Origin of the sequence: Micromonospora sp. NPDC053740 (assembly GCF_040677775.1) — a bacterium.
In the GTDB taxonomy this organism is placed as follows: Bacteria; Actinomycetota; Actinomycetes; order Mycobacteriales; family Micromonosporaceae; genus Micromonospora; species Micromonospora alfalfae.
Genome location: NZ_JBFASO010000001.1, coordinates 458,676 through 687,827, shown reverse-complemented (window position 1 = coordinate 687,827; position 229,152 = coordinate 458,676). Strand labels below are relative to the sequence as shown.

General features: G+C 69.6%; 204 protein-coding genes and 4 pseudogenes (2 of these 208 running past the window's edge). 107 read left to right on the top strand and 101 right to left on the bottom strand.

All coding sequences use genetic code 11. From position 1 onward, the window contains the following. Window positions 1-791, top strand: partial view of a PHB depolymerase family esterase gene (locus AB0K35_RS03025; protein ID WP_363883354.1) — the 3' portion only. The gene continues 475 nt to the left of window position 1, outside the view; 791 of the gene's 1,266 nt are visible here — the last part of the coding sequence; its start codon lies off the left edge, out of view; its stop codon occupies window positions 789-791. Between the two features lie 69 nt (window positions 792-860). Here the strand turns inward: AB0K35_RS03025 and AB0K35_RS03020 are convergent, their stop codons facing one another. The 4 genes from AB0K35_RS03020 to AB0K35_RS03005 all read right to left on the bottom strand — a co-directional run bounded on the left by AB0K35_RS03020 (window position 861) and on the right by AB0K35_RS03005 (window position 6,565). Continuing rightward, window positions 861-2,681, bottom strand: a complete 1,821-nt coding sequence (locus AB0K35_RS03020) for an RICIN domain-containing protein (protein WP_363883352.1) — start codon at window positions 2,679-2,681, stop codon at window positions 861-863. A gap of 100 nt (window positions 2,682-2,781) precedes the next feature. Further along, window positions 2,782-3,306: a hypothetical protein gene (locus tag AB0K35_RS03015; protein ID WP_357360364.1), complete on the bottom strand. Its 525-nt coding sequence runs from the start codon at window positions 3,304-3,306 to the stop codon at window positions 2,782-2,784. Window positions 3,307-3,425: 119 nt separating this feature from the next. Beyond that, the gene (locus AB0K35_RS03010) at window positions 3,426-5,003 is read right to left on the bottom strand and encodes an RICIN domain-containing protein (RefSeq protein WP_363883763.1); all 1,578 of its coding nucleotides are present in this window, start codon (window positions 5,001-5,003) and stop codon (window positions 3,426-3,428) included. A 140-nt stretch (window positions 5,004-5,143) separates the two neighbouring features. Then, entirely contained in the window at window positions 5,144-6,565 is a 1,422-nt protein-coding gene (locus AB0K35_RS03005) for a family 43 glycosylhydrolase (RefSeq protein ID WP_363883350.1), read from the bottom strand. A 352-nt stretch (window positions 6,566-6,917) separates the two neighbouring features. Between AB0K35_RS03005 and AB0K35_RS03000 the strand changes: the two genes are divergently transcribed. Further along, window positions 6,918-7,352: a glutaredoxin domain-containing protein gene (locus tag AB0K35_RS03000; protein ID WP_363883348.1), complete on the top strand. Its 435-nt coding sequence runs from the start codon at window positions 6,918-6,920 to the stop codon at window positions 7,350-7,352. A 13-nt stretch (window positions 7,353-7,365) separates the two neighbouring features. On the opposite strand, the gene AB0K35_RS02995 is transcribed toward AB0K35_RS03000, so the two are convergent. Beyond that, window positions 7,366-8,553: an amidohydrolase family protein gene (locus AB0K35_RS02995; RefSeq protein ID WP_238667887.1), complete on the bottom strand. Its 1,188-nt coding sequence runs from the start codon at window positions 8,551-8,553 to the stop codon at window positions 7,366-7,368. A 260-nt stretch (window positions 8,554-8,813) separates the two neighbouring features. Between AB0K35_RS02995 and AB0K35_RS02990 the strand changes: the two genes are divergently transcribed. The 4 genes from AB0K35_RS02990 to AB0K35_RS02975 all read left to right on the top strand — a co-directional run bounded on the left by AB0K35_RS02990 (window position 8,814) and on the right by AB0K35_RS02975 (window position 12,870). Beyond that, window positions 8,814-9,233 carry a VOC family protein gene (locus tag AB0K35_RS02990; RefSeq protein ID WP_238667886.1) on the top strand — a complete coding sequence of 140 codons (420 nt, stop codon included), beginning with the start codon at window positions 8,814-8,816 and terminating at the stop codon, window positions 9,231-9,233. An 87-nt stretch (window positions 9,234-9,320) separates the two neighbouring features. Continuing rightward, window positions 9,321-10,214: a DUF1963 domain-containing protein gene (locus tag AB0K35_RS02985; protein ID WP_363883346.1), complete on the top strand. Its 894-nt coding sequence runs from the start codon at window positions 9,321-9,323 to the stop codon at window positions 10,212-10,214. Between the two features lie 114 nt (window positions 10,215-10,328). Continuing rightward, on the top strand, window positions 10,329-11,282 hold the full coding sequence (locus tag AB0K35_RS02980) for a cyclase family protein (protein WP_238667884.1): 954 nt from the start codon (window positions 10,329-10,331) through the stop codon (window positions 11,280-11,282). Window positions 11,283-11,514: 232 nt separating this feature from the next. Beyond that, entirely contained in the window at window positions 11,515-12,870 is a 1,356-nt protein-coding gene (locus AB0K35_RS02975; protein WP_363883344.1) for a glycoside hydrolase family 6 protein, read from the top strand. Window positions 12,871-12,981: 111 nt separating this feature from the next. Here AB0K35_RS02975 and AB0K35_RS02970 read toward each other — a convergent pair whose 3' ends face one another. Next, a complete protein-coding gene (locus tag AB0K35_RS02970; protein ID WP_363883342.1) occupies window positions 12,982-13,527 on the bottom strand; it encodes a hypothetical protein in 546 nt (181 codons plus the stop codon). Further along, window positions 13,514-14,542, bottom strand: a complete 1,029-nt coding sequence (locus AB0K35_RS02965) for a hypothetical protein (RefSeq protein ID WP_363883340.1) — start codon at window positions 14,540-14,542, stop codon at window positions 13,514-13,516. The genes AB0K35_RS02970 and AB0K35_RS02965 overlap by 14 nt, the downstream gene beginning before the upstream one ends. A 232-nt stretch (window positions 14,543-14,774) precedes the next feature. On the opposite strand from AB0K35_RS02965, the gene AB0K35_RS02960 reads away from it, so the two are divergent. Further along, on the top strand, window positions 14,775-17,255 hold the full coding sequence (locus AB0K35_RS02960) for a M14 family zinc carboxypeptidase (protein ID WP_363883338.1): 2,481 nt from the start codon (window positions 14,775-14,777) through the stop codon (window positions 17,253-17,255). A gap of 77 nt (window positions 17,256-17,332) precedes the next feature. Here AB0K35_RS02960 and AB0K35_RS02955 read toward each other — a convergent pair whose 3' ends face one another. Then, complete coding sequence (locus tag AB0K35_RS02955) at window positions 17,333-17,800, bottom strand: cupin domain-containing protein (protein WP_238667879.1); 468 nt, start codon at window positions 17,798-17,800, stop codon at window positions 17,333-17,335. A 116-nt stretch (window positions 17,801-17,916) separates the two neighbouring features. On the opposite strand from AB0K35_RS02955, the gene AB0K35_RS02950 reads away from it, so the two are divergent. Beyond that, complete coding sequence (locus tag AB0K35_RS02950; RefSeq protein WP_238667878.1) at window positions 17,917-18,387, top strand: Rrf2 family transcriptional regulator; 471 nt, start codon at window positions 17,917-17,919, stop codon at window positions 18,385-18,387. A 7-nt stretch (window positions 18,388-18,394) separates the two neighbouring features. Here the strand turns inward: AB0K35_RS02950 and AB0K35_RS02945 are convergent, their stop codons facing one another. Next, window positions 18,395-20,527 carry a ThuA domain-containing protein gene (locus AB0K35_RS02945; protein WP_363883336.1) on the bottom strand — a complete coding sequence of 711 codons (2,133 nt, stop codon included), beginning with the start codon at window positions 20,525-20,527 and terminating at the stop codon, window positions 18,395-18,397. A gap of 223 nt (window positions 20,528-20,750) precedes the next feature. Beyond that, entirely contained in the window at window positions 20,751-21,104 is a 354-nt protein-coding gene (locus AB0K35_RS02940; RefSeq protein ID WP_363883334.1) for a VOC family protein, read from the bottom strand. A 59-nt stretch (window positions 21,105-21,163) separates the two neighbouring features. Between AB0K35_RS02940 and AB0K35_RS02935 the strand changes: the two genes are divergently transcribed. Together AB0K35_RS02935 and AB0K35_RS02930 are read left to right on the top strand one after the other, a co-directional pair. Beyond that, window positions 21,164-21,736 carry a hypothetical protein gene (locus AB0K35_RS02935; RefSeq protein ID WP_363883332.1) on the top strand — a complete coding sequence of 191 codons (573 nt, stop codon included), beginning with the start codon at window positions 21,164-21,166 and terminating at the stop codon, window positions 21,734-21,736. Window positions 21,737-21,935: 199 nt separating this feature from the next. Then, window positions 21,936-22,598: a tetratricopeptide repeat protein gene (locus AB0K35_RS02930; RefSeq protein WP_363883330.1), complete on the top strand. Its 663-nt coding sequence runs from the start codon at window positions 21,936-21,938 to the stop codon at window positions 22,596-22,598. A gap of 57 nt (window positions 22,599-22,655) precedes the next feature. Here the strand turns inward: AB0K35_RS02930 and AB0K35_RS02925 are convergent, their stop codons facing one another. Together AB0K35_RS02925 and AB0K35_RS02920 are read right to left on the bottom strand one after the other, a co-directional pair. After that, complete coding sequence (locus AB0K35_RS02925; RefSeq protein WP_363883328.1) at window positions 22,656-23,870, bottom strand: DUF6596 domain-containing protein; 1,215 nt, start codon at window positions 23,868-23,870, stop codon at window positions 22,656-22,658. Further along, on the bottom strand, window positions 23,870-24,256 hold the full coding sequence (locus tag AB0K35_RS02920) for a YciI family protein (protein WP_363883326.1): 387 nt from the start codon (window positions 24,254-24,256) through the stop codon (window positions 23,870-23,872). The genes AB0K35_RS02925 and AB0K35_RS02920 overlap by 1 nt, the downstream gene beginning before the upstream one ends. Before the next feature lie 442 nt (window positions 24,257-24,698). On the opposite strand from AB0K35_RS02920, the gene AB0K35_RS02915 reads away from it, so the two are divergent. From AB0K35_RS02915 to AB0K35_RS02880, 8 genes are all read left to right on the top strand, one after another. Continuing rightward, window positions 24,699-25,898, top strand: a complete 1,200-nt coding sequence (locus AB0K35_RS02915; protein WP_363883324.1) for a cellulose-binding domain-containing protein — start codon at window positions 24,699-24,701, stop codon at window positions 25,896-25,898. Window positions 25,899-26,111: 213 nt separating this feature from the next. Beyond that, on the top strand, window positions 26,112-27,116 hold the full coding sequence (locus AB0K35_RS02910; RefSeq protein WP_363883322.1) for an ABC transporter substrate-binding protein: 1,005 nt from the start codon (window positions 26,112-26,114) through the stop codon (window positions 27,114-27,116). Next, on the top strand, window positions 27,113-27,901 hold the full coding sequence (locus tag AB0K35_RS02905; protein WP_363883320.1) for a class I SAM-dependent methyltransferase: 789 nt from the start codon (window positions 27,113-27,115) through the stop codon (window positions 27,899-27,901). Before AB0K35_RS02910 ends, AB0K35_RS02905 begins: the two co-directional genes overlap by 4 nt. Continuing rightward, window positions 27,898-29,001 carry an iron chelate uptake ABC transporter family permease subunit gene (locus tag AB0K35_RS02900; RefSeq protein WP_238667870.1) on the top strand — a complete coding sequence of 368 codons (1,104 nt, stop codon included), beginning with the start codon at window positions 27,898-27,900 and terminating at the stop codon, window positions 28,999-29,001. Before AB0K35_RS02905 ends, AB0K35_RS02900 begins: the two co-directional genes overlap by 4 nt. A gap of 26 nt (window positions 29,002-29,027) precedes the next feature. After that, window positions 29,028-29,852: an ABC transporter ATP-binding protein gene (locus AB0K35_RS02895; RefSeq protein WP_363883318.1), complete on the top strand. Its 825-nt coding sequence runs from the start codon at window positions 29,028-29,030 to the stop codon at window positions 29,850-29,852. A gap of 161 nt (window positions 29,853-30,013) precedes the next feature. After that, the gene (locus tag AB0K35_RS02890; RefSeq protein WP_238667868.1) at window positions 30,014-30,655 is read left to right on the top strand and encodes a GNAT family N-acetyltransferase; all 642 of its coding nucleotides are present in this window, start codon (window positions 30,014-30,016) and stop codon (window positions 30,653-30,655) included. Between the two features lie 132 nt (window positions 30,656-30,787). Continuing rightward, window positions 30,788-30,934, top strand: a complete 147-nt coding sequence (locus AB0K35_RS02885; RefSeq protein WP_238667867.1) for a hypothetical protein — start codon at window positions 30,788-30,790, stop codon at window positions 30,932-30,934. Window positions 30,935-31,109: 175 nt separating this feature from the next. Then, window positions 31,110-33,143 carry a hypothetical protein gene (locus tag AB0K35_RS02880; RefSeq protein WP_363883315.1) on the top strand — a complete coding sequence of 678 codons (2,034 nt, stop codon included), beginning with the start codon at window positions 31,110-31,112 and terminating at the stop codon, window positions 33,141-33,143. Between the two features lie 69 nt (window positions 33,144-33,212). Here AB0K35_RS02880 and AB0K35_RS02875 read toward each other — a convergent pair whose 3' ends face one another. Then, entirely contained in the window at window positions 33,213-33,629 is a 417-nt protein-coding gene (locus AB0K35_RS02875) for a hypothetical protein (protein WP_238667865.1), read from the bottom strand. 138 nt (window positions 33,630-33,767) lie between these two features. Here AB0K35_RS02875 and AB0K35_RS02870 point away from each other — a divergent pair, with 138 nt between their 5' ends. The 4 genes from AB0K35_RS02870 to AB0K35_RS02855 all read left to right on the top strand — a co-directional run bounded on the left by AB0K35_RS02870 (window position 33,768) and on the right by AB0K35_RS02855 (window position 37,717). Then, complete coding sequence (locus tag AB0K35_RS02870; protein ID WP_363883313.1) at window positions 33,768-34,796, top strand: NBR1-Ig-like domain-containing protein; 1,029 nt, start codon at window positions 33,768-33,770, stop codon at window positions 34,794-34,796. Window positions 34,797-35,003: 207 nt separating this feature from the next. Continuing rightward, complete coding sequence (locus tag AB0K35_RS02865; protein ID WP_238667863.1) at window positions 35,004-35,867, top strand: peptidoglycan-binding domain-containing protein; 864 nt, start codon at window positions 35,004-35,006, stop codon at window positions 35,865-35,867. Window positions 35,868-35,902: 35 nt separating this feature from the next. Beyond that, a complete protein-coding gene (locus tag AB0K35_RS02860) occupies window positions 35,903-36,787 on the top strand; it encodes a peptidase inhibitor family I36 protein (RefSeq protein ID WP_238667862.1) in 885 nt (294 codons plus the stop codon). Between the two features lie 6 nt (window positions 36,788-36,793). Next, the gene (locus tag AB0K35_RS02855) at window positions 36,794-37,717 is read left to right on the top strand and encodes a SpoIID/LytB domain-containing protein (RefSeq protein WP_357360309.1); all 924 of its coding nucleotides are present in this window, start codon (window positions 36,794-36,796) and stop codon (window positions 37,715-37,717) included. Window positions 37,718-37,785: 68 nt separating this feature from the next. On the opposite strand, the gene AB0K35_RS02850 is transcribed toward AB0K35_RS02855, so the two are convergent. From AB0K35_RS02850 to AB0K35_RS02840, 3 genes are read right to left on the bottom strand one after another with little or no spacing between them, the layout of a single operon-like run. Beyond that, window positions 37,786-40,659 carry an FAD-binding and (Fe-S)-binding domain-containing protein gene (locus AB0K35_RS02850; RefSeq protein WP_363883310.1) on the bottom strand — a complete coding sequence of 958 codons (2,874 nt, stop codon included), beginning with the start codon at window positions 40,657-40,659 and terminating at the stop codon, window positions 37,786-37,788. 24 nt (window positions 40,660-40,683) lie between these two features. Beyond that, window positions 40,684-41,880, bottom strand: a complete 1,197-nt coding sequence (locus AB0K35_RS02845; RefSeq protein ID WP_363883308.1) for an anhydro-N-acetylmuramic acid kinase — start codon at window positions 41,878-41,880, stop codon at window positions 40,684-40,686. Window positions 41,881-41,891: 11 nt separating this feature from the next. Beyond that, the gene (locus tag AB0K35_RS02840) at window positions 41,892-43,457 is read right to left on the bottom strand and encodes a sodium:solute symporter (protein WP_238667858.1); all 1,566 of its coding nucleotides are present in this window, start codon (window positions 43,455-43,457) and stop codon (window positions 41,892-41,894) included. A 252-nt stretch (window positions 43,458-43,709) separates the two neighbouring features. On the opposite strand from AB0K35_RS02840, the gene murQ reads away from it, so the two are divergent. Then, window positions 43,710-44,603: an N-acetylmuramic acid 6-phosphate etherase gene (gene murQ, locus AB0K35_RS02835; RefSeq protein ID WP_238667857.1), complete on the top strand. Its 894-nt coding sequence runs from the start codon at window positions 43,710-43,712 to the stop codon at window positions 44,601-44,603. A 480-nt stretch (window positions 44,604-45,083) separates the two neighbouring features. Here the strand turns inward: murQ and AB0K35_RS02830 are convergent. The 5 genes and pseudogenes from AB0K35_RS02830 to AB0K35_RS02810 form a co-directional block, all read right to left on the bottom strand. Continuing rightward, window positions 45,084-45,410, bottom strand: a pseudogene (locus AB0K35_RS02830) (ADP-ribosylation/crystallin J1); the annotation flags it as partial. 211 nt (window positions 45,411-45,621) lie between these two features. Beyond that, entirely contained in the window at window positions 45,622-45,906 is a 285-nt protein-coding gene (locus AB0K35_RS02825; RefSeq protein ID WP_238667856.1) for a hypothetical protein, read from the bottom strand. A 13-nt stretch (window positions 45,907-45,919) separates the two neighbouring features. Further along, window positions 45,920-46,762, bottom strand: coding sequence for a hypothetical protein (locus AB0K35_RS02820; protein ID WP_363883305.1), 843 nt, complete (start codon window positions 46,760-46,762; stop codon window positions 45,920-45,922). A gap of 227 nt (window positions 46,763-46,989) precedes the next feature. After that, on the bottom strand, window positions 46,990-48,228 hold the full coding sequence (locus AB0K35_RS02815) for an MFS transporter (protein WP_363883303.1): 1,239 nt from the start codon (window positions 48,226-48,228) through the stop codon (window positions 46,990-46,992). Window positions 48,229-48,303: 75 nt separating this feature from the next. Further along, window positions 48,304-48,969 carry a DNA alkylation repair protein gene (locus tag AB0K35_RS02810; RefSeq protein ID WP_363883301.1) on the bottom strand — a complete coding sequence of 222 codons (666 nt, stop codon included), beginning with the start codon at window positions 48,967-48,969 and terminating at the stop codon, window positions 48,304-48,306. A gap of 110 nt (window positions 48,970-49,079) precedes the next feature. On the opposite strand from AB0K35_RS02810, the gene AB0K35_RS02805 reads away from it, so the two are divergent. Further along, entirely contained in the window at window positions 49,080-49,793 is a 714-nt protein-coding gene (locus tag AB0K35_RS02805) for an alpha/beta hydrolase (protein ID WP_238667852.1), read from the top strand. A gap of 67 nt (window positions 49,794-49,860) precedes the next feature. Here AB0K35_RS02805 and AB0K35_RS02800 read toward each other — a convergent pair whose 3' ends face one another. Next, window positions 49,861-51,744 carry an alpha/beta hydrolase-fold protein gene (locus AB0K35_RS02800; RefSeq protein ID WP_363883298.1) on the bottom strand — a complete coding sequence of 628 codons (1,884 nt, stop codon included), beginning with the start codon at window positions 51,742-51,744 and terminating at the stop codon, window positions 49,861-49,863. A gap of 226 nt (window positions 51,745-51,970) precedes the next feature. Here AB0K35_RS02800 and AB0K35_RS02795 point away from each other — a divergent pair, with 226 nt between their 5' ends. Next, window positions 51,971-52,363 carry a nuclear transport factor 2 family protein gene (locus AB0K35_RS02795; RefSeq protein WP_238667850.1) on the top strand — a complete coding sequence of 131 codons (393 nt, stop codon included), beginning with the start codon at window positions 51,971-51,973 and terminating at the stop codon, window positions 52,361-52,363. A 118-nt stretch (window positions 52,364-52,481) separates the two neighbouring features. Here the strand turns inward: AB0K35_RS02795 and AB0K35_RS02790 are convergent, their stop codons facing one another. Together AB0K35_RS02790 and AB0K35_RS02785 are read right to left on the bottom strand one after the other, a co-directional pair. Further along, window positions 52,482-54,047 (bottom strand): alpha/beta hydrolase, encoded by a 1,566-nt coding sequence (locus AB0K35_RS02790; protein WP_363883296.1) that lies wholly within the window; start codon window positions 54,045-54,047, stop codon window positions 52,482-52,484. A gap of 69 nt (window positions 54,048-54,116) precedes the next feature. Then, complete coding sequence (locus tag AB0K35_RS02785) at window positions 54,117-56,945, bottom strand: BTAD domain-containing putative transcriptional regulator (RefSeq protein WP_363883294.1); 2,829 nt, start codon at window positions 56,943-56,945, stop codon at window positions 54,117-54,119. Between the two features lie 193 nt (window positions 56,946-57,138). Here AB0K35_RS02785 and wrbA point away from each other — a divergent pair, with 193 nt between their 5' ends. Then, complete coding sequence (gene wrbA, locus AB0K35_RS02780; RefSeq protein WP_196923813.1) at window positions 57,139-57,738, top strand: NAD(P)H:quinone oxidoreductase; 600 nt, start codon at window positions 57,139-57,141, stop codon at window positions 57,736-57,738. Window positions 57,739-57,831: 93 nt separating this feature from the next. On the opposite strand, the gene AB0K35_RS02775 is transcribed toward wrbA, so the two are convergent. Beyond that, window positions 57,832-58,434: a class I SAM-dependent methyltransferase gene (locus tag AB0K35_RS02775; RefSeq protein WP_363883292.1), complete on the bottom strand. Its 603-nt coding sequence runs from the start codon at window positions 58,432-58,434 to the stop codon at window positions 57,832-57,834. A gap of 131 nt (window positions 58,435-58,565) precedes the next feature. On the opposite strand from AB0K35_RS02775, the gene AB0K35_RS02770 reads away from it, so the two are divergent. From AB0K35_RS02770 to AB0K35_RS02755, 4 genes are all read left to right on the top strand, one after another. After that, window positions 58,566-59,402, top strand: a complete 837-nt coding sequence (locus tag AB0K35_RS02770; RefSeq protein ID WP_363883290.1) for an alpha/beta hydrolase — start codon at window positions 58,566-58,568, stop codon at window positions 59,400-59,402. Continuing rightward, window positions 59,395-59,985 (top strand): TetR/AcrR family transcriptional regulator, encoded by a 591-nt coding sequence (locus AB0K35_RS02765; RefSeq protein WP_238667845.1) that lies wholly within the window; start codon window positions 59,395-59,397, stop codon window positions 59,983-59,985. Before AB0K35_RS02770 ends, AB0K35_RS02765 begins: the two co-directional genes overlap by 8 nt. A gap of 98 nt (window positions 59,986-60,083) precedes the next feature. Next, window positions 60,084-60,971, top strand: coding sequence for a helix-turn-helix transcriptional regulator (locus tag AB0K35_RS02760; RefSeq protein ID WP_363883288.1), 888 nt, complete (start codon window positions 60,084-60,086; stop codon window positions 60,969-60,971). 94 nt (window positions 60,972-61,065) lie between these two features. After that, window positions 61,066-62,070, top strand: a complete 1,005-nt coding sequence (locus tag AB0K35_RS02755) for a hypothetical protein (RefSeq protein WP_363883286.1) — start codon at window positions 61,066-61,068, stop codon at window positions 62,068-62,070. Between the two features lie 136 nt (window positions 62,071-62,206). Here AB0K35_RS02755 and AB0K35_RS02750 read toward each other — a convergent pair whose 3' ends face one another. Beyond that, the gene (locus AB0K35_RS02750) at window positions 62,207-62,608 is read right to left on the bottom strand and encodes a hypothetical protein (RefSeq protein WP_363883284.1); all 402 of its coding nucleotides are present in this window, start codon (window positions 62,606-62,608) and stop codon (window positions 62,207-62,209) included. Beyond that, window positions 62,605-63,033 carry a hypothetical protein gene (locus AB0K35_RS02745; protein WP_363883282.1) on the bottom strand — a complete coding sequence of 143 codons (429 nt, stop codon included), beginning with the start codon at window positions 63,031-63,033 and terminating at the stop codon, window positions 62,605-62,607. Before AB0K35_RS02745 ends, AB0K35_RS02750 begins: the two co-directional genes overlap by 4 nt. Window positions 63,034-63,114: 81 nt before the next feature. Here AB0K35_RS02745 and AB0K35_RS02740 point away from each other — a divergent pair, with 81 nt between their 5' ends. Continuing rightward, the gene (locus tag AB0K35_RS02740; protein WP_238667840.1) at window positions 63,115-63,732 is read left to right on the top strand and encodes a TetR/AcrR family transcriptional regulator; all 618 of its coding nucleotides are present in this window, start codon (window positions 63,115-63,117) and stop codon (window positions 63,730-63,732) included. 8 nt (window positions 63,733-63,740) lie between these two features. Here AB0K35_RS02740 and AB0K35_RS02735 read toward each other — a convergent pair whose 3' ends face one another. Further along, on the bottom strand, window positions 63,741-64,625 hold the full coding sequence (locus AB0K35_RS02735; RefSeq protein ID WP_238667839.1) for a CDP-diacylglycerol diphosphatase: 885 nt from the start codon (window positions 64,623-64,625) through the stop codon (window positions 63,741-63,743). A 139-nt stretch (window positions 64,626-64,764) separates the two neighbouring features. Here AB0K35_RS02735 and AB0K35_RS02730 point away from each other — a divergent pair, with 139 nt between their 5' ends. Next, a complete protein-coding gene (locus AB0K35_RS02730; RefSeq protein WP_238667838.1) occupies window positions 64,765-65,079 on the top strand; it encodes a chorismate mutase in 315 nt (104 codons plus the stop codon). A 19-nt stretch (window positions 65,080-65,098) separates the two neighbouring features. Here the strand turns inward: AB0K35_RS02730 and AB0K35_RS02725 are convergent, their stop codons facing one another. After that, complete coding sequence (locus AB0K35_RS02725) at window positions 65,099-65,890, bottom strand: IclR family transcriptional regulator (protein ID WP_238667837.1); 792 nt, start codon at window positions 65,888-65,890, stop codon at window positions 65,099-65,101. A 131-nt stretch (window positions 65,891-66,021) separates the two neighbouring features. Between AB0K35_RS02725 and AB0K35_RS02720 the strand changes: the two genes are divergently transcribed. The 7 genes from AB0K35_RS02720 to AB0K35_RS02690 all read left to right on the top strand — a co-directional run bounded on the left by AB0K35_RS02720 (window position 66,022) and on the right by AB0K35_RS02690 (window position 74,963). Continuing rightward, the gene (locus tag AB0K35_RS02720; RefSeq protein ID WP_363883280.1) at window positions 66,022-67,299 is read left to right on the top strand and encodes a sugar ABC transporter substrate-binding protein; all 1,278 of its coding nucleotides are present in this window, start codon (window positions 66,022-66,024) and stop codon (window positions 67,297-67,299) included. 76 nt (window positions 67,300-67,375) lie between these two features. After that, the gene (locus AB0K35_RS02715) at window positions 67,376-68,329 is read left to right on the top strand and encodes a sugar ABC transporter permease (RefSeq protein ID WP_238667835.1); all 954 of its coding nucleotides are present in this window, start codon (window positions 67,376-67,378) and stop codon (window positions 68,327-68,329) included. Further along, window positions 68,326-69,156 carry a carbohydrate ABC transporter permease gene (locus AB0K35_RS02710; RefSeq protein ID WP_091399805.1) on the top strand — a complete coding sequence of 277 codons (831 nt, stop codon included), beginning with the start codon at window positions 68,326-68,328 and terminating at the stop codon, window positions 69,154-69,156. Before AB0K35_RS02715 ends, AB0K35_RS02710 begins: the two co-directional genes overlap by 4 nt. Before the next feature lie 8 nt (window positions 69,157-69,164). Beyond that, complete coding sequence (locus AB0K35_RS02705; RefSeq protein WP_238667834.1) at window positions 69,165-70,346, top strand: mandelate racemase/muconate lactonizing enzyme family protein; 1,182 nt, start codon at window positions 69,165-69,167, stop codon at window positions 70,344-70,346. Continuing rightward, on the top strand, window positions 70,343-71,551 hold the full coding sequence (locus AB0K35_RS02700) for a fumarylacetoacetate hydrolase family protein (RefSeq protein WP_238667833.1): 1,209 nt from the start codon (window positions 70,343-70,345) through the stop codon (window positions 71,549-71,551). Before AB0K35_RS02705 ends, AB0K35_RS02700 begins: the two co-directional genes overlap by 4 nt. After that, complete coding sequence (locus AB0K35_RS02695) at window positions 71,548-73,065, top strand: aldehyde dehydrogenase (NADP(+)) (RefSeq protein WP_238667832.1); 1,518 nt, start codon at window positions 71,548-71,550, stop codon at window positions 73,063-73,065. Before AB0K35_RS02700 ends, AB0K35_RS02695 begins: the two co-directional genes overlap by 4 nt. Before the next feature lie 323 nt (window positions 73,066-73,388). Then, window positions 73,389-74,963, top strand: coding sequence for an alpha/beta hydrolase-fold protein (locus tag AB0K35_RS02690; RefSeq protein ID WP_363883277.1), 1,575 nt, complete (start codon window positions 73,389-73,391; stop codon window positions 74,961-74,963). A 122-nt stretch (window positions 74,964-75,085) separates the two neighbouring features. Here AB0K35_RS02690 and AB0K35_RS02685 read toward each other — a convergent pair whose 3' ends face one another. After that, window positions 75,086-76,609, bottom strand: coding sequence for an alpha-N-arabinofuranosidase (locus AB0K35_RS02685; protein ID WP_363883275.1), 1,524 nt, complete (start codon window positions 76,607-76,609; stop codon window positions 75,086-75,088). Window positions 76,610-76,990: 381 nt separating this feature from the next. On the opposite strand from AB0K35_RS02685, the gene AB0K35_RS02680 reads away from it, so the two are divergent. The 8 genes from AB0K35_RS02680 to AB0K35_RS02645 all read left to right on the top strand — a co-directional run bounded on the left by AB0K35_RS02680 (window position 76,991) and on the right by AB0K35_RS02645 (window position 89,292). Beyond that, a complete protein-coding gene (locus AB0K35_RS02680) occupies window positions 76,991-79,363 on the top strand; it encodes a glycoside hydrolase family 3 N-terminal domain-containing protein (RefSeq protein WP_238667829.1) in 2,373 nt (790 codons plus the stop codon). A gap of 289 nt (window positions 79,364-79,652) precedes the next feature. Beyond that, entirely contained in the window at window positions 79,653-80,675 is a 1,023-nt protein-coding gene (locus AB0K35_RS02675; protein ID WP_363883273.1) for a LacI family DNA-binding transcriptional regulator, read from the top strand. A gap of 170 nt (window positions 80,676-80,845) precedes the next feature. Beyond that, complete coding sequence (locus AB0K35_RS02670) at window positions 80,846-83,029, top strand: alpha/beta hydrolase-fold protein (protein WP_363883271.1); 2,184 nt, start codon at window positions 80,846-80,848, stop codon at window positions 83,027-83,029. Between the two features lie 104 nt (window positions 83,030-83,133). Next, complete coding sequence (locus tag AB0K35_RS02665; protein WP_238667826.1) at window positions 83,134-84,474, top strand: extracellular solute-binding protein; 1,341 nt, start codon at window positions 83,134-83,136, stop codon at window positions 84,472-84,474. A gap of 77 nt (window positions 84,475-84,551) precedes the next feature. Next, window positions 84,552-85,493 carry a sugar ABC transporter permease gene (locus tag AB0K35_RS02660; protein ID WP_238667825.1) on the top strand — a complete coding sequence of 314 codons (942 nt, stop codon included), beginning with the start codon at window positions 84,552-84,554 and terminating at the stop codon, window positions 85,491-85,493. Continuing rightward, window positions 85,494-86,378 (top strand): carbohydrate ABC transporter permease, encoded by an 885-nt coding sequence (locus tag AB0K35_RS02655; RefSeq protein ID WP_363883268.1) that lies wholly within the window; start codon window positions 85,494-85,496, stop codon window positions 86,376-86,378. Between the two features lie 87 nt (window positions 86,379-86,465). Continuing rightward, window positions 86,466-88,193: an IlvD/Edd family dehydratase gene (locus AB0K35_RS02650; RefSeq protein ID WP_238667823.1), complete on the top strand. Its 1,728-nt coding sequence runs from the start codon at window positions 86,466-86,468 to the stop codon at window positions 88,191-88,193. A 112-nt stretch (window positions 88,194-88,305) separates the two neighbouring features. Beyond that, a complete protein-coding gene (locus tag AB0K35_RS02645) occupies window positions 88,306-89,292 on the top strand; it encodes a LacI family DNA-binding transcriptional regulator (protein WP_274525393.1) in 987 nt (328 codons plus the stop codon). A gap of 99 nt (window positions 89,293-89,391) precedes the next feature. Here the strand turns inward: AB0K35_RS02645 and AB0K35_RS02640 are convergent, their stop codons facing one another. Further along, window positions 89,392-91,026 carry a cellulose binding domain-containing protein gene (locus AB0K35_RS02640; protein WP_363883761.1) on the bottom strand — a complete coding sequence of 545 codons (1,635 nt, stop codon included), beginning with the start codon at window positions 91,024-91,026 and terminating at the stop codon, window positions 89,392-89,394. Between the two features lie 250 nt (window positions 91,027-91,276). Then, a complete protein-coding gene (locus tag AB0K35_RS02635; RefSeq protein ID WP_363883265.1) occupies window positions 91,277-92,212 on the bottom strand; it encodes a hypothetical protein in 936 nt (311 codons plus the stop codon). 291 nt (window positions 92,213-92,503) lie between these two features. On the opposite strand from AB0K35_RS02635, the gene AB0K35_RS02630 reads away from it, so the two are divergent. Further along, window positions 92,504-93,331 (top strand): SAM-dependent methyltransferase, encoded by an 828-nt coding sequence (locus AB0K35_RS02630; RefSeq protein WP_308193440.1) that lies wholly within the window; start codon window positions 92,504-92,506, stop codon window positions 93,329-93,331. A gap of 22 nt (window positions 93,332-93,353) precedes the next feature. On the opposite strand, the gene AB0K35_RS02625 is transcribed toward AB0K35_RS02630, so the two are convergent. Then, the gene (locus tag AB0K35_RS02625; RefSeq protein WP_238667819.1) at window positions 93,354-93,878 is read right to left on the bottom strand and encodes a MarR family winged helix-turn-helix transcriptional regulator; all 525 of its coding nucleotides are present in this window, start codon (window positions 93,876-93,878) and stop codon (window positions 93,354-93,356) included. Between the two features lie 144 nt (window positions 93,879-94,022). On the opposite strand from AB0K35_RS02625, the gene AB0K35_RS02620 reads away from it, so the two are divergent. Next, window positions 94,023-96,302 carry an LLM class flavin-dependent oxidoreductase gene (locus AB0K35_RS02620; protein ID WP_363883263.1) on the top strand — a complete coding sequence of 760 codons (2,280 nt, stop codon included), beginning with the start codon at window positions 94,023-94,025 and terminating at the stop codon, window positions 96,300-96,302. Here AB0K35_RS02620 and AB0K35_RS02615 read toward each other — a convergent pair. From AB0K35_RS02615 to AB0K35_RS02600, 4 genes are read right to left on the bottom strand one after another with little or no spacing between them, the layout of a single operon-like run. Then, window positions 96,299-97,009, bottom strand: a complete 711-nt coding sequence (locus tag AB0K35_RS02615) for a DNA alkylation repair protein (RefSeq protein ID WP_363883261.1) — start codon at window positions 97,007-97,009, stop codon at window positions 96,299-96,301. The genes AB0K35_RS02620 and AB0K35_RS02615 overlap by 4 nt on opposite strands. Before the next feature lie 20 nt (window positions 97,010-97,029). After that, the gene (locus AB0K35_RS02610; RefSeq protein ID WP_363883259.1) at window positions 97,030-98,022 is read right to left on the bottom strand and encodes an alpha/beta hydrolase-fold protein; all 993 of its coding nucleotides are present in this window, start codon (window positions 98,020-98,022) and stop codon (window positions 97,030-97,032) included. 17 nt (window positions 98,023-98,039) lie between these two features. Further along, window positions 98,040-100,091, bottom strand: coding sequence for an N-acetylmuramoyl-L-alanine amidase (locus tag AB0K35_RS02605; RefSeq protein WP_363883257.1), 2,052 nt, complete (start codon window positions 100,089-100,091; stop codon window positions 98,040-98,042). Between the two features lie 19 nt (window positions 100,092-100,110). Further along, window positions 100,111-101,553 carry a VCBS repeat-containing protein gene (locus tag AB0K35_RS02600; protein WP_363883255.1) on the bottom strand — a complete coding sequence of 481 codons (1,443 nt, stop codon included), beginning with the start codon at window positions 101,551-101,553 and terminating at the stop codon, window positions 100,111-100,113. A 245-nt stretch (window positions 101,554-101,798) separates the two neighbouring features. Between AB0K35_RS02600 and AB0K35_RS02595 the strand changes: the two genes are divergently transcribed. From AB0K35_RS02595 to AB0K35_RS02580, 4 genes are all read left to right on the top strand, one after another. Beyond that, on the top strand, window positions 101,799-102,926 hold the full coding sequence (locus AB0K35_RS02595; protein ID WP_363883253.1) for a DUF4185 domain-containing protein: 1,128 nt from the start codon (window positions 101,799-101,801) through the stop codon (window positions 102,924-102,926). Window positions 102,927-103,162: 236 nt separating this feature from the next. Continuing rightward, the gene (locus tag AB0K35_RS02590) at window positions 103,163-103,864 is read left to right on the top strand and encodes a GAF and ANTAR domain-containing protein (RefSeq protein ID WP_238667812.1); all 702 of its coding nucleotides are present in this window, start codon (window positions 103,163-103,165) and stop codon (window positions 103,862-103,864) included. Between the two features lie 68 nt (window positions 103,865-103,932). After that, window positions 103,933-104,466: a hypothetical protein gene (locus tag AB0K35_RS02585; RefSeq protein ID WP_238667811.1), complete on the top strand. Its 534-nt coding sequence runs from the start codon at window positions 103,933-103,935 to the stop codon at window positions 104,464-104,466. 63 nt (window positions 104,467-104,529) lie between these two features. After that, the gene (locus AB0K35_RS02580) at window positions 104,530-105,414 is read left to right on the top strand and encodes a pyridoxal-phosphate dependent enzyme (protein ID WP_363883251.1); all 885 of its coding nucleotides are present in this window, start codon (window positions 104,530-104,532) and stop codon (window positions 105,412-105,414) included. A gap of 5 nt (window positions 105,415-105,419) precedes the next feature. Here AB0K35_RS02580 and AB0K35_RS02575 read toward each other — a convergent pair whose 3' ends face one another. Then, on the bottom strand, window positions 105,420-106,061 hold the full coding sequence (locus AB0K35_RS02575; protein WP_238667809.1) for an HD domain-containing protein: 642 nt from the start codon (window positions 106,059-106,061) through the stop codon (window positions 105,420-105,422). Between the two features lie 131 nt (window positions 106,062-106,192). Here AB0K35_RS02575 and AB0K35_RS02570 point away from each other — a divergent pair, with 131 nt between their 5' ends. Further along, window positions 106,193-107,206 (top strand): DJ-1/PfpI family protein, encoded by a 1,014-nt coding sequence (locus AB0K35_RS02570; protein WP_238667808.1) that lies wholly within the window; start codon window positions 106,193-106,195, stop codon window positions 107,204-107,206. 62 nt (window positions 107,207-107,268) lie between these two features. Here AB0K35_RS02570 and AB0K35_RS02565 read toward each other — a convergent pair whose 3' ends face one another. After that, entirely contained in the window at window positions 107,269-108,114 is an 846-nt protein-coding gene (locus tag AB0K35_RS02565; RefSeq protein WP_238667807.1) for an SDR family oxidoreductase, read from the bottom strand. A gap of 95 nt (window positions 108,115-108,209) precedes the next feature. Between AB0K35_RS02565 and AB0K35_RS02560 the strand changes: the two genes are divergently transcribed. The 10 genes from AB0K35_RS02560 to AB0K35_RS02515 all read left to right on the top strand — a co-directional run bounded on the left by AB0K35_RS02560 (window position 108,210) and on the right by AB0K35_RS02515 (window position 121,933). Then, on the top strand, window positions 108,210-108,677 hold the full coding sequence (locus tag AB0K35_RS02560; protein WP_238667806.1) for a MarR family transcriptional regulator: 468 nt from the start codon (window positions 108,210-108,212) through the stop codon (window positions 108,675-108,677). 99 nt (window positions 108,678-108,776) lie between these two features. After that, window positions 108,777-109,967: an MFS transporter gene (locus AB0K35_RS02555; RefSeq protein ID WP_238667805.1), complete on the top strand. Its 1,191-nt coding sequence runs from the start codon at window positions 108,777-108,779 to the stop codon at window positions 109,965-109,967. A 65-nt stretch (window positions 109,968-110,032) separates the two neighbouring features. Beyond that, window positions 110,033-110,662 carry a VOC family protein gene (locus AB0K35_RS02550; RefSeq protein WP_238667804.1) on the top strand — a complete coding sequence of 210 codons (630 nt, stop codon included), beginning with the start codon at window positions 110,033-110,035 and terminating at the stop codon, window positions 110,660-110,662. 313 nt (window positions 110,663-110,975) lie between these two features. Next, window positions 110,976-111,800 carry an AfsR/SARP family transcriptional regulator gene (locus AB0K35_RS02545; RefSeq protein ID WP_363883247.1) on the top strand — a complete coding sequence of 275 codons (825 nt, stop codon included), beginning with the start codon at window positions 110,976-110,978 and terminating at the stop codon, window positions 111,798-111,800. A 33-nt stretch (window positions 111,801-111,833) separates the two neighbouring features. Then, window positions 111,834-115,151, top strand: coding sequence for a type 2 lanthipeptide synthetase LanM family protein (locus AB0K35_RS02540; RefSeq protein WP_363883245.1), 3,318 nt, complete (start codon window positions 111,834-111,836; stop codon window positions 115,149-115,151). 73 nt (window positions 115,152-115,224) lie between these two features. Continuing rightward, complete coding sequence (locus tag AB0K35_RS02535) at window positions 115,225-115,476, top strand: mersacidin/lichenicidin family type 2 lantibiotic (protein WP_112603060.1); 252 nt, start codon at window positions 115,225-115,227, stop codon at window positions 115,474-115,476. An 89-nt stretch (window positions 115,477-115,565) separates the two neighbouring features. Beyond that, the gene (locus AB0K35_RS02530; protein WP_091399738.1) at window positions 115,566-115,844 is read left to right on the top strand and encodes a mersacidin/lichenicidin family type 2 lantibiotic; all 279 of its coding nucleotides are present in this window, start codon (window positions 115,566-115,568) and stop codon (window positions 115,842-115,844) included. Between the two features lie 92 nt (window positions 115,845-115,936). Then, window positions 115,937-119,275, top strand: coding sequence for a type 2 lanthipeptide synthetase LanM family protein (locus tag AB0K35_RS02525; RefSeq protein ID WP_238667801.1), 3,339 nt, complete (start codon window positions 115,937-115,939; stop codon window positions 119,273-119,275). Beyond that, window positions 119,268-119,762 carry a hypothetical protein gene (locus AB0K35_RS02520; protein WP_238667800.1) on the top strand — a complete coding sequence of 165 codons (495 nt, stop codon included), beginning with the start codon at window positions 119,268-119,270 and terminating at the stop codon, window positions 119,760-119,762. The genes AB0K35_RS02525 and AB0K35_RS02520 overlap by 8 nt, the downstream gene beginning before the upstream one ends. After that, window positions 119,759-121,933, top strand: coding sequence for a peptidase domain-containing ABC transporter (locus AB0K35_RS02515; protein ID WP_238667799.1), 2,175 nt, complete (start codon window positions 119,759-119,761; stop codon window positions 121,931-121,933). Before AB0K35_RS02520 ends, AB0K35_RS02515 begins: the two co-directional genes overlap by 4 nt. 9 nt (window positions 121,934-121,942) lie before the next feature. On the opposite strand, the gene AB0K35_RS02510 is transcribed toward AB0K35_RS02515, so the two are convergent. After that, window positions 121,943-124,780: a BTAD domain-containing putative transcriptional regulator gene (locus AB0K35_RS02510; RefSeq protein ID WP_363883242.1), complete on the bottom strand. Its 2,838-nt coding sequence runs from the start codon at window positions 124,778-124,780 to the stop codon at window positions 121,943-121,945. Window positions 124,781-124,890: 110 nt separating this feature from the next. Then, window positions 124,891-125,499, bottom strand: a complete 609-nt coding sequence (locus AB0K35_RS02505) for a TetR/AcrR family transcriptional regulator (RefSeq protein WP_238667797.1) — start codon at window positions 125,497-125,499, stop codon at window positions 124,891-124,893. 113 nt (window positions 125,500-125,612) lie between these two features. Between AB0K35_RS02505 and AB0K35_RS02500 the strand changes: the two genes are divergently transcribed. Then, window positions 125,613-126,623 (top strand): aldo/keto reductase, encoded by a 1,011-nt coding sequence (locus tag AB0K35_RS02500; RefSeq protein WP_238667796.1) that lies wholly within the window; start codon window positions 125,613-125,615, stop codon window positions 126,621-126,623. 15 nt (window positions 126,624-126,638) lie between these two features. On the opposite strand, the gene AB0K35_RS02495 is transcribed toward AB0K35_RS02500, so the two are convergent. Next, window positions 126,639-127,466: a hypothetical protein gene (locus tag AB0K35_RS02495; RefSeq protein ID WP_363883239.1), complete on the bottom strand. Its 828-nt coding sequence runs from the start codon at window positions 127,464-127,466 to the stop codon at window positions 126,639-126,641. Between the two features lie 7 nt (window positions 127,467-127,473). Next, window positions 127,474-129,054 (bottom strand): helix-turn-helix transcriptional regulator, encoded by a 1,581-nt coding sequence (locus AB0K35_RS02490; RefSeq protein ID WP_363883237.1) that lies wholly within the window; start codon window positions 129,052-129,054, stop codon window positions 127,474-127,476. A 199-nt stretch (window positions 129,055-129,253) separates the two neighbouring features. Between AB0K35_RS02490 and AB0K35_RS02485 the strand changes: the two genes are divergently transcribed. Together AB0K35_RS02485 and AB0K35_RS02480 are read left to right on the top strand one after the other, a co-directional pair. Continuing rightward, on the top strand, window positions 129,254-129,514 hold the full coding sequence (locus AB0K35_RS02485; RefSeq protein WP_238667793.1) for a hypothetical protein: 261 nt from the start codon (window positions 129,254-129,256) through the stop codon (window positions 129,512-129,514). Window positions 129,515-129,527: 13 nt separating this feature from the next. After that, window positions 129,528-130,661, top strand: coding sequence for an oxalate decarboxylase family bicupin (locus tag AB0K35_RS02480; RefSeq protein WP_363883235.1), 1,134 nt, complete (start codon window positions 129,528-129,530; stop codon window positions 130,659-130,661). Between the two features lie 52 nt (window positions 130,662-130,713). Here AB0K35_RS02480 and AB0K35_RS02475 read toward each other — a convergent pair whose 3' ends face one another. From AB0K35_RS02475 to AB0K35_RS02455, 5 genes are all read right to left on the bottom strand, one after another. Further along, window positions 130,714-132,189, bottom strand: a complete 1,476-nt coding sequence (locus AB0K35_RS02475) for a PepSY domain-containing protein (RefSeq protein ID WP_363883233.1) — start codon at window positions 132,187-132,189, stop codon at window positions 130,714-130,716. 175 nt (window positions 132,190-132,364) lie between these two features. Then, window positions 132,365-132,925: a copper resistance protein CopC gene (locus AB0K35_RS02470; protein ID WP_363883231.1), complete on the bottom strand. Its 561-nt coding sequence runs from the start codon at window positions 132,923-132,925 to the stop codon at window positions 132,365-132,367. 22 nt (window positions 132,926-132,947) lie between these two features. Beyond that, window positions 132,948-134,162 (bottom strand): Dyp-type peroxidase, encoded by a 1,215-nt coding sequence (locus AB0K35_RS02465; protein WP_363883760.1) that lies wholly within the window; start codon window positions 134,160-134,162, stop codon window positions 132,948-132,950. Between the two features lie 23 nt (window positions 134,163-134,185). Then, on the bottom strand, window positions 134,186-134,788 hold the full coding sequence (locus tag AB0K35_RS02460) for a copper chaperone PCu(A)C (protein ID WP_363883229.1): 603 nt from the start codon (window positions 134,786-134,788) through the stop codon (window positions 134,186-134,188). Between the two features lie 65 nt (window positions 134,789-134,853). Continuing rightward, window positions 134,854-136,917, bottom strand: coding sequence for a copper resistance protein CopC (locus AB0K35_RS02455; RefSeq protein WP_363883227.1), 2,064 nt, complete (start codon window positions 136,915-136,917; stop codon window positions 134,854-134,856). 222 nt (window positions 136,918-137,139) lie between these two features. Here AB0K35_RS02455 and AB0K35_RS02450 point away from each other — a divergent pair, with 222 nt between their 5' ends. Continuing rightward, window positions 137,140-138,126 carry a zinc-dependent alcohol dehydrogenase family protein gene (locus tag AB0K35_RS02450; protein ID WP_363883225.1) on the top strand — a complete coding sequence of 329 codons (987 nt, stop codon included), beginning with the start codon at window positions 137,140-137,142 and terminating at the stop codon, window positions 138,124-138,126. A gap of 143 nt (window positions 138,127-138,269) precedes the next feature. Here AB0K35_RS02450 and AB0K35_RS02445 read toward each other — a convergent pair whose 3' ends face one another. From AB0K35_RS02445 to AB0K35_RS02435, 3 genes and pseudogenes are all read right to left on the bottom strand, one after another. After that, entirely contained in the window at window positions 138,270-139,490 is a 1,221-nt protein-coding gene (locus AB0K35_RS02445; protein ID WP_363883223.1) for a site-specific integrase, read from the bottom strand. Continuing rightward, a complete protein-coding gene (locus AB0K35_RS02440; RefSeq protein WP_363883221.1) occupies window positions 139,490-139,687 on the bottom strand; it encodes an excisionase family DNA-binding protein in 198 nt (65 codons plus the stop codon). Before AB0K35_RS02440 ends, AB0K35_RS02445 begins: the two co-directional genes overlap by 1 nt. Next, window positions 139,684-141,250 (bottom strand): annotated as a pseudogene (locus tag AB0K35_RS02435) (replication initiator). Before AB0K35_RS02435 ends, AB0K35_RS02440 begins: the two are co-directional and overlap by 4 nt. Before the next feature lie 1,557 nt (window positions 141,251-142,807). Here AB0K35_RS02435 and AB0K35_RS02430 point away from each other — a divergent pair. Continuing rightward, a complete protein-coding gene (locus AB0K35_RS02430; RefSeq protein ID WP_363883218.1) occupies window positions 142,808-144,952 on the top strand; it encodes a tetratricopeptide repeat protein in 2,145 nt (714 codons plus the stop codon). Between the two features lie 218 nt (window positions 144,953-145,170). On the opposite strand, the gene AB0K35_RS02425 is transcribed toward AB0K35_RS02430, so the two are convergent. From AB0K35_RS02425 to AB0K35_RS02415, 3 genes are all read right to left on the bottom strand, one after another. After that, the gene (locus AB0K35_RS02425) at window positions 145,171-146,577 is read right to left on the bottom strand and encodes a hypothetical protein (protein WP_363883215.1); all 1,407 of its coding nucleotides are present in this window, start codon (window positions 146,575-146,577) and stop codon (window positions 145,171-145,173) included. Further along, window positions 146,574-147,185, bottom strand: coding sequence for a hypothetical protein (locus AB0K35_RS02420; protein ID WP_363883212.1), 612 nt, complete (start codon window positions 147,183-147,185; stop codon window positions 146,574-146,576). Before AB0K35_RS02420 ends, AB0K35_RS02425 begins: the two co-directional genes overlap by 4 nt. A gap of 539 nt (window positions 147,186-147,724) precedes the next feature. After that, window positions 147,725-148,804: a helix-turn-helix transcriptional regulator gene (locus AB0K35_RS02415; RefSeq protein ID WP_363883209.1), complete on the bottom strand. Its 1,080-nt coding sequence runs from the start codon at window positions 148,802-148,804 to the stop codon at window positions 147,725-147,727. 110 nt (window positions 148,805-148,914) lie between these two features. Here AB0K35_RS02415 and AB0K35_RS02410 point away from each other — a divergent pair, with 110 nt between their 5' ends. After that, window positions 148,915-149,076: a hypothetical protein gene (locus tag AB0K35_RS02410; protein ID WP_363883206.1), complete on the top strand. Its 162-nt coding sequence runs from the start codon at window positions 148,915-148,917 to the stop codon at window positions 149,074-149,076. Continuing rightward, window positions 149,066-150,253, top strand: a complete 1,188-nt coding sequence (locus tag AB0K35_RS02405) for a helix-turn-helix domain-containing protein (protein WP_363883203.1) — start codon at window positions 149,066-149,068, stop codon at window positions 150,251-150,253. The genes AB0K35_RS02410 and AB0K35_RS02405 overlap by 11 nt, the downstream gene beginning before the upstream one ends. A 245-nt stretch (window positions 150,254-150,498) precedes the next feature. On the opposite strand, the gene AB0K35_RS02400 is transcribed toward AB0K35_RS02405, so the two are convergent. From AB0K35_RS02400 to AB0K35_RS02380, 5 genes are all read right to left on the bottom strand, one after another. Then, window positions 150,499-151,287, bottom strand: a complete 789-nt coding sequence (locus AB0K35_RS02400) for a universal stress protein (RefSeq protein ID WP_363883200.1) — start codon at window positions 151,285-151,287, stop codon at window positions 150,499-150,501. Then, complete coding sequence (locus tag AB0K35_RS02395; RefSeq protein ID WP_238667785.1) at window positions 151,284-152,552, bottom strand: FAD-dependent oxidoreductase; 1,269 nt, start codon at window positions 152,550-152,552, stop codon at window positions 151,284-151,286. The genes AB0K35_RS02400 and AB0K35_RS02395 overlap by 4 nt, the downstream gene beginning before the upstream one ends. After that, the gene (locus AB0K35_RS02390) at window positions 152,549-153,007 is read right to left on the bottom strand and encodes a cupin domain-containing protein (protein WP_238667784.1); all 459 of its coding nucleotides are present in this window, start codon (window positions 153,005-153,007) and stop codon (window positions 152,549-152,551) included. Before AB0K35_RS02390 ends, AB0K35_RS02395 begins: the two co-directional genes overlap by 4 nt. A gap of 14 nt (window positions 153,008-153,021) precedes the next feature. Next, window positions 153,022-153,462 carry an STAS domain-containing protein gene (locus tag AB0K35_RS02385; RefSeq protein ID WP_363883196.1) on the bottom strand — a complete coding sequence of 147 codons (441 nt, stop codon included), beginning with the start codon at window positions 153,460-153,462 and terminating at the stop codon, window positions 153,022-153,024. A 69-nt stretch (window positions 153,463-153,531) separates the two neighbouring features. After that, on the bottom strand, window positions 153,532-153,852 hold the full coding sequence (locus AB0K35_RS02380) for a TraR/DksA C4-type zinc finger protein (protein WP_363883193.1): 321 nt from the start codon (window positions 153,850-153,852) through the stop codon (window positions 153,532-153,534). 995 nt (window positions 153,853-154,847) lie between these two features. On the opposite strand from AB0K35_RS02380, the gene AB0K35_RS02375 reads away from it, so the two are divergent. From AB0K35_RS02375 to AB0K35_RS02355, 5 genes are all read left to right on the top strand, one after another. Then, window positions 154,848-155,309, top strand: coding sequence for a DUF488 family protein (locus AB0K35_RS02375; protein WP_363883190.1), 462 nt, complete (start codon window positions 154,848-154,850; stop codon window positions 155,307-155,309). Further along, a complete protein-coding gene (locus tag AB0K35_RS02370) occupies window positions 155,306-156,319 on the top strand; it encodes a nitroreductase (protein WP_238667780.1) in 1,014 nt (337 codons plus the stop codon). Before AB0K35_RS02375 ends, AB0K35_RS02370 begins: the two co-directional genes overlap by 4 nt. Window positions 156,320-156,980: 661 nt before the next feature. After that, a complete protein-coding gene (locus AB0K35_RS02365; protein WP_363883187.1) occupies window positions 156,981-157,148 on the top strand; it encodes a universal stress protein in 168 nt (55 codons plus the stop codon). A gap of 279 nt (window positions 157,149-157,427) precedes the next feature. Beyond that, a complete protein-coding gene (locus AB0K35_RS02360) occupies window positions 157,428-157,718 on the top strand; it encodes a DUF3040 domain-containing protein (RefSeq protein WP_363883184.1) in 291 nt (96 codons plus the stop codon). Between the two features lie 376 nt (window positions 157,719-158,094). Beyond that, a complete protein-coding gene (locus AB0K35_RS02355; RefSeq protein ID WP_363883759.1) occupies window positions 158,095-158,433 on the top strand; it encodes a cupin domain-containing protein in 339 nt (112 codons plus the stop codon). Between the two features lie 544 nt (window positions 158,434-158,977). On the opposite strand, the gene aceE is transcribed toward AB0K35_RS02355, so the two are convergent. The 5 genes from aceE to AB0K35_RS02330 form a co-directional block, all read right to left on the bottom strand. Continuing rightward, window positions 158,978-161,740 carry a pyruvate dehydrogenase (acetyl-transferring), homodimeric type gene (gene aceE, locus AB0K35_RS02350; protein ID WP_363883181.1) on the bottom strand — a complete coding sequence of 921 codons (2,763 nt, stop codon included), beginning with the start codon at window positions 161,738-161,740 and terminating at the stop codon, window positions 158,978-158,980. Window positions 161,741-161,937: 197 nt separating this feature from the next. Further along, window positions 161,938-162,237 (bottom strand): hypothetical protein, encoded by a 300-nt coding sequence (locus AB0K35_RS02345; protein ID WP_363883178.1) that lies wholly within the window; start codon window positions 162,235-162,237, stop codon window positions 161,938-161,940. A gap of 625 nt (window positions 162,238-162,862) precedes the next feature. After that, window positions 162,863-163,066 (bottom strand): hypothetical protein, encoded by a 204-nt coding sequence (locus AB0K35_RS02340; RefSeq protein ID WP_363883175.1) that lies wholly within the window; start codon window positions 163,064-163,066, stop codon window positions 162,863-162,865. Further along, window positions 163,063-163,872 (bottom strand): CBS domain-containing protein, encoded by an 810-nt coding sequence (locus tag AB0K35_RS02335; protein ID WP_238667774.1) that lies wholly within the window; start codon window positions 163,870-163,872, stop codon window positions 163,063-163,065. The genes AB0K35_RS02340 and AB0K35_RS02335 overlap by 4 nt, the downstream gene beginning before the upstream one ends. A gap of 155 nt (window positions 163,873-164,027) precedes the next feature. After that, window positions 164,028-164,318 (bottom strand): hypothetical protein, encoded by a 291-nt coding sequence (locus tag AB0K35_RS02330; protein WP_363883172.1) that lies wholly within the window; start codon window positions 164,316-164,318, stop codon window positions 164,028-164,030. A 468-nt stretch (window positions 164,319-164,786) separates the two neighbouring features. Between AB0K35_RS02330 and AB0K35_RS02325 the strand changes: the two genes are divergently transcribed. Then, window positions 164,787-165,917 carry a helix-turn-helix domain-containing protein gene (locus AB0K35_RS02325; protein WP_238667772.1) on the top strand — a complete coding sequence of 377 codons (1,131 nt, stop codon included), beginning with the start codon at window positions 164,787-164,789 and terminating at the stop codon, window positions 165,915-165,917. 297 nt (window positions 165,918-166,214) lie between these two features. On the opposite strand, the gene AB0K35_RS02320 is transcribed toward AB0K35_RS02325, so the two are convergent. From AB0K35_RS02320 to AB0K35_RS02300, 5 genes are read right to left on the bottom strand one after another with little or no spacing between them, the layout of a single operon-like run. Beyond that, window positions 166,215-166,955: an MBL fold metallo-hydrolase gene (locus AB0K35_RS02320; RefSeq protein ID WP_274525437.1), complete on the bottom strand. Its 741-nt coding sequence runs from the start codon at window positions 166,953-166,955 to the stop codon at window positions 166,215-166,217. Next, window positions 166,948-167,979: a hypothetical protein gene (locus AB0K35_RS02315; protein ID WP_363883169.1), complete on the bottom strand. Its 1,032-nt coding sequence runs from the start codon at window positions 167,977-167,979 to the stop codon at window positions 166,948-166,950. Before AB0K35_RS02315 ends, AB0K35_RS02320 begins: the two co-directional genes overlap by 8 nt. A 4-nt stretch (window positions 167,980-167,983) precedes the next feature. Next, window positions 167,984-168,736 carry a hypothetical protein gene (locus AB0K35_RS02310; RefSeq protein ID WP_238667769.1) on the bottom strand — a complete coding sequence of 251 codons (753 nt, stop codon included), beginning with the start codon at window positions 168,734-168,736 and terminating at the stop codon, window positions 167,984-167,986. Then, the gene (locus AB0K35_RS02305; RefSeq protein WP_238667768.1) at window positions 168,733-169,020 is read right to left on the bottom strand and encodes an acyl carrier protein; all 288 of its coding nucleotides are present in this window, start codon (window positions 169,018-169,020) and stop codon (window positions 168,733-168,735) included. The genes AB0K35_RS02310 and AB0K35_RS02305 overlap by 4 nt, the downstream gene beginning before the upstream one ends. A gap of 60 nt (window positions 169,021-169,080) precedes the next feature. Further along, window positions 169,081-170,178, bottom strand: coding sequence for a DUF3419 family protein (locus tag AB0K35_RS02300; protein WP_238667767.1), 1,098 nt, complete (start codon window positions 170,176-170,178; stop codon window positions 169,081-169,083). A gap of 575 nt (window positions 170,179-170,753) precedes the next feature. On the opposite strand from AB0K35_RS02300, the gene AB0K35_RS02295 reads away from it, so the two are divergent. From AB0K35_RS02295 to AB0K35_RS02280, 4 genes are all read left to right on the top strand, one after another. Next, window positions 170,754-172,010 (top strand): MFS transporter, encoded by a 1,257-nt coding sequence (locus AB0K35_RS02295; RefSeq protein WP_363883164.1) that lies wholly within the window; start codon window positions 170,754-170,756, stop codon window positions 172,008-172,010. Between the two features lie 90 nt (window positions 172,011-172,100). Next, window positions 172,101-173,192 carry a hypothetical protein gene (locus tag AB0K35_RS02290; protein WP_363883161.1) on the top strand — a complete coding sequence of 364 codons (1,092 nt, stop codon included), beginning with the start codon at window positions 172,101-172,103 and terminating at the stop codon, window positions 173,190-173,192. Beyond that, window positions 173,189-173,323 carry a hypothetical protein gene (locus AB0K35_RS02285; RefSeq protein WP_363883158.1) on the top strand — a complete coding sequence of 45 codons (135 nt, stop codon included), beginning with the start codon at window positions 173,189-173,191 and terminating at the stop codon, window positions 173,321-173,323. Before AB0K35_RS02290 ends, AB0K35_RS02285 begins: the two co-directional genes overlap by 4 nt. A 60-nt stretch (window positions 173,324-173,383) precedes the next feature. Further along, the gene (locus AB0K35_RS02280) at window positions 173,384-174,643 is read left to right on the top strand and encodes a hypothetical protein (RefSeq protein ID WP_363883155.1); all 1,260 of its coding nucleotides are present in this window, start codon (window positions 173,384-173,386) and stop codon (window positions 174,641-174,643) included. Between the two features lie 194 nt (window positions 174,644-174,837). Here the strand turns inward: AB0K35_RS02280 and AB0K35_RS02275 are convergent, their stop codons facing one another. The 6 genes and pseudogenes from AB0K35_RS02275 to AB0K35_RS02250 form a co-directional block, all read right to left on the bottom strand. Next, the gene (locus tag AB0K35_RS02275; protein ID WP_363883757.1) at window positions 174,838-175,650 is read right to left on the bottom strand and encodes an S-methyl-5'-thioadenosine phosphorylase; all 813 of its coding nucleotides are present in this window, start codon (window positions 175,648-175,650) and stop codon (window positions 174,838-174,840) included. Window positions 175,651-175,798: 148 nt separating this feature from the next. Then, window positions 175,799-176,503 carry an acireductone synthase gene (gene mtnC / locus AB0K35_RS02270; RefSeq protein WP_363883152.1) on the bottom strand — a complete coding sequence of 235 codons (705 nt, stop codon included), beginning with the start codon at window positions 176,501-176,503 and terminating at the stop codon, window positions 175,799-175,801. Further along, window positions 176,500-177,081: a cupin domain-containing protein gene (locus AB0K35_RS02265; protein ID WP_363883149.1), complete on the bottom strand. Its 582-nt coding sequence runs from the start codon at window positions 177,079-177,081 to the stop codon at window positions 176,500-176,502. The genes mtnC and AB0K35_RS02265 overlap by 4 nt, the downstream gene beginning before the upstream one ends. Beyond that, window positions 177,078-177,746, bottom strand: a complete 669-nt coding sequence (mtnB, locus tag AB0K35_RS02260; protein WP_238667760.1) for a methylthioribulose 1-phosphate dehydratase — start codon at window positions 177,744-177,746, stop codon at window positions 177,078-177,080. The genes AB0K35_RS02265 and mtnB overlap by 4 nt, the downstream gene beginning before the upstream one ends. After that, window positions 177,743-179,275 carry an S-methyl-5-thioribose-1-phosphate isomerase gene (gene mtnA, locus AB0K35_RS02255; protein WP_238667759.1) on the bottom strand — a complete coding sequence of 511 codons (1,533 nt, stop codon included), beginning with the start codon at window positions 179,273-179,275 and terminating at the stop codon, window positions 177,743-177,745. The genes mtnB and mtnA overlap by 4 nt, the downstream gene beginning before the upstream one ends. A gap of 102 nt (window positions 179,276-179,377) precedes the next feature. Beyond that, window positions 179,378-179,847: pseudogene (locus tag AB0K35_RS02250) on the bottom strand (GDP-mannose 4,6-dehydratase); the annotation flags it as partial. Window positions 179,848-180,033: 186 nt separating this feature from the next. On the opposite strand from AB0K35_RS02250, the pseudogene AB0K35_RS02245 reads away from it, so the two are divergent. Further along, window positions 180,034-180,159, top strand: a pseudogene (locus AB0K35_RS02245) (sugar phosphate nucleotidyltransferase); the annotation flags it as partial. 785 nt (window positions 180,160-180,944) lie between these two features. Here the strand turns inward: AB0K35_RS02245 and AB0K35_RS02240 are convergent. Further along, window positions 180,945-181,976: an NAD(P)-dependent alcohol dehydrogenase gene (locus AB0K35_RS02240; protein ID WP_363883146.1), complete on the bottom strand. Its 1,032-nt coding sequence runs from the start codon at window positions 181,974-181,976 to the stop codon at window positions 180,945-180,947. Between the two features lie 5 nt (window positions 181,977-181,981). Then, entirely contained in the window at window positions 181,982-182,404 is a 423-nt protein-coding gene (locus tag AB0K35_RS02235; RefSeq protein ID WP_238667756.1) for a hypothetical protein, read from the bottom strand. Between the two features lie 115 nt (window positions 182,405-182,519). Here AB0K35_RS02235 and AB0K35_RS02230 point away from each other — a divergent pair, with 115 nt between their 5' ends. Beyond that, window positions 182,520-183,323 carry a helix-turn-helix transcriptional regulator gene (locus tag AB0K35_RS02230; RefSeq protein WP_363883143.1) on the top strand — a complete coding sequence of 268 codons (804 nt, stop codon included), beginning with the start codon at window positions 182,520-182,522 and terminating at the stop codon, window positions 183,321-183,323. 293 nt (window positions 183,324-183,616) lie between these two features. On the opposite strand, the gene AB0K35_RS02225 is transcribed toward AB0K35_RS02230, so the two are convergent. Together AB0K35_RS02225 and AB0K35_RS02220 are read right to left on the bottom strand one after the other, a co-directional pair. Then, a complete protein-coding gene (locus AB0K35_RS02225) occupies window positions 183,617-184,159 on the bottom strand; it encodes a hypothetical protein (RefSeq protein WP_363883140.1) in 543 nt (180 codons plus the stop codon). Between the two features lie 677 nt (window positions 184,160-184,836). Next, on the bottom strand, window positions 184,837-185,409 hold the full coding sequence (locus tag AB0K35_RS02220) for a hypothetical protein (protein WP_363883138.1): 573 nt from the start codon (window positions 185,407-185,409) through the stop codon (window positions 184,837-184,839). Between the two features lie 221 nt (window positions 185,410-185,630). Here AB0K35_RS02220 and AB0K35_RS02215 point away from each other — a divergent pair, with 221 nt between their 5' ends. Continuing rightward, entirely contained in the window at window positions 185,631-186,707 is a 1,077-nt protein-coding gene (locus AB0K35_RS02215; RefSeq protein WP_363883135.1) for a cellulose binding domain-containing protein, read from the top strand. Window positions 186,708-187,011: 304 nt separating this feature from the next. Beyond that, on the top strand, window positions 187,012-187,368 hold the full coding sequence (locus tag AB0K35_RS02210) for a transposase (RefSeq protein WP_238667751.1): 357 nt from the start codon (window positions 187,012-187,014) through the stop codon (window positions 187,366-187,368). Window positions 187,369-187,374: 6 nt separating this feature from the next. Here the strand turns inward: AB0K35_RS02210 and AB0K35_RS02205 are convergent, their stop codons facing one another. Next, window positions 187,375-187,977, bottom strand: coding sequence for a TetR/AcrR family transcriptional regulator (locus tag AB0K35_RS02205; RefSeq protein WP_238667750.1), 603 nt, complete (start codon window positions 187,975-187,977; stop codon window positions 187,375-187,377). Window positions 187,978-188,043: 66 nt separating this feature from the next. On the opposite strand from AB0K35_RS02205, the gene AB0K35_RS02200 reads away from it, so the two are divergent. Together AB0K35_RS02200 and AB0K35_RS02195 are read left to right on the top strand one after the other, a co-directional pair. Beyond that, window positions 188,044-188,742 (top strand): alpha/beta hydrolase, encoded by a 699-nt coding sequence (locus AB0K35_RS02200; RefSeq protein ID WP_238667749.1) that lies wholly within the window; start codon window positions 188,044-188,046, stop codon window positions 188,740-188,742. Continuing rightward, complete coding sequence (locus AB0K35_RS02195) at window positions 188,739-189,083, top strand: nuclear transport factor 2 family protein (protein WP_363883130.1); 345 nt, start codon at window positions 188,739-188,741, stop codon at window positions 189,081-189,083. The genes AB0K35_RS02200 and AB0K35_RS02195 overlap by 4 nt, the downstream gene beginning before the upstream one ends. A gap of 128 nt (window positions 189,084-189,211) precedes the next feature. Here the strand turns inward: AB0K35_RS02195 and AB0K35_RS02190 are convergent, their stop codons facing one another. From AB0K35_RS02190 to AB0K35_RS02165, 6 genes are all read right to left on the bottom strand, one after another. Beyond that, window positions 189,212-189,541 (bottom strand): cold shock domain-containing protein, encoded by a 330-nt coding sequence (locus AB0K35_RS02190; RefSeq protein WP_363883127.1) that lies wholly within the window; start codon window positions 189,539-189,541, stop codon window positions 189,212-189,214. A 162-nt stretch (window positions 189,542-189,703) separates the two neighbouring features. Continuing rightward, entirely contained in the window at window positions 189,704-190,123 is a 420-nt protein-coding gene (locus AB0K35_RS02185) for a barstar family protein (protein WP_363883124.1), read from the bottom strand. Next, the gene (locus tag AB0K35_RS02180) at window positions 190,120-190,623 is read right to left on the bottom strand and encodes an ankyrin repeat domain-containing protein (protein WP_238667746.1); all 504 of its coding nucleotides are present in this window, start codon (window positions 190,621-190,623) and stop codon (window positions 190,120-190,122) included. The genes AB0K35_RS02185 and AB0K35_RS02180 overlap by 4 nt, the downstream gene beginning before the upstream one ends. Window positions 190,624-190,724: 101 nt before the next feature. Continuing rightward, a complete protein-coding gene (locus AB0K35_RS02175; protein ID WP_363883121.1) occupies window positions 190,725-191,180 on the bottom strand; it encodes a hypothetical protein in 456 nt (151 codons plus the stop codon). Between the two features lie 419 nt (window positions 191,181-191,599). Then, entirely contained in the window at window positions 191,600-192,106 is a 507-nt protein-coding gene (locus tag AB0K35_RS02170) for a hypothetical protein (RefSeq protein ID WP_363883118.1), read from the bottom strand. Window positions 192,107-192,131: 25 nt separating this feature from the next. Then, complete coding sequence (locus AB0K35_RS02165) at window positions 192,132-192,293, bottom strand: hypothetical protein (RefSeq protein WP_238667743.1); 162 nt, start codon at window positions 192,291-192,293, stop codon at window positions 192,132-192,134. 158 nt (window positions 192,294-192,451) lie between these two features. Between AB0K35_RS02165 and AB0K35_RS02160 the strand changes: the two genes are divergently transcribed. Continuing rightward, window positions 192,452-193,216 (top strand): ATP-grasp domain-containing protein, encoded by a 765-nt coding sequence (locus tag AB0K35_RS02160; protein ID WP_363883115.1) that lies wholly within the window; start codon window positions 192,452-192,454, stop codon window positions 193,214-193,216. A gap of 135 nt (window positions 193,217-193,351) precedes the next feature. Here AB0K35_RS02160 and AB0K35_RS02155 read toward each other — a convergent pair whose 3' ends face one another. From AB0K35_RS02155 to AB0K35_RS02140, 4 genes are all read right to left on the bottom strand, one after another. Next, a complete protein-coding gene (locus AB0K35_RS02155) occupies window positions 193,352-194,188 on the bottom strand; it encodes an NAD(P)H-binding protein (protein ID WP_363883112.1) in 837 nt (278 codons plus the stop codon). Next, window positions 194,185-195,078, bottom strand: a complete 894-nt coding sequence (locus AB0K35_RS02150; RefSeq protein WP_363883109.1) for an NAD(P)H-binding protein — start codon at window positions 195,076-195,078, stop codon at window positions 194,185-194,187. The genes AB0K35_RS02155 and AB0K35_RS02150 overlap by 4 nt, the downstream gene beginning before the upstream one ends. A 1,391-nt stretch (window positions 195,079-196,469) precedes the next feature. After that, the gene (locus AB0K35_RS02145; RefSeq protein WP_363883106.1) at window positions 196,470-197,063 is read right to left on the bottom strand and encodes a DUF4240 domain-containing protein; all 594 of its coding nucleotides are present in this window, start codon (window positions 197,061-197,063) and stop codon (window positions 196,470-196,472) included. A gap of 257 nt (window positions 197,064-197,320) precedes the next feature. Continuing rightward, window positions 197,321-197,791 (bottom strand): GNAT family N-acetyltransferase, encoded by a 471-nt coding sequence (locus tag AB0K35_RS02140; protein ID WP_363883103.1) that lies wholly within the window; start codon window positions 197,789-197,791, stop codon window positions 197,321-197,323. An 86-nt stretch (window positions 197,792-197,877) separates the two neighbouring features. On the opposite strand from AB0K35_RS02140, the gene AB0K35_RS02135 reads away from it, so the two are divergent. Together AB0K35_RS02135 and AB0K35_RS02130 are read left to right on the top strand one after the other, a co-directional pair. Further along, window positions 197,878-198,504: a low temperature requirement protein A gene (locus tag AB0K35_RS02135; protein WP_363883100.1), complete on the top strand. Its 627-nt coding sequence runs from the start codon at window positions 197,878-197,880 to the stop codon at window positions 198,502-198,504. A gap of 96 nt (window positions 198,505-198,600) precedes the next feature. Further along, on the top strand, window positions 198,601-199,500 hold the full coding sequence (locus tag AB0K35_RS02130) for an ABC transporter substrate-binding protein (protein ID WP_363883097.1): 900 nt from the start codon (window positions 198,601-198,603) through the stop codon (window positions 199,498-199,500). Between the two features lie 70 nt (window positions 199,501-199,570). Here AB0K35_RS02130 and AB0K35_RS02125 read toward each other — a convergent pair whose 3' ends face one another. The 5 genes from AB0K35_RS02125 to AB0K35_RS02105 are packed head-to-tail and all read right to left on the bottom strand — an operon-like array spanning window position 199,571 to window position 204,707. Further along, on the bottom strand, window positions 199,571-200,251 hold the full coding sequence (locus tag AB0K35_RS02125) for an ATP-binding cassette domain-containing protein (protein WP_238667733.1): 681 nt from the start codon (window positions 200,249-200,251) through the stop codon (window positions 199,571-199,573). After that, complete coding sequence (locus AB0K35_RS02120; RefSeq protein WP_238667732.1) at window positions 200,248-201,255, bottom strand: ABC transporter ATP-binding protein; 1,008 nt, start codon at window positions 201,253-201,255, stop codon at window positions 200,248-200,250. Before AB0K35_RS02120 ends, AB0K35_RS02125 begins: the two co-directional genes overlap by 4 nt. Beyond that, complete coding sequence (locus AB0K35_RS02115) at window positions 201,252-202,136, bottom strand: ABC transporter permease (protein WP_363883093.1); 885 nt, start codon at window positions 202,134-202,136, stop codon at window positions 201,252-201,254. Before AB0K35_RS02115 ends, AB0K35_RS02120 begins: the two co-directional genes overlap by 4 nt. Then, window positions 202,129-203,148, bottom strand: a complete 1,020-nt coding sequence (locus AB0K35_RS02110) for an ABC transporter permease (protein WP_363883091.1) — start codon at window positions 203,146-203,148, stop codon at window positions 202,129-202,131. The genes AB0K35_RS02115 and AB0K35_RS02110 overlap by 8 nt, the downstream gene beginning before the upstream one ends. Further along, window positions 203,118-204,707 carry an ABC transporter substrate-binding protein gene (locus AB0K35_RS02105; RefSeq protein WP_363883755.1) on the bottom strand — a complete coding sequence of 530 codons (1,590 nt, stop codon included), beginning with the start codon at window positions 204,705-204,707 and terminating at the stop codon, window positions 203,118-203,120. Before AB0K35_RS02105 ends, AB0K35_RS02110 begins: the two co-directional genes overlap by 31 nt. A 188-nt stretch (window positions 204,708-204,895) precedes the next feature. Here AB0K35_RS02105 and AB0K35_RS02100 point away from each other — a divergent pair, with 188 nt between their 5' ends. After that, complete coding sequence (locus AB0K35_RS02100) at window positions 204,896-205,411, top strand: signal peptidase II (protein ID WP_238667729.1); 516 nt, start codon at window positions 204,896-204,898, stop codon at window positions 205,409-205,411. On the opposite strand, the gene AB0K35_RS02095 is transcribed toward AB0K35_RS02100, so the two are convergent. From AB0K35_RS02095 to AB0K35_RS02080, 4 genes are read right to left on the bottom strand one after another with little or no spacing between them, the layout of a single operon-like run. Further along, the gene (locus AB0K35_RS02095; RefSeq protein ID WP_238667728.1) at window positions 205,400-206,032 is read right to left on the bottom strand and encodes an LUD domain-containing protein; all 633 of its coding nucleotides are present in this window, start codon (window positions 206,030-206,032) and stop codon (window positions 205,400-205,402) included. The genes AB0K35_RS02100 and AB0K35_RS02095 overlap by 12 nt on opposite strands. Then, window positions 206,029-207,474 carry a LutB/LldF family L-lactate oxidation iron-sulfur protein gene (locus AB0K35_RS02090; RefSeq protein ID WP_363883087.1) on the bottom strand — a complete coding sequence of 482 codons (1,446 nt, stop codon included), beginning with the start codon at window positions 207,472-207,474 and terminating at the stop codon, window positions 206,029-206,031. The genes AB0K35_RS02095 and AB0K35_RS02090 overlap by 4 nt, the downstream gene beginning before the upstream one ends. Beyond that, window positions 207,471-208,181, bottom strand: coding sequence for a (Fe-S)-binding protein (locus AB0K35_RS02085; RefSeq protein WP_238667726.1), 711 nt, complete (start codon window positions 208,179-208,181; stop codon window positions 207,471-207,473). The genes AB0K35_RS02090 and AB0K35_RS02085 overlap by 4 nt, the downstream gene beginning before the upstream one ends. A 28-nt stretch (window positions 208,182-208,209) precedes the next feature. Then, window positions 208,210-208,929 (bottom strand): GntR family transcriptional regulator, encoded by a 720-nt coding sequence (locus tag AB0K35_RS02080; protein ID WP_238667725.1) that lies wholly within the window; start codon window positions 208,927-208,929, stop codon window positions 208,210-208,212. A 112-nt stretch (window positions 208,930-209,041) separates the two neighbouring features. On the opposite strand from AB0K35_RS02080, the gene AB0K35_RS02075 reads away from it, so the two are divergent. The 6 genes from AB0K35_RS02075 (at window position 209,042) to AB0K35_RS02050 (ending at window position 215,135) form a co-directional block, all read left to right on the top strand. Next, entirely contained in the window at window positions 209,042-209,881 is an 840-nt protein-coding gene (locus AB0K35_RS02075) for a fumarylacetoacetate hydrolase family protein (RefSeq protein WP_238667724.1), read from the top strand. 26 nt (window positions 209,882-209,907) lie between these two features. Further along, on the top strand, window positions 209,908-210,669 hold the full coding sequence (locus tag AB0K35_RS02070) for an SDR family oxidoreductase (protein WP_308193430.1): 762 nt from the start codon (window positions 209,908-209,910) through the stop codon (window positions 210,667-210,669). A gap of 12 nt (window positions 210,670-210,681) precedes the next feature. After that, window positions 210,682-211,590, top strand: a complete 909-nt coding sequence (locus tag AB0K35_RS02065; protein ID WP_363883082.1) for a hypothetical protein — start codon at window positions 210,682-210,684, stop codon at window positions 211,588-211,590. 228 nt (window positions 211,591-211,818) lie between these two features. Beyond that, complete coding sequence (locus AB0K35_RS02060; RefSeq protein ID WP_363883079.1) at window positions 211,819-212,817, top strand: RNA polymerase subunit sigma-70; 999 nt, start codon at window positions 211,819-211,821, stop codon at window positions 212,815-212,817. A 4-nt stretch (window positions 212,818-212,821) separates the two neighbouring features. Continuing rightward, window positions 212,822-213,562, top strand: coding sequence for a DUF6069 family protein (locus tag AB0K35_RS02055; RefSeq protein WP_238667720.1), 741 nt, complete (start codon window positions 212,822-212,824; stop codon window positions 213,560-213,562). A 247-nt stretch (window positions 213,563-213,809) separates the two neighbouring features. After that, window positions 213,810-215,135: a carbohydrate-binding domain-containing protein gene (locus AB0K35_RS02050; protein ID WP_363883076.1), complete on the top strand. Its 1,326-nt coding sequence runs from the start codon at window positions 213,810-213,812 to the stop codon at window positions 215,133-215,135. Between the two features lie 116 nt (window positions 215,136-215,251). Here AB0K35_RS02050 and AB0K35_RS02045 read toward each other — a convergent pair whose 3' ends face one another. After that, a complete protein-coding gene (locus AB0K35_RS02045) occupies window positions 215,252-216,025 on the bottom strand; it encodes an FCD domain-containing protein (protein ID WP_238667718.1) in 774 nt (257 codons plus the stop codon). Between the two features lie 183 nt (window positions 216,026-216,208). Between AB0K35_RS02045 and AB0K35_RS02040 the strand changes: the two genes are divergently transcribed. The 10 genes from AB0K35_RS02040 (at window position 216,209) to AB0K35_RS01995 (ending at window position 227,160) form a co-directional block, all read left to right on the top strand. Then, window positions 216,209-217,447 carry a sugar ABC transporter substrate-binding protein gene (locus AB0K35_RS02040; RefSeq protein ID WP_363883073.1) on the top strand — a complete coding sequence of 413 codons (1,239 nt, stop codon included), beginning with the start codon at window positions 216,209-216,211 and terminating at the stop codon, window positions 217,445-217,447. Between the two features lie 75 nt (window positions 217,448-217,522). Beyond that, window positions 217,523-218,473 (top strand): sugar ABC transporter permease, encoded by a 951-nt coding sequence (locus AB0K35_RS02035; RefSeq protein ID WP_363883071.1) that lies wholly within the window; start codon window positions 217,523-217,525, stop codon window positions 218,471-218,473. Next, the gene (locus tag AB0K35_RS02030) at window positions 218,470-219,285 is read left to right on the top strand and encodes a carbohydrate ABC transporter permease (RefSeq protein WP_238667715.1); all 816 of its coding nucleotides are present in this window, start codon (window positions 218,470-218,472) and stop codon (window positions 219,283-219,285) included. The genes AB0K35_RS02035 and AB0K35_RS02030 overlap by 4 nt, the downstream gene beginning before the upstream one ends. 7 nt (window positions 219,286-219,292) lie before the next feature. Beyond that, a complete protein-coding gene (gene dgoD, locus AB0K35_RS02025) occupies window positions 219,293-220,441 on the top strand; it encodes a galactonate dehydratase (protein ID WP_238667714.1) in 1,149 nt (382 codons plus the stop codon). 31 nt (window positions 220,442-220,472) lie between these two features. Next, window positions 220,473-221,702 carry a D-mannonate dehydratase ManD gene (gene manD / locus AB0K35_RS02020; protein ID WP_363883066.1) on the top strand — a complete coding sequence of 410 codons (1,230 nt, stop codon included), beginning with the start codon at window positions 220,473-220,475 and terminating at the stop codon, window positions 221,700-221,702. After that, window positions 221,692-222,282, top strand: coding sequence for a gluconokinase (locus AB0K35_RS02015; protein ID WP_238667712.1), 591 nt, complete (start codon window positions 221,692-221,694; stop codon window positions 222,280-222,282). The genes manD and AB0K35_RS02015 overlap by 11 nt, the downstream gene beginning before the upstream one ends. A gap of 17 nt (window positions 222,283-222,299) precedes the next feature. Next, a complete protein-coding gene (locus AB0K35_RS02010; protein ID WP_363883063.1) occupies window positions 222,300-224,045 on the top strand; it encodes an ABC transporter ATP-binding protein in 1,746 nt (581 codons plus the stop codon). Then, the gene (locus AB0K35_RS02005) at window positions 224,042-225,868 is read left to right on the top strand and encodes an ABC transporter ATP-binding protein (protein ID WP_363883060.1); all 1,827 of its coding nucleotides are present in this window, start codon (window positions 224,042-224,044) and stop codon (window positions 225,866-225,868) included. The genes AB0K35_RS02010 and AB0K35_RS02005 overlap by 4 nt, the downstream gene beginning before the upstream one ends. A 170-nt stretch (window positions 225,869-226,038) precedes the next feature. After that, a complete protein-coding gene (locus tag AB0K35_RS02000) occupies window positions 226,039-226,617 on the top strand; it encodes a sigma-70 family RNA polymerase sigma factor (protein ID WP_357360091.1) in 579 nt (192 codons plus the stop codon). An 81-nt stretch (window positions 226,618-226,698) separates the two neighbouring features. Further along, window positions 226,699-227,160: a hypothetical protein gene (locus tag AB0K35_RS01995; RefSeq protein WP_238667708.1), complete on the top strand. Its 462-nt coding sequence runs from the start codon at window positions 226,699-226,701 to the stop codon at window positions 227,158-227,160. 68 nt (window positions 227,161-227,228) lie between these two features. On the opposite strand, the gene AB0K35_RS01990 is transcribed toward AB0K35_RS01995, so the two are convergent. Then, window positions 227,229-229,152 carry the 3' end of a carboxyl transferase domain-containing protein gene (locus tag AB0K35_RS01990; RefSeq protein ID WP_238667707.1) on the bottom strand. Its footprint extends 3,539 nt past the window's final position, so only the last 1,924 of its 5,463 coding nucleotides appear in the window; its start codon lies off the right edge, out of view — the gene reads right to left on this strand; the stop codon is at window positions 227,229-227,231.

Here is a 229,152-nt window from a genome sequence, read left to right as displayed (position 1 = left end):
ACGGCTCGCCGGTGACCATCAGCCGCTTCGTGCAGGCAGGGCTGTCGAACCCGGAGGTAGACGCCTTCAGCTACCACGTCTCGGGCTCGGGTATGAAGTACCGGCTGTACTCGCCCGACCACTCGCCCCGGCACGGCCGGCGGCCGCTGATCGTCTGGCTGCACGGTGGCGGCGAGGGCGCCTCGCTGCCGGACGACTACTACGACAACGAGACCACGCTGCGCGCCAACCGGGGAGCGCTCGGCTTCGCCACCCCACAGGCCCAGCGGATCTTCTCCGGCGCGTACGTCGTCGCTCCGCAGAGCACCTCCTACTGGATGGAGGACGGCCCCCGGTTCGCCCCGCTGATCCGCGAGATCATCCGGGACCTCGTACGCCGCGAGCGTGTCGACCCGGACCGGATCTACGTGGTCGGTTGCAGCAACGGCGGCTACATGTCCCTGGAGATGACCTCGACCTACCCCGACCTGTTCGCCGCCTCGGTGCCGATCTGCGGTGTCGTCGAGCCGCTCAGCGGGGAGGGCCCGCCGCTGATCACCGACGCGGAGTTGGCGCAGATTCGGACCCCGACCTGGTTGGTCACCTCGCGCGACGACGACACGGTGCCACCCGAGACCAACACGATCCACGCCCACGACCTCATCCCGGGATCACTGATCAGCCTGTACGACCACGTCGTCTGGGACGGCTACCAGTTCCCCGGTCACTGGTCCTGGATCTACGTGGCCCGCAACGACCCGAGTCTCAACGGCACCCACATCTGGCAGTGGATGGCCCGCCGCCGTCGGTGATCTGCTGGTCGGCGAGGCGGAAGCACGGCTCCGGGCCGGCCGTGGAGGTCGACCCGGAGCCGGTGACTGTCAGCCGACCGGGGTCAGGCGCCAGTTGTTCCTGGTGCTGCCGTTGTCGGCGTACTGGACGGCCTGGGCTCCCCAGGTGCTGGACCCGTTGAGGATGGCGAGCACCTTGCCGCTGTTGACGTTACGGATCCGGTAGGAACCGTCGCTGTTGGCCACCAGGGTCCAGCGATGGTCGGCGGTGCCGTTGTCGCTCCACTGCAGGACGCGGGCGTTGTCGGCGGTCGACATGTTCTCGACGCCGAGGACCTTGCCGCTGTTGACGTTGCGGAACCGGAACGCGCTGCCGTCGGTGATCCGGACCCAGTTGTGGTCGGCGGTGCCGCTGTCACCCCACACCACCGCCAGGCCGCCATCGGCGGTGGACATGTTCTGCACGCCAAGCACCAGGCCGGTGTCGACGTTCACCAGCTTGTAGGTGTCGCCGGGGGTGGTGGCGCTCACGCTGGTCACGAAGGTCATCACGCTTCGGGCGGGCAGCGTGACGGTGAGCGAGCCGTTCGACATGCTGAGCGCGCCCTGGGGTGCGACGGTCCTGCTCCCGTCGGTCAGCCAGTTCGAGACACTGCCGGAGGCTGTGGCGTTGGACAGTGTGAACTGCTGGCTCACCGACGAGGTGTTCTTGTTGATGGCGACGATGACGACTGTGTCGCCACCTCGGTACGCCGAGACGTAGACGTTCGACGCGGGGTTCGCCGTCGCGTCGATGCGTACGTGCCCTGGGCGGACGAACCTGGCGAAGTGCGCCATCATGGCACCGCGCTTGCTGATCTGGCCGTCCTCCCGCATGGGGCCGTAACTGCGCCGGAGATACCACCAGACGTACGCCTGGAACTCCGCGTCCACCATGGCGCGGTGGACGTGTTCCCCCACGTCGAGCGCCTCGGGCCAGGCGTCACCCGAATTGGTGTTGCTGTTGGGGTAGTAGACCTCCGTCATCCAGAGTTCCTTGCCCGCGCCCTTCTGCTTGAAGAGTGGGTAGGGGAAGTTGGCGTACGACGTGCCGTAGAGGTGGGCGCCGATGATGTCCACGTTGGCGAGTGCCGCGGAGTCGTTGAGGATCGGGTCCGACACTGACTTCACGTACTGGAAGGACTCCGGTGCGATGACCCTGGTGCTGATCGAGCCGGCGTTCTCCCGCAGGAACCGGAGCATTTCCGTGGACGTCCACCACGTCCACTCGGCCGCGTAGTCCGGCTCGTTCTGCACCGATATGCCGTACAGGTTCACCCCGTTGTTGCGCATGTGGGCGGTGAAGTCGTTCAGGTGCGTGGCGTAGGCGCCGTACGAGCTGTATCGGAGCCGCCTCGCGTTGGTCTGGTTGCCGCGGGTGAAGGTCTCGATCATGCTGGCCGGCGGGTTCCACGGCGATGCGAAGACGGTGGCTCCGAGGGCGACAGCGCGCTGCGCGGTCGCCAGATCGCGGCTCCAGTCCGCCTGGTTCTCGTTGACGGGGATCCGCAGCAGGGAGAACCCGAGTCGGCCCTCGCCGGTGCCGAACGCCGTGTCCCGTTGGGCAGCGGTCAGGTCGCCGATCCAGGCCGCGTGGGCCATGGCGCCGAAGCCTCGGATCGTCTGCCGCGTTGCCGACGGGTTGATGCTCGCCGGTGCGGCAAGGGCTTCGGTGGCCCCCACGACCGTCGCTACCGCTGCGACCGGTACGGCCCCCATGGTCGTCAAAACGGTTCGCCGGGTCAGCGTTTTCCGTTCGCCGGTCACCTGCTCATTCTGATCTTGCGTCATTGTCGTGTCCTCCTGGGTGGTGGTGGTGCGCGCCTTCTCGGCGCCGTTGGCCCGGTCGGCACCGGTCTGCTGCGCTGTCACGGGGTTGACCGTGATCCCGACGACCACTCCGGCCCCGATTGATCGTCATAACTGTTAACGCTAACAGAATTGTTACGCCTCTGGCATCGGCGGGTGTGGATCACTGCTTGCGGCGTAGTTCCCGCAACACGCCGTGCCGGCGCACCGCCCACGCGAGACGCCGGACGCGCGGGTGCCACACGAACAGCACCGCCGCCCGGCGGATCAGGCCGAGCCGGTTGTCGCTCAGCTGGTTCTCGATCGCCTGCCAGATCAGCTCACGCACCTTGGCGCTGGCCAGCACCGCCCGCACCTCACGCCGCACCACAGGATCCTCCGCCGCGGACGCGATGGCGGCAGCCTGACCCGGCCGGTCCGCCAGCGGCTCCACCGCCGCCGCGACGAGCGGCCTGCGCACCTCGTCCTGCTCCAGCAGCAGCAAGACCGCTTCCCGAATTTCGACAGTGTCCAGGGCGGACCGCAGCAGGCTCAGCAGGCTGCGCTCCACCTCGTGGTCATGGTCCGGGACGGACAGTGTGGCCAGCAGCCCCGCAATCTCCTCGAGATCGACGACGTGTCGCACCCCGGAGCGGAACTCCGGCAACTCCCACGCGACCTGGAGAGCCTTGACGAGATTGCGGTTCATGGACCATCCGCTACCCGCGAGCGACAGCCGACGAAACCCACGACCGGCCAGGACCGAAGCGCCAACCACGATCCGACCGAGAGCGGCCGCCCCAACCCGGACGGCCGCTCCTCACCGGGTCAACACCACGTCAGGGTCGAGTTGACCCTCGTGACGTTGCTGATCGTGTTGTTCGCCCCACCGCAGGGGCTCTGGGTGATGTTGGTGCCGCTGACCGTCAGATTCTGGAACCGGATGCCAGAGGAGATCGGGAACTCGCTCCGGGCCGCGATCCGCACCTCGCCGCCGCCCGTCACCGTCCCGGAGACCCCGGCGATGACGACGTTGTAGCAGTTCTCCACCAGGATCGAGTTGTTGCCCGTGTTCGAGATCGTCACCCGGTCGATCACCGCGCCACCGGACTCGGACACGCAGAAGATCCCCCGGCCACCGCCGGACGCGAGCACGGTGCCGACCCGGATGTTGGTCGGGTACGAGTTGCCCACCCGGCCGTTGCGGTTGGCCATCCGGAACGCCGCGTACCCGGTGCCGGCCCCGGCGCCCTGCGCGTCGACGGTGCCGATCGTGGCGTTGATCGTGTCGTTGAGCAGCAGGCCGGAGTCCCGGGTGTTCCGGGCCGTGACAGTGCCGATCGTCAGACCGTCCACGCCGTACGTCTCCACCCCGTGGGTACCGGTCCCCGACACGTAGACGTTGTCGATGCGGATGTTGCGCACCTTGACCGCCCGATCTCCACCGTGGTTGTCGATGCGCACACCCAGGCCCGCGGAGAGCCGCATGTCGATCTGCCCGAGGGTCAGGTTGTTCACGTTGCGCATGAAGATCCCGTACAGCGGCGATCCGGTCAGCGTGAGGTTCTGCACCTCGACGTCGGTGGTTCCCCGCGAGTACACCGGGGCCTGGTCACCCGAGCCCGACCCGGTCACGTTGATCGTGCCGCACACGGCAAGGGTCGTGTACGACGGCAGCGACAACCGCGAGCCCGCGCTCATCGAGCCGGAGCCGCGAACGACCACCCGCTGCTTCGACGTACGACCCGCCGAGAGCGAGTTGACCGCCGCCTGCATCGCCGACAGCATGTCCGCGCCCGAGTAGACAGTCGACGAGCCGTTGCGGGCCGTCCAGGTGCCTCCGCTCAGTACGGCCTCGGCGTTGCTCGACCCGCTGCCACAGCCGGTGGTCGGTGGCGTGCCGCCGCCAACCGCCACCAGCTGCCACTGCTGGTTCGGGCCGTTGAGGTCGGCGTACTGACTGATCCGGCCCCCGTCCGCGGTGGACCGCTCCCAGACCTCAAGCGCCTTGGCCGAGTGGCGGTTGATCAGCCGGACGTAACCGCTGTCGGAGTCGAGGACCTGGAACTGCTGGTTGGCGCCGTTGGCATCGGAGAACTGGCGGTACTCGGCGCCGTCGGCGGTGTTCCACTCCCAGAGGTCGACGACCTTGCCGCTGTGCCGGGCCTTGAGGCGGTAGTAGCCGCTGCCGGAGGAGACGAACTGGAACTGTTGCCACGCGCCGTCGTTACGGGACCACTGCTGGATCACCGCGCCGTCTGCCGTCGAGGTGTCCCGGACGTCGAGGACCTTGCCGCTGTTCCGGTTGACCAGGACGTAGTAGGCGTTGGTGTCGATGGTCGCCGCCGCTGCCGGCGGCGCGCCGACCAGGGCGGCACCGGCCGCGCCGACCAGCGTGGTGATCATGGCGAGCACCAGGCCCGTACGCCGGCCGCGACGCGTCGACCCACTGCCGGACGGTCTTCTCGTGCTGGTGAAGGGCATCGCTCCTCCTGGCTGGAATGGGCTGCGGGCGTACCTGGACGGGTGTCGACGACAGCGGGCGCCTACTCCAGGTGGAAGGTGGCCGAGGCGCGTTCGGCGCTCGAACTGACCGCCTCGATGTAGAGCAGTCCGTCGCGGTGGCGCACGTGGCGACCCGGGAAGTTCTGCGACTCCAGGGAGATCCCGGCGCTGTCGGCGAGGCCGGCTTGACGACGGAAGCTCGCGTCGCCGCCGAACAGCGCCGAACCGTCGTTCTTCTCCACGTACAGGGCGTAGCCCCGGTGGCGTAGGTAGTAACCGGGGAAGTTGGTCGACTCCAGCGACACCGATCCACCGCCGGCGAGGCCGGTGACGATGCGGAACTGGGAGTCGGCCAGGTTGGCCACGTTCGGCTCGATCCGGGCCCGGTAGTCGTAGTGCCGGATGTAGCTGTTGGCCTGGTCATGTGACCGCAGCCGCACCGGTGTGGCCCCGTCGGGCACCGGGATGCCGAAGTTCGGGGTGCCGTCGGCGTTCCAGTACACTTTCTGTAGTCGGGTGCGTCGGTTCGGGTCGTTGAGCGGATCGCCGGAGATGTCGCGGTAGTTCCGGTCGTGGTAGACGAGGATGTCGCTCTGCCCGTCCTCGGAGACGGTGAACGAGTTGTGGCCGGGGCCGTACTGGCTGGTGGCCGCGTTGCTGGCGAACACCGGGCTGGGGCTCTTGCTCCAGGAGGCGGCGTCGAGCAGGTTCGCGCTGGCCGAGGCGCTCAGCATCCCGAGGCAGTAGTTGGCGTCCGTGGCGCTGGCCGAGTAGGTCAGGAAGATCCGGCCGTTTCGTTGGATCACCGCCGGTCCCTCGGCAACCCGGTAGCCGCGGGTCTCCCAGTCGTACGTCGGCACGACGAGCCGGGTCACGGTGCCGGTGATCTGCCACGGGTTGGCACCCATCCGGGCGAGGTAGACGTTGGAGTTGTTGCCGATCGCCGGCTCCTGCTGTGCCCAGGTCAGATAGCGCACCCCGTTGGCGACGAAGGTCGAGGCGTCCAGGCTGAAGGTGTCCCAGGGTGTCGTGATCCGGCCGCGTTCCGTCCACGAGCCGGCCAGCGGATTCGCGTTGGCGTTCTCCAACACGTACATCCGGATCCGCCACACGTCGTCGGTGCGGCCCGCGGCGAAGTAGACGTACCACCGGTTGTTGATGAAGTGGATCTCCGGGGCCCAGATGTGGGCGCCCATCTCACCGCTGGTGTGGCGGCTCCAGATCGTCGTCTCCGCTGCCGTCGCCAGCCCCTGCAGGGTGGTCGCCCGGCGTAGCACGATCCGGTCGTACTGCGGCACCGTCGCGGTCATGTAGTAGTAGCCGTCGGTGTGCCGGAAGATGTGCGGATCGGCCCGCTGGTTCACCAACGGGTTGGTGTAGTTGACGGCCGGCGCGGCGTGCGCCGGTGCGGCCATGGGCAGGCCGGCCGACACGGCCAGCAGCACCAACACCGCGGCCAGCATCGACCGCAGGCGCCGAGGGACACCGTGGCCGGCAGGCCCCCGGTGGACGGCCCGACGGGTGTTCGGGTCGGTTCGAGGGGATGGCAGCGGCATCTGTCCTCCGCGAGCTTGGGAACGGCCATTGACCAGCACCTTCAGCGCCGCGGCGATGCCGTAGCCGATCCGGTCGACGCCGAGCGGCGACGTCGGGCAGGACCGGGGGAGAGGCGCGAAGGGCTGGGAATGTGACTGTGGCGTTGCCACCAGGTGGCGGAGTTCATGTTGGCGTTAACATCGATACCTGTCAAGGTGCGATGGTTCCTCACCTGGCCGGAACAGCGGCCGTCGCGTACGTGGAGGTAGTGTCCTCGACGTGCTGCGACGGTGGATGCTGGCGATCCTGATGGTGGTGTGCGGCGTGCTGGTGGCGGTGACCCAACTGACCGCCGGTCTGTCCGTCGTCGGCGGCGTCGAGTTGCTGGTCTTCCTGGTGTTGGCGCTGCTGCTGTCACCGTGGGCCTTTCCCCGCCCGGTGAACGCCGCCGAAGCGCAGCGGGCCAGCGCGGTGGACGGCCGGCCGATCGTCTACTGGCGTCCCGGCTGTCACTACTGCCTGCGGCTGCGATTCTCCCTCGGCCGGCTCGCCCGGCGGGCGCACTGGGTGGACATCTGGCGCGACCCGGCCGCTGCCGCAGCCGTCCGGGCGGTGGCCGGCGGCAACGAGACGGTGCCCACCGTCGTGCTCGGCGATCGGGCCGTCGTGAACCCCGACCGGGCCTGGTTCCGCGAGCAGCTCCGCTCGTCCTGACCGGTCGACACCCTCACCTCACGAGGTCACCGGCGAGGTACACGGCCAGCGGACGGCGCAGCACCGTGATGTCGCTCGTCGGATCGCCGTCCACGATCAGCAGGTCGGCGTCGAAGCCGGGGCGGACCCGGCCCTTGCGTCGCCCCAGACCACACACCTCGGCGCCGACCGAGGTGGCCGAGGCGAGGGCGACGGTGGCGGGAATGTCGCAGCCCACGTACTCGACGAGCGTCTCCGGCAGGATCCCGTGCGGCTTCGCGGGGCCGAGGCCCGCATCCGAACCGGCCACCAGGCGGACCCCGGCCCGATGCAGTGTGGCAACGCCGTCGCGCAGCGCGGCCTCACTGAGCCCGGCCCGCGCCGCCATCGCCACCACCTCGGGCGGCGTGACCACGGCCGGGTCGGTGCCGAGCGTGGCGCAGACCGCCACCCCGGACGCAGCCAGTCGGTCCGCGAGCTCAGCGGGGACACGGGCGCCGGCCGCCGTAACGCACGTGCAGTGTTCGATGCCGTCCACGCCGACGCGCAGCGCCTGCTCGACAGCGCTGAGCGCGTGCGCGTGCGCGGTCACCGGCAGGCCCAGATCGTGGGCCTGCGTCAGTGCGGCGGTCAGTTCCTCGTCGGTGAACTGCGGTCTCGTGGTGTCGGTGCCCGGGGTGAACACCCCGCCGCTGGCCATCACCTTCACCAGATCGGCACCGGCCGCCGCCCGCAGACGCACGGCCTCACGAAGCCCGTCGACACCGCTCGCCTCACCCCCCAACGACCAGCAGTGCCCGCCGACGCTGGTGAGCGGTGCGCCCGACCCCACCACCGTCGGAAGGTCGTCCCGCACCCGCCGGTCCCGCCAACGCAGCACCGCGTCACGCCGGTCGCCCAGGTCCCGGACCGTCGTGACGCCGGCCGCCAGGTGCGTACGTAGCGACGCCTCGACGACCGCGTCGAGGTCCGACTCGCGACGATCGGCGAGCCGGCCGAGCGCGTCGGGTCCGGCGTCGGCGCACAGGTGCACGTGCGCGTCGACCAGACCGGGCAGCAGAGTGCCGCTCGGCTCCTCACGTACCGACCAGCCCTCCGGCGCCTCGGCGCCACCCCGGTGCACCCCGGCGATGCGCCCCTCGTCGAGCAGGACCAGCACTCCGCCGTCGACGAGCCGTTCGCCGTCGAACATCCGGGCCACCCGGACAGCATGCTTCGTCATCGTCACCTCACCCCGCCTGGCCACAGCCGCCACCACCGACGCCCTCGTCCCTCGGCGGCCACCGCTCATGGCCTGACCATCGCATCGCCGTAGGCGGCCCGGCCTCCCTCGCCAGAGCGATACGCCATCCCCCAGCCGGGTCGGCACCTGGTGGGTCGGTCGGCACATCACCCGCCGCAGTGGCGTTTTCACCACCATCTGCGGGGGATACGACGCCGCCCGACTTCTCGTGCTGAACGGGCGACGACAGGAGGACGGTCATGGCACTGGCCAACCCGGCACCCGACTACTTCGAGCCCGAGGACGGCATGTTCCTCGCCACCCTGCTGATCGTTCGCGATCTGGCGCGGTCCCGGGAGTACTACGAGCGGGTGTTCGGGGCGACCTGCGTCCACGAGAGCAGCCCGCTGATCATGAAGTTCTTCAACAGTTACATCATCATCAACGTCGAGGGCGGTCCGACGGACGACAAGCCGACGGTGCAGGCCAAGGCGCCGTCCGACTCCAACACCCTGAGCTGCGCGATGAACCTCCGGGTCCGGGACATTCGGAAACTCTACGAGGAGTGGAAGTCCCGGGGCGCGGACTTTCTCACCGAGCCGAAGGACCACGGAACGGAGATCCGCTGCTACCTGCGCGACCCGGACGGCTACCTGGTCGAGGTGGGGCAGGGCCTCTGACCGTCGGGCGGCGGCGGAGTGCCGACAGGGCGAGCCACAGGCTCACCTGGCGTCCTCTCGTCGTACCCGCCTGGCATCATGCTGATCATGGATCATCAAGGGCAGCTCCGCCATGCCGCGGCCGAGGTGGGCATTCCGGACGACGAGATCGGGAAGTTCACCGAACACCTGCGTCTGGCGATCCGGTTGAGCGGGGGTTCCGGCGATGCCCCGGTCGGGCAGTTCGGTGGGTTGCCCCGACTGCCGGTGGGCACCGACTGGCCGACCGCCGGAGCCAATCCGTTGCCCTTCATCTTCTCCGTCGACTGTGCGGCGCTGCCGAGAGTCGACGGCTTCGGCCTGCCGTCAGCTGGCTCGCTGCTCTTCTTCCTGGCCCACCAGGAGGACCACCTGGCCGGCGCCACCGGAGACCGGAGGTACGCGCGGGTCGTGTATATACCGGCCGACACCGATACCGAGGTAGCGGAAGAACCCAACATCCCCACCTTCGTCGGCGAGCGGTACGACGTCTTCGCCACGCTGGTCGCGAGACTGCCCCCTTGGATGGCGACGCAGGACGACGACGAGGACGAGGACGAGGACGAGGACGACCTGTCGCCGTTTCAGCAGCAGTTGACCCGCGACCTGGAGCGCGATCTGCCGCATCTGGAGGAGCTTCGTGCGCTGGCCGACGACCTGTGGCCGCCCGATGAAGGGCTTGCCAGCGCCGATATCGGCGGGTATCTCGACGACGAGGTGATCAGGAGTATCGCGGAGCAGACCCTGGCCGGTCGGGAGAAGGCCGGCGAGATCGTCGTCCCGGTGGCGCAGTGGTACACCCAACTGGAGAAGGAGCAGCATCGGCTGACGAGCGAGTGGGTGTCGCTCGCCCGTTTTTCCCTCGCCGAGGAGTTCTACTACGGCAGCTTCGTCATCCGCCACGACGACCTCGCCGCCGGTCGGCTGGGCGAGGCGCTCTCCGTGACCGAGTTCAGTGAGTAGAACGGCCGCGGCGGCGCACCCGCGTTGCCTGAGGTCATCGTCCGTCGATCAAGCGGCGGGCTACCCTGACCTGCGGTGCCTCGATACCGCGTGACCAGAGGAGTCGATGCTGACATGACGGCAGGACGACCGTTGCCGACCCAGGACGAGGTGCTCGGGTACTTCGACACGCTGTCGAACTGGGGACGGTGGGGCGACGACGACGAACTCGGCACGCTGAACCACATCACCGACGACGTCCGGCTGGCGGCGGCGCGGGCCGTACGGCACGGCAGGAGCGTGTCCTGCGCGTGGGAGGTCTCCGCACCGGGAGACATGGAGCGGTCGACGACGACGTGCCCGTGCACCGCCGACATGCCGGGTGCCGAGAACATGCCGCCCGCCTTCCACGCCGACCGGCGCTGGGGCTTCTCGTCCGAGCGGCTCGGCATCTCGTTCCACGGCAACACCCTCACCCACCTCGACTCGCCGTGCCACATCTTCTGGGACGGCGCCATGTACAACGGACGGTCGCACTCGTTTGTCGACGCCGAGACGGGCTCGGCGTGGGCGGCCGTCACAGCGGCCGCGAACGGGATCGTCACGCGTGGTGTCCTGCTGGACGTCGCGGCGGCCCGCGGTGTGCAGTGGCTGGAGCCGGGGGAGGGCGTCCATCCTGACGATCTCGTGGAGGCCGAGCGTCGCCAGGGGGTGCAGGTGCGACCCGGCGACGCGGTACTCCTGCGGACCGGTTACGGGCGCTTCCGGCACGAGAACGGCGCGGCCAGCGGGTTCACGCAGGCCGGCTGGCACGCGTCCTGCCTGCCGTGGCTGCATGAGCGGGGGGTGGCGCTGATCGGCGCCGACACCCCGCAGGACGTTCAGCCGTCGGGGTACGACGACGTGTTGATGCCGGTCCACGCCGTGAGCCTCGTCGCGATGGGCCTGTGGATGCTCGACAACTGCGACCTGGAGGCGTGCGCGACGACGGCTACCGAGCTCGGCCAGTGGGATTTTCAGCTGGCGGTCGCACCGGTCCGCTTCGCCGGCACGTCCGGCAGCCCGGTCAACCCGATCGCCACGTTCTGACCACGCGCGCGGCGTCTGCCGCCGCATCTGTGGCCGGCCACAGAACAGCAATGGCGGCCATCGCGCCCGCGTAGGGCCCTCGGTCCGGAGCCCGTACTGCATAATGCCGTTACACATAGAAGTATGTGGATTCTTGGCAGGGCTGTGGCCGCGCTGTGGGGCGGTCGGAGCGACCGGGCCGGGCCGGTAGCCGCGGGGCGGTGCCGGATCAGGTTTTGAGAGGGCTACCACCATGACCATGCCACGCCGGGAACACGTACCCGTCCGGGTTCGGCCGGTCCTCGCCGCCGCCGCTTCCGTCCTCGTCGTGGGGGTGCTCGCCGCAGCCGGTCCAGCCAACGCCGCCGATCCGCCGCACCGTGCGGCCAACCCCTATGTCGGAGCCCAGGTCTACGTCAATCCCGAGTGGGTCGACCACGCCACCGCGGAGCCCGGCGGCGACGCTGTCGCCGGACAGCCGACAGCGGTCTGGCTGGACCGCATCGCCAGGATCGAGGGAGACGACGGGAGGATGGGCCTGCGCGAGCACCTGGACGCCGCCGTGGCACAGCACGCCGACCTCGTCCAGCTGACCCTGTACAACCTGCCGGGCCGCGACTGCGGCCGGCAGGCCCCGCAGGGTGAGCTGTCAATCGGCGACCTCGCCCGGTACCGGGCGGAGTTCGTCGACCCGATCGTCGAGATCCTCGCTACGCCCGAGTACGCCGATCTGCGGATCGTCGTCTTCGTCGAGCCGAACTCGCTGCCGGACCTCGTCGTCAACACCGGCAACCGGTACGCGGCCACAGCCGCCTGTGAGGAGGCGCTGGCGCGCGGCACCTACCAGCACGGGATCGGTTACGCAGTGGCCCGGCTCGGCACCGTACCCAATGTCTACTCGTATCTCGACATCAGTCACCACGCCGAAGTCGGCTGGCCGGAGGACTCCGGTCCGCTGACGGCGCTGCTGTCGCAGGCCGCGACCACCGCCGGCAGCACGCTGGCAGACGTTCATGGTTTCGTCGCCAACACCGCCAACTACTCCGTCCTGCACGAGGAGTACTTCCGCTCCGACGATGTCATCAACGGCCAACCGGTGTACCTGTCCAAGTGGGTCGACTGGAATCCGTTCATCGACGAGGTGCCCTACGTGCGACACCTGCGGGGTCTGTTGACGGAGGCGGGCTTCTCCCCGAACGCGGGCGTGGTCGTCGACACCTCACGCAACGGTTGGGGCGGCCCGAGCCGACCCACCGGCCCGGCGCCCTCGGGCGACGTGAACCGTTACGTCGACGGCAGCCGGATCGACCGGCGGGCAGCGATCGGGAACTGGTGCAACCAGAGGGGCGCCGGCCTCGGCCAGCGCCCAGTCGCCGAGCCGGAACCAGGCATCGACGCCTACGTCTGGGTCAAGCCGCCCGGCGAGTCCGATGGCGCCAGCGGCAGCCCGACCGTCGGCCAACCGTACGAGCCGTTGTGCGACCCGAACTACCTGCCGCCTCGCGGATCCGCGTACGACACCGGGGCGATGCCCGGCGCCCCGCCGCTCGGAGAGTGGTTCCCGGCGCATTTCCGTCAACTGCTGGCCAACGCCTGGCCGGCCCTGTGATCGTCGTTTCACACCGACACGGCGACGCCGACCCGGCTACGCGCTGCTCAGCTCAGCTCCAGGACGGGCCGGGTCAGGATCTCTTCGGCGTACCCGTCGTTGGGGCAGTCATCACCCCAGCGGAACAGAGTCGCCGCCCCCGCTCCACACGCCTACTCCCACGCGCCGGCCGTAGTCGGTGGCCACGGCGATGACGAGCGGGCCCCACCCGAGCATTGGCGCGTAGTAGCGGAGCACCTCCCAGTCGGGAGCCGTGAGCACCGGTTCGTCGTCGCCGATGCCCACCCAGCCGCTCTGCACAAAGTGGAACCTGTGGTTCAGGAGGAAGTAGACGCAGATGGCGACGAGCGACCAGCCGCCGATCAGCGCGACGCGCACGACCGGACGCGCGGGTATGCGGCGGCCCCCGATGCGGGGCACCCAGTGCGGAAATCGCTGTCCCCACCCGTGCACCAGCCCGAGTGTCAACAGGGCCAGGCCCATCGACAGCGCGGACAGGAAGATCATGTACCACTGGGTGACGGCATCGTCGGTGAACACCAACGACAGTCGCCAGGCCGCGGACGGCAGGACGCAGAGCGGGACGGCGTAGGCGGCCCACACCGCCCAGGGCGGCGGGGCGGTGGTCGAGACGCGGGCAGAGTCAGTGTGGTTCATGGACGCTCCGATCCTGGAAGGCGGTCGTGGCGGAGTCCGCCGAGGTGGCGAGGGCGTAGCCGGTGGTGGTGACGGCCAACGACACTCCCCAGCCGAGGAAGACCAGCAGCGTGGCGGTGACGGCCCATCCGTCCCACACGTCGGACCAGCGCGCGTCACCGGTGAACACTTGGCCGACGAGCACCGCGATGCTCAGCACGCCGTAGGTGACCAGCGTGAGCGCCACCACGCCGGCTGGGATCACCGCCAGCCGTCGGGGGACCTGTCGACCGTGTAGCCCCGGCACCCAGCGCGGAAACTGCTGCCCCCACCGCTGTACCAGCCCGAGAACGAGCAGGCCGGCGAGCGGCGGGACGAGCGTTATCGCCACCCCGGTCGACGTGGAGAGATTTCGTTCGATGTCGTTCAGTTCCCGCTCGGAGATGCCGATCGGAACGCCGAGCACCCACAGCCCGTGCGGCACGGCCCAACCGACCACGGGCAGCGCGACGGCGACGTACGCCCAGCGGCGCGTCCATCGCGGCACCGGTCGGTAGCCGACGGCGGCCGGTCCGCGGCGGGGCCCGGATGCGCTCGCGAGCCCGGCGAACAGGACGCCACCGACCACCAGCACGAGCCGGGCCCCGAGGTCACGCCAGTCCGAGGGCCGCCCCGCCAGCGCTGCCGGGATCTCGAAGACCAGGTGCAGCGGGAACGCGACCACAAGGAGCAGCGCGGCCGCCGCCCAGCTACCGGCGGTCGCCCAGGTGCCGGGAAACCGGACAGTGCACCCGAGCACCACCGCGAGGGCGACACCGACTCCCACAGCGCCCCACCCCGACCAGAACGGCAACGCCACGACCTGGTCCGCACCGCACCCGCCCGCCGGATCAACCAGATCGGTGCGGTCGCAGGCGGTGTACCCCCACCGGCCACCCGCGATCCAGTAGAGCCGCTGAGCCACCGCAGTGACGACGAAGATGGCACAGGCCAGCGCCAACTGTCCTGCGCGGGTCGGTATCTCCATGACAGCCATGGACCTACGATCGCCGGCTGCGGATCGGTTCTCCTCCCCGACAAAAGGGGAGGCGCTCCCTCCGCCGGGGGACAGGCTGACCGGGGTACGGACGCGGGCGGTGCGGGGCTGGCGACTGTCGCCTCAAGGAATGCTCAAATTCGATCGACGTGAACCACTGAGGCTGCGAACGCACATACGCTCACCGGACCGGTCCGCCGGCAATCACCCGTCGTAGGCAGAAGGAGGGGGAATGCGGCGATCACAACGGCGCATCGCGCTACTCGCGCTGTCCACCCTGGTGGGTAGCATCCTCGTGACGACCGGCCCTGCGGGCGCGGATCCCACGGGACCGTCAGCCGCCACCAGCCGATCCCAGCCTGAGGATCGTGAGTCGGTACGCCTCGTACACATCAGGCTGACCGGTGCCGACATGCTGGACAAGGTGGCCGCTGCCGGCTTCGACCTCGAACACGGCCTCCGGCGCGTGCCGAACGGCATCGAGGGCGAAGCGGTGGTGACCGCCGAGCAGGTCACCGAACTCACGGCGATGGGCGTCGAGCTGCTCGGCGACGACGCGGGCTTCGCCTGGAGCAACGAGGCCGACGGTGGCCTTGGCATCGACGCCGCCAGCGCGCGGGCGGCCCAGCCGGCGAACCACGACGCGACGGTACGCGTCGTCCGCGCCGACTGGTTCACCACAAAGGGTCAGGGTTTCCTCTACGTCGAGGCGCGGACCACCGAGGGGCAGCAGGCGGACCCGATCGTGGGGATGCAGCTGGAGAACGACTCGGGGAAGGGCACGCCGTTCGGCTTCGCCCGGACGATGAGCCGGTTCGTCGACTCGGGGCAGTACATGTTCCACCGGAACCTCTTCAAACTCGACGTACGCCCCAACAAGATCAAGCTGACGAGTTCCACCGGTGGCGTCGCGACCGGTGTCGTCTCCAACTGGTTGGAGGACGCCTCGCCGCCGCTGACGGCGAACCCGTCCTACAAGTCGGACTTCGTGGACGGCTACCGGCACCCGCAGCAGCTCTACAGCCGTGCCAAGGAGATCGCCCGTCAGTACCCGGACATCGCCGAGATCGTCTACCTGCCGAACCAGACGAACGGGTACCAACGCAAGGCGCAGGCCCAGATCGGCGGTACGGGGCAGGCGGCTGTCGTCGTCACCTCGGCGGCGTGGGGTCACCAGGGCGGCAACGACATCACTGTGGACTTCGTGGATCGGCCTGACGCGAACCTTCCGCTGTCGGTGGAGGTCACCGGCAAGGCGGTCCGTGTCCTGCTCGCCACGGACGCCTCGGGTGCGCCGACGAGCACGGCCGCCGAGGTGGCCGAGGCGCTGCGGACCCGCTCAGCGGGGCTCATCGACCGGGCGCACCCGTACCGCACCAACGAGGGCACCGGCATCGTCACTCCGACGGCCGGCCCGGTCGCGCTGACCGACTTCCTCGACCAGAAGCGCGTCGGAGCACCGGAGGGCGAGGTGCCGCGCGGCCCCGCGACGATCCCGGTCCTGCGGATCGGCAAGCACCGTGACGGCAAGAAGCCCGGCGTCCTCATCCAGGCGCAGGACCACGCCCGCGAATGGGTGCCGGCGACGACCAGCCTGGAGTCGGCCGAACGTCTGGTGCACAACTACCGGTCCGACCGGGAGACGAAGAAAATCGTCGAGAACACCGATGTCTTCTTCATCCTGTCCAACAACCCCGACGGGGCGAACTACAGCTTCTACAACTTCGCCTCGCAGCGTAAGAACATGACGAACCACTGCCCGGACGTGAGCGCCGATCCGGCGCAGCGGAACTCCTGGGGCGTCGACCTGAACCGGAACTACCGGGTCGGGTCGGGCCACGACGGCTACGCGGGAGGGTCGACAAACTGCGTCAGTGGCACCTACCAGGGGCCGGAGGAGCTGTCCGAGCCCGAGTCGAAGAACATCATCTGGCTGGTCGAGAAGTACAAGAACATCAAGTTCATGATGTCGGTGCACTCCAACGGCGGCCAGCTCTTCTGGCAGCCCGGCGCCTACATCGCGGACGGCCGGATCACCACGCCGCGCCCGCCGCTGGGTGACGAGGCGTTCTACTGGCAGTCCGCCGCCAGGATCCTGTCGCAGGTCAAAGCGCACCGGGAAACCGTCGTCACGCCGGAGAACGTCGGCGGCTCGTCCGACGTCCTCTACTCCTCGGCGGGCAACGTACGCGAGGACCTGTACCACACCTACGGGATCTACGCGTTCGGCTGGGAGGTCGGCGGCTCCGTCTACAACCCGGCCACCGGCGACTGGCAGGGCGGTTCGTTCCAACCGGAGTGGGACGGCAACCCCGAGCTCGTCAGCGGCCACGCCGAGACGATGGAGTACGCCAACGGGATCATGGAGATGTTCCGGGTCGCTGCGGACTGGGGCAGGGACAAGAAGAACCCGACGTCCCAGTTGGTTCCGGGCGCGGGGCGCTACTCCGGGCCTGTCGACGTGCACTTCGAGACCAGCGAGCCGGCCACCATCTACTACACGACCGACGGCAGCCGGCCGACGCTCGAGTCGCCCCGCTACGCGGCCACCGAGTTCCGTGAGCCGGGGCAGGTGTTCCACGTGACCGAGACGACGACGTTCCGCTGGTTCTCTGTCGACAGCGCCGGCAACATCGAGAAGAACTACGACCCGACGAAGAACGACAAGCGCAACAACTACCGCAGCGCGACGATCAGGATCGCCAAGCGGTAACGCCCCGCGACAGTTGCCCCGTCGGTGCGGACCACCCGCGCCGACGGGGCAACTTCTGCGTGAACAGGTCGCGGCGGTCAGCCGCGTCGACCTGCCCACAACGGGCTGTCAACGTAGTGGTTGTCGTAGCGGTCCTGGGTTTCGCCGACGTCCTGCCAGGTGGCTTCGCCCTGGTGCACCCTGTCGAGCAGCCGGTAGTAGTCGAACCGGGGCTTGCCGGGGGTGATCACGACGAGGAAGTCGGCGTCCCGGCCATCGGCGGGGGCGAAGGCGTGCGGGGTGTTCGGCGGGACGAAGAGCGTGTCTCCCTGGTGCAGGGTGTGCAGTTGGTCGTCGACGAGCATCTCGAGGGCACCGTCGAGAATGAAGAACAGCTCACCGGAGTGGGTGTGCAGGTGTGGCGGCGCACCGTCGGTGCCGTGCTTGAGCAGGGTGCGGTTGCTGGTCAGGGCGCCGCCGGTGTGCTCGGGGTCGAGGAGCAGCGTGATCACGCTGGCCGGGTCACTGTCGAGAACCTCGGCCTGGGCTGCGCGTACCAAAGTCATTGTCGGCTCCTTCGTCGTCCGTCGATTCCTAGACACTAGATGTCCAGGATCGCTCGACACCAGTGATCATGGCCTGCGTCACAAATTCTGGACAGGTAGAGTCCAGGATTATGCGGATGAGTCAGGGCGTCGAATGGGCCCTCCACACGTGCCTCAACCTGAGCTGGCTGGACGCCCCGGTGCCGACCAGCACCCTCGCCGCCTTCTACGAGCTGCCGCCGGCATACCTGAACAAGCAGCTCCAGGCCCTGGCCCGGGCCGGGATCCTCACCTCGACCTCGGGGCCGCGCGGCGGCTTCCAACTGGCCCGGACCCCGGCGGCGATCTCTCTGCTGGACATCGTGGCCGCGATCGAGGGCCCGGAGGAGCTGTTCCAGTGCGACCAGATCCTCCGCAAGGGCCCGGGCGAGCACGCAGGCGTCGACTATCGACAGTCCTGCGCGTTCGCCCAGGCCATGCGCGGCGCCGACCTGGCCTGGCGGCGGGAGTTGGCGGGTAGGACCGTTGCTGACGTTCGGGCCGACGTCGAGCGAGGGCATCCCGAGGCACCAGCCAACACCCGCGCCAGGATCGTGGAACTGCGCTAGTGCGCGGTCAGCGGCCGTGCACCTCCAGCTCCCACAGCGAGTAGCCGTACGCGGGCAGGGCCCGCTGGGTGCCTTGGACGCGTAGGTAGCGGCCGGTGGCCGAGAGGGCGATGTCGTCCACGCCGCCGTCGCCAGTGGTCGTGGTGTGCACCGGCGTCCAGGTGACGTTGTCCGGGGAGACCTGGATCTGGTACGCCCGGGCGTACGCCGCCTCCCAGGTCAGCCGGACCCGGTCGAGGGTGCGGGACGTGCCGAGGTCCACCGCGATCCACTGCGGGTCGGCGTACGCGCTGCCCCAGCGGGTGGTGGCGTTGCCGTCCACGGCGTTGGCCGCCGCGTGCGCGCTGCCCGGCTCCACGCTGGACGCGGTGACCGGCTTGCCCCGGGAGAGCACTGTGCCACCGACGGCGGTGCCGTGGACGTTGAGGTCCCACAGCGAGTAGCCCCACTGGGTGGCGCGCTGGGTGCCGTACACCCGCAGGTAACGGCCGGTGCCGGTGACAGTGAGGTCGTCGACGCCGCCGTCGCCTGTGGTCGTGGTGTGCACCGTCGACCAGGTGACGTTGTCCGGTGACACCTGGACCTGGTAGGCCCGCGCGTACGCCGCCTCCCAGGCCAGCCGAACCCGGTTGATCGCGTAGGAGGCACCCAGGTCGACGATGATCCACTGCGGGTCGGCGTACGCACTGCCCCAGCGGGTGGTCGTGTTGCCGTCCACGGCGTTGCCCGCCGCGTGCGCGCTGCCCGGCTCGACGCTGGACGCCGTCACCGGCCGGCCCCGGGCCAGGTCGGTGGCAGGCGGCTCACTCGGGCCGTCGGCCTTGATCCGCACGTTGCGGTAGTTGATGTCCATTCCGGCGCCGTCGTTCTGCAAGCCGATGTAGCCGTTGGCGATGGCCCGGCTGCTGACGTAGTCGTTGATTTTGACGCCGTTGAGCCAGATCTCGACCCGCTGTCCGTGCACCCCGATCTCGTAGGTGTTCCAGGAGCCGGGTGGGTTGAGCGCCGCCGCGCGGGCGGCGTGGTTGGGTGCCTGGAAGCTGTAGACGCTGCCGGTGGTGCGCGTCGGGTCGCCGTCGGTGGCGTCGATCTGGATCTCGTGACCGGCGGCGACCGGGCGCCACGGGTCGCCCTGCGGATCGGGGAACCCGATGAAGACCCCACCGTTGTCGTCGCCCGGCATCATCCAGTCGACCTTGAGCGAGTAGTTGGCGAAGGTACGCACCGGGTACCAGAGCAACCCCATGCCACCGTTCGACGTGAGGGTGCCGTCGGCCAGGGTGAAGCCACCCGGCCCTGCCTGTCGCCACTGCCCGAGGCTGGCCTGGGTGCCGTCGAACAGCGGGGTGTAGCCGGGCTCCGGCCGGCAGTCGGCCGCCACCGCCCCGGCCGCCACCTGGATGCCGCCCAGCAGCATGCGGGTGAAGTTCGGGTCGGCGTAGCTCTGCTCGGTGTGGCCGAGGCCGGTGTACCAGGAACGTCCACCGCCATAGCTGTGGCACCAGGTGATCGGGTGGTCACCACCCATCGAGCCGCCGGTGTACGACGACTCGTCGAGGCTGGCCAGCACCTTGACCGCCGCGCGGGGGTTGGTCCGGTAGTTGTACCACTCGTCGGTGCGGGTCCAGGTCGACGGCAGGTGCGCGGTCGAGGCGTTGGTCCGGTCCTCGACCCGCACCGTCGCCTGCTGGGTGGCCGGGTGCGAGGCGAAGTACCCGCCGACCAGCCCGCCGTACCACTGCCAGTCGTACTCCGTGTCGGCGGCGGCGTGCACTCCGACGAAACCGCCGCCGGCGGCCAGGTACGCCTCGAACGCGCCCTGCTGGCCGGCGTCGAGCACGTCGCCGGTGGTGCTGAGGAAGACCACCGCCTGGTACTGGGCGAGGTTGGCAGCGGTGAAGGTCGCCGCGTCCTCGGTGGCGGTGACGGTGAAGCCGTTCGCCGCGCCGAGCTGCTGGATGGCGGCGATGCCGTTGGGGATGGAGGAGTGCCGGAAGCCGGCGGTCTTGGAGAAGACCAGGACCTTGCTCAGCTCGGCGGCCTCAGGGGCCGCGGTCGCCGGCCCGGCTGGTCCGACGGCGGCGACACCAACGGCGAGCAGGACAGCGAGCGCGATTCGTAGCGGCGGCGTCATCTTCATCGACACGATCTCCTCTGGATCGTCGTGCGGATGCGGGTCTCGCACCCCGGGAACTGCCCCGGTGTGCCCACGTCCGCCGAAACGAGGGCGATGTCGAGACGGCGCGGAGCGGTGCCACAGTGCCGGGTTGACGGCATCCGAATAACATCGATCCACATCGCTGATGTGCAGTTAACCTCGGGCGTCTGTGCGGGTCAATCCCTCGCACATGGGCCGCGTCACCTCAGGCGCGGTGCGCCGCCACGTTGATGATGTTGCCGTCCGGAGCGCGGACGAAGAACCTGCGCACGCCCCACGGCTCGGTGGTCAGCGGGTGCACGATTTCGTAGCCGAGCCGCTGTGCCTCGGCATAGGCGCCGTCCACGTCGTCCACCTGCACGCTGATGACCGAGTCCTCGGGCGCGGTCGCGTCGCCGGAGACGAGCTGAACGGCCACGTCGGGGTCGGACGAGGTGTACCGGGCCACCCAACCCAGGCTGAACGCCTCGGTGCTCAAGCCGAGAAAGTCGGTGTAGAAGCCCTTCGCGGCGCTGACGTCAGCCACCGGAAGGTTGGGCAGAATGCGAATGACGCGCATGGGAACCTCCAGCTCGGATGTCTGAGGCCCCTGATTATCCGCCTGACACAGCACTCGCCATGGCGGATCCTGACGCGGTGGCAGCCGACGACATGAGCGATGCCGAGAACTGGACCGGCGGGTTCTACGAGCTGATCCTGATCCTCGGGGCAGCCGTTGACGCCCGACTCGACCGGGCCGTGGGTGCGCTGTGGCGGGCCGCTGACGTCCGTGATTGCCGCGCCGGGGCTGACCTGATCGAGGTGATCCCCGGCGCGGACGCGTTCACGGCGGGCGGGCACCTGTTCGGGACGCTCACTCTGCCGTCCGGTGCGCGGGTGGTGTGTGGCAGCTACACGACCAGGTACGAGGGCATCGACAGCCTGGCGCTCTACTTTCCGCTCGGCGCGCTCGCCACGGTGGACGACAGGGTCGGCGGGTACCCCTTCGACGAGCGCAGCGGTGTCGAGTCGCTGGTTTGGCGGGCCCCCCTCGACAGTTGGCTGGCCGACATCGCCGTCACGGTGTACGCCGACGTGCCGTTCGCACGCGCCATCATCGGTTTCGAGGCTGACGACGACACCGACAGCAGCTACACCGCTCGCCTGACCCCCGGGACCAACGGCCTGGACTACCACCCGGCGACCAGCTGAATGGTCGGCGGGGCCTGAGCGCCCGGTTGCCGGGCAGTTGGATCGAGACGATGTGCTGCACGCTCGCGGACCGCGTCCCGGTCAGCGTCTCGGTCTTCATCCGGAGTTCCGGTAGAGCTGTTCGGGCGGGCGGGCCAGGCGGTCTGCCGATTAGGCTGCCGGGCCTAGGACGGTAGCGGCGATGCCAGCGGGGGCGAGGATGAGCACCGACGATCGGATCGTGCGGGCCCGAGAGATCTACGAACGGGCGGTGTTCGGCGGCGACACCAGCGGGCTGATCGACGCCGAGCAGGGCCTGCACGCCGTCGAGGCCGATGCGGCATTGGCGCGGGGGATGATCCTGCACGCCCGCTTTCAGAGCGCGCCCGCCGACGCCGGTTCGTCGCCTACCGAGGATCCCGCCGAGCTGCCGCTGTTCGAGCGCGCGCTCGAGCTGTACCGGGCACTGGGGGACACGCGCGGGGAGGCCGAGGCGTTGTTCTGGATCGGTTGTCTGCACCAGTTCATCCGACGTGACGACGAAACCGCGGTCCCGTACCTGGAGCGCTCCTGCCGGCTCGCGGCGCAGACCGGCGACAAGCCAACCCGGTCGGAGGCGCTCCGGCATTTGGGCATCGCGGCGCACGCCGCCGGCCGGCTGGACGAGGCGCGCGAGCGGCTTGAGGAGTCGACCCGGCTGCGCCGGGAGGTCGGAGCGCTGGCGGGCGTGGCCTCCAACATGATCGGGCTGGCTTACATCGCCGCCGCCCAGGACCGCGGCGCGGACGCGCTCGCCACCCTCGACGAGGCGCACGTCATCGCACGTACCCACGGCGCGCACGCCATCGCCCGGCACATCGAGCAGGCGAGAACGCAGATCTGAGTTTGCGGCCGGGGCTGGCGAGCGGCCTTCGGGGTTCGGCCGTCAGTGCTGGAGCAGTCAGCTCAGCGCCGCCGCCTTGCCGAGCAGCACCGAGCGTTCGCGCTGATTGGCGCAGAGCCGGGCGGCCAGCTCCAGCTCGGCGCGCGCCTCCGGAAGCCGGCCGAGGCGGGTCAGCAGCTCACCGCGTACGGTCGGGACGAGGTGTGACCCGGGGAGCCGGTTCGAGGCGATCAGCTCGTCCACGATGGTCAGGGCGTGTGCCGGGCCCGAGGCCATGGCGACGGCGACGGCCCGGTTGAGGTCGACCACCGGCGAGGGCGCGACCCGGCTCAGCGTCTCGTAGAGCCGGACGATCCGGGCCCAGTCGGTCTCCTCGACCGAGGGCGCCGACGCGTGCGTGGCCGCGATCGCGGCCTGTAGACCGTAGGGGCCGAGGCCGCGCTGCGATGCCCTGGCCAGCGCGGCCAGCCCACGGCGGATCGCCGGGAAGTCCCACAACCGGCGGTCCTGGTCTTCAAGGAGGATCGGGGTGCCGTCCGGCTCGGTCCGGGCCGGAAAGCGCGCCGCCGTCAGCTCGCACAGGGCGAGCAGGCCGTGCACCTCCGGCTCGTCCGGCTGGAGCGCGGCAAGTGTGCGGGTCAGCCGGATCGCCTCGTACGCCACGTCGGTGCGCAGCAGCCGGTCGCCTGACGTGGCCGTCGACCCCTCCGTGAAGATCACGTAGAGGACGCTGAGCACCCCGCCCAGCCGCTCGCGGCGCTCACCGACCGGCGGCAGTTCGAACGGCACCCCGGCGGCCGCGATCGCCTTCTTGCCCCGGGTGATGCGGGCCTGCACGGTTGGCACCGGCACCAGGAACGCACGGGCGATCTCCTCCGTGGACAGGCCGCCGACCACCCGCAGGGTGAGCGCCACCCGTGCCTCGCGGGAGAGCACCGGGTGGCAGCTGACGAACATCAGCGCCAGCACATCGTCGTCGATCGCGTCGGTGTCGATTTCCTGATCGAGGGCGGGACCGGCCGCCAACAGGGCGTATCGCTCCTGGAGGGCGACCCGGCGGCGGATCGCGTCGATCGCCCGCCGCCGGGCCGTGGCCATCAGCCATCCGGCCGGATTGGCTGGAGCGGCACGTGGCCAGCACACCAGCGCCTCGGCCACCGCCTCCTGGGCGGCGTCCTCGGCCAGCCCGAAATCACCTGTGAACCGGGTCAGCGCGGCGACGATCCGCGCCGACTCGATCCGCCAGACGGCCTCGACGTCGGCCGTACCCATCAGACCTGGCCGTTGCTCTCGCCACCCTGCGGGACCTCGTCGGCCTCGGCCACCCGCCGGACCTCGATCTTGGACCCGCGGACCGCCGGGACCCGCTTCGCCCACTCGACCGCCTCCTGTTTCGTGGCGACATCGAGCAGGAAGTAGCCCCCGAACAACTCCCTGGTCTCGCCGTACGGACCGTCGGTGACCACCGGTGCCTCGCCGCTGAAGTCGACGACGACGCCCTGACGCGGATCGTCCAGCCCTTCGGCCGCGACGAGGACGTCGGCCTTCATCATGTCCTCGATGAATTGGCGGGTGGTGGCCATCATCTCGTCGAGATTGGCCATCATGGCCGCGTTCGTCTCATCGGTGCCCCGCATGATCAACAGGTACTTCGACATCGCGTTCTCCTCATCCGACGGGGCCGTCTCCCGGCCCCAGCATCCCCACGTCGAACGGGCGGCCCACGGATCGACACGGACCCGGACCATTCTTTCCCTGTCCCTGTCCCTGCTCCGCGATCTTGCACTTGCTGTCCCGGCATACGGGGCACCTCACCCATGTCGACAACTGAAACTGCATGATCGACGCGGCGGGGAGCGCCGCCGCCGCTTGATTCGATCGGTAATCGTCAATAGATTGAGGGTGGGCGCCGCCGGGGTCCGGGCGACCGGGCCGTCGGCGGCTGACAGGTCCACCCCCGAGCCGGGCATTTCGGTCGTACGCGCGACCGGTCGCTGTGGCGCGCCGCCGCGCCGCATCCAGGGCACGTTGTCGCGCCGCGTCCGTCCAGGGCGCGCCGCCGTGCCGCCTCCGCTCAGCTCGATGGCAGAAGGACCCTTCATGACGATTTTCCGTGCCCGCCCCGCCGCGACCCTGGTGGTCGTCGCCGCGCTGGCCGCCGCTGCGACCACAACCGGAGCGGCAGTGCTCAGTGGCCCCGCCACAGCCGCTCAGGGTTGCCGGGTCGACTACACGCCCAACCAGTGGCCCGGCGGATTCACCGCCACCGTCAAGGTCTCCCCGGGGGACGCCGCCGTCTCCAGTTGGACAGTCACCTGGACGTACGCCGGCGACGAGCGGGTCACAAGCGGCTGGAACGCCACGGTCAGCCAGTCCGGATCGACGGTGACCGCCCGCAACGCGTCGTACAACGGCAGCATCCCGGCCGGTGGCTCCACCGAGTTCGGGTTGCAGGGCACGTACGGCTCCAGTGGTGGCGCGCCGACCGGGTTCAGCCTGAACGGCGTAGCGTGCAACGGCGCCACGCCGCCGCCAACCACACCTCCGCCAACCACGCCTCCGCCGACCACCCCGCCGCCGACCACCCCTCCGCCCACCACCGAGCCGCCGACCGGATGTGCCGGCGCGGTGCTCTGCGACGGCTTCGAGGGCCAGACCGGGTCGACGCCGTCCGGTGACTGGGCCGTGGTCAGCCCGGACTGTTCCGGCGCGGGTACCGCCACCATCGACACGGCGACCACGCACAGCGGCAGCCGGTCGGTTCGGATCAACGGCGCCGCCGGGTACTGCAACCACGTCTTCATCAGATCCACGAAGAACCTCGGCAGCGTGGGCAGCGTCCGGTACGGCCGGGTCTGGGTCCGGCACACCACCGCCCAACCCACCGAACACACCACGATGATGGCAATGGCCGACGCCGCCGACGGCAACAAGGATCTACGGTTGGGTGGCCAGAACGGCGCCCTGCAGTGGAACCGTGCCTCCGACGACGCGACACTGCCCGAGCAGAGCCCGGCCGGGGTGGCGCAGAGCGTGCCGCTGCCCACCAACCGGTGGACCTGCGTGGAGTTCATGGTGGACGGTGCGTCCGGTCAACTGCGCACCTGGCTGGACGGCACCGCCATCCCCGGGCTGACCGCGGACGGCGCACCGACGCACGACATCGACGGCCAGTGGTACAACCGCACCTGGCGGCCGCAGCTCACCGACCTGAAGCTGGGCTGGGAGAGCTACGGCGGCGGAGCCGACACCCTCTGGTACGACGACGTCGCGCTGGGGTCCAGCCGGATCGGCTGCTGACCCGTCGGGGTCGTGGGCGGGGGCCGTCAGCGGCGCCCCGCCCTGGTGCTGAATACGTCGAGGGTGTGACCCGGGTTCCGGGTCACACCCTCGTCTGCGTCTGCGTCGGCTGGATCGGGCGGTGCCCGGAACGCCGGACTGCTTCCGCTGCGGCCTGGCACACCACACCCCCGACTGCCAGGCCGCGGAGGCCCTGTTGCTATGTTCACGCCTATGAAAACCGTTTTCATTAAGGTGGGCATGTGCCTGGTGCTGGCCGCGGCCGGCTGCTCCGACGGTGGAGCCGCCGCACCGGTCGCGCAGGGCCACGCGGCCACCCCGGTCCACCTGACCAACTGCGGACTGCCGGTCACCGTCGCCGCGCCACCCCAGCGAGCGATCGCACTGGAACAGAACGCCACCGAGATCATGCTCAGCCTCGGTCTCGCCGACCGGATGGTCGGCACCAGCTACCAGACCGACCCGGTGCTGCCCGACCTGCGCCCCGCCTACGACAAGGTGCCGGTGCTGGCCAAGCTCTACCCCTCACGAGAGGCGGTCCGGGCGGCGAATCCGGACTTCGTCTACTCGACCTACACCTCGGCGTACGCGCCGGACGCCGCGGGTTCGCGCGCTGACCTGGCCACGCTCGGCGTACCGGCGTACCTCTCCGGGTTCGCCTGCGAGAAGCCGGCGGACGCGACCCAGACGGTCACCTTCGACGGGATCTTCGATGAGATCCGCGACATCGCCGGCGTCTTCGGCGTGCCGGAGCGGGCCGACAAGCTGATCCACGAGCAGCAGAGTCGGTTGGACGCCGCCCGACGTGCGATGCCAACGGCCGCGCCGAACGCCGGACCGTCACTCCTCTGGTACTACTCCGGAACGAGCACCCCGTACGTTGCCGGACACGGCGGGGTTCCGGACGCGATCAGCTCGCTGCTGGGCGCCCGCAACACGTTCACCGATGCCAGCCAGAAGTGGCCGGCCGGCAACTGGGAGGAGATCGCCAAACGCAACCCGGCGGTGATCGTGCTGGCCGATCTGACCAGGGGTGGAGACGGCGACAGTGCCCAATCGAAGATTGACTTCCTGCGCCGCAACCCGGTGACGTCGAAGCTGGACGCGGTGGTCGCCGGACGATTCGTCACAGTGCCCGGCTCGTCGATGGATCCGTCGATCCGCAGCGTTCAGGCGGCGGAACTGGTCGGTGCCCACCTGCACGGGACCGTCCGATGACCCCGCCGGCCGGCACCGATGTCGCCGCGCTCGACCAGTCGGCCGCCCGCCGCCTGCTCGAACTCTGGAACGACCAGCAGTCCGCCTACGTGGCCCACCGCGACCTGCGGTTCGACGCGATGGCCGACGTGCTGCGGCTGCACTGCCCGGACGATCTCGCGATCCTCGATCTGGCCTGCGGTCCCGGTGCGATCAGCGACCGGATCCTGGCCCAGTTCCCCCGTGCCACCGCCGTCGCGGTCGACTACGACCCGATCCTGCTGAAGGTCGCGCGGCGTGCCCTGGACCGGTACACCCCTCGGGTCGAGGTCCACGACGTCGACCTGGTGGCCGACGGCTGGGAGCAGGCATTGACCGGACGGCGGATCGACGCCGTGCTCACCTCGACGGCACTGCACTGGCTCGCGCCGGAGCAACTGCTGCGGGTCTACACCACCGCGGCGCGGTTGCTGCCCGCCGGTGGTGTGCTGCTCAACGCCGACCACCTCCGCTACGACGAGTCGGCGCCCACCCTGCGCGACATCGCCAGTCGGCACGACGCGCAGGTGCAGCAGGAGACATTCGCTGCCGGAGCGCTCACCTACTCCGCCTGGTACGCCGAGGCGGCCCGACACCCGGAACTGGCCGGGCTGGCAGCCCAGCGGGAACGGCGGTTCGCCGACCGACCGCCGCAGGCCCCGGCGGCACTGGGGTTCCACCTGGCTGCCCTTCGCACGGCCGGGTTCGCCGAGGTCGGCACCGTCTGGCAGTACCTTGACGACTACGTGGTGTTCGCCCGCCGATGAACCCGCGAGTCGTACGATCCCTCGTCTCGGCGAGCGGCCCGCACGGGTCGACCCGACGAGACCCGCCACCCCGCACCGGCATCTCGAGAAACGGCCGGTACGTCCTTCCGTCGGCAGTGCTCCTGCTGCTGGTCACCATCGCCGCGGCGGTCAGCGTGGGCTCGGCCGATCTGCCGATCGACAGCGTTCTGCGCGCGGTGGCCAGCCATGTGGGCCTCCCGGTCCAGCCCCTACCGCCGTTGCCGGACAGCATCGTGTGGGATCTCCGGTTACCCCGGGTGCTGTTGGCCGCGTTGGTCGGTGCCGGTCTGGCGGTGTGTGGGGCGGTGCTACAGGCGCTCACGCGCAACCCGCTGGCCGACCCGTTCCTGCTCGGTGTCTCGTCCGGCGCGTCCACCGGAGCGGTGGCGGTGCTGGTACTCGGCATTCGGATCGGCGCCGGCCCGGTCGACCTGACCACCGGCGCGTTCGTCGGCAGCATGACCGCGTTCGGCGCGGTGCTGCTGCTGGCCGGCCGGCGGGCCGGCGAGCCGACCCGGATCGTTCTCGCCGGGGTGGCCGTCTCGCAGCTCTTCAGCGCGGTGACAAGCCTGATCGTGATCTCCGACGCGCACACCCAGGACACCCGTAGCGTGACGTTCTGGCTGCTCGGCTCGCTGACGGCGGCCTCCTGGGCATCGGTGGCGCTGAGCGCCGTGGTTGTCGGCGTCGGCCTGCTGGTCTGCTGGGCCAGCGCGACGGCGCTGGACGCGTTCGCGTTCGGCACCGATACCGCCCGATCGCTCGGCTTCTCTCCCGGACGCACCCGGCTGCTGCTGTTCACAGTCACCGCCCTGATGGCGGCCGCGTTGGTCGCGGCGAGCGGTGCCATCGGTTTCGTCGGGCTGACAGTGCCGCACGCCGTACGGTTCCTGTTCGGCTCCGGGCATCGGACGTTGCTGCCCGCCTGCGCGGTGATCGGCGCGATCTTCCTGATCTGGGCAGACACCGTGGCGCGGACCGTCTTCTCACCACAGGAGCTGCCGGTGGGCGTGCTCACCGCGCTGCTCGGGGTGCCGGTGTTCGCGCTGGTCATGCGACGCCGGACGGGTACGCCGTGATCGCGCCGGGCGCTGCCGGTCGGGGAGTGGGCGACAGTGGTCGGGCGACCGGCGGTGACCAGTACCCGGCGGGAGCGTTGCCGGCGCGGCTGGACGCGGACGGGATCGGATGGGGCGTGGCCGGCGTGCGGATCCTGGCCGGGGTGGCGCTCACCGCCGAACCGGGCGCCACGGTCGGGCTGCTCGGGCCGAACGGCTCCGGCAAGTCGAGCCTGCTGCGACTACTTGCCGGTCTGACCCGGCCGGAGTCCGGGCGGGTGCTGCTCGACGACGTCGCGGTGGACGCGGTACCCCGGCGTGCGCTGGCTCGGCGGATCGCAGTGGTCACCCAACAGGTGGCCACCGACGTGGAGATGTCCGCACTGGAGGTGGTCCTGCTGGGCCGGACCCCTTACCGGCCACGCCTCGCCGGGGTCGGCGCCGCGGATGTGGACCTGGCGCGGCGCGCGCTCGCCGAGGCGGGCCTGGCCGGGTTCGAGCAGCGGCGCTGGTCCAGCCTCTCCGGTGGTGAGCGGCAGCGGGTGGACCTGGCCCGCGCTCTGGTGCAGGAACCGGATCTGCTGCTGCTCGACGAGCCGACAAACCACCTGGACATCCGGCATCAGCTGGAGTTGCTGCGATTCCTTGCGGAGTCGGCCAGCACCGTCGTGGTGACCCTGCATGATCTCAATCTGGCCGCGCAGTACTGCGACCGGCTGGTGCTGCTGCACGGTGGACGAGTGGTCGCGGCGGGTACGCCCGTCGAGGTTCTCACCACCGGCCGGATCGAGCAGGTGTATCAGGTGCGGACGGACGTTGCCATCGCCGCTGACGGCCGGCCCCGGATCTGGTACCGCAGCCAGGCGACGTAGGCGCCGACGGAGCGCGGGCCGAGCCGCCGCGGCACACAGATCCGTACTTCACACGCGAGGATGTCCGAACACTGTTTGGTCCGCACTGTGGCAAGGGCGGGGAGCGCGTTGCCGTGTCCGCCTTCGGCCGCCGTGCGGTCGGGGACCGAGGAGAGACGACAATGGACCGTACGTTGAGCGACATCCTGGACGCGGCGGCGCGCGGCCACTTCCCGCCGCCTGACGGCGGGACGACAGTGGTGTCGCAGCCGAGCCGCCGCGACGCCGGAGTCATCGCCTTCACCGGACACTCGGTGGTGTTCACCGACGAGGATCCCCAGTGGGTACGTCGTACGCTGGCCACCCTCGACTGTGACTCCCTGGCGGCCACGATGAATCCGCGCTTTCTGGGTGCGCTGCTCGACCGCACCCGGCGGTCCATGGACACGATCGACCTGCTGACCGTCGCGAGTTGCCTTGCCGGGCCGCCCCCGCTGCGGCTGACCGAGCTTGCGGACGGCGATCATCCCCGCGAGGTAAGGGCCCGTCGGCGCCGTGACGACGTCCGCGTCTGGGCCGTCGAGGGCGGGGTGGTCGTGCTCGGCCGGGGGGTGGCCGGCCGGTGGGAGGCGGCGATAGAGGTCGACGACGAGCGTCGCCACCGGGGCCTGGGGCGGGCGCTGGCGACGGCCGCCCGACATCTGGTGCCCGACGGTCAGCCGGTCTGGGCCCAGCAGGCCGCCGGTAACGCGCGCAGCGTGCGTGCCTTCCAGGCGGCGGGGTTCCGGCCGGTGGGCGCTGAGGCGCTTCTTCTCCGGACGTAGGCGCTGTGCCGGACGAGCCGGTCGTACCACTGTGGGCCGAACCGTGATCGGCGGGACGTTTCCGCGATCACGCCCGGGGGCATCTCGGCGGGTGAAGGGCAGCCGCCCGCCCCCCTGATCGAGGAGAACAACATGTCGGCCCAGGCAGTTCTGTACGTCATCGCCGTCATCCTGATCGTGCTCGCCGCCCTGCCGCTGCCCACGAGGGGTGTCTCGCTCGCGCTTCTGGGTGCCGCCTGCGCCCTGCTCGCCTACGCCTGGCCGGTGATCACCGCGTGACCTTTCCGTGAGTCATCGTTGGTGCGGTCGGTGGCCGGCAGCCTGAGCACGATCGGGCTGCCGGCCACCGACCGTGAGCCTGTCGCCCGCACGGAACCTGCTTGCTGAGTTTGTTTCACAAGCGTAGGAAGAACGCCACCCGTCGATCTGCCGTCCAGCGTCGAAGGAGATGCGTGTGACCACCTCCAGAGGGCTCCGTCTCGCCGTGTCCGTGCTGGTGACAGCGGGCGCCGTCCTGCTCGGCACGGCAGCCCCCGCCGCACCGCCACCGGCCCCCGCTCCGGTCGGGCAGCCGTCCTGCGACCCGATCGAGCCGACCGCCTGTCTGCTGCCGTTCCCGAACGACTACTTCACGGTGCCGGACCGGAGCAGCCCCACCGGCAAGCGGGTGCGGTTCGCCGCTGCCGCGATGCCCGCCAACGTGCAGGGAACCCCGATCGACCCGACGGAGTGGAACCGGCAGGACGGGTTCAGTCCCGGCTCGCCGATCCTGGTGCGGGTACCCGGCCTCGACGCCGCGGCAACCGGGATCGCGCCGGTCACCGACATCGGCCGATCGCTGGCGCCGGACGCGCCGATCGTGCTGCTCAACACCCGGACCGGTGAGCGCACACCCTACTGGGCCGAGCTGGACGCGCACGCCACCGGTCAGCCCGACCGGCAGCTGCTGATAATCCGGCCGGCGGTGGCGCTGACCGAGGGCACCCGCTACGTCGTGGGGCTGCGCGGCCTACGGGACGGCAACCGGGCGTTGATCCCGGCACCGAAGGCGTTCACCGCGTACCTGACCGGTGCCGGCCGCAAGCAGCGGGACGCTCGGGGGCCGCAGGTGAGGCGCGTCGTCACCGACCTGGTTCGGACCGGCGTCGAACGACACAGCCTCTACCTGGCCTGGGACTTCACGGTCGCCAGCCGGCACGGGCTGACCGGCCGGATGCTGGCGGTCCGGGACGACGCGTTCGCCGACCTCGGCCGGGCCGCGCCGTCGGTCACCGTCACCCAGGTGACCGACTATGCGCCGGCGCAGGATCCGCTGATCGCTCGGCAGGTGACCGGCACCATCGGCGTTCCGTCCTATCTGACCGGCGACGGCGGGCCCGGCTCCCGGCTGCACTACGGCCCGGCCGGCGGCGCCGGGACGCCGCCCACGCCGAACGCTCTGCCCACGCCGTCCGGGGCGACCGTGGCGGCGGACTTCGTCTGCAACATCCCGCGCAGTGCCTCGGCCGCGCGGCCGGCGCACCTCTCGCTCTACGGCCACGGGCTGCTCGGCCGACCGACCGAGATCAACGCCGGCAACGTCAAGACGATGTCGAACACCCACAACTTCACCTTCTGCGCCACCAGTTGGATCGGCATGGCCGCCGCCGACGTCCCCTTCGTGGCCGGCGCCTTCACCGACCTCAGCGTCTTCCCCGCGGTGGCGGACAGGTTGCAGCAGAGCTTCCTGAACTTCCTCTTCCTGGGCCGCGCGATGATCCACCCGGACGGGTTCGCCGCCCACCCGGCGTTCCGGGACGCCACCGCACGGCCGCTGATCAACCGCGCCGGTGGGCTGCACTACGACGGCAACAGCCAGGGCGGCATCAACGGAGGCGCGCTCACCGCCATCGCCCAGGACTGGACCCGGTCGGTGCTCGGCGTACCGGCGATGAACTACTCCACGCTGCTGCAACGCAGCGTCGACTTCGCACCGTTCCAGAGCGTGCTCGACGGCTACTACCCGGACACCGTCGACCAGCAACTGATCCTCGCGCTGCTGCAGATGTTGTGGGACAGATCCGAGGCCAACGGGTACGCCCAGCACATGACCGACCGGCCACTACCGCGTACCCCGGCGCACCAGGTGCTGATGCACGTGGCCTTCGGCGACCACCAGGTCTCGCCCGCCGCCGCCGAGGTGCAGGCACGCACCATCGGCGCGCGCCTGCACACCCCCGCGCTCGCCGACGGCTGGTCACTGGACGTGCGCCCGTACTGGGGCATCACACCGATCCGCCGCTACCCGTACGCCGGCTCGGCGATCGTGATCTGGAACAGCGGCGCGGCCCACGCGCCACCGCCGACCAACCTCGCGCCGGTCGGACCGGAGTTCGGCGACGATCCGCACGAGTTCCCCCGCGCCCAGGCCGGAGCCCAGAAGCAGAAGGCGGTCTTCCTGCTCACCGGCAAGGTCGTCGACGTCTGCGCGCGGACACCCTGCCCGTGACCTGAGACTCGTGACCCGGCGGAGCGCAGGCACGGCCAGCACCCGCCGGGATACGTCGAGCACGACAGGTCAGCAGCGCACCTCGGTCTCCTTCTGCGCCACGTCCGAGATGCCGCCGAGCGCCCGGGTGCACACCGACAGCGTGTTGGCGCCCGAGGACCAGACCTCCGGGCCGCTGGAACACTGCAGGTCGCGCAGCGTGCTGCCGGTCACGATAGAGGTGCAGACCTGGTACGAGCCGTGACTGGCCCGGTACTGCTGCCACACGTACGTGTAGGCGTAGTTCTTGCCGCAGCCCTTGTACTGCTTGACCGAAGCCGCGGTCTGACCGCCGACGGTGACGTACGCGGTCGCGCCGATCTGCACCGAGTCGACGCAGCGCGGGTTGGTCTCGGCGTGCGCGGGTCCGGCGAACGCCAGCGTCGCGGGCACAGCCAGACCGGCGGCCGCGAGGACGCGTACGCCGCGGCGGGAAAGGTTCTTCATCGGTGACCTCCTTCAATGCACCGGGGACCGTCGCCCCCGGTGTCGTCGATGCACCACATTGATGGCCGCCGTGGCCCGTTCGGTACCCTCTGACACGCTCTGACAACGCCTGACAACGTCGTCTGACATGGGGGAGTGATGAAGGAACAGCGTTCCGCCGCCGAGCCGATTCAGGACAGACAGGCCGCCGAGAGGTTCGCCGAACAGCTACGGACCCTGCGGACCAGCGTGGGTGATCCGTCGTTCCGGAAGATGGCTGGGCGCTCGGGCCGGATCTCGCACACCACGCTGCACGAGGCCGCCGCCGGAACCAGGTTCCCCTCCTGGGAAACGGTCCGGGAGTTCGTCCGGGCCTGCGAGGCCGACGAGGCCCAGTGGCGATGTCGATGGGAGGACGCGCAGCGCCCCGGGTCGGTCCACGGCATCGCGGACGATGCTGTCGCGCCGGTCAGCGCCGAATCTCCGCCCGGCGCCGACACCCCGATCACCACTGGTGGAATGGAGCCCGACACCGGGACCGACGCCTCGCAGACCCACGGGCCCGTCGTGTCCGTCGTCCCGGCCCCGTCGCCGGAGGAGCAGAACACGCTGCGGAGCACTGACTATCCGCCGACCGACGAGGACGTCGCGGGTGCGCGGCGGCACCGACTGCCGTGGCTCGCCGCAGCCGCGGTGGTCCTGGTGGTGGCGATGGTCGCTGTCCTGGGCGTCATCGTCCGCGGCCGGTCGTCCCGGGACGACCCCGGCACCGCGGCGGCGTCGTCCACACCGTCGGTGTCGCCGTCAGCGTCGGCGTTCTCAGATTCGCTGATCCCCGGCGACTCCAGCAAGTTCATCTCCGACGTCACCATCCCCGACGGCACCCGGGTGCGGGTGAACACCCAGTTCGTCAAGGTGTGGGCCCTCAAGAACGTGGGGAAGGTCGCCTGGCACAACCGCTTCCTCGCCCGCACCAACCCCACCGCCGACGCCGACGGCTGCCAGGTGCCGGACCGGGTGGCGATCGGTGACACACCGCCCGACGAGCAGGTCATGATCAGTGTCGAGGTCACCGCGCCCAGCCGTCCCGGGAAGTGCTGGGTCAGCTGGAAGATGGTCGACGAGAACGGGCAGGAGTACTTTCCCACCCGCCGGCCGGTGTACTTCATGGTCACCGTGACCGCCTGAGCGCGCTTCCGGTCGCCCGGCGCGGTGTCAGAATGTGAACGCTCGATGTCAGCTCCCGGGTGTCACCAAAGCTGACAACAAAACATCCATCGAGGTCGCTGCCGTCCTGACGGATCTGACAGCACAGCAGGGGTACCGAACAGCAGGCCGTTTCTCGCAAGGTGATGTCCGTTCCGAACGACTCACCAACTGCGAGGAGGATCGACAGTGCGCCGTCCCTGGTTATCCGTCGGGATCGCCGCGCTCTGTGTGGCCGTCGGCGTCCCGGCCCACGCCTGGGCCGCGACATCCGACGCCACAGCGCAGCGAACCGTCACCACTGCCGCGCGGCCGGTAGTGGACATGGAGGCCACCGTCCTGGCCGCCCAGATCGACCCCCGCCGCGCCGACAACACACTGACCCCGGGTGCGAAGAGCTCGGTGCTCGCCGTCGAGCAGGCGTTGCAGGCGAAGGGCCTGCTGAACGCGCAGTGGGTCGACGGCTACTTCGGCACCGTCACCGTCTCGGCGTACGCGGCGTACCAACGCTCCCTCGGCTACACCGGGCTGGCCGCGAACGGGCTGCCCGGCACGACGTCGCTGACGAAGCTCGGGCTGAACCGCTACACAGTCGCCAACACGATCGGTCCGGGCGCGAAGGTCCCGCGGGACGGGTACGTCGTCAACGCCCGTACCCAGGCGATGTTGGCCGAGGCGCAGCGTCTGCTCGGCTACCCCCTGGTGCTCGACCAGGGTTCGTACAACCCCGGCGGCGACCCCACCTCGGCCGGTACGCACGACGGCGGGGGTGTGGTGGACATCTCGGTCACCGGCATGACAGCGACCAAGCGCACCGCCGTCGCCCGGGCCCTGCGTCAGGTCGGCTTCGCCGCCTGGGTCCGCAACCCGAACCAGGGCGACTGGCCGTGGCACATCCACGCCAACGCGATCAACGACACGGACCTGTCCAGCCAGGCGCAGCACCAGGTCGGCGACTACTACCTCGGCATGAACGGCCTGGCCAACCAGGGACCGGACGACGGTCCCCAGGTCCTGATCAAGACCTGGGAGCAGTACCAGCGCGGGCAGTGACCCGCACCCCCCCTCACCGTTTCTGAAAGGACACCATGAACATCCGTAAGAGTCTCGCCGCCGTCGGCGTCGCGCTGGCCGCGACCACCTCGATCCTCAGCGTCGGATCGCCCGCGTCGGCGGCGGCCCGGGACGGGGTCTGCGAAAGCGGCGAATTCTGCTACTACTACAACAGCGACAACGCGGGGTCGATCTCGGACTTCACCGGTTCGCTCGACGACTACGGCACCGAGCAGCCCTCGTGCTACGACTTCAAGGGCGCTGGCGCGGGCAAGGGCCTGTGCATCAAGAACGAGGCCGCCTCGGTCTGGAACCGCAGCACCAAGACCGTGCGCGTCTACTTCAACAGCGGCTACGCCGGTTCCTACCAGGACTTCGCGGCCGGCGCGAAGGGCAACCTCAACGCCACGCTGAAGAACAACAACGCCTCGCACCAGTTCTCGCCGTCGACGCGCACGAACCTGTCGTACGCCCTGTACCAGGCCAGCGGCGGCACTGTCACCTGCGGCTTCGACGGTTACACCACCACGCCCGGCCGGCACGAGGGCATCGACATCGCCCGCAGCGTCGGCTCGGACGTGCGCGCCCTGGTCTCCGGAACGGTCATCTACGTCGCGCGGGGCAACACCGGCAGCGGCGGCCTGTCCACGATCTCCGTCTACAACTCCTCGCTCAACAAGTCGGTGATCTACCTGCACACCGCTCCGAAGTCCGGAGTGAGCGTGGGTGACGCCATCAGCAAGGGCGAGATCATCGCCGATGAGTCGTGGCACGGGGTGTCCTCCAGCTCGGGCGCGCACACCCACGTCGAGGTCCGGGCCGGCCGGCAGACCCATGCGGCCGTCAGCGTCGGCGACCCCACCCTTGACAACGCCGACCCGACCGCGTTCTGGAACTCCCAGGGCTACAACGAGAAGTAGGACGCCGTGAATATCCGCAAGAGCCTCGCCGTCGTCGGCGCCGTCCTCGCCATGTCCACCTCCATCCTGAGTGTCGCCTCGCCGGCAGCGGCGGCCGCACGGGACGGCGCCTGCGACAGCGGTGAGTTCTGCTACTACTACAACAGCAACCAGGCCGGCTCGGTCTCCGACTTCACCGACTCACTTGACGACTACGGCACGACCCAACCGACCTGCTACGACTTCAAGGGCGCGGGCAGCGGCAAGGGCCTGTGCGTGAAGAACAACGCCGCGTCGGTGTGGAACCGCACCGGCAAGACGGTGCGGGTCTACTTCAACAGCAACTTCGCCGGTGCGACCCAGGACTTCGCTTCTGGGGCGAAGGGCAACCTCAACGCCACGCTGAAGAACAACAACGCCTCGCACGAGTTGGTGAGCGGGCCGACGGGCTGTAGCACCGACGGCACCAACAGCAAGTTGCCGAGCACCATCCTCGTCTACCGGGTCAGTCTCGGGCGAGTCGATCGGGTCGACTTCAAGACGTACGTCAAGAACGTCCTCCCGAACGAGTGGATCACGAGCTGGCCGGCCGCCTCGCTGGACGCCGGTGCGATGGCCGTGAAGAGCTACGCCTGGTACTGGGCGTTGCACTCGACCCGGAAGACGTCCGGCGGACAGTGCTACGACGTCCGGGACGACACCGGCGACCAGGTCTACCGGCCGTCGTCGGCACAGTCGTCGACGTCCGCCGCGGTGGACCGGACCTGGTCGGCGCGGATGACCCGCAGCGGCAACATCCTGCGGGCGCACTACTGCGCGACGACGACCGCGTGCGGTGGTTGGGTGGACGGGGACTGGCTGTCGCAGTACGGCTCGCGTGATCTCGCCAACCAGGGCAAGAACTACCAGGCGATCCTGCGCTACTACTACAGCGACATCGCGCTCTCCTGAGGTGACGCACCAACCGCGCCGCCCGTCGCAGCTCTGCGGCGGGCGGCGCGCCCATGGGTACGCCCCGGCTACGCCGGCGGCTCGACCGCCTCGACGAGCACTTCGAGCACATGCCGGTACGGCTTGCCGGTGGCCCGGCTCATGCCCATCTCGCAGGTGCGGTTGCAGGAGGCGTACGCGTCGTGGTCGCGTTCATTGATCTCGGCGGCCTGCGCCGCGGTGGCGCCGGCCGTGACCTCGGGGTGCAGCAGCCCCCTGTCACCGGCGAAGGCGCAGCACCCCCAACTGTCCGGCACTGTGACGGTGTCGGCGACCGCCCCGGCCACCGCGCGCAGGTCGTCGATGCCGCCCAGATGCACAGTGGAGCAGGTGGGGTGCAGCGCCAGCGAGCCCAGTCGCCGGGGCTGCGGCAGCGCCAGCAGGAGGTGCTCGGCGGTGAAGGTCACGCTGTCGACGAAGCGCAGCGCGCCGTACCGTGCCTGGTCCTCCTCGGCCAGCGCGGCGGTCAGCTGCGTCAGCCCGTGTGTGCACGATGACGCGTCGCACACGACGGGCAGGCGACCCTCGTCGCTGGCCACCCAGAGCGCGGCCAGCGTCCGCTCAGCCATCTCACGGTGACCGGCGGGGTAACCCTTCGACTGCCACGGGGTTCCGCAGCACAGGCCCGCCGTGGCGGTCGGTACGACGAGCGGCACCCCCGCCAGTTCGCAGAGGCGCAGGAACGCCGCCGCCGTTCCGCCGGACGAGCCGTCCTCGGGTGCGAAGAGACTGCCGACGCAGGCCGCGAAGAACACCGCCTGGGCGTCCGGCGCGCTGCGCGGGGTGGGGCGGGGCGCGCCGGCGCGCGGCATGTCGTCGCTCCACAACGGCACCAGTTCGGTGGCGCCGAGCCCACGGATCACCCCGCTGGCGGCGCGGGTCACCGGCGTCGGCACGGCGTGCGCGGCGGTCAGTCCCACCCGGACGCCCGTCACGGCGGCCTTCCAGTGCCGGGCGGCGGTGCGGGCGGTCCGCTGGGCGCGAGGGCTGTGCCGCTCGGCGCGCAGCCGCTTCATCGCCGCCCCGGTGTCGATGCCGACCGGGCAGGCGGTGACGCAGAGGCTGTCCGCGGCGCAGCTGTCCACCGCGGCGTACTCGTAGTCGGCGGTCAGCTCCCGGCGGCGCTCCTCGTCACCGGCGGCGGTGGCGAGGGCGATCTGCCGTTGCAGGACGATGCGCTGGCGCGGCGTGGTGGTGACGTCGGCGGTGGGGCAGACCGGCTCGCAGTAGCCGCACTCGACGCAGGCGTCCAGCTCGGGGTCGACAGTCGGGACGGCCTTGAGCTGCCGCAGGTGCACTGTCGGGTCGTCGTTGAGCAGCACACCGGGGTTGAGCAGGCCGCTCGGGTCGCACAACCGCTTGAGTTCGCGCATCACGTCGTACAGCTCGTCGCCGTACTGCCGGCGGACGAAGGGTGCCATGGCCCGACCGGTGCCGTGTTCCGCCTTGAGTGTCCCGCCCTCGGCGAGCACCAGGTCGACCATGTCGTCGGTGAACCGGGCGTAGCGGTCGATCTCGGCCGGGGTGTCGAAGGACTGGGTCAGCATGAAGTGCAGGTTGCCGTCCCGGGCGTGTCCGAAGATCACCGCGTCCGGGTAGCCGTGCCTGTCGAACAGGCGGATCAGCCCGTCGCAGGTGCCGGTCAGGCGTGGCATCGGCACCGCGACGTCCTCCAGCAGGGCCGTGGTGCCGGGCGGGCGGGCCCCGGCGACGGCTGTGTAGAGGCCCTTGCGCAGGTGCCAGAGGTTGGCCCGTTCGCGCGGGTCGCGGGTCAGCTCGGTGCCGGTGACGGCCGGCAGCCGGTCGAGCACGGGCCGGGCGTCGGCCAGCGTCGCTGCCAACCGCTCCGCGCTGTCCTCGGCGAACTCCACCAGCAGCGCGGCGTGCCCGGTGACCGTCAGCCCGCGCAGGGCCGGAGTCGCACCCGGGTCGCGCTGACTGACCCGCAGCGCGGCCGCGTCGAGCAGCTCGGCGGTACGGGCGCCGGCGGCGAGCAGAGCCGGCAGCGCGTCGGTGGCGTCGGTGAGACCGGGCAGGATCAGCAGGCCGGTGGCGGCGTGGTCGTGGATCTCGACGGTACGGAAGACGGCCTCGGCCACGAAACCGAGCGTGCCCTCGCTGCCGATCATCAGGTGGGCGAGCATCTCGACCGGGGTGCTGTGGTCGAGCAGCGAGTTCAGCCCGTACCCCATGGTGTTCTTCATCGCGAACAGCCGCTCGATGGTGGCGCGCGAGCCGGGCGTCGATCGCACCCGGTCGCGCAGGCGCAGCAGCCCGGCGTGCAGCTCGGGTTCGTCGGCCCGCAGCCGGTCGTCGGCGTCGCGGGCGCCGGAGTCGACGACGGTGCCGGACGGGAGCACGAAACGCAGCGACTCCATGGTGCGGTACGCGTTGTCGGTGGTGCCGCAGGTCATCCCGCTGGAGTTGTTGGCCACCATGCCGCCCACGGTGCAGGCGGCCTCGCTGGCCGGGTCCGGGCCGAGGCGGCGTCGGTAGCGGGCCAGCCGGGCGTTGGCCTGCCGGATCGTCAGGCCCGGCTGGAGCCGGATGCGGCGGCCGTCGTCGAGGACCTCGGCGTGCCGCCAGTCGGTGCGGACGTCGACAAGCACGCCCGCGCCGCCGGCCTGCCCGGCGAGGCTGGTGCCGCCACCGCGCAGGGTCAGCGGCACGCCGGCCTCCCGGGCGCCGGCCATCAGCGCCCCCACCTCGGCGGCTGAGGCGGCGCGAACCACTGCCTGCGGCTCGAAGAGGTACGGCGAGGCATCGTGCGCCGCCGCCAGCCGCCGGGGCAGCTCGGCGCTGGCCCGGCTCGGGTCATCGAGGTGCGAGCGCAGCAGTTCGGCGACCGCGCGGGCGCGGGCGCCGGCCGCGCTGGGCGGCGGCACGGGTACGACGGGTCTCATCGGCGGATCCTCCCGGGAGCGTGGTCAGCCGGCCACCGGCGGCACGGCGGGACGGCCGGCGATCAGCAGTCGGCGGGGAGCGGTGCTGGCCGGAGCCGGCAGCCGCAGCGGCTGCCGGCCAGGGGTGATGCTGCCGAGCACCGAGGCGCGCCGCGCGCCGGTGCCCGAGCGCAGGGTGCCCGGCAGCCCGTGCACTGTCAGGTAGCCCAGCAGTGCGAAGGCCAGCGCCTCCTTGGCGTCCGACGCGACGCCCAGGTCGTCGCTGGAGGACAGCTGGACGCCGGACAGCTCGTCGGCGAGCATGCGCATCAGCGTCGGGTTGTGTGCGCCGCCGCCGGAGACGACGAGCCGGGTGACGCCGTGGTCGCGGCAGGCGCCGGCCACAGTGACAGCCGTCAGCCGGGTGAGCGTGGCCAACACGTCCTGCGGGTCCGGTGTGGGCGCGTCGGCGAGGGCGGCGAGCAGGTAGGGCAGATGGAACAGCTCTTTCCCGGTGCTCTTGGGGCCGGGCAGCCGGTAGTACGGCTCGTCGAGCAGCCGCCGCAGCAGGTCCGGATTCACCTGCCCGGCGGCTGCCCCGCGCCCGTCCCGGTCGTACTCCTCGGTGCCCCCGCTGAAGTGGCGGGCCGCGGCGTCGAGGAGCGCGTTCGCCGGACCGGTGTCGAAGGCTAGCGGGTCCGTGTCCGGCGCGACGACGGTGATGTTGGCGATGCCGCCCAGGTTCAGCGCGGCCGGCACGCCGGGCAGGCCACCCAGCAGCAGCGCGTCGAAGAGGGCGACCAGGGGAGCGCCCTGGCCGCCGGCTGCCACGTCGCGGCTGCGCAGGTCGGCCACGACCGGAAGGCCGCTGGCCTCCGCTATCCAGGCCGGCTGACCCAGCTGGAGAGTGCCCCGGACCGTGCCATCCTCGACCCAGTGGTGCATGGTCTGCCCGTGCGAGACGACCAGGTCGGCGGTGCCGTCGCACAGCTGGGCGAGGGCCCGCACGCCGGCCTCGGCGAAGGCCTGGCCGATGCCGGTGTCCAGCACGCAGATCGCCTCGGTGGTGGTCGCCGCGGGAGGCAGGGCCGCGGCGATCTGCGTGCGCAACTCGTCGGAGTACGGGTGGCTGAGTCGGCCCAGCGGTCGCATCCGCACAGCGTCGCCGCTCACCTCGAACTCGGCCGCCGCGGCTTCGATGCCGTCATAGGAGGTTCCGGACATCAGGCCGATCACGCGCATCACGTCCTCCTTCACGCCCGGCCGGCTGGCGCCGCCGCCGCGTCGTCGTCGACCTCGTCGGTACGTCCATGGTCGTACGGAGTCTCTGGGGCCGTGTGGAACCGGCTGGACACCGCGCCGACGACCAGGGTGATCAGGACGCCGATCGGGACCAGCCACTGCGCGGCGATGGCGGTGGCGGTGGTCGTCCCGGCCGTCGTCACATCGATCTTGACGTAGCGGACGATGTAGGTCATCACCGCGACCGTGACCAGGAAGGCGATCACCGCGTCGACCTGGTTGGCCCGCTTCACGAGGCGGCCGAGCAGGAAGGCGCCGAGCAACGCCCCGTAGGTGTAGCCGGCGATGGTCAAACCGGTCAGGTAGACGTTTCCGGTGCTGGAGCTGAACGCGCAGGCGAAGACCGCCATCAGCACCGCCCAGACCAGTGTCATCACCCGGGCGAGGCGGAGCATCGCGTCGTCGGACGGGACCTTGCGGAAGAAGCTGTGGATGAAATCGGCGACTGTGGAGTTCGACATCGAGTTCAGCGCCGAGGACAGCGAACCCATCGCGGCGCCGAGGATGCCGGCCACCAGCAGACCCGAGATGCCCACCGGCAGGGCGTGCAGGATGAAGCTCGGGTAGAGGTTGTCGCTGCTCGCCAGGCCGAGTTCCTTGAAGGTCTGACCCTTGTTGTACGACCACAGCAGCGCGCCGACCAGGGAGAACGCCGCGAACTGGATCACCACGAAGATGCCCGAGGAGATCATCGCCTTCTGCCCCTCGCGCAGCGTGCGGGTGGACAGGATGCGCTGCACGATCAGCTGGTCCGACCCGTGGCTGGCCATCGCGAAGATCGCGCCACCGATGATCGCGGTCGGCAGGGCGAACGGGCTGGTGAGCACGTGCGAGAGGGCGAAGTTGGTGTCGAAGAGCTGGAACTTGCCGGCGTCCAGCGCCTGCGAGTATCCGTCGAAGCCGACGGCGTGGCTGAGCACCGCGATGGCCAGGATCGCCCCGCCCAGGTACAGCCCCATCTGGATGGCATCGGTCCAGATGACCGCCTTGATGCCACCGAGGTAGGTGTAGACCACCGTGATGAGCGTGAGGACGATGATGATGGCCTGGTAGCCGACATTCAGCCCGAACTCGTCGAGAAGAAGCTTGATGGGGATGGCCGAGGCGAACAGCCGTACACCCTCGGCGAGCAGGCGGGTGAAGACGAACGTCACCGACGCCAGCCCCTGAAGTTTCAGGCCAAACCGCTCACCGAGGTACTGGTAGGCGCTGACGAACCCGCCCCGCTTGTAGAGCGGGATGAGCACCGCGGCCACGACGACCCGACCGATGACGTAGCCCAGGGCCAGCTCGACGTTGCCGAAGCCCTGACCGCTGTATGCGCCGCCGGGAACACTGATCACGGTCAGAACGCTTGTCTCGGTGGCAACCACTGAGAACGAGACGGTCCACCAGGGCAGTCGACCCTCGCCCACGAAGTAGTCCTTGGCGGACTTCTGTTTACCGGACAGGCGTAGTCCGACGAAGGCGATCACCACGAGGTACAGCACGATCACGACGAGGTCGAGTTGACGCACGGCTCGCTCCCAACCAGCGGTTGTCAATAAGTGACGTTGACCCACCCTAACGCGAAACTTTTTGCCACCGCCCGTCCGGGCTGGTTACGCTGTGGTTTCAGCCTGCTGATACGGGGACTGTTCGCAGCTGCGCCCTCGGCCCGGCCGCGGCGGCGGGTCGCGAGGACGCGCTCGGCGGCGAACCGCCGAGCGACCGGAGGACCTCTCCCCGCCGGCCGGCGACTGCACACCAGCGAGAGGAACGAGCACCCCGTGGACCTCAGCACCCTCGGCACCGAGACCCGCAACGACAAGACCGGCGACCTTGACCGGATGTCTCCCACCGAGCTGCTTCTCGCGATGAACGACGAGGACCAGACGGTCGCCGACGCAGTCCGCCGGGCCGTGCCGGACATCGCCGCGGCCGTCGACGTCATAGTGGCGTCGCTTCGTCAGGGCGGACGGCTGATCTACCTAGGCGCGGGCACCAGCGGCCGGATCGGCATGCTCGACGCCGTCGAGATCCCACCCACCTTCGGTACGACGCCCGAGCGGGTCGTCGGCCTGCTCGCTGGCGGGGCACGAGCCTTCGGCGTCGCCGTCGAGGGCGCGGAGGACGACCCGACCCGCGCCGTCGCCGACCTCGACGCCGTCGGCCTGACCGCCCGCGACACAGTGGTCGGGCTCGCCGCGAGTGGCCGTACCCCGTACGTGGTCGGTGGGTTGGATCACGCCCGCGCGCTTGGCGCGGCGACCGTCTCGGTGGCCTGCAACACCGACGCGGTGACCAGCCGGCACGCCGACGTCGCCATCGAGGTGCCCACCGGCCCCGAGGTGCTCACCGGCTCCACCCGGCTCAAGGCCGGCACCGCCGAGAAGCTGGTCTGCAACATGCTCTCGACCGCCACGATGGCCCGGCTCGGCAAGGTGTACGGCAATCTGATGGTGGACATGAACGCCACCAACGAGAAGCTCGTCGACCGGGCGCGTCGAATCGTCGCCGAGGCCGCCGACACCGACCTCGACACGGCGGCGCGGGCGCTCGCGGCGGCGCACGGGCACGCCAAGACGGCCATCGTGCTGCTGCTGGCGAATTGCACGGCCGAGGAGGCAGCGGCCCGGCTGCGCGCCGCCGACGACGACGTCCGGGCGGCCGTCGCGGCCTGACCGATGGGGTTCGTCGTGGCGTCGTGACCGGGTCGGGGTGAGTGGTGGCTCGTTGCCCGGCTCGGGTCAGTCCTCCAGGTCGAACGTGAAGGTGCCCGCCTCGATGCGGTCGATGAGCTGGCTGACATCGTCGGCTTGCCGGATGGCGGTGTCCCACCCGTCGCTGGCGATGTCGACAAGCAGCACCGGGGCGGGGTCACGACCCAGGTCGAGGACGAGCTGTTCCCTGGAGCCGTCACCGCCGATGATCGCGATACCGGGGTGCGCGACGGTGGCCTGGTCCCACGCCTCGTGCAGCTCGAGCATCTCGCGCGGCGAATTGAGCCACACGTAGGCCTCGGTGGTCATCCAGCCTCGCCGGAACCACGACTCGCCCTGCAGGTAGGTGCGCCACGCCTCGGGCAGCGCCCGACCCAGGGCCTCCTCCGCGTCGGTGAACTCCTCGTCGGCGACCGGGCCCCGGTACTCGGCCTCCGCGATGATCGCGCCGACGATCTGGGCGTTGAATTCGTCAAGCTCCTCGGCGGGGACCCAGTACTCCAGCACATCGCGGCCACCGGCCTGCCGCACCTCGTAGCGGTCCAGGTAGGAACGTCGCACGTCGAACCGGGTCACGTAACCGACGCCTCCGGCGGGGACGTTCCACTCGCGGGCGATCTTCGTGGCGTACCAGCGGTTGAGCACGGGGTAGAAGATCGGCTGGTCGGGCAGGCGTGGTGGCCAAGCCCGCCAGCCGGCCGCCGCCACGAGGTCAAGTTCGGCCTGGCCGGTGGGCCGCCACAGCGTGATCGTGTCGGAGGTGCTGATGGTCTGCTCCCTGTCAGTCCCGGTGATGGCGGCATGATGCCACCGCCCGACATTCTGGTGGTACGGGTTCCCCGGGTGGGGCCGCGGCTCGTGCCGGTGGCGATCACCTCTGTCGATGTCCAGAATGTCGGCGTCGATCAGCACTGCGTCTGGGTCGAGAAGCCAGATTGACGAAGCGCCCCATCCACAGTGGACGGGGCGCTTCGCGGTGTCAGTGGAGCTGTGTGTCCGGAACCGTTCGGTCCTCGTCCGCGTCGCCGTCGGAGGAGTTGGCCAGCTCGATCCGGGGGGACCGATCCGGCGGGAGGTGGGCGAAGTCGGCGATGACGACGACATCCACCTCTCCGTCGATCATCGTCTGCTCGACGGTCTCCCACGAGGCCCGCATGATTCCTGCGAATCGGTAGGAGTGTCGGTGAAGGTGGCTGAGACACCTCGCGACGGCGGGCTCCGACGGCTCGATGTGGGCGGGGATCCAGATAACGGCGATTTCCATGAACCTCTCCTGATCAACGTCGTGGACGCGAGTGGGTGATCAGGAGTTGCCGGGGCGGGGGAGGACCCCGCTCGACGGGACGGCTGGTAGCGCGCATGTCGACGGCGGTGACGGTGAGCCCTGGCCGCAGCGGCGAGTTGGGCGGCGACGCTTCGGCTGTTGACGTGGGTGAATCAGCGCCGCCGGCGCCGACGCCGGTCGGCGCGGACGCGAGCGCCAACACGAACGCCGGTGGCCCCGGCGCGGGACGGGCAGGCGGGTTGGGCCGCTGTCCGGTGACGGCGGTCATCGTCGCCCGCGCCTGCTTCGACGCCCGGCCATCGGACGTGCCGTGGCCGGCGTCCCGGCGCGTCGTCGCCAACACCCGTGCCGACGATGCCGGCGACGGACGTGCGGCAACGCGTGCCCCTGAGGACGCCGAGGTCGACGCAGGTGTGGCCTGCGGCGATCGGGTACGGGCCGGCCGACTTGGCCGGACGGTGGAGGGTGTGGCCGACGCCGTCGGCAGCGGAACGGCCGTCGGCAGCGGAACGGCCGTCGGCAGCGGAACGGCCGTCGGCAGCGGAACGGCCGTCGGCAGCGGAACGGCCGTCGGCAGGGGAACGGCCGACGGCAGCGGCAGGGGGTCCGTCGTCGGCAGCGGCAGCGGCAGGGAGACGACCGCTGTCGGCAGGGGCGGGGGGACGGTCAGCTCCACCTCGACCACGTCGGCCACCGAAACCTTGATGGCCTCCGGCGAGGTGGCGATCTCCACCAGCGGGAGACGCGGCGGCGACGGGGTGTCTGCGTGAGCGGGGTTGGCACCCAGTCCCGCGCCGAGCGCCACCGCGCCGAGCGCCACCGCGCCGAGCGCCACCGGGGGGAGGCTGTGCCTCAGCCGCATCAGACGGAGGCCGGCGGCAGTGGGGTCGTCAGGCCTGCCCGGCCCGGCTCACCGGTGCGGTGCCACCGGCCGAGCTGTTGCCCCTCGCGCCCTGCCGTTACCTCCATGCGCGGGTTCTTGCCCCGGGGAACCGTGGGCTACACCCTCTGTCGATATCTCCGGTGACCGATGTGGACCGACCGGGAGCCGAGCTGGTCGGTTCACACCCGGGCCACGGTGGGTGTCGGGGTGGGGTCGAGCGGCAGGTCACGCATTCGGCGGATCGGCGTCGACAGGTAGATGATCGGGGACAGCACAGTGAGCGCACCGAAGATCAGCAGGGTGGTCCGGGCGCCGAGTGGCCCGGCCAGGATGCCGGCGAGCAGGGCGCCGACCGGGATGGCGCCCCAGGAGACGAACTTGACAGTGGCGATCACCCGGGACAGCAGCTCCGGTGGGCTGGCGAGCATTCGGTACGTGCGGGTGGTCACGCTGAGCACCACAGTGGAGCTGGCCAGGATGACGTTTCCGATGGCGAAGGCCAGGAATGCGGCGGCGCCGGTGCCCAGCGGGATGATGAGCGCGCCGCCCACGCTGACGACGGCCGCGATGATGAGGCCACGCGCGGTGCCGAAACGATCGGTGAAGCGGGTGGTCAGCGCGGCGCCGATGAGCGAGCCGAGGCCGTCGGCGGCGATCAACAGCCCGATCATGAGCGGCGGGGCGTGCAGCTCACGCGCCAGGTACAACGGGAACAGGGCGAGCATGGCGCCGCTGACGAAGTTCGTCGCGGTGGCGTCCCACATGGCCGGTCCGATGATCGGGTGCCGGAGCACGAAGTGCCAGCCCTCGCGGATCATCGTGACCATCGGCGGCCGCTCGGCCGGTCGCTGCACCCGCCGGGCCGGCAGGGTGCGCAGCAACGTGGCGGAGAGCAGGTAGCTGACGGCGTCCACGAACAGCGTCGGCACCGCACCCAGCACCTGCACCGCGAGACCGCCCAGGGATGGCCCGCCCAGCGCGGTGGCGGCATGCGTGCCGGAGGTGAGGCTGTTGCGGGCCTGCAACTGTGCGGCCGGGACGATCTCCGGCAGGAAGGTCTGGTTCGCCACGTCGAACAGCACGTTGGCGAAGCTCACCACCAGGGCGACAGCGATCAGCTGGGCCACCGTCAGCATGTCGAACCACCAGGCCATCGGGACCGACGCGATGGCGAGGGCCCGGACCAGATCCAGGGCGACCTGCATGCCGCGCAGTGGCAGGCGCTGCACGATCACGCCGGCCGGCAGGCTGATCAGCAGGTACGCCAGATAGCCCGCCGCCGTGATCAGACCCATCTCGAAGGCCGACGCGTGGAGCACTGTCAGCGCGGTCAGCGGTAGCGCCAGTGTGCCGACCGCCGAGCCGAGTTGGCTGGTCGTGCCGGCGACCCACCACCGCCAGAATGCAGTAAGTCCCATAATGGAACTCACTATAGGGGCGTACGGGAGGCGGCGTCGACCCCGTCGATGCGGGATCGACCGAGAACGTGCCGCCTATCCCGCTCGGCGCACCATTTCGCTGATCCAGGTGGGCGCGAACGGAGACGTACAGCCGGGGGAGGTGGGGTAGTCCCTGAGCACCTGGAGGCGTTCGCCGATGTCGATCGCCTGGGCGCGGTGCTCGGCGTGCGCGATGCCGATCTGCGCCAGGCAGTGGTTCATCGCCCACTGCAGGCGATCCGGCGCGTCCTTCATCTCGGCCTCGATCACAGTGAGCAGCCCCGGGAGGTCGAGACTCTCGGGCTTCTTCGTCACGCGTTCGGTGGTCAGCGCCCAGCCGGCACTCGCGACCACGGGATCCGGGTCGGCGAACCAGGCCAGCCGCAGTTCCTCGGAGTGCGGGCTCTTCTTCACCACGTAGTTCAGGAGCCAGTCGTGCACCTTCGGGGCGCGCGCCTCGCGCAACATGACGTCCAACTCGTCCCGCTCGAACGCCCGGGGACGGCAGATCAGGATCGCCAGCAGCCGCGCCGAGGCGTCACCCGTCGCCCAGAGCTGGCGTGCGAGATCGTGCTGCGTCTTCAGCCGCTTCGCCAGCGCCCGAAGCGCGCCGAGGTGCACACCATGATCGTCGCCGTGTCTGGCGTTCACCTCCCGTGCCTTCGGGTCCTCCAGCGCGACCAGTTCGGCCGTCACCTCGGCCAGCATCGTGGTAGCCATCGCAGCCTCCTGCCCATCGGAACGGGACGTTTCACACTCGCGTAACGGGTATCCAGGCGTACCAGTGCGACCGGCGGTGAACAGCTTCACGGAGTGAGGGGGCACCTATCATGCCTGATCCACAGCCCACCATCGTGCTCGTGCACGGCGCGTTCGCCGAGTCGGCGAGCTGGAACGGTGTGCTTGAGCGGCTGGGTTCGGCGTACAACTCGGTGGCCGTCGCGAACCCGCTGCGCAGCGTCGCGGGCGACGCCGCGTACGTGCGGGATGTCGTCCGGGGGATCGGCGGTCCTGTCGTCCTCGTCGGCCACTCGTACGGGGGCATGGTGATCACGCAGGCCGCGGCCGACGACACCTCGGTGCGGGCCCTCGTGTACGTCAACGCCTTAGCCCCGGACACCGGTGAGTCGGCATTGATGCTGTCGGCGAAGTTCCCCGGCAGCACCCTCGCCGACACGCTGGTGCAGTACCCGGTGTCCACCGGCGGCAACGAGGTGGCGATCGGCCAGGACCAGTACCACGCGCAGTTCTGCGCGGACGCGTCGGACGACATGGCCGCGCTGATGGCCCGGACCCAGCGGCCGATCACCGAAGAGGGCCTGGGCGGCAAGCTCACCGGCGACCCCGCCTGGCGATCGCTGCCGAGCTGGTTCGTGTTCGGGGACGCTGACAAGAACATCCCGGTCGACGCACACCGTTTCATGGCCGAGCGGGCCAACCCCCGGGGGCAACGCGAGATCGTCGGTGGATCGCACGCGATGGCGGTGGCCCGGCCGAGCGAGGTCGCCGAGACGATCATCGAGGCGGTTCGGGGCGTGAGCTGACGGTTCGGACGGCCGGTTGGCGGTGGGCCGACGACGAGAGGTCGCCGGCCCACCCCTGCCTGCTGGCCTACCGAACCCGTAGTTGCTGTTGGACCGCTGCGGTGGGGGCGTGGGCCGGGTCACCGGAGTAGGCGACGTGCACCGGGTACACCCCTGCGGGCAGCCCGTCGGTCGGCAGCTCGACGACGGCCGCGCCACCGCGGAGCGGAACCACCCGGGTGGTTCCGCCGAAGGTGACGGAGATTTCGCCGGTCACCTTCGGAGCCTTCCGGTGCGCAGACTGTGCCCGTACGTCGACGGTCAGCGTGAACGTGCCACCGTGCACGACCGAGGCCGGCGTGGCCTTCGCCTTCACCGCGACCCGTGCCGGGCCCGCCGGCGTCAGGGTGACCTGGGCCGAGCGGAACTTGCTCGGATCGACCACCGACGTCGCCACGACGGTGAGCGAGGACGCGGTCTCCGCTGCGGCGACCGTGAGCAGCCCCGTCGCGGAGATACTGGTGCCGGTGGAGGTCGCACCCTGCACCGACCACGTCACCGCCGGGCTCACACCCTCGTTGGTGGTCACCTGGGCGGTGAACTGCCTTTCCCAGTTCCAGCCCTTCGTCAGGTTCACCGTCGCGGGCGTCACCGACACGGAGTCGACCCCCGACCACAGGTGGTCCCGGGCGAAGATGGTGAACAGTTGGCCGGCCGTCATCCCGTCGTGCGCGCCGGGGACCTGGGTCGTCGCGGCTGCGTAGCCCCGGGCCCGGAAGTTGTCAGCGATGGCGTTCTGGGCGTTGAGGTTGCCCTCGAAGACGCCGTTGCCGAGGAAGACGGAGAGGTCATCGTCCCCGACCGCGTTCGCGATGGTGTCGTAGTCCTGGGTGGTGAGCGACGGGTTGCCGGAGAAGTGTCCGTAGAACGCGAAGGTGGTCGGGTAGTTCCTGATGACGACGCCGCCCGTCATCCCGCCGTACGAGAACCCGGCGTAGGCCCGCCCGGAGCGCTCGGTCGAGACGTTGTAGCTGCTCTCGATGAGGGGCAGGATCGTCTGGACCAGGTTGTTGGCCGCGTTGGTCTGGTTGTAGGACGCGAAGCCGAGGCTGGTGCCGGTGAAGTGGTTGCCCATGGTGACGACCACCGTCGGCTCGATCTCGCCCCTGGCCGTCATGTTGTCCAGGATGTTCGGGACGTTCGCGGGGACCATGAAGTCGGTCTCGTCGCCGAAGATGCCGTGGGCGAGATACGCGACCTTGTACGGCTCCGCGCGGTTGGCGTCGTAGTTGGCCGGCAGGTAGACGCCGAGGTAGTGGCCGCTGTCGCCCAGGATCGTGGTGTACGGGATGTACTGGACGGTTCCTCGCTTCGCGCGGTCGGCCACCGGCAACTCGTAGTCCGCACGCGCCTTCAGCACCGGGTCGTTCTGCTTCTTGGCGTACGGCACGTGCACGGCATCGAGCACGTCGTTGTTCCTGACCCGGAACGAGGACTCGCCCGGCGGGCGAGGGTTCGTCGAGGCGGGGTCCCAGATGCGCTTGTTCTCCCAGCCCTGGGTCGGGTCCCAGACCCGGTACCAGTAGCTGAGGCCTCCGGCGTGCAGCGGGACCGAGACCGACCAGTTTCCCTTCGGGTCCCTGGTCATGTCCCGGAGGAACTCGGTGCCGCCCGCGTGGTAGCGCCCCGGCTGCCACTCTTCCGGCTGGTAGCGCGTGGTGCCGGTGTTGACGTCGAGCAGTGTCAGATCCCCGGCGAGGCGGACCTGGGTGGCGTGGGGATTACGGTAGACGAACGTGACCGTGTATCCGGTCGGTGAGCTGCGGTCCGCGTTGACCGTCGCGCCCGGCACGGGCGCGGGCCTGCCGGCGGCGGCAGCCGGCGTGGGGAGGACGGCCCCCGCACCGAGTGCTGTGAGCGCGAGGATCGAGATCGCAAGCCGGAGCCTGCGTCTTCCGGTCGTTTCCCTCATGCGCGAAGACTCCTTTGTGGTGGTCGCTCGTCGCGGTCTGGTCCGGTGCTGGGAGTTGAGGGCTCTGATGACAGCTAAATCGAATTAGCATCGGGAGTGTGACTGGGTGCTCCTTTCGATGTCAAGGGTGTCGAGGGCCGAGGCCGGCCAGCGCCTCGACGGGTGCGCCCCCCGTGGCCTGCGGGTTTTGCCAGCTGACCGCCGCTGGGATGGCAAGGTGAGGTCCATGGACAGGAAGCACGTCGAGGACTGGCTTGCCACCTACGAGCGGCTCTGGCGGACCCCGGGCACTGACGCACTGGTCACGCTCTTCACCGAGGACGCGAGCTATCAGCAGGGGCCGTACTGGACGCCCGTCGTCGGCCTGCCGGCCATCGCTCGGATGTGGGAGAAGCAGCGCGAGGGCCCCGACGAGGTGTTCCAGCTGACCACTGAGATCGTCGCGGTCGACAGTGACACCGCCGTGTCACGCCACGAGGTCCGCTACGGGGACCCGGTCGACAAGGAGTACCGCGACCTGTGGGTCATGCGGTTCGCTGACGACGGACGGTGCCGCTCATTCGAGGAGTGGCCGTTCTGGCCGGGACAGCAGCCCGCCGACCCGCCCGACGGTTCCTGACGGAAAGGTCGCGGCGGCGACGCCCCAGCCACCGAGGTAGGAGACCTGGCCGACACGCCGTCGGACCGGTCGCGCTACCTACAGTGAGCTGAGGCGTCACAGTGACGACGTCGACCCGTCAGACCGGCGCGGCCGGGCAGCTCGCGCCGGTCGGCGGTGTGGTTCTGGTGATGAAGTATCGCTCCACCTGACGACGTGTGCACTCGGTCCGTGGGTAGCTGGCGTGGCCCGACCCCTCGTAGGTGACGAGGTGGCCCCGGCTGCCGAGTTGGCGTACCACCCGTTGAGCCCCGTCGTACGGGGTGGCCGGGTCGTACCGCCCGTTGAGCACCAGCAGCGGCGCGCTCGTCCGGACCCGCAGTTGACGTTGTGGGTTGGTCGCCGTCCAGCCCAGGCAGATCGCGCCGAAGCGGACCGCCAACGGGGAGGCACGCAGGTGCGGCGCGGCGGCGCGGGACAGTTCGAGGTACCGGTTCCAGTCGGCGAAGCCGTCGACCGGCAGCGACCAGTCCTGGCAGAACGCCGGTAGCGCGTACTCGGTCAGGTCCTCGTCGCCGTCGACCGGCACCATCGGGGACGCGAGCGCGGCGGGCTCACCGCGCTCCAGCGCGAGCAGCATGTTCGCGAGATCGGCCCAGGTCGCGTCGAAGAAGTTGACGAATGTCGCGAACCCAAGCTCGAACCAGGTCAGCGGGGTGCCGGTTGCCGCGTCGACAAGTGTGCCGGCATCGGCACGGCGCATCAGCCGGTCGTAGAGCGCCGGCACGTCGCGTCCGTGCAGGGCGCAACCGGTGCTCCGCTCGCACCAGGTCACGAACTCGTGGAAGAGCGCCTCGTTACTGGCCGCCCCGCTGCGGAAAATTTCCCTGACCCCCTGGCTGTGGTCCATCACGCTGTCCATCACCAGTGCGCGGACACGGTCGGGGAACAGCTCGGCGTAGGACTGCCCGATCAGGGTCCCGTAGGACCACTGATAGAAGCTCAGCTGCCGTTCACCGAGTGCGGCCCGGATGGCGTCCGTGTCGCGCGCGACGCTCACACTGTCCAGGTGGTCGAACAGTGGGCCACTGTTGGCGCGGCAGTCGTCGCGCAACTGGCGGTTGTAGGTGCGGAGCCGCTCGAACTCCGTCGCGTTGGCGGGTGCCAGTGCGGGATGCCGGGCCAGCAGCGCGGACGAGCAGCGCACCGGTGCGCTGCGGACAGTGCCCCGAGGGTCGAAGCCGATGATGTCGAAGCGGCGCAGCACGTCCGGGCCGAGCTGGCTGTCGGCCGTCAGCGCCACGTCCACACCGGACAGGCCCGGACCGCCGGGGTTGAAGACCAGGGCGCCGATGCGGGCGGCCGGGTCGGTGGCGGTGCGCCGGGCCAGCGCCAGCGGGAAGGTTTCCCCTCCCGGGCGGGCCCAGTCGACCGGCAGGCGCAGGGTGCCGCACCGTGTGCCCGGATCGTCGGGTCGTTCCGGGCACGCCTGCCACTCGATCCGCCCGCTCCAACCGCCGGTGGTGTCCGCGCTGGCCGGCCCGGCGCCGCCGGCCGACGGCATGGTGCCCGCGAGCGACGGTGGGGCGTTGAGTGACAGGGCGACGAGGACCGCGACGGCGGCCGAGAGGCTGCCGAGGAGCCTCCGTCGTCGACGGTCAACCCCGCGGGGAGGCCGGAAGGTGGTTCTCTTCGTGGTGAACATTCGTCCAGCCTGCCGACGCCCGGTCCACGTCGGATCCACGCCGGTCCGCGGACGCTCGGCGCAGGGCGTTCACCGGTACGCCTCAAGCCGCTCGGACAGCACCGCGGCCTGTGGATGGCCGACCCGGTCGAGGATCGCCAAGGCCTGCCGCCACAGGTCGACCGAGGTGTCGTTGTCGCCCACCGCCTGATGGGTGTCGCCGAGGCGGACGAGTGTGTCAGCCCTCCCGCACGGGTCCTGGACGTCGGAATAGAGCGTGAGCGCGCGCCGGTAGCAGTCCACAGCGTTCGGGTGTTTTCCGAGGCCGTGATAGGCGAATCCGAGGCTGTCCCAGGTGTGGGCCGCGCCGAGCCGGTCCTCGGCCTCCTCGTAGAGCGCAAGTGCCCGCTCGCAGTAGGTGACGGCGCGGGAGTGCTCGTCCAGCCGCGCGTGGCTCCAGCCGAGCGCGTTGAGCGCCGCCGCCTCGCCGCGCCGGTCGTCGGTGCTGCTGGCCAGCGCCAGCGCCTGCCTGGCGTGCGGCAGTGCCGCCGCGGCGTCGCCCTCGATGTCCGACAGCCAGGCGAGGTGCAGGTGGGTGCTGGCCTGCCCCGGTTGGTCGCCGGCCTGGTCGTACCGGGCCATGGCGCGCTGGAGGTGATGGTGGGCCGCACCGAACTGGCGGTGCTGGATGTGGGCCAGCGCGAGGTCCCGGCGGGCCAGCGCCTCGGCCCGTGGATCACTGCGGCGCTGCGCGACAGTGACCGCGATGGTCTGCACGGTGGCCAGGTCGTGCCACTGCGAGAGCCGGCTGAGCAGGGGAGTGAGGGCCTGGGCGAGCTGCCCGGCGTGGGCGTCGAAGCTGTGCGCGACCGCGTCGTCGACGGCGGCCAGCAGCACCCGCTGTTCGATGGTGAACCAGGCCAGCGCGGCCCGGTGGTCGGCGAACGCCGACGGTGACGCGTCGGCGGGCAGGGGCGGCGGATCGAGCGGCTGCCAGCCGGGGTCGACCAGCCTCGCCGCGTCCCGGGCGACAACCAGGTAATGGTCGAGCACACGCCGGCGGGCGGCGCTACGGTCGGCCGGGCGGTCGAGCGCGTGCGTCAGCTCCTCCCCGTAGGCGCGGAGCAGATCGTGACAGCGGAAGCGGTTGGGGGACGGCTCGGCGAGCAGGTTCGCCCGGGTCAATTCGTCGAGGGCCGGCCGGATCAGGTGCGGTGGCGCCCCGGCGAGGCTGGCTGCCGCCGCCGCGCTGACGTCCGGGGCGGGGTGCAGGCTGATCTGCCGGAACAGTCGGGCCGCGTCCGCGCTGAGCAGTCGGTACGACCAGGAGAGGACAGTGCGCACGTCGGTGGCGGCATCGTCGGTGGTCAGGGCGGCGAGCCCGCCCCGGCTCGCCGCCAGATCGTCGGCGATGGCCTGGAGCGGAAACGTGGGCCGGGCGGCGGCTCGCGCGGCCACGATGGACAGTGCCAGGGGCAACCGCGCGGTACGTCTGACCAGCTCGTCCACCGCTGCCGGCTGGGCGGCGGCCCGCTGCGCACCCAGTCGACGGACGAGCAGTTGGCGCGCCTCGTCGTCGCTGGGCAGTTCCAGCGCGAGGGGATGGGCGCCATCGGTGGCGACCAGGCCGGGCAGGGTGTGGCGACTCGTCACGAGCACGCCGCAACGGGTCGACCCCGGAAGCAGCGGCCGCACCTGTTCCGCGTCGCGGGCGTTGTCGAGCAGCACGAGCAGCCGCCGGTCTGCGGTCAGGCTGCGGTACAGGGCGAACTGGGCCGCCGGCTCCGCGGGGATCTCCAGGGGTTTCACACCCAGGGCGGGCAGAAGCGAGCGTACGACGACGGCCGAGGGCGACGCCTCCTGGGGCGTGGTGCCGAATCCACCCAGGTCGACGTGGAGCTGCCCGTCGGGGAAGTGATGCAGGTTGTCGTGCGCCCAGCGCAGCGCCAGCCAGCTTTTCCCGACGCCGCCCGTACCGGTGATGACGGCGGTGCTGGCCGGGCTGGAGTCACCGAGCAGCAGCGTGGTGAGCCGGGCCAGCTCCCCGGCCCGACCGGTGAACAACGTCGGCGGGGCCGGCAGTTGCCGGGGGACGATTCGGGGCGGGGTTCTTTCCGGTGGCGGCGGATCGGAGGTCAACAGCTCCCGCTCCGCCCGCAGGATGCGGGTGTGCAGGTGTTGGAGATCGGGACCGGGCTCGACTCCCACCTCCTCGGCGAGGAGGTGGCGGAGCTGCCGGTACGTCGCCAGCGCGTCGGCCCGTCGGCCGGTCCGTGCCAGGGCCACCATCAGTTGCCCCCATGGGCGCTCGCGCAGCGGATCGTCGTCGACCTGGCTCCGCAGCGGTTCGATCAGCTCGTGATGGCGTCCGGCGCGCAGCTGGAGGTCCGCTACCTCTTCCACCAGGCTCGACCGCTGCTCCTGCAGCCGCGCTCGGACGGAGAGCAACACCCCCCAGCCAGGGAGGCCCGCGAACGGTTCCCCACGCCAGAGCGCCAACGCGGCCTCGAACGACTCCTGGGCGGCTGACCAGTGACCCTGCCGAAGCGCGGAATACCCGCGCTGGGCCAGATCGTCGAAGGCCACGCTGTCCACCGTCAGCCCGTCCAGGGCGAGGCGGTAGCCGGTCGGCCCGGCGAGGATGGCGGGGTCGGGGAAGCCGGGTGAGCGCAGCGCCCGGCGCAACGCCCAGACATAGGTCTTCACGTTGCCGGCTGCCGTCTTCGGTGGGCGCCCCTGCCACAGCTCGTCGACGAGCTGGTCGATGGACCACCCGGTGCCCGGCTGCGACATGAGCACGGCCAGGAGGCGCACCTGCATCGGCGTGCCGAGGGCCAGCCGTTCCCCGCAGGCCGACCGGACCTCGACCGGCCCGAGCAGTTGGTACCGCGCCGCCGGTGGCGCCCCCGCGGGGTCCATCGCCTCATCGTAGGGGCCCGAATGGTTCCGGCTCATCGGCTGGACGGCCGCTGCCCACGCCCGCCTCCTGGTGTGCTGCGTCACGCAGGTGGGCATGGTCAGGACGTTGGGTGCCGCGGGGGTGGCTGCTAGAGTCGAGATTGTTGCGGCCGCAAATTTATCAGCGGCAAATACTTTGGGAAGGATGCCTCCGATGACCAAGCTCTCCGTCATCTACTACTCGTCCACCGGAACCCTCCACGCCATGGCCAAGCGCCTCGCCGAGGCTGGCGAGAAGGCGGGCGCCGAGGTGCGGCTGCGTCAGGTTCCGGAGCTCGCACCGGCCGAGGCCATCGCCTCCAACGCCGCCTGGAGCCAGCACTTCGACGCCACCAAGAACGAGCCGAAGGCGACCGCCGATGACGTCGTCTGGGCGGACGCGGTGCTGTTCGGCACGCCCACCCGTTACGGCAACGTCGCCAGCCAGCTCAAGCAGTTCATCGACACCCTCGGCCCGCAGTGGGCGCAGGGGCTGCTCGCCGACAAGGTGTACGCCGGCTTCACCGCGTCCATGACCGCGCACGGCGGCCAGGAGTCGACCCTTCTGGCGCTCTACAACACCGTCCACCACTTCGGCGGTCTGGTCGTCGCCCCGGGTTACACCGACCCGCTGAAGTTCGCCGACGGCAACCCGTACGGCGTCTCGCACGTCACCGGCGGAAGCAACGACGCCCCGCTGGGCGATGCCCAGTTCGCTGCCCTCGACCACATGGCCGAGCGCGTCGTCAAGATCGCCGGGAAGCTCAGCGCCTGATCGCGCTGGCGCCGTAACTGAGCACCGCGTCGACGCGGTGCTCGGCTGGGCGAGGGCCGGTCTCCCGCGAGGGGAGGCCGGCCCTCGGCGTCCTCACACCGCGATCGCCGCGATGACGGCAAGCGGCCGATGCTCGTCGGTGCCGGGTCGCCGGAGGCGTTCGACCTCCCGGAAGCCGGCCCGGCCGAGTCGCTCGGAGATCTCGTCGACCGGCCAGCGGTAGGCGGTCAGGACCTTGTGGTCGAAGGCGCCGACCTCATCGGCGTCGAAGACGCCCAGGACCAACCGTCCGGCCGGGCCCAGCACCCGCCGGAACTCCTTGAGCATGCCGTCGAACTCCGGCGGCGGAAGATGAATCAACGAGTACCAGGCCAGGATGCCGTTGATGGAGCCCTCGGCCACGTCAAGGGATTCCATCGAACCGATGTGGAACTCGACGCCCGGGTGGGACGCCCGCGCATGCGCAATGAACTCGGGGACCAGGTCGATCCCCATCGCGTCGACGCCCAGCTCGCAGAGGTAACCGGTGAGGTGGCCGGGCCCACACCCCAGATCGAGCACCCGGCCGGGCCGGCTGCCCAGGTGTCGTCTGATGAGGGCGAGGTCGTCGGTGTCCACCTGCTGGCCCGTGCCGAACATCTCGATGTAGAGCTTCGCGACGGACGTGTAAGCCTGTCGCACCGTGTCCGTTTCCATCGCGGCACTATACGGAACGCCGCCTCCGACGCCTCTGTCCCAGCTCGGCCTGGGTGCAAGGACGGCGTTTGCGCTCTGTGGCTAATGCGGTTAGCCTTTAGCTAATCACGTTAGCTGCGTTGGAGGGCGTCATGACCGAACACCTGAGCATTGCCGGCAACACCATCGCCTACGAGGTGACCGGGCAGGGCCCACTGGTCGTCCTGGCACACGGCATGGGCGACAGCCGGCACTCCTACCGGTTCCTCGCGCCGGCCCTTGCCGCGGCCGGATACCGGGTCGCCAACGTCGACATCCGCGGCTGCGGCGACTCCAGCCTCGGCTGGGACGGCTACAGCCGCACCGACATCGCGGGTGATCTCGTCGCCGTCGTGCGCCACCTCGGCGGACCGGCCGTGATCATCGGGCAATCGATCAGCGGCGGTGCGGCGACCATCGCGGCCGCCACCGCGCCCGAGCTGATCGTCGGCGTCATCGAGCTGGCGCCGTTCACCCGCGCACAGTCCTTCGACCTTGGCGGGTTGCTGCGGGTGAAGCGTTTCCGGGCCGGCTTCACCCAACTGGCGCAGGTCCTCCTGCGTGGAAGCCTGGCGAACTGGCGCAGGTACCTCGACCTGGCGATCCCCACAAAGCCCGCCGACTGGCACAGCGAGCTGGCGCGCATCGAGGTCAAGATGAGTGAGCCAGGCCGGATGAAGGTCCTCCAGGCCATGGCCAAGACCAGCCCGGCCGACGCCGGTCGGCAACTGTCCAAGGTCACCTCTCCGGTCCTCGTGATCCAGGGCAGCGCCGACCCCGACTGGGCCGACCCGCGAGCCGAGGGCGAGCGCATCATCGCCGACCTGCCGCGAGGGCTCGGCGACCTGGCTGTCATCGAGGGCGTCGGCCACTACCCGCACGTCGAGACGCCCGACGAGGTCCTCTCCCTGGCCCTGCCCTTCCTCGCCCGGACGCTGACCAGTGCCTAAGGCCCGGCTCACCCCGGCATCGGTCACCGAGGCCGCAGCCGCGCTGGTCGACGAGGTCGGCTTCGACAACCTCAGCATGGGTCTGCTCGCCGAACGGCTCGGGGTCAAGACCCCCTCGCTCTACAAGCACGTCACCAGCCAGGCCGAGCTGGCGCACCGGATCGCCGTCCTGGCCATGACCGAGGCCGGCGACACCATCCGCGACGCCATCCAGGGCCGGTCCGGCAGCGATGCCCTCGCCGTCGGCGCGCAGGCGATGCGGACGTACGTGCGGGAACACCCCGGCCGGTACGCGGCCGCCAACGCCACCCGTCCGACCGGCCCCGACGACCCGTTCATCCCGGCCAGCGAGCGGGTGCTCGCCTCCTGGGCGGCCATGCTGAGCGGATACGGCCTGGATCCCGGCCAGGAGATCCACGCCATGCGGACGCTGCGCAGCGTCCTGCACGGCTTCGCCACGCTGGAGGTGGCCGGTGGATTCCAGATCGACGCGTCCGTTGACGAGAGCTTCACCTGGCTGATCAACTTCATCGACCAGGGCCTTCGCGCCGGCACCGCCAGCGGCGGCGACGCCGCCCGCTGACACCCTGTCGCCGCGACCCGCACCGGCTGCCTCGCCGTGCGGTGCCTACCCCTGGCAGGGAGTGGTTGGGGCCGGCAGGGCTCGCGATACTTCGAGTCATGAACGCGAGAGGACAGCTCGGCGAATTCCTCCAGGCCCGGCGCTCCCAGCTGCGGCCGGAGGACACCGGCGTGGCGACGTACGGTGAGCGGCGTCGCGTTCGAGGGCTGCGCCGGGAGGAGTTGGCACTGCTGGCCGGGGTGAGCGTTTCGTACTACACCCGGTTGGAGCAGGGGCAGGCCGTGAACGCCTCACCGGAGGTTCTCGACGCGCTTGCCCGGGCACTGCGCCTCGACGACGCGGAACGCCGCCATCTGGGCGAGCTGGCGGCCGGCACCCGCCGTCGGCCGACCGTACGTCGCCCGGCCCCGGAGCGGGTGAGCCCGGCGGTACGCCAGCTCATCGCGACGCTCGGTGACGTACCCGTTGTGGTGCTCGGTCGTCGCGCCGACGTGCTTGCCTGGAACACCGCCGGTCATGCCCTGTTCGCCGGCCACCTGAACCCGGAGATCCCGGAGCGGCCGAACCAGTATCCGAACATGGCACGGCTGGTGTTCCTGGACGCGCACACCCGCGACCTGTACGCGGACTGGCCTGCCAAGGCCCGCGCGGTGGTGGCGACGTTGCGGATGGCTTCCGGGCAGCACCCGGACGACCCGCTGATGGCCGCGTTGGTCGGTGAGCTGACGGTGCGGAGTCCGCAGTTCGCCGCCCTGTGGGCCGACCACCGGGTGAAGGCCGGTGGCGACACCGTCTACCAGATGTGTCACCCACTGGTCGGTGCCATGGACGTGACGCAGCAGACCCTGCGTACCGAGGACGGCCAGAGCGTTGTCGTCGCCACCACCGAGCCCGGCTCGGCATCCCACGCCGCGATGACGTTGCTCGTGCACGGCGCCGTCACCACCCGTGCCGGTGCTCAGCACCCGCTCGTCAGGCGCGAGTAGCACCGTCCCCATTGGTTCGACACGAGGCGCTCCGCAAGGAGCGCCGGACCCGTCGCGCCCTTTTCCAGCCCACCGATGTGAAGTAAGGACAGAAATGCGCAAGAGAACGATGACAGTCGCAGTCGCTGTCGCGGTAGCGGGGTTCGGCGTCGTGGCGGTCGTACCGTCAAGCGCCGCGCCGGCCACTACCGCGTCGGCTCTCACCGTCGGGTCGATCCGAGCGTCGGCAGCACCGGCGCCCGCGCGGATCGCGGTCCACTTCGACCTGGCGAAGGGGCAGTTGCCGGAGAACGTCGCGCTCGGCCCGGACGGCACCGCCTACGTCACCTTCGCCGCCGCCCGACAGGTCGCAGCGGTCAGCCCGTCCGGCGAGACGCGGGTCCTGGCAACGCTGCCGGCCCCGGCCGATGGCGGCGTCAACACGCCGGTGCTCGCGTTCGCGCTGACCACGGGCATCGTCCGAATGAATGACGGGACCCTCTACGTCCTCTATGCGAGCGGCGATGCCGCCACCACGGGGCTGTACCGGCTGCGTCCCGGCGGGTCCCCGCACCGCATCGCGGCCCTGCCGGCCGACGGGCTCCCCAACGGCCTGGCGTTCGAGGCGGAGACGAAGAGGTTCTACCTCACGGACTCGGTGCTCGGCACGATCTCGACAGTTCCCCTGAAAGGCGGCCGTGCCGAGGTGTGGTCCTCGGCGCCGGAGCTCGCCGCGGCGGGCTTCCTCGGTGCCAACGGCATCAAGGTACGCGCCGGCGCGGTCTGGGCGACCAACCTCGACCAGGGCACGCTGCTGCGCATTCCGTTGCGGCACGGCCGACCTGGGCCGGTCCGGGTGGCGGCGACCGGTCTGGTCGGCATCGACGACTTCGCCTTCGTCGGTGCCGGTGACCACCAGGTCATCGCCACACTGAACGGACCGAACGCGGTGGTGAGCATCGACGCGGCCGGCCGTTCCCGGACGCTGATGACCGCCGCCGACGGGTTGCAGAACCCGACCTCGGTGGCCGTGCGCGGTCGCACCGTCTACGTGCTCAGCGCCGCGTACAGCACCGGAATCGACCCGAACCTGGCGGTGGCCACCCTGCCGCTCCGCTGAGCCGTCCCCGCCCGGGGGATCCCCATCAGTCAGTGGGGCGGTTCGCTCGATGCTGAACGCTCGGGTCGCCTGCCACAGTCGACAACTGTGGCAGGCGACCCGAGCGCTCCCGGCCAGCGGGGGAGGAGCGTGGCGGTCACGGCGCGGCCCGGAGGTGCGGCCGCTCGCTTGCCGACCCTTCGGGCCTGCTCGGGCGTCGCTGGCCGAGGTGGAAGGCAGCCGCCGCGGCCAGCGCGGTCACGACGATCAGCGCGGCGAAGGCCGGGTGCATGTCCCTGGACAGGCTCGGGGCGCGGTCGGGCCCGATGGCCCAGAGGATCAGCGGGGCAGCGTAGGCGGTGGCGAGAGCGATCGTCCAGCGGCGTGGTCCGTGGAGGCGGGCGTGCCGCAGGCTGACGGTCAGCGCAAGGACGACCGGGACGAGGGCCAGCATGGCGAACTGGCCGACGACCAGGATGGGGACCGCCCAGATCGAGATGATGACGGTCCGCTCGACGCGCCGGGAAGGCGAGGTGGGGGGCATTGTCGTCGCCGTCATCGGGTCGGGTTGGTGTTCGCGGGACGCCACGCCAACCAGCCGCGGCACAGCACGTAGGCAGCCGCGACGACGGCGACGAGCCCGAAGTCGATGATGGCCGACAGGCGTGCCTCGGGGACGTCTCCGATCGACGCGCCGAACACGACGAGCGCGGCCTTGCCGACGAGCACGATCTCCCAGACGCCGGCCGCCTGACGGGGCCTGGCCGCGAGCAGGGCGAAGAGCGCCGTGAAGATGCCGAAGCTGGAGACTCGCCAGCCTTCGATGAACAGGCGGTCGTCGCTGGCGTTGATGGTCAGGAGTACGCCGTTGACGAACGCGACGCCGGTGGCGACGGCTGCGAGGGCTGCCAGCCCACGGCCGGCGAGGTCGGCGTGGTGGGTGGGGGCGGCGTTGTCGATTCGGGTAGCAGTGGCGGTGGCCATGCTCAGCCTCCATCTCTAGAAACGGCTGTGAACTTACAGGCGTTAACTTACGCGCTCGCCTAACGCATGTAAAGTCATGTGGTGACCACACCGAGAACGCGGGTCCGCAACAAGCGCGGCGAAGGTGCCCAACTGCGCGACGAGATCGTCGATGCCGCGATGGCGCTCCTGGAGGATGGCTCCCCGCAGAACGTGACACTGCGGGGGATCGCCCGGCGGGCCGGCATCTCCGCACCGTCGATCTATCCGCACTTCCCGGACCTGGATTCGATACTGCTCGCTGTCGCACAACGCGCGTTCGGCGTCCTGGAGCAGGAGTTGGGCGCACCGAATGAGACGGATCCGGTCGAGCGCCTGCGCGCGATCTGCGTGGCCTACCTGACGTTCGCCGAACGCCGGCCCCATCAGTACCGGGTGATGTTCGGTGCCGTCTGGGATGCCGGGCAGGCCCTTGAGCGGGCCCCGGCCATGGCCGACGAACTCGCCGTGCTCGGCATGGGAGCCTTCGAGGTCTTCCGGCGTACGCTCGCCGACTGCGTTGCGGCGGGACGGTCGACCAGCACGGACCCCTTCGGCGACGCGACGGCGCTCTGGGTCGGGCTGCACGGATTCGCCCAGCTCCAGGTGGCGACGCCGTTGTTCCCCTGGCCGCCGGGGCTGCGCGACTCCATCATCGACCGGATGGCGCTGCTGCGCTGAGCGGCCGATCAGGCGTACGCCAGCAGGAAGTCGACGGTGCCCGTACCGCCGGGTTGACCGGCTGGGACGGGCAGGCCCGGCTCGCTGTTCAGGACGTAGAACCCGCCGCCGCCGATCAGGCGGGGCGTCACGGCCAGCATCTGCGCGGCCATGGCCGCTCCGGTCGGCCGCACGACGCTGTCCAGCAGGAGCCGGAAGAGGTTTCCGTTCAGGTTCGCGACGTGCAGAACCCGGTACGAGCGCGGGGCGGGCAGGCCGGTGCTCGTCAGGCCCCAGATCGGCACGATCTGGTTGCGCCACCGGGCCGGGTCGTTGCTGATCGCGCTGTCGTGGTTGTTCAGCTGCGTCTGGATCCCCGAGTGGATCCCGGCCAGGTGGATGTGGAGCTGGTCCTGCTGACGGATCGTGGGGTCGGCCGAGTTGACGCCCAGCCCGAGGTGGGGATAGACGACGTGCCCCGGCTGCCCCGGCTGGGCGTTGTTCCAGGCGTCCAGCCAGTAGTTCGGCGCGTTGGCGGTGGTGATGAACGGACACTCGATGCCGCTGATCCGGCAACTGGGCACGAGCAGGAAGTCGTGGTTCGAGCCCGACCCGCCATTGAGGATGACGTACGTGGAAGTGGTCCGCAGGCACTGGGGGAATGGCGGGCCCGTCTTTGTGCCCTCGCAGACCTGGACCCGGTCCCACAGGTCGTACCTGCCGCCGGTGTCGGTGGGGTAGCCGCACAGGGCCGAGGGTGTGGGGCAGACCGCTGCGCCGGGGTCGCCGGGTGTCGAGGGGGACGGCGCGGGGGTCGGGCCGCCGTCGGCCAACGCCCGGTCCGTACCGACCAGTCCCAGCAGTCCAGTGGCGCCGGCGGTCCCGGAGAGTCTGACGAACTGACGCCGTGGCATTCCGCCCATCGTCACCCTCCGTGGTTTGCCGTGCCGAGGCGAACATGAACGTGTCGAGATTAGGGCGATAGCCGGCATTCGACGCAACGGCCGGCGAACGGGTCGCCTGATCGTGTCGCTGTCGTGCGACGATTTCCGCGTGGCAGAGACTGCGGCGACGTTGACCGAGATCCGTACCCGGATCGACGAGCTGGATCGGGAACTGGTCGGCCTGCTCGCCCGACGGGAAGCGCTGGTTCGGCAGGCCGCCCCGCTCAAGAGCGACGGCCAGGCGGTCCGTGCGCCGGACCGGGTGGCGCAGGTGGTGGCCCGGGTCCGCACGTTGGCCAGCGAGGCCGGCGCGGACCCGGATCTGATCGAGCGGATCTACCGGGGCATGATCCAGGCCTTCATCGACATGGAGACCGACGAGCACCACCGCATCATCGGCGGGTCGGCGCCGACGGCGCGGTGATCGCCCGGGACGTGCGCGTTCAGATGGCGGGGCTGCTCCCACCGTCCGCGCTCGCCAAGGCGGGCGGCGCGTAGCCGAGCTCGTACGAGATCTTGTTGGCGGTCTCCAGGAGCAGCGGAAGATTGCTCTTGAGTTGGTCGAGGCTTGCGATGACCTCGATCGCCGTGATCGAGGCGGCGGCGATGACCTGCCCCCGTGAATCCCTGATCGGCGCGGCCACGCACATCACGTACGCGTCGTGCTCGCCGTTGTCCACGGCCCAGCCGCACCCGTTGATGCGGGCGAGTTCGGCTTCCAGGGAGTCGTGGTCGGTGAAGGTGGTGTCGGTGAATTTCTCGAAGACGACGTGCGAGAGAAGGCGGTCGCGTTCCTGGCGGGGAAGGTAGGCCAGGATCGTCTTGCCCACAGCGCTCGCGTAGATGGACACCGCGCGTCCCACCCGCGAGGGGAGCTTGACGGCGTCGAAGGCCGGGCTGTCCACCTTGTCGATATAGATGATCTCGTCGCCGGTCAGTTGTGCCAGGTGTACGGTGTGGCCGGTCGCGCGTTGCAGCGCACGCAGGTGTGCGGCCGCGGGCTGGCGGAGGTCCATCGAGCCGAGCGCGAGCTCGGACAACTCGATCAGGCCGCTGCCGAGCACGTAGGTGCCCGCGCCCGTCCGGCGGACGAAGCGCGCGGACTCCAGTGTCTGCAGGATGCGCAGGGCTGTGGACTTGTGGACGCCGAGCACGTCCGCAGCCTCCGTAAGGGACAGCGGGTGCTCCGCGGATCGACGGATGAGGTCGATCGCGCGGCGGATTGATTGCGCCAAGGCTGTGTCTCCCCTCGCGCGACGGGCCTGCCGTCGCTGTCATTGCACATGATGCAACATAGATGACGCGATGCGCAATCGCCACTTGACACCGTTGCACATGACGCTACGATCGTTGCAATTTCATCGGCTTGACGCCAACTCGTAACAGTGGAGTAACGATGGGTAATAAGCGCGCTCATTTCGGCATCGCCAGTGCAACCTGTGCCCTCGGTTTGGTCGCCACCCTCCTGACCGGTTGCGGCTCGGGCGGCGATTCCGGCGACGGCGTCACCAAACTGACCTTCGCCGCCTCGACCTTCGGCGACCCGGGCCGCGGGCCCCTGTTGACGAAGTGGCTCGACGAGTTCAACCAGAGCCAGAGCAAGGTCCAGGTGTCCGCCGCCGCGGTGCCGTACCCGACCTTCGGCCAGACCGTGCTCACGCAGATGGGCAGCGGCAAGGGCCCCGACCTGGTCCGCTTCGACATGCCCGAGTTCGAGGCGGCCTCCGACGCCGGCCTCATCGCGCCGCTGGACAAGGTGATCGACGCCAGCAAGTACGACCTGCTCAAGCAGCCGGACCAGTTCATGGTTCACGACGGTGTCCGGCACGGAGTCATCTTCGAAGCGTCGAACTACGCGATGTTCTACAACGCGGACCTGATCCCGACGCCGCCGAGCACCTACGAGCAGTTCACCTCCACCGCGAAGTCGCTGACCAAGGGCGATGTCTTCGGCCTGGCGTTCCGTCAGACGGAGGCCGAGGAGGCCGGCGTCTGGCAGGACATCTTCAACTACGTCTACGGCTTCGGCGGGGCGTGGTCCGACGGCAAGAACCTGACCATCAACTCCGCGGAGAACCTCAAGGGCCTGCAGGCGTTCAAGGACCTGTACGACGCGAACGTGATTCCGCGCGGAGCGGACGCGGCCACCTTCCGGCGGATGTTCGCCGAGGGCAAGGTCGGGATGGAGCTCAACAACGGCGGCTACGTGACCGCCACCCGCGGCCAGAACGCCAAGCTGAACTTCAACGTCGCGCCCATCCCGTTCCCGGTCCGCAAGCAGGGCGCGATCCTCGCACCGATCGTGATCAACGAGGCGAGCGAGGGCAAGGACGAGGCCGGCACCTTCATCAAGTGGGCGCTGGAGCCGCAGAACCAGGTCAAGCTGCAGGAGATCCTCGGCGCGAGCAGCGTGGCCACCACCACGCAGCGCAGCGCGGAGGCGCTCAAGGCGACCCCGTTCCTGCCCGTCTTCGACGGACTCACCGAGACCAGCCTGCCGCAGATCGTGCTGGGATTCGAGGCCAAGACGCCGGACATCCGCAAGGTGGTCGTGCAGAACGTGGTCGCGGCACTGCAGGGCAAGGCCGACCTCAAGTCGGCACTGGATCGCGCCCAGCAGCAGGCGAGCGAACTGGTCCGCTGACCGCTCGACACGGCGACGCTGCCGGCGCAACGATCCGTGCGCCGGCAGCGTCCTTCCCCCAGAAGGATCGAACCCGATGACTGTGGTCGAGCAGACCGGAGCACCGAAGACAACATCCCCAGGCCGGCCCCGGCGTCGGCCCAGCCCGTTGGGCAGCAAGTGGACGCCGTACCTCTTCCTGGCTCCCGCCGCCCTGTTCATCCTCGTCTTCCAGGCGGTACCCCTCGTTCAGGAGGTGTACCTCAGCTTCACCAGGACGAGGCTGCTCAACCCCACCCGCAGCGAGTGGGTCGGGCTCGACAACTTCAAACGGATCTTCGGTGACCCCGAGTTCCACAGCACCCTGCTGATCACCGTCGTCTACGTGATCACCTGTGTGGTCGTCGCGATCGGCGCCGGGCTTGCCGTCGCGCTCCTGCTCAACAAGAAGTTTCGCGGCCGTGGCGTGGCACGGGCACTGGTGACGGTCCCCTGGGCGGCTCCGGGCATCGCGGTCGCGCTCATCGCCACCTGGATGCTCAACGCGCAGTACGGCATCGTGAACCGCTTCCTCGACGCGGTAGGGCTCGGCGTCCCCGGGGGCGCCATCCTGGACAGCTCGCGCTACGCGCTCCCCGCGGTGCTCGCCACGACCATCTGGCAGTTGTTCCCGTTCACCTCCGTGGTGCTGCTCTCCGCCCTGCAGTCCGTTCCGCAGGACCTCAACGAGGCCGCGACGGTGGACGGCGCCGGACGGTGGGCCACCTTCCGGGCGGTCACCTGGCAGGTCATCAAGCCGACGGTGGGCCTGCTGGCCCTGCTGATGACGATCTGGTCGCTGCGGCGGTTCGAGCTGATCTGGCTGATGACCAAGGGCGGGCCGGTGGGCGCCACCGAGACGCTGGTCATCGACCTCTACTCGCAGGCGTTCGACTCGAAGGAACTCGGATCGGCGGCGGCCATCGGAATGGTCGGCGTCGTCATCTCGCTCATCGTCATCATCGGCAGCCGCCTGGTCGCCCGTGCCGTGGAGAAGGGGGACGTCCGATGAGACGCTTCCGATTCGGTGTCACCGCACGGATCGTCGCCGTGCTCGTCGTGCTGGGCGTCGCGGTGTTCCCGCTGTACTGGATGTTCGTCACCGCGCTGTCCAGCAACAGCGACCTCTTCGCCGATCAACCCCGGCTCACGCCCGACCTCGGCCAGTTTGGGGTCTTCGTGGACGCGCTCGCCGAGGGCAAGGCGGCCGGGTGGCTGCTGAACAGCCTGATCATCGCCGTCGGCACCATGGTGCTCTCCGTCGGCCTGGGCATCCCGCTGGGCTACGCGCTGTCCCGGTTCTCGTTCTGGGGCAAGGCCGTGCTGACCGTCGTGCTGCTGTTCACGCAGATGCTTCCCGAGGCACTCATGGTCGTCCCGCTGTTCGCGCTGTTCCGCCGCTTCGAACTGCTCGACTCGCTGACCGGCCTCGTCCTGGTGAACTCCGCCTTCGTCCTGCCGATCGTCGCGCTGATCCTCAAGGGCGCCATCGACGGAATCCCGAAGGAGCTGGAGGAGGCCGCCCGCGCCGACGGCGCCCGGCCCTTCACCACCCTGACCCGCATCAACGTGCCGCTCATCGCGCCGTCGATCGCGGCCACCGCGGTCATCGCCTTCTTCCACGCCTGGAACGAGTACGTGTTCGCGGTGACGTTCATCTTCAACCCCGACCTGCAGCCCGCCTCCGTCGGCATCGCGAACTTCATCGGCGAACTGGGTACACCGATTCAGACGGTGATGGCTGTCGCCTTCCTGTTCACGCTGCCGGCCGTCGCCTTCTACCTGTTGGTGCAGAAGTACGTGGTGTCCGGCATGACCGCCGGTGCGGTGAAGGGTTGAGCCGGAAGATGAAGATCGTCTCTGTCGACACACTGGTCGTCGACTTCTACCGTACGAACCTCGTCATCGTGCGGGTCCACACCGACGAGGGGATCATCGGGCTCGGTGAGGCCACCCTGGAGGGCAAGGAACGTGCCGTCCAGGGCGCCATCGCCGAACTGGCCGAGGCCGTTGTGGGCCTGGACCCCACCAGCATTTCGAAGATCCTCTACGAGACCGCGCGGGACTGGTACTGGCGCGGCGGGCCGGTGATCATGACGGCGTTGAGTTCGCTGGAGATGGCCCTCTGGGACATCTCCGCGCGCGAGCTCGGCGTACCGGTCTCCCGGCTCCTCGGCGGCGCGACCCGCGACCGGGTCCGCGCGTACGCAAATGGTTGGTTTTCCGGTGCCGTCACGCCCGAGGACTACGCGGCCGCCGCGCGCCGGACGGTGCAGGCGGGTTTCCGGGGCCTCAAGTGGGACCCGTTCGAGAACTACGACATGACCATCACCACCGCCCAGTTGGACCGGGTGCTGGCCCAGATCGACGCCGTGCGTCAGGCGGTGGGCCGCGAGGTGGAGCTGTTCGTCGAGGGGCACGGCCGCTTCGACGTCCGCCACGCCATCAAGGTGGCGAAGGAGATCGCCCAGTTCGACCCGGTGTGGTTCGAGGAGCCCTGCCCACCGGACAACCTCGATGCGCTCGTCGACATCCGCCGCGCGTCGCCGGTGCCGATCGCCGCGGGGGAGCGGTGGTACGGGCGGCAGGGCTTCGCGCCGGCGCTGGCCCGCCAGGCGGTCGACTTCGTCCAGCCCGATGTGACGCACGCCGGTGGGATCGCCGAGCTGGCCTTCATCTCCACGCTCGCCGCGACCAGCTACGTGGGCTTCGCACCGCACAACCCGAGTGGTCCACTCAGCACTGCCGCGACGCTGCAACTCGGGGCCACGTTGCCCAACTTCCGGTACCTGGAGATCATGGCGACCGACGTGCCCTGGCGTCCCGAGATCACCAACGAGCGGCTGGTGCTGACCGACGACGGCGACATCCTCATCCCGACCGGGATCGGCCTGGGCATCGAGGTGGACCTCGCGGCGATCGAGCAGCATCCGTTCACACCGCACCCGCTGCGGATGTTCCAGGACGCCGTCTTCGACATCCGTCCCCGCGACGAGCGGTCCTTCTTCAACCTGGAGAGCGACTCATGACGCTGCCACGGCCCCGGGGGTCGGCCGCGGCCGCGGACTGGGTCGGCACCGCCGCCGAAGCGTTGCCGGACGATGCCGACAGCGTCCTCATCGGCCGGATCTGGGACCCGTCCGGCGGCGGCCCCTCCCCGGTGACCGTCCGCGACGGCGAGGTCATCGACATCAGCCACCGGTTCCCGACCGTCCGCGACATCTGCGAGCTACCCGATCCCGCCGCGACGGTGGCCGGGCTCGACGGGCCGAGGGTGGGTGACTTCGGGGAGATACTGGCCAACACGGGGGCCGCGACCCGGGACCATGGCCGGCCCTGGTTGCTCGCTCCGGTCGACCTCCAGGCGCTCAAGGCCGCGGGCGTGACCTTCCCGGTCTCCATGATCGAGCGGGTGATCGAGGAACGGGCGCGGGGAGACCTGGCACTGGCGGCGGACATCCGGCACCGCATGCTCGCCGACGTCGGTGTCGACCTGCACAGTCTGGAGGCGGGCTCGCCGGAGGCGGATCGGCTCAAGAGTCTGCTGGTCGCCGAGGGCATGTGGAGCCAGTACCTGGAGGTGGGCATCGGCCCGGACGCCGAGATCTTCACCAAGGGGCAGATCCTCTCCGCCGTCGGCACCGCCGTTCCGGTCGGCGTGCTTGCCGCGTCGACCTGGAACAACCCGGAACCCGAGGTCACGCTCATCGTCCAGTCCAGTGGCCGGATCGTCGGCGCCACCCTCGGCAACGACGTGAACCTGCGCGACATCGAGGGCCGCTCGGCGCTCCTGCTGCCCCTGGCGAAGGACAACAACGCCTCCTGTGCCCTCGGCCCCCTGATCCGGCTCTTCGACGACCGGTTCGGCATGGATCGGGTACGCGAACTCGAGGTGCGCCTGGAGGTTCGCGGCGTCGACGGCTTCCATCTGGAGGCGGTCTCGGAGATGACCCAGATGTCGCGCGATCCCGAGGAACTGGTCCGGCAGCTGATCGGGCCGCACCACCACTATCCCGACGGCGCCGCGCTGATGCTCGGCACCATGTTCGCGCCCATCCAGGACCGGGACCGCCCCGGCGAGGGTTTCACCCACAAGGTCGACGACGTGGTACGGATCAGCTGCCCGGCGCTCGGCACCCTGGTCAACCGGGTGCGGCACGCGGAGGAGTGCGAGCCCTGGCACTTCGGCGTCCGCGATCTGATGGGCAATCTGGTGAGGAGAGGACTGCTGTGAACGTGGTCATGACTGTCGATCCGCGCGACGGTGAGCGTCGCGCGACGGAGCTCACCGAGACCGACGAGTCTCGGCTGGAGGTGATCGCCGGTCAGGCGTCCCCGGCGGCGCAGTGGCTGGCCGCGCGCGGGAGGCTCGGCCGCGCGGAGTTGCTGGACGCGATCGCCGCGTCGCTGGAGTCCCGTCGGGTGGATCTGGTCGCTGCCGCCGAGGCGGAGACCGGGCTGAGTCATGCGCGGCTCGACGGGGAACTCACCCGGGCGGCCCTGCAGTTCCGGATGTTCGGCGAGGTGCTGCGCGACGGAGCGTACGTCGAGGCCACCATCGACCACGTTGCCGACACACCGCTCGGCCGCGGCCCGGATCTGCGGCGGATGCTCGTACCCCTCGGGCCGGTCGCCGTCTTCGGGGCCAGCAACTTCCCGTTCGCCTTCTCGGTCGCCGGCGGTGACACGGCCGCCGCGCTCGCCGCCGGGTGTCCGACGATCCTGAAGGCCCACCCGTCCCATCCGCTGACCTCGCACGCCTCCGCCGCTGCGATCGAGTCGGCCGTCCGCGACCTCGGCGGACCCGAGGGTGTCGTCGCGACCGTGTACGGGGAGCAGGCCGGTCGCGCGCTGGTGCGTCACCCGGCGATCCGCGCGGCCGCCCTCACCGGCTCGGTCAACGCCGCCCGTGCCATCCAGGCGGCCATCGACGAACGACCGGACCCCATTCCGCTGTACGCCGAACTGAGCAGTGTGAACCCGATCGTCGTCCTGCCCGACGCGGCCGCCGCCCGAGCGGACCAGATCGCCGAGGGGCTGTTCGGCTCCTTCACGAACTCGGGCGGGCAGTTGTGCACCAAGCCCGGCCTGGCGTTCGTTCCGTCGGACCCGGGTGGTGACGGCCTGGTCGAGGCGCTGCGGGCGAGAGTCGACGCGTCGGGCGGCACGGTCCTGCTCAACGAGCGCATCCGGGACGCGTACCAGAACCGGTCCACCGAGTTCGAGCGGGCCGGCGCCCGGGTGTCGGCGCGGCCCACTGTCGAACCCGGGGCGGGCTTCACAGTGGCCCCGACCCTCCTGGAGGTCGGCCTCGCCGGCCTGACCGCCGAGATCGCCGACGAGTGCTTCGGCCCGCTCCTGGTCGTGGTCCGCTACGACGACGTCGCCGACCTCGACGCCGCGCTGGCCACCGTCCCGCCGTCGCTGACCGGCTCGCTTCACAGTGGACCGGGCGACGACGCCGACGTGGTACGCCGACTGGTCGACGTGCTCGCCGCCCGCGCGGGTCGCATCGTCTTCGACGGCTACCCCACCGGTGTCCGGGTGTCGTGGGCCCAGCACCACGGTGGACCGTGGCCGTCGACAAACGCCGTGCACACGTCGGTCGGCGCCACGTCGATCCGACGGTTCCTCCGCCCGCTGGCGTGGCAGGACGCCCCGGCCTGGGTTCTCCCCGAGGAGTTGCGCGACGAGTACACCGCCATCTCCCGGCGAGTCGACGGGAGGTTGCAGCCAGCGGTCGAATAACTGCGTCTGCCGGTCTCTTCCGGGCGCGTTTCCGGGCCACCGGGAGCTGGCGCGCGAATTCCTTGACGACATTGACCCGACAGAGAATTCGCGCGCCAGTTTTACTGGTGCCGCTGGAGCGCGCCCGAATTGTTTGGACGCGATTATCCGTTCCGATTTCCGTCTTGACCGTCAATGCAATTCATGGTTCTCTTTTTGACAGGGAACGATGTTAGCGCTCGCATGGCTGCATCGCTCGTTACTGGTATCCCTTCACCTCACCATCGAATGGTCGGTCGGCCGCTCGGTGCGGTCTGACCACACGCCGAAGAGGGAGCAGGAACATGCCCGTCGCACCTCCCCGTCCCCCGCTGCCGGCACGGACACGCCGGCTGATGCTCGCGCTGCTCGCCGCCGTCACCGTGACGGCCGGAACGCTCGCCGCCCCGGCGGCCTCGGCGGCACCGCCCGCGCCGCTGGGCCCGACCGTCACCCGCACCGACAAACCCCCGACCGGGTACACAGTCACCTTCCGGTACCGGGCGCCCGCGGACGTCCAGCAGGTCCACGTCTACGGCGACTGGTTCTACTCCCGACCGGAGAACATCGCCTGCCAGGACTGCGGCGACGCGCGACCGCCCGCCGAGTGGCAACCCGGCGACGTCGCCGCCACCCCGTGGCACATCCAGGCCATGCGGAAGGGCCCGGACGGCGTCTGGACCTTCACCACTCCGCTGCCGGCCGGCACCTTCCGCTATGCGTTCACCCACGACTGCGCAAACGAGCTCGCCACCGGCTGTGCCCTGCACGACGACCCCGCCAACCGGTGGCAGATCCAGCCGCAGTACCCCGGGGCGCCCGGCGCGGTACGCAGCACGCTCTACGTCCCGGCCAGCCGGAAGTTCCCGACGTACGACACCGGTTACCAGGCGCCGGTGGCCACTGTCGGCCGGCCGGAGTCCCGGCGGTACACCTCACCGCTGTCGACCAACCCGGCGGGAGTCCACGACATCGTCGTCTACCTGCCGCACGGCTACGACCCCAACCGGGCCACGCCGTACCCGACCCTCTACCTGAGCCACGGCAGCGGTGACCACTCGACCGCCTGGACGATGCAGGGCGTGGCCCATCTCATCCTGGAGAACGCGATCAAGGACCGGGCGGCGCAGCCCATGGTGATCGTGTCCACCGACTTCAACGGCCTCCCCGGTGGCAACGAGGGCTACGTCGACGAGCTGCGGAACAACATCTTCCCGTTCGTCGAGCAGAACTACCGCGTCTCGACCCGGGCGCAGGACCGCGCGTTCGCCGGCTTCTCCGCAGGCGGCAGTCGGGCGTACACCATCATGTACAACCACACCGACCTGTTCGGCTACCACGCGGCCTGGAGCGCGGGCGGCCCAGCAGCCACCCAGGCCCAGGTCGACAGCATGAAGTCGGTGACCGGCGGCATCATGATCGGCACCGGGCTGCAGGACCGGCTCGGCAACATCGCCGAGAACTCGCAGCGCAACGCCGCCGCACTGCGGGCCGCCGGCGTCGAGCTGGACGAGTACAACGTGCCAGGCGTGCACACCTGGCACGTGTGGCGTCCGCTGCTGAACCACTACCTGCGCACCCTGACGTTCCGGGCCACCACCACCGACCTCGACGTCACCACGTCACCAACGGGCGGATCGCACCACACGTTGGTCGCCGCCACCGCCACGGTCGGCGCGGTCAGCACCAGCACGTCGGCACCCTCCGGCACCGTCGACTTCTACGCGGGTGACACGCACCTAGGGTCGGCCCCGGTGCACCACGGCGTCGCCCGGCTGAAGAAGACCGTCCATGGTGAGCTGAACGCGCCGGTGGTCGCCCGCTACCAGGGCGACAAGCTCTTCAACGACTCCCACAGCTCCCCGGTCGACGCCCGGTAACAACGGGCTCGACGCCGTACTCCCTGTGGTGGGGAAGCCCCGGCCGCGCACCCCTGGTGATTGCCAGGGTGTGCGCGGCCGGGGCACGTCCCGGTCCGCAGGGCCGGCGGTTCGTCAGCCGGTCACTGCGTCGTGTCGGTGGCGCTCAGTCGCAGCATGGTCCAGGACGCCGGCGCAAGAGTGAGCTGGACACTGGCGTCGGTGCCGCGTGCCGTGCCGTTGGGGCGCGGCACGGCGTGGTCCGGGCCGTCGGCCGTGTTCTTGGCGTGCAGGTCGTTGCCGCCGACGGTGACGCACTCGATGATGTGGCTGACCTGCGCGCCGGCGACGTCGATTGTCACCTCGGCCGGAGTGTCGAGGGCGCGGTTGACGAGGAAGACGGTCATCTCCCCGGTGGCGTCGTCCCAGGTGGAGACCGCGTCGACAGCGTCGACCTCACCGTAGCGGTCGGTGGTCGTCGTGCTGCCCTCGCGCAGCACGTCCAACACTGTGCCCTGAGCGTGCCGGGCGGTGCGGGCGAAGGGGTGGAAGATGGTCTGCCGCCAGGCCGAGCCGCCCGTCTCGGTCATGATCGGTGCGATGACGTTCACCAGTTGGGCCTGGCAGGCCGCGCTCACCCGGTCGCTGTGCCGGAGCAGGCTGATGAGCAGGCCGCCGACGACGACCGCGTCGGCCACGCTGTAGTGGTCCTCCAGCAGGGGCGGCGCGACAGGCCAGTCCTCGCCGCTCGGGGGCGTGGACGGGGCGGCGGACTGGTACCAGACGTTCCACTCGTCGAACGCGATCATGATCTTCTTGGTGGACCGGCGGATGGCTCCGACCGAGTCGGCGATGGCGGTGACGGCGTCGATGTACCTGTCCATGTCCTCGGCCGAGGCGAGGAAGCTGGCCAGGTCGTCGTCGACCGGCTGGTAGTACGCGTGCAGCGAGATCAGGTCGACGTCGTCGTACGCCTCGGTGAGTACGTCGCGCTCCCAGCTGCCGAAGGTCGGCATTCCGAGGTGTGAGGAGCCGCAGGCGACGAGTTCGAGATCGGGATCGAAGCGACGCATGGCCTTCGCGGTCTGCGCCGCGAGCCGCCCGTACTCGGTAGCGCTGCGCTGGCCCACCTGCCACGGGCCGTCCATCTCGTTGCCCAGACACCACAGCTTGATCCCGTACGGATCGACAGCGCCGTTGTCGCGGCGCTGGTCGGCGAGGTGGCTCCCACCGCGGTGATTGGCGTACTCGAGCAGGTCGACGGCCTCGGCGGTGCCACGGGTGCCGAGGTTGACCGCCATGATCGGATCCACGCCGGCCTTGCCGACCCATCGCATGAACTCGTCGAGCCCGAATGCGTTGGTCTCCAGGCTGTGCCAGGCGAGGTCGAGCCTCGCCGGTCGTTTGTCGACGGGGCCAACGCCGTCCTCCCAGCGGTAGGAGGAGACGAAGTTGCCGCCGGGATAGCGGACCGTGGTGACGCCCAACTCGCGCACCAGCTCAAGGACGTCGCCCCGGAAGCCGTCGGCGTCGGCCGTCGGGTGTCCCGGCTCGTAGATCCCGTTGTAGACGCAGCGACCCAGGTGCTCCACGAACGAGCCGAAGAGCCGACGCGGCACCGGTGCGACGCGTCGGCGGGGGTCCAGGGTCAGGCGCGCCGTGTTCACGACGTTCTCCGGCGCGCTGTCGTGGTGGGTGTTCAGGGCTGGCTCCCTTCGTGCGGGTCCGACGCGAAGGTCTGTGCCCGAGCGCCGGGACCGAGGGGTGGTGGAGGCGGTGTGAGCTCTGGACAACGTGATCGTCTTCGATTACGTTCTCGATCTATGTAAACGTTACCGATTACGTTTACGTAAGGGAACACGGCACCTGGATCAATGTCCGGCTGGCACGGCCCCACGGCCATGCCGCCCCAGCTGACCGGGTGTCCGCTTCCGCCCGCCTCGCCGCCACGCTTCCCTGGCGTCGTCCGCAGCGCGCGCCCAGACGCCGGCGGCGTGGTGACCGACGAGGCCGAAGGACCAGCTTGTCGCGGTGATTGGGGTGACCGGGTGACAACCGTTGAGCCGGAGACCGAGGCGACCTACGCGGATGCGACAGCGCCCGTCGACGAACGGGTGTCGGATCTGCTGACCCGGATGACCCGCGAGGAGAAGCTCGCGCAACTCGGCAGCACGTGGGCGTTCACAGTGCTGGAGGGCGGACGGTTCGCGGCGGAGCGGGCCCGGCCGATCCTTCGACACGGCCTGGGGCACGTGACCCGCGTCGCGGGCGCGACCAGCCTGAAGGCGGCGCAGGTGGCGCGGGCCGCCAACGCCATCCAGCGCTTCCTGGTGAGCGAGACCCGGCTGGGGATCCCGGCCATAGTGCACGAGGAGGTCTGCTCGGGGGTCATGGCCCGCGAGGCGACCATCTTCCCGCAGGCGATCGGCGTCGCGAGCACCTGGGCGCCGGAGCTCAACCGGCAGCTGGCCGACACCGTTCGCGCACAGATGCGCGCCATGGGAAGCCACCAGGGGCTCTCGCCGGTGCTGGACGTGGTGCGCGACCCACGGTGGGGCCGGACGGAGGAGACCTACGGCGAGGACCCGTACCTGGTGTCCCGGATGGGCGTGGCGTTCGTCCGGGGCCTGCAGGGCGCCGACCTGACAGACGGCGTCCTCGCCACTGCCAAGCACTTCGTCGGCTACGGGGCGTCCGAGGGTGGGCTGAACTGGGCGCCGGCCCACCTGCCGCCGCGTCTGCTGCGCGAGGTGTACCTGTACCCGTTCGAGGCGGCGGTCCGCGACGGCGGGCTCCAGTCGGTGATGGCCGGCTACCACGAACTCGACGGCGTCCCGTGCCATGCCAACCAGGAGCTCCTCGCCGACGTCCTGCGTGGGCAGTGGGGCTTCACGGGCAGCGTGGTCTCCGACTACTTCGCCGTCAACGACCTCCACTCGTACCACCACTTCGCGCAGGACAAGCAGCAGGCCGCGACGGTGGGCCTCGGCGCGGGCGTGGACGTCGAGCTTCCGGCGACGGACGCGTACGCGGATGCCCTCACCCGCGCCCTGGACGCCGGCGAGGTCAGCGAGGCCCAGCTCGACGAGGCTGTCGCACGGATCCTTCGGCACAAGGTCGAACTCGGGCTCTTCGAGAACCCGTACGTCGACGAGGATGCGGCCGCTGCGACGGCCAACGCCGAGCGGCACCGGGACGTGGCGCTGGAGATCGCCCGCCGCAGCCTCGTCCTGCTCAAGAACGACGGCGTCCTGCCGCTGCTCGGGGAAGCCGGAACTGTCGCGCTTATCGGCCCGAACGCCGACGACGCCCGACACCTGCTCGGTGACTACTCGTTTGCGGCCCACATCGAGGCGTTGGCCGCGGCGCGTAAGCGGCGTGGCCTGCTCGGCGAGATGATGACGATCCCGGATGATCTGGAGATCGACGAGAGCACCGACGGTGTGCCGACGGTGCGTGACGAACTCGCGGCGCGGCTGGGCGACCGGCTGCGCTTCGCCCCGGGCTGCGACGTGCTCGATCCGTCGACCGAGGGGTTCGCCGAGGCGGTAGCGGTCGCCGCGGCGGCAGACGTCGCGGTGCTGGTCATGGGGGACCGCTCGGGAGTGACGCGCGAGGCCACCACGGGGGAGTCGCGGGACCGGTCCAGTCTGGACCTGCCGGGCGTGCAGGAAGAGCTGCTGCGTGCCGTCGTCGCCACCGGCACGCCCGTCGTTGCGGTGCTCGTCGCCGGCCGACCCGTCGGCAGTGACTTCCTGCACGAGGAGTGCGCCGCCGTGCTGATGGCCTGGTTGCCGGGGGAGACCGGGGCGCAGGCGATCGCCGAGGTGCTCCTCGGTGTGGTGAACCCGAGCGGAAGGCTGCCGATCTCGTACCCCCGCGGCGTGGGCCAGATCCCCGTCTTCTACGGCCACAAGGTGTCCGGCGGGCGGTCGCACTGGCACGGCGACTATGTGGACTCGCCGGTCGCCCCGCGATACGCCTTCGGCCACGGCCTCGGGTACACCTCGTTCGTTATCGAGGACGCCACGGTGGAGAGCGCCGAGGTCCGCGCCGGGGACAGCGTCGGTGTCGAGGTCACTGTCACCAACACCGGACACCGGGCGGGGGAGCAGGTGGTGCAGCTCTACGTCCGCGACCCGCAGGCCACGATCACCCGGCCGGTGCTGGAGCTGAAGGCCTTCGCCCGCGTCGAGGCCGCCGCCGGCCAGCGGGTGGCGGTACGGTTCGCGCTCCCCACCGGCCAGCTCGGTTTCTACGACCGGAGCATGGCGTACGCGGTGGAGGCAGGGCAGATCGAGGTGTACGTCGGCTTCTCGGCTGTCGACCATACCCATGCCGGCACCTTTGTCATCAGTGCGGACCCGGACCGGCCGACGCCGAAGGTCTTTACCGGGATCGTCGAAGTTCGGCAACTGTGATCGTTCACCCGGGTCGGGGAATGGTTCTTGACGGAGTGTGCCGTCCTGTTGTCAACGGGTAGCACCAACGCGGAAATCGAGCCCCACTCTGACCCCCGGCAGAGGGTGCCGATTGCGTTATCCGCAACGGCGTCCGAGCGTCAATCCCGCCCTCGGGAGTGTCCAGTTGGGACGTTCTTCTCGATGGTCGGGTAAGGACGAAGAGGTCTTGTGTTCGTAATCGTTCTCAGTTACGTTGGCAACATCCTGGAAACGTAACCGATAACGATTGCAGTCCAGAGAGAGCGGCATGATTGAAGTCAATGCACCGGTGACAATGAGTGATGTCGCCCGAGCTGCCGGCGTTTCCACCGCCACGGTCTCGCGCGTCGTCAACGGGCATTACGGCGTCAGCGCTCGCACAGTCGCTCAGGTGCGCTCCGCCATCGAGCAGCTCGGCTACGAGTCGAGCCTGGTGGCCACCAGCCTTCGGCGCAGCCGCACCAACGTTCTGGGTCTGGTGGCGCACAGCTTCCAGTCGTACACGGCGGAAGTGCTCAAGGGCGTGATGAAGGCGCTGAGCCGCTCGGGCTTCGATCTGATCATCTACGCCAACAGCGACCTCTACGGGTCGTATTCGGAGGGTTGGGAGCAGCGGCACCTGACCCGGCTGTCGGGCACCCTCACCGACGGGTGCATCGTCGTCACGCCCTGGGGCGAGGTCCGGAGCCGGACGCCGGTCGTGGCCATCGACCCGGTGCGGGGCTCGACGGCACCCTCGGTGATTTCCGACAACCTCGCTGGCGCCACCACGGCGGTCGAGCACCTGCTCGGCCTGGGCCATCGGCGCATCGGGTTCATCGCCGGCCGCGACAGCCTGGCCTCGGCCTGGTCGCGGGAGGAGGGATACCGGGCCGCGCTGACCACCGCCGGGGTTCCGGTCGACCCGACACTGATCGGCCGAGGAGATTTCAACCCCGAGTCGGCGACTCCGCTGGCGCGCGTCCTGCTGCAACGACCGGACCCACCATCGGCGATCTTCGCGGCGAGCGACGGGATGGCCTTCAAGGTTCTGGAGGTCGCCAGGGAACTGGGGTTCTCGGTGCCGGGGGACCTGTCCGTCGTGGGGTTCGACAACATCCCCGAGTCGGCGTCGACCCGGCCGGGTCTGACCACCGTGGACCAGTCGATGTATCAGCTCGGGTACGAAGCCGCGCGGATGCTGAAGTCACTGGTGACCGGCGAGTGGGACGAGCCGGGCCAGATCGTGCTTCCGACCAGCCTCGTCGTGCGCGACTCCACCGCACCACCGAAGAGCGCGCCACGACCATGACGTCAGCCCATTGGTGCACAAGCCTGGTCGCTCCCGACAGAGCGATCAGGTCAGGCGTGCCAGTGGCAGCAGCCCGAAGGAGGTGCACGCAGCACACACGGCCAGATCCACAGGTGAGTTGAGCCGTCAGTCGGGTCGCATCCGCTGCCGGCACACGAAAGGAGTGGAGTGTGACTACCGAACAGTATCACGGGCGCTCACGCCGTCTGGGCGTACGCCGGCGGCTCTCGGCGGCGTTCACCGCCGGGGTCATCGCCACCGCGGCGGTGCTCATCGCGCCGCAACCGGCCGCGGCGGACACGCCGTGGCTGGACGTGTCCGCAGACCGCTACGCCACGTTCGCCGTCCCGGCGGCGTACGTCCAGGAGAACCTGGGCACCGTCTCGCAGGTCGTCGTGGAGGGAAACTTCGGGCCGTCGGCCAGTTGGGCGGAGTTCGGTCTGACCCGCCGGGGTGACGTGTGGTCGGGTGTTCTCGGCGCCCTGGAGCCCGGGCTGTACAACTACCAGCTCACGGCCGACGACACCAAGACCATCAAGGACCCGACGAACAGCACTGGGGTCGCGTCCAACCCGCTCCTGAGCACTTTCTTCATCGCGGGTGACTCGGCCCGGTGGCTGCTCGACGCTCCGGCCGGCACCGGCGGGAAGATCGAGACGCTGACCTACCGGACCAGGAACGCGCAGCGCTCCGCGGTGGTCTGGACGCCGCCGGGTTACGCGGCCAAGGGCTCCAAGGGATACCCGGCGCTCTTCCTGCAGTCGGGTGACGGTGTGGCCGCCACCGACTGGCTCGATCTCGGCCGATCCAAGCAGATCCTCGACAACCTCTCGGCCGCGGGCGCCATGAGCCCGATGGTGGTGGTGCTCAACAACGCCGACGCCTCGGACGACAAGGAGTTGAAGGACCTCCGGAAGGCGGTCACCGACAACTATCGGGTGCTTCGCGATCCGGCGCACCAGGCGATCGCGGGTGTGTCCGACGGCGCTACGCAGGCGTTGCGGGCCGGGCTCACCAGGCCGGGCCAGTTCGGTTACGTCGGTTGGTTCTCCGGCACGTCGGCTCCGACGATCGACCGGAAGGACGCCAAGGCGATCAACCGCGGCGTCAAGCTGCTCCGCCTGTACACCGGCAACGTCACCGATCCCGCTCACAACCCCACCTACCGGCTGACGAAGGCGCTGGGCCGCGCCGACGTCCGGTTCGAGTTCGACGGGGTCAACCCCGATGGCGGCGCGACCTGGACCACCTGGCAGGAGAACCTCGTCGACTTCGCGCCGCGGTTGTTCCGGCACGTGGCCGACCACGGGCCCAGCCCCGGTCACACGCAGCTCAAGGGCGAGTTCAACCCGCCACCGGCCGGCACCACCCCGACGCCCTTCGTCACCGAGGACGGGTTCGTCACCTTCGAGACCACCACGGACTTCGCTGACGCTCAGCACGTCACGGTCTGGGCGAACGTTGCGCCGGGCGGGAGTTGGCTGCGACTGCCACTGACCCGTGACGGTGACCGGTGGCGGGCAACAGTGGGCCCGCTGAAGCCCTGGTTCTACTACTACCGGCTGATCGTGGACCGGGTCGCGGTCAAGGACGCCTCGAACCCGACGAGAGTCACCACCGAGCCGATGTGGAGCACCTTCTTCATTCCCGGGCCTGGTGCCCGACTGCTCGCGGACGTGCCCGCCGGTCGGGGCGGAACTGTCGAGAGCATGACCTACACCAGCGCGGTGGCCGGCCAGGACCGGACCGCGCTGGTCTGGACCCCACCGGGGTACGACCCGAACCGGGCGCAGCCGTACCCCGTCCTCTACCTCCAGCACGGCGGTGGCCAGAACTACACGGACTGGGTCGAGATGGGCCGTGCCAAGCAGATCCTCGACAACCAGTTCCTCGACGGCGACCTCACGCCGATGGTTGTCGTGATGGGCAACGGCAACTCGTCGAACTTCAACAGTGAGTTGCGGGAGAACATCGTTCCGACGGCCCGTGCCCGCTACAACATCTCCAGCGATCCGTCGCAGCAGGCCCTCGCCGGCCTGTCGATGGGCGGCGGGCAGGCGTTCGGGGTGCTGCGGGCCTACCCGGGCGAGTTCGCCTACGTCGCCGCGTTCTCGGCCGGTTTCGGCAGCGGCACCGGCGTCGACGTGGCGGCGATCAACAACGGCACCAAGATGCTGCGCCTCTACGTCGGTGACCAGACCGACTTCGTGTACCCGAGCTTCATGGCATCGCTGACCACGTTGGACAACCTCGGTATCCGCTACGAGTTCGACGGGGTCACCCCCGGGCCGCACGGCTGGGACGTGTGGCAGAAGAACCTCATCGACCTGGCGCCCCGTCTGTTCAAGCGCTAGGAGCCGTCGCCGGTGACGCCACCGGGAGCAGGGCTTCCTGCCCCCGGTGGCGCCCGCCAGCGCATGGATGCAGTGCACCGCCATCGCCGAAGGGAACCATCTCAATGAAGAGAAGACGAATACTCGCCACGGTAGCCATGCTCGCGGCGGGGACCGGCCTCGTCGCCTGCTCCTCCGACGAGGGCGGCAGCGACGCGAGCAATTGCACGAACACCATCACCAAGCAGAACGTGCCGGTCGTGACGATGTGGGGCTGGTACCCCAACACTCAGCTCGTCGTCGACAACTTCAACAAGCAGCACGACGATGTGCAGGTCTGCTGGACCAACGTCGGCCAGGGCAGCGACGAGTACGACAAGTTCCAGACCGCCATCTCGGCGGGCACCGGCGCACCCGACGTGATCATGGTCGAGGCGGACCGGATCCCGACGTTCCAGATCCAGGGCGCGCTCGTCGACATCAAGCAGTACGGCTTCGACGCGGTCAAGGCCAACTACAGCGAGGGCGCCTGGAAGGACGTGTCGGTCGGCGACAAGGTCTACGGCGTCCCTGTCGACGGCGGTCCGGTGGCGATGATCTACCGCAAGGACATCTTCGACAAGTACAAGATCACGCCGCCGAAGACCTGGGCCGAGTACGAGCAGGCCGCGCAGAAGGTCAAGGACGCCGGCGGTCCGCTTTTCGGGGACTTTGGCGCGAACGTCCCGGCGGTCCTGATGGCGCTGCAGATCCAGAAGGGTGCCACGCCCTTCACCTCCGATCCGGCGCAGCCGAACGCTATCGGTGTGAAGCTCAACGACCAGGCGTCCAAGGACGTGCTGGACTACTGGGGTGGCCTGGCGAAGAAGGGCCTGGTCGGCACGCAAAACCAGTTCACCCCGGAGTACATCTCCGGCGTGATCAACGGCAACTACGCGACGTACATCTCGGCGGCGTGGGCACCCGGCTACCTCACCGGCGCGGGCGTCGGCAAGGGTCAGGACACCGGCAAGTTCGCTGTGGCGCCGCTGCCGCAGTGGGACCTGGCCAACCCGGTGCAGGTGAACTGGGGCGGGTCGGCGTTCTCGGTGACCAAGCAGGCGAAGAAGCCGGAGCTGGCCGCGAAGGTCGCCTACGGGCTCTACGCCGACAAGGAGTCGCTCACCGACGGCTGGACCAACCAGATCATCTTCCCGCTGAACCTCACGGCGCTCAAGGATCCCGCCTTCGTCGACCTGAAGGTGGCGTTCTTCGGCGGCCAGCAGGCGAACAAGGAGGTCTACGTCCCCGCCGCCGACGCCTACCAGGGCGTCCAGTACGCCCCCTTCGGCCAGTACTACCTCGACGCCATGGAAAAGCAGGTCAGCGAGGTCATCAAGGGCTCCGTCACCGGTTCGCAGGCTGCCGACCGGCTCCAGGAGGACGTGGCGAAGTACGCCAAGGAACAAGGCTTCACCGTTCAGTGACCGGATGGGTGGGCCGCGTCGACACTGGCCGGCCGGCCCACCCGCCCCCCTCAGCGTCCACGTCCCGGAGACCAAAGATGACACTCCTGACCGAGAAGCGCGCACCGCGTCCTCAGCCTGAGACGCGCAAGATCCGTGGCAAGGTGCACCTCCGCGAACACCTGATGGGGTGGCTCTTCGTCGGGCCGTTCGGGATCGTGTTCCTGGCGTTCCTCATCGCACCCCTGGCGTACGCGCTGTACCTCAGTCTCTTTCAGAAGAAGCTGATCGGCGGCACCAGCTTCGTTCTCTTCGACAACTACGTGAAGGCGTTCACCGACCCGAGCTTCCTGTCCGGGGTGTGGTTCGTCATCCGCTTCTCGCTGGTCTCGATCCCACTGCAGATCCTCATCGCGCTCGCGCTGGCCCTCATCCTGGATGCGGTGACCACGGCGTTCGCTCGCTTCTCCCGCCTCATGATCTTTCTTCCGTACGCGATCCCCACCGTCATCGGGGCCGTGATGTGGGGGTTCCTCTACAGCAAGGGCTTCGGCCCGCTCACCGACATCTTCGGGCTGTTCGGCGCCACCGCGCCTGACTTCCTGAGCAGCGACCTGATCTTCTATGGGCTGCTCAACGTCGTCACCTGGCAGTGGGCCGGCTACTACATGATCATCCTGTACGCGGCGTTGCAGGGCGTCGACCCGACGCTCTACGAGGCGGCCCGGATGGACGGCGCCGGACGGTGGCAGATCGCGACCCGGATCAAGATCCCGCTGATCGCGCCCGCCCTGATCCTCATCCTGGTCTTCTCGCTCATCGGCACCCTGCAGTTCTTCAACGAACCGCAGATCCTGCGATACCTCGCCGCGGGCGCCATCGGCTCGGACTTCACCCCGAACATGTACGCGTACCAACAGGCGTTCTCGCTCGCCAACTTCAACTACGGGTCGGCGATCTCCTTCGCCCTCGGCGGCGTCGTGTTCATCTGCGTGTACGCCTTCCTGTTCTTCACCCGCAAGCGGAGGAGCTTCCTGTAGATGACCGACCACACCAGCGTCCGCGCCGGCGCCCGCCGACCGCAGCGCTATCTCCCGATGCAGATCCTGCTCGGCTTCCTGGTGATCTACTTCCTCGTACCGTTCTGGTGGGTCATCGTCAACAGCTCCAAGGACGCACCGGGCCTGTTCGGCGGCGGCAACACCCTCTGGTTCACCGACCAGATCGACTACCTGGGCAACCTCAGGCAGCTCTTCACCTACGACGGTGGCATCTACCTGCGGTGGATGCTCAACTCCACGCTCTACGCCATCGCCGGCGGCGTCGGCGCCACCGTCCTGGCGGTGATGGCCGGCTACGGGTTCGCCAAGTACCGGTTCGCCGCCCGACGCTTCAGCTTCGCTGTCGTGCTCGGCGCGCTGATGGTGCCCGCCACCGCCCTGGTCATCCCGACCTTCATCATGTTCTCCCGGCTCGGCCTGACGAACACGGTCTGGGCGGTGATCCTCCCGTCGCTGCTCAACCCGTTCGGGGTCTACCTGATGCACGTGTACGCGCGCGACGCGGTGCCCGACGAACTCCTGGACGCGGCGCGGGTCGACGGTGCGGGGGAGCTGCGGACGTTCTTCCAGATCGCCCTTCCGCTGATGCGTCCCGCGGTGGTCACAGTGCTGCTCCTGTCGGCGGTGGCGTCCTGGAACAACTACTTCCTGCCGCTGGCCATGCTCTCCGACAACAGGCTCTTCCCGGTCACCGTCGGTCTTGGCCTCTGGCAGGGAATCGCGTCCGCGAACAACGCGGGAACCACCTCGCTGTGGAGCCTCATCATCCTGGGCTCCCTGGTGTCCGTGATCCCGCTGATCATCGCGTTCTTCAGCCTGCAACGACACTGGCGCGGCGGCCTCTCCGTCGGAGGTCTCCGGTAGGCCGCGTCGACGCCACCAGCCAATCCACCACACGCGCATTGATCGCCGCGCAGGACGCGGCCGGACGGATGACAGAGAGGTGTGCTGATGTCGACGACGAATCGACCGCTGCGCAGCGGGGAGTGGTTCGGTGCGGAAGGTCGCAACGGGTTCATCCATCGATCCTGGATGCGCAACCAGGGGTTCGCCGACGACGTCTTCGACGGTCGCCCGGTGATCGGCATCGCCACCACCTGGTCGGAGCTGACACCCTGCAACGCCCACCTGCGCGACCTCGCCGAGTCGGTGAAGCGGGGCGTGTGGGAGAGCGGAGGCCTGCCGCTGGAGTTCCCGGCGATGAGCCTGGGCGAGCCGCTGATGCGACCCACGACCATGCTCTACCGCAACCTGCTGGCGATGGAGCTGGAAGAGTCGGTCCGCGCCAACCCGCTCGACGGGGTGGTCCTGCTCTCCGGCTGTGACAAGACCACCCCCGGCCTGCTGATGGGAGCGGCGAGCGTCGACCTGCCGACCCTGATGCTGACCGGCGGCCCGATGCTCAACGGCAAGTTCCGCGGCCAGGACATCGGCTCCGGCACCGTCGTCTGGCGCTTCACCGAGGAGATGCGGGCCGGTCGGATGACCGCGGCCGACTGCTCCGAGGCGGAGGTCGGCATGTCCCGCAGCCGAGGCCACTGCATGACGATGGGCACCGCGTCCACGATGGCCTGTGTGACCGAGGCGCTGGGCGTGCAGCTGCCGGGGGCGGCCGCCGTGCCGGCGGTCGACTCCCGGCGGTACGCGCTCGCGCACGCCGCCGGACGCCGGATCGTCGCCATGGTCGAACAGGACCAACGGTTGTCCTCGGTGCTCACCAGGCAGGCGTTCGAGAACGCCGTTCGGGTCAACGCCGCCATCGGCGGTTCCACCAACGCCGTCGTACACCTGCTCGCGATCGCCGGACGCCTCGGCGTCCCCCTGTCGCTGGAGGATTTCGACATCCTCACCGCCGACGTGCCGATGCTCGTCAACCTCATGCCGTCCGGGACGTACCTGATGGAGGATTTCGCCTACGCGGGCGGCCTTCCGGTGGTCATGAAGGAACTCGCCCCGCTGCTGCACATGGACCACGTCACGGTCAGCGGCAGAAGCGTGGCGGAGAACGTCGACGGCGCCCAGTGCTGGAACCGGGACGTCATCGGCACCATGGAGGAGCCGTTCCAGCCCGCCGGCTCGGGCACCGTGGTGCTGCGGGGCTCGCTCGCGCCGTCCGGTGCGGTGCTGAAAGTCTCCGCCGCCTCCGCCCACCTCCTCACGCACACCGGCCCGGCGCTCGTCTTCGACCGGATCGAGGAGTACGTCGTCGCCGCCGACGACCCGGACCTCGACGTCACCCCCGACACGGTGATCGTCGTCCGCAACGCCGGACCACGGGGTTACCCCGGCTTCCCGGAGGTGGGCAACGTGCCCATGCCACGACGGTTGCTCGCCGACGGCATCACGGACATGGTGCGGATCTCCGATGCCCGGATGAGCGGCACCGGCTACGGCACCTGCATCCTGCACGTGGCACCGGAGGCGTCAGTGGGTGGCCCGCTCGCGCTGGTACGCACCGGCGACCTGGTCTCCGTCGACGTTTCGACGCGCCGCCTGGACCTCCTGGTCGACGACGCCGAACTGGCCCGACGCCGCACCGCCTGGCAACCTCCGCAGCCGGTGGCCGACCGGGGTTGGGTACGGCTCTACAGCGAGCACGTCCTGCAGGCGGACAGCGGCGCGGACCTCGACTTCCTTGTCGGTGGCAGCGGCAGCGCGGTGCCCCGTCACTCACACTGACGGCCACGATCGGACGAGGTCCACGAGAAACTGATTCCATGGAAGAACGGACGGCCCGCCAGTGCGAGTTCACGCAAAGGCCGCTGTGACAGCGGCTGACCGGCCCCCGGTCATGGCCGACGTCGCTCGCCTGGCGGGCGTGTCACACCAGACGGTGTCCCGGGTCATCAACGGGGCACCCAGCATCAGACGCGAGACGCGGGAGCGGGTCCTGGAGGCCATCCGACGACTCGACTACCGCCCCAACACCGCCGCCCGCGCGCTGGTGCGCGGACGGTCCGGAATGATCGGCATCATCGGCACGGCCAGGACGCTGTTCGGCCCGACGAGCATCCATCGCAGCGTCGAGGACGCCGCCCGCGCGGCCGGCTACTTCGCCACCTCGGTGAGCCTCTCCGAGGTGACGGTACGGGCGCTCAGCGACGCCACCGAACACCTCATGCGCGTCGGCGTGGAGGGCGTCGTGATGATCGCCGGCAACGATGAGGCCCTCGAGGTGGTGCGGATGACGCGCTCGGGTGTCCCCTTCGTCGTCGTGGAGGGCGATCTGTCCAGGGCCAGCGTGACGGTCGGCGTCGACCAGGTGCTCGGCGCCCGGATGGCCACCGAGCACCTCCTCGACCTCGGGCATCGAGAGATCGTGCATGTGAGCGGTCCGCCCAACTGGGCGGAGGCGCGCGCCCGCCTCGAAGGGTGGCGTCAGGCGATGAGTTCCGCGGGCCTACGCCCGCCGGAGCCGGTCGAGGGGGACTGGAGAGCGCACAGCGGCTACGCCGCCGGGCTGCGGATCGGTGCGATGCGCGCGACCACTGCGGTGTTCGCCGCCAATGACCAGATGGCCATCGGGGTACTGCGCGGGTTGCACGAGCGTGGGCGGCGGGTGCCACACGACGTCTCCGTCGTCGGATTCGACGACGTGCCCGAGGCGCCCTACCTCATCCCGCCGTTGACGACGATCCAGCAGGACTTCGACGCGGTCGGTCGGCGGGCCATCACCGCCGTCACCCAGGCCATCGACGACACGGTGCCGCAGCGTCTGCCGCTGGTCGTCCCCAAGCTCGTGGTGCGGCAGAGCACGGCGCCGCCGACCGCCACCTGAACAGCCAGAACCTCCACCGGATGCCCGCCGACGGGCGGGAGCCCCGGCGTGTGGCCGGGGCTCCCGCGACATCGATAGTGCGTGGGTCGAACGAGGTGTTCAGAGCGTGAAGACGAGGGTGGAGATGCTGCGGGCGCCGACGTTGATGGTGGCCTGACCGCCGTTCACGCTGGTCGGCTGGCTGGCCGCGTTGGCGTTCTGCGAGGTGAGATAGTGCTCGGCCCGGCTGACGTTCTGCGGGGCCTGGATCACGGCGTTGTTGACCGCGCTGTTCGAGCGGTTGAGGATCACCAGGGTGATCTTCCCGTCGCCCTGGTAGGCGGTCACCTCCAGCGGCGAGGCCTTCGAGCTCTTCGACAGAGCGACCCGCTGGTAGCCGGGGCGGACGTACTTCGCGTACTGCGAGAAGGCGTACCCGCGCTTGAGCGGAGCACCAGCGACGGTGCCGAACGCCGACTCACCGTCACCGATGAACGAGTAGTAGCGCTTGCCGTACCACCAGATGTAGGCGTTCCAGTTGGCCTCCATCGACTTGTGCACTGTGCGCATGATGTCGTCGAGGGTTTCGTTCCAGACCGCCGTGTTGGCGGGGTTGCCCCAGATGTTGGAGCCGCCGCCGTCGGCGGCGTGCAGGTTCCACTCGGTCATCCACACCGGCTTGTTGTGCTGCTCCGCCAGCGAGTACGGCCGCAGTCGACCGGACTCCTCGGTGCCGTACAGGTGCCCGCCGATGTAGCCGATGTTGTTGCGGGCGGTCGCGTCGTTGAGGGTCGGATCGGTGAAGTTGTAGTTCATGTTCACCGCCTCGGCCACCATCAGCTTGGTGTTCTGCACCTTGGTGCCCTGGTCGCGCACGAAGGTGCGCAGCTCGGTGCCGCTCCAGTCCATCGAGTCGTAGTCCGGGTGCCAGTCCGGCTCGTTCTGCACCGACGTGACGTCGATGGATACGCCCTGGCCGCGCATGTACTGCACGTAGCTGTTCAGATGGTTGGCGTAGTCGTCGTAGTAGTCGGTCTTCAGCTTGCCGCCGTTGACCCGGCTGTTGTTGGTCTTCCACGCCGCCGGCGCGGTCCACGGCGAGGCGAGGATCTTCACGTTGGATCCGTACGACTTCGCCGTCTTCAACGAGTTCACGTGCGTCGCCCACTCGCTGGATTCCGGCGACAGGCCGGTCCGCACGATGGAGAGCCCCAGCTGGTTGGCACCCATCCCGACCAGTGTCTGCGTGTCCGTCGTCGACCAGGCGCTACCCCAGATGGACTGCGCGGCCCCGAAGCCGTCGACCGTCTGGTACCTGGTCGCGCTGTTGACCGTGATGTCCGCCGGCCCGGTCGGCGGCGGGGTGGTGGGCGGCGGGGTGGTGGGCGGCGGGTCGGTCGGCGGCGGGGTCGTCTCGGTGCCACCGGTGCAGCCCACCCCGTTCAACGCGAAGATCGTCGGATCGGGGTTGCTGCCGGTCCACGAGCCGTTGAAACCGAACGAGACGGTCCCGTTGGTCGCGATGGCCCCGTTGTAGCTGACATTCTTGGCGGTGACAGCGGTGCCGCTCTGCGTCAACGTCGTGTTCCACGCCTGCGTGACGGTCTGGCCGGCGTTGTAGTTCCAGGTCAGCGTCCAACTCGTCACCGCGTCGCCGAGATTGGTGATGGTGACGTTGGCGCCGAAGCCGCCCTGCCACTGCGACGACACGTTGTACTTGACCGAACAGCCGGCGGCGGCGGCCCCCGCTGGCATCGCCACGGCGACCGCTGCCGATGCCAGCAGGACGGCGCCGGCCGACACCAGGGCGGCGTTCTTCACTCTTCTTCTCACGAAACTCCTCCTGAGATGGTGGTGGCATCCACGCCTCGGGAGGGCTCGTCTGCGGCGAGATCAGCGGTGGTTGTGCGGTGGGGGATTGGGAGCGCTCCCAGGTGCTTGATTCAGAAAGTTAATTCGTATAACGAATCCTGTCAATGCAATCGGCCTGAGCGCGATGGTGCCGTCACCGGCCGCAGGCGCCGCACTGCCGGCGAGTGCGCAGGTGGTAGTCGGTGGACGCGATCACCAGGCCCACCCCCATGACGAGGTACGCCGACATCGCCACCCACAGGAACGCGTCGGAGAACTCGCTGTGCGAGTCCGAGATCACCTGCGCCATCCCCATCCCGAAGTAGGCCACGATGCCGGTGCCGAGCCCGAAGCCGGGCGCCAGCAGCAGCAGACGAGGAATGGTGCGCCCGGCGAGCAGCGGAACCCACTCCGGCCAGACCTCACCCCAGTGGTGTGCCAGCGCCAGTGGCAACAGCACTCCGGCCAGCACCAGGCCGATCTCCAACCCGAGCAGGGAGGCGCTCTGGTCGACGCGGTCGAACCCCACCACGAACTGGGCCGCGAAGCGGGTCACCAGACCGCCCACAGCGGCCCACGCGGCCCAGCGCGCCCACCGCGCGGGCGCCGAGCGCCGCGTACCCGGTCGAACTGTCCGGCAGCAGACTGGGCAGTCGCCCCGGGTGCGCCGCTGGTAACGCGCGGTAGCCAGAGCGAGCAGCACCGCTCCGGTGACACAACCGAGCCGGCTGACGAACGCCAGCGGGTCGAAGAACGGGCCGACGGTGAACAGCAGGAAGCCCACCAGCTCCGGCAGCAGGATCGCGGCTGCCGCGACCAGCGCTCCGGCGACAGCCCAGGCGAGCCCCGCAAGCGCTGGCCGCCAGGTCGCCACCCGGTCCAGGGCAACCGCCAGCCCGCCCGCGGCCGCGCACAACGCCACCGACCACCAGCCGGTGAAGCCGAGCAGGTCGAACCCGAGCCGCCCGAACTCCGGAGCCTCGCCGACCGTCCAGGCCAGACGCACGCCCCCGTATGCCACGGCCCAGCCGAGCACTGCGTACGTCAGGCCATGGAGGCTCCGTCCGACGATCTGTGTCGATGTCGTCATGCACCGATCCTGCTGGCGTCCCGCGGTGAGCGGGCCCCGCTGACGGGGGAAGGCGTTCCCTCGCGGGAGGGACCGGCCGGACCGTGGGTGCGCCGAACAGAGCCGGACAGGGGCTCGCGGTTCCAGCATGGCGGGTGCGTCAGACAGCTGTGTCACTTGTGGAGTGACAGGGTGTGGTGTGAATCCTCGGCCTTCTATACCGTGGCACGGTCACGGGTGGCCACTTCCTCGACTGGGCCGTCCCGCGACGACGTCGCGTACGCGTTCGACACGGGGGAGTTCGTCATGACCATGGAATCACCGACGACCGGCCGGGTCGAGGCCGGTGAGGCTGGCGTGCAGCAGAAGATCGACACGTCGGTGCCGCATTCGGCGCGGATCTGGAACTACTGGCTCGGTGGCAAGGACAACTTCGCTGTCGACCGCGAGGCCGGGGACCAGTATCGCCAGGTCTTCCCCGGCGTCGTCGACGTGGCCCGGGCCTCCCGGCAGTTCCTGGTCCGCTCGATCATGTTCCTCGCTGCCGACGCGGGCATCCGCCAGTTCCTCGACGTCGGCACCGGGCTGCCGACCGCCAACAACACGCACGAGGTGGCCCAACGGATCGCCCCGGACGCGCGGATCGTCTACGTCGACAGCGACCCGCTGGTGCTGGTGCACGCGCGCGCGTTGCTGGTGGGCACGCCCGAGGGCAGGACCGCCTACATCGACGGCGACCTGCGCGACCCGGCCGCTGTCATCTCCGAGGCCGGCAAGACGCTCGACTTCGCGCAGCCGATTGGTCTCATCCTCAGTGGCGTCATGGGTCACGTGCCCGACTACGAGGCGGCCCGTTCGGTCACCAGGCAGCTGGTGGCGGCGCTGCCGAGTGGCAGCTACCTCTCGCTGAACGACGGCACGAGCCTGATCAGCGCCGAGATGCAGCAGGCGCAGGACGACTACAACGACAGCGGCGCGACTCCGTACACTCTGCGCTCGCCCGACGAGATCGCCGGCTTCTTCGACGGCTTGGAGCTGGTCGAGCCCGGCGTCGTGCCGTGCCCGCAGTGGCGACCGGACGACGCTGTCGACACGCCTGCCGACATCGATGCCTTCGGCGGGGTGGGCCGCAAGCGCTGACGCCGCCGCGCGGCACTGACGGTCAGCTGGTCTGGTCGGCTGGCGGGAGGACGCTCTGCACCGCCACGCAGGGGTCCGTGGCGGGTGCGGCGGCGTGGATCGCTTCGGCGGCCCGGGCGGCGAGGTCACGAAAGACCTCGCGCTGCTGCTCGGGTAACCCGCCCAGGACGTGGTCCTCGACGTGGGTGACCCGCCGCTCGGCCTCGGCGAGCGTCTGGCGTCCGCGTTCGGTGGCCACCACCCGTCGGGCCCGTCGGTCCTGGGGGTCGGGCCTGCGCTCGATGAGACCGGCGTTCGCCAGGTCGTCGATGACGTAGGTCAGCACGCTGCGGTCGATGGCCAGGCGAGCGGCCAGGGCGCCCTGCGTGGGCACCTCCTCGTGCACGACGACGGCCAGGATGTGGTACCCCCGACTGCCGTGCGGCAGGTCCTTCAGTAGCTCCTCGACGCGCTCCTGCCAGCGGCGCAGCACCATGCCCAGCGACCAACCGAAGTTCGAGCCGCGCTTGCGGTCGGCCGGCAGCTCGCACGGATCGGTCACGGACATGTCCCGATGCTAGTGGCCGGCGCGTTGATCATCATCCGACATCGCGACAGTCCAGGAATGATTGGCGACCAAGATAGGTTGTCTGACAAACGATAGGCACAGAACATCATGAGTTGATCAAATGATCGCGTGGATGGTGAGACAATGTCGGACTACGGGCACGAACTCCGGTTTGGGTCGTTCCTGACACCCAGCGTGCACGACCCGGATCAGGTGGTGGCGCTGGCCGAGCTGACCGAGGCGGCAGGGCTGGACCTGGTCACCTTCCAGGACCACCCGTACAACGCGGAGTTCCTCGACACCTGGACCCTGCTGAGCTGGGTCGCCGCCCGCACGGAGCGGCTCCGGATCTCCGGGAACGTCCTCAGCCTGCCGCTGCGCCCGCCGGCCGTGCTGGCCCGGGCCGCGGCGAGCCTGGACCGGTTGTCGCACGGCCGTTTCGAACTGGGCCTCGGCGCCGGCGCGTTCTGGGACGGAATCGAGGGCATGGGGGCACGTCGGCTGACCGCGGGGCAGGGAGTCGCGGCCCTGCGGGAGGCTATCGACGTTCTGCGCGGCGTCTGGGACGACACCGCCACCGGACCGCTGCGGCTGGACGGGGAGTACTACCCGGTACCCGGAATGCAGCGCGGCCCGAAGCCGGCACACGACATCGACATCTGGCTCGGCGCGTACCAGCCGAAGATGCTGGCCCTGACCGGCCAGAAGGCCAACGGCTGGCTGCCGACGCTGGAATACCTGCGATCTCCGGACCGGGTGACCGCCAACCGGCTCATCGACGAGGCGGCCGTCGCCGCGGGCCGCGAGCCCCGGGAGATCAGGCGGCTGCTCAACCTGTTCACTGTCGACGTCTCGTCGCGCAGCAGCGGCTTCCTCCAGGGGCCCGTCGAGCAGTGGGTCGACCAACTGCTTCCGCTGGTCCTGGAGGAGGGGTTCAGCACCTTCCTGATCGGGCGCGACGACCCACGCCTCATCCAGACCCTCGGGCAGGAGATCGCCCCCGCGTTGCGGGAGGCGGTCGCCAGGGAGCGCACCGGGGGTGAGGTCGGCGTCGGGCCGGTCCGCACGAGCGTCGCGCTGGCCGAGCGGCACCCCGGCCTCGACTACGACGCGCTGCCCCCGTCGCTGGCCGACAGGTCCGTCGAGCCCGGTGACCAGGAGTACGAGCGGGTACGCCACACCTACAGCTGGCACGGCTCGCCGGCCCTGGTGATCCGTCCGCGGAACGCCGCCGAGGTGGTCGACGCCGTGTCGTACGCCCGGACGCAGGATGTGCCGCTGTCGGTGCGCAGCGGCGGGCACGGCATCAGCGGCCGGTCGACGAACGACGGGGGAGTCGTCATCGACATGTCGAGGATGAAGAAGGTCGAGGTGCTCGACCGGGCGACACGCCGGGTGCGGCTGGAGCCGGGTGCCCGCTGGGGCGACGTGGCCCAGGCGCTTGCCCCGTACGGCCTGGCCATGAGCTCGGGCGACTACGGAGACGTGGGCGTCGGTGGTCTTGCCACCACCGCCGGCGTCGGATACCTGGCGCGCAAACACGGCCTGACCATCGATCACGTCGTTGCCGCCGAGATCGTCACAGCGGACGGCCGCCTGCTCCGCGTCGACGACGAGCATCACCCCGACCTGTTCTGGGCCGTCCGCGGCGCCGGTGGGAACTTCGGGGTGGTCACCGCGCTTGAGCTGGAGGCGTACGAGGTCGACAAGGTCGTCTACGCCCAGCTCGTCGCGGACGCGACAGACACCGCCCGACTGCTGCGCCGGTGGGGCCAACTGGTCGAGGACGCGCCACGGGAGTTGACGAGCTTCCTCTCCCTCTTTCCCGGCCGCCGTGGCAACCCCCCGGCTGCCCAGGTCACCCTCGTCTACGCCGGTGCGGACGTCGAGGCGGCACAGTCTGCCCTGAGCCCGTTCCTGGAGATCGGACCGATTCTCGACCAGCAGGCGCAGCTCGTGCCGTACCCGGCGATCGTCGCGCCGCCCGGCAACCAGCATCGGGGGCAGGGGCTGAAGGACACCCGAAGCGGTCTGCTGCACCACGTCACACCGCAGGCCGCCGACCTCATGGAAAACATGATCCACTCCGGCGACGTGATGATCATGCAGTTGCGATCCGTCGGCGGGGCGGTCAACGACGTAACCCGCGACGCGACCGCCTACCCGCACCGGGAGCAGAACTTCTCGGTACTCGCCGCTACGGTCCCGGACCGCCGGCCCCACCTCGACAAACTGTGGGACGAGCTGTACCCGCACCTCGACGGCCTGTATCTCAGCTTCGAGAGCGACACCGATCCGGCTCGACTGCTGGACGCCTGGCCCGAGCCCACCCTCGGCCGGCTGCGCGCCATCAAGGCCAGCTACGACCCGGACAACGTCTTCAACCGGAACTTCCCCATCCCGCCGGCTGAGCCGGTCGACTAGAGGGCACCGGACAGGTAGTCGCGGCGACGCTGCGGTTCGAACTTCTCGATCGCGTACCGCAGCATGACCCGGGGCATGACCCGGTAGCGGCGGGAGAGGAACTCCTCCTCCGCCGCTCTGTCCCGGTTGCCCACCTCGCGCAGCATCCAGCCCACCGCCTTGCGGACGAGGTCGTGCGGGTCGTGCAGGAGCCGGTCGCCGAGTCGGAAGGTCCACTCGAAGTCACCGGCCTTGATGAAGGCGAAGGTCGCCATGATGGCGATGCGCCGCTCCCACACGAGGCTCGACCCGGCCAACCGGTCCAGGACGCTCCGGTCCCGATCCATCAGCCAGGGGCCGACGATGTACGGCGCGGACGAGTCCACCAGGTCCCAGTTGTTGATCCGGCCGGTGTTGGCCAGGACGATATCGAAGATCTGACCCCGTTGCGGCTCGTCGCCAGCGCCGAACTTTCGTACCAGGATGAGCAGCGCCGTCAACCGTTCCTCGTGCGCGCCACCGGTGAGCAACCTCGTCGTCTCGGCCAGCGAGAGGTCGCGCCAGAACCTGCCGGCAACCGTGCGCTGGTCGGGCACTGAGACACCGAGGGCCCGGTCGCCCTCGCCGTACCCACCGGGCACCATCTGGAGGAACCGGCTCGTCGCCTCGGCTCGACGTGGATCGGCGAGGCTGGCGAGTGCCCGAGACACGTCGACGCTGGTGGCCATGACCGTCGACGCTACCGGGGTCAGCCCGCGCGGCGTAGGCGTCCGAGCATTCCGTTGAGGTCCTGGACGAACAGGTCGTGGCGGAAGAAGTGGCCACCCGGCACCTCGCGCCACTCGTGCGGGATGCCGGCTCGGGCGAGTGCCGAGCGGAAATCGCGCTGACCGGCAAGGACCTGGGTCTCGTTGACGGTGTCGAACCAGTTGATCGGGTCGGGTGACGTGCCGGCCGCCAGGAAGATCCGCTTGTTCTGGAAGCTCGGGATGCGCTGGACCGGGTTGTCGGCGCTGACCCGGGCCTCGTCCCACAGCGGGATCCCGTAGACGGTGCCGCCGCCGAGGTCCAGCGCGGCGGAGGTGGCGTTGGCCCAGTGCACGACGAGCCCGAAGTCCCGGCGCAGGCTGGCTGGCCCGGAGTGCGAGCTGACCGAGCAAAAGTGGCCGTAGTACTTGGCCGCGTACTTCAACGCGCCGAAGCCGCCCATCGAGAAGCCCGCGACCGCGCGTCCGTTGTACTCGGCGAACGTCCGGAAGTTCGCGTCGATCCACGGGAGCAACTGGGCGATGTGGAAGGTCTCCCAGTTTCGCGGGCCCACGAAGCTGTTCACCGGATTGGAGTACCAGCCGGTCGACGCGTCCGGCATGACGACGATGACCTCCCGGCCGGCGGTCAGACCGATGACGTTGTCCTGAAGGTGGAAGGTGCGGAAGTCGGCGTTGCCGCCGTGCAGCAGGTACAGCACGGGGTACCGCTTGCCGCTGGTGTGGTAGCCGTCAGGCAGCAGCACGTTGACAGCGGGGTCCCACTCGATGGCATCCGTGGCGAAGCGGTAGTACTGGAGGCGGCCGCCGTTCTCGTTGCGGTCGACGATGCGCAGGCCGTACCCGTCACCGGCGGCCTGGGCGGCGGACGAACCGGCGAGGGCGCCGCCGAACAGGCCGGCGGCGGCCGCCGCTGCCGAGCCACCGATCAACCGGCGCCGGCTGATCGACGCGGACGGGGGAACGTCGAACATGTGCGGTCTCCCTGGGGTCAGAGGGTGGTTTCGCCGTTGAGGCCGAAGAAGTCGTGCCATTTGGTGGCGCCGAGGAAGCTGGTGCCGGTGGAGAGGCCGACGTGGACGTCGTTGAAGCTGCCCTTGGTGAAGGCGACGATGTCGTCCTTGCCGTCGCCGTTGTAGTCACCCAGGTAGGGGAATTCCCCGGGCAGGCAGAAGAGGTCGTTCCACTTGACTGTGGTGCCGACGAACGAGGTGCCGGTGGAGATGGCGGCGTAGACGTCGGCGTCGGCGTTGCAGGTGAAGGTGACGATGTCGTCGCGGCCGTCGCCGTTGATGTCCCCGACGCGGGGTTGTTCCGTCCCGACGGCGAACAGGTCGTGCCACTTCTGGGGCGCGCCAAATCCGCTTCCTGTGGAGAGGGAGACGATCACGTCGCTCGCCGTGGGCGGCCCCTGGGTGAAGGTGATGATGTCGTCGCGACCATCGCCGTTGACGTCCCCGAGGGCCGGATACTCGCCGGGGATGGAGAAGTACTCGTGCCACTTGAGGCCGGGGCCGAAACCCGTGCCGGTGGACAACGCCACGTACACGTCGGCGTTGGTGTCGTGGGTGAAGGCGATGATGTCGTCGCGTCCGTCGCCGTTGACGTCTCCGACCGCGCCGACCTCCGCGCCCGGCGCGAACCACTCGTGCCACTTCTGACCGCCGCCGAAACTGGTGCCGGTGGAGAGGGCCACGTAGACGTCACCGAGAGTGTCGTGGGTGAAGGCGACGACGTCGTCCCTGCCGTCGCTGTTGACGTCGCCGCTGAGCAGGGTCTCGCCGTTGAGGCCGAAGAAGTCGTTCCACTTCACCGACGTCCCTGCGAACGAGGAGCCGGTGGAGGTGGCCACGTAGACGTCGTTGAGGTTGCCCTGGGTGAACGCGACGATGTCGTCGCGGCCGTCGCCGGTGAAGTCCGTCGGTGAACCCGCCAGGTACCGGCCACCCGAGCCGCCGGCGTTGACAAGGGAGACGTAGTAGTTCCAGTTCCAGTTCGGCCCGGGGTCGGTGTGGTCGTTGCCGGGCAGCTCGTTGTGACCCCTGATCGACGCACGGGTCTTCGGTAGCCCGTACTTGTCGCAGAGGTAGCGGGTCAGCGCGGCTGACGACCGGTACATGGCGTCGGTGAACCACGCGGGGTTGTCCACGAACCCCTCGTGCTCGATGCCCACCGCGTACGGGTTGGCCGAGCGTGCGTGGTAGGCGGTGTCGCCCTCGCGCACCATCTGGGTGATCTCGCCGTTGCTCGATTTCACCACGTAGTGCGCGCTCACCCCCGCCGACGGGTTCTGGAACCAGCTCACCGTGCCGGCGTAGGACCCCTGGGTCACGTGCACCACGACTGTGGTTATCCGCGCCGATCGGCCGGCCTGGTAGTTGCCGCCGTAGGCGGACACCCACCGGGCCGACCCGTACTCCGGCACCGCCGCCGCGGCGTTCGCACCGGCGTCGCCCGCGGCGGCGACCCCCGCGTAGCGGCCGAGTTCGGGTCGCAGTGGTCGGGGCGCGACCCGAACCGGTCCGGCGGCGATTCCGGTACGCAGCAGGTCGTAGACGTGGTCGGCGTAGAGCCGGGCGGTCGACGCGTCCACGGCGGCGCTGTAGCGCGCCACCACCGGATACCAGGCGGAGAGCCGGTCGCGTGCCCCGCCGGTCAGCCCCTCGTCGTCGGCCAGGTCGCGGAGCACAGCAGCACCGCCGCGGATGTTGGCGGCGGAGACCGAGCGCAGGCGGTCGACCGGTTCGCCGGTGAGCGTGGCCGCCCGCTCCAGGCTGTGCTGGGTGGGATTGCTGACCAGGTGCATGACCCCGTACCCGTTGGCCTGGCTGGGCAGGCCGCCGTGCCCGTCCAGCCGGGACTCACCGTAGGCGACGGCGACCAGCAGGTCCCGGGGCACGTCAAACTCGGTGGCGGCCCGGGTGAAGTCAGCGGTGAGCGAGCCGGGCGTCACGGGTCCGGCCGCGTCGGCCGGCGCGACAGCGACCTGACCGGCCAGCGCCGCCGCCAGGAAGAGGGTGCACGTACGCCTGGTCAGTCGCATGAGGTCTCCGATCCGCTGATCACAGCGTCGTCTCTCCGGTGAGGCCGAAGAAGTCGTGCCATCTGGTGGCGCCGAGGAAGCCGGTGCCGGTGGAGAGCGCGACGTGGACATCGTTGGTGGCGCCCTTGGTGAAGACGATGAGGTCGTCCATGCCGTCCCCGTTGGCGTCGCCGAGGTAAGGGAACTCGCCGGTCAGGCAGAAGAAGTCGTGCCACTTCACTGTGGTCCCGGCGAAGCCGGTGCCGGTGGAGGTGGCGGCGTACACGTCGGCGTTGGCATCGCAGGTGAAGGTGACGATGTCGTCTCTGCCGTCGCCGTTGACGTCACCGACCCTGGGCAGTTCGGCGCCGACGGCGAACAGGTCGTGCCACTTCTGCGCCGCGCCGAAGGAACTGCCGTTCGACAGGGCGACGATGACGTCGCTGGCGGAGGCCGGGCCCTGGGTGAAGGTGATGAGGTCGTCCCGGCCGTCGCCGTTGACGTCACCGAGCGCGGGGAACTCGCCGAACGGGCTGAAGAACTCGTGCCACTTGAGGCCGGCGCCGAAGCCGGTGCCGGTGGAGAGTGCGACGTACACGTCACCGGCGGGGTTGTGCGTGAACGCCACGATGTCGTCGCGCCCGTCACCGTTGACGTCGCCGACCGCGCCGATCTCCGCGCCCGGGGCGAACCAGTCGTGCCACTTGAGGCCAGCACCGAACGAGGCGCCGGTGGAGAGCGCGACGTAGACGTCGCCGGTGTTGCTGTGGGCGAAGGTGACGACGTCGTCGCGGCCGTCGCCGTTGACGTCGCCGGTGGAGGCGGTCTCGCCACCGAGGGAGAAGAAGTCGTTCCACTTCGCCGAGGTGCCGGCGTAGGAGCTGCCGGTGGACGTGCCCACGTAGACGTCGGCGAGGGCGTTCTGGGTGAAGGTGACGATGTCGTCGCGGCCGTCGCCGGTCACGTCGGTGTGGGATCCACCGGCGATGGCGTGGGTGCGGGCCGCCTCGTTGAGCTGGGCCCTGGCGGTCGCGGCTGCCTGGTCGTACCGGTCGGGGAAGCCGGACCGTTGGACGCACTGGGCGACCTGGCCGGCACTGTGACCGGGGTTGTTGCGGTCGCAGACGATGGCCCGGGTGACGTACTGGGTGCTGGCGTAGACCGGGTCCATGATCTGCTCCGGAGTGCCCCACCCGTAGTCCCAGCGCTGCTGGAACACCCCGAGCGACGACTTGTCGCCACACGGCAGGTTGTTCATGTGGGACTCGACCCAGCCCGCCTCGAACGCGGACAGCATGACCTTGTCGTTGGCGTTGTACGCCCGGGCGACCCGGTAGACGACAAGGGTCACCGCCGGGTCGCGGTTCGCGGGGATGGAGGGGCAGGCCAGGGTTCCGACCGGGTCCGCGTGCGCCGGCGCGGCCGGGACCGTCGTGCCAGCCATGCCGAGGGCGACCAGCAGGGCCAGGAGAGTACGTCTCACGCTGCTCCTCGTCGGGTCGGGGATGCTCGACTGGTGGCGTCACGAGACTGCCAACGGCCGGGAACCGATTGCTGAGAGTTTCTTCAGGACGCTGATGGGTGTCAATGTTCTATGAAGAATTCCTTCAATACATCGTTCAAGGCGGGCAGGTATTGACAGCCGTTGTCGTCGGCGGGTTTACTCGCCCGCAACCGCTGTCCAATCACGCGGCAGGGCCAGGACGAGTGCGACAGGAGAGGGCAGCCATGGGCGTACGTCGTCGCTCGTTGCTCGGGCGCGCCGCCGCGATCGGGGCCGCCGGCGCGGTCGGTTCCGTCGGCGCGATCCTGACCACTGCCGCTCCGGCTCAGGCGGCGGTCTGGAAGAAGCGGCTGACCGGTGCGGACCTGGACACCAGTAGCCGCTGGCGGGTGGCCGGCACCGATCTGGGCATCCCCTACGTGCTGGAGAACGGGTCGATCGGCTACCTCTTCGGCGACACCTTCGACACACCGTGGCCCGAGGGCCCGCCCCTGCCGAACGACTGGCGGTCGCCGGTCATGTTGCGCTCCGCCGTCCACCCCGGCGCGCCGGGCGGAATCGTGTTCGACAGCGCCGCACGCGTCGCCGGCAACGGACGGGCCCCGGAGCTGATGCACAACGGCCACCACGGCATCGGCATCGACGGTCTTCCCGAGGTGACAGTCATCCCCAACGACGGCATCAGCTTGCCGGAGACCGGTCGGCAGCTCATCTCGTACATGAGCATCGAGAACTGGAACTCCGCCGGCCCGGCCGGCCCGCAGTGGAAGTCCCGCTACGCGGGGCTGGCCTTCTCCGACAACGGCAACGACTTCGTCCGTACGTCGCTGAAGTGGTGGAACAGCTCGGACAACAGGGACCCGTTTCAAATGTGGACCATGCAGCGCGACGGCGAGTACGTCTACGTCTTCTCGGTCCGGTCGGGGCGGCAGGACGGTCCGATGATGCTGCGACGCGTCCGGTGGGATCGGCTGTTCTACCCCGAGTCGTACGAGGGCTGGGGCTGGAACGGCACCAACTGGGGCTGGGGGAGACCCTGCACACCCATCCTCACCGGCCGCTTCGGCGAACCATCGGTGCGCCGGCTGGCCGACGGGACCTGGGTGATGTCCTACCTCAACTGCCAGAACGGATGCCTGGTCACCCGGACCGCGTCCGGACCCGACCGAAGCTGGACGGGGGAGAAGATTCAGCTGACGGGCTGGCAGGAGCCCGGGCTCTACGGTGGGTTCATCCATCCCTGGTCCAGCCGGAACGCCAACGACCTGCACCTGATGGTCTCGAAGTGGACCCGCACCCCGGACGGCCGCAGCACCGCCTACCACGTCAGCCAGTTCACCGGCTCGGTGTGACGGGGCCACCGAACGACAGCCGTCGTGGCCGGACATTCGCGACCTCGACCCGCTGGAGCTGATCTGCGCAAACGCGGGCCGCCCTGTCCTCAGCAGGGTGTGAGTGGGTGATTCACGGGGTAGGACCACGGTTGCTGACGACCGCCCCGGGGCGGGGCTGCCGAGCATCCGACGTGGTGCCGGCCGTGCCGGAATCTTCCATTCCGGCGGACGCAGATCGAGGAGGGCGTACTGCGATGACGCAGCCGACGATGGATCCCACCGATGCGTTGGCCGAGCTGGGCCGGGTCAGACTCGACGAGGTCAGCCTGGACGACATGCTGCGCCGGATCGCCGACCTCGCCAAGGGCAGCATTCCTGGGACGAGAGAGGTGACTGTCACTCTGGTGCGGGGTCGGGTCGGTTGGACCGGGGCATTCACCGGCGAGCTGGCCCGTGAACTGGACGAGTGGCAGTACGAGCAGCACCGGGGTCCCTGCCTGGATGCCTCCGCCAGCGGTGACACCATCTCGGTGCCGGACATGGCCACCGAAGAGCGCTGGCCGGCCTGGGCTGAGAGGGCTCGCGGCGCCGGGGTGAAGAGTTCCCTCTCCATCGGGCTTCCCATCCAGGGGTCGGTGGTCGGCGCGCTCAACGTCTACAGCGATTCGCCGAACGCGTTCGACCCGTCCTCGATCGTCAATGCGGAGGGCTTCGCCGCGTACGCGGCGGTGGCACTGGCCAACGCGCACCTGTACGAGAACGCGGCCACACTGGCGGCGCAGATGCAGGAAGCGATGCGGAACCGGGCCGTGATCGAGCAGGCCAAGGGGATCATCATGGGGAGCCGGCGGTGCTCGTCGGAGGAGGCGTTCGCGCTGTTGTCGAAGATCTCCCAGGACTCCAACCGGAAGGTGCGCGAGGTCGCCGAGGCCCTGGTCGCCCAGGCGGTGGGCTGAGAGTCGGGCCTCCAGGTCCGGTGACCACTCGGAGGTGTGGGTGGCTGGTCGGTGGGTAGGGCTGCATCATGCTGAAGCGAGCGGTGTGGCAGGGAGTGGTGGCGGGCCTGGCCGGGGCGGCGGTGATGACGGCCGCCGAGAAGATCGAACAGCGGGTGACCGATCGGCCCGACTCCTACGTGCCGGCCCGGGTTCTGGCCAGGCTGGCCGGCCTGCCGGAAACCTCCGGGCAGCAGCCCCGGTGGCAGAACCTGGCGATGCACTACGGCCAGGGTGCGCTGCTCGGCGTGCTGCGCAGCGTCATGGCGCAGGCCGGGCTGCGCGGTGTCTGGGCCTCAACGATGTTCACGGCGGTGCGCCTGAGCAACGACCAGATCCTGGAGAACGCCACCGGCGTGGGGGCGCCTCCGCTGACCTGGCCCCGCCCCGAGCTCGCCATCGACGTGTTGCACAAGTCCATCTACGCGTTCGCCACCGGAGCGGTGGCCGACGTGCTCGCCGCCCGCGACGGAGCGGGTCCCGGGCAGCGGCACGCGGCGCTCCGTCCCGGTCGCCACGCGGACGTCGGTCCGCTGCCCCGGGCAGCAGCAGGTCGGGCATAGCCGCCGAAGAGCGCCCAGGCTCAGGTAGCTGCGTGCGGGGCCGGAGAGTGTTTAGCTGCACGGATGATCACACCCGTTCCCCTCGGTACCTGGCCGACGCCGTTGGAGGCCGCGCCCCGGCTCGCCGCCCGGCTGGGGCTGGCCGAGCTCTGGCTCAAGCGTGACGATCTCAACGGCCTCGGCGGGGGTGGCAACAAGATCCGCAAGCTCCAGTACACCTGCGCCCAGGCGATCGCCGTCGGCGCCACCACTGTCATCACCTCCGGGGCGCCGCAGAGCAACCACGCCCGGCTCACCGCGGCTGCGGCCGCGCGGCTCGGCCTCTCCTGTGTGCTGGTGCTCGCCGGCTCGCCCCCGGAGCGTCGACGAGGCAACCTGCTGCTCGACGGGCTCGCCGGCGCGGAGATCGTCTGGAGCGGCGACCGTCCGCTCACCGAGGTGGTGGCGACCGAGGCGGAACGACGATCGGCGTACGTCATTCCGTTCGGCGGCACCTCACCTCTGTCGATCCAGGGTTATGTGGACTGCGCTCGGGAGCTGCGGGCCCAGTTGCCGGACGCCGACGGGGTCGAGGTGGTGGCGGCGCTCGGTTCCGGCGGGACGATGGCCGGCCTGGTGCGGGAGTTGGGCGTGCAGCGGGTGATCGGCGTGGATGTCGGTGCCGTGCCGGACCCACGGGCGACAGTCGCCGGGCTGCTCGTCGGCGAAGTCGAACCGGACGCGCTGCGGATCGACGGCACCCAGGTGGGTGCGGGATACCGCACGCTCACCGACGCCGTCCGGGCGGCGCTGGAGGTGACCGCCCGTACGGAGGGAGTCTTCCTGGACCCGACGTACACCGGTCGGGCGATGGCGGCGCTGCTGACTGGCAGCTTCCCGCACGGCGACCGGGTCGTCTTTCTGCACAGCGGCGGTCTACCGGGACTCTTCGGCCACCCCGATCTGTAGGGGGTTCATTCGGGCCAGGCGGAGCCCTCGATGACCCGGACGAAGTCGATGTGGCGGTAGCCGGGCACCCGGTGCTCCAGCACGTCGCCGTTGACGGTCCCGAAGGTGGTGTCCGGCCGGTGCCGGAAACCAGCGGCGAAGGCGTCGACGATGGCCCGCTTGAAGTTCGGCCGCGGGTGTGCCGTGGTGACCGCGGCGATGTCGGCCGGCGACAACTCGTGGTAGCCGATCCCGAGCACGTCCGTCTCGACACCTGCGGTGACCAGAGCGACCTCGGGTTCCAGCCGGTACGGAACCTCGGGCGTGGTGTGCAGGGCGATCCCTTCCCAGACGAGTCGGGCCTCGTGTTCGCCGATGCCGTTGGATCGGAGGAAGCGGCGTGCCTCGTCGGCGCCGTCGAGTTCGAAGCGCTGATCGTCGCGGCGGTAGCGTTCGGTCAGTCCCAGATCGTGGAACATCGCTCCCACGTAGAGCAGCTCGGGGTCGGCCTTCAGGCCGAGCCGCCGACCCTGGAGCGTGCCGAAGAGGAAGACCCGCCGCGAGTGATGGAACAGCAGGTCGTCGGTGGCCTGGCGGACCAGTTCGGTGGCGTCGGTGGCGAGCTGCGAGTCGGGGATCTTGATGCCGGCGATCGTTGTCTGGCTCATCACGGTCCTGTCGGTTGGGGAGCTCGGCTGGGCTCCGATGCGTCCAGCGTCACCCGCCTGACCCGCCGCCTGCCCCGTCCTATCTGCCATGCTTCCCTCAGATCAGGACAACATCGGAGGGGGTTGACGCGGTGGGCAGCGGGGCGGCAGGGGTACACCGGGTCACGGCCCTCGTCTTCGACGGCATGACGTTGCTGGACCTTGCCGGACCGTTCGAGGTCTTCGCCGAGGCCGCCAAGTTCGGCGCCCGGTACGAGCTGGAGGTGCGCTCCAGCGATGGTGCCGCCGTCCGTGCCTCGACGGGCCTGCGCGTGCACGTGGATGGCGCGGCCGATGCGGCGACCGACGTCGGGACCGCCCTCGTGGTCGGCGGCGACGTGCTGGCGGTGCGCCCGATCAGTGCCGAACTCACCGCCGCCGCCGCAGCGCTGTCGGACCGCGCCGATCGCACCGCCGCGGTCTGCACCGGCGCGTTCGTCCTGGCCGCCGCCGGCCTGCTGGACGGTCGGCGGGCGACGACGCACTGGCAGCACGCGCGGTTGCTTGGCGCCGCATTTCCGCAGGTCAGCGTCGAGAGCGACGCGATCTTCGTGCGGGATGGGGCGATCTTCACCTCCGCCGGCGTGTCCGCGGGCATCGACCTCGCGCTGGCCCTCGTGGAGCGCGACCACGGTCCGGAGGTCGCCCGGTCGGTGGCCCAGTCGCTCGTGGTCTTCCTGCAACGGCCCGGTGGTCAGTCGCAGTTCTCGCCGTCGCTTGCTCTGCCCCGACCGCGCACTCCGGTGCTGCGGCGGGTGATCGACGCGGTGGCTGCCGACCCGGCCGACGACCACTCGGTGACGGCCCTCGCCGCCCGGGCGCACGTCAGCCCCCGTCACCTCTCCCGGATGTTCCGGCAAGAGGTCGGCAGCAGCCCCAGCAAGTACGTGGAGGGCGTGCGGGTCGATGCGGCCATCCGGTTGCTGCACGCGGGTAAATCCGTCACCGCCTGCGCCCAACAGGTCGGCATTGGCAGCCCGGAGACGTTGCGCCGGATGTTTCTCGCCCGGGTGGGGGTGCCGCCCCGCGCCTATCAGCAGCGATTTCGAACGACGGAGCGTGACTCGACGATGATGCCGGACGACGAGGGCCCGCCGGACCGGTGACCGCGCGGCGGCGCCCTCCGGCGGGGTCGCGCCGGAGGGCACCGCGCCGAACCGTCGACGGATCAGACGCTGGCGAACTGCTCGCGGTGATCACGGGCGAACTCGGCGAAGGTCCGTGGCTGCCGGCCGACGATCCGCTCGACATGGTCGTTGGTGAAGTCGCCCCACCCGGAGCCGTAGGCGACCCGGTACTCGGCGAGGACCTCTGCCGACCACTGGTCGAGGCCGGCCTGGAGCAGGCCGTCGCGTACCTGTTCCGGGCTCTGCGGCACGTAGCGCACCGGCTGGCCGAGCGCACTGGCGACCTCGTCGGCGGCCTCGTCCAGGGTGATGCTCTCCGGGCCGGTGGGCGTGTAGATCTTGCCCTCGTGCCGCTGCGGCGCGGTGAGGATCGCTGCTCCCGCGGCGGCGATGTCCCGGGCGTCGATCAGGCCGACCCGCGAGTCACCGAAGAGCCCGTAGAGGTCTTCACCAGCCTTGGCGGCGAGCAGGTTCTGCATGAAGAAGCTCGGTCGCAGGATCGTCCAGGGGATACCCGACTGCTGTAGCTCCGCGTCGGAGAGCGCGTGGAGTCGGCCGTTGCGGGTGGGCGCGTCGTGCGCGGCCCCGATCGCGGAGAGCCGGACGATGTGCCGCACGCCGGCCTGTCGGGCCGCCCACACCGCGTTCATGCTCTGGCTCGGTGCCAGCGGGCCCATCGGCATCAGCAGCCACAGCGTCGTCACCCCCTCGAACGCCGGGGTCAGCGTGGTGGGGCGGTCCAGGTCGCCGACGACGTACTCGACCCCGTCCAGCCCCGGTGTGCGCGACGAGTCCCGGACAAGAGCGCGGACCGACTGTTTGCCGGCCAGCTCCCGCAGCACCTCCCGCGACACCGTGCCGTTTGCCCCGGTTATCAGAATGGTCATGGTCATCCTCTCGGTCAGGCGGACCGAGGTCGGCCCACCGGTCGCCGACGACGATATAGTCCATAACTTGTACCGTCCAATGATTGGACCAAATTATGAAGCGCAGCACACAGAAGGAGCAGGACCCCGATCTTGGGATCCTGGCCGTGCAGCTCTCCGCACGCGTCCAGCGGGAGATTTTCCGCCGCTCGGCGGAGCAGGGGTTCGACGACGTCCGTCCGCGCCACGGCGCGGTCCTCGCGTACCTGGACGCCGAGGGCACCCGTCCCGGCGAGTTGGCCCGGCTGGCCGGTCGCAACAAGCAGACGATGGGCGCGATCCTCGACGAGTTGGAACGGCTGGGCTACGTCCGGCGTACGCCCGACCCGGCCGACCGCCGGGCAAAGTTGATCGTGCCGACGGATCGGGGTCTCAGCTTCATCGCGGCCTCCGACGGCTTCGTGCACCTGATCGAGCAGAAGCTCGCCGACACGCTCGGCCCCGACCGGTACCGCGACTTCAGGGACGCGCTGGCCCGTGGCGTGGCGAGTCTCCCGGCGACGGGCCAGGACACCGAGGGCTGAGCGGGCATGTGCCGGCGCCAAGCGGGTACGCCGCCGTGGCCCTCAGGGCCGGCGGAACGCCCAGGCTGACCGTCTTTCACGCAGCCGAGGAGCACCGACATGCCTATCGCGGGGCGGGCCCGACTCACACCAACGGTCTCCCTGGTGCTGCTGGCGTCGATCCTGGTGTCCTTCCTGGCCGCGTCGGCGGCCCCGACCCCGCTCTACGGTGTCTACCAGGAACGCTGGCACTTCTCGCCGGTCACGACCACAGTGGTGTTCGCCGTCTACGCCCTCGCGGTGCTGGCGTCGCTGCTCACGTTCGGCAGGTTGTCCGACCACGTCGGCCGACGGCCGGTGCTGGCCGTCGCGATCGCGGTGCAGATGCTCGCGTTGGTCGTCTTCATCGTCGCCAACGGCGTTGCTGCCCTGTTGGTCGCCCGCCTCGTGCAGGGGCTGGCGGCCGGCGCCGCCACCGGCGCGGTGGGCGCCGCCATGCTCGACATCGACAGGGCCCGGGGCACGCTCGCGAACTCGATAGCCCCCGGCATCGGCACCGGAAGTGGCGCACTGCTCTCGGCGCTGCTCATCCAGTACCTGCCCGCGCCGACGCGACTGGTGTACCTCGTGCTGCTCGTGATCCTGCTGATCCAGGCCGTCGGAGTCGCGCTGATGCCGGAGACCGTCACCCCGATGGCCGGGGCCCGAGGCAGCCTGCGGCCGGACATCACGCTGCCCCGCTCGGTGCGCCAACCCGTCCTGGTCGTCATCCCGGTGCTCTTCGCAGTGTGGGCGCTGGCCGGGTTCTTCGGCGCGCTCGGCCCGGCGTTGATCCGCAGCCTCATGAACACGTCGATCGTGGTCGGTGGTCTGGTCCTCTTCGTCTTCGCCGTCTTCGGGTCGGTCGCCGTGCTGGTCCAGCGCAACACCGCCGCGCGGACCGTGATCCTGACCGGAATCGTCGCGCTCATCCTGGGCATGGTCGTCACGTTGGTGGCGGTCATGGCGCAGTCCGTCCCGATCTTCTTCGTCGGCCTCGCGCTCGGGGGCGTCGGCTTCGGCAGCGGCTTCCAGGGCAGCCTCAAGACGGTCATGCCGCTGGTCGAGGCGCACCAACGCGCCAGCGTGCTGTCCGTGCTCTACGTCGTCTGCTACGTCGGCTTCGGTCTGCCCACGGTGATCGCCGGCTTCCTCGTGGTCTACGCCGGCGGCTTGCCGAGGACCGCCGACGAGTACTCCGTCGCCGTCATTCTCCTCGCCCTGGTCGCCCTGTTGGGGGTGCGCAGGGCCACCCGGATGGCGCCGGGCTGATGCCGGGAAGCCGGCGCCGAGCACTGATGCAGGCAGTAGCGTGGTGATCAGGAAGGGGGGCGGCGATGAGCCCGAAGGTGGCCCAGGGCGACGCGAGTGCGACGTCGCGCATCGAAAGCCTGGACGTCAAGCTTGAGGTGATCGTCATCCCGGTCTCCGATGTCGACCGGGCGAAGGCGTTCTACGAACGGCTCGGGTGGCGGCTCGACCAGACCCCGCCCGGCATCGTCCAGTTGACGCCGCACGGCTCCGCGTGTTCCGTACAGTTCGGCCCCGGGCTCACGTCGGCGGCACCCGGCTCGGCCACGGCGTACCTGATCGTGTCCGACATCGAGGCGGCCCACGACACCCTCGCCGCGGCCGGTGTCGAGGTCGGCGACGTCTTCCACGTCAGCCCGGACGGCCCGGTCGACGGGCCGGACCCGCAGCGTCGCAGCTACGTCTCGCGCGCCACGCTGCGCGACCCGGACGGCAACACCTGGCTGATGCAGGAGATCACGACCAGGCTTCCCGGACGCATCGAGGGCGGCCTCACGTCGTTCGGCTCCACGAGCGACCTGGCGAGCGCGCTTCGACGCGCGGCCGCCGCCCACGGCGAGCACGAGGAACGTACGGGCGAGCATGACGACAACTGGCCCGACTGGTACGCGGCGTACATGGTCAGCGAGCAGTCGGGGGCCAAGCCGCCCGAGTGAGCGCCACGCCGACGCCTAGGACCTACTGATCGACGTGCTGCCGGTGAGTCACCTGACGACTCACCGGCAGCGCCATTTCCGTTTCAAAATGCGCGCGGCTACCCGCTGCGCGCTGTTCGTACGGGCGATGTACGCGAGTTGTACGCCGACCGTCCTACCATCCCCTGGACACGATGATCTTCGATCCAAGCGGCGCCGCCGGACTCAGAGCTGACCCGGGTGCGTGCCGTGCCTCGTCGCCTGTGCGCGGTCCCCCGGCCGCCGGTAGGGAGGAGACCTCGATGACGAGTCCTGGTGCGGGCGGTGCGATGCCGTGACGCGGGTACGGTTTCTCGCCCTCGGTCCGCTGCACGCCGAGGTCGGTACAGAGTGGCTCGACCTCGGGCCCGTCCGGCAACAGGCGGTCTTCGCGATCCTGCTGTTCAACGCGAACCGTGTGGTCACACCGGCGTCGATCCTGCAGGGAGTCTGGGGCGGCCAGGCCCCGGCGACCGGCACGAAGCTGATCCCGCCGTACATCTATCGGCTGCGACGCACGCTCCAGGCGGCGTGCGTCGGCCACGACGGTCCCGCGATAGACAGCTCCCGGATCGGCTACCGACTGCGCCTCGGTTCGGCCCGCACCGACGTCGCGGACTTCGACGAGGCGGTTGAGCGGGCGGCTGCCGCCGAGACGGCCGGCGACCTCGCCGGGGCCGCGGCGCTACTGGCCGAGGCCGAGCGGAGCTGGGCGGGCGAGCCGTTGGCGGGCCTGACCGGTCCGTACGCGGAGAACCGTCGGCAACACCTGCTCGAACGCCGCATCGTCTGCCTGGAACACCGGCTGGAACTGCATCTGCGGCTGGGCGACTGCCACCGGGCGATCCCCGCGCTCATCGCCCTGCAGGCGGAGTATCCCCTGCGGGAACGGCTGGCGATCATGCTGATGACCGCCCTGTACCAGAGCGGCAGGCAGAGCGAGGCGATCGACGTGTTCGGCGCCTTCCGTACCCGCCTGGCGACCGAATTGGGCGTCGAGCCGACCCCGGCGCTGCTCGCGGCGTACGCCTCGATGTTGCGCGGCGACCTGGGCCCGACCTGGGTGACAGGCCGTTTTCCCGAAGGACACGCCCGGGCACGGGCGGCCACCAACACGTGATGCGCGGCGACGCCGCGCGGTGAGGCGGAGCAGATGGACGACGGCCTTGCCCCGGTGCAGCCGGGGGACGCCGGATGGTTTCTGGGTCACTCCCTGCGGGAGCGGCTTACCGGCGCGGTGCCGACCGGCCCCGTCGACGAGGATCTCGGCCGGATCCGGCTGAAGATGTGGTTGGACGAGCCGGTCCACGCGAGGCGGCCCGACCTGATTCCGCAGCGCCTGGCCCAGCACGGGCTCGACGAGGCCGACCTCATCCGGGTCCTGGGCGAGCAGCCCGAGACCGTTCGGTCCCGGTTCGACACGGCACCGGATCACGCCCGTCGGCTGGTCGAGGCCGCGCGGCGACATCCGGCCACCTCGGTGGCGCCCGGCCACAGCGCGGCCGGACACGACGACAGCGCGGGATTCGCGGTGCTCGTCGCACCGCTGATCGCCGACGCGCTCGAACGGTTGGGTGCACGGGTGGCGGCGTTGGTCGATGGCCACCCGCACCTGTCCGCCGAGGCGCTGACCACGCGGTTGGGCCCCGGGCCGATAGACACCGTCAACATGCTGGTGGCCCGGACCATGGCGCTGGAGCTCAACGTGCTGCGGATCCGGGGCGAGCTGTCCGGGAGCAGCCCGCACGAGCGCTTCCACGACTTCCTCCACCGGTTGGAGCAGCCGCAGCACGCGCTGCGCCTGCTGCGCGAATACCCGGTGCTGGCCCGGGATCTGGTGCGGGTCGTCGACAACTGGGAGGCCAGCCGGCTGGAGTTCGCCGAGCGTGTCGTCGTCGACCACGCGGAGCTGTCCGACCGGTGCGGTGGGCCGGACTCGCTCGGCGACCTGGCCGAGGTGAGCTTCGGGGCGGGCGACAACCATCGGGGCGGTCGCTCGGTGGCGGTCGTCCGCTTCGCGACCGGCGCGCGGGTGATGTACAAGCCCCGGCGTCTACAGGTGGACGGCCACTTCCAGCACCTGCTGGTCTGGCTCAACGAGCGCGGAGCGCACCCCGCGCTGCGGACGTTCTGGGTCGTCGACCGTGAGGTGTACGGGTGGACCGAGTTCGTCGAGAGTGGACCCTGCGCCGACCGGGACGCGCTCGGCCGGTTCCATCGGCGGCAGGGCGCCCTGCTGGCACTGTTGCAGGCCCTCGGCGCGACGGATTTCCATCAGGAGAATGTGATCGCCTCCGGTGAGCACCCGATGCTCATCGATCTGGAGGCGATGCTGCACAACTGGCAGTGGGAGCGGCCGATCGGCGACCAGGCGGGCTACCTGCAGAGCGCCGGGGTCGCGTTGATGAGCCGGTCCGTCGTCACTGTGGGGCTGCTGCCGGCACCGGTGGTCTGGACCGAGGGCAACCAGGTCAACCAGTTCGACATGAGTGGGATGTCCGGGGCCGGTGGGCAGTTGACCGCCCGGCCGGTCACGGTCTGGGACGGGTTCGGCACCGACGAGATGCGCCTGGATCGGCGGCGGGTCCTGCTGCCCGGCTCGGGGAACCTGCCCACCCTGGGTGAGCAGCGTCTGGACGTGACGGAGTTCGCGCCCGAGATCGGCGACGGATACCGCACGCTCTACCGGATCCTGCTGCGACACCGGGACGAGTTGCTGGGGTCGTCCGGCCCGTTGGCCGCGTTCGCGCACGACGAGGTGCGGGTGGTCCTGCGCGCCACCGAGTCCTACGTCCGGCTGCTCGCCGAGGCGCAGCACCCGGACCTGCTGCGTGACGCGTTGGACCGGGACCGGTACTTCGAGAACCTGTGGGCCGGGCACGAGCACCGCGAGGACCGCGACGCCCTCATCGCCGCGGAACTGGCCCAGATGTACGCCGGCGACGTTCCGATCTTCGTGACCACACCGTCGTCGACGGACCTCACCGGTGGCGACGGCACCGTGGTGTCGGGGGCACTGCGCCAGACCGGCCTGGACGCGGTCCGCGACCGACTGGTGGGCATGTCCGAAGACCACCTGGCCCAGCAGAGCTGGATCATCGAAGCCTCGCTCACCGCGCTGATCATGGGGGACCCGTCGCGGTGGCGTCCACCGAGCCGCCCGGGCGCGGTGGTCCTGCCGCCGCCGGTCGTACCCGCGAAGGTCGTGCACTCGCCTGTCGCCCCCGCGACCGTCGCACCTGAGCGCTTCGTCGACGCGGCGCGCATCATCGGTGATCGGTTGCTGGCGACCGCGCTCGCCGAGGACGACCGGATCTGCTGGCTGGGCCTGAGCCTGATCGCCGACAAGGTGTGGATGCTCGGCCCCAGCGCCATGGACCTCTACAACGGCATCAGCGGCATCGCCCTGTTCCTCGCCCGGCTGGCCGACGTCACCGGCGACACGGTCTACCGGCAGCCCGCCGACCGGGCCGCCACGATGATGCTCCGCGAGGCGCGGAGCTGGCTCACCGGCCCGACCGCGACCGCGGGCGTCGGTGGCTTCGACCACCTGGGCGGTTCGGTCTACGCCCTGAGCCACCTCAGCGCCGTCCTGGACCGCGCCGACCTGGTCGACACCGCCGTGGACCTGGCCGCCTCGATGGTCACGCACGCCACCGAAAGCCGCGAGTACGACATCATCAACGGCAGCGCCGGCGGGCTGCTGGCCCTGCTGTCGCTGCACCGGGTCACCGCGGACCCCAGCCTGCTCGACGGCGCCCGGACGCTGGCCCGGCACACGCTCAGCGGCGCACGGCCGGTCGGCGACGGGGTCGGCTGGTCCGGCACCCTCTACGCGGACACGCCGCTCGCCGGCTTCTCCCACGGCGCGTCCGGTATCGCCACCGCCCTGGCCCGATGGGACCGGTACACCGGGACGCACGAGCATCGCGACACGGTGGACGCGGCGCTGCGCTACGAACGCACGGTGTACGACGAGGCGACCGGCAACTGGCGCGACCTACGTCCGGACACGCCGGAGGGCGACTCCATGGTCGCGTGGTGCCACGGCGCGGCCGGGGTCGCGATGGCCCGCGCCGAACTCCTCGGCTACGCCACCGACGACGCGCTGCTGCGCGACGACCTGCGGCGTGCGCTGACGGCGACGCTGGAGCCGAGAAACCTGCTGCACAACCACTCGATCTGCCACGGGGACCTCGGCAACGCCGAGGCCGCACTGGTCGCCGCCCGAGCCCTCGGGGACGACGAGGCGGTCCAGCGCGCCACCGCGATCGGGGAGACCGCTGTCGCGGACATCGAGAACCGCAACTGGCGGTGCGGTGTGCCACGGGGTGTCGAGACACCGGGGCTGATGAGCGGCCTGGCCGGCATCGGTTACGCGCTCCTGCGCTGGGCCGATCCGGCGGGTGTGCCGTCGGTGCTGCTGCTGGAGCCGCCGACCGACCATCGCGGTGCCATCGATCTGCCATAGCGCGGTCCTACGGTTCCGCCCGTGGAGGCCCATCCACGTATCGCGCTTCACCACCTATAGATCGGAGTTTCAGATGGACTACATCAGGGCGTGGAAGGACCCGGTCTACCGGGCGTCCCTCAGCGCCGAGGACCGGGCCAGCCTGCCGGCGAACCCGGCCGGCTTCGTCGAGCTGAACGACCAGGAGCTCGACGGCGCCGACGGCGGCACGTGGACCCCGACTCCCACGATCACCGTGGTCACCGGGGCCGCCGGCTGCTTCTCCTTCAACGGCACCTTCTGCAACGGCACCTGCGCGGCGTTCACCGCCGGCTGTTGCGGCTGACCGAGCCACCTCGGCGGGGAACACGGCCCGTCCTTCACGACTGCGTTCTCTCGCCGGCACATCCCCGAATCCCTTGAGGAGAGCCCTTAATGAACATCGTGCAAGCCTGGAAGGACCCCGAGTACCGGGCGAGCCTTTCCGCCGAGCAGTTGGCGGCGCTGCCGGAGCACCCCTGCGGCGTGGTCGAGCTCGGTGACGACGTCCTCGCGCACATCGCCGGCGCGCGCACCGAGGGCCTGTGGACCCTCGGCTGCTGTGGCGGCTTCACCGCCCGGGAGACCCCGTGCGGTTCCTGTGGCGCGACGTGCGGCGGAACCACCTGTGGCACCTGCCAGACGCAGTCGACCTGCGGTCTGTGCACCGCCTGATCCACCCGCTCCACCGGCGGTGCCCGGACACCTGAGATGTCCGGGCACCGTCCCCCGCGAGACCCGACCGCTGCGCGAGAGAGAGCACCCCGATGACGCAGTCGCACCTGCCCGGCCACGACCCGGTGGACGTTTCGAACCCCTGCTGGTACCTGGCGTACTCCCTGCCGGAGAGGCTCGGCGGCGCGGCGCCGACCGGCTCGGCGGACGAGGACCGGGGGCGGCTCCGGCTCGATCGGTGGAAGAACGAACCGGTCTTCGCCGGTGACACGGACCTGTTCGAGAGCTGGCTCGACGCCCTCGACCTCGACGAGCCCACCCTGACCACTGTGCTCGGCGAGACGCCGGAGACGGTCCGCAGCAGGTTCGCCGACATCCCGGACTACGTGCGCACCATCGAACGCGCCTGGCGCAACCACCGGCCGGGCGAGACCGGTGCCGCCGACCAGCACGGGCACGACCATGACCATGACCACGACCACCACCACGAGCCGCACCCGCACGCCGCGTTCGTCGAGCTGGTGCGCCCGCTGGTGGACGACGGTGTCCGCCGGGTACGCGAGGCGGTGTACGCGGCCTGCGCGGGTGCGCCGGGACCACACCTCGACGCCGACCTGCTCGCCGACCAACTCTGCGAGCCGCCCTACGGGGCGATCAACCTGCTCGTCGGCCGGGTGCTCGTGCTGGAACTCAACGTCCTGCGTGTGCAGGGGCAGTTGGAGGGGGAGACCTCGCAGCAGCGCTTCGAGGACTTCGCCCGGCGGCTGCGCGACCCGAAGTACACGCTCGACGTGCTGATGGAGTACCCGGTGCTGGCCCGGGACGCGACGATCCTCATCGACAACTGGGTGGACGCCCGGGTCGAGTTCGCCCAGCGCCTCGTCGCGGACGCCACAGCGCTGACCGCCCGGCTGGGCGACCCGGCGGAGCTGGGCAGCGTGACCGAGGTGTCGTTCGGTGCCGGTGACTCACACCGCGGCGGTCGCTCAGTCGGGTTCGTCCGCTTCGCCAACGGCGCCCGCGCCGTCTACAAGCCCCGAGGCCTGCAGGTCGAGCTGCACTTCCAGCAACTGCTGGACTGGCTCAACACGCGCGGCGCACAGCCGTCGCTACGCACCATGTGGGTGCTCGACCGCGGTGACTACGGGTGGTCGGAGTTCGTCGCCGCCGGGCCCTGCGCCGATCACGACGCGCTGCGCCGCTTCTACACCCGGCAGGGCAGCTACCTGGCGTTGCTGCACAGCCTCGCGGCCGTCGACTTCCACCTGGAGAACATCATCGCCGCCGGCGAGCACCCGATGCTTGTCGACCTGGAAGCCCTCTTCCACCCGCAGGGCGAGCAGACGGACCAGCAGATCGGCGTCTCGGCGGAGTCGTTCCGGACGATGCGGGAGTCGGTCCTGGAGGTCGGGCTCCTGCCCCGGCCCATCATCTACCAGGACGACGACGGCGTCGGCGGCGTCGACTTCAGCGGCCTGGCCGGCACCGCCGGGCAGCTCACGCCCACCCCGGTCGCCACCTGGGAGGAGTCCGGCACCGACGAGATGCGCCTGGTCCGCAAGCGCATCGAGATGGGCGGCGGGCAGAACCTCCCCAGCCTGAGTGACACGGCACACCACACCCTCGACTTCAGCGCCGACATCATGGCCGGGTTCGAGCAGACCTACCGGCTGCTGCACCGCCACCGCGACGAACTGCTGGCACCGGACGGGCCGGTGGCCGCGTTCGCCGGTGACGAGGTACGCGTGATCCTGCGCGCCACCCGCACCTACGGCAAGTTGCTGCAGGAGAGCCGCCACCCCGACCTGCTGCGCAACGCGCTGGACCGGGAGCGGTTCTTCAGCTTCCTCTGGTTGCAGGAGGAGTGGCCCGGGGCCGAGGCCCGGATCGCCACCGCCGAGCAGGCACAGCTGAGCCGCGGCGACATCCCGTTCTTCAGCACGACGCCCGCCTCGCACGACTTCGTCGCCGGAGACGGCTCGGTGGTCGCCGGGGTGCTGCCCACCAGCGGCCTGGAGCGGTCGCGGCAGCGCATCGGCGCCCTCTCCGAAACCCACCTGGCCCAGCAGACCTGGATCCTGCGTAGCTCGCTCGCGGCGCTGACGATGGGCGTGGAGAGTCAGGGGCAGTGGTCGGAGTACCAGGTCACCGCCGCCACCGTTCCCGCCGATGTGGACCGGTTCATCGCCGCCGCGTGCGCTGCCGGCGACCGGCTGCTGCTGTCGGCCGACACCGGCGAGGACTCGATCGCCTGGCTCGGGCACACCCTGGTGGCCGACAAGATCTGGCAGCTGGGCCCGGTCGGGATCGACCTTTACAGCGGGCTGTCCGGGATCGCGATGTTCCTCGGCTACCTCGGCGAGGTCAGCGGCGAGCAGCGCTTCCGCAGCGCCGCCGAGGTCGCCGCCGGCATGCTGGTACGTCAGATCGACCTGCTCGACGAGACGCCGACGGAGAGTTTGGAGAACTTCACAGTCGGCGCCTTCAACGAGCTGGGCGGACCGCTGTACGCGTTGAGTCACCTGGGTGCCCTGTGGCAGCGCGAGGACCTGTTGGACGCCGCCGGACGCATCGTGCCCGTCCTGCTGCACCTCGCGCCGCAGGACGAGGCGTACGACGTGATCAGCGGCGCGGCCGGAGCGATCCTCGCGCTGCTGGCGTTGCACGCGGCACGGCCGTCGGAGCCGGTCCTCGACGCGGCCCGCACGTTCGCCCGGATCCTGCGGGACAAGGCGGAGCCGGCCGGCGACGGGATCGGCTGGGCGGGCGCGGTGAACCCGAGTCGGCCGCTGGCGGGTTTCTCACACGGGGGGTCCGGCATCGCGGTCGCCCTGGCCCGGCTGGACCGGGCCCTCGGCAACCGCGACCATCTGCCGCTGGTCGAGGGAGCGATGCGCTACGAACGCTCGGCCTTCGACCCGGAGCACATGTGCTGGCTCGACCTGCGCGACACCACGCCGGAGCGGTACTCGATGGTCGCCTGGTGCCACGGCGGGCCCGGCATCGCGCTCGCCCGCGCCGACCTCGCCGGCTACGTCGACGACCACGAACTGCTCGACCGCGACCTCGCCGACGCCAGCACGGGCATGTTGCGGTTCGGCCTGACCGGCGAGGTCATCACGGGCACCGGCAACCACAGCATCTGCCACGGCGACCTCGGTAACGTCGAGGCCCTGCTGGCCGCGGCACGGGTCCGTGGCGACGAGGACGCCGCCCGGCAGGCCGAGCTGGTGGCCGCCAGCATCCTGGACTACATCGACCGGGACGGCTGGCTGTGTGGGGTTCCGCTCGGTGCGGAGACTCCGGGCCTGATGAGCGGCATCGCCGGCATCGGCTACAACCTGCTGCGTCTGGCCTTGCCGGAGCGGGTTCCGTCGATCCTGCTGGTCGAGCCTCCGGTTCAGTCGGTGGGCGGTGACCCGCGTGGCTGAGCAGCAGCTCTGGCCGTACCGGCCGCAGGCGTTGGCGACCTACCGCGGTGGCGTGCACGACGGCCCGGCGCGGAGCCCGATCCGGTCCTCACGACGGCCGCTGGTCGCGCTCGCCGTGCTGCTGCTGATCGGCGTGGGCTTCGCGGCGGTCATGCGGGTGCCACGGACTGTCGACGGCGTCGTGATCGGTGCCGACGGGCCGAATCGGGTCTCCATGTTCGCCGGACGCCTCAGTCCGGAGCCGGCGCCGGGCACGGAGGTCACCCTCGTGCAGGAGGGTGGCCGGTCGACACTGCGGGTGGTCCGGGCCGAGGTCGTCGACGACACCGCCGATCGGCGCTGGAACATCCCGGCGGAGGTGCCCCGGCCGGTCACCATCGTCTGGCTCGCCGGAGACGCGAAGGAGAGCTTCGGCCGGCTCAGTCTCGTGGTCGCCAACCCCAGACTGCTGGAGTTGGTGCCGGGCGTTGAGGGGGTCCTCCGATGACGATGAGCTGGCTGCGACCACGTCGCCGGGTGCCGATCATGCTCCAGATGAGCGCCACCGAATGCGGTGCCGCGTGCCTGGCCATGGTCTTCAGCTCCTACCGGCGGTGGACCTCTGTCGCCGAGTGCCGCGAGCAGTTGGGCATCGGCCGTGACGGGGCCACGGCGTTGCAGATGACCCAACTCGCCCGCCGGACGGGGATGCGGGCCCGAGGTGTCAGCGTCGACATCGACGGACTGCCACAGCTGCGGTTGCCGGCGATCGTGCACTGGAACTTCCGGCACTATCTGGTGCTGGAGCGGTGGGACCGACGCGGCGCCGTCGTCGTCGACCCGGGGATGGGCCGGCGGCGGATGAGCCGCGAAGAGTTCGGCGAGGGGTTCACCGGAATCGCCATCGAACTCACCCCGGGCGAGGAGTTCGAGCGACGCTCCAGCCCGGGACGGCTGGCCTCGCTGCGGTTCGCCCGCAGCATGCTGACGTTCTCCCGTCCGTTGCTCGGCCTGGTCCTGGTCGTCTCGCTGCTGCTCCAACTGGCGGTGCTGCTGCCCGCACTGATCACCAAGTTCGCGGTCGACACGGTGATCGGGAAGGGGCAGGTCGAGGCCCTGACCGTCCTCGGCCTCGGCATGCTCCTGCTGTTGGCCACCCAGGGGGTGGGCACCTACGCCCGAGGTGCCGCTCTCAACGTGTTGCACGCCCGCATGGACGACACCATGATGCGGCGCTTCTTCGACCACCTGCTCGCCCTGCCGTACTCCTACTTCCAACTGCGCAGCAGCGGCGACCTGCTGATGCGGATGTCCAGCAACACAGTCATCCGCGACCTGGTCACCAGCCAGACGATGTCCCTCGTCCTCGACGGACTGTTCGTCGTCGTCTACATCGGCATGCTCCTGGCGTTCACGCCGCTCTACGCCTGGTTGGTGCTGGGCCTGGGCCTGCTGCAACTCGGCGCGATAGTGGCGACGTACCGGGCCATGCGGGAACGCACGCACCGGGACATCGCCGCGCAGGCCGAGGAGCAGAACTACGCGGTCGAGGTGCTGGCCGGCGCCGAGACGGTGAAGGCGATGGGCGCCGAGCAGCAGGTCCTCGGCCGCTGGTCCGGGCTGTTCCAGACCCGGCAGTTCGCCTCGCTGCACCGCCGTCAGTTGGAGACCGGGTTGGAGGCGACGCTCGGGGTGTTCCGGATGGGATCGCCGCTGCTCCTGCTGTGGGTCGGCGCGCACCAGGTCGTCGCCGGCGCGATGTCGCTGGGCACCATGCTGGCGCTCAACGCCCTCGCCGCGGCCGTGCTCACCCCGCTGATGGGCCTGGTCAACACGGCTCGTCAACTACAGACGGTCGGCACCCACCTGGAACGGATCCGGGACGTGATGGACGAGGCCGCCGAGCAGGACCGGTCCACGTCCCAGCCACCGGGCCGCATCTCCGGGCAGGTGACACTGAGCGGAGTCGGAATGCGCTACAGCGCCAACGCCGCCTGGGCCGTACGCGGAGTCGACCTGACCATCCCGCCCGGCGCGAAGGTGGCGCTGGTCGGGCGGACCGGTTCGGGCAAGACGACGCTCGCCAAGACGATCATCGGACTGTACGTGCCCACTGAGGGCGAGGTCCGCTTCGACGGGCGTCTGCTGCAGGACCTCGACTTCCGCGAGTTGCGACGCTGGTGTGGCATGGTCACCCAGGAGCCTGCCCTGTTCGCCGGGTCCGTCCGCGACAACATCTCCCTCGGGCACCCGGCCGCGACCTACGACGAGGTCATTCTCGCCGCCGAGCGCGCGCAGATCCACGACGAGATCATGGCGATGCCGATGGCGTACGAGACCCGACTCACCGAGGGCGGCGGAGGGCTCTCCGGCGGCCAACGGCAACGGCTGGCCCTCGCCCGCGCCCTCGTGCACAACCCGCCGCTGCTGCTGCTCGACGAGGCGACCAGCCACCTGGACGTGGTCACCGAGCGTCGGGTGGACGAGGTCCTCTCGGCGCTGTCGTGCACCAGGATCGTCATCGCGCACCGGTTGAGCACCGTGCTCAACGCCGACCTGATCGGTGTGATGGAGGAGGGTTCCCTGGTGGAGCAGGGCACGCACGACGAGTTGATCGCGCACGGGCGCTACTACGAGGCGCTGATCCGCGACCAGCTCCAGACGGCCCGACCGCTGTAGTCGGGCGTCTCACTCGGGCGGGGTCATCGGGCCGGGGTGGCCGGGCGCGACGCGTGCCAGCAGCTGCCGCACCACGTCGGCGGCGGGGTCGCCCAGGTCGTCGTAGATCCGGATCGCCCGCTGCCATGCCTCGGCAGCGGCCGGAGGATCCGCCATCGCCTCGCGCGCCTCGCCCAACCGGACGAGGGTCAGCCCTTCGTGATACCGGTTGGCCGATTCCTGGAAGCGTTGGACCGACTGCTCGTAACAGACCGCCGCCCTGGCCGGGTCACCGAGCCGGTGGTACGCGAAGCCCAGACTGTCCAACGTCGCGGCCTGCCCGACGCGATCGTCGATCGCCTCCTGTTCGGCCAGCGCCTCGGCGCAGTCGACGACGGCCTGGTGGTAGTCGCCGGTCAGGGCGTGCAGGTAACCCTTGACGTTCAGCGCGCGCGCCTCGGCGTACCGGTTGCCGATGAGCTGCGAGACCCGCAGCGCCTCGGCACTGTGTTTGAGCGCCTCGTCCAGCCGGCCGTACTGGGTGCAGTGCTCGGTGTACTGCCGCAGGATCAGCGCCAGGCTGTCCAGGTCCTCAAGCTGTTCGTACAGTTCGAGCGCCCGCTGCACGTGGTGCTCGGCCGCGTGCTGGTCGCCGAGCCGCATCAGCGCGCGGGCGAGCATCCGACTGGCCTGCGCCTGCGCCCGGATGTCACCGACCCGCTGGGCCGCTGCGAGCGCCGCCTGCTGGGCCGCGAGCTGCTCCTGGAACATGCCCCGAGGCGCGAGGTACGCGGCCAGGGCCCAGGCGAGCTGGCAGGCGTACCGCTCGAAGCCGGTCTCCGCGGCCTGACGCAGCACCCGCAGCAGAACGGGGTGCTCGGCGTGGAACCAGGCCGCCGCGGCGACCCGGTCGGGCATCGGCACGTGCACGTTCGTCGGCATCGGTGGTTCCAGCTCGGTGGGTGCCCAGGTCGGCTGGAGCAACACCGCGCCGGGATGGGCGCTGTGCAGGTAGTGGTCGTACATCCGGCGCGCGGCGGCCTGTCGCTCCTCGGCCACGTCGGATGCCTGGGCCAGTTCGGCCGCGTACGACCGGAGCAGGTCGTGCAGGGCGTACCGCTCGGGTAGGTGCTCGGTCAGCAGGTGCAGCCGGGTCAGCTCCTTCAGCAGCGGGGTGACGGCCGCCCGGGGTCGGCCGAGCAGCGCGGCGGCGGCGTCTCCGGTCAGGTCGGGGCCCGGGTGCAGGCCCAGCAGGCGCAGCAGGCGGGCCGCCCCGCTGCTCAGCGCCCGGTACGACCAGGAGAAGATTCGGCGGACGTCCCCGTCGGCCAGTTGCTCCAACCGGGACTCTGACGGGCGTAGTTGGGCCGCGACGGCGTCGATCGGGAAGGTGGACCGGGCGGTCAGCCGGGCCGCCACGATGGACAGGGCGAGCGGGAGGCGACCGGTCGACTCGATCACCTCGCTGGCCGCCGCCGGTTCCGCCGCCACCCGGTCGTCGCCCAGCCGGCTGCGGAGCAGCCTCGTCGACTCGGCGGCCGTCAGCACCGCCAGCGTCAACGGTCGTGCGCCTTCGGCCACGGCGAGACTGCTGAGCTGGTCACGGCTGGTCACCAGGACCGCGCACCGACCCACGCCGGGCAGCAGCGGCCGTACCTGGTCGGCGTCGCGCGAGTTGTCGAGGACGACGAGCATCCGACGTGAGGCCAGCAGGCTGCGGTACAGCCCGGCCCGAGCGTCGACGCTGCTGGGGATGCGGCCGACCGGTACGCCGAGCGCCTCGAGGAAGTCGACCAGGGCGTCGGCGGGGGACACCGCGTCCGCGTCGTCGTAGCCTCGCAGGTTGACGTACAACTGGCCGTCGGGAAAGCGGTCGGCGGCCCGATGGGCCCAGTGCAGCGCGAGCGTCGTCTTGCCCACGCCGGCCATACCGCTGATGGTGACGATGTCCACGGTGGTGGGCTGTGCGGGCCGGGCGCCGAGGGTCGCGTCGAGGAGGTCGAGTTCGGCGGTGCGCCCGACGAAACCGGGTAGGGCCAGTGGTAGTTGCTGAGGGCGGTCCGGTGCCGCCCCGGCCGACGCGTCGTCCGTCGGCCCGGTCGCCGCGGCCTGCTTGCCGAGGCGGTGGTGCAGGATGTCGTCATGCAACCGGGTCAGCTCGGGGCCGGGGTCCATCCCGGTCTCCTCGGCCAGCGCCCGCCTGGCTTGCTGAAACGCCGCCAGAGCCCCAGCGATGTCGCCGATCTGGTAGAGACCGGTCATGAGTTGGGACCAGGCCCGTTGCCGCAGTGGGTGACGGTCGAGCAGCGCCCGCAACCGGGGGATCACCTGGGCCGCCTCGCCGAGCGCGAGCCGCGCCGCAGCGTGGTCCTCCTCGGTCAGCAGCCGCCGCTCCGTGATCCGCGCGACCCGGCCGGTGAGGAGCCGGGGCAGCGGCAGCCCGGCGAAGGCGGGCCCCCGCCACATGCCGAGCGCGTGGGCCAGTTCCGGCTGCGCCGCCGCCGGGTCGCCGGCAGCCAGCGCTGCCCGTCCGCGCGCCGCCGCCGCGTCGAACCGGTCCACGTCCCGCTCGTCCGGCTCGACGCGAAGCAGGTAGCCGCACGGTGTGGTGAGGATCCGGCGGCGCTCACCGGCCGCACAGTCGAGTGCCTGGCGCAGCCCCCGTAGGTAGGTGCGCAGGTTCGCGGCGGCCGAGGCGGGCGGCTGGTCGCCCCACACCATCGTCATCAGCTCGTTGGCGGAGATCGCCTCACCCGGGCGTAGCAGCAGAGCGGCCAGCACCAGCTGCTGTTTCGTCGATCCGAGGGCGACCGGTCGGCCGTCCCGTGACACTGTCAGCGGCCCGAGCAGGTCGAAGTGGAGGGGCATCGATCAGTGACGTTAGCATCGATTGAACATGATCTTCATGTTTGGTCGGGCGGTCGCCCGCGGGGCCCGGTCGACCAGTGGCGTGGCAGGGCGGCCTGACCGCTGGTCGGTCAGCGCAGTCCGCGGATGAGGTTGTCGACCAGGGTGCGGGCGAACTCCTCGGTGAGCGGCAGGTCGGCGATGAGAAGTCGGTGGTAGCAGGCGCCCCAGAGTTGGTCGACGACGGATTCGGGGTCGATGTCGGCGCGTAGCTGCCCCCGGGCCATCGCCCTGGTGAGGGTTTCGACGGCGAGGGCTCGTCGGGGTCCGGAGTAGCGCTCGCGGTAGGCGGCGGCCAGTTCCGGATCGGTCTGCGCCTGCCCGATGAGTTGGCGGACGACCCGCCCGGCGGTGGTGTCCCGCACCAGGTGGACGAAGGCGACGAGCTGGTTGGTCAGGTCGGCGACGATGTCGGCGGTGTCGGTGAAGGCCAGGGTGGGTGCGACGACAGTGAAGTAGCCGTCCAGGGCGAGTGCACCCTTGGAGGGCCACCACTTGTAGATGGTCATCCGGCTGGCTCCGGCGTGGGCCGCGACCTTCTCGATGGTGAAGCCGGCCATGCCCTCGGCCAGCAGGAGTTCACCGGCGGCCGTGAGGATCTCCGCGCGTACCTGATCGGTGGGGCGGCGGCCGCGACCACGGCGCGCCGGCGTCTGGGCATTCGGCGTGAGCTCGGCCACTGGTCCTCCCGATTATATGGACACGCTGTCTACTCGCTGGTTATATGGACACAGCGTACACAGCGGTGCCTGGTTGTCACGACGCACCGCGACGACCGAAGGGGACGAGGGACATGACGGGTCTACGACGGCGACGGTTGGGCACCTCCGGGCCGGAGGTGTCGATCATCGGGCTCGGCGCGATGGGTATGTCCGACCTGTACGGGCCGGCCGACGAGGCGGAGAGCGTCGCGACGCTGCACGCGGCGATCGACGCCGGTGTGAACCTCATCGACAGCGCGGACTTCTACGGGTCGGGTCACAACGAGATGCTGATCGGCCGCGTGCTGCGGGAGCGTCGCCGGGACGAGGTGGTGCTCAGCGTGAAGTTCGGCGCACGCCGGACACCCGACGGCGGCTTCCAGGCGGCACCGTACGACGTGTCGGCGGCGGCGGTGAAGGACCGGCTGGCGTACTCCCTGCGACGCCTGGGCACCGATTACATCGACATCTACCGGCCGTCGCGGCTGAACCCGCAGGTGCCGATCGAGGAGACAGTGGGCGCGCTGCTGGAGATGCAGCAGGCCGGCCACATCCGGCACATCGGGCTCTCCGAGGTAGGCGCGGACAGCATCCGCAGGGCCGCGGCTGTGGCGCCGATCAGCGACGTCCAGATCGAGTACTCGCTGCTCTCCCGGGGCCCGGAGGCCACCATTCTGCCGGCGCTGCGGGAGCTGGGCATCGGGTTGACCGCCTACGGGGTGCTGTCCCGAGGGCTGCTCAGCGGCCACTGGTCGGCGGACCGTGCGCTGACCGGCACGGACTTCCGGGCCAACAGCCCTCGGTTCCAGGGCGAACACCTGACCGCCAACCTGCGCCTGGTGGACGCGCTCGGCCGGGTCGCGCAGCGGCTGGGGGCGACCACCAGCCAGGTGGCGATCGCCTGGGTGGCAGCACAGGGCGAACAGATCGTGCCGTTGGTCGGGGCGCGGCGGCGCGACCGGCTGACCGAGTCGCTGGCTGCGGTCGGCCTGGTGCTCGACCAGGACGCACTGGACGAGATCGAGCGTGCCGTGCCGGCCGGCGCCGCCTCCGGCCAGCGGTACGCGACCACCATGATGGCGATGCTCGACAGCGAGAAGTGACTCCGGCGGGCGGGTTCAGGAAGCTGCTCGCCAGACCCAGTTGCGGCGTTCGTAGAGCGGCACCAGTCCGGCCCGCCGCATGTTGTTCAGCGACGGGTTCTGCTGATCGGGCGCGGGCTTGCCGGTCTCGGCGAACAGCCACCGGCATCCCGCCTCGGCCGCGGCTCGGGCGCGGGCGGCGATCAGCGCCGACTGCGCCCCGAGGCCGCGGTGCCCGGTGGCCGTCGCGGCGGCGTTGAGCGACGCGGCCTCGCCGTGCAGGAACAGGTTGCCGCCCGCGACCAGCTCGCCGCCGTCCCAGGCCGCGTACGGTCGCCACGCCGGCTGGCCGACAGTCGCGGCCAGCATGTCGGTGAGCCCACCGGTCGGCATGCCGAACCCGGTGAGCAGCACGTCGGCCCAGCGCCGCGCCTCGGCGGCCGGCACCGGGGCGACGCGCAGACGGGTCTGCGTCGCGGCGACGTCGCCCGGGCGGGCGGCGAGCTTGACCCAGGTGCTTCCTGGCTCAAGCCCGCGCGCGGCAGCGACCTCGTCGAAGCCCGCCGGCAGCACCGACGGCACGAGCTGAAGGACTGCCTGGTCGACGCCCTGCTCCCGGTAGAAGTCGAGGACGCGATCCAGGGTCTGCACCGTGAACGGCTCGGTGGTGCCGAAGCCGAGGGCCTTGTTCCAGTACCCTCCGGAGGGATCGTTGCGCATGGCGAGGGCGACACCGCCGCCGATGCGGGTGGTCGCGATCCCGAGATCGGTGTACGTGGGCCCGGGCGCCTGCGACTCGTAGGAGTGCATGAATTCGCACTCCACGGCTTCGGCGAGCGGGGTCAGGTCGGCTGGCGCGGTCATCGGCTGATTATCGTCTGGTCCGTTCCCAGGCCCGTACCAACTGCATCCGATTGTGAATGCCCAGCTTGTGGTATATGGAGCGGAGTTGGGTGTCCACGGTGTGGAAGGAGACGAAGAGACTCCTGGCCGCCTCCTTCTTCGTGGCACCCGCGGCGAGCATCTCGGCCACCCGCTCCTCGGCGGGGGTGAGCGCGCCGATGCCCCGGCTTAACGGCTCGTCGATCGACTGCCGGTGGCGCGGTGTGGCGGCGAGGTCGGCGCAGCGCCGGTCCGCGATCGCCTGGTCGCCAGGAGCGCCGATCCGGGCGTAGAGGACAGCCGCCTCGTGCGCGGCATCGCGTGCCTCCCCGGACCGCGTTCGGGGACTGTTCGCGAGGTCGAGCAACGCGTCGGCCAGCGCCGGCCGCGCGGCGGTGGTGCGCAGCCGGTCCACCGCCGACCGGAGGGCGTCCGGGTCGTCGTCGCGCAACCCTCGGCTCTGATCGGCCAGCGCGTGCCACAGCGGCACCGGAGTACGGGTGGAGACCAGCTCGACCAGTTCGGTGACCCGGCGGGCGGCCCGGGTGTCGTCGGCCGCCACCGCCGCGCGTACCAGTCGGGGGCCGAAGTGCGGCACTGGCACCAGTGACCGGACCGACCGGTGCAGGTCGGCGACGACAGTGCTGAGCAGGTCGGCCGGGGCGCTGAGGGCGGTGTCGCGCACCGCCACACAGAACGCCAAGGTCCACATCGAACGGTCCGGCCATCGGTCCTCGGCGAGGCAGGCGCGGAGGATGGCCCGGGCATCGTCGTGTTCGCCTCGGCGGTAGCGGACCTCGCCGATCACCGCCACCAACAGAGCACGCACCTCCCTGCTGAGGTCCACAGAGCCGGAGCTGAGCGTCGTGACGGCCAGCGCGGCCGCCTCGGGCAGCTCTCCCACAGTCACCATGCGCAGGCAGTCCAGCGCGGTCAGCCGGGTGAGTGAAACATCCGTCGCCTCGGGCGGATGGCGGGTCGCGGCCTGCGCGTCCTGGTACCGGCCCAGACCCAGCTGCACGAGGATCCGCTCCGCCCGGATGGACTCGGCGTCGGCGCGTGCCGCCCAGGAGTCCGGGTCCAGGGCCGCCAGCACAGCCTGGGCACCCGGCAGATCACCGTGCCCGAGCGAGCGTGCGGCCCGGGCGAGGGCGAGATGGCGAGCGGACGCCTGATCACCCGAAGCGGCGTGCGCGGTGCCCGCGTCGCGCAGCAGGGCATCGGTGTCCGGATGTCCCGTGCGGGCCGCGACCGTGGCGACAAGGGCGAGCACTGTGCCGCGGCTCGGAGCGTCCAGTCGGAGGTTCAGCGCCTCCCGCAGACCGGCGAGGGCGATGGTCGGCTGCTCCAGTGCCACGATCTGCGCCAGGCGACCGAGCAGGAAGACGCGATGGCGCTCGCCGCTGCGACTCGTGGCGATCTCCGCGGCCAGGACGTGCAGCGCCTCCATCCCGCGTCCGGCGAGCCGGAGCTGGTCCGCCGTGGCAAACAGCCGGTGCCGTCGTTGTTCGGCGTCGGCGGCGATGTCGTCGGCCGGAAGCGTTCCACAGTTGAAGGGTGATTCGGACAATGGCGTTCTCCCCGGTTGTTACCAGGCGCGTCGAAAGGCCGTCCTGCGACCGAGCCTAGCCACGGCGGCAGGTACGGGCGACCAGATCGCCGAACCGACGCCGATTGCGCCGAATGGCCACCACCGTCCGGGATTCCGCAGGTGGTAATGGCGCGATCACGTGATGCGACGGGCTGCGTTCGCCGCCGATCATCGAATCATGGCCCAACTCACCGAACTTCCCGGCCTGCGTCGGCTTCGGGTCGTACTGCTGATCTTCGTCCTCTACGCCAGCACCGGGGCGGGTGGTCACGCTCCGGCGTGGACCCGCCTGGTGCTGATGGCGACCGCCGCGGCGATCCCGGTCGCGATCGTGGTCCAGTGCGGCTGGCCCGGGCTGCGTGCCCTGCTGGGGATCTCGTCGCGGCTACGGCTGCGGGGCGGGTCCGTTCCCGCTCCCCATCCGATCCAACCCGAGTGAGGAGACAGCGATCATGGCGAACAGCGATCCCGAGCCGCGGCGCGGCGACCAGGGCGCCCCGCCCCTCGCAGGGCGCAACGTCGAGCTCGAGCGGCAGAACCCGGACCTCCTGGTTCCACCGACGACCGACAGCCGACTGGTGCCCAACCTCAAGTTCTCGTTCTCACAGGCGCACACCCGGGTGGAGAAGGGCGGCTGGACCCGGGAGGTCACCAACCGCGACCTGCCGATCGCCAGTCAGTTGTCCGGCGTCCAGTTCGGTCTCGAGCCGGGCGCGTACCGGGAGATCCACTGGCACCAGCAGTCGGAGTGGGCGTACATGCTCAGCGGCAGCTGCCGGATCAGCGCCGTCGACCACGAGGGCCGCAACTTCATCGAGGACGTGAAGGCGGGCGATCTGTGGTTCTTTCCGCAGGGCGTGCCGCACAACATCCAGGCGTTGGAAGACGGCGCGCAGTTTCTGCTGGTCTTCGACGACGGGGCGTTCTCGGAGAACAACACCTTCCTGCTCAGCGACTTCTTCGCCCACACCCCGCGACACGTGCTGGCCAAGAACTTCGGCTGGACGCTGGAACAGATGGAGAACCTGCCCGAGCGGGAGAAGTACATCTTCCAGGGCGACGTCCCACCACCTTTGCAACAGGACCGGGTGGTCAGCCCGACCGGCGACATCCCACGAAGCTTCAAGCACCGGATGCTCGCGCAGACCCCGCAGCGATTCCGCGGCGGAACGGTCCGGATCACCGACTCGACCAACTTCGCCGCCTCCGTGACCACCGCCGCGGCCCTGGTGGAGGTCGAGCCGGGAGGGATGCGCGAGTTGCACTGGCATCCCACCACCGACGAGTGGCAGTACTACATCTCCGGAACCGGGCGGATGGGTGTCTTCGCCTCGCAGGCCGCGGCCCGGACGTTCGACTTCCAGGCCGGCGACGTGGGCTACGTCCCGTTCGCGTACGGCCACTACATCGAGAACACCGGCGACGAGCCACTGGTGTTCCTGGAAATGTTCCGCCATCCCCGGTTCGAGGACATCTCGGTGATGCAGTGGATGGCAAACACGCCGCACGAGGTCATCGCCGACACGATCAACGTGCAGAGGTCGATCGTCGACAGCCTGCCGAACACCAAACAGGTGGTGATCTGAGCGAAGCGTCCGTCCGTCCGTCCGTCGGCGGACGGACGGCCGGTCCGGTGGATCAGCTCCCCGCGGGTGCCGGGGAGGTGGGAGCCGCGGCGGGCCGTCGGCGTCGAGACACCGCACCCACCACCACGTCGATGGTGAGGAAAGCGAGCACTGTGAGCCCGAGCAGGGGCAGCGTCCAGCCGATCGCCACGGTCACCGGCACCCCGATCAGCAGCGCCCAGAGCGGCAGCCCGCGTACGTTGCCGCGAGCTGGCGGCGTGCCGGCGAACGCACGGCGGTCGGCGCGGGTGGGTCGGCGTTGCCACCACATGCGGTAGCCCCAGAAGATGACGCAGAGCAGGCCGAGGGCGAGCGCGGCGAGCAGGATCTGGTTGACCAGGCCGAAGAGGATCCCCATGTGGGCCTGGATGCCGAGGCCGCTCAGTTTGGCCAGCACTGGCCAGTCGGCGAAGTCGCTGCGCGCAGTCACCGTGTCCGAGGCCGGGTCGACGGCGATGCGGTCCTTCCTGACCGGCCAGGTGTTGTCGACCTGCGTGACGGTCCAGGCGGAGCCCGGCTCCTGCGCGGGGCTGATCTCGACCGGCCCGGAGAGGCCCGCGCCGCGAGCGACCGCCAGGACCCGGTCGAAGGCCGCCGACTCGACAACCCCGCCCGCCCCGGCGGCACCGTGCTCGTGGCCCCCACCGGTCTCGGCAGGGGCGGGCCAACCGGCGGTGAGGCTGGTGGAGATCTCCGGGGTGCGGGCGCTGAGCGCGTCGAGGCCGGCGGCGAAATTCGCGCCGGCGTAGCGGGACCAGGTCAGGCCGGTGACCGAGAGGAAGAGGAGTCCGACGGTGAGCCAGATGCCGGTGGTGGCGTGCCATCCCCGGGTGCGGCGGACACCCTTACCGGTGGACAGGTCCGGCACGAGCAGGTGCCGGGCGGCAGCGCGGGCGGCGCCGCGTCGACGCCACCAGAGGGTGACCCCGCCGAGCGCCATCACCCACAGCCAGCTCGCGGCCAGTTCGGAGTAGTGCTCGCCCACCGTGCCCAGGTGCAGGTGGCGGTGCAGATCGTCCAGCCAGGTGGTCACCGGCGTGGACCCGAACCAGGTGGTGAGCTGCCCCTGGGACTCGCCGGTGTACTGGTTGATGTAGACGGTGTGCTGGTTCTCGCCCAGCTCGGGCAGGGAGAACACCACAGTGGTGGTCCGGTCGCCGTCGCCGGGTTGCACTGTGGTGATGCTGCCGTCGGGGTGCGCGTTGCGCGCGGCCCCGATCTGCTCGGCCAGCGGGAGCTGACGGTCACCCACCTGGGCGACGGTCAGCTGGTCGCCGTAGAGGATCGCGTCGAGTTGCGGGGTTGTGGTGTAGGCCAGGCCGGTCAGTGCGGCGACCAGCAGGAACGGGCCGACGAGGATGCCGGCGTAGAAGTGCAGCCGCAGCAGCAGCGCGCCGAACGGTGACGTGCGCCGGGCGGGCCGGGCCGGTTTCTCGGTGGTGGTGGCGGGCTCCGGCGTCGGCGTGCCGGACAGTTCGGTGAGAGACATGGTGATCCGATCGAAGAGTCGGGAAGCGTCCGAGGCTGTTTCCCGTACTGGTCTGGTCGCCCGGTGAGGTGTCGCGTCGGCCCTGACTGGTAGTCGGGGGAGAGACGCCGGCGGTTCCCGAGGGTCGGTTCCCGATGACCCGGGCGGCGGGCGGACCGCACGAGGGCGGGTCGGATCAGCGCCGGGCCGCCCGCCGCCACAGCAGCCCGGCCGTCAGCAGGACGAGGAGGGCCAGCGCGGCGGCCGCGACGAGTACACCGACGCTCGGACCACCGCCGGACTGTGCGGCGACGGACGGGGTGGGCGCTGACGCGCGGACGTTGGCAACCGGCGCGGCGCTGGACGTCGGATCGGCCACAGTGAACGGGTAGGAGCCCTGCACCGGGTGCCCGTCCACGGAGACGACCCGGTAGGCGACCGTGTATGTCCCGTTCGGCAGGGTGTCGGTCACCTGGATCGTGGTCTTCGCTCCGGTGACCACCGGTTCGCCGGTGGGGAGCTTCCGCTTGGCGGCGTCGGTGAGCACGATGGTGGTGAACGCCGCGTCGATTCGCTGCATGAATTCGAGCGTGACCTCGGTCGGTGCGCTCGGCACCGTCGCGTCCCGAGCGGGCGTGGCCGTCTTCAGCGAGTTGTGCGCCCAGGCCGGCCCGGCCGGGATGAGCACCGCCACGAGGACGGCGAGCACCGCCGCGCCGAGCCGGACGGAGGTACGGCGGGACGGCGGCACGGTCATGACGGAACTCCGGTTGGCGTCGTCATCCGAGCACCTGCTCGCCGATCCAACCGCCCGGTTGACATCCGGGCGGGATGGCGAAGACAGCGGAACCGATCGGCGTGGTCCACTCGTTGAGCAGGTCCCGGTCGGCCAGCCGGCGCTGGATGGGCAGGAACTGTCGGGCGATGTCGGCCTGGTACGAGGTGAAGATCAATCCGCTGTCCGCGTGGCCCTCCGCCGTCGGCGCCCCGTCGTAGTTGTAGGGCCGGCGCAGGATCTTCAGCCGGTCGTCGGTGACGTGGGCGCGGGTCAGGTGGGAGAAGTCGGGGATGACGGTGAGGCCGTCGGCGTCGGTGGCGGCGAAGTCGGGTTCGTCGTGTTCGGCGGTGCCGGTGAGCGGTGCACCGGTGTCGAGCCGTCGCCCGACGGCGAGCTCGCGGTCGCTGCGGCCGAGCAGGTCCCAGGTTTCCATGTTCATGCTGATCCGGCGGAGCACCACTGTGGTGCTGTCGCGCAGCCACGCCGGGCCGTCCGCGACCCAGAGGGCGGTGTCCATGGGCGCGCCGGGTCGGGGGTTGGCGGTGCCGTCGAGCTGACCGAACAGGTTGCGTTGGGTGTGGCCGCCCGGCTCGACACCGGGGCTGCGCCGGAAGCCCTGCTGGACCCACCGCACTGTGGCGAACGGTCGGCTGTCCTTGATCAGGACTCGCTGGGCGTGGGCGACGGAGATCGCGTCGTCCGCGCAGATCTGGAGCAGCAGGTCACCACCGGACCAGGCCGGCTGAAGCCGGTCGATGCGGAACGACGGCAGTTCGGTGACCGATGCCGGCCGGCGGTCGTCGACGCCGGCCGCCCGGTAGAGGCCCGGCCCGAAGCCGAAGGTCACCGTCAACCGTGCCGGCAGCAGCCCGAGTTCGGCCTCGGTGTCGGCCAGCGCAGGTCGGCCCTGGGTGAGCCGGGCGGCGTCGTCGGTGAGCAGCCGCAGCATCCGACCCAGCGCGGCCCGGTCGACGCCGACCCGCACTGTGAGCGCCACGAACGACGCGTGCGCCTGCGGTTCGGTGGCCACCCCGGCCTGCCGAGCGCCGTGGAACGGCTCGACCAGGCCGCCGACTGACGCCACTGGCGTCGTGTCGGCAACCGTCGCGGGCGGTGGCCCGGCCCTCCCCACACTGGTAGCGGCGATGGCGGCACCGCCGGCCAGGGCTCCGCCGGCGGCAAGTGCTCCGCCGGTGAGCAGACCACGCCTGCTCAGCGGTCGGACAGGTGGTCTCCGCGTCACGATGCCGGGCTCATGCTCATCTCCGGCGTGGCGCTCATGCCGGGCATCGGCTCGCCGTGCCCGGGGGCGTAGCTCTCCTGCGCGCCGGTGAACGGCTTGGCCATGGCGCGGAACTGCTGGGTCCTGCCGTCGGCGAAGGTCAGGGTGAAGGTCAGCTCGTCGCCCGCCTGAACGGGCTTGGTGAGGTTCATCAGCATCAGGTGGTCGCCGCCGGGCTCCAGGGCGTGCGTGCTCCCGGCCTTGATCACGATGCCGCCCTGTTTCTGCCGCATGACCATCTTGCCGTCCTTCATGGCCATCTCGTGCAGCTCCATCGGCGACAAGGACGTCGTGGCACTCGTCAGAGTGACATCGGTGTCGCCGTCGTTGACGAGGGTCCCGAAGGCGGCCGTCATGCCCTTGTCGGCCGCCTTCACCCACGGGTCACGAATGCCGAGCACACCAGCGTCCGGGTTGGCCGAGGTCGGCGCGGGCGGTCCCGCCTGCGCTTGCGACGGAGAGTCGGACGAGCCGCAACCGGCGACGCCCACCGTCAGGATCGCGGCGGCGAGGATGGCTGCCGAGCGGCGGCGTGAAGCGTTCGTGCTGGTGGTGCGCATGTGTTCTTCCTCCGAAGGTTGCGGCTGGGAGGGTGGTCGGCCGCAGCTGGGAGAAAGTTCCGGGCTCACTGAACGTTGATCGTGAACTCCCCGGTGTGCACCTTGCCGGCGATCTGGAAGTCGAAGAAGGCCCGGTACCGGCCTGAACTCGGCGCGGTCAGCCAGAACTTGACGGTCCCGTCGACCAGCTCCGGCTCGGGGTGGACGTGCACGTAGCCGAGGTCACCCTCACGAACCACGACCAGGTGCCCGTACGCGCCCAGGTACGGCTCCACCTGCGCCGGTACGGTCGGGTCAGCGCTGACCTGGAAGTGCATCGGCGCCGTCACCCCCACCGTCGGGGTGCCGGTCATCGACACCGTGTACGGACCAGCCTTCGTCTGCGCCTGTGCCGGCGGCAGTGCGGTCGGGCTGTGCGCGCCGGGCACTGTGTGGTCGACGCCCAGGACCAGAGGCTGCTGCGTGCCGTCGGCCGCGGTGACGGAGAAGTCGGCGTAGACGCGGTAGCCGCCGGGCCGGGCCAGCGTCAGGGGCACGCTCCAGGTGCCGTCGGGCGCCATTGTCGGGTGCAGGTGCTGGTAGCCGGTCAGGTCGCGGCCCACCACGATCAGGTGCAACGGCTTGTCGTGGACGACCGCGAAGGTCGTTGCCGGCTGCCGGTCGGTCCCGACGATACGGAACCGGTAGTCGGCGCGTACACCAGAGGGTTGGGACCGCTCCAGCGGTTGCAGGGTGTACCCACCGGCGCTGACCGTCGTGCCGGTCGCCAGCGTTGCGCCAGTCGCGTCGTCACCCCGATGCGTGTGCGGCCCCGTACCGGCCGGGTGTTGGTGCCCGTCGGTCGCGGAGACCACCTGGCCCGAGGCGGGCGGTCCACCGGCTGACTGTCGTGCGTTGCCGGTCGCGGGACTCTCGTCGGAGGTGCCGATACGGGCCAACCCGAACCCGGCCAGCAGGGCCAGCACCAGACCGCCGACGAACAGCGCCAGGTGGGTGTTGCTCAACCGGGACCCAGGCGTCGCGGCGGCGAGGTCCGTGTCGGGCCGTGGTCCGGGGTCGACCGTCGGCTCGCCGTCCGTACTGGCGAAGGCCCTGGTCGCCTGATCGGTGGGCGTCGGATCGACAGCAACGCCCGTGCGGGCCGTGACGACCGTGTTGCCCTTGCGCGCCGCCGGCACGGTGGCAGCCCGCCGCTTGTCGCTCGCGGTACGCGCGACGACGCCGGTCGCCGCGCCGACCTTGCCCCCGCCGGCTTTGCCCCCGACGGGCTTGTCCCCGGCAGCCTTGCCGCCGACGGTCTTGCCAGTGCCAGTCCTGTTCGTGGTACGGGCACCACCGCCGCCTCGGCCGGAGGTCGCCGCCGAGGCACGGCCCTGGCCAGCGGGTGTTCCGGCGGATCGGCGACGCCAGACGATGAACCCGGCCAGCGCCCCGACCGCCGCGACCGCCGCCGCCCAGCCGGCCCAGGCCAGCGCCCCGGAACCGCTCTCCTCGGTTGACCCGGTCGACGGGGCCGCCGCAGCCGGCGGGGTCGTCGGATCGGCCGCGGTGGTCGGCACCGCCGAGGCCTGCCCGGACGTGTTGTGCTGCTCGGTGGCGGCCACCAGCGCCGGGTCCGGTTGGGTCGACGGCGGGCTCCACCCCTTCGGCGCTGCCGTCACCCGCCCGTCGTAGCGGAAGGTCAGGGTGCCCCGCACGGTATCGCCGTCCGAGGCGACCGACAGGTAGCTCACCGAATACTGACCCTTGGCGGGCAGGTGGGCGACGGACACCACCGCGGGGAACCCCGTCGTGTACTCCCGTGGCTCGAACTGCCCGTTGACCAGGAAGTACTCGCGTACCGGCTTGTCGAGTGGCTTCGGCTCCCCCTGCGACCACCCGTTGTCGACACGGGTGCCGCCCGGGGCGGTGATCGTGAAGAACGCGTTGGCGGCGGCCTTCTCGGTGAAGAACAGCCGCACCGACGTCACCGGCTCGCGCACCGTGGCGCCTCCCGCCGGTGTGGACTCGGCGAGGGTCCCGTGAGCTGCGGCGGGCTGAGCGGGTGCGAGCAGAGCGACAGCCGAGGCGAGGAGGAACGCGAGGAGGCCCGAGACCACCCGCCCAGGAATCTGAGGGTGACGACGCATCTGAATATCCTCACTGTGCCGAGACTTTTTACAAGAGGTGACGAACTTTTTCCTCAGATGGCAAAAGCCGATCAGCCGTGACCTGTGGCATCCGGGTGGTCGGCCGGGCCGGCCAAAAGTTCCGGCGGACGCCGGCGCGGGTCACCGAGGAAGCCGCCCCGGCCGGCAATCCGGTCGGATACCGTCCACGTGACGTCTCGACCACGGAGAGTGTGGATTGCCATGCGTGCTGCGGTGCTGCGGGAGTTCGACGTTCCGCTGACGGTCGAGGAGATCGATCAACCCACCCCCGAGCGCGGTCACGTGCTGGTGCAGATCGTCGCCAGCGGGGTCAACCCGCTCGACACGAAGATCCAGGCTGGAAAGGCCGCGCACGCGCGTGTCCAGGTGCCAGCGGTGCTCGGCCTGGACCTCGCCGGTGTCGTCGCGGCGGTGGGCGCGGACGTGACCGGCTTCGAGCCGGGGGACGAGGTGTACGGGCTGTGCGGGGGCGTCGGCGACCTCCAGGGTTCGCTTGCCGAGTACGCCGCAGTGGACGCCCGGTTGCTGGCCCACAAGCCGAGGAGCCTCTCGATGCGGGAGTCCGCCGCGTTGCCACTGGCGGCGGTCACCTCCTGGGAGGGGCTTGTCGACCGGGCTGGGGTCCGTGCCGGGCAGAAGGTGCTGGTGCACGGCGGTGCCGGCGGGGTCGGGTACGTGGGCGTGCAACTTGCCCAGGCCCGCGGCGCCGAGGCGTACGCCACCGGCGGGCCGGCGAGCATGCGGGTGATCGAGAGCCTGGGCGCCGTGCCGATCGACTACACCACGAGCACTGTCGAGGAGTACGTCGAGAGGTACACCGGCGGGGAGGGATTCGACATCGTGGTGGACAACGTCGGTGGCGCGACGCTCGACGCGTCGTTCGCGGCGGTCCGCACCTACCTCGGGCACGTCGTCAGCGCGCTGGGCTGGGGCTCACACTCGCTCGCTCCGCTGTCGTTCCGTGGCGCGACCTACTCCGGCGTGTTCACTCTGCTGCCGATGCTCACCGGGCGGGGCCGCGAACACCACGGCGCCATTCTGCGCGAGATCGCGACGCTGGCCGATGCCGGCGCGCTGCGCCCCCGACTGGACGGGCGTCGGTTCACGCTCGACACGGTCATGGACGCCCACCACCTGGTCGCCGGCGGCACCGCCGAGGGCAAGGTCGTCGTGGACATTGCCGGTTGAGCCGAGCCGTTCGTTCACACCGAAGAGGTCACTGGGTCGGTACCAGCATCGCCCACTCTCAGTTTTCGCAAGTCAAAGGCCGCTTCCCGGATTCGGGAGGTGGCCTTTCTGCTGTCGTACAGCAGCCAAGTACAGCAACGGCGTCAGTGACCGAGTGAATCGCCAAGGCGTTTGAGGGCGTCTCTAGTCGCCTTGTTTGATACCTGCGTGTAGATCTCCATCGTCACGGAGAAGCGGGCGTGCCTCAGCACCTGCATGGCGACTCTGGGGTGGAGGTCGAGGTCAGCGAGCAGCGTGGCGCAGGTGCGCCTGGCGTCGTGGACGGTGATCGGTTTGACTCCCGCCTTCTCGCACCTCGCCTGCCACGACCGTTGGAAGTTGCGCGGCTCAATGGGTGTGCCGTAGCGAGTGGTGAATACCAGTCCGGTCTCCTGCCACGCCTTTCCGGCGGCTGCTTCAGCCTCATCGCGTTGCTCTTGTCTGAGCTTGAGAGCGGTCAGGCAGATGTCGGGCAGGGGGAGGATGGCGTCGGACGCCTGAGTCTTGGTGTCGCGGTGCAGGAGCTGCCCGCGCACACGCTGCAGTTGGCGACCGATGGTCAGCTCCCCAGCGTCGAGGTCGACGTCCTCCCACGTCAGTCCCAGGGCCTCGCCCTTGCGCAGGCCGGTGACGAGGACCAGGGCATAGGCGGCGTAGAGCTGGTCCTCGCCGGCGCGGGCCGATTCGAGGAACTTGCGCGCCTCGTCGCTCGACCACGACTTGCCCCGGCGGCGGCGAACGGTGGCCAGGGTGACCGCCGCAGCCGGGTTCTTGGTGATGAGGTCTTCGGCCTGGGCGTGCGTGAGGGCGGCCCGCAGCGCGGCCCGGATGTCGCTGACCGTGCGCGTCGACGGGGCGGCCTGGCAGCAGCGACCGACGGCGCAGCAGCGCCGTTTGTGCTTCGACCGGGCGACGTCCTTGCCCTGGGCGCAGCACTGGCAGGTGCGGGCCACCTGGTTGATCCAGGTCTGCACGTCTCGCGACTGGAGCCGGTCGAGCCGCTTGCCGCCGAGGCCGGGGGAGATGTAGCGGCGAACGAATGTCTCGTAGGTGGCGTAGGTCAGGGGCGCGCGGTTCGGCTCGATGATCTCGGTCAGCCAGTAGGTGAGGAAGCTGCCAACCGTCGGAACGCTGGTCGCCACCGGCCCGGCCTTGGCCTCCTGGTGCAACTTGATCCACTTGTCGTGTACTGCTTCGCGGGTCTTGCCGTAGACGTACTTCCGGGTGCGCCTGCCGTCCGGCTTGGTGACCCAGACGTAGGCGGCGAAGCCGTTGCGGTAGGGGAAAATGGAGCCTTCGCCGTTAGCTCGTGCGCGTCCGGGCATCAGGCAGCCTCCTGGCGCTCGACCTGTTCGCGGATGTAGTCGTCGACCCACTCCGGGAGGACGCGGCGGTACTTGCCGTCCTTGATAGAGCGCAGCTCCCCAGTAGCGATCTTCATCTTCACCTTGGAGATGCCGAAGCCGAGCAGGACAGCGACCTCGACGGGTGAGTACCAGCGCGGGGTGAGGTCTCGGCTCATGCGGCGGCCCCGGTGAGCCAGGCTTCGTGGGCGAGTTCTTCCCTGCCGATGCGTCTGGCCTGACGGCGCTGGGCGGCGGCGGTGTTGGCCAGGAGCGCGTCGCCTTCGGTGAGCCATCCGGAGCCGGCGTAGGTGAGGGTGCCGACGGTGACGGTGCCGGGGATGTCATCGTCCTCTTCGCGACGGTAGGTGGCGCGGGTGTCGCGGAGCAGGCCGAAGGTGACGGAGTAGCGGCGGGCTTTGGTGAGGAAGTGGCCGCCGAAGCCGAGCATGTGCGCCCAGCGGCGCAGCCTGGCGTAGGCGTTCGGTTGGGTGTCAAGGCTGCCTTGACGGTCGTCGGCCGTTGTGGCGCCGCTGGCGGTGTGGGTGCCCATGGGCCTGCCGAGGTGCCAGCAGGCGTCGATGAGGCGGGCGAGATGGTCGCCTTCCGGATCGGCGTAGTCGTCAACGGTGGCCGGGGTGAGCCGGGCGAAGGAGCGCCCGGTGGATTCGGTGGCCTTGGTGGCGTACTTGGCCAGGTAGGCGGCCACCTTGCCGTCGGTCAACTCGCCGTCGGCGGCGTTGATCCGTCGGACGTCGGCCTGCTCACCCCAGGCCACCACCCAGCCCTGCGGCCGGTCGGCATGCGGAGGTGTGGTGACGGCGATCTGCCGCGCGGCGGCATGGACGGCGGCGTCCAGGTCGTCGACGGTGATGCCGGCCGGCGGCGGCACGAGTGCATCCGGGTCGGGGGCGACACCGTCGAGGCGTAGCAGGACGTGGAAGTGCACGGCCGCCCGGCGCTGCATCTCGGCGACCTTGCCGTGCGACACCCGCATCGGCGGCACCCGGCGCACCTTCCCAGAGCCGGTGACGACCTGGACGAATGGGATGCCGCGACGTCGGCACAGCGCGGCGAGGTGCCGTTCGATGGCCTGTTTGGTGCGCCGCCACAGTTCTCCGGAGAAGTAGTTCCAGACGGCCTGGTGGTCGTGGTCGTAGCAGTCCAGGCACAACGGCTGCCCGAGCTGCGGATCGTCGGTGTCGTGGCGGGCGAAGCAGGCTGCGGGCTGCCCGTGCTGGCAGGTGCCGGCGGCACTTCGGGCGCGGCAGGGGGTGGGCCGGCAGTCGCAGCGCTGCCGGTTGGCGCAGGTGTGGCGGGCGACGTGCCGATGGTGGACTGGGCCGAAGGACGGGGCGGTGAAGGTGGCGAAGACGACCGGGTGCCGGCCGACCGAGTCGGGTACGCCCTTGCCGCCGGTCAGGCCGCAGCGGACGACTTGGTAGGCGTCACCGGCGTAGACCCAGGCGCAGTCTCGGCACTGCGATTCGCGGCGGTTGCCGCACGCCTTGTAGAGCGCCCTGGTCGGGCAGTTCGTCGGTCCGGAGTTGGCCGGTGATGCGGCCGGTGGTCGTCTCGACGGCCGCGATGGTGCCAGTGAGTCGGATTGGCCGGGCACAGCCGCCGGCAGCGGCGGTGTGCTCAAGCCAGCCGGAAAACTCCGGGGTGACCGCGCGGTGCAGGGCTTGGGCGTCACGGCCGCTGGCGACGCCGAGTCGGTACAGGGTGAGCGGGGTGGACACGGTCTTCTCCTCTGTGGGTGGCAGGGACGGGAGACGAAGCACCACCAGCTGTGGACGTTGGTCCGCTGGTGGTGTTCGTCGTGTCTCCTGGCACCGCCGGGAGGCGGCTGACGCCGGAGGGCAGGTTCGTGGTGGTGCCACGTCACGTCCCGCCGATGGTTGTGTCCTCTCGCGCTCGTCGAGCTGGTGACGAAGGCCGGCACGGGTGGGGAGCCTGCAATGTCGGCATCCGACCGGTTGCCGCAGGCTGCCCCCACCCGTGGAGGTGTGCGAATCCGGGCCATCGTGGACGGCAGCGAAGCCGTACTGGGCCGCTCAGCGGATTCGGAGAACCGGCGCGATGGCCGGTGTGATCGGGAACCGGCGGGACGTGACCCGCATCGGCGGCAGGAAGGCCGCTCGGCATCTCCGAGGTCGAGTCCAGCGATCCGGCAGGAAGGCCGCGCTGGCGTGCTCGACGAGGGCCAGAGTAGCACCGGGTGCCGACACGCCAACCCGCCGTGATGTCGCCGGATGGAGGTGGAACGGCCGGCTGCCGGCGGTGTGGGAGGACTTGCTGTACGTCTATCAAGGCGGCCCTGAACGGGCCGCACGCGCCGCCGCCTGGGCGCGCGTCCTTCACTCCGCTGGCGCTCCGACTCCAGCCACGCAACACGCCCGGCGGCTGGCGCGGAAAGCGGGAAGCCCAAAGGGCCGCCGCAGAACGACAGGGAAGCGTCTGCCGGGTGGTGGGCCGGCAGCCGGCCGGGCCGCGTGGCCACGAGCCCGCGCGGCGTAGGTGAGCGCACGCCGGCCGCGTCGGCGACGCGGCGGTCGGTGGCGGGGTTGCGGTAACTACGCCTCCTGCGGGGCGCTCCGGCTCCAGGATGGCCGGACGGTCGTCGGCGGCTTGCGGTCCGTGGGTGGTCGCGGTGGGAGCCATCCCGTCTGCCGTCGACCCGGGCGAGCCGAGCAGACCACCGCCCGACCCGCCAGCGTCCGTACGAGCCGTCATGGTCCGCTTGACGCGGCGGGCCGGGCGGCGGCCCGCTCCCCAGGAGGGCGGGTCGATGGCAGACGGGACGGCGGTTGGTTGTGGTGTCGCCAGCGGGCGATGTGCGTCGGTCAGGGTCGCAGTGTCAGATACCAGTCGTTTCTGAGGGACGTCGCGGTGGGCATGATGGTCGGATGGCCGGGTCACGGGTGGGAAAGTCCCCATGGTTCTGGGGGCTGCTGGGTTTTGCCGCGGTTGGGGTGGCTCTAGCCATCCGGCTTAATGTGACAGGGTTCTTCGCGGATGGTAGCCACGCGGCTAAGGCTTGGGACTGGGTGGAGCGGGCTTCCTGGTTTGCGGGCTTCGCCTCCCTGTTGATTGCCACGTTAACCGCACGTTCGGCTGCCAGGCCCTCAGTCTCGCCGGCCAGCGTCGGACCGGTGCCGAGGGCGACGGCAATGCCGTTGGTGCGGGATGTAAGCGCGCGCCAGGCGTTGGGTATTCATCCAGCGATTCCCCTGGAGGTCTCGGCGGATGACCGGCTGTCGGCGGAGTTGCCGTTATATGTGCCTCGGGATCGTGACGTGGACGTGCGCACCGCACTGACCCGGATGAGTGCCACCGGTGGTTTCCTGCTATTGGTCGGCCCGCCAGCGTCTGGGAAGACCCGGTGTGCTGCTGAGGCGATGCAGCAGATGCTGGGCAAGTGGCGGCTGTGCCTGTGGTCGGCGGGGCATGACCCGGATGCATTGCTGGACGCTGGCACCGGCCTGCGGCGGACCGTGGTGTGGTTGGACGATCTTCACGAACTGTTGGAAGCCAGCGCGGGTACCGCCGTCTCCACCTCGGATAGCGGTGGCCTCAGCTCCCGCCAACGTCGGTTGACCTCGGAGCTGATCCGGCGGCTGTTGCTGCCGGACAACGGGCCGGTAATCCTGATAGGCACGACCTGGCCGGAGAAGCGGGACCGGTTCACCCACCCGCCAGGCGCTGTTGAGGCGGACTTGTTTGCTGACGCTCGCAAGGTGATGGGCATGGCAGAGCAGATCGATGTAGTGCCAGTTTTCTCCGATGCGGAATGGGATCGGGCGGTGGCGCTGAGTGGCGGTGATCCTCGGTTGGCCGAGGCGGTGCAGCGTGAGCAGGGGCGAGCATTACCGGCGACGTTGGCCAGCGCACGCGAGTTGATCCGGCGGTGGCGTCACGGCGGCGACGCGTATGGACAGGCGGTGATCTCTGCAGGCGTCGACACCCGCCGGTGTGGGCATCCTGAGCCAATCCCCGCTCCTCTGCTGCAGACCCTGGCCGAGCGGTATCTCACCGGAAGACAGCGCGCCACTGCCACGCCTAATGCTTGGTTCGCCGAGGCCCTGGCATGGGCGTGTCAGCCCGTGCGTGGTGATATCGCTGCTCTCGCTCCATCCGGATACAAAATCGGCATCACCGATGGTTACCGGATCTCCGACATTCTTCTTGAACATGCTTCATCAAGTCCGGACGTTGGTGCGGTGTCCGACGAGGTTCGCCGTCACATCGCTGAGCACGCCGACGCCGCAGTCTGCTGGAGTCTTACGGCAAGCGCCTATACGGCGGGGAAGCTGGATATGGCCGAGCTTGCCGGCTGGCGAGGTGCTCAGGCCGGGGAAGCCCGCAGCATGTTCAACCTAGCGGCTCTGCTGGCCAGCCGTGAGCGGGTCGAGGAGGCGGAAGCGCTGTACCGCCGGGCCATCGACGCCGGCCACCACGATGCCCTGAACAACCTGGCGGTTCTGCTGGCTGAGCGTGACCGGGTCGAGGATGTCGAGGAGGCGGAGGCGCTGTTCCGCCGGGCCGTTGACGCCGGCGACGTGAACGGCGCTTATAACCTGGCGATCCTGCTTACCAAGCGTGACCGGGTCGAGGATGTCGAGGAGGCGGAGGCGCTGTTCCGCCGGGCCGTCGACGCCGGCCACGTGGACGCGCCGAACAGCCTGGCGGTTCTGCTTGCCAAGCGTGACCGGTTCGATGAGGCGGAGGCGCTGTTCCGTCGGGCCATCGACGCCGGCGACGTGAGCGCCCTGTATAACCTCGCGAACCTGCTGGCCGAGCAGGCCCGGGCCGACGAGGCGGAGGCGCTGTACCGCCGGGCCATCGACGCCGGCCACGTGAACGCCCTGAACAACCTCGCGAACCTGCTGGCCAAGCAGGCCCGGGCCGACGAGGCGGAGGCGCTGTACCGCCGGGCCATCGGCGCCGGCCACCTGAACGCCCTGAACAACCTGGCGGCCCTGCTGGCCGAGCGTGACCGGTTCGATGAGGCGGAGGCGCTATTCCGCCAAGCCATCGACGCCGGCCACGTGGAGGCCCTGAGCAACCTAGCGGTTCTGCTGGCCGAACGTGACCGGTTCGATGAGGCGGAGGCGCTGTTCCGTCGGGCCATCGATGCCGGCGACGTGAGCGCCCGGAACAACCTGGCGGTTCTGCTGGCTGAGCGTGAACGGGTCGGGGATGTCGAGGAGGCGGAGGCGCTGTTCCGCCAAGCCATCGATGCCGGCCACGTGGAGGCCCTGAGCAACCTGGCGATTCTGCTTGCCAAGCGTGACCGGCTCAATGAGGCGGAGGCGCTGCTCCGCCAAGCCATCGACGTCGGCCACGTTAGCGCCCGGAACAACCTGGCGAAACTGCTCAATCAACCAGTGCCGGGCCAGTCTGGGGCGGTTGACTCCGCAGCGAGCGTTCGTGGTGAGTGACCACGGTCGGGATAGTTCGTGTGCCGAGTAGATGGGTGACTAGCTGGGTGACGACGGGCACGCGCGGCGGCGGACATCCACGGACTTTGGTGGATGGTTGTCGCAGCTAGACGCCGCTCGGGATACAGCTCATCGAGCCTTGTGGGTTGCCTGGGGGTCAAGGGGTCGCTGGTGACGTCTATAGGAGCATCGGGATGGCAGGGTGGCTTATGAGGAGGTCATTCCCAAAGCGGGTCCTGAATTGCTATCGGATCACGGCCAGAGACCAGCCTCACGTCAGCATCGGGCACAGTCCGATGGCTCAACTCAAGTAGAAGTCGAACTGCGGCTTGCGCTAGTTCGTCAAGTGGAAAAGAAGCGTTGGTGTGACCCATGGCCGTTCCGGTAACGAAATCCGCTATTAGATTACGTCCACTAGACATCTCTATTGCGGCCGTCTGGGCCACGGAGTCGCCACGAGCCACTAGTTGGCCGAAGTCTGGACTGTCGACAACGTCGGCATTGCCAACAGCTTGGATCGAGATGGCGAAGTTGGCCTGCTGCACTTTGACATCCGTCATGCGGACTCCGAGTTGGCGGATGCCATCAATCAAGGTAGTAACCGACACGCCGCGTCGTGTCTCAGGCGGAGGCAAGTCGTTTGACCTGGCGGCGAAGTAGGCGATCCAGCCGTCACCGCGCAGTGCTAGACAGTCCTTCTCTACTCCCCAGTTAGCACGCTGGCCCTCGGAACTCGACGCGCCGGTTTGGCCGAAGACACGCGCTCCACGAGCTAGCAGTCGATCCAGATTCGCTTCGACTAGGTGGCCTAGATTCGGTCCTGATTCTGGCCCCAGGGCTACTACTTGTTCGAGTCGGACGCTACGGCCGATCCTGCGCCAGAATTGCACATCATCAGTTGTAAGGGTTGCAAGAAGAAGAGACAGGTCCCTGCCTGTTAATGGGCCGGCCAGGTTGCGATGGGATGGAAAATCTTCGGGAGTCCCGCCCTGTCCCTCCCAGACTGCCCGGTAGAGACGACTGAATCGGTTGGCCTGCTCGTCGTCCAACATGCCTTCGGCTGCTACGAGCGCCGACCTGATCGGCTCCGCCTCCAAATGCTCCGCAGCAGAGAACCCCGCGATGGCTGATTCCGTCGCACCCCTCGCGGCCTGCTCATCGACCAGGCCCATGCCACCACGGATGACGGCGTTCGTAAGTACCGAAGTAATCGGGACGCGAGGGGACACGAATTCCTCGATCGCATCCGGATCCGTAATAAGGGCCCGAGCTTCTTTCGCGGCCATCACCAAGCGTTCGTGGGCGGCTGAATCCTGTCCGGATCCGAAGTCGTCCAGAGTGATCATAATCGGGTGACTGGGGGCGATGATTTTGAGATCGGCTGCTAGCCATTCTGGGTTTGGATCGGTGCGCAGAAAGACGAGCCTCTCCCGATGCTCCTCCGGCCAGGTCAGCACTAGGTCTGGCGCGAAAGTATGGTTGAAGTATTCAGTCTTCCTGACCCGGGCAGATGGGTCGCCGGATCGCAGGAAGTTGCTGACGCTGGTTTTCAAGGAGTCGATGCGCCGATCCGGTGTGTCGAAATCTAGCGCATGACGTAGAGCTGCGCTGAATTCGCCGCTCATTGGGACTCCTCCCCGATGCCCATGAACGCCGTAACCCGCTGGTAGTGGTCGCTCGTGATTACTAGACCCTCCTGCTCGTCGCAGAGCGTCAGCAGCCACAAGCGATTGGTTAATTCGTATATCACTTGCGGGTCTAGTTTTCCTTGCGCTTCCTCGGCCGACTCTGTTCCAAAGACCCGAAAGGTGTTGTCAGCGTGAAGAAGGTGCTTCTTGATGGACTCCGCACTCCGATGCTTGTGCCAACTCTGCGCTTGAAAAGGAGCCCAGGATAGCCATATCAGATTTTCGCATCGGTCGGGCTTTTCTTGAAATGCTACGTAGCATTCGGCGATGAATTTCCGGTACTCCGTAGCTGAGTCCATCTCATAGCGATATGCCTTGACTTCGGCCATAAACGACTTGTCATGCAGATTGCCCCCACGCAACTTGCCCCCCAGGTCAAAGCTGAAGCCTTGGCCGCCATAGGGCCACTCGAAATGCAGCAGGTCTTTAAACACCTTGTCAGTGTTTGTGTAGATCGACGCAACGCGGGTCGAGTAGTTCAGCCACCGCTTAGCTCTATCTACGCCAATGCTGCCGGTCTGCTGCCGTAGCTCGCCCGCCACCATCACAGGAGGGTATATCACCCACACGGACAGCAACAGGACCGAAGATCCACGTGGAGCACGTCGGCTGGCTGACGAGAGGGCCTGCTTGGCTCTGGACGGCAGCCTGACGAGAGTTGACCGCGACGCGGGCCGGTGGTGACGGCGTGGGGCACGCAGGGGGCACAAGACAACGTCAAACGTCGTCAACCAGTGGCCAACCGTGGCAGCGTGAGACTGCACGTACGCAGGCGTCAGCGGCTGTTGCCGCTGGTGGGCGTGCCGAGGGTCTTAGTTCCGCTTCAACGTCTGAACCTGAGCTGGGCGGCCAACTGGGTGACGACGGGCGCGAGCAACGCCGGACGTCCACGCATCCCCCGAGCGGGGGTCGGCCCGGGTCCCCTGCGAGATGGCTGTCGACAGAAACGCTGACAGCAACCGCGCCGGACGCGAACGCGCTAACGAGTGCGGGCATGGACGAAGCTTCGGGCGTGTAGCCGTTCCCAAACGGGCGCGGACGAGGTGCACAGAGCTTACAAACGGGGAGGCGTTTATTCGCTGGTTCAGCGTCGCTGCCTCGCGGCTCTCTCGATTTCGCGGAGGACGAGGCCGAGGGTTTGCGAGCGGCGGTTGGTCGGTAGTGCAGCCCATGCGAGTCGGGCGTGTGTCAGTCCGCTGGGTCCGTCGCCGGCTTTGGCCATCATGAGGGCGCGATGAAGTTCGATATGGGTGGCGAAGCGGGTCAGCGAGGCGGGCCGGAGACGGTCGGCGTCGATCTGGGCCTGCTCGCCGCGTCGGATGAGCCCGAGGCGAGCGTAGAGCATGGATCGGAAGGTCGCCATGCGCCAAGCGGGTACGGCGGCGTCGGAGATCTCGCCATCGGGTGAGGCCGTGCGCTCGAAGACACGTTGGGCGTTTTCATCTGCGGCGATGGCTGCGGCGGTGTCGCCTCGTCCGGCGGCGATGTGAGCGCGGGCCATCAGCGCTTGGACTTGGCCGAGTGACGGACGGTCGGACAAGCCAATCGCTTCGTCCGCGTAGCGCTGCGCGACGGGGAGTGCGGCGCCCTCGTAGGCCAGGGCGATGGCGGCTCGGCCGCGTACCCAGACGCGGACGGCGAGGTCGTTGGAGCGGTCGGCGGCGACGCGGGCGGTGTCGTACCAGCCGATGGCCTCGGTGGGATCCTTCGTCGTCTTTCCGTAGGTAGTCAGGGCGCGGGCTGCGGTGGCCCACATGATCGGGCTGTCGAGCTGCTGTTGCATGACGACGAGGTCGTTGGCCAGCCTGATCTGAAGGGAGTCCGCGCCGATCTCCATGTAATCGCGGCCGTACTGGTCGACGCGGTCACGCCAACGATCGACGCCGTCGCGGTGTCCGGCGAGCGCGGCGGTGAAGCCGTTACGGATCAAGTCGTTGGCAGCGATCGGGCCGATGGTGGCTGCGGCGAGGAGGTCTCTGCGTCTCACGTCGGCTTCTCCCAACGCTCGCGCATAGGCGAGCACAATGTCCGGCGTCGCGGTCCGACGTCCCGCTTCGACGTTGCTGAGATGCGAGGCCGAGTAGCAGGTACGGGCCGCGATGGAGGCCAGTGTCACGCCGGCCTCAAGCCGAGCCTGCCTCAATTGCGCACCGAGGTCATCCATCGGATCCCCTGTGAAAGGTCCTGAAAGCATCGAGGTGCTTCGAGCGTAGTCGCGCGGTCACCAGAGTAGATCCCACATGAGGCAGGAGCGGAAGCACTGCGGAGGCAGGGATGAGTGACAACGCCGCAGGCGACAGGACAGGCGAGCGGGTGCAGGCAGCGGAGCAGGAAGCAGCCAGGAAGCGGATTCTGGAGCAGGCCGAGGCGGACCGCATCCCGGTTGAGGAAACGACGCGGGCGGTGCCGGATCGGCGGTGGCGTCGTGACCGGTGATTCGGTCCCGATTGGCCGGCGCGTGGCCTACCTGCGAGCACGGCGCAAGCTGTCGCAGCAGTCGTTCGCGGATCGACTGGGGAAGTCCAAGAGTTGGGTGGACAAAGTCGAGCGCGGGGTGCGGTCCCTGGAGCGGGTTTCGACTATCCGGGAGGTCGCTGCGGTTCTTCGGGTCGACGCCGCGACACTGCTCGGACGGGACGCTCGATCCGTGGAGTTGGTCGAGCGCGCGGAAGGCGTCTTTAAGGTTCGGGCGGCCCTTTCCACGTACGGGATGACGAACAGCGGTCCGGATGCTTGCCGGGACGCATCACCTGATCAGTTGGGCCGGGCCGTCGGGCACGCGTGGACCACCTACCAGCACGTACGGTATCCGCAGCTGATCGAGCAACTGCCGGTGTTGTTGACAGGTGTTCAACGGCATCAAGCACAGGAGTCGGGCGCTGACCGTACGGCCGTGGTGGAGGCGTATCGGGTGACGGCGGCGCTGCTGGTCAAGCTGGACGAGGCAAGCCTCGCCTGGCTGGCTGCCGATCGGGCAATGTCCGCTGCCATCGGTGATCCGGTGCTACTGGCCTGTGCGGCGGTGCAACTCGGCCAGGTGCTGCGCGCGTCGGCGCGGTCGAGGTCGGTAATGCTGGCCGCTGCGTACCGGGTTGCGCCAGCCGATCAGAACGACGGCGCACCGCAGGAGCTGTCCCTGTGCGGGTCGCTGCTCGTGCAGGCTGCCCTGACAGCGGCTAGAGCGGGCAACGACCGCGACGCTGGTGGCCTGCTGAACGAGGCGACGGAGATGGCGATGCGGGTGGGCGATGGACACGACCACCATCACACCGCCTTCGGGCCCGTGGCCGTTGATCTGGCCCGCATCACCGCGGCAATCGAGCTGGGCGACGGGAAGCGCGCGGTTACGCAGCACGAGGAGGTCGTCGAACGAGAGGGATGGCGATGGCTGCCGCTCGAACATCGTGCTGCCTATCTCGTCGACGTCGCTCGCGCGTACCTTCAGATCGGCGACGTGACCACGGCGGCTCGGAGCCTGCTGCTGGTCGACAACCTCGCACCATCGGAGATACGGCACCGGCCGGCGGTGCGGCGTGTCGTCGCCGAGGTTGCCCGACGGGCAGACGCCCCTACGACGATCACCGACTTCGCCATTGGCCTCGGCCTGGTTTGAGCACCGATGCCCTCTAGGGGGTCAGAAGTACAGCAGCGAAGTACAGCAACGGTGCCAGCCGAACCGAGCCGAGAGGCACGCCAGCAGGCCGTCTCACCTCCCCATCAAGCCCGATCCGATCACGCTGCCGAGAGTTCACACCGAAGAGGTCACTGGGTCGGTACCAGCATCGCCCACTCTCAGTTTTTGCAGGTCAGAAGCCCGTTACCGGAGTCACGGGTAATGGGCTTTGCGGGATGTGCGGCTTACGTTGGGAGCAGATTGGGAGCAGCGCGGCTGGTTCTCGGTTCGGACGGCCATGGACCTGCCCGGCTGAGTGACCTGGCTTGCGGTCCCGAGCGGGCCTCCTGGTGCCGGGGATCGGACGCGGCGACCCGCGATGCGCCGGGTGCCGGGGCCGGGGGCCGCTGGTAGGTGTGGACCGCCACCACGCCTAAACCGTGCAGGGCGGCGTGGGCGAAGGCGAAGTCGACGGCCGGGCTCGACAGGTCCGAGTCGTCCACGCCAACCACCACCTGACCGGTTGCCGGTTCGGCTCGGGTGGGGCCATGGCCATCATCGCTGTCGCTGTCGCTGTCGCTGTCGCGGATGACGATGACCGGGCAGTCGGCGTGCGCGGCGGTCTGCACGCCGACGGATCCGAGGAGCAGGCCGGTGAACCCGCCGAGACCGCAGTGGCCGACGACCAGCAGGTCCGCGTCGTGGGAGGCGTCGATCAGCGCTGCTGCAGGCACGTCCGCCGGCAGGTCGGTACTGACGTCCAGTGTGAGTGTGGCGGCTCGGGCCCGACCGGCCGCGGCGGACAGGACCCGTTCGGCGGCGTACTGGAGTCCGGCGTCGGGTGGGCCCACCACGGGTGGGCCCACCACGGGTGAGCCCATCAGTTCGTTGGTCAGCGGCCATCGGAACGCGTGCACGATCCGCAGCGGGCGGTGCCGGGCGACGGCCTCCCGGGCGGCCCAGTCCAGGGCGTGCGCGCTGGGCGGAGAGCCGTCAATGCCTACGACGATCGCAGCGGCCGGGTTACTGGTCATGATCTGTTGCTCCTTCCGGCGGCGAACGGCTGTGCGTCGAGGGGTGTGACGTCGTCGAGGGCGATGCCGGGGTCGGCGAGCCGGGCGAGGTCGACCGGCTTCTTGCCGCGGATCAGATTCTGGATCTGAGGGGTGACGTCCCAGATATTGACGTTCATGCCGGCCATCACCCGGCCCCCGGCGGTCCAGAACGCAATGAACTCCCGCTTGGCGAGGTCGCCGCGCACCACGACGGTGTCGTACCCGCCGGGCGGGACGTAGCCGGTGTACTCCATGCCCAGGTCGTACTGGTCGGTATAGAAGTAGGGCAGCCGGTCGTAGACGACCTCGACGCCCAGCATGGACCGGGCGGCGGCCGGACCGGAGTGCAGCGCCGTGGCCCAGTGCTCGAGGCGCAGATGCGTGTCGTACAGCGGGTGGTAGGCGTTGGCGATGTCCCCGGCGGCATAGATACGCGGGTCGCTGCTGCGCAGCGCCTGGTCGACGACGACGCCGTTGTCGACTGCCAAACCGGCCCGTTCGGCGAAAGCCACGTTGGGACCGACGCCGACTCCGACGACGACCGCGTCGGCCGGCAGCTCGGTGCCGTCGCCCAGCAGTACCGCGGACACCCGGCCTTCGCCACGGAACTCCTGCACGGCGACACCGAAGCGGAACGTGACCCCGTGGTCGCGGTGCAGATCGGCGAAGACCCGGGCGATGCCAGGCCCCAGTAAGCGCAGCAGCGGCAATTCGGAGCGTTCCACGACGGTCACGGTGGCACCGCGCTGGCGGGCGGCGGCAGCGACTTCCAGCCCGATCCAGCCGGCACCCACCACCACCAGGTGGCCGCCGTCGACGAGCGCGACCGCGATCCGGTCGCTGTCGGGCAGGGTCCGCAACGGCAGCACCCCGTCGAGGTCGGCGCCGGGCACTTCTAAGCGGCGGGGGGTCGCACCGGTAGCCAGCAGCAGCGCGTCGTAGCCGATACGCTGACCCCCGGCCAGCTCAACCTGCCGGCCGGCCCGGTCGATCCCGGTCAGTCGGGTACCGGTGCGCAGGTCCACGGCGTGCTCGGCGTACCAGCCGGCCTCGTGCACGAACACCGACTCCCGGTCGGCCGTGCCCAGCAGCAGACCCTTGGACAGCGACGGCCGCTCATAGGGCTGTTCGGGCTCCTCCCCGAGCAACACGATCTCGCCGCCGAATCCGGTCTCGCGCAGCGTCTGCGCGGCCTTCGCCCCGGCCAACCCGGCCCCGACGATCACGAACACGCGTTGCTTCATCGAATTGTCTCCCTGCGATACGTCGTCGTGGCTAGCCATGGCTCGGGCAGAGATGCGTTCACGGGCCAGCGTCGGCGCCCGTGCTGGCGCTCGTACGAAGCGACCAGATGCGTGTCCACAGCGTCAGCCGGGATCGGTGTCGGACCTTCCGCGACGGTGAGCAGCACGACCGCGTCCTCCAGTGCGGTCACCGTGTGCCGGACGCCGGGCATGATCAGCAACTCTCCGGGGCGGCCGTCGGTCGTGTCATCGCCGACAGTGACCCGCACCCGGCCGCGCAGCACCTGCACGGTGGCAGCACCCAGGTTGTCGTGCTCGTCCAACCTCTGGCCACGAGCCATCGCAATCATCGTCTGGTCGAGCAGGTACGGACGTCCACCATCAACCGTGCGCATGCCACGGCCGTTCGGCGCAGTCAGCGCGTAGCTCAGCAGTCCATCGGCGAGTGCCGTCAACGACCACTTTTCCATCACCAACTCCTAGTCGTTCGCGAGGCAACACCGGCGGGCGACCGTGCCGCCGCTCCTCGCCGGTCGTCGCGGCGGCGCCCGGATCGTCGTGACCGCGTTGCTCGCGCAGGCACCGGTGCCGGCTGCGCGCGTCCGGTCAGGACGCCGAGGACACCGGTGAGCTCCAGGACCCGAAGCACCTGCCGCTGCGGGTTGACCACCGTGAAGCCGCATCGGCGACTGACGGCGGTGTTGCGGCCGGCCACCAGCGCTCCGATGCCAGCGCAGTCCAGAAACGTCACCCGGGCCAGGTCGACGACCACGTCTACGCGGTCCGGTGCAGACAGCGCGTCCTGAAGGGCGGACCCCAGCGTGCCGACGGCGCCCATATCAACCTCACCGGCAGGGACCAGCGTGACCACCCCGTCGTCGCGCTGATGTCGGACCAAGGAGAAACGCATGGAGGCCTCCGTTCGTATGCTGATGTCCTGTCGGGTCCGGTGCCGTGCAATGCGCGCCTACCGTCGGCGTCAGCCGGTCTGCGCGCGCTGGCACGGCATGCAAAACCGGGCATGCGGCAGGATCTCCAGTCGTTGCAGCGGAATGTCGGCGGTGCAGCGTTCGCAGGTGCCGTAGCTGCCCTCGGCCATACGCCGCAGCGCCTGGGCGGTGTCGGACACCGTCTGGCGGGCCGACGTGATCAGCGCGGCGAGCGCGTCGCGGTCATAGCCGCTGCGGCCCGGCTGCCGGCTGCGTAGGGTGAGTTCGGCGAGTTGGTCGGTGTTCCGCTGGAACTGCTCCTCCAGGTTGTCGCGAAGCAGTTCGATCGGATTCTGTACGGTGCTGGTCATCTCAATGGTCCTTTCCGCGGTCCGGATAACGGTGCGGATGGCCGACTACCCCCGCACGGAATAGCGTCTGGGCGCGGCGCCACCACGGTGTGGGTCATGCCTTTTGCGGGGATTACAGGCCTGTGATTGCGGGCGGTCGGCTCAGCGCTTCCAGGTCGCCGGCCGCGGCGTGACCGCCGTGCTCGACGCTCCACAGCCGGGCCTGGCCGCTGCGGTGATCGCCGTTCGGTGTCCGTATCGGATGCGATCGGCGACGCATCCCGGGGCACCCGGGCGGCGGAGCACCGTTCCCGGCGCGGCGCAAGCGTCGATACAGGGTCAGCATGTGACTCGTCACCGTTCGCCTCCTGGCTCGTTTTCCGGAACAACCCGTCGGGTCCAGCCTGGGCCTCCCCAAGCGGGATGGCACGGGGCCGCACCGGTCAACACTGGTGTGCCCGGTTGCCGACCGTCGGCAAGCACAGAGCCCTATTGCGCCGACCGCCGGAAGCGGCGCCCGCATTGATGTCGTTCACCATTTGCGGACCCTGTGCACACGTGAGGGCACGGTCGAGAGCCGCCGCCCAACAGTCGCAGCGGTACCTCGCAATGCCGGCGACTGCGACCGTCGAGGCGAGGTCAGCTGGTGGTGCACCGAGGCGGCCGGATCGTCGACCACCACTGCGGGCCGATGACACCTCGACGGCTGCAACCGCCGCACGGCGGACCGGACCCGAGCCCGATCATGGCGCGCTTCGTCGTGCGCCGGACGGACCCGATCCACACGGCGATGCGATCGGCGTCTGACCCCTGTCGCGGGGACGCCACGTAGTCCCACCGATGCCGGGGTCGGTACCCGGTCCCATCAATCCCGAGTTGCCGGGAACCGGCAATCTGGGACGGTCGTAGGTGCTGGCCAGATACCTGTCCAGCGACGCGCACGGCGCGAACATTGACGATGACACCACGCACCATGGCCGCGAACGGCCCCGCGCGACCCACTTCGAGGAGGACCCATGGAAAGGCAGGTAAGGCTCCGCCGGGTCTATGACGATCCGTCACCCGATGACGACGCTCGGGTGCTGGTGGACCGGGTATGGCCGCGCGCTCTGACCAAGGCAGCGGTCCACCTCGACGAATGGCCGGACATCGCTCCGTCCACGCAGCTGCGCCGCTGGTACGGCCACCAACCCGAGCGGTACAACGAATTTCGTCGCCGCTATCTAATCGAACTCCGCGAAGCGCAACCCGCAGCCATCGTCGACCGGCTCCGGAAACTGGCCCGCACCGGGCCCGTCACGATGCCGACTCCCACCAACGAGGTCGAACACAGCCAGGCGGCCGTCCTCATCGACCTTCTGCGCGAGACCCGAACAGCACACGACCCGGCACCCGACGCCGCCGGCACCGCGCGACCCGACCACCGCGTGACTGCCGGGCGTGCGCGGCATACAGACGCCCCGGAGGTCCGAGCATGAGACACCAGACGGCTGCCATCGATCGGCTCCCCGCCGTCGCGTTCGCCGACGCCGCTACCGCGGCCGGAGACGCCCCGTCGATCCTCAACACTCAACCGTGGCTGTGGCGGGTACACCCCCATCGACTGGACCTGTTCGCCAACCGCAGCCGCCAGCTGGCGGCCGGAGATCCTCAAGGCCGGCAGCTGATGCTCAGCTGCGGGGCCGCCCTGCACCACGCCCGGATCGCACTCGCCGCTGACGGTTGGGTGGCGCACGCGACCCGACTACCGGAAGCAAGCGATCCTGACCTCCTGGCCACGCTCGTGGTCAACGGCCGCGCTCCGGTGACGATGGAGGCGTTGCGCCTCGCGCACGTGATGCGCATCCGGCACACCGATCGGCGGCCCGTCAGCGAGCGGCCAATACCCGACGTCGCGCTGCATGCCATCGTGGCCGCGGCCCGCGCGGAAGGCAACCTGCATGTCCTCACCTCCGAGAACGTGGCGGACCTGGGTTCCGCGGCAGGCCGGGCCGCCGCGGTGGAAGCCGGCGACGCGCAGATCGCAGCGGAGCTGATGTACTGGACCGGCCGTGCCAGGCCGTCGGGCACCGGACTCCCCGCGAGCGTGCTGCCCGACCACGCCACGCAGACCACCGTGCCCAGCCGCGACTTCGGCCGGGCAGGGACGCTGCCGGTCGGCGCCGGCCACGACTGGGCCGCGGTCTATGCGCTGCTGTTCGGCGACGGTGACACACCGCAGGACTGGCTCCGCGCCGGAGAGGCGCTGTCCGCGGCCTGGTTGACCGCCACCACCATCGGCGTGTCAGTGGTACCGCTCAGCGGCGTCGTCGAGGTCGCCGGCACCTGGCACACACTGTGGCGCCTGCTCGCCGGACTCGGCCATCCCTACCTCGCCCTACGGCTGGGGATCGCAGACCCGGAACAGCACGGACCACCGGCGCGAACACCACGGCTTCCCCTCGCTGAGGTGGTCGACACCTCAGCGGTGCCGTCAGAGCATCTCTGACGCCAAACGCACAGAAACAACGGGCGATGCCGCGACGCCGCTGCGCGGCCACCTGGTGGCCTGGCCGTGTCGGTTCCGCGTGAAAACTGACCCCATGGTTCCGCCCCGGAACCTGCCCGGAACGGAGGGGTCAAGGTTGAGCCGGCGTTGACAACCCAGGGAATACAACCAGAGGGCCGCCCAAGCCGGGTGTCCTTCGTCGCTGCCGTGACGGCGTTGCTCGTGACCGGCAGATTTGGCCGTCAACGTGTCCGTCGCTGACCCTGTCAGCACACCGTCAACGAACCGATTGTTGCGGGAAGCGGCCGCGCGGTGGGCCGACATCAGGGGAACACGCCGCGCCGTCCCTGACCGCGGGTTGGCGGCGCCGGTCGTTGATCTGTCCACCGTAGGGTTGCCGTTCCGGGTCTTCGCCGAAGGGCCGGTTACAGCAACGACGTCAGCGGTGCGCTCTGCGCATCGTGCATGCCTTTGGCTGGACGGTGATCGGGCCGCCCTTCCACGCTCCGTACGATCAGCGCGATCAAGGACCCCGGGCGGCGATGCTGGACCTTGTTGGCCCAGACCGCACATGAAGTCCGCACCGATCACCCCACCTTGTCGGTGACCACTCGCCTGATCGACGGATCGCCTGGTGGGGTGCTGGTCGGCGTCTCACGCGATGCTCAGCTTCGCTCGCCGCACTTCGGCCAAGCAGCTGGTCGTCGGCTCGCCAGGCCTCAGGGGATTCCGATTCCGTGGGCTGGTGGTGGGCTCGACGTCGCGGAACGTGATCGAGTGGGCACCGTGCCTGGTGATGGTGGTCCTCGCGGCCCGCGACGTGGTTTGACGTCTTGCCGTAGTGCCGATGCGTCAGCCCAGCCCGGGTCGGCTGGCTATCGGCAGGGTGTGACCGACTGTTGCCGGAGTTCGGCAGGTCCGACTTTCTCAGTTTGCTGTTGTCGACCCTGTCGATGGAGCCGGTCAAGCCGGATGCTGTCAATTGACAAACGACCAATCGACGGCGGCGGGTCTTGTCCGCCGCCTGCACCGGGCGCAAAGGAGAACGCCACAAGGCCGGCTCCGCAGTAGGTCGTCGCGGACGGTCGCCAGTCGGAAAGGAGCAGGCATGCTCAGCGACGCAGAACAGCACAGGTTGACGGAGATCGAACGCGGACTGCGGTTGGAGGACCCCGAGTTCGCCGATCGATTCGGTCAGGTCATGCAGAGCCGCCCACACAAGTGGCGTGGCACGTCCGCACCCGGTTGGCTGATCACAGCCGCGCTGATCATGGCCTTGGCGGTGCTGATGACCAGCCTGGGAGTCGCGCTCATCGCGTTGGGTGTGGCCGGCGTGAGCGCGGCTATCTGGCTTACCGGCTACATCCGCTCGACAGATGATCGGCGGCCACCACCATAGCCCCCGGCCCGCTCACAGACCCTGCCAGTGCCCACGTCCTCGGACGATCCGAGCAGATTCGGGCGTCAGCGCCCGGCCCGCAACGGTGAATGCTGCGCCGCTTGACGCTTCTGCGCGACCCCGCGCCGCGAGGAGTTCGTCGCCACGGCCGGCGTCGGCTCCCCACCGATCGCCCGGACTGCTGGACGCCGGCGCGTCGCAGGAGTTGGCGCGGACTCGGCTCGGCGCGGCGCGCCATGCCGTCGACGACATCCAAGCCGCGCCGAGTCGTATGGCCCACGGTGGGCCTCGCCCATCACGGTCGACCGGCTCGACCCCTTTACCGAGCCGAGCCAGGCTTGTGCGTGGCTCACCTCAGCTCTATTGGAGCATCATGATGAATGTCTTGTCGTTGACCGCTTTGGCCGACGAGCACGTTGCCGCGGCTCGTGTCTCGTCGGCGGGCCGTAGCGCCCAAACGATCCACGGCCGACAGACACACGCGCTGCGCCAGACGGTACTCGCCCTGGTGGCAGGCCAGGCGCTCGGCGAGCACGAAAGCCCTAACGAGGCAACGCTGCAGGTGCTGGCCGGGCGGGTACGTCTGAGCGTCGGCGACGACTCCTGGGAAGCGGCCACGGGTGATTATGTGGTCATCCCGCCGGCCCGCCATGACCTGGCCGCGATCGACGACTCCGCGGTGTTGCTGAGCGTTGTCACGGACGCCCGGGGATGACTGCGTCATCCGAACCGGCAGGGCCTACACCTAACAACGCGCTGGCGGACAATGGAGCGACAGGTCGCTGTCCGAGCCGCGGCGCGGTCCACCCACGAACCCGGCAACCGTCCTGAGCGCGATCGGCATCTGTTCTGTCGTGCTCGGTGGTCTGGTCGCTGCGGTCACCGGACCACTCGGCCTGCCTCACGGCAGCTGGCTCGCGGCCTATCTTGTGCTGGTCGGTGGAGTGACGCAATGCGCCATGAGGCCCGGCTCCGGCGACACGATGTGATAGAGCCGTGCCGCAGCTGGTCACAGGTCGGCTGCTGGAACCTGGGCAATGCCGTGGTGATCGGTGGAACCCTGGCCGGTGAACTCCTGGTCCTCGCGTTGGCGATCGCGTTCCGCGCCCCTTCGGGTGCTCTTGGAAGGCTTCGCAGGCCCAGCCGTCCGGCGTGCTGCCGGTCTGCATGAACTCCAATTCGGCGGCGGCCTGCGCGGTGAGGTCGGGTTCGGCGCGGGGGCAAGACGGTCGGCGACAACAGCTGGTTCGGTCTCGTCTCTACTCGGCGGAGTGTTCGGTGTTGTCGGGGGTGGCCGCGTGGATCTCGTTCAGCCGGTAAAGCGCGATCGCCTTGTTCGGCGCGGACTCGTCGATTTCTGCACGGTCGGCGAGTTGGGTGAGTACGCGCAGGACGATGCCGGGTGCGTCGACGTGGAAGTGGCGGCGCAGCGCCTGGCGGGTGTCGGAGTGTCCGAAGCCGTCGGTGCCCAGTGAGGACCAGGTGCCGGGCACGAAGGGTGCTATTTGGTCGGGGACGGCCCGCATCCAGTCGGACACGGCGGTGACCGGGCCCGGCGCCGCGGCGAGGCGGCTGGTGATGTAAGGGGTTTTGCGTGGTTGGCCGGGGTGGGTCAAATTCCAGGCGTCGGCGGCGAGCGCTTCGCGGCGCAGTTCCGTCCAGGAGGTCACCGACCAGACGTCGGCGGCGACGCCCCAGTCGTCGTGCAGCAGCTGTTGTGCCTGCAGCGCCCACTGCATGGCAATGCCGGAGGCGAGGATTTGTGCCCGTGGCCCGTCCATCTCGGCGGTGGGCTTGTACAGGTGCATGCCGGCCAGGATGCCGTCGACGTCGACGTCGACGTCGACGTCGGTCGGCTGGGCGGGCTGGGTGATGGGTTCGTTGTACAGGGTGAGGTAGTAGAAGACGTTGGGGTCCTCGCCGTCGCGGGTTTCGCCGTACATGCGGCGCAGGCCGTCGCGGGTGATGTAGCCGAGTTCGAACGCGAACGCGGCGTCGTAGGCGACGCAGGCGGGGTTGGTGGCGGCCAGCAGCAGCGAGTGCCCGTCTTGGTGTTGGAGGCCCTCGCCGTTGAGGGTGGTCCTGCCGGCGGTGGCGCCGAGTAGGAAGCCACGGGTCATCTGGTCGGCGGCCGCCCACAAGCCGTCGCCGGTGCGTTGGAACCCGAACATGGAGTAGAAGATGTAGATCGGGATCATCGGTTCGGCGTGGGTGGCGTAGGCGGTGCCGGCCGCGGTCCAGGATGCCGTGGCTCCGGCTTCGGTGATGCCCTCGTGCAGCAGGACGCCCTTGGTGTCTTCCTGGTAGCTGAGCATGAGTTCCCGGTCCACGGACAGGTAGCGCTGTCCGTGTGGGGAGTAAATCTTCTTGGACGGGAACAGGGCATCCAGCCCGAATGTGCGGGCCTCGTCCGGGATGATCGGCACGAACCGGTGCCCGATGTGCGGGTCTTTCATCAGGTCTTTGAGCAGCCGCACGAACGCCATCGTCGTGGCTACCTGCTGCCGGCCGGAGCCGCGGGCGGCGATCGCGTACGCCGTGGTGGCTGGTAGAGCCAGTGGCCGGTTTGGCACGGTCCGGGCCGGCAGGTATCCGCCCAAGGCGCTGCGTCGTTCGTGCAGGTAGTCCAGCTCCGGCGACCCGTCCGACGGTCGGTAATAGGGCGGCAGGGTGTCGTCGAGGGCCGCGTCGGGGATGTCGAGGTGCAGCCGATCCCGGAAGCCCTTGAGGTCCTCAAGGGTGAGCTTTTTCATCTGGTGGGTGGCGTTGCGACCCTCGAAGTGCGACCCGAGCGTCCACCCTTTGATCGTCTTCGCGAGGATGACGGTTGGCTGACCGGTGTGGGCAACGGCGGCCTGGTAGGCCGCGTACAGCTTGCGGTAGTCGTGGCCGCCGCGGGTGAGTCCCCAGATCTGATCGTCGGATAGCTCCGCGACCATCGCTGCGGTACGCGGGTCGCGGCCGAAGAAGTGCTCCCGAACGAACGCCCCGGATTCGGCCTTGTAGGTCTGGTAGTCGCCGTCCGAGGTGACGTTCACGAGGTTGACCAGCGCGCCGTCGGTGTCGGCGGCCAGCAGCGGGTCCCACTGCCGGCCCCAGACCACCTTGATGACGTACCAGCCGGCGCCGCGGAAGAACGCCTCCAACTCTTGAATGATCTTTCCGTTGCCGCGGACCGGGCCGTCGAGGCGCTGCAGGTTGCAGTTGATGATGAAGGTGAGGTTGTCCAGTTCCTCGCGGGCGGCCACGCTGATCGCGCCGAGCGCTTCGATTTCGTCCATCTCGCCGTCGCCGAGGAACGCCCACACTCGCTGCTGGCTGGTGTCGGTGATACCGCGGTGGTGCAGGTAGCGGTTGAACCGGGCCTGGTAGATGGCGTTGATCGCGCCGAGGCCCATCGAGACGGTCGGGAACTGCCAGAAGTGCGGCATCACCCGCGGGTGCGGGTAGGACGGCAGGCCACCGCCGGGATGCGACAGCTCCTGACGGAACCCGTCGAGCTGGTGTTCGGTCAGCCGGCCCTCGAGGAAGGCTCGCGCGTAGATGCCCGGGGAGGCGTGACCCTGGAAGTAGATCTGGTCGCCGCCGCCCTCCGCGGCCAGGCCGCGGAAGAAGTGGTTGAACCCGACCTCGTACAGCGACGCGGCCGAGGCGTAGGTGGAGATGTGTCCGCCCACCCCGATCCCGGGTCGCTGCGCCCGGTGCACCATGATCGCGGCGTTCCATCTGATGTAGGCGCGGATGCGCCGTTCGATGTCTTCGTCGCCGGGAAACGGTGGCTCCAGAGCGGGCGGGATGGTGTTGAGGTAGTCGGTGCTGTGCAGGCCGGGCACGCCGACGTGCTGTTCGCGAGCCCGTTGCAGCATGCTGAGCATCAGGTACCGCGCCCGATTGGTGCCCGCGTGCTCCACGACCGCGTCGAGCGACTCCCGCCACTCCTGGGTTTCGGCCGGGTCCAGGTCAAGCAGCTGGCTGGGCAGCCCGTCGCTGATCAGCGGCTGCCGGTGGATTTCTGCGGTCATGGTGTAGGCCCTTTCTCACAGCGCTGGCGTAGTACCGGATAGCGCGCCGCTCACACCGGACGCGAAAGCTGGCGTTGGTTGCTCCGACGAGACAGGGGGTCGTCGTTCGGTTCGAGCAGGACCGAGCCGACGGGTCGCCGGATCGTGCGGGCCGCGTTCGGTTCGCTGGCCGACGGACTCGGCGTCGGCTAACGGACTCATGGCATCAGCCGCAGGGCGAGCAGGATCCCGAATGTGGGCAGGAGCAGGACTTTCGCGCGCTCGGCGGCAATGTAGGCGAGGTGCAGGTGCGATCGCGGTGGGTCGTAGCCTTGGATGAGCTGCTGGGCGCGACGGTCCAAGCGGGGGCGCACCACCGCTACCTGAACAACCAACAGCGTCCAAAGGGCAATCAACACCGTCGTCGGGACGCCCTCGACGGTGGACCTGCCGGCCGTGCTCGTGAGCACCACCAGCGTGAGCGTGGCGGCGAGAGCGAGTTCCGCGGCGTTGAGCACCCGGAAGACCAGCCAGTCGATGCCGAGCCCGGCTGAGCGCCAGGACGTAGAAATGGCCGCCCGTGCTCAACAGCGACAGCAGTGGCCGAACCACGAACCGATCGCCGACGGTCACCAGTTCGGGCAACCGCAACGGAACCCCCAGGTGACGGGGACCGTCGGGCCTGAGGAATACGGCCAGGCCGTCGCTGGGCTGGTCCCACAGCCCGACCAGGTTGAGGATCCGATGTCCTGGCTCGAGCAGCGTCTCGATCTGCGCGGTGGGCATGCCGTCGGCGCGCAGCGCGTGGTGCGCGTGTTTGAGCTGGTTCTTCAGCCGGATACGGTTGCGCTCGGTTTGCGGCCCGCTGCGGTGGGTCGGCAGGAAGATGGAGGTCCGTGTGCCGCCGCGCTGGTCGGCCACCCGGAGCAGGTCGTGCTCGTTGAGGATGTCCATGCTCACCTCGTATCCGAATTCGTGTGGGACGCCGCTGGGCCGATCACATCCCCGAGGCGATGCCGGCGTCCGGTGTCGCCGGACGACCGCTGCCGCGAGGCGTTCCGGGTGGGGGCCTGTGTGCGCCGTCCCCGCGGGCTGCGGGATCCGCACTGTCACTTCCCCTCGGCGTCGGCGTCGGCGTCGCTGTCACCAGTTGGCTGGCGGGTCGCTGGCCGGGAAGGAATCCCGGCCCCACTCATCGACGATGTCGCCGGTGAAGCCGTCGGCGTCCGGCGGACGCCCGGGCGTATCCGGTGCCCGGTCGCGTAGGTCGACGATCGTGCCGTTGCGTCCCCCTGTGGAGACGATGGCATCGGCGCCGGGAGCGGAGCCCGCCAGCGGCATGATCATTGCGGGGCCGCCGATCGGGTCGCGGTCTGTTCGTCGTAGTTGCCGGTGCGGGCTGCGGGTGCCCGGCTGGCTGACCAGGTGGGAGTGCGCCCGATCCACCAGCCGAGTAGGGGGTCACGTTCGGCCGCCTGGCGCGCTGGAGGGGCCGCGACGGTGTCGTCGACGTCAAAGGTGAGTTCGTCGACGACGTTGGTGACGCCGGGGACCGCCTCGGTCAGCTGTGCGGCGGCGACGGCGGTCGACTTGCGTGCGGTGTTCCCCGTGAGGGTGACGACACCGTCGTCGACGGTGGCCTGGACAGCTCCCGGCGGGATCATCAGTGGACGGCGCAGGACCCGGTCGATCACCTCGTCATGGATGACAGCGTCGAGCCGGGCGTGGACCTTCAGCAGGTCCGACCGGGTGATGATGCCGCGTAGCCGGTTGTCGCCGTCGACGACCAGCAGTCGGCCGACCTCGCTGCGGTACATCATCCGGGCGGCCGCCGGCAGCGACGCGTCGGCTGCGATGGTCAGCGTCGGGCCGCTCATCACCTCCACGGCGGTGCCGTCCGGCCATTGCACCAGCGGCGGCGCCCACCGGCACCACCAACTGACATGCGGCTTACCGTCCGCCGCGGCGATGTCGATCTTGTCGCGCAGGTCAGTCCAGGAGACCACGCCCAGCACGGCGTCAAACCTGTCGACGATCGGCACGGCGGTGATCTGCTGTTCGGTGAGCATGGCAACGATCTCTGCGACCGACGCGTCGTCGGGGACGGTGATCACCTCCGTGGTCATCACATCGCGTACTCGCCACTGCGGCATGGTGCTCCTTTCCTGTCGCCGCCGATCTCGGGGGAGGCCCGGCGGCGCACCCGGATCGGTGGTGACGATTGGTGTCGGCACGGGGATGGTGTCGTCGGCCTGGTGCGTTCGGCGAGTCTTGAGCGTGGACCGAACCGGCCCGTGCGCGGCTGGTGTCACTGGCACGACCCCCAACGCGCGAGGCTGCGCTCATGTCCGGTCCGGGCCGTAGGCGGGCTACTGACCGCTTCGCTGTCCGGGTGTCGCCGGCGCGGCGTGGAGCGGCGGTAGAGCAGCACGTCGCGGGCGTAGCGGCGCAGCAGGTACATGCCGGCCAACACGGCGGCGACGACGATCATCAGCAGCGCGTCGATGACACCGCGGGTCGCTAGCAGTGTCACGGCAAGCGCAAGGACAGCCGCGATGGTGGCGACCGCTAACGCCCGTTGGGACTTGCGCAGCAGCATGACGTCCTTCTCCTTCCGGTCGAATCCGCACCGGTGCCACGACCTGCTGTGGCCTGCTCTCTGACGTGCCGGGGGCCTCATCGATGCCGTACGCGCCGGCTCGCGGACGCGGACGATCCGCGGTCCGGCTCCCATCGTCGCCTCGCTCGGCCTGGTCTCGGCAGGGCTACCGTGCACAGACACGGCGGATCTAGACTGCCGACCGTCGGCAACAATGCTGATGGAGGTCATGGGCGTCGCCGGGCAGCGTCGACGTGCCGGCGAGCAGATTCAGCGCCGGTGGGATTGCGGTTGTCTCGGCTCGGCACCGCTGCGGGGTGCCGTGGCAGTGGCGGTTCGGAAGGCGAGGCGGAGATGACCGACAGCAAACGGCGGGGCGGTGGGCGCCGGACTGCGAGGGCAGGACCGGAGGATGCGTGGCTGGTCGATGTCGCCGAAGGGGCCAGCCGTGATGCCGGCGGGGTTCCGGTGGACTTGCTCGGCGACTACCTGCCGCTGCTCGCCGACGCGGCCATGCACGGACGCCGAGCCAAGCGTGGCGAGCTGGACGCAATCGCCCTGCTGGGCCGGCGCGCCGCCGAGCAGGGCATCTCCGCAGGACGAGTGGTTCAGCTGTATCTGTCCGCCGCGCGGCGGCTGTGGCAGGACCTGCCGATGGTGGTGCGCTCCCGCGACCGGGAGGCGGTCCGCGCTGCCGCGACCGCCGTCCTGCAAGTCGTCGACGACGCGGTCGCGACGCTCGCCGAAGGCTACGCGGTGGCACGCCGCGACCTGGTGCGCCGGGAGGAGACCCTGCGCCGTGAGCTGATCGACGACCTGCTGCGCGGCGACTCCGACCTCGGCACCCTGGTCGAGCGCGCCGAACCGTTCGGTCTCGACCTCGCCCGGGTCCACCAGGTGGCGTTGGCCGCACCGAGCCGGCGGCTACCGGACACTGACGCGGCGATCAGCGCCCTGGAGGCGGTCATCTTCGACCGACTCGGCGACCGTGACGTCCTGGTCGCGACCAAGGATGGCCTGCTCGTCGTGCTGGCACCGGCCGATGCCGGAGCAGCCGGCCGGGTGCCGCCCGCGCTGCACGCGAGCAATGAACTCGGCCGGCTCATGCACGGCGAGCTGAGCCGGCTACCCCGCGGACGGCCCTGGCGTGTCGCCGTCGGCCGCGCCCACCCCGGCCTGTACGGCATCGCCCGCTCCTACGAGGAGGCTCGCGAGGCGCTCACCATGGCGGGTCGGCTGCACGCGGGCGCCCCGGTTATCAACGCCCACGACCTGCTCATCTACCGAGTGCTGCTACGCGACCAACCCGCCATCGTCGACTTGGTACAAGCTATACTCACCCCACTCATGCAGGCTCGCGGCGGCGCCGGACCGCTGCTCGACACCCTGGACGCCTACTTCGCCACCGGTGCGGTCGCCACCGAGTCGGCGAAACGGCTGCACGTGTCGGTCCGCACCGTCACTTACCGCCTGGAGCGGGTCAAGACACTGACCGGCTACGACCCGGCCGACGCCGCCCACCGTTTCACCCTGCAGGCGGCGGTACTCGGCGCCAAGGTCCTCAACTGGCCGCAGGAACCCCTGCCCATTCCCGCCTGACTCCCGGATCGCCAAGGCCTCGTCGGGCAAGGTGCGCGCCACGAACAGCTCCTACTGGTCCGCGTCGATGGCGATTTGCTCGCCCGGGCGCCTGGAGCTGCGGAGGACGCGCCTGCTGCCCCTGTCGATCACGACTTCCACTCACTTTGGGCCGGAGCCGATGCCGCTTCCGGCACCGCCAACCTCCACAACATCATCCTCGCCGGCTGACCATCGGCCCGGTCCAGGGCAACGCCTTCACCCAGTTACGAGACGTCCCTTAGGAGCTCTGGGGCGCATGATGGTGGATGTCCCGTGTCAAGCATTGGGGAACACACCATCACCCCAAGTCAACCCATGAATATCAGGGAGTGTCGTTGACGTCTTGGCCAGGAGCCGATCGTGAGATGTCGCCACCGTCCGCCTATCGGCGAACTCGACAAACTCCTTTCGGCTGGACAGGTGGAAATAGACATTCAGTCGCCGAAGCTCTGCGAAGGTCAGCCCGGGTCCGCGTCGGTACCGATGTCCAGAATAGAGCCGGGCGTCCTCGGAGATTTCGTGATCCAACCGCCGCACGCTGTCGTAGAGGTCTGAGGCAGAGCCTCCCTCGAAGTGCGTGAAACCTATGCCTTCAGGAAACAGCGTGTCGCCAGCAAAGAGGGCATCGCCTACAAGGAAGCAACACGACCCCACCGTGTGGCCGGGTGTCTCCATCACACCTACCTCGATGGAGCCAGCCTTCAACGTCTCGCCGTCCCGGCAGTGCACCATTCCCGGTTCGTCGAAGCCGTAGTAGGCGGCTTCGACACCCGAGAGGTACACAGGAGCTGGCAGGAGGCTTACCAGTTCGGCAACTCCGTTGACGTGATCCGAATGCGCGTGCGTCAGCACTACCGCCTGCAGGCTCCAGCCTTCAAGGTGAATTCTTCGGGCGATGCCCTCGCTGTCCCATGCAGGATCCACGACCACGGCATGGCGTGTCTCAGGGTCCCCGATCACATACTGGAAGTTCGGAAAATGTGCTGGTCCGGCGGTACCGACCAGAATTCTATGCATCACCGACGCTTCTCTCAGCTGGAGCGCCCGCACGCGAGTTCGTCGTCCGTTCCAGTGCCTGCCATGGCAGATGCCGGAACGTCGCCGGCCGCGGTTCGGCTGCGGCGACGGGCGCGTACTCGGAAGCGTCCAGGGCGAGGAGCCCCCCCAGGTAGGCCTGCGCCTCCAGCATCGCCAGGCGGTCCCCAGGGCAGCGATGCGCTCCCGCCCCGAAGACGTAGCTCTGAGCCTTGCGGCGATCGTCCGTCTCACCAATGCCCAACTGCAGGCTCGCACTGGCCAAATCCACTTCGATCAAGGCGCCTCGCGGTATCTGGCCGACCGTGTCGATGAACACATCTCGGGAGGCATAGCGTGTCGTCAGGCCCAACGGGGCGTCCTGCGTCAACAGGCGCATGACGACACTCGCGGAACCCGCACTGCGCACGGCGTCCGTTACGGCATCCGCGTCGTTCCACCACGCGGAGGTCAGGACCTCCAGGGCGACCACGGTAGTCTCCGCGCCGGCCACCAGGAAGAGGGCCAGCTCTGCCGACCGGGCCTCGTTCGACAGGTCCGAGAACCACGGCACCGTCACGTCTCGGACGAGGCGTTGGATGTAGTCCTTCGCCTGCGCCACAGAGTCGTCGGTCTCAGGAAGCCCGCCGAGGATCCGCAGCACCGGCTTGAGGCTCTCGTAGTGCTCGATGGGGTCGACCTCAGGGAGGTCCAAGAGGTCCAGGACGATGCGGTTGGGGATGTAGACGCAGCCCTGCAATAAATCGTTGCTGACGCGCGCACGAGCGAATCCGTCAGCGACGGCGGAGTCAACCATCTCCTGGACCGTGACGCTGCCGGCCCACTGCTTCCCGAAGCCGGCCCACCACCCGCGCTTCCTCTTGAGGTGCTCGCTTCCCTCCAGATCCAGTGTGGACGCTCCGAAGACCCGGCGTGACACCCGGAACGGGTGATCGACCCGGAACTTCTCCTCGCGAAGCAACCGGCCGACGTCTGCCGGGTCGCCCAGCCTGAGACGTTCCTCCATGGGCTTATCCGCTCGTTTTCCGGCCGTCACCGGCTGGGGACTGGACATCCGCCCGTGCCGCCGTGCTCTTCGCGACGAGCCGGTCGTACCCGAGGCCGAAGCAGGCGCTGTACAGGGGCTGCCCGTCGTTCGAGCGCAGGTTGCAGCTTCGAGCGAACGCCCCGAGGTGCAGGTTGACCGACGCCACGGCGAGGCCGTCGACGACGAACTCGGACTTCAGGTTCTCGGACTCCTGGAACTTCAGGTGCAGGTCCTTGGGGTCGAAGAACGGGTCGCTCGCCTTCTTCACGACCGCGTCCACCCAGAACTCCTCGGCGAGTGACGACGGCACGTCACGAACGATGTGCCCGATCCACTCGTGCACCAGGCCCAGGTCCGTCGAGAGGAAGATGAACTCTCGCATGAGGAACGAGGACTGGCGTTCGCCCGGACGGTAGGTCTCCTCGTTCCGGAAGCAGAGATTCTTGTGTGTGAACAAGGAAGGACTGGAAAGCTGGCGATCTCTCAGATGGTCGAACACCGCGTAGCAGGTAGTCGGTGCCAGGAGAAACTCGGAGTCCGAGCCCATCGCGCCCGAGACCACCAGTGCATGCTGGGGAAAGCTGCGCACGTAGTGTGTTGCCAGGACGGAGCTCCTGGGGAGCAGCGGGGAGAGTTTGAGCTCCTCGGCACCCGAGAAAGAGGGGATTCCGATGAGCATCCTGTCGATCTGGGCCTCGACGTCACTCAAGCCCAGTTGCGCGCCGACCGGACTCATCGGGCAACTGGGGTCGTATGCGAACCGTAGACGGCAGCGATTGTCCGGGCAGTGCGGATGCTGTCGAGCATCAGGTCCTCCAGCGGGACGTGCGCGCCGGTCTCCTTCTCCAGGAACACGATCAGCTCCATTATCGACAGGCTATCGACGATGCCCGCCTGGATCAGGTCCGTGTCCGCGCCGAGCTCAGTTCCCATCGTCGGGCGCTGAGTCTCTGTCGAAGTATTGAGGTCGCGCAGGAACTCCAGCACCGCTCCGAGAAAATCGTCATTGCTTCCAGTCATGCCGGGCTTTACCCTTCGTCCATTTGGAAGTTGCCAACCGTGCGGTCTGCCTCGCGCCACTCATCGGGTGCCGCCAGCTCCTCGCACGAGCTCGCCGACGGTGACCTCGCGATAGAGCATCGAGCGCTCCTGCTCTGTCAGCTCTTTCGACAGCTCCTGACGGATCTCGAGGTGGTCACCGAACACCGGTGCCAGCTGCCCCTCGCCATACATACTCCGGTGCAGGACGATTGCTCCGTCGGCTGACGAAGCCTTTCGAGCCTTGCCCGCGAGGGCCTCGTGCTGCGAGGGGCTGCCCCAGTCGAAGATGTTGGACAGGTAGAAGGCGTCCACGTCCGTCACGGTGTCGAGGCACTGGTCGACCGTGCTGTTGACCAGTCGCATCTTGTCGATGTTGCGGCGTGCGGTCGTGTATCCGTCGTCGGAGAGATAGGCGGGTGTGCCGTCGACCCGGTCGTGGAGGTAGCGACCGGTGAGCAGCTGATGTAAGAAGTAATTGTTGGCGACTGGCTTGCCCACGATGGCGTCCTTGATTTGCGCCGCGTAGAACTCGCCGAACTTGGACTCAGGGCTACGTGCGGACCACAGCGGTGGGTAGAAGTGCGACTGGGTCCAACGGCTGAACAACACCCGCACGGCGGTGTCCCAGCGGTCGTTGTCGAGGTGCTCGGCGAAGAAGGCACGCTGCTCGTCCATGGTCGAGCACGCGAAGAGGAGGTCGACGTTCTCGGCGCCGAGGATGAGCTGCGTCAGGTTGTCGCCGACCAGCCTGTAGAGGCGATCCGTCACGCCACAGCCGTTGATCCCCGACGCGATGCGCGCCTGGTGGCTCCGCCAATACGCGCGGGCTCCGTCGGGCAGGGCTTCTTCCAACTCGCGGAAGGTGCCGAGGCGGTTCACGGCAGGCCGCTCGCCAACGAAGGCGAGGTAGTCCTCCCGTTCGAGAGCGATCAGGGCGGCCTTCTTGAGCTCGATGAGCGCGCACTGGGCCGGGTTCGCGTCCACGACGACGAGGCTCTCCAGCTCGTCGTCCAGCAGCGAGAATGCCGTGCAGCCGCCCGAGCCGATGGTGAGGACCCTCCGGGCCCCGTAGCTGGCCTGTAGTCGACGTTCGATGCGTGAGTCCTCACGGATCTGTGCGAAATAGATCTCGCTCATCGACGCCACCCGATCGGACGTCTCGGATCCTGAAATCGGAATCGCAACTTGATCAGACCCCCGAAGTGAGAACAAGAAAATGGATCATCGCATTGTGACTGCAGGCGGTCAACCCCTCTATTTTGGAGTCTGGCTCCTCGCACGTGAGCTTCGATCGTCCGCGGCGAGGGGGTCTGCGTGTGGCGGCCGGCTGACTCGATGGCCGACGCGGACAGCCCTGCGCGCAGGATTCTGAGGCGCTCCGGGGTGGACTCGAGGAACGGCAGGGCGGACGAGCGCCGACTCGATGACGCCCAGCTCCACGAGGGGGTCGATGCTGTGAGCCGCGGAGCTGGATCCGGCGCCGGCAGTGATCGTCACGCGGCCCGCCGCCGCCTCGACCGAGATGCGGATGACCGCGATGCTCCGTCGTGGTCCAGGGTCGCGGCCTCTTCTTCGGATCCTGCCCCTCGACCTGGGTGAGACGGCTGCCGATATCCCATGGCACGCGCCACCGGTTACTTTGTCCGCATGAAGCACTCCACGTCGAGCCGGTGCGGCGACCTCCAACATGATCACGCGCTGCGGGGTCGACTATGCACCGTGAATACCGCGGGGTCGACTTTGCGCCGCCGTGGGTTAATGCGCGCGTGAACAAGGAATCCAGCACGGGGGTGCAGGCATACAGGGCCCTGCTCGGCGAGCGGGACATGCGCCGGTTGGCCGTCGCGGCCCTGGTAGCGCGCCTGACCATGAGCATGTGGTCGGTCGTGCTGTTCCTGCTCGTGGCCGACCGACGCGACGAGTCGTCGGCCGCCCTGGCGTTGGCCGCCTATACGGTGGGCCAGGCACTCACGGCCCCCGCACGGGGCCGATGGATCGACCGCCGGGGCGTGCAACCCGTGCTCCTCGTCACCACCAGCCTGTACATCCTGATGGTGGCCGTCCTGGTCGCCGTCATCGAGGGTTCGTCGATGCTGGTGATTGCAGGAGTCGCCGTGCTGAGCGGCGCTTTCATGCCGCCGGTCGCTGCCACGATCCGTGGACTCTGGATCGCCCTCACCCTCCCGGGAAAGGGCCGGCACACAGCGATGGCCCTCGACGCTGTCCTGCTCGAGGTGGCCTTCGTCGTCGGCCCCGCGGCAGCGGGCCTGCTGGCGACGTGGACGGATCCGGCCGTCGCGGTCCTGCCCGTCATCGCCCTGCTGGTCCTGTCCGCGGTCTTGGTGATCCGGTCGGAACCGGCCGAGCAGGTGCTTGCCTCCCGGAGCAAGGGCGGATGGGGGCCGGTTGCCTCTTCGCCGTTCAGGACGACCCTGCTACTCGCGCTGGTCCCGTCCCTGGTCAGTGCCGCCGTCGAGGTGCTGTTGCTGACGATCAGCCACTCCGGCGGCTACGAGTGGGCGGGAGGACTGCTGCTGGCCGGAATGGCCGTGGGTAGCCTCGTCGGAGGACTTGTCTTCGGCGCGTACGGCAGTGGACGTACTCCGCAGAGCTGGTTGCCGATCATGCTGCTGCTGACGGCCGGCGGCATCGTGATGCTGCTCCTGGGTCAGGCCGCGCCATGGAGCTTCATCGTCGTCGCTCCCCTGGTCGGCGCCACCACGGCACCCTGCCTGGCCACGGTCTTCTCGCTCTCGGCGGCGACCACCCCCCCGGGGCAGCGGACCGAGGCGCAGTCCTGGGTCAACACGAGCCTCGCGCTGGGCTTCGCCATGGGTGCACTCGTCGTTGCCCCCTTCGCCGATCAGGTCGATGTCGCCGTGGTGCTTCTCGTCGTGATCGCTGCGGTCGGCGCGCTGGCCGCCCGGCTCGTGGGCCCCTCGCTTGCCAGGCACGCGGGGCCGGAGTAGCACGGAGATCACCGTTATACTGGTCGATGTCAGACGACGCGCCGTGACGACGTCGATGCATGTGTCTGCGACAGACGAAAGCCGGAGGGAATGATCAGCTCCACTGTCCCCTCAGCCTGGCCCCAACCAGAAAGCTTCTACTCCTCGCCGAACTGGCTGCGCTTCGTCGACTCCGACGGCATCGGTCGTCCCGCCTACCTGACGAAGGACGGTGCCGGGCTCGTCGCCCACCATGCGCCGGACGAAGGTCATCCGGACTATCGCTTCGAGACCCTGCTCGACAGCGAGGACGACAGTGCGCGGCTGCTGCTCGGTGGACGCCGGGGATTCTGCTCCCCGGTGATCGGGACTCGCCGGTCGCCCGCAGCGCTGGCGGAGCTCATGGGCGCGGCCCTCGAGGCGTTCCCCGAGGTACACGGCGCCTGGTGGTGGCCATACCTGCCGTCGAAGGACGTGCCACACGTCGTGGCGGCCGCGCGTTCGCTCACCGGCGAGACCCCCGGGGTGCACCTCGTCGACGCCGACTGCACCGTGCAGCAAATTCCTGCGGATGGGCCCTTCGAGTCGAAGCTGACGAAGTCGCAGCATCGACACTGGCGCCGCGAGTGGCAGCGCTTCGTCAAGAGCGGCCTCGAGCTCCGGCAGGTGTCGATCGACGAGATTGTCGCATGCGGGGCTCCGCTGCTGCAGCAGGTCGAGCTCAAGTACGGCAACGAGCACGAGGAGGAGAACCTGCGGGCAACCCTCGGCCGCCAGGCCCGCATCCTCCGCGAGGAGGCCGTGGCGCACGCCGTCTTCGACGGCTCGCGCATGACCGGGTACTCGCTCGGCTACCGGTCGGGCCAGCAACTCGCGCTTCGTTCGATCGGCCTGAACTACGGGGAGCTGCGCAACGCCGCGGAGTACGCGGTGCTCCTAGTGCACGGGCCCGTACGGTTCGCCCAGGAGAACGGCATCGAGTCCCTGCACCTCGGCACCCGCAGCTACGAGGCTAAATGTCGGCGAGGCGCGCGGGTCCGCGGCCTGTGGGCGGTGGCACCTGGAACCACGACGTCGAAGAAGAAGATCGAGGAGCTCGCCGGGTCGGTCCTGGCCCAGCTTCCCGCCACGGATGCTGCGGCGTTCCGCTCGGAGATCGACGCGGTCCTGGCCTCACTCCTCGCCGAGAGTGGTCAGGCGTGACACTCCCTGTGTCAACCTCGGGCAGCGAGGAATTGGTCTTCTCCGGCTTGGAGGAGGCGTACCGCGTTGCCGTGCCGGGCCGGGTTGTCGACGAGGCCTCGAAGGGCGACCGCCACAAGCCCATCTGCTGATCCTCGCCGAGTTCCGACAGGACGTTACTTCCAAGATCTGATCGAAAGGATGGTGCCGTAGTGACCGCCCACGCCGTGGTCCTGACCACCGTGCGCCGCGCCTTCCCGTTCCGTCTGCTCGACGCCGCATCCGTCGACCACGTGACCATCGTGGCGGAGGCGGGCCATCCCCACCACTTCCCCGACGGCGGCGGCGCGTCCCGTCTACCTACCATGCAGGTCATCGAGGTCGACGACATCCGCGACACGACCCAGGTGCTCGTCGCCGTCCGTCGGGTGGCCGCGTCACGTCCTGTGGATCGCATCATCTCGCCGGTCGAGTTCGGTGTACCGACCGCTGGCTTCCTGCGGTCCTCGCTCGGGATCCCCGGAGATTCGTACGACGTCGCACTCGCCTTCTCCGACAAGTTCCTCATGAAGCGACGCCTCATCGAGGCAGGCCTGAAGACAGCTCAGGTCCAGCGGGTTTTCGAACCGACCGACGTCCCGAAGGCGGGCGACAGCCTGGGATGGCCGGTCGTCGTCAAGCCGACGTTCGGCGCCCTCTGCATGGACGTGACCCGGATCGACGGGCCGGAGGCAGCGAGGGCCTGGGCGACCGGGCCGACCGGAGCGCGTCTGCGCGCCGAGGAGATGCCGGTGGCCGTGGAGCAGTACGTGGCGATGGACCGGGAGTTCCACGTCGACGCCGTTCTTCACGAGGGTAAGGTGCTGTTCGCCGCCGTGTCGATCTACTTCGATCCGCTGCTCGGCCGGATCGACGACTTCGACGGATCGTGGATCGTCCCCCCCGACCACCCTGACCATGACGAGGCGCTGGAGGTCGCCAGCCGGGCCACGATCGAGTTGGGGCTTCGCGACGGGGTCGCCCACGTGGAGCTCTACCGGTCCCGCGACGGCTTCCGGGTCGGCGAAGCGGCGTGCCGGCCCGCGGGCGGCGGCATCGTCGAAGCCATCAGTCACCAGCACGGAGTCGATCTGTGGGAGGCATTCTGGTCCCTGGGGCTCGGGTACACGCCGGCGCTGGACGTCACGTCGACCGACGGCATTGTCGTCAACGTGAATCTTCCGATCCGTCCGGGCCGGATCGTCGAGATGTCCTCTGAGGAGGAGATCCGCGCGGCGATCCCTGGACTGATCGACATGCGGATGACCATGAGCGTCGGCGACGTGGTCACGTCGGACCTCAACTCGTCGTCGACGCCAGGGGTCGTCTTTTTCCGCGCCCGCGACGAGGCAGAGATCGCTCCCACGATGGAGGCGCTTCGGCGTGCCTTCCGGCTAGAGGTCGAGCCTACGGATGGGTCAACGATCGTGTGAAAAGCAGCGGTAAGGCTGTCCAGAGGCCCTGCCGTGGGCAGGTGCCGCAGCGTCGCCGGTCCCTCCGGCTCCGGCATGCCGATCGCCTCCGTCAGGTGCGCCTGAGGGTCGAAGTCGAGGATGAATACCCGGTCCCCGGCCTCGTCATGGTCACCGCCCCGAAGGTGCGCGAGATGAGGTGTATCAGGACCGTGTCAGCTGGGCACGGCATCCCGGGCGACTACGATGCCGTCGAGGCTTTCCCGGCACGGGCAGGTTCGATCGGCAGGCAGGTCGGCCAAGGCATTCAGAACAATCGACCGGAGGCGGTCGGTGTTCTTCGCGAAGACGTCGAACACCTCCCTCTGATTCACGGCGGAAGCGCTGTCCAGACCGGCGTCGAGGTCAGTGACCAGCGCCACCGCCGTGTAGCACATCGCGAGTTCGCGAGCCAGAACTGCTTCCGGGAGGCCGGTCATGTTGACCACGGACCAGCCCTGAGCCGCGTACCACTGTGACTCGGCCCGGGTCGAAAATCGGGGTCCCTCGACGACGACCATGGTGCCTTCATCCGTCACGGGCATCCCCTCGCGACGCGATGCCGCGATGACTACCTCACGCCCCTGCGAGCAGTACGGGTCGGCGAACGGTACATGTGCCGCGCCGGAGTCGTAGAAGGTCTGCTGGCGGCCGCTGGTGCGGTCGACGAGTTGGTCCGGGACCACGAGGCTTCCCGGCCCGAGTTCGGGTCGCAGTGAGCCGACGGCGCACGGGGCGATGATCTGGCGGACGCCGATCGAGTGCAGTGCCCAGAGGTTGGCGCGATAGTTGATCCGGTGCGGCGGGTAACGGTGGTCGCGGCCGTGCCGGGGGAGGAACGCCACATCGCGGTCGCCGACGCGACCAACAAGGACGGCGTCCGACGGTTCGCCGTACGGGGTGCTGACATGCACTTCGCGGGCTTCGTCCAGCAGCGAATAGAAGCCGCTTCCGCCGATGACGGCCAACGACGCTTGTAGCGCTGACATGATCTCTCTCCTCATGCATGGAATTTCGTGAGTCGATGGATTACCTCGTCGGTGTCCGGGAAGCCCTGCCGAAGGTTCACCGAACCGGAGGCCTGGGCGAACTCGGTCATCCCGCTGAAGATCGTCGAACTCTGATGCCGCGACCGGCTCATGTCGGCCTGCCGACCGGCTGCGGGCGCACAGACGAGAAATCAGTGACCCAGGCGTGGGCGCCGAAGTCCGTTGGCGGGTTCCCGGGTCGGTGCACACCCAGGGTATGCCAGCCGGCGGCGCGGGCGGTGGCCAGTTCGACGGGCCGGTCCGAGGCGAACAGGATCCGGTCCGCGGCTACGCCGATCTCCCGGCTGATCCGTTGGTACGCCGCGGGATCGGTCTTGGCGCCCATGCCCTGCGCGTCGAAGAGCCGGTCGACCAGCGGTCGCAGATCACCCAGCTCGGTGTGGCGCAGCCAGTCGTGTTGCGCCTGGACGGAACCGGAGGAGAACAGGTGCACGCCGAGGCCGTCGGCACGCCACGTCCGCAGCGCGGTGGGGACGTCGTCGAAGACGTGTGCGGTGAGCGCTCCGCTCGCGTACCCGTCCGCCCAGATCATCCCCTGCAGCGCCTTGAGCGGTGGCGCTTTGACATCCTGGTCGATCCAGCCGTTGATGACGACGACCAATTCTGCGCGTGTTGCCGTCGGCTTGCCCGCCAGAGCCGCGGTGGCCCGGAGGACGTCCTGGACATCCGTCGTGTCGCGTTCGAGATACGTGGCGACTCGCTCACGAGAGTAGGGAAAAAGAACATCACGGACGAAGGCGAGGGAACCTAACGTGCCCTCGACGTCCAGGACGACTGCGTCGGCTCGGCTCACCAATTAGCGCCGATCAACTCGTCGAGGTAAGGGATCTGGCGGGCGGTCGGCTCGCCGGTGAAGTCGGCGATCCACCCGTCCTCCTCCTGGAAGAACCGGATCGCCGTGAATTGGGGCTGCCGGCCCATGTCGAACCAGTGCCGCGTGCCGCGCGGCACCGATAGCAGGTCACCAGCCTCGCACACGACGGCGTGCACCATGCCGTCCAGATTCAGATAGAAGCACCCGCGTCCCTCGACGAAGAACCGGACCTCGTCCTCGTCGTGCACGTGTTCCTCGAGAAACTTCTCCCGTGCCGCTCGGGCAGTGGCGGGCCAGTCCGGGTCGGCGTCGTTGGGCCGCATGCGTACGACGTCCACCAGCCGGTAGCCGCCGGCCTCGCTGATCCTGCGTACGTCATCGCGGTAGGCTTCGAGCACCCGACTGGAGTCGGCGGCAGCATCGAGCGTCCGGGTCGTGGCCCATCGTTCGAACACGATGTTCCAGCGGGACAGTTCGACCCGGATGCGGTCCTCGTCGGTAGTGCGCAGTCGAATGTCGTTGCCGTCGGTAGCCGGCATCACCTGAAGCAGCGTCATAGCAGACCCTCCTGGAATAGATCCGTGTTCGGTGAGGCACTTGCGGCGAGCAGTGTCAACTGGCACATCGCCTCAAGGCATTCGAGGCGATTGCGGGCCACCTCGAGCGACGGACCCCAGGCAGTGACGCCGTGCCAGGCGAGCAGGAACACCGGCGGTGTCGCTGCGGACTGCGCCAGGTGGTTCGTTACGTCGGTACCGATGCGTGCGACGTCCGGCCAGTTGGGAAAGACCGGGACATGGACGCTGGCCGGGTCGACGACGCCGAGGCCCTTGATCAGTTCAAGATCGGCGAACCGTACCGACGTCCGGCTGGCTCGGGCCGCCAACACGGCGACAGCGGTGGCGTGCGGGGAATGCACGTGGATGACCGCGCCACAGCGCGGATCGGCGGCGTAGATGGCGGTGTGGATGCTGGTCTCGGCGGACGGCTTCGGCCCGATGGGCTGCACGGGCAACCCGGTCCGCACGCTGACGGGTACGGTGTCGCTCTCTGTCAGCCGTCCCTTGCTGCGTCCGCTCGTGGTGATGAGTATCGTGTCGCTGGCGTCGTCGAGCCGCGTGGAGAGGTTGCCGGACGTTCCCTCGAGCCATCCCCGCAGGTACAGCTCCCGGGCTTCCCCCACCAGGTGAGCGGCGCCGCGGGTGTCGATGATGCCTGTCACGCGGTGGCTCCTTCGTCAGCAAGGGCAACGACCAGGCGACGTCCGTTGAGGCGCTCGACACCGCCGAGCCCGGCGACCTCGAGCAGCACACCGAAGCCCGCGGTACGGGCATGGCTGGCGGAAACCAATTCGGCTGCGGCGGCGAGGGTTCCTCCAGTGGCAAGGACGTCATCGACGATCAGCACCCTGGCGCCGGGAGCAAGGGCGTCCATCTGCACCTGCAGCGTGTCAGCGCCGTACTCGAGGCCGTACTGGACGCTGTGCACCGCGCCGGGCAGCTTGCCGGCCTTACGGGCGAACGTCAGCGGGCAGCCGAGCAGTTGCGCGACAAGTGTTCCGACGGGAAAGCCCCGGGACTCGATGGCGAGGACATGGTCGCACCGTCCGCGGAAGGTATCCGCCAAACGGCGGGCGAGGGCCGCAAGAGCACGCGGGTCCGTGTATACGCCAGCGAGATCGCGGAAGGTCACGCCTGGCTGTGGGAAGTCGGCTACGTGGCGGACAAGCGAAGTGTCGCCGATGCGGGTGGGCCGGATGACCCGGTCCTCGGTGACAATGGCGGTGATCAAGTCGATCGGTGTGACGTCGAACGCGGGGTTGTACACCGCTGTCCCGGGCTGCGCGATCTGTGCACCCGCGATCTCCAGTACCTCGTCGGCGGGCCGGTCCTCGATGAGGATGTCATCGCCGTGCGGCGTGGTGACGTCGACCGAGGACTCCGGTGCGACGACGATGAACGGGATGCCGTGGCGCGCTGCGGCCAAAGCCAACGCATAGGTACCGATCTTGTTGGCGGTGTCGCCGTTTGCGGCGATGCGGTCCGCCCCGACGATGACGCAATCGACCGAACCACCGGCCATGGCCGCCGCGGCGGCCGAGTCGATACACAGGCGGTGCGGGATGTCCGCCTCGGCCAGCTCCCACACGGTGAGTCGGGCGCCCTGCAGCAGCGGCCGGGTCTCGGTCGCGAGCACCGAACCCAGATCACAGCTGGCCGCCAGCTCTCGGATCGCGCCCAGGGCGGTCCCCCAGCCGCCGGTCGCCAATCGGCCGGTGTTGCAGTGGGTGAGAACGTGCATCGGCCGCCGCGGGGACACCTCACGGATGAGGGTCGCGGCGCGTGTCGCTGCGGCACGGTTCGTCCGCTCGTCCTCGGTGATCATGTCGAGGGCCTCTTGCAGGACGGCGTCCGGGCCGTCCGCCAGCCGGCCGAGCGCCCGCTGGACACCCCACCGCAGGTTCACGGCGGTTGGTCGGGCGGCCGCGAGCAGTTCGGCGTCCGCCCGTACGGCAGCATGATCAACCTCGCCGGCGACTGAATGTAGGTGCGCCGACAGAGCGACGCCGAGCCCACCCGCCAGTCCGAGGGCCGGAGCGCCCCGGATGGCCAGGCGCTGAATCGCTGTGATGATCTGATCGATGCCGGTCATGTGCAGGACCGTCATCTCGTGAGGGAGTGTCGTCTGGTCGACAGCGACGACGCAGCCGGGTTCCCAATCGACCGAACGCTGCATGAATTGCTCCTCCATCGGCAAAAGGCTGAAGTCGGCAGGTCGGTACGGCGCTTTGAGGCGTCCCGGAACGTGGATGCGAGTGGCTGCACAGCGTCCGCAATTGTCGAGTTATGTTGATCACCAAGGTGGCTTCGCCTTGAGTGGCCTCCACCCCTTTCGGTTGTCTCGATACCACTGCACCGTCGCAGCCAGCCCGTACTCCAGATCGATGCGTGGCGCGTACCCGACCTCAGTCATGATCTTGCTGGTATCGCGGGAATGGCGACGGTCGTGGGCCCTTGCGGTCGGCGACTGGCACGGTCCTGTCCGGGCCGGCCTGGCGTTTCGTGCCGGGGCGCGGCGTCGGGCAGTGTCTGCGTGCCGAGCGCGTTGGTGGTGACGAACGGGGTGGCACCCGCAATGGAGCGGTCGACATGAGAACCAGCGGCGAAGTGGACGATCACGTCGTGACCCGCAGCCACCGCGTCGATGAGAGCGGTGCCAACGCCACAGTGGACGCGATGTAGGCGTGTGCCCTCACCCACGGTCTCGAGGTTGCGCAGGCTTCCGGAGTCGGCCAACTTGGTCAGCACAGTCACCCGGGCGGGCTCGACCGACGGTTCCCCCGGCGCGCTGCTATCCGGGGTGCCGCCGGCCTGAAGGATCTCGCGCACCTAAGGATCGTATCCGCAGTCGATCGAAGTACGTCACCCCCGTCTCACGCAACAAGATCACGTAAACTCGCGGAGCGTGAAGATCATCGTCGCCGATGTAGCCGGTTTCATCCGGTCCGAATACGTGCGCATGCTGCGGCGGCCGGATGCCGGCTGTGGCCGCTCACCCTTGCGGTGTCCACACAGCTCATGCCGGTCTTTCACAAACCGATGATCTGCTGTCTACTGTCGACGTTGGTCTTGGCAGCGTGTCCAAAATCCTTGGTGCGGCAGCCGCCAATGGCTAGCTGACCGGGGCGTGACAGACCCAATGGCGGCTGCCGTACTAACTGCCGGTGAGTTACTAGCTCCAGGACCAGGCCACCAGAAGGACTCATTCAGAGGATGCGGTTCAATTGTGAGAGCCGCCAATGCGGTGGCAATCTCCTGCAACGTCGCCCGCACATAAATGGCCACTGACAAGTGCGGTGATCGTGGGCGTGCTCCCCGATCGACCGATGCGGCCGCAGGAGCCGGCGCTGGTGCCAACCAAGGCACTGGGCCGGCAGCTCACGATCGGCCGGCGGCCCGGCGGCCCGGCGCGAGCCCGGTTTAGGGGGAGCAGATTGGGTGCAGGTTGGCGAAGAGGTCACCGCGACCGGAGTGCTCACCGACGCCGGACAGAGACGAGGACTCTGACCTGCGGTGCTGCGGCCGAGCGGTGCGCCGTGACCTCCCGGTAGAGATCGAAGTGGTCAGGCATGTCGTTCCGGGATGGCTGGGGTCGGCCGGTATCTCGAGTCGCCTAACGCCGTGCCTGTAGGTCTGCTGTAGATCGATCTGCGGCATTGTGGGCGAGCCTGCTGGAGTCCGTCACGGTACCGTCATCTGAGACGCCGATCCCACGGGCAGCGACGTGACGAGGCCCTTCAGTCTGGAGACCCCTTCGGCGGACCCGAAGTGGTCGGCCAGTTTGCTCCCGGTCGTCAGTCGAGCGGCGTCCGCTCATGTCGATGAGCGTGCGCGGCGGATTGCGCCGCCACGCACGCCGGTCATCGGATTTCGATGATGACCTTTCCGAACGGGCTGGTCGATTCGTAGTAGCGGAACGCCGCGGCGGCTTCCTGAAAGGGGAACACTCGGTCGATGACGGGCCGAAGCTGATGCGCGGCGATGATCTCGTTCAGCTGAGTGAACTGCGCGTAGCTTCCGACGGCCAGCGCTCGGATCGTCGCGGCGACACCGAACACCAGGCGAGGGTCGAGTGGCGGCCAGTCACCGGAAAGGGACCCTACGAACGCGACGTGCCCGTTGATGGCAAGCGACCTCAGTGACTGCCCCAATGTTCCGGCAGTGTCGACGACCCGGTCGACCCCTCGCCCGCCGGTGACGTCGCGGACCGCAGTGTGCCAGTCGGGAACGGCCCGATAGTTGACGACCTCGTCAGCGCCCAGGTCACGAAGGCGCTGCTCCTTTTCCGCCTGGCCGGTCGTGGCGATCACTCTCGCACCGAGAAGCTTGGCCAGTTGTACCGCGAACAGTGATACGCCGCCCGAGCCGGTCGTCAGCACGGTGTGCCCCGGTTGGATCCCAGGACCATCCCCGGTCAGCGCGTTCCACGCCGTGACTGCGGCGCACGGCAACGTCGCGGCCTCGGCGTAGGAGAGGCGTTCAGGGATCGGGACGAGGGCTTGCTCCGGCAGGACGGCGAGTTCGGTGAGCATGCCGTCGAGGGAGCCTCCCAGTTGTGGCAGGTATGACTGTTGCAGGGGGCCGTCCAGCCATTGCGGGAACAGCGTCGCGGTAACCCGGTCGCCCGGTCGCACCCGCTGAACACCTGGGCCCAGGGCGATGACCTGCCCGGCACCGTCCGAGACGGGAATGACGTCCGGCTTCACCGGCAGCACGTACTGCCCCCGCAGCACCAGCAGTTCGCGGAAGCTGAGCGAGACGGCGTGGACCGCGACCGCGACCTCGCCGATACCTGGCGTGCGCGGTTCGTGGCAGCGCAGCGACAGACCATCAATGCCGTCACCGCTGTTGACATGGTAGCTGCGCACGGACGGGGGCAGCGTCGCAGTCATCGCGGTCATCCCTCGATGAACTGGTAGTCGCGGACGATCCGTCCGTCGGCGCCGAGCACGAGGATCTCCAGCCCGACACCGGCCACGTCGCCACCGTCGCGAGGCACCATCTCCCAGCGAAACTTGACCACGTCGTGGAGCCGCTCGGCATCCCCGCGGGAGCGGAACACAAAGGTGCCCGGGGCGATGAACTCCTCGTACGAGCGCGTCACCCGCACCTCCAGTTCGTCATGCCCGCGCGCCTCCAAGACGAGACGATCGAACCCCAGGCCTTCGGCGGCCTGTCGCATTTCCTGAGGCGGCTGCAGGACATGGACCCCGTCGGTGGACCAGAGCTCGCGAACGGCCGCGCGGCGACGTTCCGGGTCGGGTTCGCTCCACACCGCGACGTAGCGGCCGGTGAGGTTCTCCAGGTCAATGTCAGCCATAGTGATCCTTCGGTCGTGGATGATCGTTGCGACCACTACTGTTCTGCGCCGGAGGCGCCGCGACAATTCCCCGGAGGGAATCGCCAACCGGCGCGGCACCCGGTACACAGGAAGAATGATCACCGAATCCGCGAGCGGCGGACTCGCTGGTGCGTTGCGCACATGGCGCACCCGACGACGCGTCAGCCAACTCGAACTGGCGGTGCGCGCTGGCACCACGCAACGGCACGTCAGCTTCATCGAGAGCGGACGCTCGACCCCCGGCCGGGCGATGATCATACGGCTGGCCGAGTCGCTGGAGGTGCCGATCCGCGATCGCAACGAACTGCTCCTCGCCGCAGGATTCGCGCCCGCGTACCCACAGACCGACCTGGACCATCCCCAGTTGGCGCCGGTCCGGACCGCCCTTAATCGCGTCCTGCACGGCCACCTGCCGTACCCGGCTGTGATCGTCGACCGGCACGGCGACCTCATCTCCGCCAACGCCGGCTTCCACATGATCACCCGCGGAGTGGACCCACACCTGCTCACCCCACCCGTGAGCGTCCCCCGAGCCCTGCTGCACCCCCGCGGTCTCGCACCTCGCATCGTCAACCTTGAGGAATGGGCCTGGCACATCATCGACAGCGTCCAAGCCGAAAGCGTCCGCAACCCGAGCGACCGGCTCCAGCGCCTCGTCGAGGAACTCGTCGACCTGGCACCCCCGCGGCCACGGCAACTCTCGCCACACCACCTCGGGTTCGCGGTGCCGCTGCACCTGCGCACGAGCAGCCCGGACAGCCGGGAACTGCGGCTCATCACCACTCTCACCCACTTTGGTACCGCCACCGACGTCACCATCGCCGAACTGCGACTGGAAGCATTCCTACCTGCCGACGAAGCGACCAGCGCTGCACTGACCGAGCTCGTTACGTGGTGAACACCATCCGCTCATGCCGCTGACAAGGCGCGGTGACCGTGGGCGTGGCTCCCCGGTCGACCGATGCGACTACGGGAGTCAGCGCTGGTGCCAACCAAGGCACCGGGCTGGCAGCTCACGATCGGTGGGCGGCCCGGTGCCAGCCCGGTTGGGGGAAGCAGGTTGGAGCAGCGGGTGTCGGCTCCGCCTGAAGACTGACCACGTGGTTCCGGCTGAATCGGGACCACCTTTTGAAGCATCGGGAGGTGCTGAGCGTGGAGGACTGGGCGGAGCGGAATGAGCAGCAAGGCTGCTCAGGGGCGGCACCCCTCGTCGGATACCGCCCAGACGTCTCCTTGTCTCTCCTGGCCGGTATCGAAGTACGCCGTCAGGTATGCCTGCGGGTTCAGCTCGCTATCCCTGATCAGTGAGAAGATCTCCGCTCCATGTCTCGGGGCGTCGAACATTCGGTACGCCTGAGTGAGTCCCGCGAAAATCGTGTCTGTCCGGTCAGCCGCGTACCCGAGCGCCTCGGCCTCTGCAAGCTCGATCGCCTGGTCGAAACTCTCCGCACGCCACAGCGTCAGCCTTTCCTCGTACGACTGACCCCTCGGATCGGACCCGACGCGGAAGACACACCGCACGGAGAACCAACCCACCTCACTCAACTGCGTCTCACCGCTCGGCCTGTCCACCCGCACATCATCCAGCAGGAGTCGTCCATCAGCGAGCCTGATATGCCTGTATAGTCGCGCTTTTGCCGCCGCCCGGGCCCAGTGGGAGGCAGCCAGCGGGGGCCGCCGAAGCCCTTTGAACAGATAGATCCACGCAGGACGCAATGCCGCGATCACCTGCACGCGATCATCGTTGATGACGACTGCGTGCGACAGCCGCAGCACCACAGTTGCGGGAACTTCTGGTTGCGGCGCCGCATCTGCCAGTCGACGCGGTCGTCCCCTTCGTTGATCACCCGATACGCGAACGCGTGATCGCGACGTCGATGACCTTCTGCGGTTGCCACCACCACGCCCGGACACGCAGCTCGCCGCGATGCACGAACTGACCCGCATCCTGTAACCCCGGTCCCTGCACGTGGCGGCGGTGATCTGCCCGCTGGTGCGGCGCCGGAATTCCTGCAGTGACCAGCAAAGCCCGGACTGGTGGCGACGATCAGAAAGCTTCCGGTGCCACCGGATCGGTAACTGGTGTAGTCAGCTGAGACACCAACTCCACCGGATGGTGTCCTAACCAGCGCATCCGCTGTGACGACCTCTTCGGCGGATCTGAAGGCGTTAGCGTTGGCATCCCGCAGATGCGGGATCGCGGCTTCCCTTCACCGCCGATGACAGGATGCCGGAGCCGGCGTGGCACTGAACCACACCGTCGACTCAGTCCTGCGTTCACCCACCGACTGGCCTCACCGACCTATGGCGCAATGCCACACAGCAGCTTCGAGAGCCCGGGCACCCTTATTGCCCGATTGCGCTGCCCGTGGCCAGAGGCCGGCGCTCTCAAGATGGCCGGCCTCTACGCGTCACGCTGCCGCCCGGCTCATCGCGGCGCTGGCTAGCCCGTTCAACGTGGTCAGGTCGGCCGCCCCCAGGTACGAGTCCGACATCATGACCACCACCACGTAGTGGCCGACCGCGGCGGCGACATAGCCGACGTAGCGGTCGCCCTCGTCGTAGGTGCCGAGGAACAGCACCGTGTCCGGCCCGAGGTGGTCCTCGGCGACCGGATCGAAGCCCTCCTCGTCACCGCCCACCCCGCACCGGGCGAACTGCGCCTTCAGTTCGGTGATGTATGCGTGTGCCCCATCGCCGCGGTACCAGGCGACGTTTTCGTAGATCCGAAATCGGGTACCGAGATCGGTCGCCTCAGTGCGGCTCACGACCGGCTGCGGCACCGGCGTGTCCGCGCACGGCTGGGGTAGCAGCGACCACACCAGCCCGTCCTCCACCGGCCCCGGCGCGGCCCCGCCGAGATCGTCCGGCTGCAACATGACCCGGTCAGGGATCCCCCGTGGCCGCTGCTGCCCCGCCGCCGGCCCGCTCGCCGACACCAGCCCCAGGATCACGGCCGTCATCACCATCAGTGTCCTTCGCATGCGAACCATCCTCTACATCGCAGGTAACCGATGGATGGGCAGGCCTACCTAGCTTTCCCTAAGTACACGTACTCCCCACCGGGCCGCTACCGATCAGCCCTGGGCGGGCTGTCCGTTGTCCTGCCGGCGGCAGGACTGCCGTGCGTGCCTTGACAGGAAGGCGGAGCAGCAGGACAGTCGACACAGTCATAGACGTTCAACTATCTACGGCGAGGTGTGCCATGCGGAAGTCGCTGACTGCTGTGGCCGCCATCGCTGCTGCCATGGTCGCGATGATGGCCGCGATCTCACACGCCAGTGCGGCGAACGCGGCGGCCGGGTGTCGGGTGAACTACGTCGTCACCAGCCAGTGGACCGGTGGCTTCCACGCCGACATCGCGGTCACCAACTTGGGTGACCTAGTCAACGGGTGGACGCTGCGGTTCGCGTTCCCTGCAGTCGACCAGCGGCTCACGCAAACCTGGAGCGCCACCTGGGCCCAGGCGGGCCAGCAGGTCAGCGCGACCAATCTGGGCTGGAACGCGACCCTGGGCACCAATGGCTCCGCGAACATCGGTTTCGTTGGCGCCTGGTCGGGCAGCAACCCCATACCGGCGTCGTTCACGCTTAACGGCGTAACGTGCACCGGCGGCGTCCTGCCCAGCGTGACGCCGACCCGGACGACCACACCGCCGGTCGCTGACTACCCAGCGATCGTCACCTGGCTCAGCCCGACCGCCGGCGCGGTGTACACCACGCCGGGAACCGTCCCGCTGGCGGCGACCGCGACCGTGGGAGGCGGACACAGCATCACCTCGGTGTCGTTCCGGGTGGACGGCGTCACGGTGGCCCGGGGGGTGAGGACGACCGGTGACCGGTACGAGGCGCTGTGGACACCACCGATCGGGGAGCCCGGCACCAGCACCACCTTCGTGCTGTACGTCTCGGCCGGCACCGACCAGTCGCTGCCTGGCGCTGCGCCGCCGCTGCTGGTCACGGTGGTGACGCCGGCGTCCACCGGCACCAACCACCCGCCGGCGGTGGCGTTGAGCACCCCCGGCGGGCAGACCTACTTCCTCGAGCCGACGACCGTCACGCTGGTCGCCGACGTCGCCGACACCGATCCTGGGGACCTCGTCACCCGGGTGGAGCTTTACCTCGGCGCAACCCGGCTGGCCGTGACGCCGACCAACAGCGGACCGCGCTATCAGTTCCAGACGGCCCTGTCGGCCGGCACGTCGTCCACCTTCACCGTGCGGGTCCACGATTCCCACGGCGGCCTCGGCATCTCGAACCCGCTGACCTTCACCATCCGTTAGCGCCTCGGCCCTCCGTTAAGGGCTGACCAAGTTCCTTCCACTGGCCGTCTACCCGACCTCGCCACGTCGTTGTGGTCGTACGGGCGCGGTAAGGAGTCGTTGATTGGCCTGGCCTTGCAGCTGGGAGCAGGTTGGGTGCAGTTTGGCGAAGTGGTATCCGCGCCCGAAGCCGTCAGCGTTGGCACTCCCGTGGAGGCAGTAGGGCGACGTCCGCACATAGTCGATGAGCGGATGTACCGACGCGCTTTGAGCCGGTGCGCGAAGCCGTCGAATCCGAGGGCCGTCCAGCTCGCCGGTTTCGTAGGTGCTGTCATCGACCTGCTCGACTGCTACCCGCCCATCGCCGGCCGCCCGGGGCCGGCCACGGCGCCGCTTCGACGTCCTGCTGGCCGACAAGGGTTACAGCAGCCAAGCCTTCCGTCAGGCCTGCCGCGAACGCGGCACCGAACCGATCATCCCCAAGTCCAAGACGCCGGGGATCAAGGGCCTGGGCAAGCTGCGCTACGTCGTCGAACAGACCTTCGCCCTGCTACACCAGTTCCGCCGCCTCGCCGTGCGCTGGGAAGGCCGTCTTGACATCCACGACAGCTTCGTCAGCCTCGCCTGCGTTCTGATCTGCTGGCGCAGATTGATCAACTGGACCAAACCGAGATCGTGTTAGGAGCAGTTAGGCCGAGTGTGAGCGACTCAGTCGTTCACGTATGTCGCCCTTGCCGGCGGTCGTCAGGAGGACGAGAGCGTCCAGGAAATCGTCGAAGGCGCGATCGGCTCGTGGCGTGTCGCCGGTGGCCTCGACGTCCATGATGAGGCCGCGGATGACGGCCAGCACTAGGGTGGCGAGTTCGGGGCGGCCGACGGTACGCATGCCGTCCTCAAGGGGCTGCAGCCAGTCGGTGGTGGCCTCGCGCCGGAAATTCGGCCACAACTGCTGTTCAGCGTCCTGGCGGAGCTGACCGAACATGGTGAGGTAGGGGCGGCCCTCGGGGCCGGTCATGGCCTGCCACGTGCGCCGCAGCGTGCTCAGGTAAGGCTCGCCCGGCTTGGGGGACAACAGGTCGCAGTAGAACTCGCGTTGAAGCTGCCGCGCCCGGCGCAGGGTCTCGCGCAGCAGCGCGTCGCGCGTCCCGAAGTGGTAGATCAGCATGCGGGTCGAGCAGCCCGACGCCCTCACCAACGGTTCGAGACGGTCGGGCAGGCCGTGGGCGAGCGCGTGATCGACGCAGGCGTCGAGGATGCGGTCGCGGATCTCGGGTTGTTTGTGACGTCCCACCACCACATTTTTTCACGTAACTGGCGATACGTCTATCGTTGATCCCAGCCGAAGAAGGAGGCAGAGATGCGAGTGGTATTTGTGCACGGTGCGTGTGTCCGGGACGGCGCCTGGTGGTGGCACCCGACCGCCGAAGCACTGCGCGAGCGGGGAATCAGCAGCGTCGCGCCGGCGTTGCCGAGCTGCGGTGAGGGCGACCGGCCCGCCGGTTCGAACGGTCCCGGCCTGCCGGAGGACGTCGCGGCGGTGCGGGCGGTGCTGGCCGCTGGCGATGAGCCGACGGTGGTCGTGGGACACAGCTATGGCGGGATCGTCGCGGCCGAGGCCGCAGTGGGCGTCGCATCGGTGCGACACATGGTCTTTGTGTCGAGCTATCTGCCCGAGCCGGGCGAGTCGCTGTCGACCTTCGGCGCTCCGGAACCGCCGCCGTTTCTCGACTTCGACCCTGAGGGCGGCACGTTCGGCGCGGTACCGCAGTTGTTCGCCGAGACCTTCATGCAGGACTGCCCGCCGGACATCGTCCGCGAGGGTGCGGCTCGCCTGATCCGGCAGACGATTGCCGTCACCCAGCAGCCGGTGCGGCAGGTGGCGTGGCACGGCCTGCCGACGACGTATGTGGTGTGCGCCGACGATCGCGGCACTCCAGTATCGGCGCAGCGCGAGTTCTCCCGCCGCGCCGGCAAGGTCGTCGAACTGCCGACGGGCCACCATCCGTTCCTGTCCGACCCGCAGGCCGTCGCCGACATCCTGACCGGGCTCTCATGACCACGCCGCCGGAGTTGGTGCGGCGCATGTACGCCGCCTACAACCGGCGGGACGCCGACGGCCTGCTCGCCCTGCTGGCCAACGACGTCGACTGGCCGGACGGCGATGCCAGGCTGCACGGCAAGGATGCGCTCCGCCGCTACTGGCTTGAGCAGTGGACCCGGGTCCACACCCACGACGAGCCCATCGAGCCGGTCGAGCTGAGTGATGGGCGCATAGCGGTCCGTGTCGACCAGACGGTCCGCACGCCGGACGGGTCGCCGTTGTCGACGGCGCGCTTCGTCCACCTCTTCCAGATCCGCGATGGACTGACCGCCCGAATGGACATCAAAACAGCTTGAGCAGGGCTTCTTGAACGGTGATCTCGTCGGCGGCACCGAAGGCGTCAGCGTCGGCGCCCCGCAAAGGCGGTACGGCCGACGTCCGCACATGTCGAGATGCGGATGTCTACCGGAACGACCGGCCACGGCTACTCCTGCGGCCAGGTCATGTCGGTTCGGGTCGGATCATCGAATGTCAGGGTCAGCGAGCTGCTGTAAGCGTTGGAACTGCCCTGAACGCGGGGGTGGTCGGGCGGCTCGATGTCCTCTGTCCAGACCTTCACTGCTCGGAAGCCGAACCCCTCCTGGTTCGCTGCCTCGGCACGGAACGAGACGAGCTGTCCTTGCACCAACTGCCGGTATCCATCCGTGGCAATGGCGGAGAAGTGCACCCAGCATCCGCCAGGCACGTCCGGAGCGTCGATGACACCCCAACCTTCGTCCGGATCAAATGTGCGCACTGAACCGACGCTCGTCATCGCTCCAGTCTGCATGACGCTTGCTGACATTCGCCCGTGCCCGGCCTCGTCCTCATTTGCCGCGGCTCGCGCGTTGCTGGGAGTCGTGGCCAGCGGAGGCGCGGTCCGGGTCGGCGGATGCCGCTGGGGTCGGGCAGCGACGGTCAGGAGGGACCCGAACGGTTAGAGCAACTCGAGGATGATGCCGTCCTCGGATTCACTGCCGCCTGGGCCGTGTTCGTGGATGATCTCTACGATCATGTCGAACAACGTCTGCCCTTGGCGACGCTGCGCGTCGTTGAGCCTGGCCTTGATGCCCGCGCGGTGCGATGGGTGGCAGGTGAGGAGGGTCTGCTCCAGCCATCTGGCCGTCGCGTCATGACCGAGCGCGATGCGGGAGGAGTCAGAGTTGACCCACTTGAGTACCCAGCCAGTCTCGGGGGTGCCGAAGCCCTCGCGCAGGATGTCGTTAAAGGCATCGAGATTTCCGTTCCAGGTTCCGTGACAAAGTAGCTGCGAGAACTCGCGTATGAAGCCGGCGAAGTCGGCGAATGTGACTCCGTCGATGACGAGCACGGGGAGGGCATCGCTCTGCTTGGTCACAGGGCAAGTATGGGCACGACCCCAGCATCCGGATCTGCCGCCAAGCGGGCGCGCGCTGTCTCAGCGCGCCGATCACGCTGAATACTGCTCGCCGCGTCTGCCACAGTGAGTAGTGCTTGCGTCGCGGCGTGGTTGTTTCGGACGGCCCATTCGAAGGGCGACAGCCCGTTGCCGTGGTCTTCGCGGAGGTTCGGATCTCCGCCCCGGGCAAGGAGTTCGCCGACGACCTCGGCATGCCCCCACGCTGCGGCTCCCGTCAAGGGTGTGCCCTCCTCGCCGCGCCCGCTCTCGATATTCGGGTCCGCACCGGCGTCGAGGAGGATCCGCACCGCCGCGCGCTTGTTCTGCAGCGCGGCCAGGTAGAGAGGCGTGGTGCCGTCACGATCCGCCGCGTTCGGGTCTGCCCCCGCGCGCAACAGCGCACGCACCGCCGGAAGATCGTCACGCAGCAGCGACGCCATCAGACGGGCGGTGAGCTTCTTGCGCTGCCGGACGTTCACCAGCACCAGAATAGGCCGTCCGGTTCACCACGAGCAGTCCACCGCGCGGCTCCAGGACATCCGCTCATGCCGCTGGTCGGGCGCCAGCCTCTGCGTCTCGGTCAGGAACGCGCGGCGCTGGCCTTGAGGCTGTGCAACTGTTCGACCTTGCGCTCGGCGTCCTGCCGCGAGTACGAGCCGATCCTCGATGGCGGCATGGCGTCGTCGCCGAGACGGAGGACGGGAGCGTAGAGCGGCAAGTCTCCCCGTACGTCGATCTGTACGCAGTCGACCGACTGGATCGCGCTCCACGGTGTGACCTGGTCACGGCTGTCGAAGCCGCGCACACGGACACCCTCTCCGCCGATTACCACGCCGAGTCGAAGAGCTCGCCAGATCCCGGCCATGCCGCTCGTGACGAGTAGGCATCCCAGCACGACGCCGAACCAGTCGCGCTCGGCCAGTACGTCCCCGGGGGTGAAGTACGTGACGCCTAGCAGGGTCCACACAGCGAAGATCGCGACAGGACTGGAATCTGGATGCGTGGCCTGAGGACGATGCCCTGCATGGCGGAACATGCTACGGAGGCATGTCCGGCCAATTGGCGTAGTCCAGTCCGGCTGCGGCGTTGGGGACCAACAGATCGTCGTCACGATCGATGCACGGATCTTCCGCTGACAAGGCGCGGCGATCGTGAGCGTGCTGCCCGATCGACCGATGCGGCTGCGGGAGCAGTGCTGGCGCCAACCAAACACTGGCCGGCAGCCCGCAGTTCCGCCCCCGGCGGACTCGATTGGCCGCGACCCGCGGGACCGGTGGTACGGGGGTCTGCTCATCGCGATCGCGACATCGATCGCGGCGAGCATCCTCCTGTGCGGACTACGACAGGCACTCGGCGACTGGTACGTGCCCCACGAACCCACCAACTGAGTGCCTCAGCCCAGCCCATGATCACCATCCGTTGGGCTACGAGTGCTGAACTTTTGGATCGTAGGGATCAGCCGCGGCCGGCGATCTCTACGAGAGTCTCCGGAGCGAGGGGTTTTCCGTTGACGTCGAGTGGCGTCACCGGAACTGCCCGATCGGTCGATCGGATCACCGACGTAGAGACGAGGAACACTCCGGAGTGAACCCGGGCGCGCACAGGTGTAGGCGACCCGACCGCGACGGCCGTCGCGCCAGCAAGGGACAACTGGCCCACTAGCCCATTGAGGACCTCGCTCACGCTGGACTGGTCGCCACCACTGCCTGCTCCGACGGCTGCCTGGTGCCGACCGGACAGCATGCTCTCGACATACCAGCCGGACGGCCCGGTCCAGAGCCGTAACGTGTGCTCGTCGTCGAGCGAGACCGTGTCGGCCAGGACATAGCCAGCTGGTGGTCGCCAGTCGCGTTCAGGTACAGCAGGGTTCGGGGCGACACTGATGATCGCCGCGACGGCCAGGCAGACGGCCGCCAGCCCGATCAGCCTACGCATGTTCGAGCGGAATCCGGCGATGCCCATGATGCGATGCTCGCAGCAATCGGGGTCAGTCGGAGTGTCGGATCTTTCGCATGAGCATCGCCCACACTCCGTATCCGGAACCGACGTTGCCGGTGATCGTGCCAGCGGCCGAGCCCATAGACAGGGCGTTCGCGCAGTCCGGGCAGACTTGCCGGCCGGTGATGGTCTTCTCGAACGGCTTGCTCACGCGCCGACCACAGTCAGGGCAAACCCTGCCAGACAATCCCATTCACGCCTCCTCCAACAGGTGCTCGAGAGGATATCTCTGCGTCTTCAACGTCGAGGTCGCCGATGAGCAGCAAACCGCTGTAACTGCGACGGTGTATTCAGGCAGGATCATCGGCCGTGACACTCGTCCTGCCGCCGCGCCTGACAGCCTCGGCTCAGAGCTTGCGCGACGCCGCTCATCGACGCGGACTACGCACCGTCCAGCTCGGCTCTTTCGAAGTACCCGCCGGGTTGCGTGCTGATCACCTTCACGCGGGACCGAGCTTCGCCGACGTCGTCGCACCGCTGCTCGGGATCGCGCCCCTGGAGGCTGAACCTGGCTGGCTGACTAGCCTTCCTCGTGAACTCACCGGCCGCGAGATCACCTTGGTCGCCATTGGCGAGGCCTACGAGCTCCGTCGACCGGCGTTCATCAAGTCGCCAAACGACAAGGACATCCCGGCGATGATCTACACGGATGGTTCCCGCCTGCCCGGCCCGGATGCTGTCGACCGGCGGACTCCAGTGCTCGTCAGCGACATCGTCGACTTCACCGCCGAGTACCGGCTACACCTGCTCGACGCTGCTGTCTACACAGGCAGCCAGTACGCCGCGCACGGCCGGTTGCACCTCGGCCCTGCGTCGACCGACGCGCTAGCCTTCGGCACCGATCTCATCGCCGGATATGGGCACACGTTGCCCTCCGCCATCGTCGTAGACGTAGGACTGGTCGACGGCCACTGGGCCGTGATCGAGGCGAATGCCGCATGGGCAAGCGGCGCCTACGTAGCGGATCCAGACCTGGTCCTCGATGTCGTCCTCCGAGCGGCCAGCCCAACGGCTTCGGTGACCGCCCGCGACAGACAGTTCATCCGACGGCCTCAGCCGACCGCTGCGCTTTAAGCCAGCAGGTCCATACCGGTGTACTGATCTGCCGAGTTGGGGATGTTTGCGCGGAGTGTTCGTTGCGTCGTGCTGGGTTGACGGTCGTGTGGGGCATGTGGCCCGGGCGGCCCGCCATGCCCCACGATGAGCGGTCTAGCGGAAGTCGGCCGCGTGGTCGGTGGCCCATTGCGCGAATGTCCGCGCGGGTCGGCCGGTCAGGCGCGGGACGATGCCGGCCCACTCCTGGTTCGTCGGGGCAGGATCACGCGCGGATCCCGCCCACATGGTGAAGATCCAGTCGACGAACGTCTCCGGATAGCCGTTGCTGATCCACTCGGCCCGGGCCTCGGCCGGATCGAGTTCGTCGAACCGCACCGTGGCACCGATCGCCGTGCCGATCGCGTCGACCTGCGCGACGGTGGTGAGCGCCTCGGGGCCGGCGAAAGTGTAGGTCCGTCCGGCGTGGCCGTCCTCGACGAGCACCGTCGCGGCGACCGCGGCGATGTCCGCCTCATGGGTGGGCTGGGTCACCGCAGCCCCGTATGGGCGGCGAACCACCCGACCTTTCTTGATGGCCGGGGCCCAGTCCAGCCAGTTCGCGGCGAACTCCCCGGGCCGGACGTGCGTCCACTCCAGACCGGAGTCCTCGACCGCACGCTCGACCGGCCGGTACCCGTCCTCGCTGTCGTCGGTGTCGGCCAGCGCCCCGGACAGCACGACGATGCGCCGCACGCCGGCCCACTTCGCAGCAGAAACGACGTCACGCGTCGTCCGTCCGACCGAGAACAGGTACATCCTCTCGACGCCGTTCAACGACGGCTCCAGGGACGGCGGGTCCGTCAGATCGCCGCCGACGACCTCCACCCCATCCGGAAGACTCGCCGCCGACGGCGTCCGCGTCAGTGCGCGGACCCGATGGCCGGTCTTCACCAGTTCGGCGACGACGTGTCGGCCCACCATGCCGGTGGCACCCGTAACCAGAATCGTCATCGCGTCACCTGTAGCCGGAAGTCGGCGGCGTGATCGTTGGCCCACTGGGCGAACGTGCGCGGTGGTCGCCCCGTCACCTGCAGATAGGTGTCCGTTGGCGGCAGCGCACCCGTCCCGTCGACCGCGTCGGCGAGCAGCGCGATCATCCAATTGGCGGTCTCCTCATCGAAGCCGTCGCGCAGCCACTGCCTGCGCGCCTCGGTTGGATCGAGCTCCTCGAACCGCACCTGCACGCCGATGGCGGCACCGATCGCGGTGACCTGCTCCGCCTGCGAGACCTTCACCGGGCCGGTGACGGTGTGTGCAGCACCGACATGGTCGTCGGTCAGCAGCGCCGCGACCGCCATGTCAGCGACGTCGGCCTCGTGGACCACCGGGTAGCCAGCGGCCGCGTACGGCCCGCGCACCACCCGTCCGGTCCGGATTTGGTCGGCCCACTGCAGCGCGTTGGCGGCCAACAGGCCCGGCCGCACATGGGTCCACTCAGCGCCGGAGGCCTCCACCAGCAGTTCCAGCCCGCGGTGCGCTTCCCGCTCTTCGGTCAGGTGCCGCCCGAGGGCGCCGTTGCCTCCGGTTCCGGGTGCGAACCCGGCCGCCGCCGCGGAGTGCACGACGAACCGGGTGACGCCGGCCTTGACCGCCTCATCGACGAACCCATGGTCGGTCGCGGCGTACGCGAAGGGGAACAGGTACACCGACTGCATTCCGTCCAGCGCCGCTCGCCAGGTCTCGGGACGTTCGAAGTCTCCCTGGACCACCTCGGCCCTATCCGGCAGCCGACCCGGGTGCGGCTGGCGGGTCATCGCCCGCACCGGTCGCCCGGCCCGGACCAGTTGGGCCACCACCTGGCGCCCCACATTTCCGGTCGCTCCGGTTACTAGGATTGTCACGTTGCTCCTTCTCGAATACCTGGAGTGGGGCAATAGACCGCCGCCGCGAATCCACGGCCCATGGCGCGGCGGCGGTCACCACACGCAGGCTAGGCGGAGATCTCAAAAGTCGCACATCGTACATCTGTACGACATACACGGCCACCGCAGTCCGGTTGCGTCGGTGTTCCGGTTGGCGCGGGTACCCCTACGCACGGCGTTGCTCCGCCGGTGCGCTGCGCGCCGCCAGGGTCGACACCGCCCGGCTGCTCCACCTCGAGGCTCGAGGATGAGACAGCCGCGGGCCAGGAGCACCTGACCGCGCGACACCCGGCCCGGCTCAAGCCCAGCGAGTATCCGGATCTGCCGCGATCCGCGCGACTGCGGCTCAACCGTTGGGTCCCGGTTGAGCCGTTTCGGGAGCCCGCTCACGATGAGCGGCCTCCCCGGAGCCTGGCCCGGCTTGAACGGTGCTGCCATCCCTGGATCAGTGACGTGCGGTACCGGCGCCGCACGTTGGGCAGGCCGGCCTCCGAGGTTAGTGCGTCCAAGCCCTGGCGGGGAGTTCGTATACCTCGCCGCCTGTTCCTGCTCCCCATTCCGGTGGGGCCCGGCCATCAGCCATGGCGCAGCTGCGACGAGGTGGCTGCTCCGATGGCGGTACCTCGGGCCAGTGTCCGTGATCTGGCGAGGAACGACCTGCGGGACTATCCACCGCCGGTCGACCGCCGCAGCCCAGCTACGAGCCGGGGATCGGGGGAGCAGGTGGGGAGCAACAGGGTGCACTGAACGGCCTTCATCTGCACTGAACTGCACCCGACGGCCCGCAACTGCACCCACCCCTGCCTGCGGTTTCTCATCTCCGCAGGTCAGAGTCGGTGCAGCGTCCTGTTTCCCGCGGAGTGCTCTGCGGTTCTGCGCTTCGGTCGACAGCGCTCTATGTCGCCTGGCAAGGGAGTGTGCGCAGGTCAAGGCAGTAAGGAGCAGTTGGTTGCGCGGGCCTTGCATCTGGGAGCAGGTTGGGTGCAGGTTGGCGAAGTGGTCTACACGCCCGAAGTGCTCACCGACGCAGGGCAGAGACGAGGACTCTGACCTGCGGTGGGGCCGTCGAGCGGCACGGTGTGACCACCCAGTAGAGGTCGAAGTGGCCAGGCGTTGCTGCGTCCGGGATGGCTGGCGCCGGCCGGCGTCTCGATCAATGTGGAGCGTTGCGGGTGAGCTATTTGGGTCGGCCGCGGTTCCGTCATTCGAGACACCGATCCCACGGGCAATGTCCTGAGCAGGCCCTTCAGGCCGGAGACCTCTTCGGCGCACCCAAAGGCGTCAGCGTTCCCGCCCCGGGGAGGCGGTAGGGCGGTGTCCGCTCATGTCGACGAGCGCGTGTGAGACCCGAGGTAGTCGACCGTCTGCCTTCAGGTGTTCAAAAGTGGCCCGTTTGCTGCGTGTCCGAGGCTCATGGATGGAAATAGCGCACTGAGCCGCGGGAGGCGCCGGCTCATCTCGGTCTCGTCGTCGAAGGCCCACCGGTCCCCGGTGGGCGCCGGGTCTTCCGGATAGTCGTGGTGGAGTGCCCGCAACGCGTCGATGATGCCCTCGCTCTCACCGGTCGCTGTGTCATACGCCTGACGGCTGACATAGTTGAGGGCCTCCCACTCTGGCCAGTCATCGTCGGTCCACTGGTCCACCCTCATAGTGGCCAGCCGGCGCACCTGCGGGACCTCGGCGAGCGCGTCGGGGTCGGCGGTGAGGCGGTCGAAGCTGTCCCGGCCGAGACCGACAAGCCACGGTAGGAAATACCAGAAGCCGTCGCCGGAGCACAGTCCGGACGTGATCCGATATGCGGCGGCCCACATCGTCCACGTCTCGGCCCGGCGGCGCGCCGCGGTGAAGGCGACGTCGAACTCCACGATCTCGGCCGGCGTCCGGGCCGCGAGCCGACACTCGATCCACCCTGCCCGGTCCGCGTGCCCCGCAGAATCCTCGATCAAGGACCAGAAGTCACTCACGCCGGGACGATAGCTGTGGCCAAGAGGCAGCACCCCGGCGGGCTCAGCGAGCCTTGAAACCATCCCCAACCGGCGCTACTGCACCGCGTCGATCCATATCTCGGATCAACCGACATGGACCTCGGGGCAGTACGTCAATGGCTCGACCACCGAGACGACGCCGATCGACCGGCCGCGCACGGATCTGCCGCCGACCGTGCACGCTGGTGGTGTAATCGCAACTGCGTCTACGCGATCGAGAGCGGCCGCCGTTCTCGTCAGAGAAGTAGCTCGTAGCGGCTGACAAGCGTTCGGGTGCCGCCGCCGGAGCGCTGACCGGGAGCGCCGCCGACTTCGACGTCACCGCGGTGGTGAAAGCCGGCGGCCTCGTAGTAGGCGCGCAAGCCGGGATTGGTGGCCACGCAGTCGAGCCGTAGCACGGCGGCGTCGTGGGCGCGTGCCCGATCCGCGGCCCAGGTCAGGATGGCGCTGCCGGTACCGGCAGCCCACCTTTCCACCGCCATCCGGTGCAGGTAGCCGGCTCGACCCGAGCAGTCGCTCCATACGGGATCGGACCAGTCGAGCGTCACCGTGCCCGCGGTGCGACCGTTGGCACGTACCAACCAGGTTTCCCCGCGCTCAACGGCCGGTGTTATCCATTCGGTGACAAACCGGTCCGGCCATTGCTGGATGCCGGCGGCGGTGAGCCAGGCTGCGGCGTGGTCGAGAACCGCCAGGACGTCCGCCACGTCCGCGGCCGTCGCACGAACGAACAGCAGATCCCCGTGGATTCGGCTCGTCATGCCACCAGTTTCTCAGCGCCATTCCGGTTCGCTTGTCCCGACCCCGGGCCACGCCAAGCGGAGGGCCGCTGCGACATAGGCTTCTGCCGCTGACAAGGCGCGGCGGTCGTGGACGTGCTTCCCCATCGACCGATGCGGCTGCGGGAGTCAGCGCTGGCGCCAAGCAGGTCCCGCTGATCATCGGGGTGCTCTACATTGCCTTGGGCATGGAGCAGATACTTGATCAACTGGCGCACGAGTCGGCCCAGCGCGGAGCCGAGATGCAGCTGAGCTGGATCGCTACGGCCACACTATTTGGCGGAACCGCGCTGTACTTCGGCGCCCGAGCAATCTTCATGAAGGTTGTCGCCGGCTATTCCATCCGGGGGGCGCTCATCGCGGTCGGCCTGGCCGTCCTCCTGATACCTGCCGCCGGGCTCTGCCCGCGATCGCCGCGCTCGGCCTACTTACCGTCTTCGTGCTCGCCCTGGTCGTTCAGGAATGGGGCAGCCCGCCCGGCTACGACCCACCGCAGGTGGTCGGCGAGGCGCCTGAACGTACTGCAACGGGGGACGTGGGTCGGCGGACAGCATCGACCGCATCGTCGCTTCGTCGGCGGCCTCGGCGGCTTCTTCAAACTGCATTGTGTACTCCTCGCGTGTCTGCACTCGTGCTCATGAGCCCAGACGAGGAGCCGATGTGACAGGGCGAGCCGCCGTGATCTCTCTCTGTCGGGGAGTGGACGTGGTTCGGTCGCGCCTGGTAGGCAGGCCGGTGTGCGAATCGTCTCCCTGCTGCCGGCGGCCACGGACATCGTGGCCATGCTCGGCCTGACCGGGCATCTGGTCGGGCGTACCCACGAGTGTGACTGGCCGCCGGGGGCTCTGGTCGACGTCCCGGCGGTGACCGCGACGTCCCTGCCGGAGAGCTTGACTAGCCGGGAGATCTCGGCGGCGATCGCCGGTGACCCGCACCGGGGATCGTCGTTGTACCAGCTCGACGTCGCCGTGCTGGAGGGGTTGAAGCCGGATCTGATCCTGACCCAGGATCTGTGCGACGTGTGTGCGGTCTCCTACGAGCGGGTCAACGACGCGGTTGGTCTGATCGATCTCGACACCACTGTGATGTCCCTGGAGGCGAGGACCATCGCCGGGATCCTCGACACTGTCGATGCCGTGGCCGCGCTGACCGGCACCGAAGGCAGGGCGGCGGAGATCCGAGCCGACGCCGAGCGTCGCCTCGCCGCGTTGCCGGGGTCGGCGCCCGGCGGGCCGACGGTGTTGTTCGTCGAGTGGCTCGACCCGCTGATGCCTGGTGGGCACTGGGTGCCGGAGCAGATCGCCTACGCGGGCGGGCGCTCGCTGCTGCTCGGGCCGGGCGCGCACAGCACCCCGCACCTGTGGTCGGTGGTCGCCGACCTGGCTCCCGAGGTGGTGGTGTTCGGGCCGTGCGGGTTCACGCCGGAGCGAACCTTCGACGAATTGTCCGTGGCGGTCGGGCAACCCGGCTGGGCGGACCTGCCCGCGGTGCGTAACGGGCAGGTGTGGGTGGTCGACGGGCCTGCCTACTTCAACCGCCCCGGCCCGAGGGTCGTCGACGGCGCGGAGATCCTCGCCGGCATCCTCGCCGGCCGCCCCGACTCCCGCGCTCGGCGGGTGCCCCTCGACGTCGGCTGACGCTGCCGCGTCCGAGTGGTGGAGGCCGATCGCCCGTTGCCCCGGCATTCGCACCGCACCGCACCGCGGTTCAGGAGCGTGCCCCCGCTGTGCTGGCGAGGTCGACGATCCGGTCGCTCCAGCGGGCCAGCAGGGTCTGGTCGTGGGTGATGACCAGGACACCGGCCTGCTGGGTCCGCTGGTAGTCGCGGATGACGGCGGCGACGTGCGCCTGGGTTGAGGCGTCGAGCATCGCGGTGGCCTCGTCGCAGAGCAGGTAGTCGGGGCGGTGTACGAGGGCCCGGGCGAGGCAGGCGCGTTGCAGTTGCCCGTCGGACACCGCGTGGGGACGCCGGCTGCGCAGATCCGCTGTGAGGCCGACGAGGTCGGCGAGTTCGGCCACCCGTTCCCGGACCGCCGACTCGGGCGTCCGGGTGGCGCGCAGCGGTTCGGCGATGAGATCGGTGAGGCTCAGTCGAGGATCGGCTGCGGCGCGCGGGCTCTGGAAGAGGGCGGCGACGCGGGTCCGTAGGGCGACCGGCACGGCATACCGAACGGCGTCGACAGGGGTGCCGTCGATGCTGACCCGGCCCTGGTCGGGGCGGTGCAGCAGGGCCAGGACCCGGACCAGTGTCGACTTTCCGCAGCCGGACGGCCCGCGCAGTCCGACCGTCTCTCCCCGGCCGATCCGCACTGTGACGTCGTCGAGGACGACCTGGCGGCCGTAGGAGACGCTCACCTCGTCGGCGAGCAGGTGCTGCGCGCTGGTCACGTGGTGGCTCCGGTGGTGGGGATCGGGTGGTGGCAGGCCACTGTGCCGCCACCGGCGACCGGTGTCGGCTGTGGTCGGTCCGCGCAGGTGTCGGTGCGGCGTGGGCAGCGGGGCGCGAACGCGCAGCCCGGGGGCAGCGCGGTGAGCATCGGCGGGTCGCCCGGCACGGGCCGGAAGGCCCGGTCCGGCAGGGCGTCGAGCAGCGCCGAGGCGTACGGGTGGGTCGGCGCGGTGAACAGCTGGTCGGTGGGGCGGTGTTCCACGATGCGGCTGGCGTACATCACGGCGACGGTGTCGGCGACCCGGTGTGCGGCGGCCAGGTCGTGCGTGATGAGCACGACTGCCGCGCCGTTGTCGCAGCGACGGCGCAGCAGGTCGAGGGTGTGGTCCACCAGCGGCCGGTCCAGCCCGGTGGTGGGCTCGTCGGCGATGAGCAGCGACGGGTCGGGTGCCAGTGCGAGCGCGGTGACCAGACGCTGTGCCATGCCACCGGACAGCTCGTGCGGGTAGCGGTCCAGGTCCGCCGGGTCGAGTCCGACATCGACAGCGAGGCGGTCGGCGTCGGCGCGGTCGCGGCCGTGCGCCCGCAGCGTCTCGGCGAGCAGTCGCCGTCCGGTGCGGACCGGGTTCAGGGCGGTGGCCGGGCTCTGCGGGACCAGTCCGACCCGGCGCCCGCGTACCCTGCGGGCAAGCTGGCGTTGGCCGCAGGTGACCAGGTCGACCGGGCCGGCGCCGGGGTGGTGCAGCACGGCGTGACCGGTGGTCGTGGCGTTGCCCGGCAGGAGGCCGAGCAGGGCGTGGGCCAGGACGGACTTGCCGCAGCCGGACTCGCCGACGACGGCCAGCAGCTCGCCGGGCCGCACGGTGAGGCTGAGATCGCTGACTGCGCGCACGCGCGCGTCGCGGAGCCGGAACTCGACGCCGAGGCCGTCGACGGCGAGCAGCGGCTGCCGCGCGGCGGCGTGGGGCGACGCCTCGGCGGTAGCGGATTCGGTGGTGGTCACAGGTGCAGCTCCGCTCGGATCCGGGGATCGAGGCGGTCGCGCCAGCGGGCGGCGAGGACCGCGATGGCGAGGGTGACCACCACGATGACAGCGCCCGGTGCCAGGCTGGCCCACCAGGCACCGGTCAGCAGCGACCCCTGGCCGTCGTTGATCATGTTGCCCAGCGAGGCGAGGTGTGGCGGCAGGCCGAGCCCGAGGAACGACAGCGCGGTCTCGTGCCACACCGCGTGCGGGATCATCAGGGTGGTCGCCAGGGCCAGCCGGGGCAGGACGTGCGGCAGCAGGTGTCGGGTGAGGACCCGGAGCCGGCCGGCTCCGCCGCTGATGGCGGCGTCGACGAACGGTCGGGTCCGCAGGCTCAACAACTCGGATCGGACGATGCGGGCGGTGGAGAGCCAGTGGGTGAGCCCGACGGAGGCGATCACGGCACCGAGGCTGGGACGCAGCATGGCGACGATGAAGATGCCCAGCAGCAGGTGCGGCATCGCGGCGATGGTGTCCACGATCCGCATCAGGATCCGGTCGACCCGGCCGCCGAGCGTGCCGGCGATCCCGCCCACCACGCCCCCGAGGACTGTGGCGACGAGCGCGGCGACCGCGCCGACGAGCAGCGAGACCCGCAGCCCGTAGACGGCGCGGTGCGCCACGTCGCGGCCCAGGTCGTCGGTGCCGGCGAGGTGGGCCCAGGACGGCGCCAACCGGGTCTGGTCCAGCGCGACAGCGCTCTGGTCGAGCGGCCAGACGAGCGGAGCGAGCAGCGAGCCGGCGACGGCCACCAGCAGGACCAGACCGGCGATGACGACACCGGTCTGGCCGGGTCGCAGCCGCAGCCGGGACCGGGTCACCCGGAGCAGCGGCGGTCGGGCAGCGAGGTCAGCCATCGAGTCGTACCCTCGGGTCCGCGGCGGCGTAGGCGAGGTCGGTCGCGAGGTTCGCGGCCAGCACCACCGCTGTGGTGACCAGCGTGATCGCCGCCAGCAGCGGAAAGTCGCTGCCCAGCGCGGCGGCGACAGTGACGGCGCCGAGGCCCGGCAGCGAGAAGACCGTCTCGACCAGCACCGCCCCGCCGACCAGTTCGGGCAGGTGGGTGCCGACCAGGGTGAGGAACGGCAGCAGCGCGGTCCGCAGCGCGTGTCCGAACAGCACCGTCCGACCGGGCAACCCGCGGGCCCGCGCCGCGAGCACGTGGTCGTCGCGCATGCTCTCCGCGACAGCGTCCCGGACGAACAGCACGAACCACGGCGCCTGCGACACGGCCAACACCCCGACCGGCAGGATCAGGTGGTGGGCCACATCGGACCAGGACGTGCTGGTCGCTGTGACGTCGGTGAGCCCGCCCGCCGGCAACCAGCCCAGGGCCAGCGCGAACACGGCGATCGCGACCAGGCCCAGCCAGAAGACCGGCATCGACTGCACCGCGTACGCGGCCGCCCGCAACGCGCGGTCGAACACACCACCGCGCCGGTACGCCGCCAGCGCGCCCAGCAGCAGGCTCGCGACCAGGACCAGTGCGAGGGACACACCGATCAGGAGCAGCGTCCAGCCGGCCCGGGCGGCGAGCACCGAGGCGACCGGTTCGTGGCGGCTGGTCGACCAACCCAGGTCGCCCTGCACCAGGTTGCTGATCCAACGCAGGTACTGCACCGGCAGGGGATCGTCGATGCCCCAGTTCGCGCGCAGTTGGGCCAGGTTCTCCTCGCTGGCGGTGAAGGCCGCAGCGCCCGCGTACTGCTTCGCCGGGTCGACCGGCGAGGCGGCGCCGAGGGCGAACATCCCGACGCTGGTCGCGGCGAGCACCGGCACGGCGATCAGGAGCCGACGCCGGACCACCGCGCCGGCCCCGGCCAGTCGGCCGGAGCGGGTCACGACCGCGTCCAGGTGTCGATGTTCCACCAGAGGCTGTTCGCCACCCCGTGCTCGTGCGCCTCGACCCGCGGCGCCACACCCTCAACCGAGGACTTCAGCACGTAGGTGTGCCGCAGGTAGGTGAGGAACAGCCACGGTACGTCGACGGCCAACTGCTTCTGGAACTGCGCGTACGCGGCCTTGCGAAGGGCGGGGTCGATCTGGTCGCGGCCCTCCTGCAGGGCGCGGTCGGCGACGTCGGAGCGGTATGAGCCGGGGTTGAAGTAGCCCTGCCCCGCGAACGTCGAGCCGAACAGCTTGTACGAGACGAAGTCCGGGTCGTACGGCGTGCCGTAGCCCATCAGCAGGGCGTCGGACTTCATCCGTGGGTCGATGGCGTCCCAGGTGAGGCCCGCCGGAGTGACCTCGATGCCGACCTTCTTCGCGTCGGCGGTGACGGCGAGGGCCAGGTCCTTGCGCAGCGTGTCGCTCGCCGGGTACATCAGCGTGAACCGGGCCGGCCGGCCGTCCTTGACGCGCACCCCGCCGGGGCCGGGGGTCCAGCCGGCCGCGTCGAGCAGCGCTCCGGCCGATGTCGGGTCGGCGGTGGGTCTGCCGATGATCGACGGGTCGGCGAACTCGGAGGTCGGCGGGATCGGCCCGAACGCCGGTTCGCCGGCGCCACCGAGGAGCCCGGCCACCATCGCGGCCCGGTCGACGGCCAGGTTGAGCGCTCGGCGGACCGCCGGGTCGGCGAGGATCGGGTTGCCCGTCGGCAGCATCACGCCGCGGTAGTCGGCGGTCGGCACCCGCTGCACCCGGTACGTGGTGTCGGCGTCGAAACCGGAAGCCAGCTTCGGCGGCAGTTCGGCGGCGTCGAACTCGCCGGCGCGCATCCGCTGGGCGCGGACGTTGTCGTCGGCGACGAACGCGACCACCACCCGGTTGTTCTTCGGCCGGCCACCGAAGTAGCGCTCGTTGGCGGTGAGCACCAGGCGGTCGCCCGGGGTCCAGGAGTCGACCCGGTACGGCCCGGTCCCGATCGGCTTGCGGTTGAACGGTGCGGTGTTGATGTCCTGCCCGCTGAGCAGTTTCGCCGGCACGATGCCGAGGGTGAGCCGCTGCAGGAACGGCGCGTACGGGTAGCGCAGCCGGAACACGACAGTGGCCGCGTCGGGCGCGGTCACCGACTCCACCATGTCCAGGTCGGAGCGGAGCGTCGAGTCGACGGTCGGATCCAGCACGGCCTGGTACGTGAAGACGACGTCCTGGGCGGTCAGCGGGGTGCCGTCGTGGAACTGCACGCCGTCGCGGAGCTTCGCGGTCACTGTGCGGCCATCGGGTGACAGCTGCGGCAGCGCCGTGGACAGGCCGGCGACGAGGCGGTTGTCGTCGTCGCGGCTGACGAGGCCGTCGAAGATCAGTGAGGCGCCGTCGACGCCGTAGTTGAGCACCGGGTTCAACGCGTCCGGCTCGTCGGAGGTGGCGACGACCAGTGTTGCGCCGCCGGATGAGCCGTCGGGGTTGGCCGGGGCCGAACATCCGGCGAGGACGAGCATCCCCGCCGCCGCGGTCGCCGCCGTGAGGCGTCGGAAGGTCGGACGCATCCGGGTCACAGAGGGCTCCTGTGGTGTGGGGAGGAATCGTTTGTCGGGTGGGCGCGACGCCGACCCCGTTGATCATCACGGTGACACAGTTGCCACTCTTTGGCAATTACCAAACGTAGGCATCTTCTGGTTGATCAGGAGCCATTCGTCGGTGGTGACGGTCATCGGCGACCGGCTAGGGTTCCGGAGTGTTCCGCGCCGTCGTGTTGATCGCTGCTGTGGTGCTCGCCGCGGATCAGCTCACCAAGTACTGGGCCGAGTCCGCGCTCTCCGGCGGGCAGACCATCACCGTTCTCGGTGACCTGCTGCAACTGCGACTCCTGTACAACCCGGGCGCCGCCTTCTCGATCGGGTCCGCGTACACCTGGATCTTCGCGGTGGTCGCGGCGGCGGCGGTGGTCGCGGTGACGGTCGTGGCGTGGCGGGTCACGTCGCGCGCCTGGGCGGTGGCGTTGGGCCTGGTGCTCGGCGGCGCGGCGACGCACCTGCTGGACCGCCTCCTCCGGGAGCCGGGGTTCGCTCGCGGGCACGTGGTGGACTTCATCGACTACGCCGGGTTCTTCGTCGGCAACGTCGCCGACATCGCCCTGGTGGTCGGCGTGGGCATCGTCATGCTGCTCAACGTGCGCGGCACTCCGCTGCGCGCGACCGCCACCCCCGGCGAGAGCCGCAGCGACGAGCAGCGGTCCTCGTCAGACGCCTGAGCCGCCCGCTGGAACGACTTCGTCGTCCGGGCTGATCAGGACGACCTCCAGCCGGCGCGGGCCGTGCACTCCCTCCACACGGTTGAGTTCGATGTCGCTGGTGGCGGACGGGCCGGAGATCCAGGTCAGCGGGGCGTGCGGGTCCAGTCGGGTGAGCGCCTCCGGCAGCAGACCGACGACCTGGTCGGTGCGGACGACGCAGATGTGCCGGTCGGGCACCAGGGTGAGCGCGCGCCGCCCCTGCGTCGGGCCGGCGTCCAGGATGATGGTGCCCGTGTCGGCGACCACGACGGCGCAGCCGGTCAGGACCGCGTCCAGGTCGTCGAGCGCTGCCGGTGACAGCGGGGGCGCGTCGCGGTGCACCTCTCCGGCGTAACCGGCCAGCCAGTTCGCGGGGACGTCAGTGGGAACGGCGAGCCGGTCGACAGCGCCGAGCAGTCGGGGCAGGGCGTCGATGCCCCTGTGGACGACGGCCCGGTAGTCCTCCAGGCGGTCGACCAGGGTTTCGATCACGTCGGAGCGGTGGTCGACCCGGCGGTACCCGCGGGGCACCTGCACCGGCGGCGGGCTGTCGGCCAGCGCGGTCCGGAGCCGCGCCAGGATCTCGTCACGGGCGCTCACTGCTTTCCCCACCATTCCCTGAAGGTCTGCGGCGCGGGCAACGGCAGGTCGCGCGACCGGGTCCACGCCGAGGCGGGCCAGGGCAGTCGCCGCAGCGTTCGAGCGCCGGTGCGCCGTTCACGGTACGCCCCGAGCGGCCCCGCGCCCGCCCGAGCCAGGCGCAGGGCGGCGGCCCACCGTCGGGGGCTGCGCATCACCCAGGACAGGACGCGCATGGCGGCCCGTTCGACGGGCGGGTGCGGTGCCTGCTGGCGGAGATGAACCAGGATCTCCGGGATGTTGATCTTCACGGGACAGACGTCGTAGCAGGCGCCGCAGAGGGTCGACGCGTACGGCAACGAGGCATTGTCGGCCACACCGGTCAACTGCGGCGACAGGATCGCCCCGATCGGCCCCGGATACACCGAGCCGTACGCGTGCCCGCCGGCCCGCTCGTACACCGGGCAGACGTTGAGGCACGCGGAGCAGCGGATGCACGACAACGCCGGCCGCCCGACCGGGTCGGCGAGCACCGCGGACCGGCCATTGTCGACGAGCACGATGTGCACGTCCTGCGGGCCGTCGCCGGGGGTGACGCCGGTCCACATCGAGGTGTACGGGTTCATCCGCTCGCCGGTCGAGGATCGCGGCAGCAGTTGCAGGAAGACCTCCAGGTCGGTGAAGGTCGGCAGCAGCTTCTCGACGCCGACGACGCTGATCAGCGTCTCGGGGAGGGTGAGGCACATGCGGCCGTTGCCCTCGGACTCCACCACCACGAGTGTGCCGGTGTCGGCGACGGCGAAGTTGGCGCCGGAGACGGCGACCCGGGCCGAGAGAAAACGCCGTCGCAGGTGGGCGCGGGCCGCCTCGGCCAGCGCGGCCGGTTTGTCGCTCAGGTCGGCCGGCGCGTCGGCCATGCGACGTTGGAAGATCTCCCGGATCTGGGCCCGGTTGTAGTGGATCGCCGGCACCAGGATGTGCGAGGGGGTGTCGTCGCCGAGCTGCACGATCAGTTCCGCCAGGTCGGTCTCGTACGCGGCGATCCCGGCGGCCTCCAGCGCCTCGTTGAGCTCGATCTCCTGGGTCGCCATCGACTTGACCTTCACGACCTCGTCGGCCCCGGTGGCCCGGGTCAACGCGACAACGATCCGGCACGCCTCGGCCGCGTCGCGGGCCCAGTGCACTGTGGCGCCGGCAGCGGTGGCGGACGCCTCGAACTGCTCCAGCAGCTCCGGCAGGCTACGTTGGACGTCCGCCTTGATCGCCGAGCCGGCGTCCCGCAGGGCCTCCCAGTCGGGTACCTCGTCGACGACCCGTGCTCGCTTGGCGCGGATGGTGCGGGTGGCCCTGTGCAGGTTGGCCCGGAGTTGCGTGTCGGCGACGGCCGGCTTGGCGGCGGTGGGGAACGGCAGCGGCGTGCGGATCCGTCCGCCCCCGGTGGCGGGTGCGACCGGATGGCTCATGAGAGGGCTCCCGTCTCGGCGAGAATCTCGGCGTAGTGCACGGCCCGTACGCCCGAGCGGTGGCGGTCGAGACCGCCACCGATGTGCGCCAGGCAGGAGTTGTCGGCCGCGGCGAGCACCCGCGCGCCGGTGTCGCGGACCCGGGCGCACTTGTCGGTGAGCATCGCTGTGGAGACGTCCGGGTTCTTCAGTGCGAACGTGCCGCCGAAACCGCAGCACTCCTCGGCGTCGCCCAGCTCGACCAGCTTGATCCCGCGCACCTGGCGCAGCAGGGTCAGCGGCCGGTCGCCGAGGCGCAACATGCGCAGGCCGTGGCAGGTCGGGTGGTAGGTGACCGTCTCCGGGAACTCCGCGCCGACGTCGGTGACGCCGAGAACGTCGACGAGCAACTCGGACAGCTCGTACGTGCGGGCGGCCACCGAGGTGGCGGCCGGGTGCAGGCGCGGGTACTGGTCGCGGATCATCGCGGTGCACGACCCGGACGGCGCGACGATGGCGTCGTAGGAGTCGAAGACGTCGACGTAGTTGCGCACCATCGGCATGGCCTCGGCCCGGTAACCAGTGTTGGCGTGCATCTGCCCGCAGCAGGTCTGCTCGGCGGGGAAGTCGACTGTGTGGCCGAGTCGCCGCAGGATGCGGGTGACCGCGATGCCGGTGGCCGGGAACGCGAGGTCGTTGACGCAGGTGATGAAGAGGGCGATCCGCACGGCGGCTCCTCGGATGGGTGGGGGTGGGTCACGCCGAGTCGCGCGGTGTCGCGGGGACGGGGAGCTGGTCGAAGGCGGGCAGGTGACGCTCCCGGGCGGCGCTGAGGTGGGAGCGCATCGCCCCGGTGGCGGCTGCCGCGTCACCGGCGACGATGGCGGCGGCGATGCGCTGGTGCTCGGTGTTGGTGTCCGCCGCGCCGGCGACCGGGAAGTACAGCCGGTGCAGGTGCAGGTGTGAGTGCAGCCGCGTGATGCTGTCGCGCAGCAGCGGGCTGCCGGAGACCTCGGCGATCAGGTCGTGGAACCTCGCGTCCAGCGCGGTGAACGCGGCGTGCCGGCGATAGCCGTCGCCGGCCTCCACGTCGATGCTCGCCGCCGCCTCGGCACTGATCCGTTGGCGGGCCTCGGCGGAGGCATGGGTGGCGGCCCGTCCGGCGGTGGCGCCCTCCAGCAGTTGGCGCACGTCGAACAGGTCGTCGAACTCGGTGCGGCTCAGCAGCGGCGTGGTGGTGTAGCCGGAGAGCGGGCGTTTCCGGACCAGGCCGTCGGCCTCCAGCCGGGCGAGGGCCTCGCGGACCGGGGTGGGGGAGACGTCCAGCTCCCGGGCCAGCGCGTCGATGTTGACCCGCTCGCCGGGGGGAAGGATGTGGTCCATGACCAGCGTCTTTATCGACTCGTAGACGTCCTCGGTGAGGGTGAGTCGCCGGGCGGGACGAAGTCGACCCTCGCGAGGTTCCTGCTGGGCCATCTCGTCTCCTCAGCAAGCCCTTGACTGTGCCGGTGTGAGCGAGTACACACGAGCCAAACAACATCCTATAGGAAATTGGGTCCTCTGCGACCCATGCGCTGGAGGTCGGTTCGTGAGATTCATGCGCGTCGGGCCCGTGGGGCGGGAACGCCCCGTGCTGTACGTCGACGGGCGGCACTTCGACCTCTCGTCGCTCACCGTCGACATCGACGGCGAGTTCCTTGCCGGCGACGGCGTCCGGCGGGCCCGCGAGGCCACCGACCTGCCCGAGATCGACGTCACCGGTCAGCGGGTCGGCGCGCCGATCGCCCGGCCGGGGGTGGTGCTCTGCGTGGGGCAGAACTACGCCGCGCACGCCGCCGAGTCCGGTGCCGCCCCACCGACCGACCCGATCATCTTCTACAAGGCGCCCAACACCGTCGTCGGCCCGTACGACGAGGTTCTGATCCCGCGCGGCTCGACGAAGACCGACTGGGAGGTGGAGCTGGCGGTGGTGATCGGCCGATCGGCCCGCTACCTCGCCTCACCGGCCGACGCCCTCGGGCACATCGCCGGGTACGTGCTGTCCAACGACGTCTCCGAGCGGGACTTCCAGCTCGCGGTCTCCGGCGGCCAGTGGTCGAAGGGCAAGTCCTGTGAGACGTTCCAGCCGCTCGGCCCGTGGCTGGTCACCGCCGACGAGATCGGCGACCCGCAGGCGCTGCGGCTGCGCTCCTGGGTCAACGGCGAGCCCCGCCAGGACTCCAGCACCAAGGACATGATCTTCGACGTGGCGCACCTGGTCTGGCACCTGTCCCAGTACACGGTCCTGGATCCGGGCGACGTCATCAACACGGGCACCCCGCAGGGAGTGGCACTCTCCGGACGCTTTCCGTATCTGGCCGCCGGCGATGTGATGGAGGTCGAGATCGACGGCCTCGGTCGGCAGCGCAACACGCTCCGGGACGCCTGATGCGGTGCGACGGTCTCGTGGCGGTGGTGACCGGAGGTGGATCGGGGATCGGCCTTGCCTGCGTGCGGGCGTTCGTCGCCGCCGGTGCCCGGGTGGGTGTCCTGGACCTGGAGCTGTCCGGTCTGCTGGAGGATCCCGGCGTCATCGGCGTCCGGGCGGACGTGGCTGACCGGTCCTCCCTCAGCGCGGCCGTCGCCTCGGTCGCGGAGGCGTTCGGCGGCATCGACATCCTGGTGAACAACGCCGGCATCTCGGCCGTGGGCACTGTGGAGGAGGACGACGACGAGCAGTGGAGCCGGGTGCTCGACGTCAACGTCTCCGGCGTGGCCCGAACCAGCGCCGTCGCCCTGCCGTACCTGCGTCGGTCGTCGTCCGCGGCGATCGTCAACATCTCCTCGATCGCGGCGACCGTCGGCCTGCCCCGACGCGCCCTGTACTCGGCGTCGAAGGGCGCTGTGCACGCCCTCACCCTCGCCATGGCCGCCGACCTGGTGACGGAGGGCGTCCGGGTCAACTGTGTGGCCCCCGGCACCGTGGACACTCCCTGGGTGGCCCGCCTGCTCGCAGGCGCGCCCGACCCGACGGCCGAGAAGCGGCAACTGGCGTCCCGGCAACCGACCGGCCGCCTGGTGACAGCCGACGAGGTTGCTGCCGCCGTCGTCTACCTCGCCTCGCCCGCGACCGGGTCGGTGACCGGTTCGTCGCTGCCGGTGGACGGCGGCATGTCCGGCCTGCGCCTGCCCGCCCGGGTCCCGCCCGTGGCCGGCACTGCCGAACCGGGCGCGTGACATGATTGCGGGATGGGGAAACAGCAGGACGTCGGCGCAGCCGACAGTCACAGCGGGTCCGGCACCACCGCCCACCGTCCGATCGGTGGCAGCGCTGACGCTCGGCTCGCCCTCGCGCAGGACCCCACAACGCCACAAATGACCCTTATCGACCTGGCGTCCGATCCGTCGGTCCTGGTCCGCAAGGCGGTCGCCTCTCGGGCCGACGCACCCGCGCAGGCCCTCCGACCGCTTACCCGCGACCATGATCGTCAGGTCCGGGAGGCCGTGGCGAGGAACCCCTCCACCTCGATCGCCAACCTCATGCGCCTGGTCAAGGACGCCGACCGGTGGGTCCGCTGGGCGGTCGCCGGCAACCCGGCCTGCGACGAGTCGATCCGCCAGGTCATGTCGCAGACTTCGGACAAGGAGCTTCGCGGTCTCCTCGCGGAGAGTCGTGACCTGGAGCCGGAGCTGGCCGCCAAGCTGATCGGCGACGTGTCACCCGAGGTACGGGAACGACTCGCCACGCACACCCACGACCCCGACGTGATCAACGCCCTGCTGGCCGATCGCACCGCACGCGTACGCAAGGGGGTTGCCCGCAACCCGCGCACCACCGCCGAGCAGCGCAGCGCGCTCGCCGCGGACCCGGTGGTCGACGTCCGCGCCGCGCTGGTGCGGGCCGTCGAGCTGAGCGAGGCGGACCTCGCCCGCCTGGTCGACGACCGTGCCGTGCAGGTCCGACTGGCGATGGCGACCTCCGAGGTCGTTCCGCCGCACATCCGGCAGGCGCTCGCTCGCGACGCCGACGAGATGGTGGCCAGCGCGGCACGGGACTACCGCCCGGGGTCGGGCAACGCCTCCGCCGTGCGGGCACCCCGCATCGCGCACCGGCCCTCCTCTGGTGCGGGCCGATCGGGTGGCGGCACCGCCCGGTAGGACCGCCCCGCCGCCCCGCCGCCCCGCCGCCCCGCCGCGCCGCCGCCCCGCCGCCCCGCCGCGCCGCCGCCCCGCCGCGCCGCCGCGCCGCCGCTGCGAGCGGCGGATGCGCCAGCGAGCGTCATGACTCGCAGATACTCACCATCCCGATCAGACCCGGGTGATGAGTTGTCGCGTCCGCGCCCGTCATACCTACGACAGGACATGACGAGGCGAAAGGATGACGTGATGAGTGCGGACACGCGGCTGGAGGAGCTGGGCGTGAGCGGTCTGGGCGAGGTCGACGAGCCGGCGTTCGTGGGGCTGGCGCAGCGGCACCGGCGGGAACTGCACGTGCACTGCTACCGGATGCTCGGGTCGTTCGAGGACGCCGAGGACACAGTGCAGGAGACGTTCCTGCGAGCCTGGCGGCGACGGGAGACGTTCGAGGGGCGGTCGACGTTCCGGGCCTGGCTGTACCGGATCGCCACCAACGCCTGCCTGGACCTGCTCGCCAAGCGCCGCCCGGAACCGGCGACCGGCGGTGAGGTGCTGTGGTTGCAGCCCTACCCGGACCGGCTGCTCGACGAGCTGCCCGCAGCCGACGCGGACGAGCCGGAGACCGTCGCCGTCGCGCGGGAGACGATCGAGCTGGCGTACCTGGTAGCGGTGCAGCACCTCGCGCCGCGTCCGCGGGCCGTGCTGATCCTGCGCGACGTGCTCGGCTGGCCGGCCAAGGACGTCGCGGAGCTGCTCGGAGACTCGGTCAACTCGGTCAACAGCGCCCTGCAGCGGGCTCGCGCCGGCATGCGGGAGCACCTGCCCGCGGAGCGGCAGGACTGGACCGGTGGCGAGGAGGACGCCGGCACACGCGAGCTGGTGCGCCGCTTCACCGACGCCAGCGTGACCACGAACATCGACGCGCTCGCCACCATGCTGCGCGACGACGTCCGCTGCTCGATGCCGCCCACGCCGGGCCTGTACGTCGGCCGCGACGCGGTGGTGAACAACTGGGTCGAGGATGGCTTCGATGGCATGACGGGCCTGCGCGCGGTCCCCACCTCGGTGAACCGCCAGCCCGCCGTCGCCTTCTACCACTGGCGCAAGCAGGACGGCGCGTACCTGCCGTTGACGATCGACGTCCTGCGCATCACCGGCGGCGCGATCACCGAGATCGTCACGTTCCACGACGACCAGTTCCCACGGCTCGGGTTGCCGGACCGCCTGCTGGCGGACGGCACGGAGTAGTCCCGTGTGGACGCTCACGCTGCGCCGTGGCGCGCGTGCCGCGGTAGTCACGGCGGAGTGGTACGACGCGTTCGGCGTCGTCACCAGTGGGCGGGTGCAGCTGGAGTTGCGCGACGGCGAACCCGGGCCGGTCCTCGGCCGCGATGCCGGGTTCTGGCTGCGTGGCACCGGCGTCCGCGCGCTGCGCAACCCCGGCCGCCGCACGGCGAGGGTGCGTGTCTTCACGCCCGGGGCCGTCACACGCCAGTCAACACATCCTGTACGCCAGCCTCATCATGAGGGAGACGACGTGAACAGCACGAAGGACACCGAGACCGTCGCCGGCCCGACAACGGGCCGCCCCAGCTTCCCCCACCGATTCCGCGGGCTCATCGGCACCGGCGTGTTTGCCACGCTCGCGGCGATGGTGACCACCACCGTCGCCGCCGCGCTGGCCCGGGCCGCCGGCGTCGACTTCGAGATCCCCGATGGCGGCGAGACGATTCCGTTGTCCGGGTTCACCGTGGTGACCGGCTTCTTCTCGGTAGTGGGCGTCGTCATCGCCGTGGCTCTGCTCCGGTGGAGCGCTCGGCCCGCCGACCGGTTCGTCTGGACGGCCGTGGCGCTGAGCGCGCTCTCGCTGGTCCCGGCCCTCATCTCGGGGGCGAACGCGGCCACCATCACCGCTCTGCTCGGGCTGCACCTCGTCGCCGCGGCGGTGATGATCCCCGTCCTGACCCGGAGTCTCCGCACCCGGACCAATTGACGCTGACAGTCTCCGTTGCGCGGGTGGGCGGTCACTCCGGTGGCCGCCCGCCCGGTGACGATGGTGGTGCGCTTCTCGTCCGCACTGTCGGCTCGGAGAGTACAACCCGGGTACGCAGGATGGTCGTGATGTATTCACATGTGTCGTCCCGATTCCTCCTAGGCTAGGAATGCCCAGCTTCTGGGCGTACGCCGTCAAGGGAGGATCAGCGGTGCGAATCAGGAGATCAGGGTCCACGATCGTCGCGATGGCAGTGGCGACAGTGGTCGTCATCGCGGGGGGTGTGTTCGCCGGCAGCACGGCGAGCGCCGCCGAGCCCTCCCCGTTCACCGTCGTGGAGGGTGCGATCCGTACGGCGACCGGCACCCCGGTGCCCGCGTCCGGCACGCACGCCTCGCTCTGGGGCAACTCCAGCTACGCCAGCACCAGCATCAGTGGCTCCGGTCGAGTGCTGATCGGGGCCATCGGCGACAACTGCCAGGGCTGGCCGACCGTCCGGGTGACTGTCGACGGCGTCAACGTCGGCCAGACCACAATCGTCAGCGCGACCAGCTACGGCACCTATCCGGTCGGCACGGCGGTCGGCGGCGGTCAGCACACAGTGCGGATCCAGTTCGTCAACGACTTCAGGGCCGACTCCTGCGACCGCAACGTTCATGTCGCGTACGCGCTGATGGAGACCGCGGGCACCACCGACCCGAAGTTCAGCTTCGCCGTCCTGCCGGACACCCAGCAGGAGGTGCTCAACAGCTCGGACACCCGGTTCCTCAACCGCACGAACTGGTTGGTGCAGAACCGGTCCGCGCTGGACCTGCGCTTCGTGACCTCCTCCGGCGACGTGGTCAACTGGGACACCCCGGACCACGCGCAGTACGTCATCGCCCGTAACGCGATGCGACCGATCGAGAACGCGGCCATCCCGTACGCGCTGGCGCTCGGCAACCACGACACCCAGGCGACCGGCGTCGGCGGGTCGGCCCGCGACCCCGCCCGCACCCGCGAACTCATCCGCGACACCGGCGTGTTCAACCAGTACTTCACAGTCGGCCAGTACCGCGCGGTCCGGGGGCAGTTCGAGGCCGGCAAGGTCGACAACTCGTATTCGACCTTCACTGCCGGTGGCGTGCAGTGGATGGTGCTGACCCTGGAACTCTGGCCCCGGGTCGCGGCCGTGAACTGGGCCAGGAGCGTCGTCGCCACCAACCCCCGGCACAACGTCATCGTGGTCACCCACGACTACATCGACGGCAACGGCGCCATCGAGCAGAGCGCCGGGTACGGCGCGACGAGCCCGCAGTACCTCTTCGACAACCTGGTCAAGCAGTACGCCAACATCCGGTTCGTCTTCTCCGGTCACACCGGTATCGCCGCCAACCGGGTCGACACCGGAGTCAACGGGAACAAGGTCTATTCGTTCCTCCAGACGTTCCACTCCAACAGCACCAACCCGGTACGTCTGGTCGAGGTCGACACCGCCGCCAACTCGCTGCGCACCTGGATCTACGCGCCGTACACCAACCGGTCGTTCACCGAGTACGACAGGTCGTTCACGGGCATCGGCGTGGTCCGCTGAGGCGTATCCAGTGGGCTCGGGCTGCGTGATCGACTCGGCTTCACTGATGTCGGGGTGTCCGGGGTGCTCCGATACCGCGACTTCCGGATAGCCGAGTCGATCATAGGGGCGCCTGGTCAGCGAGTGGTCGCCTCGCGGTCGGGTGCGCCGGTCTGTTCCCACAGCGACTTCATCTCGTCGAAGGCCTGCTCCATCAGCCGCACCATCGCCTGCCGGGCACGCTCCCCGTCGCGTCGCTGGATCGCCTGGGCGACGTCGGCGTGCATCTGGAGGGCCTGCTCATGCGGGTGGTGCGGCATGAGGTGGTGCTTGTGCCGGCCGGTGAGCACCTCCGCCACCAGCTCCTGGAGCCGGACGAACATCTCGTTGCCGGAGGCGAGCAGGACGAGCCGGTGAAACTCGATGTCGAGGTGCAGGAAGCGCTCCTCGTCGCCGGCCTCGCCGGCGGCCCACATCTTCGCCGCCAGCCCGACGAGATCGCTGGCCTCGTCCCGGCCGATCCGGCTGGCCGCCAGGTAGGCCGCGTGCGGCTCGACGGCGGTGCGCAGCTCGGTGATCGAGCGGAGCTGGGCCATCCGGCCGGCCGAGGCGAGACGCCAACGGATCACCTGCGGGTCGAAGACGTTCCACGCGCTCGCCGGTCGGATCATCACACCTACCCGTCGGCGCGCCTCGATGAATCCGATCGAGGCCAGCACCCGTAGCACCTCGCGCACGACCGAGCGGGACACGGCGTACCGATCGACCAGCTCGTCGATGTTGAGGACCGATCCGGGTGCCAGCTCGCCGCCGCAGATGGCGGTGCCGAGGTGGTCGAGGACGCGCGCGTGCAGCCCGGACTCGGCGGGGAGGGTCGGAGCGGCTGCAACCTCTGGTGAGGACGGTTCCACTCAAAGATCATATCATTTGTATCTACCTCTTGAGGTAATCAGCTTTTTCGGCCTAGCATCCGGTTGTTAAGCGGATGTAACGCCGAGGTAGCGGCTCTTACAAGGGCGGCGGCCACGACAGAAGGAGAGACAAGCGTGCGACGTCGATCGATAATCGGCACTTCTCTGGCTGTGGTCGCCGCCATGAGCCTGACCGCCTGTGGCGGCGACGGCGGCGGCGAGGGCTCGAAGACCCTCCGCGTGACACTGGTCAACCACGTGTGGACAGAGAACATCAGGAAGGCCCTGCCGGAGTTCGAGAAGCAGTCCGGGCTCACTGTCGAAGTCACCCAGCTCGGTGAGGACCAGCTCTCCGACCAGTACAACGTCAAGCTGAACGCCGGGTCCGACGACCTCGACGTGATGATGTACCGGCCCCTTCAGGAGGGGAAGCTGTTCGGCAAGAACAAGTACCTCGCCGACCTGAGCGAGAAGGTCAAGTCCGACAGCGCCTTCGAGTTCGGTGACTTCCAGGCCGGGCCGCTACAGGCGACGACCTATGAGGACAAGGTCGTCGGACTGCCGATCATCACCGAGCAGGAGGTCCTCTACTACCGCAAGGACCTGCTGACGAAGTCCGGCTTCACAGCGCCGCCCAAGACCCTCGACGAGCTCAAGGCGCAGGCCGCCAAGATCGAGGCGGACAACCCGGGCGTCGCCGGCTTCGTCGCTCGTACCGGTAAGGCCGCAGCGGTCACGCAGTTCTCCAGCTTCCTCTTCAGCTTCGGCGGCGACTTCGTGGACGCCAGCGGCAAGGCCACTGTCAACACCGAGCAGGCCAAGCAGGCGTACGCCTACTACGGCGGTCTTCTCAGGGACCACGGCCCGGAGAACATCAGCACCGACATGAGCTGGTCGGAGGCGATGGCGATCTTCACGCAGGGCAAGGCCGCCTTCTACACCGAGGCCAACTCGCTCTACAAGAACGCCACCGACCCGACCAAGTCCAAGGTCGTCGACTCCGTCGGCTTCGCCGCGTTCCCGGCCGGTCCGGCCGGATCGAAGCCGTACAACATCCCGTCCTGGGCGCTCGGCGTGAACGACAGCTCGGAGAACAAGGACAACGCCTGGAAGTTCATCCAGTGGGCGGCCGGCAAGGAGCAGGCGCTGGCGCAGCAGACGGCCGGCGTACCCGGTGCCCGCACCTCGGTTTGGGCGAATCCGGCCGGTACCGCCTCCTACCCGAAGGACCTCGCCGAGGCCAACACGGTCAGCACCGCCAACGGGGTCGGTCACGACCGTCCGCTGGTGGTGAAGGTGGCCCAGGCGCGGGAGATCGTCGGCCAGCCGATCGTCGACGCGATCACCGGCAAGGACGCCGCCAGCTCGGCGGACACGGCGAACGCGGCGTTCCAGAAGTTCCTCGACGACGAGGCGAAGTAACCAACGCGCAGGGCGGCGGAGCCGACGTGCTCCGCCGCCCCGCCGGGACCTGGCCCCCGAACCCGGAGACCCCTCATGTCAGCCGTCATCACCCCCCGCACCGACACGCCCGAGGCCCCTCCGGCGGCCCCGGAAGACTCCGCCTTGTCACGGTGGGCGAACGAACACCGCAAGTGGCTCTTCGCGGCACCCGCCATGGCGTTCGTCGCCGTGCTGATCATCTTTCCGGTGGCGTGGACCGGCTACCTGAGCCTGACCGACGCCGAGGGCTCGGTACGCGCCGAGTCCGAGTTCATCGGTTTCCAGAACTACCTCGACGTGCTCACCGACACCGACCGGTTCTGGCCGGCGGTCTGGCGTACGGTCCTCTTCACCGGCGTCGTGTTGTTCTTCGAGGTCGTTCTCGGCATGGCGATCGCCCTGCTGCTGTGGCGGCCCTTCCGTGGTGAGAAGTGGGTCCGCGTCGCGATCCTGCTGCCGCTGGTGGCCACCCCGGTGGCGGTCGGCATGATGTGGCGCCTGATCTTCGACCCCAACATCGGGATGGCGAACCAACTGCTCAGCTGGATCGGCATCGGCCCCCAACCCTGGCTGGCCGGGCAGCAGTCGGCCCTGCCGACGACGATGTTCATCGACATCTGGCAGTGGACCCCGATGGTGGTGCTGATCCTGCTCGCCGGGCTCACCTCGCTCTCCGACGAACCCCAGGAGGCGGCCCGGATCGACGGCGCCAGCAGCTGGCAGCGGTTCCGGCACGTCACCCTCCCGCTGCTGATGCCCACGGTGATCGTCGCCATCCTGCTGCGCGGCATCGACGCGCTGAAGACGTTCGACATCCTCTACGCCACAAAGGGACGCGGCGGAGGTTCCTTCCACGAGGTCGAGACCCTCAACGTCTACGCGTACGGCCTCAGCTTCGACTACAACGACTACGGCGTCTCGTCGACAGTCCTCATCATCTTCTTCCTGATCATCATCGGGGTGATGTGGGCCCTCACCTATCGCAAGAAGGGGCTGGGCCGATGAAGCCGAGCAAGCCGTACCGGGCGTTCCGCAACTCGGCTCTCGTCGTCGTGGTGTTCGCGCTGATGGCGCCCCTGCTGTGGATGATCGCCGCGTCGTTCAAGACCAACGTGGACATCTACGACACGGCCAAGGCGTTCGTCTTCTCGCCCAGCCTGAAGAACTACGAGACGGTTCTCCAGCAGGCGAACTACCTCGAGTTCATCGGCAACAGCCTCTGGGTGGCGTTCGCGGCCACCACGCTCTCGCTGGTGCTGGGGGTGCCCGCCGCATACTCGATGAGCCGGTTCAGCATGAAGAAGTCCGCGCTCGTCGTGCTCATGGCCCGGGTCATCCCCGGCGTCTCGCTCCTGGTGCCCTGGTACTACGTCTTCTCGAACCTGAAGATGGTCGGCGGATTCACGGTGCTGATCCTGAGCCACATGTTCGTGTCGCTGCCGCTGATCGTCTACATCATGATGGGGTACTTCGACGGCCTGCCGGCCGAGTTGGAGGAGGCCGCGCTGGTCGACGGGCTGACCCACATCGGCGCGTTCCGACGGATCACACTGCCGCTGTCGGTGCCCGGCGTCGCGACCGCCGGCATCCTCTCCTTCATCTTCTCCTGGAACAACTTCATGTTCGCCCTGGTGCTCTCGGGCTCGGACACCAAGACACTTCCCGTCGCGATCTTCGACTTCGTCGGCTACGCCAGCATCGACTGGGGCGGCCTGATGGCCGCCGCGACAGTGGTCACCCTGCCGATCATGCTGATCGCCCTGTTCGTGCAGAAGTACGTCGTCTCCGGCCTCACCGCCGGTGCCACGAAGGGCTGACCGGGACATGACGACGATCGCGAAGGTGGAGACGTTCCTGGTCGCGCCCCGCTGGCTGTTCGTCCGGATCGAGACGCAGTCCGGCATCGTCGGCTGGGGCGAGGCGACCTGCGAGGGCAGCTCCGAGACCGTGCGCACGGCCGTCCACCAGCTCAGCGAGCTGCTCACCGGACGGGACGCGCTGCGCATCGAGGACCACTGGCAGGTGCTGACCAAGGGGTCCTTCTACCGGGGCGGCCCGATCCTGGCCAGCGCGGTGTCCGGTCTGGACCAGGCGCTCTGGGACATCGCCGGTAAGCACTACGGCGCCCCCGTGCACCAACTCCTCGGCGGGCCGGTCCGGGACCGGATCCGGGTCTACGGCTGGATCGGTGGCGACGAGCCCGCCGAGATCCGCGACCAGATCAGCGCCCGGATCGAGGCGGGCCTGACCGCTGTGAAGATGAACGCGTCCGGGCGGATGGGCGCGCTCGCCTCGGTTGCCGACCTCGACGCGGTGGTGCAGCGGGTGGCCGTCGCCCGCGAGGTCCTCGGCGACGACCGCGACGTCGCTGTCGACTTCCACGGTCGGTTCACACTCGCCAACGTCCGCCGGGTCGCCCCGCTCCTGGAGCCGTACCGGCCGTTCTTCCTGGAAGAACCGGTGGTGCCGGAGAACTCGCACCTGATCGGTGAGGTCGTCCGCTGCACCACCACCCCCATCTCGACGGGGGAGCGGCTCTACAGCCGGCAGGAGTTCCTGCCCGTGCTACAGGCCGGCATCGCCGTGGCTCAGCCGGACCTCGCGCACGCCGGCGGCATCACCGAGGTTCGCAAGATCGCCACGTTGGCCGAGCTGTACGACGTGCAGCTCGCCCCGCACTGCCCGCTCGGGCCGATCGCCCTCGCCGCCTGCCTCCAGGTCGGCTTCGCCACACCCAACTTCCTGATCCAGGAGCAGAGCATCGGCATCCACTACAACCAGGGCGCCGAGGTGCTCGACTACTGCCTCGACCAGACTCCGCTGACCTTCGTCGACGGGTACGTGCAGCGGTTGACCGCGCCCGGTCTCGGTATCGAGATCGACGAACACGCCGTGCGGACCGCTGACAAGCGCGGCCACGCCTGGCGCAGCCCGACCTGGCGGCACCCCGATGGCTCCTACGCGGAGTGGTGAGACCCCGACCGGCGAGAACGAAAGGCACCCCGTGAAGATCGTCGCAGCAGACATCATCGTGACCAGCCCCGACCGGAACTTCGTCACCCTCAAGATCACCACTGATGAGGGCATCACCGGCCTGGGCGACGCCACGCTCAACGGCCGCGAGCTCTCCGTCGCCTCGTACCTGCGTGACCACGTCGCCCCCCTGCTGATGGGGCGGGACCCGCACCGGATCGAGGACACCTGGCAGTTCCTGTACCGGTCGGCGTACTGGCGGCGGGGCCCGGTCACCATGGCGGCCATCGCGGCGGTGGACGTCGCGCTCTGGGACATCTTGGCGAAGGCCGCCGGCATGCCGCTGTACCAACTGCTGGGCGGCGCGTCGCGCACCGGCATCATGGCGTACGGGCACGCGTCGGGGCGCGACATCCCCGAGCTGTTCGACTCGATCCGCCGCCACCTCGACGAGGGCTTCCGGTCGATCCGGGTGCAGACCTCGGTGCCGGGGATCAACGCGGTCTACGGCGTGGCCGCGCAACCCAGTTCCACCGGCCAGCGCTACGACTACGAGCCCGCGCAGCGCACCCCGCTGCCCGCCGAGGAGGACTGGGACACCCGCGCGTACCTGCGCCACCTGCCGTCGGTCTTCGAGGCGGTGCGTGGCGAGTTCGGCCCGGAGCTGCCGCTGCTGCACGACGGTCACCACCGGATGACCCCGATCCAGGCCGCCAAGCTCGGCAAGGCCCTCGAACCGTACGACCTGTTCTGGCTGGAGGACTGCACCCCGGCCGAGAACCAGGAGGCGCTGCGGCTGGTCCGCCAGCACACCACCACCCCGCTGGCGATCGGTGAGGTCTTCAACACGGTCTGGGACTACCAGACCCTGATCCGGGAGCAGCTGATCGACTACGTCCGGTCCGCTGTCACCCACACCGGCGGCATCACCGCCATGCGCAAACTGCTCGACTTCGCCGCCCAGTACCAGATCAAGTCCGGCATCCACGGCCCCACCGACATCTCCCCGGTGGGCATGGCCGCGGCCCTGCACCTGGACCTGGCCATCCACAACTTCGGGATCCAGGAGTACATGAAGCACACCCCGCTGGCCAACGAGGTGTTCCGGCAGTCGTTCACCTTCGCCGACGGCTACCTGCACCCGGGCGACCAGCCGGGGCTCGGGGTGGAGCTCGACGAGGAGGCGGCGGCCCGGTTCCCGTACGAGCCGGCGTACCTGCCGTTCAACCGGCTCAAGGACGGCACGGTCCATGACTGGTGAGCGGCGCGGCGCCCGGCCCACCCGGCACGTCGTGGTGATGGGCGTCTCCGGGGCCGGCAAGACCACTGTGGCGCGTGGGATCGGCGCGGCGACCGGGCTGACGTTCGCCGAGGCGGACGAGTTCCACTCCCCGCAGAACGTGGCGCGGATGCGCTCCGGCGTACCGCTGGACGACGCCACCCGGTGGCCCTGGCTGCGGGACATCGCCGGGTGGATCGCCGATCGCGGCGCGGAGGGCCGCTCGACGGTGCTGGCCTGCTCGGCGTTGAAGCGGTCGTACCGGGACGTGCTCCGTCAGGGCCCGCTCCGGGTGGACTTCGTGCACCTGGACGGGCCGGCGGAGGTCATCCGAGCCCGACTGGCCCGGCGCGAGGGGCACTACATGCCGGCCAGTCTGCTGGAGTCGCAGCTCGCCACGTTGGAGCCGGCCGAGCCGGACGAGTCGGTGCTCGTACTCGATGTCTCGTTGACCCCGGAAGCCCTGGTCGCGGCGGCCGTCAAGGGTCTTGGTCTGCCCGCTCCGGTGCCGGTGGGGGAGCAGCGGGACCGTGCGTCCGATCCCACTTCGGGGGCATGTTAGGTTAGCCTGCCCTAAGCGTGAGTGGAGTCTGTCGCCGTGCCCTCATCGATCCGAGCATGACAGTCGCCGAGACCACCGGTGGGGTGGTGCTCCGTCGCGCGCTGCGTCGGCAGCGCGCCAGGGTGGCCGCCGGCATCGCGCTGCTCTGCACCCACCAGGCCACCGAAGCCCTCGTCCCGGTGGCCATCGGCGTGGTCATCGACAGTGCGGTGGCCACCGGGGATGTCAGCGCCCTGCTGCTCTCGCTGGCCGGCCTGGCCGCCCTGTTCACAGTGCTCGCCTTCGCCTACCGGGCCGGCGCGCGACTGGCGTTCGCCGCCGTCGAACACGAGGCGCACGCCACCCGGGTCGAGATCGTCCGCAGCGCCCTCGACCCGCGTGGACGCCGGTCAGGCATGCGTGACGGCGAACTGCTGTCAGTGACGGCCTCCGACGCCGAGCTGTCCGCGCTCGTCGTACGGGTCGCGGGACTCACCGCCGCGGCGCTCACCGCCATCGTGGTCGCGGCCGTCGCGCTGCTCGTCGTCGACATCCCGCTCGGCCTCGGGGTGCTCATCGGCGTACCCCTGCTGGTCGTCGCCCTCCAGCGGATGGCGCCGCTGCTCACCCGGCGCAGCACGTCGCAGCAGGAGGCGCTCGCCGCCACGACCGCCCTCGCCGTCGACCTCGTCAGCGGCCTGCGCGTGCTGCGCGGCATCGGCGCACAGGACCACGCCGCCCGCCGGTACGCGGGAGCCAGCCGTCACGCGCTCGACGTCACCCTGCGTGCCGCCACCACCAAGGGTCTGCACCTCGGACTCACCACCACTGTCAACGGCCTGTTCCTCGCGACGGTCGCCGGATTCGCCGGTTGGCTCGCGCTACAGGGCCGGCTCACCATCGGCGAGCTCGTCGCCGTGGTCGGGCTGGCCCAGTTCATCGCCGAGCCGGTGCAGACGCTCGGGTACTGCGTCCAGTTGTTCGCCATGGCCCGAGCCTCCGCGGGGCGGGTCGCCCGGGTCCTCGGCGCCGCGCCGGTCGTCCAACCGGGCGACGCCGGGCCGCCCACCCCGACTCCGTTCCGGCTCGCCCTCGACGGCGTCTCGTACGCGGGCCTCGACGACGTCAGCCTGCGCGTCCGCGCCGGTGAGATCCTTGGCGTGCTCGCCTACGACCCGAGCGAGGCCGAGGCGCTGGTCGCGCTGCTGGCCGGTCGGGTGCCCCGCGCGGATCACCGGGGTACGGTCCGCGTCGACGGCGTGCCCGCCGACGAGCTGCACATCGACGCCGCGCGCGCCGTGGTCCTGGTCGAGCAGCATGACGTGGCGCTGTTCGAGGGGACGCTGCGCGCCAACCTCAGCGCCGGGGCCTCCGTCGACGACGAGGTGCTGCGTGCCGCAGTGCGGGCTGCCGCAGCCGAGGACGTGCTCGCCGCGCACCCGCACGGATTCGACCGTCTGCTCACCGAACGCGGGGCGAACCTCTCCGGTGGGCAGCGGCAGCGGATCGGGCTGGCGAGGGCGCTGGTCGCCGACCCGCCGGTGCTGGTGCTGCACAACCCCACCACGGCGATCGACGCGGTGACCGAGGGGTTGCTCGCCACCAGGCTGGCCGAGGCTCGCGGGGCGGGCACCAGTGGCACGGTGCTGATCACTACGAGCCCGGCGCTGCTGCGGATCACCGACCGGGTCACGGTGATCGACCGGGGACGGGTCGTCGTCGAGGGTCCGCACGAGCGGTTGCTCGCCAGCGACGCCCGCTACCGGGAGGAAACCCTGCGATGACGTCCGAGCCGACCACCCGACAGCTGCTGCCGACGGCCACCGGCCGGCAGACCTGGGCCGCCCTCCGTGGCGAGCTGGCGCTCCTGCCGAGGCTCAGCGCCGTCGCCGGCACGTTGCTCATCGCCGCCGCCGCCACCGGGCTGGTCGCCCCCTGGGTCCTCGGACGCCTCGTCGACGACGTCATCGCCGGGACCGACACGCCCCGGGTGATCGCCTGGGCCGCCGTGATCGCGGGCGCGGCAGTGCTCGCCGGGCTCCTCACCGCAGTCGGAGCGGCGGTCGCCGCGCGTCTCGGCGAGACAGTGCTGGCCCGACTCCGGGAGCGGGTCCTCGACCGGGCCCTGCACCTGCCCTCTGCCACCCTGGAGCGAGCCGGGACCGGGGACCTGGTGGCCCGCGCCGGCGACGACGTGGCAGTGGTGACGAACGTGATCGCCACCAGCGGCCCCGCCTTCCTCGGCGCGCTGCTGTCCGTCGTGCTGACCGCTGCGGGGCTCTTCGCCCTCGACTGGCGGCTCGGCATCGCCGGGTTGGTCGCCGCCCCGGCGTACGCGGTGGCGCTGCGCTGGTATCTCAAGCGTTCGGTGCCGTACTACGCCCGCGAGCGGGTGGCGACGGGCGAGCGCGCGCAGGCGACGGCCGAGGCGCTGCGGGGCGCGGCCACGGTGCGCGCCTACCGGATGGAGGACGCCCACGTCGCACGGATCGCCGAGCGCTCCGGCGTCGCCCGCGACCTGTCGCTGGAGATCTTCGGTCTCTACACCCGCTTCGGGCTGCGCATCAACCGCTCCGAGTTCGTGGGGCTCGCCGCCGTGCTGCTCGCCGGCTTCCTGCTGGTCCGCGGTGACCTGGCCACCGTCGGCGCCGCCACCACTGCCGCCCTCTACTTCCACCGCCTCTTCAACCCCATCGGCCTGCTGCTGTTCGAGTCGGACTCGGTGTTGCAGGCCGGGGCCAGCCTGGCCCGACTCGTCGGGGTCACCACCCTGCCGGACACCGCGGCCCCCGCCGGCACCGAGCCCAACCGCCACGACCGGGGCGCACCGGCGGCACTGGAGGTGACCGTCCGGCAGCACCGCTACGACGACGGGCCAGTGGTGCTGCGGGACATCGCCCTGCGTCTCGCCCCCGGGGAGCGCGTCGCCCTGGTCGGCGCGAGCGGCGCGGGCAAGAGCACCCTCGCCGGCATCATCGCCGGCATCATCGCGCCCACCGACGGCGCGGCGACCCTGCGCGGCGTGCCGCTGACACAGCTCGACGAGCACCGCCTCCGCCGCGAGATCGCCCTGATCAGCCAGGAGGTGCACGTCTTCGCCGGGCCGCTCGGCGACGACCTGCGCCTCGCCGACCCGGACGCCACCGACGCCGAGATCGCCGCCGCCCTCGACCTCGTCGGCGCCACCGAGTGGGTGCGGACCCTGCCGGACGGCCTCGCCACAGCGGTGGGGGAGGGTGGGCGGCAGCTCACCTCGGCCCAGGCCCAGCAACTCGCGCTGGCCCGCCTCATCCTCGCCGACCCGGCAGTGGCGGTCCTCGACGAGGCCACCGCCGAGGCGGGCAGCGCTGGCGCACGCGACCTCGACCGCGCCGCCGTGGCGGCCACCGAGGGCCGTACCACGCTGATCGTCGCCCACCGACTCAGTCAGGCCGCCACCGCGGACCGCATCGTCGTCCTCGACCAGGGGCGCGTCGCCGAGCACGGCACGCACGCCGAACTGCTCAGGGCCGGGGGCGGGTACAGCAAGCTGTGGCGCTCGTGGAGCATGCCCGACCCGGTGGTCCCGCGAGAACGTGAGAGCGCGGACCAGCCCGTCCCGCGCTGAGCGGCCCCGGTTCCGGCCACCTCGGACATCCGCGAGATCAGCCGAACCTGGGAACCTCGGGAACTTTTCCGGACCGGCCGGCGACCACCAGAGTGCGCGGCCGACCGGCGGCGTTCCGACGACGGCATCTCGGCATGAAGGAGCGCCCGTGGCACACAGGACGGTGGTCTGTGCGGAACGGCGTCGCTGACGACGAGCAGGTGACCCGGTGGGCGCGGGAAGCGGGCCAGGGTGACCGGCAGGCCGCCACGGCGTTCATCCGGGCGCTACAGGACCAGGTCTGGCGGTTCCTGTCGCACCTGGCCGGGCCGGGAGAGGCCGACGACCTGACCCAGGAGACGTTCCTACGGGCAATTCGCAACCTGCCCGGCTTCGCCGGCCGCTCGTCGGCCCGCACCTGGGTGTTCACCATCGCCCGGCGCGTTGCCGTGGATCACGTCCGGACGGCGGTGGCGCGGCCGAGGCTGGCGTCCGTGCCGGACTGGCAGGCGGCGGCCGAGACCGCCGGTGCGGTCATCCCCGGTGCCGACGAGGGCGTGACCCTGCACCAGTTGATCGCCGGGCTGACCCCGGAGCGCCGTGAGGCGTTCGTCGCCACCCAGGTGCTCGGCCTGTCCTACGCCGAGGCGGCGGACGTCTGCCAGTGCCCGGTCGGCACGATCCGTTCCCGGGTCGCCCGGGCGCGCGAGGATCTCGTCGCCGCCTGGCAGGCCGACACCGACCCGAGCCACGGGCGACGAACCGGCTGAGGCGACCCGAGGGCTGCGGGGGCAACCCCCGCTCGGTCGACAGGATGGACGGGGCGCACCTGGCTTCCTAGGATCACGCCGGTGAACACCGAACCTCTCAACATCGCCGGCGTAGCTGGCCCGATCGTCATCGCCACAAAGGCGTTCTTTGGCCACCCCGCCGTCACCGTCGGCGGAGTGCCGGCCCCCAGGACGGGCAGACATTACGCGTTGCCGACAGTGGACGGTGGTGTCGTCCAGGCCACGGTTCGCACAGTTCTCGCCGACCCTCACCCGACTGTGGAGGTCAACGGTGTGCAGCACCGCACCGGGCCACCCATGCCGATCCTCCTGCGCATCCTGGTTCTGCTGCCGATCCTGCTGTTCACCGTCGGCGGCATCCTGGGCGCGCTGGTCGGGGCATTGGGCGTCTGGGGGAACCTGACGATCGCCCACACCCGGATGGCACCCGCCGTCAAGGCGCTCGCCATGGTCGGCGTCGGTATCGGCACTGTCATCGTCTGGCTCGCCGTCGCCGTCGCGCTGAACGCAGCGCTCAGCTAGACCCCATCCGGACAGCACCACCGGTCGACGACCGGTGGTGCTGTCCTGGTGCGGGCATTGCGGCCGCTCTACCCCAGGCGGGCCTCGATGGTCTCGATGATGCGCGGACGCAGCTCCGCGGCGCGGATGACGGCGTCCACCGAGCCGACCTCGACGGCGCGGTGGATGTTGTGCACCCGGTCGAACTCCGCTGCCACCTCGCTGAGTTTCTCCGCGCGCACCGACGAGCGCAGCTCGTCGAGCTCCGCGGTCAGCGCGGCGCGTTCGGTGCCAGCCGAGGCCGCGGTGCGGGCCTCCAGGTCCCGCACCCGCGGGTCGGCAGCCGTACGAGCGTTGACATCGGCGGAGAACACCACAGCGGCGGCGGGTGCGCCACCGAGCACCGAGGCGAACGAGCCCTCCAGCGCCAGCACCGTCATGTTCGGGTTCAGCGCCTTCGAGAACACCACGAACGCGCCGCCGTGGTAGCGCGAGATCACGCAGAAGACGATGGGCCCCTGGAAGTTCACGATCGCCCGGCCGATCTCGGCGCCGTACTCCAGTTGCAGCTTGCGCATCGACTCCGGTGAGCCGTCGAAGCCGGACAGGTTCGCCAGCACGACGAGCGGCCGGTTGCCGCTGGCCGCGTTGATCGCCCGCGCGGCCTTCTTCGACGAGCGGGGGAACAGCGTGCCCGCCGTGTAGGTGTCCGGGCCGTCGGTGGGTGGGAAGCCGTGCCGGGGCACCGACCGGGACTCGATACCGAGCAGGCAGACCGGGATGCCACCGAGGTGGACGTCCTGCACGACGGCGGTGTCCGCGTCCGCCATGCCGGCCCAGCGCTCCAGCACCGGGTGGTCCTGGTCGGAGAGGGCCCGCATCACCGTACGGATGTCGAACGGCTTCTTGCGGTCCGGGTTTGACTCGACGGAGAAGATCTCCCCGACGGTGGCGAAGGCGCTGCCCGCCACGTCGTGCGGGAAGCTGGAGATGTCGCGGTCGGCCGGGTCGGTGGTGACCGCCCGCCGGGGCGCGTCCTCGCCGGGAGCGACGTACGTGTGGTCGTAGTGCGCCATCACGACGTCCCGTGCGGCCGTCAGGTTCGGCGCCCAGTACTGCGCCTGCCCGTTCGGCCCCATCACCCGGTCGTAGCCGCCGATGCCGAAGTTGTCCTCAGCCGACACGCCACCGGAGAAGTCGAGCGACTGCTTGCCGGTGAGCACCATCGCCGAGTCGGGCGTCATCACCAGGATGCCCTTGGTGTGCATGAGCATCGTCGCCTCGGCGTTCCAGTACGGCTGCGCGCCGACGTTGATGCCCGCGACCACGATGTTGATCTCACCGCCGGCCTGGGTGAACTCGACGATCCGCTTGAGCGCCGCCGCCACCCAGTCCATGTTCTCCGTACCGGAGGTCATCGAGATCCGGGCCCCGGCGGACAGCGCCCACCACTCCAGCGGCACCTGCATCCGCTCGGCCAGGTCCAGTGCGGCGATCACGCGCCGGCACTCCGGCTCCGACAGGGCGCCCAGCGACTTCGTCGGGTCGCCGAGCAGCACCACCCGGGTGACACCCTGGGGGTAGCGCTCGGTCGGCGTCGTGACCACCCCGGCGACGATGGCGGCGCTGTTGCGCCCCTTCGGCCGGTCCACCGGCACCAACACGTGGTCGTCGTCGAGGTCGTGCTCGACGAAGTCGCCGAGCCGACCGGTCAGCTCGTACGGGTACACGGTGTTGCGGCTGCTGGCCCGCAGCACCTTGAGCCGGTACTCGTCGAGCGGCTCGATCGGCTCGACCGGCGGCTCCCCGACGGCCAGTTCGGCGCCGCCCGCGGCGTCGAACGAGATCCGTACGGCAATCTTGGTCAGCTCGCCGGTCCGGCGGTCGCGCTGGCGCGCGATGAACAGGATCTCCTCCAGGCCGGCGCCCGCGGTCGTCGGGCGGACCCGCCCGGCGATCATCTCCATCTCCTCGCGGGTCAGCTCGCTCGGCGGCCACACGTAGACCACGATG

Bases quoted from the DNA above. Each gene is read 5' to 3' on its own strand.
- AB0K35_RS02190 (WP_363883127.1), bottom strand. From the start codon at position 189,541: ATGACGAGCGTCGGTTCAGTGCGCACATTTGATCCGGACGAAGGTTGG.
- AB0K35_RS02745 (WP_363883282.1), bottom strand. From the start codon at position 63,033: ATGGCCACCGCCACTGCTACCCGAATCGACAACGCCGCCCCCACCCAC.
- AB0K35_RS02395 (WP_238667785.1), bottom strand. From the start codon at position 152,552: ATGAAGCAACGCGTGTTCGTGATCGTCGGGGCCGGGTTGGCCGGGGCG.
- AB0K35_RS02770 (WP_363883290.1), top strand. From the start codon at position 58,566: ATGACCGAACACCTGAGCATTGCCGGCAACACCATCGCCTACGAGGTG.
- AB0K35_RS02510 (WP_363883242.1), bottom strand. From the start codon at position 124,780: ATGCCCCTCCACTTCGACCTGCTCGGGCCGCTGACAGTGTCACGGGAC.
- AB0K35_RS02030 (WP_238667715.1), top strand. From the start codon at position 218,470: ATGAAGCCGAGCAAGCCGTACCGGGCGTTCCGCAACTCGGCTCTCGTC.
- AB0K35_RS02310 (WP_238667769.1), bottom strand. From the start codon at position 168,736: ATGAGTCCGGTCGGCGCGCAACTGGGCTTGAGTGACGTCGAGGCCCAG.
- AB0K35_RS03015 (WP_357360364.1), bottom strand. From the start codon at position 3,306: ATGAACCGCAATCTCGTCAAGGCTCTCCAGGTCGCGTGGGAGTTGCCG.
- AB0K35_RS02605 (WP_363883257.1), bottom strand. From the start codon at position 100,091: ATGCGACTGACCAGGCGTACGTGCACCCTCTTCCTGGCGGCGGCGCTG.
- AB0K35_RS02200 (WP_238667749.1), top strand. From the start codon at position 188,044: ATGCGAGTGGTATTTGTGCACGGTGCGTGTGTCCGGGACGGCGCCTGG.
- AB0K35_RS02690 (WP_363883277.1), top strand. From the start codon at position 73,389: ATGCCCGTCGCACCTCCCCGTCCCCCGCTGCCGGCACGGACACGCCGG.
- AB0K35_RS02985 (WP_363883346.1), top strand. From the start codon at position 9,321: ATGGATCATCAAGGGCAGCTCCGCCATGCCGCGGCCGAGGTGGGCATT.
- AB0K35_RS02235 (WP_238667756.1), bottom strand. From the start codon at position 182,404: ATGGCTGACATTGACCTGGAGAACCTCACCGGCCGCTACGTCGCGGTG.
- AB0K35_RS02980 (WP_238667884.1), top strand. From the start codon at position 10,329: ATGACGGCAGGACGACCGTTGCCGACCCAGGACGAGGTGCTCGGGTAC.
- AB0K35_RS02645 (WP_274525393.1), top strand. From the start codon at position 88,306: ATGGCCGACGTCGCTCGCCTGGCGGGCGTGTCACACCAGACGGTGTCC.
- AB0K35_RS02090 (WP_363883087.1), bottom strand. From the start codon at position 207,474: ATGAGCCATCCGGTCGCACCCGCCACCGGGGGCGGACGGATCCGCACG.
- AB0K35_RS02415 (WP_363883209.1), bottom strand. From the start codon at position 148,804: ATGGATGACCTCGGTGCGCAATTGAGGCAGGCTCGGCTTGAGGCCGGC.
- AB0K35_RS02860 (WP_238667862.1), top strand. From the start codon at position 35,903: ATGAACATCCGTAAGAGTCTCGCCGCCGTCGGCGTCGCGCTGGCCGCG.
- AB0K35_RS02525 (WP_238667801.1), top strand. From the start codon at position 115,937: ATGACGCAGTCGCACCTGCCCGGCCACGACCCGGTGGACGTTTCGAAC.
- AB0K35_RS02105 (WP_363883755.1), bottom strand. From the start codon at position 204,707: ATGCGTCCGACCTTCCGACGCCTCACGGCGGCGACCGCGGCGGCGGGG.
- AB0K35_RS02440 (WP_363883221.1), bottom strand. From the start codon at position 139,687: ATGAGCCGAGACCTCACCCCGCGCTGGTACTCACCCGTCGAGGTCGCT.
- AB0K35_RS02295 (WP_363883164.1), top strand. From the start codon at position 170,754: ATGCACCGTGAATACCGCGGGGTCGACTTTGCGCCGCCGTGGGTTAAT.
- AB0K35_RS02420 (WP_363883212.1), bottom strand. From the start codon at position 147,185: ATGGTGGCGGGCGAGCTACGGCAGCAGACCGGCAGCATTGGCGTAGAT.
- AB0K35_RS02170 (WP_363883118.1), bottom strand. From the start codon at position 192,106: ATGGGCATCGCCGGATTCCGCTCGAACATGCGTAGGCTGATCGGGCTG.
- AB0K35_RS02635 (WP_363883265.1), bottom strand. From the start codon at position 92,212: ATGACGACATCGACACAGATCGTCGGACGGAGCCTCCATGGCCTGACG.
- AB0K35_RS03010 (WP_363883763.1), bottom strand. From the start codon at position 5,003: ATGATCACCACGCTGGTCGGCGCGGCCGGTGCCGCCCTGGTCGGCGCG.
- AB0K35_RS02990 (WP_238667886.1), top strand. From the start codon at position 8,814: ATGGCACTGGCCAACCCGGCACCCGACTACTTCGAGCCCGAGGACGGC.
- AB0K35_RS02080 (WP_238667725.1), bottom strand. From the start codon at position 208,929: ATGGCCCAGCAGGAACCTCGCGAGGGTCGACTTCGTCCCGCCCGGCGA.
- AB0K35_RS02585 (WP_238667811.1), top strand. From the start codon at position 103,933: ATGCTGAAGCGAGCGGTGTGGCAGGGAGTGGTGGCGGGCCTGGCCGGG.
- AB0K35_RS02220 (WP_363883138.1), bottom strand. From the start codon at position 185,409: ATGCGAAGGACACTGATGGTGATGACGGCCGTGATCCTGGGGCTGGTG.
- AB0K35_RS02950 (WP_238667878.1), top strand. From the start codon at position 17,917: ATGAGTCAGGGCGTCGAATGGGCCCTCCACACGTGCCTCAACCTGAGC.
- AB0K35_RS02905 (WP_363883320.1), top strand. From the start codon at position 27,113: ATGACCCCGCCGGCCGGCACCGATGTCGCCGCGCTCGACCAGTCGGCC.
- AB0K35_RS02530 (WP_091399738.1), top strand. From the start codon at position 115,566: ATGAACATCGTGCAAGCCTGGAAGGACCCCGAGTACCGGGCGAGCCTT.
- AB0K35_RS02970 (WP_363883342.1), bottom strand. From the start codon at position 13,527: ATGAACCACACTGACTCTGCCCGCGTCTCGACCACCGCCCCGCCGCCC.
- AB0K35_RS02965 (WP_363883340.1), bottom strand. From the start codon at position 14,542: ATGGCTGTCATGGAGATACCGACCCGCGCAGGACAGTTGGCGCTGGCC.
- AB0K35_RS02535 (WP_112603060.1), top strand. From the start codon at position 115,225: ATGGACTACATCAGGGCGTGGAAGGACCCGGTCTACCGGGCGTCCCTC.
- AB0K35_RS02555 (WP_238667805.1), top strand. From the start codon at position 108,777: ATGCCTATCGCGGGGCGGGCCCGACTCACACCAACGGTCTCCCTGGTG.
- AB0K35_RS02675 (WP_363883273.1), top strand. From the start codon at position 79,653: ATGATTGAAGTCAATGCACCGGTGACAATGAGTGATGTCGCCCGAGCT.
- AB0K35_RS02115 (WP_363883093.1), bottom strand. From the start codon at position 202,136: ATGGCTGACCTCGCTGCCCGACCGCCGCTGCTCCGGGTGACCCGGTCC.
- AB0K35_RS02620 (WP_363883263.1), top strand. From the start codon at position 94,023: ATGTCGGACTACGGGCACGAACTCCGGTTTGGGTCGTTCCTGACACCC.
- AB0K35_RS02870 (WP_363883313.1), top strand. From the start codon at position 33,768: ATGAAGGAACAGCGTTCCGCCGCCGAGCCGATTCAGGACAGACAGGCC.
- AB0K35_RS02550 (WP_238667804.1), top strand. From the start codon at position 110,033: ATGAGCCCGAAGGTGGCCCAGGGCGACGCGAGTGCGACGTCGCGCATC.
- AB0K35_RS02665 (WP_238667826.1), top strand. From the start codon at position 83,134: ATGAAGAGAAGACGAATACTCGCCACGGTAGCCATGCTCGCGGCGGGG.
- AB0K35_RS02785 (WP_363883294.1), bottom strand. From the start codon at position 56,945: ATGGACCCCGCGGGGGCGCCACCGGCGGCGCGGTACCAACTGCTCGGG.
- AB0K35_RS02715 (WP_238667835.1), top strand. From the start codon at position 67,376: ATGACTGTGGTCGAGCAGACCGGAGCACCGAAGACAACATCCCCAGGC.
- AB0K35_RS02710 (WP_091399805.1), top strand. From the start codon at position 68,326: ATGAGACGCTTCCGATTCGGTGTCACCGCACGGATCGTCGCCGTGCTC.
- AB0K35_RS02480 (WP_363883235.1), top strand. From the start codon at position 129,528: ATGGCGAACAGCGATCCCGAGCCGCGGCGCGGCGACCAGGGCGCCCCG.
- AB0K35_RS02300 (WP_238667767.1), bottom strand. From the start codon at position 170,178: ATGAGCGAGATCTATTTCGCACAGATCCGTGAGGACTCACGCATCGAA.
- AB0K35_RS02655 (WP_363883268.1), top strand. From the start codon at position 85,494: ATGACCGACCACACCAGCGTCCGCGCCGGCGCCCGCCGACCGCAGCGC.
- AB0K35_RS02305 (WP_238667768.1), bottom strand. From the start codon at position 169,020: ATGACTGGAAGCAATGACGATTTTCTCGGAGCGGTGCTGGAGTTCCTG.
- AB0K35_RS02320 (WP_274525437.1), bottom strand. From the start codon at position 166,955: ATGCATAGAATTCTGGTCGGTACCGCCGGACCAGCACATTTTCCGAAC.
- AB0K35_RS02925 (WP_363883328.1), bottom strand. From the start codon at position 23,870: ATGGGTACGGCCGACGTCGAGGCCGTCTGGCGGATCGAGTCGGCGCGG.
- AB0K35_RS02355 (WP_363883759.1), top strand. From the start codon at position 158,095: ATGAATGTCTTGTCGTTGACCGCTTTGGCCGACGAGCACGTTGCCGCG.
- AB0K35_RS02065 (WP_363883082.1), top strand. From the start codon at position 210,682: ATGGGGAAACAGCAGGACGTCGGCGCAGCCGACAGTCACAGCGGGTCC.
- AB0K35_RS02330 (WP_363883172.1), bottom strand. From the start codon at position 164,318: ATGCTGCTGCGCAAGTCCCAACGGGCGTTAGCGGTCGCCACCATCGCG.
- AB0K35_RS02335 (WP_238667774.1), bottom strand. From the start codon at position 163,872: ATGCCGCAGTGGCGAGTACGCGATGTGATGACCACGGAGGTGATCACC.
- AB0K35_RS02215 (WP_363883135.1), top strand. From the start codon at position 185,631: ATGCGGAAGTCGCTGACTGCTGTGGCCGCCATCGCTGCTGCCATGGTC.
- AB0K35_RS02615 (WP_363883261.1), bottom strand. From the start codon at position 97,009: ATGGCCACCAGCGTCGACGTGTCTCGGGCACTCGCCAGCCTCGCCGAT.
- aceE (WP_363883181.1), bottom strand. From the start codon at position 161,740: ATGACCGCAGAAATCCACCGGCAGCCGCTGATCAGCGACGGGCTGCCC.
- AB0K35_RS02760 (WP_363883288.1), top strand. From the start codon at position 60,084: ATGAACGCGAGAGGACAGCTCGGCGAATTCCTCCAGGCCCGGCGCTCC.
- AB0K35_RS02700 (WP_238667833.1), top strand. From the start codon at position 70,343: ATGACGCTGCCACGGCCCCGGGGGTCGGCCGCGGCCGCGGACTGGGTC.
- AB0K35_RS02920 (WP_363883326.1), bottom strand. From the start codon at position 24,256: ATGTCGAAGTACCTGTTGATCATGCGGGGCACCGATGAGACGAACGCG.
- AB0K35_RS02410 (WP_363883206.1), top strand. From the start codon at position 148,915: ATGAGTGACAACGCCGCAGGCGACAGGACAGGCGAGCGGGTGCAGGCA.
- AB0K35_RS02930 (WP_363883330.1), top strand. From the start codon at position 21,936: ATGAGCACCGACGATCGGATCGTGCGGGCCCGAGAGATCTACGAACGG.
- AB0K35_RS02995 (WP_238667887.1), bottom strand. From the start codon at position 8,553: ATGACGAAGCATGCTGTCCGGGTGGCCCGGATGTTCGACGGCGAACGG.
- AB0K35_RS02035 (WP_363883071.1), top strand. From the start codon at position 217,523: ATGTCAGCCGTCATCACCCCCCGCACCGACACGCCCGAGGCCCCTCCG.
- AB0K35_RS02590 (WP_238667812.1), top strand. From the start codon at position 103,163: ATGACGCAGCCGACGATGGATCCCACCGATGCGTTGGCCGAGCTGGGC.
- AB0K35_RS02195 (WP_363883130.1), top strand. From the start codon at position 188,739: ATGACCACGCCGCCGGAGTTGGTGCGGCGCATGTACGCCGCCTACAAC.
- AB0K35_RS02935 (WP_363883332.1), top strand. From the start codon at position 21,164: ATGGCGGATCCTGACGCGGTGGCAGCCGACGACATGAGCGATGCCGAG.
- AB0K35_RS02755 (WP_363883286.1), top strand. From the start codon at position 61,066: ATGCGCAAGAGAACGATGACAGTCGCAGTCGCTGTCGCGGTAGCGGGG.
- AB0K35_RS02900 (WP_238667870.1), top strand. From the start codon at position 27,898: ATGAACCCGCGAGTCGTACGATCCCTCGTCTCGGCGAGCGGCCCGCAC.
- AB0K35_RS02315 (WP_363883169.1), bottom strand. From the start codon at position 167,979: ATGGAGGAACGTCTCAGGCTGGGCGACCCGGCAGACGTCGGCCGGTTG.
- AB0K35_RS02060 (WP_363883079.1), top strand. From the start codon at position 211,819: ATGAGTGCGGACACGCGGCTGGAGGAGCTGGGCGTGAGCGGTCTGGGC.
- AB0K35_RS02005 (WP_363883060.1), top strand. From the start codon at position 224,042: ATGACGTCCGAGCCGACCACCCGACAGCTGCTGCCGACGGCCACCGGC.
- AB0K35_RS02910 (WP_363883322.1), top strand. From the start codon at position 26,112: ATGAAAACCGTTTTCATTAAGGTGGGCATGTGCCTGGTGCTGGCCGCG.
- AB0K35_RS02475 (WP_363883233.1), bottom strand. From the start codon at position 132,189: ATGTCTCTCACCGAACTGTCCGGCACGCCGACGCCGGAGCCCGCCACC.
- AB0K35_RS02400 (WP_363883200.1), bottom strand. From the start codon at position 151,287: ATGACCAGTAACCCGGCCGCTGCGATCGTCGTAGGCATTGACGGCTCT.
- AB0K35_RS03005 (WP_363883350.1), bottom strand. From the start codon at position 6,565: ATGCTGGCCGCGGTGTTGGTGCTGCTGGCCGTGTCGGCCGGCCTGCCC.
- AB0K35_RS02365 (WP_363883187.1), top strand. From the start codon at position 156,981: ATGCTCAGCTTCGCTCGCCGCACTTCGGCCAAGCAGCTGGTCGTCGGC.
- dgoD (WP_238667714.1), top strand. From the start codon at position 219,293: ATGACGACGATCGCGAAGGTGGAGACGTTCCTGGTCGCGCCCCGCTGG.
- AB0K35_RS02650 (WP_238667823.1), top strand. From the start codon at position 86,466: ATGTCGACGACGAATCGACCGCTGCGCAGCGGGGAGTGGTTCGGTGCG.
- AB0K35_RS02495 (WP_363883239.1), bottom strand. From the start codon at position 127,466: ATGACCGCGCCAGCCGACCTGACCCCGCTCGCCGAAGCCGTGGAGTGC.
- AB0K35_RS02825 (WP_238667856.1), bottom strand. From the start codon at position 45,906: ATGGAAATCGCCGTTATCTGGATCCCCGCCCACATCGAGCCGTCGGAG.
- AB0K35_RS02945 (WP_363883336.1), bottom strand. From the start codon at position 20,527: ATGAAGATGACGCCGCCGCTACGAATCGCGCTCGCTGTCCTGCTCGCC.
- AB0K35_RS02630 (WP_308193440.1), top strand. From the start codon at position 92,504: ATGGAATCACCGACGACCGGCCGGGTCGAGGCCGGTGAGGCTGGCGTG.
- AB0K35_RS02155 (WP_363883112.1), bottom strand. From the start codon at position 194,188: ATGACGATTCTGGTTACGGGTGCCACCGGCATGGTGGGCCGACACGTC.
- AB0K35_RS02455 (WP_363883227.1), bottom strand. From the start codon at position 136,917: ATGCGTCGTCACCCTCAGATTCCTGGGCGGGTGGTCTCGGGCCTCCTC.
- AB0K35_RS02705 (WP_238667834.1), top strand. From the start codon at position 69,165: ATGAAGATCGTCTCTGTCGACACACTGGTCGTCGACTTCTACCGTACG.
- AB0K35_RS02540 (WP_363883245.1), top strand. From the start codon at position 111,834: ATGGACGACGGCCTTGCCCCGGTGCAGCCGGGGGACGCCGGATGGTTT.
- AB0K35_RS02340 (WP_363883175.1), bottom strand. From the start codon at position 163,066: ATGATCATGCCGCTGGCGGGCTCCGCTCCCGGCGCCGATGCCATCGTC.
- AB0K35_RS02805 (WP_238667852.1), top strand. From the start codon at position 49,080: ATGCCTGATCCACAGCCCACCATCGTGCTCGTGCACGGCGCGTTCGCC.
- AB0K35_RS02460 (WP_363883229.1), bottom strand. From the start codon at position 134,788: ATGCGCACCACCAGCACGAACGCTTCACGCCGCCGCTCGGCAGCCATC.
- AB0K35_RS02610 (WP_363883259.1), bottom strand. From the start codon at position 98,022: ATGTTCGACGTTCCCCCGTCCGCGTCGATCAGCCGGCGCCGGTTGATC.
- AB0K35_RS02790 (WP_363883296.1), bottom strand. From the start codon at position 54,047: ATGTTCACCACGAAGAGAACCACCTTCCGGCCTCCCCGCGGGGTTGAC.
- AB0K35_RS02735 (WP_238667839.1), bottom strand. From the start codon at position 64,625: ATGCCACGGCGTCAGTTCGTCAGACTCTCCGGGACCGCCGGCGCCACT.
- AB0K35_RS02875 (WP_238667865.1), bottom strand. From the start codon at position 33,629: ATGAAGAACCTTTCCCGCCGCGGCGTACGCGTCCTCGCGGCCGCCGGT.
- AB0K35_RS02750 (WP_363883284.1), bottom strand. From the start codon at position 62,608: ATGACGGCGACGACAATGCCCCCCACCTCGCCTTCCCGGCGCGTCGAG.
- AB0K35_RS02955 (WP_238667879.1), bottom strand. From the start codon at position 17,800: ATGACTTTGGTACGCGCAGCCCAGGCCGAGGTTCTCGACAGTGACCCG.
- AB0K35_RS02795 (WP_238667850.1), top strand. From the start codon at position 51,971: ATGGACAGGAAGCACGTCGAGGACTGGCTTGCCACCTACGAGCGGCTC.
- AB0K35_RS02575 (WP_238667809.1), bottom strand. From the start codon at position 106,061: ATGAGCCAGACAACGATCGCCGGCATCAAGATCCCCGACTCGCAGCTC.
- AB0K35_RS02040 (WP_363883073.1), top strand. From the start codon at position 216,209: ATGAGCCTGACCGCCTGTGGCGGCGACGGCGGCGGCGAGGGCTCGAAG.
- AB0K35_RS02375 (WP_363883190.1), top strand. From the start codon at position 154,848: ATGGAAAGGCAGGTAAGGCTCCGCCGGGTCTATGACGATCCGTCACCC.
- AB0K35_RS02265 (WP_363883149.1), bottom strand. From the start codon at position 177,081: ATGACGCTGCTTCAGGTGATGCCGGCTACCGACGGCAACGACATTCGA.
- AB0K35_RS02810 (WP_363883301.1), bottom strand. From the start codon at position 48,969: ATGGCTACCACGATGCTGGCCGAGGTGACGGCCGAACTGGTCGCGCTG.
- AB0K35_RS02850 (WP_363883310.1), bottom strand. From the start codon at position 40,659: ATGAGACCCGTCGTACCCGTGCCGCCGCCCAGCGCGGCCGGCGCCCGC.
- AB0K35_RS02640 (WP_363883761.1), bottom strand. From the start codon at position 91,026: ATGCCAGCGGGGGCCGCCGCCGCCGGCTGTTCGGTCAAGTACAACGTG.
- AB0K35_RS02975 (WP_363883344.1), top strand. From the start codon at position 11,515: ATGACCATGCCACGCCGGGAACACGTACCCGTCCGGGTTCGGCCGGTC.
- AB0K35_RS02485 (WP_238667793.1), top strand. From the start codon at position 129,254: ATGGCCCAACTCACCGAACTTCCCGGCCTGCGTCGGCTTCGGGTCGTA.
- AB0K35_RS02370 (WP_238667780.1), top strand. From the start codon at position 155,306: ATGAGACACCAGACGGCTGCCATCGATCGGCTCCCCGCCGTCGCGTTC.
- AB0K35_RS02230 (WP_363883143.1), top strand. From the start codon at position 182,520: ATGATCACCGAATCCGCGAGCGGCGGACTCGCTGGTGCGTTGCGCACA.
- AB0K35_RS02515 (WP_238667799.1), top strand. From the start codon at position 119,759: ATGACGATGAGCTGGCTGCGACCACGTCGCCGGGTGCCGATCATGCTC.
- AB0K35_RS02595 (WP_363883253.1), top strand. From the start codon at position 101,799: ATGGGCGTACGTCGTCGCTCGTTGCTCGGGCGCGCCGCCGCGATCGGG.
- AB0K35_RS02500 (WP_238667796.1), top strand. From the start codon at position 125,613: ATGACGGGTCTACGACGGCGACGGTTGGGCACCTCCGGGCCGGAGGTG.
- AB0K35_RS02890 (WP_238667868.1), top strand. From the start codon at position 30,014: ATGGACCGTACGTTGAGCGACATCCTGGACGCGGCGGCGCGCGGCCAC.
- AB0K35_RS02015 (WP_238667712.1), top strand. From the start codon at position 221,692: ATGACTGGTGAGCGGCGCGGCGCCCGGCCCACCCGGCACGTCGTGGTG.
- wrbA (WP_196923813.1), top strand. From the start codon at position 57,139: ATGACCAAGCTCTCCGTCATCTACTACTCGTCCACCGGAACCCTCCAC.
- AB0K35_RS02450 (WP_363883225.1), top strand. From the start codon at position 137,140: ATGCGTGCTGCGGTGCTGCGGGAGTTCGACGTTCCGCTGACGGTCGAG.
- AB0K35_RS02425 (WP_363883215.1), bottom strand. From the start codon at position 146,577: ATGAGCGGCGAATTCAGCGCAGCTCTACGTCATGCGCTAGATTTCGAC.
- AB0K35_RS02625 (WP_238667819.1), bottom strand. From the start codon at position 93,878: ATGTCCGTGACCGATCCGTGCGAGCTGCCGGCCGACCGCAAGCGCGGC.
- AB0K35_RS02445 (WP_363883223.1), bottom strand. From the start codon at position 139,490: ATGCCCGGACGCGCACGAGCTAACGGCGAAGGCTCCATTTTCCCCTAC.
- AB0K35_RS02775 (WP_363883292.1), bottom strand. From the start codon at position 58,434: ATGGAAACGGACACGGTGCGACAGGCTTACACGTCCGTCGCGAAGCTC.
- AB0K35_RS02360 (WP_363883184.1), top strand. From the start codon at position 157,428: ATGCTCAGCGACGCAGAACAGCACAGGTTGACGGAGATCGAACGCGGA.
- AB0K35_RS02845 (WP_363883308.1), bottom strand. From the start codon at position 41,880: ATGCGCGTGATCGGCCTGATGTCCGGAACCTCCTATGACGGCATCGAA.
- AB0K35_RS02470 (WP_363883231.1), bottom strand. From the start codon at position 132,925: ATGACCGTGCCGCCGTCCCGCCGTACCTCCGTCCGGCTCGGCGCGGCG.
- AB0K35_RS02885 (WP_238667867.1), top strand. From the start codon at position 30,788: ATGTCGGCCCAGGCAGTTCTGTACGTCATCGCCGTCATCCTGATCGTG.
- AB0K35_RS02960 (WP_363883338.1), top strand. From the start codon at position 14,775: ATGCGGCGATCACAACGGCGCATCGCGCTACTCGCGCTGTCCACCCTG.
- AB0K35_RS02815 (WP_363883303.1), bottom strand. From the start codon at position 48,228: ATGGGACTTACTGCATTCTGGCGGTGGTGGGTCGCCGGCACGACCAGC.
- AB0K35_RS02580 (WP_363883251.1), top strand. From the start codon at position 104,530: ATGATCACACCCGTTCCCCTCGGTACCTGGCCGACGCCGTTGGAGGCC.
- AB0K35_RS02385 (WP_363883196.1), bottom strand. From the start codon at position 153,462: ATGCGTTTCTCCTTGGTCCGACATCAGCGCGACGACGGGGTGGTCACG.
- mtnA (WP_238667759.1), bottom strand. From the start codon at position 179,275: ATGGAGGAGCAATTCATGCAGCGTTCGGTCGATTGGGAACCCGGCTGC.
- AB0K35_RS02660 (WP_238667825.1), top strand. From the start codon at position 84,552: ATGACACTCCTGACCGAGAAGCGCGCACCGCGTCCTCAGCCTGAGACG.
- AB0K35_RS02940 (WP_363883334.1), bottom strand. From the start codon at position 21,104: ATGCGCGTCATTCGCATTCTGCCCAACCTTCCGGTGGCTGACGTCAGC.
- AB0K35_RS02240 (WP_363883146.1), bottom strand. From the start codon at position 181,976: ATGACTGCGACGCTGCCCCCGTCCGTGCGCAGCTACCATGTCAACAGC.
- AB0K35_RS02175 (WP_363883121.1), bottom strand. From the start codon at position 191,180: ATGTTCCGCCATGCAGGGCATCGTCCTCAGGCCACGCATCCAGATTCC.
- AB0K35_RS02290 (WP_363883161.1), top strand. From the start codon at position 172,101: ATGATCAGCTCCACTGTCCCCTCAGCCTGGCCCCAACCAGAAAGCTTC.
- AB0K35_RS02915 (WP_363883324.1), top strand. From the start codon at position 24,699: ATGACGATTTTCCGTGCCCGCCCCGCCGCGACCCTGGTGGTCGTCGCC.
- AB0K35_RS02565 (WP_238667807.1), bottom strand. From the start codon at position 108,114: ATGACCATTCTGATAACCGGGGCAAACGGCACGGTGTCGCGGGAGGTG.
- AB0K35_RS02050 (WP_363883076.1), top strand. From the start codon at position 213,810: ATGGCAGTGGCGACAGTGGTCGTCATCGCGGGGGGTGTGTTCGCCGGC.
- AB0K35_RS02380 (WP_363883193.1), bottom strand. From the start codon at position 153,852: ATGACCAGCACCGTACAGAATCCGATCGAACTGCTTCGCGACAACCTG.
- AB0K35_RS02275 (WP_363883757.1), bottom strand. From the start codon at position 175,650: ATGTCAGCGCTACAAGCGTCGTTGGCCGTCATCGGCGGAAGCGGCTTC.
- AB0K35_RS02800 (WP_363883298.1), bottom strand. From the start codon at position 51,744: ATGAGGGAAACGACCGGAAGACGCAGGCTCCGGCTTGCGATCTCGATC.
- AB0K35_RS02560 (WP_238667806.1), top strand. From the start codon at position 108,210: ATGAAGCGCAGCACACAGAAGGAGCAGGACCCCGATCTTGGGATCCTG.